At 63.3% G+C, this 230686-nt stretch carries 200 protein-coding genes and 1 pseudogene (1 of these 201 only partly in view); 117 read left to right on the plus strand and 84 right to left on the minus strand.

All coding sequences use genetic code 11. The annotated features are described in order from the left end of the window. Nucleotides 1-395 precede the first annotated feature (395 nt). The gene (locus E5221_RS11715; protein WP_247847475.1) at nt 396-11153 is read left to right on the plus strand and encodes a peroxidase family protein; all 10758 of its coding nucleotides are present in this window, start codon (nt 396-398) and stop codon (nt 11151-11153) included. Between the two features lie 152 nt (nt 11154-11305). On the opposite strand, the gene ttdB is transcribed toward E5221_RS11715, so the two are convergent. Genes ttdB through E5221_RS11730 form a run of 3 tightly spaced genes read right to left on the minus strand, consistent with a single transcriptional unit; the run spans nt 11306 to nt 14202 of the window. Beyond that, complete coding sequence (ttdB, locus tag E5221_RS11720) at nt 11306-11914, minus strand: L(+)-tartrate dehydratase subunit beta (RefSeq protein WP_003259286.1); 609 nt, start codon at nt 11912-11914, stop codon at nt 11306-11308. Then, nucleotides 11911-12810: a L(+)-tartrate dehydratase subunit alpha gene (gene ttdA, locus E5221_RS11725; RefSeq protein ID WP_013972067.1), complete on the minus strand. Its 900-nt coding sequence runs from the start codon at nt 12808-12810 to the stop codon at nt 11911-11913. Before ttdA ends, ttdB begins: the two co-directional genes overlap by 4 nt. 54 nt (nt 12811-12864) lie before the next feature. Next, nucleotides 12865-14202: a dicarboxylate/amino acid:cation symporter gene (locus tag E5221_RS11730; protein WP_023661378.1), complete on the minus strand. Its 1338-nt coding sequence runs from the start codon at nt 14200-14202 to the stop codon at nt 12865-12867. Between the two features lie 195 nt (nt 14203-14397). Between E5221_RS11730 and E5221_RS11735 the strand changes: the two genes are divergently transcribed. Together E5221_RS11735 and E5221_RS11740 are read left to right on the plus strand one after the other, a co-directional pair. After that, a complete protein-coding gene (locus E5221_RS11735) occupies nt 14398-15309 on the plus strand; it encodes a LysR substrate-binding domain-containing protein (RefSeq protein ID WP_247847477.1) in 912 nt (303 codons plus the stop codon). A 61-nt stretch (nt 15310-15370) separates the two neighbouring features. Then, on the plus strand, nt 15371-15856 hold the full coding sequence (locus tag E5221_RS11740; protein WP_247847478.1) for an isochorismatase family protein: 486 nt from the start codon (nt 15371-15373) through the stop codon (nt 15854-15856). A gap of 342 nt (nt 15857-16198) precedes the next feature. On the opposite strand, the gene E5221_RS11745 is transcribed toward E5221_RS11740, so the two are convergent. Then, complete coding sequence (locus tag E5221_RS11745) at nt 16199-16897, minus strand: pirin family protein (RefSeq protein ID WP_013972071.1); 699 nt, start codon at nt 16895-16897, stop codon at nt 16199-16201. Nucleotides 16898-17072: 175 nt separating this feature from the next. Between E5221_RS11745 and E5221_RS11750 the strand changes: the two genes are divergently transcribed. Further along, nucleotides 17073-19589: a UvrD-helicase domain-containing protein gene (locus tag E5221_RS11750; RefSeq protein WP_061302471.1), complete on the plus strand. Its 2517-nt coding sequence runs from the start codon at nt 17073-17075 to the stop codon at nt 19587-19589. 227 nt (nt 19590-19816) lie between these two features. Here E5221_RS11750 and E5221_RS11755 read toward each other — a convergent pair whose 3' ends face one another. Then, nucleotides 19817-24466 (minus strand): NEL-type E3 ubiquitin ligase domain-containing protein, encoded by a 4650-nt coding sequence (locus tag E5221_RS11755; RefSeq protein WP_348984758.1) that lies wholly within the window; start codon nt 24464-24466, stop codon nt 19817-19819. Nucleotides 24467-24720: 254 nt separating this feature from the next. Between E5221_RS11755 and E5221_RS11760 the strand changes: the two genes are divergently transcribed. From E5221_RS11760 to E5221_RS11770, 3 genes are all read left to right on the plus strand, one after another. Next, a complete protein-coding gene (locus E5221_RS11760; RefSeq protein ID WP_015269963.1) occupies nt 24721-25647 on the plus strand; it encodes an alpha/beta hydrolase in 927 nt (308 codons plus the stop codon). Nucleotides 25648-26003: 356 nt separating this feature from the next. Further along, a complete protein-coding gene (locus tag E5221_RS11765) occupies nt 26004-26429 on the plus strand; it encodes a VOC family protein (protein ID WP_247847480.1) in 426 nt (141 codons plus the stop codon). A 213-nt stretch (nt 26430-26642) separates the two neighbouring features. Continuing rightward, nucleotides 26643-28319, plus strand: coding sequence for an MFS transporter (locus tag E5221_RS11770; RefSeq protein WP_247847482.1), 1677 nt, complete (start codon nt 26643-26645; stop codon nt 28317-28319). A gap of 111 nt (nt 28320-28430) precedes the next feature. Here E5221_RS11770 and E5221_RS11775 read toward each other — a convergent pair whose 3' ends face one another. Next, a complete protein-coding gene (locus E5221_RS11775; protein WP_247847484.1) occupies nt 28431-29000 on the minus strand; it encodes a hypothetical protein in 570 nt (189 codons plus the stop codon). Nucleotides 29001-29111: 111 nt separating this feature from the next. Between E5221_RS11775 and E5221_RS11780 the strand changes: the two genes are divergently transcribed. From E5221_RS11780 to E5221_RS11810, 7 genes are read left to right on the plus strand one after another with little or no spacing between them, the layout of a single operon-like run. Beyond that, complete coding sequence (locus tag E5221_RS11780; RefSeq protein ID WP_247847486.1) at nt 29112-29789, plus strand: thermostable hemolysin; 678 nt, start codon at nt 29112-29114, stop codon at nt 29787-29789. Beyond that, on the plus strand, nt 29779-31239 hold the full coding sequence (locus E5221_RS11785; protein ID WP_247847487.1) for an AMP-binding protein: 1461 nt from the start codon (nt 29779-29781) through the stop codon (nt 31237-31239). Before E5221_RS11780 ends, E5221_RS11785 begins: the two co-directional genes overlap by 11 nt. 15 nt (nt 31240-31254) lie before the next feature. Further along, nucleotides 31255-31935, plus strand: a complete 681-nt coding sequence (locus E5221_RS11790; protein WP_023663323.1) for an iron-containing redox enzyme family protein — start codon at nt 31255-31257, stop codon at nt 31933-31935. Continuing rightward, nucleotides 31922-32728 (plus strand): SDR family oxidoreductase, encoded by an 807-nt coding sequence (locus tag E5221_RS11795; protein ID WP_013972081.1) that lies wholly within the window; start codon nt 31922-31924, stop codon nt 32726-32728. The genes E5221_RS11790 and E5221_RS11795 overlap by 14 nt, the downstream gene beginning before the upstream one ends. After that, nucleotides 32725-33366 carry a tetratricopeptide repeat protein gene (locus E5221_RS11800; RefSeq protein WP_247847489.1) on the plus strand — a complete coding sequence of 214 codons (642 nt, stop codon included), beginning with the start codon at nt 32725-32727 and terminating at the stop codon, nt 33364-33366. The genes E5221_RS11795 and E5221_RS11800 overlap by 4 nt, the downstream gene beginning before the upstream one ends. Before the next feature lie 2 nt (nt 33367-33368). After that, nucleotides 33369-34031: a response regulator gene (locus tag E5221_RS11805; RefSeq protein ID WP_003259308.1), complete on the plus strand. Its 663-nt coding sequence runs from the start codon at nt 33369-33371 to the stop codon at nt 34029-34031. Next, on the plus strand, nt 34028-35395 hold the full coding sequence (locus E5221_RS11810; protein WP_247847490.1) for an ATP-binding protein: 1368 nt from the start codon (nt 34028-34030) through the stop codon (nt 35393-35395). The genes E5221_RS11805 and E5221_RS11810 overlap by 4 nt, the downstream gene beginning before the upstream one ends. 7 nt (nt 35396-35402) lie before the next feature. Here the strand turns inward: E5221_RS11810 and E5221_RS11815 are convergent, their stop codons facing one another. After that, entirely contained in the window at nt 35403-35789 is a 387-nt protein-coding gene (locus tag E5221_RS11815) for a VOC family protein (RefSeq protein WP_003259309.1), read from the minus strand. Nucleotides 35790-36066: 277 nt separating this feature from the next. Between E5221_RS11815 and E5221_RS11820 the strand changes: the two genes are divergently transcribed. After that, nucleotides 36067-36972: a LysR family transcriptional regulator gene (locus E5221_RS11820; protein ID WP_013972086.1), complete on the plus strand. Its 906-nt coding sequence runs from the start codon at nt 36067-36069 to the stop codon at nt 36970-36972. Between the two features lie 48 nt (nt 36973-37020). Here E5221_RS11820 and E5221_RS11825 read toward each other — a convergent pair whose 3' ends face one another. After that, nucleotides 37021-37494: a YMGG-like glycine zipper-containing protein gene (locus E5221_RS11825; protein ID WP_247847492.1), complete on the minus strand. Its 474-nt coding sequence runs from the start codon at nt 37492-37494 to the stop codon at nt 37021-37023. 150 nt (nt 37495-37644) lie between these two features. Between E5221_RS11825 and E5221_RS11830 the strand changes: the two genes are divergently transcribed. From E5221_RS11830 to E5221_RS11845, 4 genes are read left to right on the plus strand one after another with little or no spacing between them, the layout of a single operon-like run. Further along, on the plus strand, nt 37645-38241 hold the full coding sequence (locus E5221_RS11830; protein WP_013972087.1) for a paraquat-inducible protein A: 597 nt from the start codon (nt 37645-37647) through the stop codon (nt 38239-38241). After that, nucleotides 38238-38882, plus strand: a complete 645-nt coding sequence (locus tag E5221_RS11835; RefSeq protein ID WP_061550957.1) for a paraquat-inducible protein A — start codon at nt 38238-38240, stop codon at nt 38880-38882. The genes E5221_RS11830 and E5221_RS11835 overlap by 4 nt, the downstream gene beginning before the upstream one ends. Further along, a complete protein-coding gene (locus E5221_RS11840) occupies nt 38866-40506 on the plus strand; it encodes an MlaD family protein (RefSeq protein ID WP_061550958.1) in 1641 nt (546 codons plus the stop codon). The genes E5221_RS11835 and E5221_RS11840 overlap by 17 nt, the downstream gene beginning before the upstream one ends. An 11-nt stretch (nt 40507-40517) precedes the next feature. Beyond that, nucleotides 40518-41051, plus strand: a complete 534-nt coding sequence (locus E5221_RS11845) for a PqiC family protein (protein ID WP_247847493.1) — start codon at nt 40518-40520, stop codon at nt 41049-41051. 138 nt (nt 41052-41189) lie between these two features. Here the strand turns inward: E5221_RS11845 and E5221_RS11850 are convergent, their stop codons facing one another. Continuing rightward, nucleotides 41190-42968, minus strand: a complete 1779-nt coding sequence (locus tag E5221_RS11850) for a phosphoethanolamine transferase CptA (protein WP_247847495.1) — start codon at nt 42966-42968, stop codon at nt 41190-41192. A gap of 153 nt (nt 42969-43121) precedes the next feature. On the opposite strand from E5221_RS11850, the gene E5221_RS11855 reads away from it, so the two are divergent. Beyond that, nucleotides 43122-43268: a DUF2986 domain-containing protein gene (locus E5221_RS11855; RefSeq protein ID WP_015269977.1), complete on the plus strand. Its 147-nt coding sequence runs from the start codon at nt 43122-43124 to the stop codon at nt 43266-43268. 161 nt (nt 43269-43429) lie between these two features. On the opposite strand, the gene E5221_RS11860 is transcribed toward E5221_RS11855, so the two are convergent. Continuing rightward, nucleotides 43430-43798 (minus strand): hypothetical protein, encoded by a 369-nt coding sequence (locus tag E5221_RS11860; protein WP_013972093.1) that lies wholly within the window; start codon nt 43796-43798, stop codon nt 43430-43432. A 286-nt stretch (nt 43799-44084) separates the two neighbouring features. On the opposite strand from E5221_RS11860, the gene E5221_RS11865 reads away from it, so the two are divergent. Next, on the plus strand, nt 44085-44576 hold the full coding sequence (locus E5221_RS11865; RefSeq protein ID WP_061550960.1) for a GNAT family N-acetyltransferase: 492 nt from the start codon (nt 44085-44087) through the stop codon (nt 44574-44576). A 60-nt stretch (nt 44577-44636) separates the two neighbouring features. Here E5221_RS11865 and E5221_RS11870 read toward each other — a convergent pair whose 3' ends face one another. Both E5221_RS11870 and E5221_RS11875 read right to left on the minus strand, forming a co-directional pair. Continuing rightward, nucleotides 44637-46010: an 8-oxoguanine deaminase gene (locus tag E5221_RS11870; protein WP_025338655.1), complete on the minus strand. Its 1374-nt coding sequence runs from the start codon at nt 46008-46010 to the stop codon at nt 44637-44639. Nucleotides 46011-46172: 162 nt separating this feature from the next. Next, nucleotides 46173-47552: an APC family permease gene (locus E5221_RS11875; protein WP_247847496.1), complete on the minus strand. Its 1380-nt coding sequence runs from the start codon at nt 47550-47552 to the stop codon at nt 46173-46175. 281 nt (nt 47553-47833) lie between these two features. Here E5221_RS11875 and E5221_RS11880 point away from each other — a divergent pair, with 281 nt between their 5' ends. The 4 genes from E5221_RS11880 to E5221_RS11895 all read left to right on the plus strand — a co-directional run bounded on the left by E5221_RS11880 (nt 47834) and on the right by E5221_RS11895 (nt 54928). Further along, complete coding sequence (locus E5221_RS11880) at nt 47834-48676, plus strand: helix-turn-helix transcriptional regulator (RefSeq protein WP_061550962.1); 843 nt, start codon at nt 47834-47836, stop codon at nt 48674-48676. Nucleotides 48677-48718: 42 nt separating this feature from the next. Beyond that, nucleotides 48719-50101 carry an aspartate aminotransferase family protein gene (locus E5221_RS11885; protein ID WP_038409318.1) on the plus strand — a complete coding sequence of 461 codons (1383 nt, stop codon included), beginning with the start codon at nt 48719-48721 and terminating at the stop codon, nt 50099-50101. 178 nt (nt 50102-50279) lie between these two features. Beyond that, a complete protein-coding gene (locus E5221_RS11890) occupies nt 50280-51773 on the plus strand; it encodes an aldehyde dehydrogenase (protein ID WP_054571866.1) in 1494 nt (497 codons plus the stop codon). 269 nt (nt 51774-52042) lie between these two features. Further along, nucleotides 52043-54928 carry an HD domain-containing phosphohydrolase gene (locus E5221_RS11895; protein ID WP_247847497.1) on the plus strand — a complete coding sequence of 962 codons (2886 nt, stop codon included), beginning with the start codon at nt 52043-52045 and terminating at the stop codon, nt 54926-54928. Nucleotides 54929-55169: 241 nt separating this feature from the next. Here E5221_RS11895 and E5221_RS11900 read toward each other — a convergent pair whose 3' ends face one another. Beyond that, nucleotides 55170-56882, minus strand: a complete 1713-nt coding sequence (locus E5221_RS11900; protein WP_247847498.1) for an FAD-dependent oxidoreductase — start codon at nt 56880-56882, stop codon at nt 55170-55172. Between the two features lie 194 nt (nt 56883-57076). On the opposite strand from E5221_RS11900, the gene E5221_RS11905 reads away from it, so the two are divergent. From E5221_RS11905 to E5221_RS11915, 3 genes are all read left to right on the plus strand, one after another. Next, entirely contained in the window at nt 57077-57853 is a 777-nt protein-coding gene (locus tag E5221_RS11905) for an IclR family transcriptional regulator (protein ID WP_023662480.1), read from the plus strand. A gap of 140 nt (nt 57854-57993) precedes the next feature. Next, nucleotides 57994-59046, plus strand: a complete 1053-nt coding sequence (locus E5221_RS11910; protein ID WP_123085848.1) for a Gfo/Idh/MocA family oxidoreductase — start codon at nt 57994-57996, stop codon at nt 59044-59046. Nucleotides 59047-59063: 17 nt separating this feature from the next. Next, nucleotides 59064-59879: a sugar phosphate isomerase/epimerase gene (locus E5221_RS11915; protein ID WP_247847499.1), complete on the plus strand. Its 816-nt coding sequence runs from the start codon at nt 59064-59066 to the stop codon at nt 59877-59879. A gap of 357 nt (nt 59880-60236) precedes the next feature. On the opposite strand, the gene E5221_RS11920 is transcribed toward E5221_RS11915, so the two are convergent. The 5 genes from E5221_RS11920 to E5221_RS11940 all read right to left on the minus strand — a co-directional run bounded on the left by E5221_RS11920 (nt 60237) and on the right by E5221_RS11940 (nt 66325). Further along, nucleotides 60237-61562 (minus strand): MFS transporter, encoded by a 1326-nt coding sequence (locus E5221_RS11920; RefSeq protein WP_247847501.1) that lies wholly within the window; start codon nt 61560-61562, stop codon nt 60237-60239. Between the two features lie 191 nt (nt 61563-61753). Next, a complete protein-coding gene (locus E5221_RS11925) occupies nt 61754-63433 on the minus strand; it encodes an FAD-dependent oxidoreductase (protein ID WP_247847503.1) in 1680 nt (559 codons plus the stop codon). Nucleotides 63434-63472: 39 nt separating this feature from the next. Next, complete coding sequence (locus E5221_RS11930; RefSeq protein WP_013972108.1) at nt 63473-63793, minus strand: NIPSNAP family protein; 321 nt, start codon at nt 63791-63793, stop codon at nt 63473-63475. Then, complete coding sequence (locus tag E5221_RS11935) at nt 63778-65511, minus strand: FAD-dependent oxidoreductase (protein WP_247847505.1); 1734 nt, start codon at nt 65509-65511, stop codon at nt 63778-63780. Before E5221_RS11935 ends, E5221_RS11930 begins: the two co-directional genes overlap by 16 nt. A 4-nt stretch (nt 65512-65515) precedes the next feature. Then, the gene (locus tag E5221_RS11940) at nt 65516-66325 is read right to left on the minus strand and encodes a shikimate dehydrogenase (RefSeq protein ID WP_024086799.1); all 810 of its coding nucleotides are present in this window, start codon (nt 66323-66325) and stop codon (nt 65516-65518) included. A gap of 155 nt (nt 66326-66480) precedes the next feature. Between E5221_RS11940 and E5221_RS11945 the strand changes: the two genes are divergently transcribed. Continuing rightward, entirely contained in the window at nt 66481-67251 is a 771-nt protein-coding gene (locus E5221_RS11945; RefSeq protein WP_024086800.1) for an IclR family transcriptional regulator, read from the plus strand. Nucleotides 67252-67490: 239 nt separating this feature from the next. Here E5221_RS11945 and E5221_RS11950 read toward each other — a convergent pair whose 3' ends face one another. From E5221_RS11950 to E5221_RS11980, 7 genes are read right to left on the minus strand one after another with little or no spacing between them, the layout of a single operon-like run. Continuing rightward, nucleotides 67491-68534: an ABC transporter substrate-binding protein gene (locus E5221_RS11950; protein WP_247847506.1), complete on the minus strand. Its 1044-nt coding sequence runs from the start codon at nt 68532-68534 to the stop codon at nt 67491-67493. Then, nucleotides 68531-69664, minus strand: coding sequence for an FAD-dependent oxidoreductase (locus tag E5221_RS11955; RefSeq protein ID WP_123084417.1), 1134 nt, complete (start codon nt 69662-69664; stop codon nt 68531-68533). The genes E5221_RS11950 and E5221_RS11955 overlap by 4 nt, the downstream gene beginning before the upstream one ends. Beyond that, complete coding sequence (locus E5221_RS11960; RefSeq protein WP_247847508.1) at nt 69661-71019, minus strand: FAD/NAD(P)-binding oxidoreductase; 1359 nt, start codon at nt 71017-71019, stop codon at nt 69661-69663. Before E5221_RS11960 ends, E5221_RS11955 begins: the two co-directional genes overlap by 4 nt. After that, nucleotides 71016-71306, minus strand: coding sequence for a (2Fe-2S)-binding protein (locus E5221_RS11965; RefSeq protein WP_003260558.1), 291 nt, complete (start codon nt 71304-71306; stop codon nt 71016-71018). Before E5221_RS11965 ends, E5221_RS11960 begins: the two co-directional genes overlap by 4 nt. 14 nt (nt 71307-71320) lie before the next feature. Continuing rightward, a complete protein-coding gene (locus tag E5221_RS11970; protein WP_247847510.1) occupies nt 71321-72115 on the minus strand; it encodes an ABC transporter permease in 795 nt (264 codons plus the stop codon). A 4-nt stretch (nt 72116-72119) separates the two neighbouring features. After that, nucleotides 72120-72989, minus strand: coding sequence for an ABC transporter permease (locus E5221_RS11975; RefSeq protein ID WP_247847512.1), 870 nt, complete (start codon nt 72987-72989; stop codon nt 72120-72122). Then, nucleotides 72986-74005, minus strand: a complete 1020-nt coding sequence (locus tag E5221_RS11980) for an ABC transporter ATP-binding protein (RefSeq protein WP_247847514.1) — start codon at nt 74003-74005, stop codon at nt 72986-72988. The genes E5221_RS11975 and E5221_RS11980 overlap by 4 nt, the downstream gene beginning before the upstream one ends. A gap of 249 nt (nt 74006-74254) precedes the next feature. Between E5221_RS11980 and E5221_RS11985 the strand changes: the two genes are divergently transcribed. Beyond that, a complete protein-coding gene (locus tag E5221_RS11985) occupies nt 74255-75082 on the plus strand; it encodes an IclR family transcriptional regulator (protein WP_039613319.1) in 828 nt (275 codons plus the stop codon). A 102-nt stretch (nt 75083-75184) separates the two neighbouring features. Here E5221_RS11985 and E5221_RS11990 read toward each other — a convergent pair whose 3' ends face one another. Continuing rightward, nucleotides 75185-77038, minus strand: coding sequence for an ABC transporter ATP-binding protein (locus tag E5221_RS11990; protein WP_039613318.1), 1854 nt, complete (start codon nt 77036-77038; stop codon nt 75185-75187). 345 nt (nt 77039-77383) lie between these two features. Here E5221_RS11990 and E5221_RS11995 point away from each other — a divergent pair, with 345 nt between their 5' ends. From E5221_RS11995 to bcsC, 9 genes are read left to right on the plus strand one after another with little or no spacing between them, the layout of a single operon-like run. Next, entirely contained in the window at nt 77384-78874 is a 1491-nt protein-coding gene (locus E5221_RS11995) for a BcsE family c-di-GMP-binding protein (RefSeq protein WP_247847515.1), read from the plus strand. Then, nucleotides 78871-79056 carry a cellulose biosynthesis protein BcsF gene (bcsF, locus tag E5221_RS12000; protein WP_039613316.1) on the plus strand — a complete coding sequence of 62 codons (186 nt, stop codon included), beginning with the start codon at nt 78871-78873 and terminating at the stop codon, nt 79054-79056. The genes E5221_RS11995 and bcsF overlap by 4 nt, the downstream gene beginning before the upstream one ends. Beyond that, entirely contained in the window at nt 79049-80668 is a 1620-nt protein-coding gene (bcsG, locus tag E5221_RS12005) for a cellulose biosynthesis protein BcsG (RefSeq protein WP_247847517.1), read from the plus strand. Before bcsF ends, bcsG begins: the two co-directional genes overlap by 8 nt. Then, nucleotides 80665-80883 carry a cellulose biosynthesis protein BcsR gene (bcsR, locus tag E5221_RS12010; RefSeq protein WP_025339608.1) on the plus strand — a complete coding sequence of 73 codons (219 nt, stop codon included), beginning with the start codon at nt 80665-80667 and terminating at the stop codon, nt 80881-80883. Before bcsG ends, bcsR begins: the two co-directional genes overlap by 4 nt. Further along, nucleotides 80880-81587, plus strand: a complete 708-nt coding sequence (gene bcsQ, locus E5221_RS12015) for a cellulose biosynthesis protein BcsQ (RefSeq protein WP_247847519.1) — start codon at nt 80880-80882, stop codon at nt 81585-81587. The genes bcsR and bcsQ overlap by 4 nt, the downstream gene beginning before the upstream one ends. Then, a complete protein-coding gene (bcsA, locus tag E5221_RS12020; RefSeq protein ID WP_247847521.1) occupies nt 81584-84193 on the plus strand; it encodes a UDP-forming cellulose synthase catalytic subunit in 2610 nt (869 codons plus the stop codon). Before bcsQ ends, bcsA begins: the two co-directional genes overlap by 4 nt. Beyond that, the gene (gene bcsB, locus E5221_RS12025) at nt 84190-86472 is read left to right on the plus strand and encodes a cellulose biosynthesis cyclic di-GMP-binding regulatory protein BcsB (protein WP_247847523.1); all 2283 of its coding nucleotides are present in this window, start codon (nt 84190-84192) and stop codon (nt 86470-86472) included. The genes bcsA and bcsB overlap by 4 nt, the downstream gene beginning before the upstream one ends. Then, nucleotides 86472-87587 carry a cellulose synthase complex periplasmic endoglucanase BcsZ gene (gene bcsZ, locus E5221_RS12030; RefSeq protein WP_247847525.1) on the plus strand — a complete coding sequence of 372 codons (1116 nt, stop codon included), beginning with the start codon at nt 86472-86474 and terminating at the stop codon, nt 87585-87587. Before bcsB ends, bcsZ begins: the two co-directional genes overlap by 1 nt. After that, nucleotides 87575-91093 carry a cellulose synthase complex outer membrane protein BcsC gene (gene bcsC, locus E5221_RS12035; protein WP_247847526.1) on the plus strand — a complete coding sequence of 1173 codons (3519 nt, stop codon included), beginning with the start codon at nt 87575-87577 and terminating at the stop codon, nt 91091-91093. Before bcsZ ends, bcsC begins: the two co-directional genes overlap by 13 nt. A gap of 60 nt (nt 91094-91153) precedes the next feature. Here the strand turns inward: bcsC and E5221_RS12040 are convergent, their stop codons facing one another. Next, nucleotides 91154-92071 carry a LysR family transcriptional regulator gene (locus E5221_RS12040; protein WP_023661550.1) on the minus strand — a complete coding sequence of 306 codons (918 nt, stop codon included), beginning with the start codon at nt 92069-92071 and terminating at the stop codon, nt 91154-91156. A gap of 119 nt (nt 92072-92190) precedes the next feature. On the opposite strand from E5221_RS12040, the gene E5221_RS12045 reads away from it, so the two are divergent. The 11 genes from E5221_RS12045 (at nt 92191) to dapA (ending at nt 104529) form a co-directional block, all read left to right on the plus strand. Beyond that, complete coding sequence (locus E5221_RS12045; RefSeq protein WP_247847527.1) at nt 92191-92949, plus strand: 5-oxoprolinase subunit PxpA; 759 nt, start codon at nt 92191-92193, stop codon at nt 92947-92949. Nucleotides 92950-93039: 90 nt separating this feature from the next. Next, complete coding sequence (locus E5221_RS12050; protein ID WP_013972123.1) at nt 93040-93927, plus strand: allophanate hydrolase subunit 1; 888 nt, start codon at nt 93040-93042, stop codon at nt 93925-93927. Then, nucleotides 93924-94895: a biotin-dependent carboxyltransferase family protein gene (locus E5221_RS12055; RefSeq protein WP_123084405.1), complete on the plus strand. Its 972-nt coding sequence runs from the start codon at nt 93924-93926 to the stop codon at nt 94893-94895. Before E5221_RS12050 ends, E5221_RS12055 begins: the two co-directional genes overlap by 4 nt. A 232-nt stretch (nt 94896-95127) precedes the next feature. Then, nucleotides 95128-96000 carry a type IVB secretion system protein IcmH/DotU gene (gene icmH, locus E5221_RS12060; protein ID WP_003260539.1) on the plus strand — a complete coding sequence of 291 codons (873 nt, stop codon included), beginning with the start codon at nt 95128-95130 and terminating at the stop codon, nt 95998-96000. A gap of 14 nt (nt 96001-96014) precedes the next feature. Next, entirely contained in the window at nt 96015-98093 is a 2079-nt protein-coding gene (gene tssI, locus E5221_RS12065) for a type VI secretion system tip protein TssI/VgrG (RefSeq protein WP_247847529.1), read from the plus strand. Further along, a complete protein-coding gene (locus E5221_RS12070) occupies nt 98093-99016 on the plus strand; it encodes a hypothetical protein (RefSeq protein ID WP_061550975.1) in 924 nt (307 codons plus the stop codon). The genes tssI and E5221_RS12070 overlap by 1 nt, the downstream gene beginning before the upstream one ends. Beyond that, nucleotides 99013-102231, plus strand: a complete 3219-nt coding sequence (locus E5221_RS12075; RefSeq protein WP_247847531.1) for a T6SS effector BTH_I2691 family protein — start codon at nt 99013-99015, stop codon at nt 102229-102231. The genes E5221_RS12070 and E5221_RS12075 overlap by 4 nt, the downstream gene beginning before the upstream one ends. Continuing rightward, nucleotides 102228-103031 carry a DUF6708 domain-containing protein gene (locus E5221_RS12080; RefSeq protein WP_247847533.1) on the plus strand — a complete coding sequence of 268 codons (804 nt, stop codon included), beginning with the start codon at nt 102228-102230 and terminating at the stop codon, nt 103029-103031. The genes E5221_RS12075 and E5221_RS12080 overlap by 4 nt, the downstream gene beginning before the upstream one ends. Beyond that, nucleotides 103028-103285 carry a PAAR domain-containing protein gene (locus tag E5221_RS12085; protein ID WP_247847534.1) on the plus strand — a complete coding sequence of 86 codons (258 nt, stop codon included), beginning with the start codon at nt 103028-103030 and terminating at the stop codon, nt 103283-103285. The genes E5221_RS12080 and E5221_RS12085 overlap by 4 nt, the downstream gene beginning before the upstream one ends. Nucleotides 103286-103388: 103 nt before the next feature. Then, nucleotides 103389-103541: a hypothetical protein gene (locus E5221_RS12090; protein ID WP_247847536.1), complete on the plus strand. Its 153-nt coding sequence runs from the start codon at nt 103389-103391 to the stop codon at nt 103539-103541. Nucleotides 103542-103662: 121 nt separating this feature from the next. After that, nucleotides 103663-104529, plus strand: a complete 867-nt coding sequence (gene dapA, locus E5221_RS12095) for a 4-hydroxy-tetrahydrodipicolinate synthase (RefSeq protein ID WP_039613301.1) — start codon at nt 103663-103665, stop codon at nt 104527-104529. 214 nt (nt 104530-104743) lie between these two features. Here the strand turns inward: dapA and E5221_RS12100 are convergent, their stop codons facing one another. Further along, nucleotides 104744-106483 (minus strand): NAD(P)H dependent flavin oxidoreductase family protein, encoded by a 1740-nt coding sequence (locus tag E5221_RS12100; RefSeq protein ID WP_348984760.1) that lies wholly within the window; start codon nt 106481-106483, stop codon nt 104744-104746. 15 nt (nt 106484-106498) lie between these two features. Here E5221_RS12100 and E5221_RS12105 point away from each other — a divergent pair, with 15 nt between their 5' ends. Further along, nucleotides 106499-107989, plus strand: a complete 1491-nt coding sequence (locus E5221_RS12105) for a PLP-dependent aminotransferase family protein (protein WP_247847539.1) — start codon at nt 106499-106501, stop codon at nt 107987-107989. Between the two features lie 95 nt (nt 107990-108084). On the opposite strand, the gene E5221_RS12110 is transcribed toward E5221_RS12105, so the two are convergent. Beyond that, nucleotides 108085-108483 carry a tetratricopeptide repeat protein gene (locus E5221_RS12110; protein ID WP_247847540.1) on the minus strand — a complete coding sequence of 133 codons (399 nt, stop codon included), beginning with the start codon at nt 108481-108483 and terminating at the stop codon, nt 108085-108087. A gap of 253 nt (nt 108484-108736) precedes the next feature. On the opposite strand from E5221_RS12110, the gene E5221_RS12115 reads away from it, so the two are divergent. After that, nucleotides 108737-110362, plus strand: a complete 1626-nt coding sequence (locus E5221_RS12115; RefSeq protein WP_247847542.1) for a methyl-accepting chemotaxis protein — start codon at nt 108737-108739, stop codon at nt 110360-110362. Between the two features lie 226 nt (nt 110363-110588). On the opposite strand, the gene E5221_RS12120 is transcribed toward E5221_RS12115, so the two are convergent. The 5 genes from E5221_RS12120 to E5221_RS12140 form a co-directional block, all read right to left on the minus strand. Beyond that, nucleotides 110589-110909 carry a hypothetical protein gene (locus tag E5221_RS12120; RefSeq protein WP_247847544.1) on the minus strand — a complete coding sequence of 107 codons (321 nt, stop codon included), beginning with the start codon at nt 110907-110909 and terminating at the stop codon, nt 110589-110591. A gap of 135 nt (nt 110910-111044) precedes the next feature. Continuing rightward, the gene (locus tag E5221_RS12125) at nt 111045-111494 is read right to left on the minus strand and encodes a hypothetical protein (protein WP_247847736.1); all 450 of its coding nucleotides are present in this window, start codon (nt 111492-111494) and stop codon (nt 111045-111047) included. Between the two features lie 105 nt (nt 111495-111599). Beyond that, complete coding sequence (locus E5221_RS12130) at nt 111600-113441, minus strand: potassium transporter Kup (protein WP_080604860.1); 1842 nt, start codon at nt 113439-113441, stop codon at nt 111600-111602. Between the two features lie 302 nt (nt 113442-113743). Further along, nucleotides 113744-114970 (minus strand): MFS transporter, encoded by a 1227-nt coding sequence (locus tag E5221_RS12135; RefSeq protein ID WP_013972141.1) that lies wholly within the window; start codon nt 114968-114970, stop codon nt 113744-113746. A 346-nt stretch (nt 114971-115316) separates the two neighbouring features. Beyond that, nucleotides 115317-116192, minus strand: coding sequence for a universal stress protein (locus tag E5221_RS12140; protein WP_247847545.1), 876 nt, complete (start codon nt 116190-116192; stop codon nt 115317-115319). 239 nt (nt 116193-116431) lie between these two features. On the opposite strand from E5221_RS12140, the gene E5221_RS12145 reads away from it, so the two are divergent. After that, complete coding sequence (locus E5221_RS12145) at nt 116432-116665, plus strand: hypothetical protein (RefSeq protein WP_003259758.1); 234 nt, start codon at nt 116432-116434, stop codon at nt 116663-116665. Nucleotides 116666-116766: 101 nt separating this feature from the next. Here E5221_RS12145 and E5221_RS12150 read toward each other — a convergent pair whose 3' ends face one another. After that, nucleotides 116767-117144, minus strand: coding sequence for a hypothetical protein (locus E5221_RS12150; RefSeq protein ID WP_024086821.1), 378 nt, complete (start codon nt 117142-117144; stop codon nt 116767-116769). A 289-nt stretch (nt 117145-117433) separates the two neighbouring features. Here E5221_RS12150 and pstS point away from each other — a divergent pair, with 289 nt between their 5' ends. The 11 genes from pstS (at nt 117434) to E5221_RS12205 (ending at nt 127845) form a co-directional block, all read left to right on the plus strand. Further along, a complete protein-coding gene (pstS, locus tag E5221_RS12155) occupies nt 117434-118465 on the plus strand; it encodes a phosphate ABC transporter substrate-binding protein PstS (RefSeq protein ID WP_232880824.1) in 1032 nt (343 codons plus the stop codon). 72 nt (nt 118466-118537) lie between these two features. Next, nucleotides 118538-119503 (plus strand): phosphate ABC transporter permease subunit PstC, encoded by a 966-nt coding sequence (gene pstC / locus E5221_RS12160; RefSeq protein ID WP_061550789.1) that lies wholly within the window; start codon nt 118538-118540, stop codon nt 119501-119503. Beyond that, nucleotides 119503-120396: a phosphate ABC transporter permease PstA gene (gene pstA / locus E5221_RS12165; RefSeq protein WP_023661149.1), complete on the plus strand. Its 894-nt coding sequence runs from the start codon at nt 119503-119505 to the stop codon at nt 120394-120396. The genes pstC and pstA overlap by 1 nt, the downstream gene beginning before the upstream one ends. Before the next feature lie 75 nt (nt 120397-120471). Next, the gene (pstB, locus tag E5221_RS12170; protein ID WP_031324478.1) at nt 120472-121233 is read left to right on the plus strand and encodes a phosphate ABC transporter ATP-binding protein PstB; all 762 of its coding nucleotides are present in this window, start codon (nt 120472-120474) and stop codon (nt 121231-121233) included. A gap of 93 nt (nt 121234-121326) precedes the next feature. Then, nucleotides 121327-122025: a hypothetical protein gene (locus E5221_RS12175; protein ID WP_024086824.1), complete on the plus strand. Its 699-nt coding sequence runs from the start codon at nt 121327-121329 to the stop codon at nt 122023-122025. After that, nucleotides 122025-122624, plus strand: a complete 600-nt coding sequence (locus tag E5221_RS12180) for a hypothetical protein (protein WP_085719663.1) — start codon at nt 122025-122027, stop codon at nt 122622-122624. Before E5221_RS12175 ends, E5221_RS12180 begins: the two co-directional genes overlap by 1 nt. A gap of 159 nt (nt 122625-122783) precedes the next feature. Then, complete coding sequence (locus tag E5221_RS12185; RefSeq protein ID WP_013972148.1) at nt 122784-123338, plus strand: XRE family transcriptional regulator; 555 nt, start codon at nt 122784-122786, stop codon at nt 123336-123338. 27 nt (nt 123339-123365) lie between these two features. Beyond that, nucleotides 123366-124712 (plus strand): glutamine synthetase family protein, encoded by a 1347-nt coding sequence (locus E5221_RS12190; protein WP_039613291.1) that lies wholly within the window; start codon nt 123366-123368, stop codon nt 124710-124712. 84 nt (nt 124713-124796) lie between these two features. Beyond that, nucleotides 124797-125570 (plus strand): gamma-glutamyl-gamma-aminobutyrate hydrolase family protein, encoded by a 774-nt coding sequence (locus E5221_RS12195; RefSeq protein WP_031324703.1) that lies wholly within the window; start codon nt 124797-124799, stop codon nt 125568-125570. Nucleotides 125571-125639: 69 nt separating this feature from the next. Continuing rightward, a complete protein-coding gene (locus tag E5221_RS12200; RefSeq protein WP_247847547.1) occupies nt 125640-126998 on the plus strand; it encodes an aspartate aminotransferase family protein in 1359 nt (452 codons plus the stop codon). A 292-nt stretch (nt 126999-127290) separates the two neighbouring features. Then, nucleotides 127291-127845, plus strand: a complete 555-nt coding sequence (locus E5221_RS12205) for an XRE family transcriptional regulator (RefSeq protein ID WP_013972152.1) — start codon at nt 127291-127293, stop codon at nt 127843-127845. 26 nt (nt 127846-127871) lie between these two features. Here the strand turns inward: E5221_RS12205 and E5221_RS12210 are convergent, their stop codons facing one another. Continuing rightward, nucleotides 127872-128642: an SDR family NAD(P)-dependent oxidoreductase gene (locus tag E5221_RS12210; RefSeq protein ID WP_247847548.1), complete on the minus strand. Its 771-nt coding sequence runs from the start codon at nt 128640-128642 to the stop codon at nt 127872-127874. A gap of 158 nt (nt 128643-128800) precedes the next feature. On the opposite strand from E5221_RS12210, the gene E5221_RS12215 reads away from it, so the two are divergent. Genes E5221_RS12215 through E5221_RS12225 form a run of 3 tightly spaced genes read left to right on the plus strand, consistent with a single transcriptional unit; the run spans nt 128801 to nt 131071 of the window. Further along, a complete protein-coding gene (locus E5221_RS12215) occupies nt 128801-129322 on the plus strand; it encodes a chalcone isomerase family protein (protein WP_023661871.1) in 522 nt (173 codons plus the stop codon). Between the two features lie 43 nt (nt 129323-129365). Then, complete coding sequence (locus tag E5221_RS12220; RefSeq protein ID WP_247847549.1) at nt 129366-130892, plus strand: cryptochrome/photolyase family protein; 1527 nt, start codon at nt 129366-129368, stop codon at nt 130890-130892. Next, complete coding sequence (locus tag E5221_RS12225) at nt 130889-131071, plus strand: DUF2256 domain-containing protein (protein WP_247847550.1); 183 nt, start codon at nt 130889-130891, stop codon at nt 131069-131071. The genes E5221_RS12220 and E5221_RS12225 overlap by 4 nt, the downstream gene beginning before the upstream one ends. Here E5221_RS12225 and E5221_RS12230 read toward each other — a convergent pair. From E5221_RS12230 to E5221_RS12260, 7 genes are all read right to left on the minus strand, one after another. Further along, nucleotides 131009-131497, minus strand: coding sequence for a DUF2878 domain-containing protein (locus E5221_RS12230; protein WP_189121784.1), 489 nt, complete (start codon nt 131495-131497; stop codon nt 131009-131011). The genes E5221_RS12225 and E5221_RS12230 overlap by 63 nt on opposite strands. Next, nucleotides 131497-132759, minus strand: coding sequence for a cyclopropane-fatty-acyl-phospholipid synthase family protein (locus E5221_RS12235; protein ID WP_024086828.1), 1263 nt, complete (start codon nt 132757-132759; stop codon nt 131497-131499). Before E5221_RS12235 ends, E5221_RS12230 begins: the two co-directional genes overlap by 1 nt. Beyond that, nucleotides 132734-133543, minus strand: a complete 810-nt coding sequence (locus E5221_RS12240) for a DUF1365 domain-containing protein (protein WP_247847551.1) — start codon at nt 133541-133543, stop codon at nt 132734-132736. Before E5221_RS12240 ends, E5221_RS12235 begins: the two co-directional genes overlap by 26 nt. Then, nucleotides 133540-134787 (minus strand): FAD-dependent oxidoreductase, encoded by a 1248-nt coding sequence (locus tag E5221_RS12245; protein WP_247847552.1) that lies wholly within the window; start codon nt 134785-134787, stop codon nt 133540-133542. Before E5221_RS12245 ends, E5221_RS12240 begins: the two co-directional genes overlap by 4 nt. A gap of 6 nt (nt 134788-134793) precedes the next feature. Further along, the gene (locus tag E5221_RS12250) at nt 134794-135546 is read right to left on the minus strand and encodes an SDR family NAD(P)-dependent oxidoreductase (RefSeq protein ID WP_013972160.1); all 753 of its coding nucleotides are present in this window, start codon (nt 135544-135546) and stop codon (nt 134794-134796) included. After that, on the minus strand, nt 135543-135965 hold the full coding sequence (locus E5221_RS12255; RefSeq protein WP_015270038.1) for a nuclear transport factor 2 family protein: 423 nt from the start codon (nt 135963-135965) through the stop codon (nt 135543-135545). Before E5221_RS12255 ends, E5221_RS12250 begins: the two co-directional genes overlap by 4 nt. A 102-nt stretch (nt 135966-136067) precedes the next feature. Further along, nucleotides 136068-136514 carry a PAS domain S-box protein gene (locus E5221_RS12260; protein ID WP_003257626.1) on the minus strand — a complete coding sequence of 149 codons (447 nt, stop codon included), beginning with the start codon at nt 136512-136514 and terminating at the stop codon, nt 136068-136070. A 154-nt stretch (nt 136515-136668) separates the two neighbouring features. Between E5221_RS12260 and E5221_RS12265 the strand changes: the two genes are divergently transcribed. The 4 genes from E5221_RS12265 to E5221_RS12280 all read left to right on the plus strand — a co-directional run bounded on the left by E5221_RS12265 (nt 136669) and on the right by E5221_RS12280 (nt 142255). Continuing rightward, the gene (locus E5221_RS12265) at nt 136669-137556 is read left to right on the plus strand and encodes a MerR family transcriptional regulator (protein WP_247847553.1); all 888 of its coding nucleotides are present in this window, start codon (nt 136669-136671) and stop codon (nt 137554-137556) included. Nucleotides 137557-137773: 217 nt separating this feature from the next. Next, nucleotides 137774-138958, plus strand: coding sequence for a porin (locus tag E5221_RS12270; RefSeq protein ID WP_247847554.1), 1185 nt, complete (start codon nt 137774-137776; stop codon nt 138956-138958). Between the two features lie 269 nt (nt 138959-139227). Next, nucleotides 139228-140391, plus strand: coding sequence for a nitric oxide-sensing protein NosP (gene nosP, locus E5221_RS12275; protein ID WP_013972164.1), 1164 nt, complete (start codon nt 139228-139230; stop codon nt 140389-140391). After that, the gene (locus E5221_RS12280; protein WP_247847555.1) at nt 140360-142255 is read left to right on the plus strand and encodes a NahK/ErcS family hybrid sensor histidine kinase/response regulator; all 1896 of its coding nucleotides are present in this window, start codon (nt 140360-140362) and stop codon (nt 142253-142255) included. Before nosP ends, E5221_RS12280 begins: the two co-directional genes overlap by 32 nt. A gap of 171 nt (nt 142256-142426) precedes the next feature. Here the strand turns inward: E5221_RS12280 and E5221_RS12285 are convergent, their stop codons facing one another. The 6 genes from E5221_RS12285 to E5221_RS12310 form a co-directional block, all read right to left on the minus strand. Continuing rightward, a complete protein-coding gene (locus E5221_RS12285; RefSeq protein WP_013972165.1) occupies nt 142427-143092 on the minus strand; it encodes a response regulator transcription factor in 666 nt (221 codons plus the stop codon). Between the two features lie 57 nt (nt 143093-143149). Further along, nucleotides 143150-143710, minus strand: coding sequence for a PQQ-dependent catabolism-associated CXXCW motif protein (locus tag E5221_RS12290; protein WP_247847556.1), 561 nt, complete (start codon nt 143708-143710; stop codon nt 143150-143152). A 292-nt stretch (nt 143711-144002) separates the two neighbouring features. Further along, nucleotides 144003-144794, minus strand: a complete 792-nt coding sequence (locus tag E5221_RS12295; protein WP_013972167.1) for an ABC transporter permease — start codon at nt 144792-144794, stop codon at nt 144003-144005. Continuing rightward, complete coding sequence (locus E5221_RS12300; RefSeq protein WP_013972168.1) at nt 144791-145531, minus strand: ABC transporter ATP-binding protein; 741 nt, start codon at nt 145529-145531, stop codon at nt 144791-144793. The genes E5221_RS12295 and E5221_RS12300 overlap by 4 nt, the downstream gene beginning before the upstream one ends. Further along, nucleotides 145528-146517 (minus strand): YVTN family beta-propeller repeat protein, encoded by a 990-nt coding sequence (locus E5221_RS12305; RefSeq protein WP_061550776.1) that lies wholly within the window; start codon nt 146515-146517, stop codon nt 145528-145530. Before E5221_RS12305 ends, E5221_RS12300 begins: the two co-directional genes overlap by 4 nt. 31 nt (nt 146518-146548) lie before the next feature. Next, nucleotides 146549-147742, minus strand: coding sequence for an ABC transporter substrate-binding protein (locus tag E5221_RS12310; protein ID WP_247847557.1), 1194 nt, complete (start codon nt 147740-147742; stop codon nt 146549-146551). Between the two features lie 151 nt (nt 147743-147893). Between E5221_RS12310 and E5221_RS12315 the strand changes: the two genes are divergently transcribed. Further along, the gene (locus E5221_RS12315) at nt 147894-149168 is read left to right on the plus strand and encodes a histidine kinase (RefSeq protein WP_015270048.1); all 1275 of its coding nucleotides are present in this window, start codon (nt 147894-147896) and stop codon (nt 149166-149168) included. Continuing rightward, the gene (locus E5221_RS12320) at nt 149168-149806 is read left to right on the plus strand and encodes a response regulator transcription factor (RefSeq protein ID WP_003257635.1); all 639 of its coding nucleotides are present in this window, start codon (nt 149168-149170) and stop codon (nt 149804-149806) included. Before E5221_RS12315 ends, E5221_RS12320 begins: the two co-directional genes overlap by 1 nt. Nucleotides 149807-149985: 179 nt before the next feature. On the opposite strand, the gene E5221_RS12325 is transcribed toward E5221_RS12320, so the two are convergent. Then, the gene (locus tag E5221_RS12325; protein ID WP_247847558.1) at nt 149986-150645 is read right to left on the minus strand and encodes a pentapeptide repeat-containing protein; all 660 of its coding nucleotides are present in this window, start codon (nt 150643-150645) and stop codon (nt 149986-149988) included. 188 nt (nt 150646-150833) lie between these two features. Then, the gene (exaA, locus tag E5221_RS12330) at nt 150834-152729 is read right to left on the minus strand and encodes a quinoprotein ethanol dehydrogenase (RefSeq protein WP_123084380.1); all 1896 of its coding nucleotides are present in this window, start codon (nt 152727-152729) and stop codon (nt 150834-150836) included. Nucleotides 152730-152983: 254 nt separating this feature from the next. Here exaA and pedF point away from each other — a divergent pair, with 254 nt between their 5' ends. The 10 genes from pedF (at nt 152984) to E5221_RS12380 (ending at nt 163513) form a co-directional block, all read left to right on the plus strand. Then, nucleotides 152984-153445, plus strand: a complete 462-nt coding sequence (pedF, locus tag E5221_RS12335; RefSeq protein ID WP_013972175.1) for a cytochrome c-550 PedF — start codon at nt 152984-152986, stop codon at nt 153443-153445. Nucleotides 153446-153450: 5 nt separating this feature from the next. After that, the gene (locus E5221_RS12340) at nt 153451-154326 is read left to right on the plus strand and encodes a transporter substrate-binding domain-containing protein (RefSeq protein ID WP_015270051.1); all 876 of its coding nucleotides are present in this window, start codon (nt 153451-153453) and stop codon (nt 154324-154326) included. Between the two features lie 178 nt (nt 154327-154504). Next, nucleotides 154505-155272, plus strand: a complete 768-nt coding sequence (locus tag E5221_RS12345) for a quinoprotein dehydrogenase-associated SoxYZ-like carrier (protein WP_085719687.1) — start codon at nt 154505-154507, stop codon at nt 155270-155272. A gap of 40 nt (nt 155273-155312) precedes the next feature. After that, entirely contained in the window at nt 155313-156251 is a 939-nt protein-coding gene (locus E5221_RS12350) for a quinoprotein relay system zinc metallohydrolase 1 (RefSeq protein WP_247847559.1), read from the plus strand. 162 nt (nt 156252-156413) lie between these two features. Beyond that, on the plus strand, nt 156414-158198 hold the full coding sequence (gene pedH, locus E5221_RS12355) for a PQQ-dependent alcohol dehydrogenase PedH (protein ID WP_182328725.1): 1785 nt from the start codon (nt 156414-156416) through the stop codon (nt 158196-158198). A 162-nt stretch (nt 158199-158360) separates the two neighbouring features. Then, nucleotides 158361-159881, plus strand: coding sequence for an aldehyde dehydrogenase family protein (locus E5221_RS12360; protein ID WP_247847560.1), 1521 nt, complete (start codon nt 158361-158363; stop codon nt 159879-159881). Between the two features lie 271 nt (nt 159882-160152). After that, nucleotides 160153-160224: a pyrroloquinoline quinone precursor peptide PqqA gene (gene pqqA / locus E5221_RS12365; RefSeq protein ID WP_003253598.1), complete on the plus strand. Its 72-nt coding sequence runs from the start codon at nt 160153-160155 to the stop codon at nt 160222-160224. 52 nt (nt 160225-160276) lie between these two features. Next, on the plus strand, nt 160277-160549 hold the full coding sequence (pqqD, locus tag E5221_RS12370; protein ID WP_003257646.1) for a pyrroloquinoline quinone biosynthesis peptide chaperone PqqD: 273 nt from the start codon (nt 160277-160279) through the stop codon (nt 160547-160549). A gap of 89 nt (nt 160550-160638) precedes the next feature. Next, nucleotides 160639-161802 (plus strand): alcohol dehydrogenase-like regulatory protein ErcA, encoded by a 1164-nt coding sequence (gene ercA, locus E5221_RS12375; protein WP_013972181.1) that lies wholly within the window; start codon nt 160639-160641, stop codon nt 161800-161802. Beyond that, nucleotides 161786-163513, plus strand: a complete 1728-nt coding sequence (locus E5221_RS12380) for a NahK/ErcS family hybrid sensor histidine kinase/response regulator (RefSeq protein ID WP_015270056.1) — start codon at nt 161786-161788, stop codon at nt 163511-163513. Before ercA ends, E5221_RS12380 begins: the two co-directional genes overlap by 17 nt. A gap of 236 nt (nt 163514-163749) precedes the next feature. On the opposite strand, the gene E5221_RS12385 is transcribed toward E5221_RS12380, so the two are convergent. Beyond that, nucleotides 163750-165402: a SulP family inorganic anion transporter gene (locus tag E5221_RS12385; RefSeq protein WP_039613269.1), complete on the minus strand. Its 1653-nt coding sequence runs from the start codon at nt 165400-165402 to the stop codon at nt 163750-163752. Nucleotides 165403-165636: 234 nt separating this feature from the next. On the opposite strand from E5221_RS12385, the gene E5221_RS12390 reads away from it, so the two are divergent. The 4 genes from E5221_RS12390 to E5221_RS12405 are packed head-to-tail and all read left to right on the plus strand — an operon-like array spanning nt 165637 to nt 171510. Further along, nucleotides 165637-165774, plus strand: a complete 138-nt coding sequence (locus E5221_RS12390; protein WP_023662445.1) for a hypothetical protein — start codon at nt 165637-165639, stop codon at nt 165772-165774. Nucleotides 165775-165791: 17 nt separating this feature from the next. Further along, nucleotides 165792-166961 (plus strand): efflux RND transporter periplasmic adaptor subunit, encoded by a 1170-nt coding sequence (locus E5221_RS12395; protein ID WP_247847561.1) that lies wholly within the window; start codon nt 165792-165794, stop codon nt 166959-166961. After that, nucleotides 166958-170131, plus strand: a complete 3174-nt coding sequence (locus E5221_RS12400; protein WP_247847562.1) for a multidrug efflux RND transporter permease subunit — start codon at nt 166958-166960, stop codon at nt 170129-170131. Before E5221_RS12395 ends, E5221_RS12400 begins: the two co-directional genes overlap by 4 nt. Then, nucleotides 170128-171510 carry an efflux transporter outer membrane subunit gene (locus E5221_RS12405; RefSeq protein WP_247847563.1) on the plus strand — a complete coding sequence of 461 codons (1383 nt, stop codon included), beginning with the start codon at nt 170128-170130 and terminating at the stop codon, nt 171508-171510. The genes E5221_RS12400 and E5221_RS12405 overlap by 4 nt, the downstream gene beginning before the upstream one ends. Before the next feature lie 39 nt (nt 171511-171549). On the opposite strand, the gene E5221_RS12410 is transcribed toward E5221_RS12405, so the two are convergent. The 6 genes from E5221_RS12410 to E5221_RS12435 form a co-directional block, all read right to left on the minus strand. Then, on the minus strand, nt 171550-172860 hold the full coding sequence (locus tag E5221_RS12410) for an MFS transporter (protein ID WP_013972187.1): 1311 nt from the start codon (nt 172858-172860) through the stop codon (nt 171550-171552). 64 nt (nt 172861-172924) lie between these two features. Next, nucleotides 172925-173905 carry a transketolase C-terminal domain-containing protein gene (locus E5221_RS12415; protein WP_003257656.1) on the minus strand — a complete coding sequence of 327 codons (981 nt, stop codon included), beginning with the start codon at nt 173903-173905 and terminating at the stop codon, nt 172925-172927. Between the two features lie 3 nt (nt 173906-173908). Beyond that, nucleotides 173909-174796: a transketolase gene (locus tag E5221_RS12420; RefSeq protein ID WP_247847564.1), complete on the minus strand. Its 888-nt coding sequence runs from the start codon at nt 174794-174796 to the stop codon at nt 173909-173911. 48 nt (nt 174797-174844) lie between these two features. Further along, entirely contained in the window at nt 174845-175936 is a 1092-nt protein-coding gene (locus E5221_RS12425) for a glycerol dehydrogenase (protein WP_023663394.1), read from the minus strand. A gap of 142 nt (nt 175937-176078) precedes the next feature. Beyond that, nucleotides 176079-176771 carry an SDR family oxidoreductase gene (locus tag E5221_RS12430; protein ID WP_013972190.1) on the minus strand — a complete coding sequence of 231 codons (693 nt, stop codon included), beginning with the start codon at nt 176769-176771 and terminating at the stop codon, nt 176079-176081. Between the two features lie 84 nt (nt 176772-176855). Next, a complete protein-coding gene (locus tag E5221_RS12435; protein WP_247847565.1) occupies nt 176856-177659 on the minus strand; it encodes a shikimate dehydrogenase in 804 nt (267 codons plus the stop codon). Nucleotides 177660-177965: 306 nt separating this feature from the next. Here E5221_RS12435 and E5221_RS12440 point away from each other — a divergent pair, with 306 nt between their 5' ends. The 8 genes from E5221_RS12440 to E5221_RS12475 all read left to right on the plus strand — a co-directional run bounded on the left by E5221_RS12440 (nt 177966) and on the right by E5221_RS12475 (nt 187980). After that, entirely contained in the window at nt 177966-179162 is a 1197-nt protein-coding gene (locus tag E5221_RS12440) for a glycerol dehydrogenase (protein ID WP_247847566.1), read from the plus strand. A gap of 4 nt (nt 179163-179166) precedes the next feature. Next, nucleotides 179167-180339 carry an iron-containing alcohol dehydrogenase gene (locus E5221_RS12445; protein ID WP_013972192.1) on the plus strand — a complete coding sequence of 391 codons (1173 nt, stop codon included), beginning with the start codon at nt 179167-179169 and terminating at the stop codon, nt 180337-180339. Between the two features lie 121 nt (nt 180340-180460). After that, nucleotides 180461-181735, plus strand: a complete 1275-nt coding sequence (locus tag E5221_RS12450) for a carbohydrate porin (protein ID WP_247847567.1) — start codon at nt 180461-180463, stop codon at nt 181733-181735. 68 nt (nt 181736-181803) lie between these two features. Continuing rightward, complete coding sequence (locus E5221_RS12455) at nt 181804-183312, plus strand: aldehyde dehydrogenase (protein ID WP_247847568.1); 1509 nt, start codon at nt 181804-181806, stop codon at nt 183310-183312. 32 nt (nt 183313-183344) lie between these two features. Then, entirely contained in the window at nt 183345-184586 is a 1242-nt protein-coding gene (locus tag E5221_RS12460) for a sugar ABC transporter substrate-binding protein (RefSeq protein ID WP_247847569.1), read from the plus strand. A 53-nt stretch (nt 184587-184639) separates the two neighbouring features. Beyond that, nucleotides 184640-186151, plus strand: coding sequence for a sugar ABC transporter ATP-binding protein (locus E5221_RS12465; RefSeq protein WP_247847570.1), 1512 nt, complete (start codon nt 184640-184642; stop codon nt 186149-186151). Continuing rightward, the gene (locus tag E5221_RS12470; RefSeq protein WP_247847571.1) at nt 186144-187184 is read left to right on the plus strand and encodes an ABC transporter permease; all 1041 of its coding nucleotides are present in this window, start codon (nt 186144-186146) and stop codon (nt 187182-187184) included. Before E5221_RS12465 ends, E5221_RS12470 begins: the two co-directional genes overlap by 8 nt. A 118-nt stretch (nt 187185-187302) precedes the next feature. Then, a complete protein-coding gene (locus E5221_RS12475) occupies nt 187303-187980 on the plus strand; it encodes a GntR family transcriptional regulator (protein ID WP_013972198.1) in 678 nt (225 codons plus the stop codon). 171 nt (nt 187981-188151) lie between these two features. Here the strand turns inward: E5221_RS12475 and E5221_RS12480 are convergent, their stop codons facing one another. Further along, on the minus strand, nt 188152-188940 hold the full coding sequence (locus tag E5221_RS12480; RefSeq protein WP_039613268.1) for a formate/nitrite transporter family protein: 789 nt from the start codon (nt 188938-188940) through the stop codon (nt 188152-188154). Between the two features lie 552 nt (nt 188941-189492). On the opposite strand from E5221_RS12480, the gene E5221_RS12485 reads away from it, so the two are divergent. Both E5221_RS12485 and E5221_RS12490 read left to right on the plus strand, forming a co-directional pair. After that, nucleotides 189493-189633 (plus strand): hypothetical protein, encoded by a 141-nt coding sequence (locus E5221_RS12485; protein ID WP_247847572.1) that lies wholly within the window; start codon nt 189493-189495, stop codon nt 189631-189633. Between the two features lie 220 nt (nt 189634-189853). After that, nucleotides 189854-190468 carry a hypothetical protein gene (locus tag E5221_RS12490; protein ID WP_061550756.1) on the plus strand — a complete coding sequence of 205 codons (615 nt, stop codon included), beginning with the start codon at nt 189854-189856 and terminating at the stop codon, nt 190466-190468. Nucleotides 190469-190940: 472 nt separating this feature from the next. Here E5221_RS12490 and E5221_RS12495 read toward each other — a convergent pair whose 3' ends face one another. Beyond that, nucleotides 190941-191171 carry a hypothetical protein gene (locus E5221_RS12495; protein WP_003257675.1) on the minus strand — a complete coding sequence of 77 codons (231 nt, stop codon included), beginning with the start codon at nt 191169-191171 and terminating at the stop codon, nt 190941-190943. Nucleotides 191172-191463: 292 nt separating this feature from the next. On the opposite strand from E5221_RS12495, the gene E5221_RS12500 reads away from it, so the two are divergent. Together E5221_RS12500 and xth are read left to right on the plus strand one after the other, a co-directional pair. Continuing rightward, complete coding sequence (locus tag E5221_RS12500; RefSeq protein ID WP_003257678.1) at nt 191464-191706, plus strand: hypothetical protein; 243 nt, start codon at nt 191464-191466, stop codon at nt 191704-191706. Then, a complete protein-coding gene (xth, locus tag E5221_RS12505) occupies nt 191703-192497 on the plus strand; it encodes an exodeoxyribonuclease III (protein WP_247847573.1) in 795 nt (264 codons plus the stop codon). Before E5221_RS12500 ends, xth begins: the two co-directional genes overlap by 4 nt. Before the next feature lie 18 nt (nt 192498-192515). Here the strand turns inward: xth and E5221_RS12510 are convergent, their stop codons facing one another. The 8 genes from E5221_RS12510 to E5221_RS12545 all read right to left on the minus strand — a co-directional run bounded on the left by E5221_RS12510 (nt 192516) and on the right by E5221_RS12545 (nt 196705). Continuing rightward, nucleotides 192516-192944, minus strand: coding sequence for a hypothetical protein (locus E5221_RS12510; RefSeq protein WP_247847574.1), 429 nt, complete (start codon nt 192942-192944; stop codon nt 192516-192518). Nucleotides 192945-192970: 26 nt separating this feature from the next. Further along, a complete protein-coding gene (locus tag E5221_RS12515; RefSeq protein ID WP_247847575.1) occupies nt 192971-194080 on the minus strand; it encodes a mechanosensitive ion channel family protein in 1110 nt (369 codons plus the stop codon). Nucleotides 194081-194166: 86 nt separating this feature from the next. Then, entirely contained in the window at nt 194167-194316 is a 150-nt protein-coding gene (locus tag E5221_RS12520) for a hypothetical protein (RefSeq protein ID WP_161795735.1), read from the minus strand. A gap of 45 nt (nt 194317-194361) precedes the next feature. After that, a complete protein-coding gene (locus E5221_RS12525; protein WP_015270062.1) occupies nt 194362-194607 on the minus strand; it encodes a hypothetical protein in 246 nt (81 codons plus the stop codon). Then, nucleotides 194607-195071 carry a hemerythrin domain-containing protein gene (locus E5221_RS12530; protein ID WP_004376291.1) on the minus strand — a complete coding sequence of 155 codons (465 nt, stop codon included), beginning with the start codon at nt 195069-195071 and terminating at the stop codon, nt 194607-194609. Before E5221_RS12530 ends, E5221_RS12525 begins: the two co-directional genes overlap by 1 nt. Nucleotides 195072-195219: 148 nt before the next feature. After that, nucleotides 195220-195663, minus strand: coding sequence for a YetF domain-containing protein (locus E5221_RS12535; RefSeq protein WP_004376294.1), 444 nt, complete (start codon nt 195661-195663; stop codon nt 195220-195222). Between the two features lie 9 nt (nt 195664-195672). Next, nucleotides 195673-196179 (minus strand): hypothetical protein, encoded by a 507-nt coding sequence (locus E5221_RS12540; RefSeq protein ID WP_247847576.1) that lies wholly within the window; start codon nt 196177-196179, stop codon nt 195673-195675. A gap of 22 nt (nt 196180-196201) precedes the next feature. After that, complete coding sequence (locus E5221_RS12545; RefSeq protein ID WP_013972207.1) at nt 196202-196705, minus strand: CinA family protein; 504 nt, start codon at nt 196703-196705, stop codon at nt 196202-196204. A 186-nt stretch (nt 196706-196891) separates the two neighbouring features. Here E5221_RS12545 and E5221_RS12550 point away from each other — a divergent pair, with 186 nt between their 5' ends. Next, a complete protein-coding gene (locus E5221_RS12550) occupies nt 196892-197125 on the plus strand; it encodes a PLDc N-terminal domain-containing protein (protein ID WP_004376302.1) in 234 nt (77 codons plus the stop codon). A gap of 260 nt (nt 197126-197385) precedes the next feature. Here E5221_RS12550 and E5221_RS12555 read toward each other — a convergent pair whose 3' ends face one another. Next, the gene (locus E5221_RS12555; RefSeq protein ID WP_013972208.1) at nt 197386-198585 is read right to left on the minus strand and encodes a zinc-dependent alcohol dehydrogenase; all 1200 of its coding nucleotides are present in this window, start codon (nt 198583-198585) and stop codon (nt 197386-197388) included. 218 nt (nt 198586-198803) lie between these two features. Here E5221_RS12555 and E5221_RS12560 point away from each other — a divergent pair, with 218 nt between their 5' ends. Continuing rightward, nucleotides 198804-199499, plus strand: coding sequence for a DUF2238 domain-containing protein (locus E5221_RS12560; protein ID WP_232880842.1), 696 nt, complete (start codon nt 198804-198806; stop codon nt 199497-199499). A 199-nt stretch (nt 199500-199698) separates the two neighbouring features. Next, the gene (locus E5221_RS12565; protein ID WP_013972210.1) at nt 199699-200184 is read left to right on the plus strand and encodes a YMGG-like glycine zipper-containing protein; all 486 of its coding nucleotides are present in this window, start codon (nt 199699-199701) and stop codon (nt 200182-200184) included. Between the two features lie 48 nt (nt 200185-200232). Here the strand turns inward: E5221_RS12565 and E5221_RS12570 are convergent, their stop codons facing one another. After that, on the minus strand, nt 200233-201063 hold the full coding sequence (locus E5221_RS12570; RefSeq protein WP_085719756.1) for an AraC family transcriptional regulator: 831 nt from the start codon (nt 201061-201063) through the stop codon (nt 200233-200235). A 130-nt stretch (nt 201064-201193) separates the two neighbouring features. On the opposite strand from E5221_RS12570, the gene E5221_RS12575 reads away from it, so the two are divergent. Next, nucleotides 201194-201712 carry a peroxidase-related enzyme gene (locus E5221_RS12575; protein ID WP_003256746.1) on the plus strand — a complete coding sequence of 173 codons (519 nt, stop codon included), beginning with the start codon at nt 201194-201196 and terminating at the stop codon, nt 201710-201712. 13 nt (nt 201713-201725) lie between these two features. After that, nucleotides 201726-201980, plus strand: a complete 255-nt coding sequence (gene grxC, locus E5221_RS12580) for a glutaredoxin 3 (RefSeq protein WP_085719759.1) — start codon at nt 201726-201728, stop codon at nt 201978-201980. Between the two features lie 120 nt (nt 201981-202100). Here grxC and E5221_RS12585 read toward each other — a convergent pair whose 3' ends face one another. The 3 genes from E5221_RS12585 to E5221_RS12595 all read right to left on the minus strand — a co-directional run bounded on the left by E5221_RS12585 (nt 202101) and on the right by E5221_RS12595 (nt 205583). Then, nucleotides 202101-203117: a GlxA family transcriptional regulator gene (locus E5221_RS12585; protein WP_023660545.1), complete on the minus strand. Its 1017-nt coding sequence runs from the start codon at nt 203115-203117 to the stop codon at nt 202101-202103. A 223-nt stretch (nt 203118-203340) separates the two neighbouring features. Next, a complete protein-coding gene (gabP, locus tag E5221_RS12590; RefSeq protein ID WP_039612831.1) occupies nt 203341-204726 on the minus strand; it encodes a GABA permease in 1386 nt (461 codons plus the stop codon). 83 nt (nt 204727-204809) lie between these two features. Beyond that, a complete protein-coding gene (locus tag E5221_RS12595) occupies nt 204810-205583 on the minus strand; it encodes a creatininase (RefSeq protein WP_013972216.1) in 774 nt (257 codons plus the stop codon). A 331-nt stretch (nt 205584-205914) separates the two neighbouring features. Here E5221_RS12595 and E5221_RS12600 point away from each other — a divergent pair, with 331 nt between their 5' ends. Together E5221_RS12600 and E5221_RS12605 are read left to right on the plus strand one after the other, a co-directional pair. Further along, a complete protein-coding gene (locus E5221_RS12600) occupies nt 205915-206478 on the plus strand; it encodes a hypothetical protein (protein WP_232880845.1) in 564 nt (187 codons plus the stop codon). Nucleotides 206479-206677: 199 nt separating this feature from the next. Continuing rightward, entirely contained in the window at nt 206678-207889 is a 1212-nt protein-coding gene (locus E5221_RS12605; RefSeq protein ID WP_013972218.1) for a M24 family metallopeptidase, read from the plus strand. A 92-nt stretch (nt 207890-207981) separates the two neighbouring features. Here the strand turns inward: E5221_RS12605 and E5221_RS12610 are convergent, their stop codons facing one another. Further along, on the minus strand, nt 207982-208362 hold the full coding sequence (locus E5221_RS12610) for a cupin domain-containing protein (protein WP_232880846.1): 381 nt from the start codon (nt 208360-208362) through the stop codon (nt 207982-207984). Nucleotides 208363-208472: 110 nt separating this feature from the next. Between E5221_RS12610 and E5221_RS12615 the strand changes: the two genes are divergently transcribed. Then, a complete protein-coding gene (locus E5221_RS12615) occupies nt 208473-209324 on the plus strand; it encodes a LysR family transcriptional regulator (RefSeq protein WP_232880847.1) in 852 nt (283 codons plus the stop codon). Nucleotides 209325-209423: 99 nt separating this feature from the next. On the opposite strand, the gene E5221_RS12620 is transcribed toward E5221_RS12615, so the two are convergent. Then, complete coding sequence (locus E5221_RS12620) at nt 209424-210323, minus strand: LysR family transcriptional regulator (RefSeq protein ID WP_189121788.1); 900 nt, start codon at nt 210321-210323, stop codon at nt 209424-209426. A gap of 106 nt (nt 210324-210429) precedes the next feature. On the opposite strand from E5221_RS12620, the gene E5221_RS12625 reads away from it, so the two are divergent. Beyond that, nucleotides 210430-211431: a zinc-dependent alcohol dehydrogenase family protein gene (locus E5221_RS12625; RefSeq protein ID WP_247847577.1), complete on the plus strand. Its 1002-nt coding sequence runs from the start codon at nt 210430-210432 to the stop codon at nt 211429-211431. A gap of 123 nt (nt 211432-211554) precedes the next feature. On the opposite strand, the gene arsJ is transcribed toward E5221_RS12625, so the two are convergent. From arsJ to E5221_RS12650, 5 genes are all read right to left on the minus strand, one after another. After that, the gene (arsJ, locus tag E5221_RS12630) at nt 211555-212778 is read right to left on the minus strand and encodes an organoarsenical effux MFS transporter ArsJ (RefSeq protein WP_247847578.1); all 1224 of its coding nucleotides are present in this window, start codon (nt 212776-212778) and stop codon (nt 211555-211557) included. Nucleotides 212779-212787: 9 nt separating this feature from the next. Then, nucleotides 212788-213792: an ArsJ-associated glyceraldehyde-3-phosphate dehydrogenase gene (locus E5221_RS12635; RefSeq protein ID WP_182328735.1), complete on the minus strand. Its 1005-nt coding sequence runs from the start codon at nt 213790-213792 to the stop codon at nt 212788-212790. 23 nt (nt 213793-213815) lie between these two features. Further along, on the minus strand, nt 213816-214532 hold the full coding sequence (gene arsH / locus E5221_RS12640; RefSeq protein ID WP_247847579.1) for an arsenical resistance protein ArsH: 717 nt from the start codon (nt 214530-214532) through the stop codon (nt 213816-213818). A 4-nt stretch (nt 214533-214536) separates the two neighbouring features. Beyond that, entirely contained in the window at nt 214537-215598 is a 1062-nt protein-coding gene (gene arsB / locus E5221_RS12645; protein WP_061550736.1) for an ACR3 family arsenite efflux transporter, read from the minus strand. A 115-nt stretch (nt 215599-215713) separates the two neighbouring features. After that, nucleotides 215714-216070, minus strand: a complete 357-nt coding sequence (locus tag E5221_RS12650) for a metalloregulator ArsR/SmtB family transcription factor (protein ID WP_039612841.1) — start codon at nt 216068-216070, stop codon at nt 215714-215716. 441 nt (nt 216071-216511) lie between these two features. Between E5221_RS12650 and E5221_RS12655 the strand changes: the two genes are divergently transcribed. The 3 genes from E5221_RS12655 (at nt 216512) to tcuB (ending at nt 220197) form a co-directional block, all read left to right on the plus strand. Beyond that, nucleotides 216512-217432, plus strand: a complete 921-nt coding sequence (locus tag E5221_RS12655) for a LysR family transcriptional regulator (protein ID WP_013972228.1) — start codon at nt 216512-216514, stop codon at nt 217430-217432. 148 nt (nt 217433-217580) lie between these two features. Beyond that, nucleotides 217581-219035 carry an FAD-dependent tricarballylate dehydrogenase TcuA gene (tcuA, locus tag E5221_RS12660; protein WP_247847580.1) on the plus strand — a complete coding sequence of 485 codons (1455 nt, stop codon included), beginning with the start codon at nt 217581-217583 and terminating at the stop codon, nt 219033-219035. After that, on the plus strand, nt 219016-220197 hold the full coding sequence (gene tcuB / locus E5221_RS12665) for a tricarballylate utilization 4Fe-4S protein TcuB (RefSeq protein WP_054573822.1): 1182 nt from the start codon (nt 219016-219018) through the stop codon (nt 220195-220197). The genes tcuA and tcuB overlap by 20 nt, the downstream gene beginning before the upstream one ends. A gap of 60 nt (nt 220198-220257) precedes the next feature. On the opposite strand, the gene E5221_RS12670 is transcribed toward tcuB, so the two are convergent. Continuing rightward, nucleotides 220258-221151, minus strand: a complete 894-nt coding sequence (locus E5221_RS12670) for a LysR family transcriptional regulator (RefSeq protein WP_013972231.1) — start codon at nt 221149-221151, stop codon at nt 220258-220260. A gap of 147 nt (nt 221152-221298) precedes the next feature. On the opposite strand from E5221_RS12670, the gene E5221_RS12675 reads away from it, so the two are divergent. The 4 genes from E5221_RS12675 to E5221_RS12690 all read left to right on the plus strand — a co-directional run bounded on the left by E5221_RS12675 (nt 221299) and on the right by E5221_RS12690 (nt 226505). After that, nucleotides 221299-222378 (plus strand): 4-oxalomesaconate tautomerase, encoded by a 1080-nt coding sequence (locus E5221_RS12675; protein WP_015270082.1) that lies wholly within the window; start codon nt 221299-221301, stop codon nt 222376-222378. Between the two features lie 73 nt (nt 222379-222451). Beyond that, a complete protein-coding gene (gene dctA, locus E5221_RS12680; protein ID WP_247847581.1) occupies nt 222452-223765 on the plus strand; it encodes a C4-dicarboxylate transporter DctA in 1314 nt (437 codons plus the stop codon). Nucleotides 223766-223888: 123 nt separating this feature from the next. Next, complete coding sequence (locus E5221_RS12685) at nt 223889-225193, plus strand: citrate:proton symporter (protein ID WP_013972233.1); 1305 nt, start codon at nt 223889-223891, stop codon at nt 225191-225193. Nucleotides 225194-225251: 58 nt separating this feature from the next. Further along, nucleotides 225252-226505 carry an OprD family porin gene (locus E5221_RS12690; protein WP_061550734.1) on the plus strand — a complete coding sequence of 418 codons (1254 nt, stop codon included), beginning with the start codon at nt 225252-225254 and terminating at the stop codon, nt 226503-226505. Nucleotides 226506-226553: 48 nt separating this feature from the next. Here the strand turns inward: E5221_RS12690 and E5221_RS12695 are convergent, their stop codons facing one another. The 3 genes and pseudogenes from E5221_RS12695 to E5221_RS12705 all read right to left on the minus strand — a co-directional run. Then, nucleotides 226554-227453: an EamA family transporter gene (locus E5221_RS12695; RefSeq protein ID WP_061550733.1), complete on the minus strand. Its 900-nt coding sequence runs from the start codon at nt 227451-227453 to the stop codon at nt 226554-226556. A gap of 24 nt (nt 227454-227477) precedes the next feature. Then, entirely contained in the window at nt 227478-228989 is a 1512-nt protein-coding gene (locus tag E5221_RS12700; protein ID WP_247847582.1) for a sensor domain-containing diguanylate cyclase, read from the minus strand. Between the two features lie 107 nt (nt 228990-229096). Continuing rightward, nucleotides 229097-229708: pseudogene (locus E5221_RS12705) on the minus strand (SDR family oxidoreductase); the annotation flags it as partial. 73 nt (nt 229709-229781) lie between these two features. Here E5221_RS12705 and E5221_RS12710 point away from each other — a divergent pair. Next, on the plus strand, nt 229782-230168 hold the full coding sequence (locus E5221_RS12710; protein ID WP_061550731.1) for a MerR family transcriptional regulator: 387 nt from the start codon (nt 229782-229784) through the stop codon (nt 230166-230168). A gap of 93 nt (nt 230169-230261) precedes the next feature. Continuing rightward, nucleotides 230262-230686, plus strand: partial view of an RNA polymerase sigma factor gene (locus tag E5221_RS12715; protein WP_182328737.1) — the 5' portion only. 100 nt of this gene lie beyond the right edge of the window; only the first 425 of its 525 coding nucleotides appear in the window; its start codon is at nt 230262-230264; the stop codon falls past the right edge of the window.

Consider the following 230686-nt stretch of genomic DNA (forward strand, 5'->3'; position numbering starts at 1 on the left):
GAAACACTCGGTAATATCGTTTTGCTCTATAAAAACTTTGAACTTTTCATAAGTGCCATGAAAAACAGCAAGTTGTATAGCATTGTCAGCGTTGCATGAATTTTTGACGGGATATTGACAAGCTTTTCTTCTACGACTTTAGTCTGAAGTATTCGGACCCTGTGCGAGCTGGGGTCGATGTGTGTGCGGTACCAACCTGTATCGCACCATTTACAAGGTTCCCGCCGTTCCTGTGGGAGCCGGCTTGCCGGCGATGAGGCCAGTGGCGATAACGCAGCACCGTAGTGCCCAACTGCCCCAGAACCCAGAATCAGAACTGCGCACGTCACATTGACTGGGCGCGGGAAGGACCCTGTTGCCCTGAGTCATCTCCCGACAGATCGAGGGCAATTGAAATGGCAGATTTCAGCAAGTCGGACCTGGAGTTCATCCTTCAGCAGATCTTCATCGCCGAAGCGCATGCCGATGGCGCCAGCCTGATCGACCTGCTGCCCAACAGCCAGGTGCCGTTCGGCCTGCGTACCGTGGACGGCAGCTACAACAACCTGGTGACCGGGCAGAGCGAGTTCGGCGCCGCCGACACTTCGTTTCTGCGCCTGCTCAGCCCATCCTTCACCGGCGACTATGCCGGCACCGGCACGGTCATCGACTCGCAACCCCGCACCATCAGCAACCTGATCGTCGACCAGACGGCGAACAACCCGGCAGCGGTCGAAGCCAATGGCGGCGCCGCCCCGGTGATCAGCCCCGGCATCGACGGGGTATTCGGCACCGCTGACGACACGGAGGTGTTCTTCATCCCCAACGTGTCGCCCGACGTCGGCCTGACCGCCGGCTTCAACGCCTGGATGACCTTCTTCGGCCAGTTCTTCGACCACGGCCTGGACCTGGTCACCAAGAGCAGCACCGACGTCGTGTTCATCCCGCTGCAGCCGGACGACCCGCTGTACGTCGAAGGTAGCCCGACCAACTTCATGGTGCTGCCGCGCGCCGTGCGTACTGCAGGCGCCGATGGTGTGGTGGGTACCGCCGACGATGGCCAGACCAACGCTACCTCGCCGTTCGTCGACCAGAGCCAGACCTACAGCTCGCACCCCTCGCACCAGGTGTTCCTGCGTGAATACACGCTCAATGCCGCAGGCGACCCGGTAGCCACCGGGCGGTTGATCACCAACCGTGACCTGGGCGCCGATGGCCGCTTCGGCACCGCCGACGATGGCAATGGTGAAAGCGGTGGCATGGCCACCTGGGCAGTGGTCAAGGCCCAGGCCCGCGACCTGCTCGGCATAAACCTGACCGACGCCGATGTGCACAGCGTGCCACTGCTGGCCACCGACCCCTACGGCAACTTCCTGCGTGGGCCCAACGGCATGCCACAGGTGGTGATGCGCGTGAACAATGGCGCTGACGGCATCGCCGGCACCGCCGACGACGTCACCACGCTGGTCGAAGGCAACCGCGACGCGCCTATCAGCCTGGCCAATGCCGTGAGCACCGGGCATGGCTTCCTTGACGACATCGCCCACAACGCCGCGCCGGTGATCGTGAACGGTGTGCTGCAGGCCGACGCCGATATTGCCGTCGGCAACGCGCAGCCAACCGGGCCTGGCGGCAACAACCTGACCTATGACAACGAACTGCTCGACGCCCACTACATCGCCGGCGACGGCCGGGTGAACGAGAACATCGGCCTGACCGCCGTGCACCATGTGTTCCACTCCGAGCACAACCGCCTGGTGCAGCAGACCAAGGACACCCTGCTGGCCGCCGGTGACCTGGCGTTTCTCAACCAGTGGCTGATCGATGATGTCGCTGCCATCCCCACCACGCCCGCCGAAATCGCCGCGCTGGTATGGGACGGCGAGCGGCTGTTCCAGGCTGCCAAGTTCGGCACCGAAATGCAGTACCAGCACCTGGTGTTCGAGGAGTTCGCCCGCACCATTCAGCCGCAGATCGACGAGTTTCTCGCCCCCAACGGCTATGACACCTCGATCGACCCGGCCATCCTCGCCGAATTCGCCCACGTGGTTTACCGCTTCGGCCACTCGATGCTGACCGAAACCGTCGACCGCTACGACCCGACGTTCGCCACGGTGAATGACGACCCGCAGCTGGGCCTGATCGCTGCCTTCCTCAACCCGCTGGCATTCGCCGGCAGTGGCGCCACTGCCGATGAAGCGGCCGGTGCGATCATCCGCGGTGTCACCCGCCAGTTGGGCAATGAAATCGACGAGTTCGTCACCGAAGCGCTGCGCAACAACCTGCTCGGCCTGCCGCTGGACCTGCCTGCGCTGAACATCGCGCGTGGCCGTGACACCGGCATCCCCACCCTGAACGAGGCGCGCCGCGAGTTCTACGCCATGACTGGCGACAGCCAGCTCAAGCCCTACATCAGCTGGGCCGACTTTGCCGACCACCTCAAGCACCCGGCGTCGCTGATCAACTTCATCGCCGCCTACGGTACCCACGCCACCATCACCGGGGCGGACACCGAAGCGGCCAAGCGCGCCGCCGCCGTGGCGCTGGTGCTTGGCGGTGACGGCGCGCCAGAGGACCGTCTGGCCTTCCTCAACGGCACCGGCGCCTATGCCAACGTGACACTGGCCGGCGCCGACGGCATCGCCGGCACCGCCGATGACATCACCGGGGTGACCGTGACCGGTGTCGATGCCATCGACTTCTGGGTCGGCGGCCTGGCCGAGCAGAAAATGCCATTCGGCGGCATGCTCGGCTCCAGCTTCAACTTCGTCTTCGAAACCCAGCTGGAAGCCCTGCAGAACGGCGATCGGTTCTACTACCTGTCGCGTACGGCGGGCATGAACTTCGGCACCGAACTGGAGAACAACTCCTTCGCCAAGCTGATCATGCTCAACTCCGATGTCACCCACCTGTCGAACACCGTTTTCCTCACGCCCACCTTCACCCTGGAGGTGGACCAGACCAAGCAGTTCACCGGCCTGGGCGCCGACGGCCGGGCCGACCCGACGGGCGGCATCATGATCAACGGTGTCGAAGTGGTGCCGCTGGTGATTCGCGACAACCCCGATACCGTGGGTACCGACACCAACTTCCTGCATTACACCGGCGAAGACCACGTGGTGCTGGGCGGCACCTCCGGCAACGACATCATCATCTCCAGTGAGGGCGACGATACCCTATACGGTGACGCCGGCAACGACACCCTGGAAGGCGGTGCGGGCAACGATGCGGTACTGGGCGGCGCCGGTGACGACATCATCACCGACTCGTTCGGCGACAACCGCCTGGAAGGCAACGACGGCAACGATGTGATCGTCGCCGGCAGCATGCTGGTGGGCGGCAACCTGATCCTGGGCGGCAACGGCCAGGACTTCATCATCACCACCGAAGACATCAGCACCACCTTCGGCGGCCAGGGCGACGACTTCATTCTCGGCGCCAAGACCAACCTGCCACCGACCGGCAACGAGGGTGACGACTGGATCGAGAAGGGCACCCAGGACGGTGCGCCCGGCGACAACTTTGCGCCGCTGCTGGGTGACGAAGTGGTCGGCAACGACATCTTCGTCGGTGGTGGCGGCTTCGACGAAATGATCGGCGAGGGCGGCGATGACATCTTTGTCGGCAGCGATGCCCAGGACAAGATGGATGGCATGTCCGGTTTCGACTGGGTTACCAACAAGAATGACCAGGTCGGCGTCACCGTCGACCTGACCCTGGCCGCCCTGGCTCAGCCTCATGGCAACGCACCGAACCAGAACACCGGTATTTTCAACCCGGTCGGCGCCTCGCCGGCCTCAATCCTCGACCGCTTCGCCGAGGTCGAGGGCGTGTCCGGTTCGAACTTCGCCGATGTGCTCAAGGGCGATAATGTCGATGCCGTGACCATCCTCAACCATGGTGGTGCTACCGGTAGTGCGCTGACCAACGTGGCGCTGATCCGTGGCCTGCAGCAGTTCCTGGCCGATGCCGGATTGCCGACCACCGGCTTTGCCACCGGTAACATCATGCTCGGCGGCAACGGCAGCGACCTGATCGAAGGCCGTGGCGGTGATGACCTGATCGACGGCGACAAGTGGCTCAACGTGCGCATCGCCGTGTACGCGCCGGGAGACGTCAACCACACCGGCCCTGAAATCGCCAGCTTCGACAGCATGGTCGACATGATTCCGTTCATGCTCGACCGCACCTACAACCCTGGCCAGCTCAAGGCCGTGCGGGAAATCCTGCCCGGCACCTCGACGGGTGGGGCGGCGTTCGACACGGCGGTGTTTTCGGGGGTGCAGAGCGAGTACACGGTGACGCAGAACACCAAAGGTACGCTGGACACTTCCGATGACGTCTGGACGGTGACCGACAACGTGGCCGGCCGCGATGGCGTCGATACCCTGCTGCACATCGAGCGCCTGCAGTTCGCCGACAGCCAGCGGGTGCTGGTGGAAGGGCAGAATGCGCAGCCTGTCGGCAGCCCGGCCGTTACTGATAACAACGGCGGCGCGATTACCGTGGGCGACCTCCTTACGGTAAACGTGGCCGGCGTGCGGGATGCCGACAACATCAGCGCCGGCAACCCGCTTGGCACACTCGCTGACCGTTCGGTGTCGTACTACTGGCAGTTCGAGGCCACCCCGGGCAGTGGTGTGTTCGAAGACATCATCCTGCTGCCGGCAGGCGACCTGGCGTTCCAGAGCGCCGACGGCACCACGTTCAAGGTGTCGCCGGACCTGGCCGGGTTGTCGTTGCGGGTCAAGGCGATCTACCAGGACGCCCATGGCACCACCGAAGTGCTGTTCTCCCAGCCCACCACCGTGGTGCAACCGGGCGCGCCTGTGGTACCGACGCCAGTCACGCCGGTGGTGGATGCCACCGCAGGCGGTGCCGGGCTGCACATGGTGCGCTCCGACCTCAACTTCATCCTCGAGCAGATCAAGATCGCCGAGGCCGACGCCAACGGGGCAGACATCCTCTCGCTGCTGCCCAACATTCGTGCGCCACTCGGCCTGCGGGCGGTGGATGGTTCGAACAACAACCTGATGAACCTCAACGGCATCAACAACACCGAGTTCGGTGCGGCCGACAACGTCTTCCCGCGCGTGACCGACCCGGTGTTCAACCCGGCCGAAGGTGCACCGGCCGGCTTCTTCGGCCCTGGCTCGCCGGCCATTCCGGGCTCGTCGTACGAGCAGACCAGTGGCCCGGTATTCGACTCGCAGCCGCGCACCATCAGTAACCTGATCGTCGACCAGACCTCCAACAACCCGGCGGCCTATGCCACCGCGTATGATCCGGGTGCGGACGGCGTGCTCAACTTCGGCGTCGAGGGCAATGACGACGTGCTCAAGGACGGCGTGCGCATTGTCGCCAGCCCGGGCCTGGACGGCCAGTTCGGCACCGACGACGATCACGACGTTTACCTGTTCGAGAACACCGCCGCCGATGCCGGCCTGTCCGCGCCGTTCAACGCCTGGATGACCTTCTTCGGGCAGTTCTTCGACCATGGCCTGGACCTGGTCACCAAGGGGGGCTCGGGCACCATCTACATCCCGCTGCAACCGGATGACCCGCTGTACGTGGAGGGCGGTTTCACCAACTTCATGGTGGTGACACGTGCGACCAACCAGCCTGGACCGGACGGCGTGCTTGGCACGGCCGACGACATCCACGAGCACACCAATACCACCTCGCCGTTCGTGGACCAGAACCAGACCTACAGCTCGCACCCCTCGCACCAGGTGTTCCTGCGCGGCTATGTGCTGACTGACGACGGGCCTATTGCCACCGGCCGGTTGATCACCAACCGGGACCTGGGCGCCGACGGCCGCTACGGTACCGCCGACGACACCGAAATTGGTGGCATGGCGACCTGGAAGGTGGTCAAGGCCCAAGCTCGTGACGTACTGGGCATAAACCTGACCGATGCAGACGTAGACAACGTGCCGCTGCTGGCGACCGATGCCTACGGCAACTTCATCAAGGGGCCCAACGGCTTCCCGATGGTGATCATGAAAGGCGCCGACGGCATTGCCGGCACGGCCGACGACCAGCAGGTCGAGGGCAACCCGCTGGCGCCGATCGACCTGACCAACGCCGTGCGCACCGGTCACCAGTTCCTTGCCGACATCGCCCACAATGCCGTGCCGGTGTTCAGCAATGGCGTGCTGGTGCCTGATGCTGATACCGATGTCGGCAACGCCGTGCCGGTGAACCCGCAGACTGGCGCCAACCTGGCCTACGACAACGAGCTGCTCGATGCGCACTACATCGCCGGCGACGGCAGGGTCAACGAGAACATCGGCCTGACCGCCGTGCATGCGATCTTCCACTCCGAGCACAACCGGCTGGTGGCGCAGACCATGGACACCGTGCTCGACTCGGGTGACCTGGCCTTCATCAACGAGTGGCTGCTCAACCCGTTGAGCGCGCTGCCGGCCAACCAGGCCGAGATCGATGCACTGGTGTGGAATGGCGAGCGGCTGTTCCAGGCCGCCAAGTTCGGTACCGAGATGCAGTACCAGCACCTGGTGTTCGAGGAGTTCGCCCGTACCGTGCAGCCGCGGGTCGACTTGTTCTTCGCCCCGACCCAGGTGTATGACGTCGACCTCGATGCGTCGATCGTGGCCGAATTCGCCCACACCGTGTACCGCTTCGGCCACTCGATGCTGACCGAAACCGTCGACCGCTTCGACGTCGACTTCACCGTCATCAGTGACCCGGCCAGCGCCAACCCCGACCAGCAACTGGGCCTGATCGCGGCGTTCCTCAACCCGCTGGCGTATGCCGCCAGTGGCGTCACCCCCGAGGATGCCACCAGCGCCATCGTGCGCGGGGTAACCCGCCAGGCCGGTAACGAAATCGATGAGTTCGTCACCGAGGCGCTGCGCAACAACCTGCTCGGCCTGCCGCTGGACCTGCCGGCGATCAACATCGCTCGGGGCCGCGACGTCGGTATCCCTTCGCTGAACGCAGTGCGTCGGGACATCTACGCGCAAACTGGCGATACCCAGCTCAAGCCGTACACCAGCTGGGTCGACCTGGTACAGCACCTGAAGCATCCGGAGTCGTTGATCAACTTCATCGCCGCCTACGGCACCCACAGCACCATCACCGGGGCCACCACGTTGCTGGAGAAACGCGCGGCGGCCATGGCCCTGGTGTTCGGCGGCGACGGCGCGCCAGCCGATCGCCTGGACTTCCTCAACAGCACCGGCGCCTACGCCAACGTCACCCTGCCTGGCAAGGATGGCGTGCTCGGCACCGTCGATGACCTGCGGGCAGTGACCGTGACCGGTGTCGATGCCATCGACCTGTGGATCGGTGGCCTGGCGGAGGCGAAAACCCCGTTCGGCGGCATGCTGGGCAGCACGTTCAACTTCGTGTTCGAAAACCAGATGGAGAAACTGCAGGACGGCGACCGCTTCTACTACCTGGAGCGCACCGCCGGCCTGTCGATGAACGCCGAGCTGGAAAGCAACTCGTTCGCCAAGCTGATCATGGCCAACACCTCGGCCACCCACTTGCCGGGCCTGGTGTTCTCCGACGTTGGCTTCTACCTGGAAGTGGACCAGAGCAAGCAGTTCAACGAAGGGCTGGGCAATGCCGACCCACTGGGCGAAAACGGCGAGCAGGTGGTGTTCCGCGACAGCCCGCTGACAGTAGGCCCGGACACCAACTACATCCGCTATGCCGGTGACCAGCATATCGTGCTGGGTGGCACCAACGGTGACGACATCCTGGTTTCCAGCGAGGGTGACGACACTGTCTGGGGCGATGGCGGCAACGACCGCATAGAGGGTGGCGACGGCAACGACCAGCTGCGTGGTGGTGCCGGCGACGACATCATCAGCGACATGGGTGGTGACGACAACATCCAGGGCGGCGACGGCAACGATGTGCTGCACGGTGGTAATGGCATCAACCTGATCATCGGCGGTTTCGGCAACGACTTCATCGTTACCGGTGAGGACGCCTCCGAAGCCATTGGCGGCCAGGGCAACGACTTCATCCTGGGCAGCAAGGCCAACGAGCAGGACATGGGCAACGAAGGTGACGACTGGATCGAGAAGGGCACTTCGGACGGTGCGCCTGGCGACAACTTCGACCCGCTCGGCAACGACCCGGTCATCGGCAACGACGTGTTCATCGGTGGCAACGAGAACGACAAGTTCAACGGTGAAGGCGGTGACGACATCATGGTCGGCAGCCTGGGCTTCGGTGACCGCTACATCGGTGGTTCCGGCTACGACTGGGCAACCTTCAAGGGCCTGGCTCAGGGCGTGACTGTCGACTTCAGCGACCGCTTCTTCAATGTGCCGCCGGTGCCGGGTTCGGGCGCGTCTGCGCTGGTGCGCTTCGACATCATGGAAGGCCTGTCGGGGTCGGCTCATGGCGACTTCCTGCGTGGTGACAGCGAAACCTCTGCCACCTTGCCGACCAATGGCGCCAACGGCAGCGTACTGACCAACATCAGCCTGATCAACGGCCTGTCCAGCCTGCTGGCCGCCGGTGCAACGTTCTACGATGGTGGCAACATCATCCTCGGTGGCAGTGGTAGCGACCTGATCGAAGGCCGCGGCGGCGACGACATCCTCGACGGTGACAAGTGGCTGAACGTGCGCATCAGCGTGCGCGCCAACAGCGACGGCACCGGCCCGGAAATCGCCAGCTTCGACAGCATGGAGCCGATGGTGCCGCTGATGCTCAAAGGAACCTACAACCCGGGCCAGCTGGTGATCGTTCGCGAAATCCTCAACGGCACCGACAGCTACGACACGGCGGTGTACTCCGGGGTGGCCAGCGACTACAGCGTGGTAGTCGATGGCAACTCGGTGATCGTCACCGACTCGGTGGCCGGACGTGATGGTGTCGACCGCCTGACCGGCATCGAGCGCCTGCAGTTCTCGGATGGCTCGCAAGCTTCCGGTGTGGGTACCGCCGTCAACGCCGGCCCCACCGGCAGCCTGGTGATCCTTGACGCGGCCACCGGCGTGCGTGACGACACACCGGTAAGCGGCCAGCTGCTGCGGGTTACCCCGCTGGCGGTACATGATGCGGACAATGTCAGCGCAACCAACCTGACCGGTGCGATCACCGGCCCCGTGGCGTACTACTGGCAAGTAGAGACCCTGCCAGGTTCGGGGGTCTATGAAGACATCACCTTCGTTGCTGCCGGCGAGGTTTCGCGAGCTGTCGGTACCACCTACCGGGTCACCGACGATGTGGCGGGGCTGAACATCCGCGTACGCGCGGTGTACCAGGACACCAAGGGCACGCTGGAAATCGTCGATTCGGCGCCGAACAATGCGCCGACCGCCGGGCCTACCGTGACCGGGCTGCTGGTGCAGAACCAGACGCTTACCGCCAACCCGGCAACCATTGTCGATGCCGACGGCCTGAGCAACCCGCGGTTCACCTTCCAGTGGCAGTCCAACCGGGGTACCGGCTGGGTCGACATTGCTGGCGCCATCAACAGCACCTTCCTCCTTACCCAGAACCAGGTGGGGCAGAACATGCGGGTGGTGGTCAGCTACGTGGATGACTTCGGTGTGCAGGAGAACATCGCCTCCGACATCCTCGACCCGGTGGCCAACGTCAACGATGCGCCCACCGGTGCGGTGCTGATCAGCGACACCACGCCAGACCAGGGCCAGACGCTGACCGCGCTCACCGGCAGTATCGCCGACCTGGATGGGCTGGGTGCGTTCAGCTTCCAGTGGCAGCAGAACATTGGCGGCACCTTCAGCAACATCGCGGGTGCCACTGCTGCAACCTTCACTCCGGGCTTCGAACAGGGTAACCGGCAGTTGCGGGTGGTCGTGAGCTACACCGACGCCTTCGGCACCCTGGAAACGCTGACCTCGGCAGCGACTGCGGCGGTGGTGCCGCCGCCAGGCGTGGTGCTGGTCGGTACTGCCGGGGCCAACACCCTGACCGGTGGTGCGGGCAACGACACGCTGTCGGGGCTGGGCGGCAACGATGTGCTCAACGGCCTTGGCGGCGCCGACCAACTGTTCGGCGGTGATGGTAACGACATCCTCAATGGGGGTAACGACCCCGACAGCCTCGACGGCGGTGCCGGCAACGACACCCTCAACGGCGGGCTTGGTGCGGATGCCATGGTTGGCGGTGCAGGCGACGATACCTTCGTGGTCGACAACCTCGGCGATACCGTGAGCGAGGCGCTGAACGGCGGTGTCGACCTGGTGCAGACCACCCTTGCCAGCTACACCCTGGGTGCCAACGTCGAAAACCTGACCTTTACCGGGGCAGGCAACTTCACGGGTACCGGCAACACGCTGGCCAACACCATCACCGGTGGTGCTGGCAATGACCTGCTCGATGGCGGTGCCGGTATCGACCGCCTGGTCGGTAGCCTGGGCAACGACACCTATGTGGTGGACAACGCCGGGGATGTGGTAGTCGAGGCTACGGCTGCCGGTACGGATACCGTGCGTGCCACGGCGGTCAGCTACACGCTGGGGGCCAACGTCGAGAACCTGACCTATATAGGGGCGGGCAACTTCACCGGTACCGGCAATGGCCTGGCCAACATCATTACCGGCGCGGCAGGTAACGACACCCTCAACGGCGATGGCGGCAACGACCAGTTGCTCGGTGGCCTGGGCACCGACACCCTGAACGGTGGCGCTGGCGACGACACCCTCGACGGCGGTGCCGGCAACGACTCGCTGTTCGGCGATACCGGCAACGATAACCTGCAGGGTGGTGCCGGCGATGACAACCTTGACGGCGGCAACGGCGTCGATGTGCTGCAGGGTGGCGATGGCAACGACACGCTGTTTGGTGACGTTGGCAATGACACCTTGCAGGGCGGTGCCGGCAATGACTTCCTCAACGGTGGGGCGGGTAACGATACCGTCGTGGGCGGTGCCGGCAACGACACGATGATGGCCACCGATGGCAATGATGTCTTCCAGTTCGCTGCCGGCTTCGGCAATGACCTGATCATCAACTTCGATGCAGTCCCGCAGGGTGGCCAGGACCGGCTGGATATCGCTGCCCTCAACATTACCGCGGCCACCTTTGCCGCCAACGTCACCATCGCCGATGTCGGCAATGACACGCTGGTCAGCATCGGTGCTACCGACTCCATCCGCCTGGTGGGGGTGGCGGATGCAACCACGGTGACCGTAGCGGACTTCAACCTGGCAGGTTGAGGGCCTGGGAGGACGCAGCAAGGGCCGCTCTGCGGCCCATTCGCGGGCAAGCCCGCTCCCACAGGGATATCACTGCCCTCAGGCTTGGTGATACCCCTGTGGGAGCGGGCTAGCCTGCGATTGGGCCGCATAGCGGCCGATGTCGCACGCGCTTACTTAATGAACCGCACCTGGCTGTTGATTTTCTCGATCACCGCCCCCTTGCGTTCGTTGAACCGGGCCTTGTTCTGCTCGAACAGGTTGTTGCCCTTGGTGTCGATGGAGATGATCAACGGGCCGAACTCGCGCACGCGGTTCACCCACAGGGTCTCCGGCATGCCCAGGTCCTGCCATTCCGCACGCTCGATCTCTTCCACCTGGGTCGCCGCCAGCACCGCGCAACCGCCCGGGAACACTGCATGCACTGCCTTGTTCTCCAGGCAACCGGTCGTGGTCTCCGGGCCCATGCCGCCCTTGCCGACGATCAGCTTGACGCCGGTCTGCTCGATGAACTGCTTCTCGAACTTTTCCATGCGCATGCTGGTGGTCGGGCCAATGGAGACCATCTCGAAGCTGCCATCATCCTTCTTCCTGACGATGGGGCCTGCGTGGAAAATCGCGCCGCCACGCAAGTCGACCGGCAGCTCGCGGCCCAGCTCGATGAGCCGGCGGTGGGCAACGTCACGGCAGGTCACCAGTTGGCCGGTGAGGTAGACCACATCGCCCACGTTGAGGTTGGCCAGGTCTTCGTCGCTGATTGGTGTGCTCAGGATCTTCTTCACAGTACTACCCCTTCGTGCGAGAGGATGTCGTAGGACAGGTCGGCGTTGATGCGGATCTTGCCGCGGCGGTGCGCCCAGCAGCCGGTGGATACCGCCACACCGATGGTGGACGGGTGGCGGGCCGAAGACTCGATGTTCACGCCCATCACGCTGCTGTTGCCGGTCAGCCCCTGCGGGCCGATACCGATTTCGTTGAGGCCTTCCTCCAGCAACTTTTCCATCATCGCCGCGCTTTCGTTGGGGTGGCTGGAGTCCACTTCGCGCAGGATGGCCTTCTTCGACAGGCGTGCCGCCGTCTCCACCGAGGTCGACACCCCTACACCCACCAGCAGTGGCGGGCAGGCGTTGACACCGCGTGAGGTAATGACATCGAAGACGAACTCGGTCACCCCTTCATAGCCTTGCCCTGGCATCAGTACCTTGGCCGAACCCGGCAGGGTGCAGCCACCGCCGGCCATGTACACGTCGACGATGGCGTAGTCGGCATCGGGAATGATTTCCCAGTCCAGCCACGGGATTTTCGAGCCGGTATTGGTGCCGGTGTTCTTCTCGATGAAGGTTTCCACCGCATTGTGGCGCAGCGGCCCCTGGATGGTGGCTTCCCTGGTGGCGTTCTCGAGGATGCCTTCCATCTCGCCCAGCAGCGGGAAGCGCGCGCCTGCCGAGACGAAGTACTGGATGACGCCGGTGTCCTGGCAGCTTGGCCGGTTGAGCTTGTCGGCGTATTCCTGGTTATCGGCCATCGAGTCGTACACGGCGATGGCCAGCGGGTTGGTTTCGGCGGCGCGCAACTTGGCGGTTTTTTCCTTGACGTCGCGGGGCAGGCGCTTGCCGATATAGGCGGTGAACTTGGCCATCACGTCGGTAAGCGATGACACGGCTGTTTCTTTGTCCATGATTATTTCCTCACTGCATCACAAGGCGGGTTCTTTTTGCTGGTTTTCGAAAGGTCAGGGTGCGGGGGTGCCGGCCTCCATGCGTGCAAGGGCAGGGTGCGGAGCCGCGGCCTCGGGTTCGGGTTCGGTCGGCAACTGGCCGTCCAGGGCCTTGGCCATACGCTGCTTGTCCAGCGCACCCACCCAGTTGGCGATGGCCACGGTGCCGACCGCGTTGCCGATGGTGTTGGTGATGGCCCGGGCCTCGGACATGAAGCGGTCCACGCCCAGCAGCAGGACCATGCCGGCCACCGGGATGTTGTCCATGGTCGCCAGGGTCGCGGCCAGGGTGATGAAGCCCGAGCCGGTTACGCCGGCAGAGCCTTTGGAGGTGAGCAGCAGCACACCCAGCACGATCAGTTGGTCCATCAGGGTCAACGGTGTGTTGGTGGCCTGGGCGATGAAGATGGCGGCCATGGTGTAGTAGATGCACTGGCCGTCCGGGTTGAAGGTAAGGCCCGAGGGGATCACCAGGCCGACCACAGGCTTGGACACGCCAACCTTTTCCAGCTTGTTCATCAGTTGTGGCACTACCGACTCGGATGAGCTGGTACCCAGCACCGTGAACAGTTCTTCCTTGAGGTACTTGAGGAACTTCCACAGGTTGAAGCCGCACAGCCGGGCAATGGCGCCCAGCACCACCACCACGAACAGGAAGCAGGTCAGGTACATGGTCGCCATCAGTTTGCCCAGCGAAACGATCGAGCCCAGCCCGTACTTGCCCACGGTGAAGGCCATGGCCCCGCAGGCGGCCAGTGGTGCCACGCGCATGATCATGCCGACGATGAAGAACATGCCGTGGGAGAACGCTTCCAGCACATCCACCATCGGCTTGCCGCGCGGGCCCAGGTGGGAGAGGGCGATGCCGAACAGCGTGCTGAACAGCAGGATCGGCAGGATCTCGTTCTTGGCGAAGGCATCGGTCACGCTGCCGGGTATCACATGCAGCAGGAAGTCGATGAAGCCGCCGCTGTTGCCGGCTGCCGCGGCGGTGTAGGTGGAGATACTTTTGGCATCGAGGGTGGCGGGGTCGACGTTCATGCCCTGGCCGGGCTGCACGATATTGACCACCACCAGCCCAAGCACCAGGGCAAAGGTGGACAGCACTTCGAAGTAGATCAGCGCGCGTACGCCGACGCGACCGAGTTCCTTCATGTTTTCCATCTTGGCGATGCCCAGCACCACCGTGGCGAAGATGATCGGGGCGAAGACCATCTTGATCAGTTTGATGAAGGCATCACCGACGGGCTTCAGATCAGCGCCAACCTGCGGCCAGAACACCCCGATCAGCACCCCGAGGGTTACGCCGATCAATACCTGTACGTAGAGCTTGCCGAACAATCGCTTGGCCATTGCCGTCTCCGAATTATTGTTGTGAGTCGGATTTATCTGGCGGCCGGGCTGCTCGTGAAGGTGCAGGTCACACCAGGCCTTGGCGGCCGAAGAGCCCAGCTTTCTTGTGGTTAATCACGCAGGGCAAAAGGTAATGGTTTTTCAAAAATGCTGTAATACAATGAAATTCAACTCATTGTTTCCCTCAGGTTAATTATGAATCCGGTATCGGAGCTGGCGTTCTTCACCCAGCTGATCAGGGTGGGTAGCCTGGCGGGCACCGCTCGCGAGCTGAACTTGACCCCGCCAGCGGTCTCCAAGCGCCTGGCGCAGCTGGAACAGCGCCTGGGCGTGCGCCTGCTAAACCGCACCACACGCAGCATCAGCCTTACCGCCGAGGGCGAGACTTACCTGGTGAATGCCAAGCGCATATTGGGCGAGATCGAGGAAATGGAGCGGCAGGTGTCCAGCAGCCGTGCCGAGCCCAAGGGCTTGCTGCGGGTCAATGCGCCGCTGGGCTTTGGCCGTACCCATGTGGGGCCGGCGGTGTCGTCGTTTGCCAAGCGCTATCCCGAAGTGGAGGTGCAACTGCACCTGACCGACCGTCCCATTGCCCTGCCGAACGACGCCATCGACGTGGCCATCCGCTTTGGCGAGCTGCCCGACTCGCGGCTGATCGCCCGCAAGATCGCAGCCAACCGCCGCCGATTGTGTGCGTCGCCCGGTTATCTGGAAGCCCACGGTACCCCCGAAGCGCCGAAGGACCTGGCCAGCCACAACTGCATCGTGTTACGCCAGAATGACGCCGCGTTCGGTATCTGGCGGCTGAGCCGCGGCAAGCAGAGCGAATCGGTGAAGGTGCATGGCAGCCTCAGCACCAATGATGGCGAGGTCGCCCTGAACTGGGCGCTGGACGGGCAGGGCATTCTGTTGCGGGCCGAGTGGAACCTGGCCGATCACCTGCGCAGCGGGCGCCTGGTGGAGGTGCTTGGCGATTACCATACGCCGCCTGCGGATATCTATGCGGTGTACCTGGAACGCCTGAACCTGTCGGCCAAGGTGTCGTGTTTCGTCGAGCACCTGAGGGCATTCTTCCGCCAGGGGGACAGCCTGGCAGCGTGGCATTGAGGCCTTTGCCACAGGCGATCGCGTTATACTCCGCGCCTTTGCCCATGCCCGGAATCCGCCCATGCGCCAGGTTTTGCTCATTGTCGATGTCCAGTCCACCTTCAGCCCGCCCGAGTGGCTGGTCGATGGCCTGCGCCGGTTGTCGGCCAACATCCCAACCATTGCCTCGGTCGAGTTGCACGATGAACAGATCACGCCGTTCGAGCGCCAGCTCGGCTGGCACCCGGCGGCGGAGGACGAAAGCCTGGTCGAGGCCGACCAGGTGTTCGTCAAGCATGGCTACGGGCAGAGCGCCGAGGCCATCGACTACATCAGGCAATTGGGCGTGGAGCGCGTGCTGGTATGTGGGTTGCAAACCGAAACTTGCGTGCTGGCCGCCGGTTTTGCCCTGTTCGATGCGGGGCTGATGCCCACCCTGGTCACGGACATGACTGTAGGGTCTTCGCTGGACAGGTCGGGCAAGCTGGGCATCGACCTTTGGAAGCATCACTTCCGCCAGGTCACTACCGCGGCCGAGGTGCTGGCCGAAGTGGCCTCACGAGGCTAGTGCATGCAGTCATCATGCGGGCATGCATTTGCGCTGCGCTGTCACGTAGAGAACTGAATTCGCAAGCGGTCCGCGTACCCTGTGGGAGCGGCTTTAGCCGCGAAGAATCCAACGCGGTGCATGGCACCGGCTGCGCCGGTGTTCGCGGCTAAAGCCGCTCCCACAGAGTCCCTGCTAATTCAATGAGTCATGTGCAGTTCTGTGGGAGCGGCCTTGTGTCGCGAAAGGGCTGCAAAGCAGCCCCGGCAATATGTGCAGCGCAGCTGAAATCGAGGGGCTGCTGCGCAGCCCGATCGCGACACAAGGCCGCTCCTACACAGAACGCGTCGCAAGGCGAAAACCTCAGGCCACATCCACCAGCACGATCTCGCTGTCCTCGATGGCGGTCACCCGCAGCACCTCCTCCTGCTCGATCGCCACGCCATCGCGCGCCTTGGCACGCAGCCCGTTGACCTCCACCAGCCCCTTGGCCGGCACCAGGTAACCCCGGCGAGCGGTATCGAAGCGGTACTCGGCAGTTTCACCGGCCCGCAGGGTGGCAGCCACCAACCGCGCATCGGTGCGGATCTGCAGGCTGTCCTCATCGCCCGCACGGCCGCTGGCCAGGGTTACGAAGCCTTCGCCACGCTCACCTTTGGGGAACGGCCGGGTACCCCATTGCGGTGCTTCGCCGGTGCGCTCCGGCACGATCCAGATCTGGAAAATACGCGTGTCGACGTCTTCCAGGTTGTACTCGCTATGCACGATGCCAGTGCCGGCGCTCATCACCTGCACGTCACCGGCTTCGGTACGGCCTTTGTTACCCAGGCTGTCCTGGTGACTGATCGCGCCTTCACGCACATAGGTGATGATTTCCATGTCGCGGTGCGGGTGCGGCGGGAAGCCGCTGCCGGCAGCGATCAGGTCGTCGTTCCATACCCGCAGGTTGCCCCAGTGCATGCGCGCCGGGTCGTAGTACTCGGCAAACGAGAAATGGTGGTGGGCGTCGAGCCAGCCGTGGTTGGCGTGGCCGAGGCTTTCGAACGGTCGCAGTTGCAGCATGGTCGTGCTCCTTGAATCAGTGGAATGAGGCCATGATGCGTCAAAAAAGCATCGAAAATAAGCGTAAATATCGGCTTAAAACAATCAGTAAAATTGATTTAATACGATCGAGTGTTTTATTCGCTTCATCGCCTAATCTACTGATCTGCAAGCATTCGCTGGCGATTTTTTGTCGATGCGGCGAACATGCCCGCTGATTTTGTTTTTCAACGGAGTGACCGTGGCCCACGAGCAACCCCAGGCCCCCGCCGACCTTACCCCTCCTGCACAGCTGCCTTGGTTTCGCCGCCTGGCGGCCCGCCTGCTGGGGCGTGGCCTGACCCGCCTGCAGGCCCAGCACCGCGACTCCTGGTTCCTCGGCCACGCCAGCGGCCAGCGCAGTGGCCATGCCGATGGCGTGCGTGAAGGGTTCGAACGCGGGCGGGTGGAAGGTTACGAGGCCGGGCGCCAGGTGCTGGTGATCCGCGACACCCGGCCCGACACCGCCGCCGTACCGGGCCGGGATGACAACCTGTTCGATGACTGGCGCCTGCCGCTGACTGCCGAGCTGAAAAAGCGCTTCAAGGCCGATGTCGCCCAGCGCCTGCCCGCCGAGGCGCAACCCAGTGCCGCGCAATGGAAGCTGATTTTCAGTGACACACCGTCCACCTGCGTGGTGGCAGGGGCCGGGGCGGGCAAGTCCACCTCGCTGGTGCTGCGCATCCTGCTGTTGCGCCACTATCTGGGCTACGAGCTGGATGCGATGACCGTGGTCACCTTTACCCGCGAGTCGCGCAAGGACTTCATCAAGCGCCTGCTGCAGGTTTTCGCCCTGTGGCAGATCAACCTGCAACCGCCACAGGCCCGCGAGCTGGTGCGCACGTTCCATTCGCGCATCCTGCCGCTGGTGCGCAGCCTGCCGGGCTTTGGCCAGGTGCGCGCATTCGAAACACTGGGCAACGAAATGCCGGCCGGGCGTGAAGCCGAGGCCGAGAGCAACCCGTTCGACCTGCGCCTGAACGATGCCCAGCGCCAGCAGCTGAACCAGTGCTACAGCACCCTGCTGGGCGAGAGCCCGCGCTTTGCCGAGCTGGTCGGCCTGTTGCGCAGCGAAGCACTGCAACTGAAGCCGCTGGACCCGAACAACCCCGATGTGCAGAAGCGCGCCCAGGTAACCCAGCTGGCTGCTCAGCGTGACGAAGAACTGTGCGATGTGATCGAAGACCTGTGGTTCGCCGCCGGCGCCTGGCCGATCAAGGGCATCGAACCCTGCCGCGAGACCATCGAGATCCGTGGCAGCCGCTTCCATGTGCATGGTCGTCTGGCCGGCCAGGGGCCTTTGCTCGTGCTGGGCTTCGACCCTGCGGAAAGCGCGCAGTACCAGCGCCCCGGCGCCAAGCTGGCGGTGCGTGCCGAGTGGGCGGTCAAGCGCACCCTGTTGCAGGCATTTTGCGACCAGCCGCTGATCTGGCTCGACAACTACGCCATGGCCCGGCGCCTGGCAGCCTCGCTGGCCGGTGATGCCGTGGCCGGCCCCGGCTTCGAATACAAGGTCAAGGGCGAACTGGCCCCGGCGCCACTGCTCGATGCCTTTGTCGGCGCGGCGAATTTCATCGAGAACCTCGGCCTGGAAGTGAACACTGCCGTGGCGGCGATGAGCTTCCCCTCCGGCGACAGCGATGCGCTGTTTTTCGAGGCCCTGGCCCTGTACTGGAAGGCCCTGGAGGCCCACCTGCTGGACCAGTCGCCGCCGGTGATGAGCTACAACCGCATGTTCGCCTTGTTCGGCGAGAACAACCCGGAAAACCTGCAACTGCTGCCCGACCCGTTGCTGCGGCCGCTGGCGCACCTGATGATCGACGAGTTCCAGGATGTGTCGCCGCAGATCGTCAGCTGGTTGCGGGCCAGCCTCGCCGAGATCCGTCGTCGCGGCCCGGCGATGCACATCGGGCGCCATGCCCAGCATTCGTCGCTGCTGTGTGTGGGCGACGACTGGCAGTCGATCTACGGCTGGCGTGGCAGTTCGCCCAAGTACTTCATGGAGTTCACCAAGGCCTTCCCGTCGCCGGCCAACACCCGGGTGATGCTGGTCGACAACTACCGTTGCCAGCAGCAGGTGATCGACGCGGCCGAGCACCTGGTCAAGGGCACCCCGGCGATAGCCGGCAAGAAAGCCCGGGCCAGTGGCCCGGCGGCCGAGTTGCCAGGCTCGCCGGTAAAAGTGTTCGACCGTGACGAGGCCGCCCTGGGTGAAACGCTGATCGAGCACTACCAGCGTGGCGAGACGGTGATGATGCTTTACCGCAAGGGCAGCGACAGGGCGCTGATGAACGAGCACCTGCAAGGCGTGCTGCACGCCGAAGCGGCGTTGCCGGCCGAGCAGCGCCGTTTGCGCCAGTTGACCTACCACAGTGCCAAGGGCTTGCAGGCCGATGCAGTGTTCATGCTGGGCGACTGCCAGTACCTGACCAGCTCGCCCTACAAGAACCAGGTGTATCGCCAGGCCGGGCTGGGCAAGGCCGGTGATGCCCAGCCGTTCGATACCGCGCAGAAGGAAGAGGTGCAGCGCCTGGCCTACGTGGCGGTAACCCGCGCGGTCAGGCACTGCTATTGGCATGTGGAGGCGGCCAACGCAGAGGCGGCGGCAGCGCCGCGTGCGTCGAGCCAGGTGGATGGACGGCAGGCCTTCTTCGAAGACCTGCGAGGTCATTGATCAGCCTTCAGGCATCGAGGACGTCCGCTTGCCGGGTAAGGCTCAGCAGTAGCCCGGCTTCCACCTCCTGCTGTGCCTCGGTCAAGGCTTTCGTAGCCCTGACATAGGCTTGCTCATTGAGAGGAACCCGACGTAGCGTGCCGTTTTCGTCCAGTGCAGAGGCAGGCATTTCCTGGGCCAATGCACGTAATATCGCGTCGTCCAGGTGCGTGACCGGCTCCTGAGTTTCATCCAGGCAATAGAACAGGTAATCGAGGCCCGGGCGCCAGAAATCGGTGATGGCTTCGAACTGGCTGGCACTGGCGCTTGAGGTAGTCAGCCCAGACCGGCTGTTCGCTCATCCACTGCTGTCGGGCGGTGGAATCGGCATCGAGTTCGAGCACAGCAGCGCGGACGTTGTCGATGATTTGCTGGTTTATGTTGGCGAAATGGCGATAAATCATGCCGCTGCTAGGTTCGGGGAAATCGAGCTCAACGGCCAAGGACTGGCGCAGTGCCAAGCGGACTTCGATATCGTCGACAATTTCTCTGGCCAGATTCGCATCAGGGATTGCCGCAGGGACATCCAGCACGTCAAGGGCCGGTAACTGACCGGCATCTCCACCTAGCGCCTCCTTGCGCACGATGCGATGCGTGCTGATGCGGTCCGCCAGTTCGTTGACTTTTTCGCGACGATACAGCTTGCGGTAGAGGTCTAGCAGCGGCTTGGCCGTGCCCCTTGCTCGCCCTGAGGCCTGGCTGGCCAGCAACTCCACTTCCAGGGCACTGAATGCGTCAGCGCCGGCATCACCGCAAGTGGGTGGGAAGGTATGCGCCACCTCGTTCAACCGCTCGCGCAGCGCTGTATCCTCGTGGGCTTGCTTCAACAGTGCCCACACTCGGGCACGCAGGCCTTGCGGATCCCTTTGCGCTTCCAATGAGTTGGTCAGGCGCTCCAACACCGTTTGCAGGTCGCCATTGTCGTTCTGATCGAACAGGTCGGACCACAACTGCTGTTGCTGGTCGGTCGCGGCGTCGCGCCAGAGCCTTTGCCACTCCTGTCTTTCGGGCGCGTGCTCGAAGATATTGACGCCGCTGGCTCTCAGGCGCCTGGCCGACTCACTCTCCAGATCGTTGTAGTTGAAGAGCCAGCGGCGCTCGGGCAAGCGGGCGGCGACGCCCCGCGCATAGGGACTGGGCAGGATACCTTCCAGGTCTGGAACATGGTGAATGCGGTTGAATGAGAGGTCCAGGTAGCGCAACTGGTACTGAGGCTGGCTCATCAGGGTGGTCAAGCCAGTGGGAAATGCCCGCAACTCAGCATTGGACAGGTTCAGGCGCTGCAGCCGCGCCATGTAGCGCACATCAGGTGCATGCTGCAGCGGGTTGGAGTCCAGGTCCAGTTGCTGCGGATGGATCATGTCCTGGAAGCGCGTGGCGAGGTTCTCATCGAGCGTGATGCGATTTTGCCCCAGTCTCAGGACATCCAGTGGCCGGCTGCAGAGGAAAGTCAGTGTCGCTTCATCCAGTGTCAGCCGGTTGCTGCGCAAATTCAGTTGGCGCAGGTCTGGCATTGCCGCCAGCACTCGTTGTGCGGTGGGTGAGAGGGTAGCAAGGGCGTTGTTGGTCAGGTCCAGCGTGCGCAGCCTGGGCACCGATTCAAGTGCCTCGAACAATGCTTGCGCGTCGATCGCCGGGTTGTTGGTCACTTCCAGCACTTGCAGGTTGGGGAAACATGACAGGAACGTCCCGTCCAGTCGTTGCAGTTGCAGCTCGTTCAGCTTGAGTTCACGGATGTGGGGCAGGCTGGCTTTGATCGCTGGCAACTCGGGTAACTGCATTCGCTTCAGCACGAGCGTGTCCAGGTTGCCGGGACCCTCTCGCCGCCAGGCAGCCTTGAGGTGGTCGGCGCATTGTTGTCGCTCGAAGCGCTGGCTGATGTCGCGTGGGGTCAGGTACCAGGTTTCCAGATAGCGTTTCAGATCTTGCCACTCTGCCTGCAGTTGCCGCACTGCCGCGCCCAGGTCACCGGTCTGGCTCAGTTCGGCACTCAGGGCGCTGATCTCATCGCTGGTCAGTGAGGGGAAAAGTGACTCCAGCCGGCGTGTCGCGGCGCTTTCGCCGAGAGGGCCTGCTCCTCGGCCACTGAGCGGGTAACCGATTCGCCCATGTGCCAGGCGCATGGGCGAGCGAAAGCCTGGCTTGATTGGCTGCTGGCCAAGCAGCACGGCGCAACCCGAGCGGTCGCCGAGGGCGCTGGCGAACAGCTCGGCATCACTCGCCTGCGGCTGTTCGGCTACCAATGCCTCACGCAGCAGTTGGCTGTCGGCATTGGCCAAGTCTGCTCGGTACAGGCCGGTCAAGGCACGATCGAGGCGGGCGCGGGCCTGCAGGTAGCGGGCTTCTTCAGCCACACGCAAGGGCACGCGCCCGCTCTTCAGGCGTTCGCGTTCGGTGCTGTCGGCATGCGCGACGAGTTCTTCCAGGGCATTGTCAGGCAAACCGGGGAACTGGCGGCCCAAGGTCTGTGCTTCGTCGCCAAGCGGTGCTCGATGGCTTTCCAGCATGCTCGCGAAGACTTCGCGACGACGTGCTGACAGGCGGTTGGCCAATAGCTCGTTAAGGGCGCCCGGGCGCTGCTCTACTGGCGTATCGGGTAGTAGCTGCTCTATGACATCTTCATCCATCCCCGCCAGGACAATCTTGCTCAGTTCGCCATCGTCAAGCTCTTCGCGGCCGATCTCGATCTGTAGTGTGTCTGCTTTAGGCTCCGCACCGAAATAGGCTGCCTCCCCCCATTTTTCGGCACCGGTGAAGACCTTCAGCCTGTAGTTCGCGGGCCAGCCAGGCAGCTGCACCAGTTCCGGCAGCGCGAAGTTCATATGTGCAGCCAAAGGCTGGCCATGACGTACCCGGGTGATGATGCCCTCCACGTCTTCAGCCAGTCGCAGGCGCAGCAAGGTATCGGCCAGCAGAGCCGGCGGCTGCGAGCCGGTGACCTGGCTGCGACGCAAGGTGTCTGCGTCGACTTCGGTAATGCGCAAGGCGGCAAGTTGCTCCGATGCATCCAGCCTCTGGCCGAACCGGCCCAGCCCCTCGAGCAACTGCGCATCGTCCCATTCGAGCGGGTTGTCGTGGGCCAACTGCCAGCGCTGGTCGCCGAGGTAGCGCAAGGCCGGAGTGTAGGCATCGGGGGCGTCCGGGTGGCGCACATGCCACTGTCCGTCGGTTTCGAATACCTCATACAGTTTGCCTTGAAGCCAAACGTGGGTTTTGCCATCGATGATGTAGAGCCCTTGGGTATTTTTCTGCACACCCACCGGCAACGAGCTCGAAGTGCTGTAAGGGCCCATGTCTGGGTGCCAAAGCCGTTCGCGGCCACCTTTCCAGACGCTTTCCAGCGCATCGACGAACCCTGATGCCTTGACCGCGCTGCTGCCGACGGCAAAACCGGCGATCACGGCGGCATTGATGGCCAGTGACTCGAGCTGTTGCAGCGCTTCCTGGGTATCGCCTTCTTCCCAGGCTTCGAACCCGGTGAACACCGAATCCATGAGGTCGTAGGCAAATACCCCAAGCATCGCGGCATCCAGCCCAGGCACGAAGAAGGCGGCCACGTTCAGTAAGTTCATGCCTGCGTCCAGCCAGTGCTGCAGCCGCTCCTTGCGTGCCTTGGCGTCGGCATCTGCAGTCGGTACCGCGATCGTTCTGGCATTCGCCTTGATGCGGCGCTTGTGGTCGTTGTAAAGCACTTGCCAGATGGGAAAGGCCAGGCGGGTTCGCTTGAAGTGCAGCTCAGGCTTGTTCTTGGGTTTGCGCGTGGAGGTGCCATGCTCGAACAGGGCATTTTCGAGCTTGCGGCTGAGTTCGACCTGGTTGTCCTGGTCAGCGAAGCTGATCAAGTGCTGGCGAAACGTGGTTTGCAGCAGGCGTTGACGCATGAGTGAGCCGGCCTTTTGCAAAGAAGCAAACTCCCTCACCGGGTGTTCGGAATCGCGGGGGATGTAGAGCATGCAGGGGTTGGTCTGGTCGGCTTCATCGGGGCCTATCAGCAGTACGCCATGTAGCGGGATGCCGAACAGGCTGAAGCGCCAGCAGCGAAGCTTGTGTTCGCCGTAGCGCGGCGTGCTTTCGTTGTCGCATAGCTGTACCAGAGCATCGTGGCCTTTGAGCGTCAACAGGCCCTTGAGGTAGGCGATCATTGCATCGGTTTTCAGTGCCTGCTGGCTTGCATCGATCCACTGCTGTTCGATCGCGGCCTTTCTGGGGCCTTCATAAATGCCCTGCAGGTGGTCTTGATACTGCTGGCCCAGGTCCAGGCTTCGGCAAAGGTTCACGAACGCTTCGGGCTCGAGCCCGGGAAGTGAGGCGTCGTCGTCCGGGCCAAGGGTCAGGGTGTCGAACGGGCCCACTTCGTCGGTTCCTTCGAAATTGTGCAGGGCGGCCTCCAGCAGCGTGCGCTTCTGTGGTGGCCCTTCGGGGCGATTGATGTACGTATCGTCACCGCCGAGTGAGAAATCGAGGCCGGGGACATTCACCAGCGTGGTGTACACCTTGAACGGCTGGTGCAGGTACTGGGCTTTGTCCACTTTGACATCAGGGCCCAACCGGCTCTCGAGCAAAGGCTTGCAGAATTCGCTGATCTGCCTGAAGTCATCGAGCAAGGCCCGCAGAGCTTTGAACTCGGCATCGCGGGCGCTGATCAGCTGCCGTAAACGCGCCTGGTCTTCATCGCTGGCTGCGGCGTACCAGGCGTAAGGCGAACCGTTTTCGTCGAGGTAGTCCTTGCGGATGCTCTGTACGACGCGGCGGGTATGGTCAGGGTGCATCGTTCGGCACCAGTCAGGCAGGTTACGGACAATCTGGGCCTGATGGAAAGGCATGGGTGTGCTGGACATGCTGAAGTCTCCGTTGTCGATGGAGGGGCCAGTCGACAGGTTTCGCCTCGGCATGCGGTGGTATTTAGTTGAATGCACAGGTCGGTCCTGTGCACGAGAGCGTCGGTAGGGGAGCAGCGCGGGCAGGGTTGTTGGGAGATGGTGACGCAAGGCATGGGGTAGGCATGTCGTGTGGATGACGCCGGCACGTGGGGTATGGGCCGGCGTCATGTGATGCCTGGCCATAGGCCGGCGTTCTATCAGGGAGAACTACGATGCATTCGCTGTGCAGTCCCAAGGATCACCTGCTGGACCTCGACGGTATTGAAATAGCGGTACGCACCTGGGGGGCGGAGGACGGCATCCCGGTGCTGGCTCTGCACGGCTGGCTGGACAACGCCGCCTCGTTCGAACGCCTGGCACCGATGCTCGACGGCTGCTTCGTGGTCGCCCCCGACCTGGTCGGCCACGGCCGCTCGGACCACCGCCGCCACGACAGTGGCTACTACCTGTGGGAACATGCCGAGGACATGCTGGCAGTGACCGACAGCCTGGGCCTGTCGCAATTCCATGTGCTGGCCCATGGCATGGGTACCGGGGTGGCATCGCTGCTGGCGGCCATGACCAGCGGTATTGCCAGCATGACCTTCCTCGACGGCATGGGCGCACCGTTCACGGTGGCCGAGGATGACCGCGTGCAGCACCTGGCCCGGGCCTACCGGCTCAAGCGCATGGTGCAGCGCAGCCAGTTGCAGGGTTTTTCCGAGCCGGACGTCGACCGTTTCGAGGACCTGGACACGGCGTTGGAACAACGCCGCGAGCGGCTGGACACCGAGCTGTCGGAAGAGGCGGCACGGCTGCTGGCGCTGCGTGACCTGCTGCAACTGGGCGAGGGCTATTGCTGGCGCCACGACCCACGTCTGGTGCTGCCCGAACCCATGCCGCTGACCGAGCGCGAAGCCTGTGACCTGCTCAGCCAGATCCGTTGCCCGTTGTACCTGCTGTTCGGGCGCCAGGGGGCATTCACTGGCGAAGCCTTTACCCGGCGCCAGGCGGCCTTGCCCAGCCAGGCGAAGATCTCCTGGCATCCGGGCGGGCACCACTTCCACCTGGATGCGCCGGACCGGGCGCTGGTCGACCAACTGCTGCGCATCCTCACCCGCCATGAAGGGGGCGTTCTGCAACGGTTGGTAAACGAATAACTGCATATGGTCATGCCATGCGCACGTGGGCTATGGTGGTGAATCTCATCGGGCTTGCGTGATCCCTAGTGGGAGGTTGTCCAGCTCTTTGGGCTGCGCTGTCGCGCAGATAACTGAATTCGCAAGCGATCCTCGTACCCTGTGGGAGCGGCTTTAGCCGCGAAGAATCCAACGCGGTGCATGGCACCGGCTGCGCCGGTGTTCGCGGCTAAAGCCGCTCCCACAGGGGCCCTGCTAATTCAATGAGTTATGTGCAGTTCCATGAGAGCGGGCGAAGCCCGTGCCATTCACCGCAACGCCTGATTCGCGGGCACGCCCGCTCCCACAGGAATCCAGCGGCCACAAGGAGCCTTGGCATGCGACCATTCGTCATCAAGCACATCGACCACCTCGTTCTGCGGGTCAGCGACCTGGAGCGCAGCGTCGCCTTCTACACCGAGCTGCTCGGCTGCACGGTCAGCCGCGTGCGCGACGACCTGGGCATGGTCCACCTGGCCACGGGCACGGCGATGATCGACCTGGTGACCCTGGACGGTCCCCTGGGCCGGCCAGGTGGTGCGGCACCCGGGGCCGAGGGGCGCAACCTGCACCATTTCTGCCTGCGCATCGAGCCGTTCGACGAGGCGGCACTTACGGCCTACCTGCAAGCTGCAGGGGTTGAAGTCGGACCTGCCGAAAAACGCTATGGCGCCGAAGGCGAGGGGCTGTCGCTGTACTGCTACGACCCCGATGGCAACCAGGTCGAGCTGAAAGGGCCGGTACCGGCAACGGACGTTCCATGAGCAACCTGCACACCTTCGAGCGGTAGAGATCGCGCAAGGTTCAGGTGGATATCCCGGCAAAGCCTATTATGCTTCATTTACCTTGCTGCGATCCGAGGCGGCCTGCCTCGTCGTGCTTCGCATATCCAAAGCAAGCCCCCCAGGGCCTGGGTGCGACGGTGAAAAAAATATGAGGTGCTCCCGGCCTGCATGACGACAAGACGGAGGCACCCCATGGCGGTTCTCGACAGCACATCCACGGGCAGCGCGCCCCAACGCGGTATCACCCGGGAGGAGCGCAAGGTCATCTTCGCCTCGTCCCTGGGCACGGTATTCGAATGGTACGACTTCTACCTTTACGGCTCTCTGGCGGCGATCATCGCCAAGCACTTCTTTGCCGGGGTCAATGAAACCACCTCGTTCATCTTCGCCTTGCTGGCCTTTGCCGCCGGCTTTGCCGTGCGGCCATTCGGCGCCATCGTGTTCGGTCGCCTGGGCGACATGATCGGGCGCAAGTACACCTTCCTCATCACCATCGTCATCATGGGCTTGTCCACCGCTGTGGTGGGCCTGTTGCCCAGCTATGCCACGATCGGCGTGGCAGCGCCAATCATCCTCATCAGCCTGCGCCTGCTGCAGGGCCTGGCACTGGGTGGCGAGTACGGCGGTGCGGCCACCTACGTGGCCGAACATGCACCCAAGGGCCGGCGCGGCTTTTTCACCGCCTGGATCCAGACCACGGCCACCCTGGGGCTGTTCCTCTCGCTGCTGGTGATCATGGTCTGCCGCACGGCCATGGGTAACGAGGTGTTCGAGGCCTGGGGCTGGCGGGTGCCATTCCTGCTGTCGATACTGCTGCTGGCGATTTCGGTGTACATCCGCATGCAACTCAACGAGTCGCCGGTGTTCATGAAGATGAAGGCCGAGGGCAAGGCGTCCAAGGCGCCACTGACTGAGTCGTTCGCCCGCTGGGACAACCTCAAGGTGGTGGTCATGGCGCTGCTCGGTGGCACCGCCGGCCAGGCCGTGGTGTGGTACACCGGGCAGTTCTATGCGCTGTTCTTCCTGTTGCAGATGCTCAAGATCGAGCCGCAGACCGCCAACCTGCTGATTGCCGGTTCGCTATTGATCGGCACACCGTTCTTCATCTTCTTCGGCAGCCTGTCCGACCGCATCGGCCGCAAGAAAATCATCATGGCCGGTTGCATCATCGCCGCGCTGACCTACTTCCCGATCTTCAAGGCATTGACCCAGTACGGCAACCCGGACGTGTTCGTCGCCCAGGAGCAGAACCCGGTGGTGGTAATGGCAGACCCTGCCCAGTGCGCGTTCCAGTTCGACCCGGTGGGCAAGGCCAAATTCACCAGTTCGTGCGATATCGCCAAGAGCCTGCTGGCCAAGCGGGCCATCCCCTATACCAACGAAGCGGCAGAGCCTGGCAGCGTGGCGCAGATCCGCATTGGTGAACGGGTGCTGCCAAGCTTTGATGGACGCAGCCTGGCGGCAGCGGACTTCAAGGCACAGAGCGATGCCTTTACCGCGACCTTGACCGGGGCGTTGAAGGAAGCCGGCTACCCGGAAAAGGCCGACCCGGCGAAGATCCACTACCCGATGGTGCTGTTGCTGCTGACCATTCTGGTGGTCTACGTGACCATGGTCTACGGGCCGATCGCGGCCTGGCTGGTGGAGCTGTTCCCGGCACGCATCCGCTACACCTCGATGTCGCTGCCTTATCACATCGGCAACGGCTGGTTCGGCGGCTTCCTGCCGACCGTGGCGTTTGCCATGGTGGCGGCGACCGGGGATATCTATTACGGCTTGTGGTACCCGATCGTGATTGCAGTGATGACGGCGGTGCTAGGGATCTTCTTCCTGCCGGAGACCAAGGACCGCGATATCAACCACACTTGAAGTTGAGGCTGCCTGTACCGGCCTTTTCGCGGGCTTGCCCGCTCCCACAGGGATACCACTGTGCCCTGTGGGAGCGGGCAAGCCCGCGAAGAGGCCGGCACAGTCAACCCATCAGTCGAAATACCCACGCAACCCAAAGGCATACCCGGTATCCACCCCGGCAGCCTCGCCGCGGCTCCGGCGCTTCTTCAACACGAACTCGAACGCTGGCTCGTACAGCCCGTCCCGCACCAGTGCACCCGCCAGCACCTCCACGTCATACCAGCCATTGTCCAGCTCGATGATCGGCCGCCCCGGCACCTGGTAACGCGCCATCAGGTCACCCAGTGTCTTGGGCGTGAAGTGCTGCAGGATGCGCCAGGTGTACAGCATCAGCGCACCGTGCTCGACCTGCAGCACATAGCCATTGCGGCGGTGCTTCAGGCGGCTGCCGGGTTCGCGCAGGGCCGGGGTATGGTTGTCCAGGGTGAACAGGATGCGGTAGGGCAGGTTATCGACCCCGGCCAGTGGCAGCACGACCCCTTCGCGCACGGCCTGGTCGCCGCTGTCGCCGTGGGTGAAGGCATGGGCAAGGTCGTCGGGTAATTCATGTTGTTGCTTGAAGCGCTCGAGCAACTGGATATCGCCGAGCAGAAAGTAGTCGACCAGGTCGTTGAGCACTTCGCTGAATTCGTGGCGCATCTGTTTTCCTTGTTGGTGCGCGTGAGGGCAATGGCAAATGTAGCACTTCAGATTGGCTTCAGATTGCCACCTGATACTGCCCCCAACACCTGACTTGAAAGGGGGACCGCCATGACTCAGGCAGACAGCGCCAGCCTGTTTCCACTGGCTATCGGCAGCCACGGCGAGCGGCTTGCCCGCATGACGCTGAAACGCCCGGAGGAGCCCGGGCGCGACGAGCTGGAACAGTTCATTCACGCCCGCTTTGCCTGCGCGCACCACGCTGACGTGCAGCACTACCTGCCCGAACTGCTCGGCCTGCATGACAGCCACGGGCGCCTGATGGCCGCCGCCGGCATACGCCTGGCCAGCAGTGGGCCGACCTTCCTCGAGCGTTACCTGGATGAGCCGCTGGAAGCGGCCGTGACCCGGCTGTCGGGCAGCTCGGTGAGCCGTGCACAGTTGGTCGAAGTGGGCAACCTGGCCGCGCTCAGCGCCGGCAGCGCGCGGATCATGATCATTGCCGTGACCTGGTTGCTGGCTGCCCGCGGTTTGCAGTGGGTGGCCTTCACCGGTGCCGCGACCCTGGTCAACAGCTTTCATCGCCTGGGCCTGGTGCCGACGGCGCTGGCCGTGGCCGACCCTGGCCGGCTGAACGGCGATGCCGACAGTTGGGGCAGTTACTACGCTCAGCACCCGCAAGTGTTCGTTGGCAACATCGGCTACGGCCATGCAGCCCTGGCCCGCGGCGGCGTTTTCGAGCGGCTGGGCTTGCCCGCGAGCGTGCAGGAGGCCGGTCATGCCGCGTGAATGCCAGCTGTTCAGGGAAGTGCTGCAACTGCATGCCCGCCACCGAGGGGCGCAACCGGCGTTGCTGGGCCTTGGCGGGCCGTTCACCTATCAACAATTGCTGGACGAGGTCGAGCAACGCCAGGCCTGGCTGAGCGCGCAGCCACCGGGCACTTTCGTCCTGGCCCTGGAGAACGGTCCCGAGGCGCTGTTCTGGGACCTGGCTGCGCTGTTCGCGGCGCGCCCCATCGTTATTCTGCCGGCGTTCTTCAGCAGCGCCCAGCGCCGCCACTGCCTGGCACAGAGCGGGGCGGTGCTGGCGCTGGCCGAAGAGGCTTTCGCTGACGACTTGCACGCCAGCGGCTTCACTGCCGGTGAGCGCTTCTGGAGCCGGCAGCCGCCAGCTGCCGCACCCTTGCCGCCGGGCACCGCGAAAGTCACCTACACCTCCGGCAGTACCGGTGCACCCAAGGGCGTATGCCTGAGCGCCGAGGCCATGCTGCGGGTAGCGCGTGAGCTGGAGGCTGCCAGCCGGCCCACGGCGCCCGGCAAGTACCTGGCGGTATTGCCTCTGGCGGTGCTGCTGGAAAACCTGGGCCTGTACGCGGCCCTGCTGGCCGGGGCGAGCATTGCCCTGTATCCGCAGGCGCAACTGGGTTTTCGCGGTGCCAGCCAGGTCGACTTCAAGCAATTGCTGGGCGCCATCGCCTTGAGTGGTGCCGAAAGCCTGATCCTGGTGCCGCAACTGCTGCTTGGGCTGGTCACCGCCATCGAGCGCGGCCTGATGCGGGTCGGCCCGTTGCGCTTCGTGGCGGTGGGCGGCGCGCGGGTGGCGCCGAGCCTGCTGGCCCGGGCCCAGGCCATCGGGCTACCGGTGTTCGAGGGCTATGGCTTGTCCGAATGCGCTTCGGTGGTATGCCTCAACCGCCCCGGGGCGCATCGTGCGGGCAGTGTCGGGCGGCCGCTGCCGCATGTACAGGTGCGCATTGCCGAAGATGGCGAAGTGCAGGTGGCCGGTTCGGCGTTGCTCGGCTACCTGGGCGAACCACCCTTCAGCGAGCCGTGGTTGTCGACCGGTGACCTGGGCCACTTCGACAGCGACGGCTTCCTGTACCTGGCCGGGCGCAAGAAGCACCAGTACAGCACCAGCTTCGGGCGCAACGTCAACCCCGAATGGGTCGAGGCCGAACTGACCCAGGGCGGAGTGATCGCCCAGGCGTTCGTCCACGGCGAAGGCCTGGCACACAACCTGGCGTTGATCTGGCCGCTGGACCCGCAGGCTGACGACCATACCCTGGAACAGGCCATTCGCCAGGCCAATGCCGGCCTGCCGGATTATGCCCGGGTGCATGCCTGGCGGCGTCTGCCCGAACCTTTGAGCGCCGCCGGGCAAACCCTGACCGCCAACGGCCGGCCACGCCGCGAACAGATCCTGCGGTGTTACCAGTCCCTGTTATCCGACCTTCAATGATCTACGAGGTTTGCCATGCTTTTCTTCGACATGCTGCAGCAGGAAACCGCCGACGAGCGTACGGCATTGTTCAGTGTCCCGGTCATCCGCGACGCGCTGGCCGGCAAGGCCAGCCTCGAGGCCTATGTGGCCTTTCTCACCCAGGCTTACCACCACGTGCGGCACACCGTGCCATTGATGATGGCCTGCGGGGCCCGTTTGCCGGCGCGGCTTGAGTGGCTGCGCGGCGCAGTGTGCGAGTACATCGACGAGGAGTACGGCCATGAGCGCTGGATTCTCGATGACATCGCCGCCTGCGGTGGCGACCCACACCAGGTGGCCGGCGGCCGGCCGGCATTGCCCATCGAGCTGATGGTGGCATTTCTCTACGACCAGATTGCCCGTGGCAACCCGGTCGGGCTGTTCGGTATGGTCAACGTGCTCGAAGGCACCAGCATTGCCCTCGCCACCCAGGCAGCCGGTACCCTGCAGAGCAGCCTCGGCCTGCCGGACAAGGCGTTCAGCTACCTGAGTTCCCACGGCGCCCTGGACCAGGACCACATGGCCACCTACCGTGGCTTGATGAACCGTCTGGACCAGCCCGAAGACCAGCAGGCGGTAATCCACGCTGCCAAAGTGGTGTATCGCCTGTATACCGCCATGTTCGAAGGGCTGCCGCGTACCGCGCAGCAGGAGGTAAAGCATGCGCTTGCCTGATTGCGTGGCGGTGCTCACCGGTGCCAGCGGTGGCATCGGCCTGGAGTTGGCGGCCCAGCTATGCAGTGCCGGTGCTCGCGTACTGGCGGTCAGCCGGCAGCAGGGCAAGCTGACCGAACTGATGGCGCGCTACCCCGGGCAATTGCGCTGGCAGCAGGCCGACCTGCGCTGCGCCGAAGGCCGCCGTGACGTGCTGGAGGCAGCGCGGGCGATGGGTAGTTGCAACCTGTTGATCAACGCCGCCGGGGTCAACCGCTTCGCCTTGCTCGAACAGATGGACGAGGCCGCCCTCGACGAGTTGTTCGACCTCAACATCAAGGCCGCCGTGCAGCTCACCCGCTTGTGCCTGCCGCTGCTGCGCGCCCAGCCCAGTGCGCTGGTGGTGAACGTGGGGTCGATCTACGGCTCCATCGGCTACCCAGGCTACGCCACCTACTGCGCCAGCAAGTTTGCCTTGCGCGGGTTCTCCGAGGCATTGCGCCGCGAGCTTGCCGACACCTCGGTGAACGTGCTGTATGCCGCACCGCGCACTACCCGCACGACGATGAACAGTAGCGCCGCGCAGGCCCTTAATCAGGCGTTGAAGGTAGGCGTCGATGACCCGCAGGATGTCGCCCGGGCGGTGCTCGACGCGGTACAGGCCGAGCGCAGCGAACTGTACCTGGGTTGGCCGGAGAAACTCTTCGTGCGCCTTAACGGCATGCTGCCAGGCGTGGTCGACCGCGCCCTGCGCAAGCAATTGCCGCTGATCCGTCGCTACAGCAACTGGCACAGCAAGGAGTCGAGCAAATGAAACGTCTGATACTGGCCAGCCTGCTGGCCATCGCCCCGTTCACCTGGGCCCTCGACCAGAACGGTACCCAGCAACTCAACGCCATCCAGCAGCGCTGGGCGGTGGTTCGCTATAACCTGCCCGAAGCCCAGCGTGCCGGGGCATTCGAGGCCCTGGCGGTACAGTCGGCGGCGTTGGTGCACCAGCATCCGGGCTCGGCCGAGCCGCTGATCTGGGACGGCATCGTCAACAGCAGCTGGGCCGGCGCCACCGGTGGGCTGGGCGCGTTGGGCAAGGTCAAGGCCGCCCGCGCCAGCCTGGAAAAGGCCCTGGCCATGGACCCCAAGGCGCTGCAAGGCTCGGCCTACACCAGCCTGGGCGCGCTGTACGACCAAGTGCCCGGCTGGCCATTGAGCTTCGGCGACCAGGCCAAGGCCGAGGCCATGCTTCGCCAGGCGCTGGCGATCAACCCGGACGGTATCGACAGCAACTATTTCTGGGCCGACCACCTGTACCGGCAAAACCGCTACGACGAAGCCCGCGCCGCCCTGCAAAAGGCGTTGCAGGCACCGCCCCGGCCCGGGAGAGAGTTGGCCGACCAGGGCCGGCGTGGTGAAATAGATGCTTTACTCAAAGCGATCAAGGACAAACAGGATTAAGCATGCGCTTGCTGTTGGTAGAAGACGACGCCGCGTTGGGGGAGGGGATTTGTGACGGCCTGCGCCGCGAGGGCTATACCCTCGACTGGTTGCAGGATGGCGCCAGTGCCTTGCATGCCCTGTGCCACGAAGAGTTCGACCTGGCCATCCTCGACCTGGGCTTGCCGCGCCTGGATGGCATCGAGTTGCTGCGGCGCCTGCGTGCGGCCGGGAAGACCCTGCCGGTGCTGGTGCTGACCGCCCGCGACGCCACCGATGACCGCATTGCCGGGCTGGATGCCGGCGCCGACGACTATCTGGTCAAACCCTTCGACCTCAACGAACTCAAGGCCCGCTTGCGGGCCTTGCTGCGGCGCAGTAGTGGCCGCGCCCGCGTGCTGATAGAGCATGCCGGGGTATGCCTGGATCCGGTCAGCCAGCAGGTGCACTACCTGGGCCAGCCGGTGGTACTCACGCCCAAGGAATACCTGCTGCTGCACGAACTGCTGGCTCAGCCGGGCAAGGTGTTCACCCGCGAACGCTTGACCCAGTTGCTGTATGGCTGGGATGAAGAGCCGGAGAGCAACACCCTGGAAGTGAACATCTACCACCTGCGCAAGAAGCTGTTCAACGGCCTGATCCGCACCGTGCGCGGGATTGGCTATCTGGTGGAACGCAAGTCATGAGCTCGTTGCGCCAACGCACCTTGTGGCGGGTGATGCTGCTGTTGCTGGTCGGCAGCGGATTGCTGGCGCTGTACAACTATCACGACAGCCGCCACGAAATCAACGAAGTGTACGACGCCCACCTGGCGCAGAACGCCCGGCTGCTGCAGGGTATCATGAGCCTGCCGGTGCAAGAGCAGAGCCGTGACGAGTTGTACCGCGCCTTCGACGAGGCCTTGAGCAAGGCCGGGCACCACAAGGTGGGGCACCGCTACGAGAGCAAGCTGGCCTTCCAGGTATGGGCCGACGACGGCGGGCTGCTGGTACACACGCCCAGCGCCCCGCAGCTGGGGCAGGCGCCGCGGGTGCCGGGTTTTGCCGACGTGGTGGTGGATGGGCGCCGTTGGCGCAGTTTTGTCTTGCCTGTGCCGGAAAAACACTGGGTGATCTGGGTGGGCGAGCGCAACGACGTGCGTGACGACCTGATCGAACGCATCGTGCAGCACACGCTGTTGCCATTCCTGTTCGGCAGCCTGGCCCTGGCCTTGCTGGTGTGGGCGGCCATAGGCTGGGGGCTGCGGCCGCTGCAGAACATGGCCAGGGTGATCCGCGCCCGTCACGCCGAGTCGCTCGAGCCGTTGCAGCTGGTGCCGTTGCCTAAGGAGCTGGAGCCGATGCAGGCGGCGATCAACCGCCTGCTCGGGCAGATCGACGACCTGCTGCGCCGCGAGCACCGTTTCATCGCCGACGCTGCCCACGAGATGCGCACGCCCTTGGCCATCCTGCGCCTGCATGCGCAGAACGCCCTCAATGCAGACAGCGCTGCCGAGCGGGACAAGGCCCTGCAGTTCCTGATGGGCGGCGTCGACCGCCTTGCCCGGGTGGTCAACCAGTTGTTGACCCTGGCCCGCCTGGAGCCGCGACCAGGCCGGCGTGACTGGCCGCGGGTGGACCTGGAGGGCGTGGTGGCCGAGACTCTGGCAGAGCTTACCCCCTGGATACTGGAGCGCGGGCTGGAGCCTTCGCTGGACATCGCCGCCGGCGACTACCATTTGCACACCGACGCTGGCGCGCTGGGTATTGCCTTGCAGAACCTGGTGGCCAATGCCGTGGACCATTCGCCTGCAGGCGGTCGCGTCACCGTGACACTGCAGTGCGAAGGCCAGGCCCTGCTGGTCAGCGTCGACGACGAAGGGCCGGGCATAGCGGTGGTTGACCAGCAGCGGGTGTTCGAGCGTTTCTACAGCAAGGGCTCGACCAATGGCGCCGGGCTGGGGTTGTCGATCGTCAGCACCATCATGACCCGCCTGGGTGGTAGCGTGCAGTTGCGCAACCAGACGCCACACGGATTGCGCGCGACCTTGCGCCTGCCCGTGGAGCCCTGAACGCTTGCTAGTGTTTCTGGGCGATCTGGATCAGGTTGCCGCAAGTGTCATCGAACACCGCTACGGTGACCGGCCCCATGGCAGTAGGCGGTTGGGTGAACTGCACGCCCGCTGCGCACAGCCGGGTATATTCGGCCTGGATGTCCCGCACGCCGAACGAGGTGGCGGGGATGCCGTCCTGCTTGAGCGCGGCCTTGTAGACCTTGGCGGCCGGGTGCGCGTCAGGCTCGAGCAGCAGCTCGACGCCGTTGGGGTCGTTGGGGGAGGTGAGGGTCAACCAGCGGTGTCGGCCCATGGGGATGTCGTGCTTGGGCTCGAAACCGAGTACGTAGTGGTAGAACGCCAGGGCCTTGGCCTGGTCGTCGACGAGGATGCTGGTGACCACGATCTTCATAAGCGCACACCCTATGTCCGGAGCCGATGAGTACTAGTAAAGACAATCAGGGGTATTTGACCAGTGGGCTGTCAGGCTCCTGTGGGCTTTAGCCGCGAACACCGGCGAAGCCCGTGCCATGCGCCGCGTTGGATTCTTCGCGGCTAAAGTCCCCCTACAAAAAACCTGCTCAAGCCATAGGTAAATCCTTCATCACCCGGCCCCCACCCAGCCGCTGCCGAGGGTAAAGTGACAGGCATGATCCCAGCGCGCCCAGACCGGCGTCAGAGAGGTGCCCGTGGCGGCCTACACATTGCGACAACTCAAGTACTTCGTCACCACCGTCGAGGCCGGCAGCGTGGCCGAGGCTTCACGCCAGCTGTACATTGCCCAGCCGTCCATCTCCACGGCCATCAAGAGCCTGGAAGAAAGCTTCGGCGTGCAGCTGTTCATCCGCCACCACGCCCAGGGTGTGTCTCTGACGCCCAGCGGCAAGCGCTTCTATGCCAAGACCAAGTCGCTGCTGCAGATGGCCCACGAATTCGAGCAGAACGCCCTGGCCGACAACGACACCGTGGCCGGGCAAATCGACATCGGCTGCTTCGAAACCGTGGCACCGCTGTACCTGCCGCGCCTGATCGCCGGCTTTCGCCAGCGTTACCCGGGGGTGGATATCCGCCTGCGCGACGGCGAGCAGCAGGACCTGATCCAGGGCCTGACTGCCGGTACCTTCGACCTGGCGTTCCTCTACGACCATGACCTGGACGGCACCATCGAGGCCGAGCCGCTGATGCCGCCGCAGAAGCCCTATGTGCTGCTCCCCGAGAACCACCGCTTCGCCGGGCAGGCCCAGGTGTCGCTGCGCGATCTGTGCCCGGAGCCGATGATCCTGCTGGACGTTGCCCCCAGCCGTACCTACTTCGTCAGCCTGTTCAACGAAATGGGCCTGACGCCCAATATCGTCTTCAGTTCGCCGTCGATCGAGATGGTACGCGGCATGGTCGGGCAGGGCTTTGGCTTTTCGCTGCTGGTGACGCGGCCGCATTCGGAGTACACCTACGACGGGCAACGCCTGGCCATGCTGGATATCGCCGAGCCAGTGGCGCTGTCAGGGCTGGCGGCGGCGTGGTTGAAACGGGTGCAACTGACCAAGCCGGCGCAGTTGTTCGTCGAGTTTTGCCGGGAAGAACTGGCCAAGTTCTGAAACGGGCACGCCATGCATCCTCCTGCCGAGGCATGGCGTGCCTGCTGATCAGGGGTTGACCTGATAGCCGCGACCTTGCAGGCAGCCGGCGTAGGCACTGGCATGAGCCTGGGCTTTCGCTTCGTCCTGGCCGCGCCGGTCCTGACGGCGGTCCTGACGCTGGCGCATGCCACCAACCGCAGCACCGGCGGCGGCCACTTCGCCGGCGCGGTTCTGTCGGTATTGCTCCTTGGCATCGTCACCGACCCGGTCATACAGCTCGTCGTGCTGGTTGCCGCGCACCTGCGCGCCTGCCGCACCGGCAACCGCGCCGGCGGCGGCACTGCGTACCCGGCCACCGACATGGGGGTCGCTGGAGGTCGCGGCACTGTTCGCGGCATTGGTCGCGACAGTATTGCAATCATTGATATCCAGTTGCATCTGCTGGCTGCTCTGGCCCTTGAGCGGCACCACCGACTGCGCCTGGGCTGCCGATGCCGCGCACAGCAGCACCAGCAGGCAACTCCACGTGAACGTACGCATGGCAAACCTCCAGCGGGTGGGGATCCCGTTTCACAGGATAGTTCTCTTTGCTGCCGATGATGGCAGTTTTGCCGGGATGGTCTAAACCGGATATCAAACGTGGTTCGCCTGCGTATCACGGCGTGAATCCGGGCTACCTGTGGAAACCCCATGAGCCAGAGCCAGCAACTGATCATCTGTGAGTACTGTGACACGGTGTACCACCGTGCGCCGCTGCTCAAGCACCAGCGCGCCGTTTGCCAGCGCTGTGGCGGCGTACTGTACCGGCATACCTCGCTGACGGTGCAGCAACGCCTGGCCCTGAGTGTGACGGGTGGCATCCTGCTGGTGTTCGCCAACGCCTACCCGGTGATGACCATCGGCATGCAAGGGCTCACCCATTCCGCGACATTATGGGACTCGGTACAGATCCTCAGCCACGGCAGCATCACCTTCATCGCCCTGGTCATGGCCCTGTCGATCATCTTTGCGCCGGTGCTGCAGATTACGCTCTTGTGCTGGGTGTTGGGTTTCGCCCTGGCCGGCCAGCGCGCACCCGGTTTTGCCCTGTGCATGCGCAGCCTGGAGGGCCTGCGGCCTTGGAGCATGCTGGAGGTATGCCTGCTGGGGGCGATGGTGGCGGTGATCAAGCTGGCGGGGTTTCTCGATGTGATACCTGGCATCGGCCTGCTGGCGCTGGCCGCGCTGAGCATGCTGATTATCCATATCGCCGGCAAGGACATCCGCGGCCTTTGGGAGCAGGTATGAATATCCCGGCCAACGCCGACGACCTGGGCCTGTGCCTGTGCCATGGCTGCGGTCAGGCCTGCGAACTGGGCAGCGACAAGCACACCTGCGAGCGCTGTGGTGCCGCCATCCACCGGCGCAAGGCCAATGCAATCAGCCGTGGCTGGGCGTTTCTGCTGGCGGCGCTGGTTTTCTACATTCCCGCCAACCTGCTGCCGGTGATGCACACCGAAATGCTCGGCAGTGGCAGCGAAAGCACCATCGGCGGCGGCGTGCTGGAGTTCTGGGAGGCAGGGGCCTGGGACATCGCGCTGATCATCTTCATTGCCAGCGTGGGTGTGCCGGCCATCAAGTTCTTCTCGCTCGGCCTGTTGCTGTTCACCGCCCAGCGCGGTTCTACCTGGGCCTGCCGGCAGCGCTCGCAGCTGTACCGTTTCGTCGAGCTTATCGGCTACTGGTCGATGCTCGATGTGATGGTGGTGGCGCTGGTGGCGGCGCTGGTGCAACTGCGCGGGCTGGGCACCATCGAGCCGCGGGTGGGCATCCTGTTTTTCGGCATGGTGGTGGTACTGACCATGTTTTCTGCGATGAGCTTCGATCCACGCCTGATCTGGGATAGCCGTACCAACGAGGGAGGCCGCATTGATGGTGCAACAGACTGACAAGCGCGAGGGCGCGGGGCAGGTTGAAGTGCGCACCCGGCGCTGGAGCGTGTCGCTGGTATGGATCGTGCCGATACTGGCGATCCTGATCGGCGCTTCGCTGGTGGTGCGCAACTGGATGCAGCAGGGCCCGGTCATCGCCATTTCCTTCCACACCGGGGAAGGGCTGGTGGCGCACAAGACCCAGGTCAAGTACCGCAGCGTGGTGATCGGCGAAGTCACCACGGTGGACCTGGCCGACGACAAGAAGAGCGTGGTCGCCAAGGTCCAGCTGTCCAACGACGCCCGTGCGTTCGCCACCCAGGGGGCGCGCTTCTGGGTGGTGCGGCCACGCATTGGCGTGGGCGGCGTGTCCGGCGTGGACACGCTGCTGTCGGGCAGTTTCATCGGGGCGGATTCCGGCGAATCGAAAGTGCCGGAAAAGTCCTTTGTCGGCCTGGAGCTGCCACCGCCGATCACCTACGACGAAAAGGGCAAGCGCTTTGTCCTGACCGCAAGTGACCTGGGCTCGCTGGATATTGGCTCGTCGATCTACTACCGCAAGATCCCGGTGGGCGAAGTGGTGTCCTTTGCCCTGCAGGGCGATGGCAAGGGCGTGGAGATCGGCGTGTTCGTGCAGGCCCCTTACGACAGCTTCGTCACCGCCGATACCCGCTTCTGGAACGCCAGTGGCGTCGACATGCAGATCGGTGCCAACGGCCTGAAGATCGATACCGAATCACTGTCATCGATCCTGGTGGGCGGGTTGGCCTTTGGCTCGCCCGACTTCGCCCCGCAAGCCGAGCCTGCTGCCGACCAGGCGCACTTCCAGCTGTTTGCCGACCGCGATACCGCCCTGGCACCGCCCAGTGGCCAGGCCCAGTACCTGCAGTTGCGCTTCGACCAGGCCATGCGCGGCTTGTCGGTAGGCGCCCCAGTGGAGTTCAAGGGGGTCGAGTTTGGCCGAGTCACATCGGTGCAGCTCGACTATGATGCCACCCGCCAGACCTTCCCGGTGGTGGTCGAAGCGGTGATCTACCCGCAGCGGCTGGGGCCGGTACACCGCAAGATGCTGTCTGTGTTCAAGCATTCCGAAGGTGACATGGACGGCGCGCGACGGTTGATCGGCACCTTCGTCGAGCACGGCCTGCGGGCCCAGGCGCGCAGCGGCAACCTGATCACCGGGCAGATGTTCATCTCCCTGGACTTCTACCCGGATGCCCCCAAGGTGGCCTTCGACAAGACCGCAGACCCAATCACCATCCCCACATTGCCCGGCAGCCTGGAGCAGCTCCAGGAACAGCTGCAGCGGGTGGTGGAGCGCATCAGCAAACTGCCGCTGGAGAGCATCGCCAGCAACCTGGACGGCAGCCTGCGAGAGCTGCGTGCCAGCCTCAAGCAGTTCAATGGCCAGACGCTGCCGGAGGTGAAGGTGGCACTGGACGAAGTGCACAAGACCCTGAGCACGGCCAATTCGGCCATTTCCGAGGACTCGCCGCAGCGCGAGCGGATGGGGGAAACCCTGGACGAACTGGAGCGCATGTCGCGTTCGCTGCGTGACCTTGCCGATTACCTGGGGCGGCACCCCGAATCACTGATACGCGGCCGGCCGAAAGCGGCCACTGCCGCCGAGCTGGAACCCTGAGGAGACAGCCGATGCTTCGACTGCGCAATGTATGTGGCGCCGGCCTGCTGGCAGTGCTGTTGGGCTGCAGCAGTACCCCGAACAACTATCACACGCTGGTACCGAGCGAGCCTGTACGCGACGGTGGCCAGCGCATCCAGGTGGCGAGGGTGGTCGTGCCGCCGCAAGTGGACCGCCCGCAGTTGGTGGTGCGGCAAGGGCAGAGCGGCCTGGCCATCCTCGAGACGGAGTGGTGGGGCGCCAACCTGGTGGATGAGTTTCGCAGCGCCTTGCAGGACCAGTTGGGCGGGCCGGTGGGTGGCGGCAAGGGGTTGCTGCGCGTGGACGTGCAGCGCTTCGATACCGTGCCGGGGCGCTACGCCTCGCTGGAGGCGGTATGGCGCCTGACGCGCTCGGGGGAGGCCGAACTGACCTGCCGTACCTCGCTACAGACGCCCGCAGACAACAGCATCGCCAGCCTGGTCAATGCCCACCAGGCCAATCTGCGCAAACTGGCCGAGGCGGTGCGGGTGAGTGCCCGTCAGGGCAGCTGTTCTGCATCCTGAGCGTCTCGCGGACCGTTGTAGGAGCGGCCTTGTGTCGCGATAGGGCCGCATGGCGGCCCCAGCAATCGTTGTTGTAATGCTTAAAGCCGGGGACCGCTTCGCGGCCCTATCGCGACACAAGGCCGCTCCTACAAGCAATCAGTCCAGGCGTCCAGCATTCTGTTTCTTGCCACTGCTGACCGTTTCCTGTGCCCGCTCGGTTTTGTCCATTGGCAACTGGTCGAAGTCGCGCAGGCCATCCTTGCGGTACGGGTCGCCGATCCAGCGCGGCGCCACCAGAAACTGCGGGCTCACCAGGCTCTTGGCCGGCTCGTAACGGTCGTAGCTCAGCCCGGCCAGGTCGGACAGGGTATGGATCAGGTGCGAGCTGCTGTAGGGGCGATCGGCCATCGCCTGCAAGTCGCGCGGGTGCTCGGCCTGCCAGCTTGGCGAAGTCCACAGCAAGAACGGGATGGTGTACATCGGCCGGGTCGGCGCGCCTTCGTTGCGCCCCAGGCGGTCGTGGTTGCCAGAGCTGTACACATCTTCGCCATGGTCGGACAGGTACAGCAGGAAACCATTGGGGGAACTGGCCGAGTAACGCTTGATCAGGCTAGACACCACGTAGTCGTTGTAGCGCACCGCGTTGTCGTAGAAGTTGTAGGTTTGCACCTGGTCGTCGGTCAGCTTGCCGGGCACCCCCTGGCGGTCGTTGAAGTGCGCGTAATCGTCCGGGTAGCGGTAGCGATAGTCCATGTGCGTACCCAGCAGGTGCACGATGATGAACTTGTTTGGCGCTGGGTCCTGCAGTGCCTTCTCGAACGGCGACAGCACCACGTCGTCGTATTGGCTGGCATTCTGGTTGCGCTGGTTGTTCAGGTAGACCGGCACGTCCGTCTGCTGCGAGAAGGTGGTCAGCATGGTGTTGCGCTTGGTCATGGTCTGCTGGTTGGTGATCCAGAAGGTCTTGTAGCCGGCCTGCTTCATCAGGTTGATCAGTGACGGGTCGGTGAGGAAACGGTCCGGGTTCTGCTCGTCGCCGAAGGTGAGGATCTGCTGCATCACTTCGATGGTATACGGGCGTGGCGACACCACGTTGCGGAACACCGTCAGGCCCTTGTCGCTGGCGGCCAGCGCATCGAGGTTGGGCGTGGTGTCGCGGTTGTAGCCATACAGGTGCATGTGTTCGCGAGTGGTGGATTCGCCCAGTACCAGCACCAGCGTGCGTGGCGCTGCACCACTGCTGTCACGCAGGTTCTGCAGGGGCGGCAGCGCGGCGTTCTTGGCCAGCAGCTCCTGCATGTTGTCCAGTTGCTGGCGGTACTGGCGGTAGCCGACCAGCAGTTGCCAAGGCACGGCGGGCTCCATGCGTTGCTGCACTTTCTCCGCCGCGTCGGCGAAGCTGCGCTCCTGGGTGACCATCTGCTTGTAGAACGGGTACACCAGGTTGGCCAACAGCAACAAGGCGACCACCGGCAGGCGGCTGCGCAGTGGCAGGCTGACCGGGCGCACGCGCTTCCATAGCAGCACCGCCCCCAGCGTGTACAACAGCAATGCCAGGCCCAGCCAGGCGCTGAAGTACTGGCTGAAGTACTCACCGGCCTCGGCGGTGTTGGACTCGAACATCACGAAAATGACGCTTTGCGAGAACTCCTGGCGATAGATGCCGAAGTAGCTCAGGCCCACAAGTGAAGCAGCCCACAACACCAGGCCGATGACCGCTGCCGTGGCGCGAGTGAAACGCGGCAGCAGCAGTGCCGGGGCCAGCCACAGGCTGCTGAGGAAGAATGCATCGCGAAAACCGGCGAACCCGGTGGTACCGCTGAACAGCAGCAACGCCTGGGTCACCCCCGAGAAGTACCAGAAGAACAGCAAAAGCCAGCCCAGGCCGGCCCAATCCACGCGCTTGGGCGAGGAGGGGGATGGAGTGTGTGACACGTATGCCTCGTCGTACTTGGCGGCCAGCGGATGTGCTCGTGGCCGGAAAGGGCGTGACGCTAATCTGCCGAGCGTGAAAATAACGTCAACGAGACGCTGGCCCAGGCAAGGTATGATGTATTCAGCCAAACCGGACTGACAGGTCGAGTGAGAATGAACCGTCGCAAGAAGATCAAGCAGCTACTGCAGGCGCACGCCAAGAAGGCCAGTGCCAAGCTGGCGCCGCGCAAGCCCAAGTACATTTGCAAGGCCGACCGTTTGAAGATGGAGGCCGAGGCGGCAGCGGATACCCCCACCTGACTGGCTGGCGCGGACCTTGTAGGAGCGGCCTTGTGTCGCGATCGGGCCGCAGAGCGGCCCCCTGGTTCCAGCATTACGGCAACCAATGCTGGGGCTGCTGCGCAGCCCTTTCGCGACACAAGGCCGCTCCCACATCGAGCGTGCCAACTGCGGATCAACGATCAACGGCGATAGTAGCGGTAGTCATCGTTGTAGCGGTGGTGCATGGCCCGCTCATGGCGGTGCTCCCAGTCGCGGCGCCGTTCCCAGTCGCGTCGGCGTTCCCAGTCTCGCCGGCGCTCCCAATCACGGCGGGCCTGCTCGCGCCGCCACTGTTCGCGGCGCCAGTCGCTGCGGTGGTCATGCCAGCGGTCGTCATCGTGGGCCAGCAACGTGGCTGGCTGTTCATCGGCCACACTGGCCACCCTGGACCAGGGGTTGCCGGCAGGCTGCAACGGTGATTGAACCGCCGGGGCAGCCACTGCGGGCGCCTTCATCTGTGTTGCCGATGCCGTGCCCATCGCCGCGAACGAGAACAGGCCGAGCAGCATCAACCTTGCGACATGTATTTTCATGAGCGAAGCCAACCTCTGATAACAATTGAGCCATCAGGCCAGCAGGTGTCGGGCGAACCTAGTCTCGCGTTCCGTTTCCTTTCTGTGCCTCCCACATAGACCGGTAAACGGGAAAAAGTTCGCAGCGGCAACAACTTGTAGAACTTCAGCGCTTCAAAAAAGGGCACCTTGCGCCTATGACAACACAAAACAAGCTGTACCTGTGGTAGCGGCGCTCATTTACCATGGCGGTTGTTTTTGCCCATTACCAAGGAAACCCGCCATGAGCGCCCCCCAGTTTCGCACCCCCACAGCCGCCGACGCCGAACGCTGTTACGCCATCGAAATCGGTGCCTATGAAGGCGACGAGGCGGCCACGCTGGAGAAGATCCGCACTCGCATCGCGCAGTATCCGCAGGGCTTCCTGGTGCTGGAAAACGCGGGCGAGATCGTCGGTTTCATCAATAGCGGCTGTGCCCACGAAGTGGTGATGTCCGACGAGGCATTCAAGGAGTTGGTCGGGCACGACCCGGCGGCGCCAAACGTGGTGATCATGTCGGTGGTGGTTGACCCGGCGTACCAGGGCAAAGGCTACGCCAAGCAGTTGATGGATGAATTCATCGCACGCATGAAGGCGGCGGGCAAGCTGACCATTCACCTGATGTGCAAGGAGCAGCATGTGGCCCTGTACCAGAAGCTGGGGTATCAGTACGTGAAACCGTCGCCGTCGGACCACGGCGGCATGGCCTGGCATGAGATGCTCATGGTCCTCTGATTTCGCAAGACACGGCAGCGTTGCCGGCGATGGGCCGCCAAGGCGGCCCCGAATGGTTGCTTACTCGCCGCTGACCAGCTGGCGTGCCAACTGGTTGTGGCGCTCCAGCACCCGTGGCAGGTCGACCGTGGCCAGCTGGCCGTCCTTCACCACCACACGGCCATTGATGACACTGGTGTGCACCTGGGTCGGGGTGCAGAACACCAGCGCCGCCAACGGGTCGTGGTGGCCACCGGCATAGGCCACGTGGCCGAGGTCGAAGGCGACGAAATCGGCCACCATGCCTGGCGCCAGTGCGCCGATGTCATTGCGGTTGAGCACCTTGGCGCCGCCGAGCGTTGCAATTTCCAGCGCCTCGCGCGCAGTCATCGCGTCTGGGCCGAAGCCAACCCGTTGCAGCAGCAAGGCCTGGCGCACTTCACCGATCATGCTGGCGCCGTCGTTGGATGCCGAACCGTCGACCCCAAGGCCCACCGGCACACCGTGGTCGCGCATCTTGCGCACCGGGGCGATGCCCGAGGCCAGGCGCATGTTCGAGCACGGGCAGTGGGCGACGCCGGTACCGGTACGGGCGAACAGTTCGATGCCGTGCTGGTCGAGTTGCACACAGTGGGCGTGCCACACATCGTGGCCAACCCAGCCGAGGTCTTCGGCATATTCGGCGGGGGTCATGCCGAACTTCTCGCGGCTGTAGGCGATGTCGTTGACGTTCTCGGCCAGGTGGGTGTGCAACGACACCCCGTACTGGCGCGCCAGCACGGCTGCTTCGCGCATCAGGTCGCGGCTGACCGAGAACGGCGAGCAGGGCGCCACCACGATGCGGCGCATCGAGCCGTGGCTGGCGTCGTGATAGTCCTCGATCAGGCGCTGGGATTCCTTGAGGATGTCGGCTTCCTTTTCCACCACCGAATCAGGCGGCAGTCCGCCCTGGCTGCGGCCCACGCTCATGCTGCCGCGCGCGGCGTGGAAGCGCATGCCGATCTCGTCGGCGGCATGGATGCTGTCGTCGAGCTTGCAGCCGTTGGGGTAGATGTACAGGTGGTCGCTGGAGGTGGTGCAGCCGGACAGGATCAGTTCGGCCATGGCGGTCTGGGTCGACACCGCGATCATCTCGGGGGTCAGGCGTGCCCAGATCGGGTACAGGTTGGTCAACCAGTTGAAGAGCTCGCCGTCCTGGGCCGCCGGCACCACGCGGGTGAGGCTCTGGTACATGTGGTGGTGGGTGTTGACCAGGCCCGGGATGACCACCTTGCCGGCCATGTCCAGCACCACATCGGCGTGCTGTGGCAGGGTATCGCTGGGGCCGACCTGACGGATCAGGTTGCCTTCGATGAACATTCCGCCGTTCCTGATCTCGCGGCGTTCGCCGTCCATGGTGACCAGCAGTTCGGCGTTTTTGACCAGTAGCGTTCTTGGAGCATTTGTAGATGACATGGCTTAAGCCTGTCGCAATACGCATCGGCGATTACCGATGTCATAGGCGCATGGCATTGTAAGCAAGGTTTTTGTGGATTGTATACAGGGCTGATGGTCCTGTGCTGGCCTCTGTATGCGCGGCCCCCTGTGGGACCGCGCAAATGCTCGACAGCGCGTAAGTCACTCGGCCATCTGCAACTCCGGCAGCTTCACCCTGAACGCGCGGGTAAGCCCCAGTAGCACCACAAGGCCCATGCCCATCCAGCACAAACCGATGGTGAACGACAGGCTGGTAAGGCTGCTCCACAGCCACAACGTGCTGAGGAAGCCCAGGCCGGGAATGGCGCCATACAGCAAGTAGTTGCGACCACCACGCAGCTTGTGGTCGATCAGGTAGTGCTTGACCACGGCCAGGTTCACCGCCGAGAAGGCGAACAGCGCGCCAAAGCTGATCATGTTGGCCACCGTGTCGAGGCTGATCACCAAGGCAATCAGCGACAGCAGGCTGACCAGGAGGATGGCCGTGGCCGGTACGCGCTTTTTCGTCACCAGCTGGCCGAACGCGCGGGGCAACGCACCGTCGCGGCCCATGGCGAACAGCACTCGCGACACGCTGGCCTGGGACACCATGGCCGAGGCGAAGCAGCCGGCCACGTAGGTGGCGGTGAAGGCCGTCACCAGCAGCTCGCCGCCGACCCGGCGCATCACATCCACCGACGCCGAGTCCGGGTCGGCGAAGCTGCCCCAGTCAGGGAATACCATTTGTGCGCAGTACGACACCACCAGGAACAACATGCCGCCGATCAGCGACACGGCGAGGATCGCCACGGGGATGCGGTAGGTGGGGTTGCTGGTTTCCTCGGCCATGGTCGAGACCGCATCGAAGCCCAGGAACGACAGGCACAGCACGGCGGCGCCGGTCATGATCAACGGCACGCTGAAGCCTTCGTGGTGGAACGGCGCCAGCAGCGACACCGGCTGCGCCTGCCCGCTGAGGTTGTGGATGGACAGGGCGACGAACACGACGATGAACACCAGTTGCACCAACACCAGTATCCAGTTCACCCGGGTGATCGACTCGATGCCGATCAGGTTGAGGAATGTGACCAGGGCAATGGAGCCCGCCACCCACACCCAGGCGTGGATGGCCGGGAAGTACTCCGACATGTAGATGCCGATCAGCAGGTAGCTGAGCAGCGGCAGGAAGATGTAGTCGAGCAGCAGGGTCCAGCCGGTGATGAAACCGATGTGGCTGCCGAAGGCCTTGCGGGTGTAGGTGTAGACCGAGCCGGAGTAGGGGTGGGCCTGGACCATGCGGCCATAGCTGTAGGCGGTCAGCAGCATGGCGGCGAGGGTCAGCAGGTAGGCGATGGGCAGGTGCCCCTTGGTCATCTGGGTGACCAGCCCGTAGGTGGTGAATACTGCAAGGGGGACCATGTAGGCCAGGCCGAACAGCACCAGGGCGGGCAGCCCCATGGACTTGCGGAAACGGCCGTTGCTGGCGGTGGGTTGCGACGGGCTATGTGCAGGGCTATGGGCTGTACTTGTTGTTGTATGCATTGCTAACTCCTGGAAAGGGATGCAGGACGCCGCGGTATGCGAGCGGGCTCGATACCGGTGGGCGTTGTGCAAGGAGGTCGAGCGGGTGGCTCGCAGCGCTGGGGCGGGTTGATGCTCCCACACCCCGCCGGTACCCGGAATCACCCTTTGGGGTGAGCCGGCAGGGGGCTTTGCCTGCTCACCCCAAAGGGTGATTTCGGTGTTTGCAGTGCCATGGGAGTATCTTGCCAACGACGCACCGCACTGGCAGCGGTGCCTTTACTTGAGACGGCAGGCCCAAAGTGACTGATCAATTGCTTTCGCAACAGTGGTTCGAGCACCTGGCCAAGGTCACCGAGGCGATCGGCCGACCGGGCTTTGCCGCCACCCTGTTTGCTGCGCTTGGCGTGATCCGGCCGATCCAGGCGACCACGGTGTACCTGTACCCGCACGACGGCATGCCCTGCGCGCTGTTCGAGCAGGACGACAAGGCGCCCTGGCAGCCCGAGGGCAATGTCAGCCGCTACCTGTCCGGCTTCTATCTGCTCGACCCGTTCTACGGCGCCTGTGTGGAGCAGGTCGAGTCCGGTTGCTACGGCCTGTTCGAAGTGGCGCCCGACCATTTCGAGGTCAGCGAGTACTACCAGTCGTTCTACCGGCACTCACACCTGGAGGATGAGCTCAACTACATCCTGCAGGTCGCGCCCGGGCAGAGCCTGGCAGTATCGCTGGCGTTCACCGACAAGCTCGATGGGCAAACCCGTGCGTTGTTCGCGCGTATCACGCCCTGGGTGCTGGCGGTGCTCAGCAAGCATTTCGCCGGGCTGGACAGCCGCGCCGGGCGCTTCGAGAACATCCTCGAGCAGCGCATCCACGCGGCGCTGAACAACTTCGGCAGCTCGCTGCTGACCGAGCGTGAATGCCGTATCGCCCAGCTGATCCTGCGCGGCCACTCGACCAAGTCGCTGGCCGAGCGCCTGGGGGTGTCGGAGGACACCATCAAGTCACACCGCAAGAACGTCTACGCCAAGCTCGACATCGGCACCCAGTCCGAGCTGTTCTCCCTGTTCATCGACGCGCTGGCCAATGCCCAGGGCGTGCTGGGCAAGGACCCGCTGGAAAGCTACATGGGCAAGCTGCGCTGAGCGCAAGCCACCCTGCAACCCCACCGCAAAGGAAAACCAACAATGAATGCGCCTTTCGCCCCGCAACGCCAGACCCGTGACTACCAGGCAGCCGATGCCGCGCACCACATCCATGCCTTCCTCGACCAGAAGGCGCTGAACGCCGAAGGGCCGCGGGTGATCGTCGGTGGCGAACGCCTGCACCTGTGGGACAGCGAGGGCAAGCGCTACCTGGACGGCATGTCCGGCCTGTGGTGCACCCAGCTCGGCTACGGCCGCCGCGACCTGACAGCCGCAGCTGCCACGCAGATGGACCAGTTGGCCTACTACAACATGTTCTTCCACACCACCCACCCGGCGGTGATCGAACTGTCCGAGCTGCTGTTCAGCCTGTTGCCGGGGCACTACAGCCACGCGATCTACACCAACTCCGGCTCCGAGGCCAACGAGGTGCTGATCCGTACCGTGCGCCGCTACTGGCAGGTGGTTGGCCAGCCGAACAAGAAGATCATGATCGGCCGCTGGAATGGTTACCACGGCTCGACCCTGGCCGCCACGGCGCTGGGTGGCATGAAGTTCATGCACGAAATGGGCGGGTTGATCCCGGATGTGGCGCACATCGATGAACCGTACTGGTACGCCGAGGGCGGCGAGCTGACCCCGGCCGAGTTCGGCCGCCGCTGCGCGCTGCAGTTGGAGGAGAAGATCCTCGAACTGGGGGCCGAGAACGTCGCCGGCTTTATCGCCGAGCCGTTCCAGGGCGCGGGCGGCATGATCTTCCCGCCGGAAAGCTACTGGCCCGAGATCCAGCGCATCTGCCGCCAGTACGACGTGCTGCTGTGCGCCGATGAAGTGATCGGCGGCTTTGGCCGCACTGGTGAATGGTTCGCCCACGAGTACTTCGGCTTCGAGCCCGACACCCTGTCCATCGCCAAGGGCCTGACCAGCGGCTATGTGCCCATGGGTGGCCTGGTGCTGAGCAAGCGCATTGCCGAGGCGCTGGTGGAGCGGGGCGGGGTGTTCGCCCACGGCCTGACCTATTCCGGCCACCCGGTGGCGGCGGCGGTGGCCATCGCCAACCTGAAGGCGCTGCGTGACGAAGGCATCGTGCGCCAGGTGAAGGAAGACACCGGGCCGTACCTGCAACGCATCCTGCGCGAGGTGTTCGCCGACCACCCGTTGATCGGCCAGGTGCAGGGTGCCGGGTTGGTGGCGGCGCTGCAGTTCGCCGAGCACAAGCCGACGCGCAAGCGCTTTGCCAATGAGAACGACCTGGCCTGGCAGTGCCGCACCTTCGGTTTCGAGGAAGGGGTGATCATTCGCTCCACCCTGGGCCGGATGATCATGGCGCCGGCACTGATCGCCAACCACAGCGAGCTGGATGAGTTGGTAGAGAAGACCCGCATTGCCGTGGACCGCACGGCGCGCCTGGTCGGCAAACTCTAGACCGCTGATCCCTGTGGGAGCGGGCAAGCCCGCGAACACCGGCGAAGCCGGTGCCATCCACCGTGTCGCCTGGTTCGCGGGCATGCCCGCTCCCACAGAGGGAGTGCGGCGTGCTTGCGGACTGTGTGGTACCTGTTACTTGCGCAAGAAGACCGCACGACGGTCGCCTGGAGTACAAATGTACACCCTCGAATTCTGGCAACAACGTGCCTCGGACCTCTACCTCCCGGCCAATGCACTGATCGACGGCAAGCCCGTCAACGCACAGGACGGCGCCACCTTCGCCGCCATCAACCCCGCCACCAACAAGGTATTGGCCCAGGTCACCGCCTGCGGTCAGGCCGAGGTCGACCTGGCCGTCGCCAGCGCCCGCAGGGCTTTCGAACAAGGCCCATGGCCGCGCATGGCCCCGGGTGAGCGCAAGAAAGTGCTGCTGCGCCTGGCCGAGCTGATCTTGGCCCATCGCGAAGAACTGGCGTTGCTGGACTCGCTGAACATGGGCAAGCCGGTCATGGACGCCTACAACATCGACGTGCCGGGCTCGGCGCAGGTGTTCGCCTGGTATGGCGAGGCGCTGGACAAGCTGTACGACCAGGTGGCACCCACCGCGCCCAACGCGTTGGCCACCATCACCCGCGAAGCCCTCGGCGTGGTCGCCGCCGTGGTGCCGTGGAACTTCCCGCTCGACATGGCCGCCTGGAAGCTCGCCCCGGCGCTGGCTGCCGGCAACAGCGTGGTGCTCAAGCCCGCCGAGCAATCACCGTTCTCGGCCCTGCGCCTGGCCCAGCTGGCGCTGCAGGCCGGTGTGCCGGAAGGTGTGCTGAACGTGGTGCCGGGCCTGGGCGAGCAGGCCGGGCAGGCACTGGGCCTGCACCCGGACGTGGACTGCCTGGTGTTCACCGGCTCCACCCAGGTGGGCAAGTACTTCATGCAGTATTCGGCCCAGTCCAACCTCAAACAGGTATGGCTGGAGTGCGGCGGCAAGAGCCCCAACCTGGTGTTCGAAAACTGCCAGGACCTGGACCTGGCTGCGGAAAAGGCGGCATTTGGCATCTTCTTCAACCAGGGCGAAGTGTGCTCGGCCAACTCGCGGCTGTACGTGCAGCGCTCCATCCATGACGAGTTCATCGAGCGCCTGCAGGCCAAGGCCCGCCAGTGGCTGCCAGGCAACCCGCTGGACCCGGCGAGCCGTGCCGGTGCAATTGTCGACGCCGGTCAGGCTGGCCGGATCGAAGCCGCCATCGCCCGCGCCGGGCAGGATGGCGCGCGGTTGGTGTGTGGTGGCCGGCGCCTGACCATCGACGGCTCGGACAATTACATCGAGCCAACCATTTTTGCCGGTGTCGATGGCCGTATGAGCCTGGCGCGGGAAGAGGTATTCGGGCCGGTGCTGGCGGTCAGTGCCTTCGACAGTGAAGAGCAGGCCGTGCGCCTGGCCAACGACAGCATCTATGGGCTGGCGGCGTCGGTGTGGAGCGATGACTTCAACCAGGTGCACCGCGTGGCACGGGCGTTGAAGGCCGGCACCGTGTCGGTGAACACGGTCGATGCGCTGGATGTGACGGTGCCGTTCGGCGGCGGCAGGCAGTCCGGGTTTGGCCGCGACCTGTCGCTGCACTCGTTCGACAAGTATTCGCAGCTCAAGACCACCTGGTACCAGTTGCGCGCCTGATACCCCGAAAGCATACCCAGGACCTGTAGGAGCGGCCTTGTGTCGCGATAGGGCTGCAAAGCAGCCCCAGGGTTTCAGCACAGATGCACAAATTGCCGGGGCTGCTTTGCAGCCCTATCGCGACACAAGGCCGCTCCTACAAGGGCCGGTACTGGCTAGAAGAGCCATGCAAGACTAAATTTCTTCTCTAGCCCGGCAAAAAGCCCGTCCGCCCTCTACACTGCTGCGGGTATCAGCCAAGGCAATGTGCCATACATGGAGTACCTGGGATGGGCTGCGTGTCGAATGGTCGTGCTGCTGGCAACGCCGGACGTGGCATTTCACTGCAGTGGCTGGTGGCACTCGCCATCGTGCTGGGCATGTTGCTGCTCGGCGCCGCTCTGGCCTGGCAGGGCTATCACGGCATTCGTCAGACCTTGGTGGCCGCAGCGGGTGATTCTGCCCAGCAAATAGGCAAGACCATCGACGAGCGCGCCCGGCGCCTGATCGACCCCGTGCACAGCAGTATCCGCCTGCTGGCCCACAACCCGGCCGCGCAAACCCCGGCTCAGCGCCTGGAACGCTTGCCGCAACTGGTCGAGACGCTGGACGCCAACCGCATGCTAAGTGCTGCCTACATGGGTTACCCCAGTGGTGAGTTCCTGCTGGTGCGCCGCTTGCGTGACCCGCAGTTGCTGCAGCGTTTCGCTGCGCCGCCGGGCACGGTATTTCTGGTGCAGAGCGTCAGCCGTGAGGGCGGGGAGGTGCAGGGTGAATGGCGCTTCTACGACCGCTCGCTGAGCCTGCTGCAGGCCCAGGCCAAGCCTGAATACCGCTACGATCCGCGCACGCGCCCATGGTTTGTCGAAGCCAGTGCCCAGCCCACCACCGTGCTGACCCACCCCTATGTGTTCTTCACCACCCGCGAGATCGGCCTGACCATGGCCCAGCGCAGCCTCGACGGCGGGGCGGTGATCGGCATGGACGTTTCGGTCGACGACCTGGCCAGTGAGACTCAGGGCCTGCGCATGACCCCCGGCACCGAGATCGTCGTGATCGACGACCAGGGCAGCGTGGTGGCCTACCCGGACCTGCAGCGGGTAATCGTGCACGAAGGGCAGGCCGTGCGCTTGTCGCGCATCGCCGAACTGGGCATCCCCAGCCTGGAGCACCTTTACGCCGACCTGCCGCAAGGCCCCCGGCCGCAGCCTTATCAGGTGGACGGGCAGACCTGGTATGGCATGCGTGTGCAACTGACCAACCTGGCCGGGCAGGACCTGCAGGTGCTGATTGCCGTGCCAGGCCATGAGTTGCTGGCCGGTGCACGCAAGGTACTGCTCGAACAGTTGCTCTGGACCGCTGCCCTGATAAGCGTGCTGCTGGTGCTCGGTGGTGTGCTTGGCCGGCGTATCGGCCGCCCGTTGCGGTTGCTGGCTGAACAGGTACAAGGCCTGGCTGGCTTTGATTTCAGCCGCGAAGTCGGGGTGCGCTCGCGGGTATCCGAAGTGCGCGAGCTGAGCCGCGTGCTTAGCCGCATGTCCGGCACCATCCGCAGCTTTCAGGCGATTACCCTCACACTCAGCAGCGAGCGCGACCTGGAACGCATGCTCGACGGTGTGTTGACCCATCTGGTGGAAGCCGCCGGGGGCAGTGCCGGCGTGGTTTACCTGTTCGATGCCGAAAACGCCTTGCTGCGCCTGGCCGCTGCCTGCCATGGCGAGCAGTACCCTGGCGAGCTGCCCGTGGACGAGACTGCCCAGCAGCACCTGGCCACGGCAGTGAGCCAGGCCCTCGGCCTGCATGAGGGCACCCTGGCCTTGGTGCTGAATGACCGTAGCCAGGCGCTGCTGGGCATACTGATCCTGCAACTGGGCGATGGACATGTACACGAGCAGGCAGGCCAGCCGTTGCGCAGCTTTGTCGCGGAACTGTCCGGGGTGGCGGCGGTGGCCATCGAGACGCGCCAGCTGGCCGAAGCCCAGCAACGCCTGCTGGATGCCATGATCAAGTTGCTGGCCGATGCCATCGATGCCAAGAGCCCCTATACCGGTGGCCATTGCGAGCGGGTGCCACAACTGGCGCAGATGCTGCTGGACCAGGCGGTGGCGGCCGAAACCGGCCCGTATGCCAGTTTCAACATGACCGCGGCTGAACGCTACGAATTCCACGTCGCGGCCTGGCTGCACGACTGTGGCAAGGTCACCAGCCCCGAGTATGTGGTGGACAAGGCGACCAAGCTGGAAACCTTGTACAACCGTATCCACGAGGTGCGCATGCGTTTCGAGGTGCTCTGGCGGGATGCCGAGATGGCCTATTGGCAAGGCCTGGCCAGCGGTGGCGACCGGCAGGCGCTGCAAGCCACCCTGGTGCGCAGCCAGGCGCAGCTGCAGGACGACTTCGCCTTCGTCGCCCAGGCCAACATCGGCGGCGAGTTCATGCAGGACGCCGACATCGAGCGCCTGCAGCAGATTGGCCAGCGCCTTTGGCAGCGCCATTTCGACAACCGCCTGGGCATCTCCCGTGATGAGCTGGAGCGCTTTGCCGACGTGCCTCCACCTGCGCTACCGGTTGACGAGCCACTGCTGGCCGACCGCCCCGAGCATTGCGTACCCTGGGGCCCCCGCAAGCCGCCGGTGGCCAAGGACGACCCGCGCAACCGATGGGGCTTCGACATGCGCCTGCCGGCCTATGCCAGCAATTACGGCGAGCTGTACAACCTAGCGATCCGCCGCGGCACGCTGAATGACGAGGAACGCTTCAAGATCAACGAACACATCGTACAGACCATCATCATGCTCAGTTCCTTGCCGTTCCCTCGCCAGCTCAAGCGGGTTCCGGACATCGCTGGCAACCACCACGAGAAAATGGATGGCAGCGGCTACCCGCGCAGGCTGGGCGAGCAGGACCTGGGCATTGCCGAGCGGGTGATGGCGATTGCCGACATCTTCGAGGCGCTTACCGCGGCCGACCGGCCCTACAAGGCGCCGAAGACCTTGTCCGAGTCGGTGAAGATCCTGGTGGGCATGGCCCGCGGCGGGCACATCGACGGCCAGTTGCTGGAGCTGTTCCTCAGCAGCGGGGTGTACCGCCAGTATGCCGAGCGGTTCCTGCGTGCCGAGCAGATCGACGAGGTGGATGTGGCGTACTGGCTGGGGCAGATGCGTTGCCCGGCTTGAGCGAAAAATCAGATTCAGCCCCTTCCTTGTAGCCAATGGGCCCAGCACTTTGCAGTAAGGCTTTATTGAAGTGTCGCCAGGGCTGGCCTCTTCGCGGGTGAACCCGCTCCTACAGGATCACCACAGTCTTCAAGACTTGCACAGTACCTGTAGGAGCGGGTTTACCCGCGAAAGGGCCGGCTCAGGCACTCGAGATGTTTCGGCACTCCCACAGGGCACAGCCATCAGTGACCCGCTCACCTCATTCATACCCCTGCGCCCCGGCAATATGCCGCCCGGCCACATAGCCAAAGGTCAGCGCCGGGCCCAGGTTGATACCACCCGACGGATACCAGCCGCCAAACACGCTGGCCATGTCGGTACCCGCCGCATACAGGCCAGCAATCGGCTGCCCAGCTTCATCCAGCACTCGGGCATTCCCGTCGGTGCGCAGCCCGGCAAAGGTGCCAAAGCAGCCGGGCTGCACCTTCACCGCATAGAACGGCCCCTGCTCGATTGGTGCCACGCAAGGGTTTGGCCCCTTGTGCCGCGGGTCACCCTGCTTGCGGTTGAACGGTGTGGAACCACGGCCGAACGCCGGATCCTGGCCGTTGCGGGCATGGTTGTTGAAATCGCTGACCGTGGCGCGCAGCCCTACCGGGTCGATGCCGCAGGCCTCGGCCAGCTGCTCGAGGGTGGCACCCTGCTTGAGATAGCCGCTGCGCACGTGCGGCCACACCGGCAGCGGCGCCGGGCGGGCGTGGCCCAGGCCGTAGCGGCGCAGGAAACGGTGGTCGCAGACCAGCCACGAACACACCTCTTCGCCCTGCGGCACCGCCGCGATCATCGCTGACACGTAGTCGTAGTAGCCATGCGCTTCGTTGACGAAACGCTTGCCGTTGGCCAGCACGCCGATGATGCCCGGTTTGCCACGTTCGATGATGTGCGGGAAATGGCCGACGCTGCCGTCGCGGTGCGGCACTCGCGAAACCGGCGCCCAGGCCACCGGCGACTTCAGGTCGGTAGCGACCACACCGCCGGCCGACTCGCCCAGGCGCAGGCCGTCACCCGAACAACCCTTGGGGGGCAGGGCCAGGTTGTCATGGCCACTGGCATCGCGCGGGAACAGTTGCTGGCGGCGGGCGTTGTCGTTGGGGAAGCCACCCGCCGCAAGCACCACGGCCTTGGCACGGATCAGTTGCTCGCCCTGCGGTGTAGCCACCAGCGCGCCCCGCACCTGGCCATCCTCGACCAGCAGGCGTTTGGCCGGCGCCGATTCCTGCAGGCGCACGCCCAGGTCTTGTGCCGACCTGGCCAGGCGGGCCACCAGCGCCACGCCGTTGACCAGGTGCATCGCCCGGCCATACCGGGCCAGGTGGTACAGGTGGCGGCCAAAGCGTTTGCACACGTGCAGCAAGGCCTTGGGCGAGCGGGTCATGTTGAGGAACGCGGCAAGGTCGGCACCCGCCATTATCGGCATGCCCATGAACGAGGTTTCGCGCATGGTCTTGCGCAGGCGTGGCAGCAGCGCACCCACCTCGCGGGCGTCATAGGGCGCGGCAATCACCTGGTGCCCGCCCTGGGCCGCGCCCGGTGTGTCGCCATGCATGTCGGGGATGCCGTTGCCGTCGGCAAACTGCAGCGCCGTGTGCTTTTCGAAAAACGCCACCATGTGCGGGCAGGCTTCGAGGAAGGCGTCGACGCGTTCGGCGTTGTAATACGCCCCCAGTTCATTGCGCAGGTAGGTACGCGGCTGCTCGATGTCTTCCTCGATGCCGGCCCGGCGTGCCAGCGGGTTGCGCGGCACCCAGGCCCAACCACCGGACCAGGCGGTGGCGCCGCCGAACACTGGCTCCTTCTCCACCACGATCACCTTCTGCCCATGCCAGGCCGCCGTCACGGCCGCAGCCAGCCCGGCGGCACCAGAACCTATGACCAGCACATCGCAATCGGTTTCGTAGGGAGCGGAAGGCATTGCGGGATTCCTGTATTGTTATTGGAACAAGGTTCCACATTCTTATTGGCAGCGAATCGGCCCGCAAGGGTATGGCGGCCCTTCCGGGCAAGTAATGGGCGATAACCGGACAGTTCGTGCCGCCCTTGCTGCGGCGGCTATCGGCGGTGTGGAATCATCTTCTAGAATTCGCAGAAATTTCAGGGACCTGTGTCATGGCTGGTAGTCAGATCGAACGCGCCTTCAGTCTTGTAGAAAGCCTTACCGGTGAGCCGCAAGGGCTGCCGTTGCAAACCCTGGCCGAGCGCCTGGATATCCCCAAGAGCGCCACCCATCGCATGCTCACCGAACTGGTGCGGCTGGGCTATGTGCGGCAGAACCGGGATAACAGCCGCTACCAGCTGTCGGCCAAGCTGGTGGCGCTGGGCTTCCGCTACCTGGCCAGCAGCGGTGCCGACATCATTCAGCCGATTCTCGACCGCCTGGCCCAGGACAGCGGCGAACTGGTGCGTCTGGGCGTGATCGACGGCGCCCGCCAGACCTGGATCGCCAAGTCCCAGGGTGCCCGCTCCGGGCTGCGCTATGACCCGGACATGGGCCGCGACGCGCCGCTGTTCTACACCGCGTCCGGGCATGCCTGGCTGGCCAGCCTGGACGATGAGCAGGCGCTGCAGATGGTGTTGCGCCAGGGTATTGCCGACCCGGCGCAGTTCGGCCCGAATGCGCCGCGCTCCACCGACGAGTTGCTCAGCTACCTGCGCCGCGCTCGCGAGCGCGGTTATGCCTGGGTCGAGGAAACCTCGGCCATTGGCACCTCGGCCCTGGCTGCGGTGGTGCGCCGCCCGCAAAGTGACGAGGTGATCGGTGTGCTGAGCATTGCCGGGCCCAGTGCGCGCCTGGCGCAAAGCCGCCTGGCAGAACTGGCGCCGCTGTTGCTGGCGGCGGCAGAGGAACTGTCGGCGGCCAGCCGGGCCAGTGAGTTGTTCGCCTGAAGGTGCATTTCCGGTCGATTACCGCACACTCTGTCCTGCGGCTTCTTCTTAAAAGCTGAACCTGGTTCTAAATTGTCGAATGTGGATTGTGGAATCGGATTCCGGAATCTGTATCACAACAATGACAAGAGGACAGGCTGTTGAACGCACCCCTTCGTATTGCCTTGATCGGCGCCGGCAGCATGGGCCGCCAGCATTACCAGCATTTGCTGAATGTGCCGCAGGCCCAGCTGTGCGCTGTGGCCGACCCGGGCCCGCAGGCCGAGGCCTTTGCCGCCGAATGCGGCGTGCCCTGTTTTGCCGACCACCGCCAGATGCTGGAGCACGCGCGCCCCGAGGCAGTGATCGTCGCCAACCCGAACAACCTGCATGTCGCCACCGCCCTGGACTGCGTCGAGGCCGGTGTGCCGGTGCTGGTCGAAAAGCCGGTGGGCGTGCACCTGGATGAAGTCCGTGCGCTGGTGGAAGCCTCGCGCCGCCACGATGTGCCGGTGCTGGTCGGCCATCATCGCCGGCACAACCCGCTGATCGCCAAGGCTCACCAGGTGATTGCCGACGGCAAGCTGGGCCGACTGATCAACGTCACCGCGCTGTGGCAGTTGCAAAAGCCCGACAGCTATTTCGATACCCCCTGGCGCCGCGAGCCGGGCGCTGGCTTCCTGCTGACCAACCTGATCCATGACCTCGACCTGTTGCGCCACCTGTGCGGCGAGGTGGTACAGGTGCAGGCATTCACCCGCAACGATGTGCGCGGTTTTGCCAACGAGGACAGCGCCGCGGTGCTACTGCAGTTCGCCAATGGAGCATTGGGCAGCCTGACTGGCTCCGACGCGGTGGCCGCGCCGTGGAGCTGGGAGCTGGACTCCGGCGAAAGCCCGGTCTACCCGCGCCAGGATGGCCAGCCGTGCTACCTGCTGGCCGGCACCCAGGGGGCGCTGAGCATTCCGCAACTCAAGCGCTGGCACTACGCCGAGGCCGGGTCGGGCTGGCACACGCCGTTGTTGCAGAGCGAGGAAAGCATCCCCGCCGGCGAGGCATTGACCTTGCAGTTGCAACACTTCGTACGGGTTGCCCGGGGTGAACAGGCGCCGCTGATCGATGCCGCCGATGGTGGCCGGACCCTGGCGCTGATCGAGGCGATCCGCCAGGCCGCGGAAACTGGCCGGGCCTGTGCGCCCGAGCACATTGCTTGACTTGTCTGGTGACCATAATGACTGAACGAATTTTCTCTCTGGCAGCGCTGACGGTACTCGAGCTGTCCCCGCCGGACATGGTCGAGGCAGCAGCCCGCGCCGGTTACAGCCACGTTGGCCTGCGCCTGGTGCCCGCCACCGAGCAGGAGCAGCATTTCCCGCTGGTGGCCGATGCCGGCCTGCGCCGGCAGACCCAGGCGCGCCTGCGCGATACGGGCATCAAGGTGCTCGACCTGGAGATCCTGAGGCTGAAGCCGGAAACCTGTGTCGCCGATTTCGAGCCGATCCTGGCGGTGGGCGCCGAGCTGGGCGGCACGGAGCTGCTGGTGGCTGGCAACGACCCGGATGAAGCGCGGCTGACCGAGCGCTTTGCTGCGTTGTGTGACCTGGCGGTGGGGTATGGCATCCATCCGCATCTGGAGTTCATGCCCTGGACTGATGTGCGTGATCTGCGCCAGGCCATGCGGGTGGTGGCCAACGCCGACCGTGCCAATGGCTGTGTGCTGGTGGATGCCTTCCACTTCAACCGCTCCGGTTCTTCGCTGGACGATCTGGCGCAACTGGCACCGCAGCGCATGCGCTATGCCCAGCTGTGCGACGTTGCCGGCCCGGTGCCGGCCGAGATGGAAGAGATCCTGCGTCAGGCACGCAACGAGCGGCGCTTCCCGGGCGAGGGCGATGCCGATCTGGTCGGCCTGCTGCGCGGCTTGCCGCCAAATGTGCCGTTGAGCCTGGAGATCCCCACACGGCAGTTGCTGGAACAGGGCATGAGCGGCGAACAGCGTGCGCGCATGGCGCTGGAGAAGGCCATGGCAGTGTTGGCCAGAGTCTGATTGATAGAGCGCGGCGCATGGCACGGGCTATCGCCCGTGTTCGCGGGCACGCCCGCTCCCACAGGTAACTGTGGGAGATTGCCCAGCCCTTTGGGCTGCGCTGTCGCGCAGAGAACCAATATCGCTCGTCTGACGCGTCCTTTGTAGGAGCAGCCTTGTGCTGCGAAGAGGCCGGTACAGCCAATAGACAGGCGTTGTCAGCCCCGGCCTCTTCGCAGCACAAGGCTGCTCCTACAGAACCTCGCCGAACCAATGCTGGCTTGCCGGCCATGAGGCCGGGCAGGCAAGAACTGCTGTTTGCTGACTGGCCAAAAAAAGGGCCCGCAAGGGCCCCGTAGAGGAAAATGGTCAGCGCGTTCAGGCGCTCTCGACCTTGCGCGGCGCCATGAAGTACATCCACACCAGCGCCAGGAAGTACATCGCCGGGATCATGGTGAACAACACGGCATAGTTGTTATTGGTAGCGGTCAGCACGCTACCGACGATCTGCGTCATGAACATCCCGCCAATCGCCGCGCACATGCTGCCGAAACCGAACACCGTGCTCACCAGGTGCTTGGGCGTGTAGTCCATCACCAGGCTCCAGATATTCGCCGTCCATGCCTGATGCGCGCCCACCGCCAGCGAGATGGCCGCCACCGCGACCCACAGGCCACTGGCGTTGGCGGCAAAGGTGACGCTGACCATGGTGCAGGCGAAGATCAGCATCGACACCAGCCGCGCGGTGGTCGCGCGCACGCCACGGCCGATCAGCCAGGAAGACAGGATGCCGCCGCCGATGCTGCCGAAGTCCGCCGTCAGCCAGATGATGATCAGCGGGATGCCCATCTGGGTCACGTTGATGCCCAGGCTGTATTGCTGATTGAGGAACGGTGGCAGCCAGTACAGGTAGAACCAGAACACCGGTGCGGTAATCGCGTAGGCCACCGCGAAGGCCCAGGTGCCACGAAGGCGCAGGATACGACTGAACGGCACGCGGGTTGGCTCGGGCTCGTCATCCTGCTGGATGTACTCCACCTCGCTCTGGCGCACGCGCGGGTGATCTTCAGGGTTGTAGTACTTCAACACCCACAGCACCACCCACACCAGGCCCAGGCTGCCCATGGCGATGAACGCGGCCTGCCAGCCCCACACGGCCAGAATCATCGGCAGCAGGGCCGGTGTGACCATGGCGCCGACGTTGGTGCCGGCATTGAACAGGCCGGTGGCGATGGCCCGCTCGCCAGCCGGGAACCACAGGCGCACGGTCTTCACGCAGGCCGGGTAGTTGGCGGCCTCGGTCAGGCCGAGGATGAAGCGGCAGACCATGAAGCCAGCGGCCGAGGTGGCCAGGCCGTGAGCGCCGGTGGCCAGGCTCCACAGCAGCACGGCGAAGAAGAAAGCGCGCTTCACCCCGACCTTGTCGATCAGCCGGCCCTGCAGCAGAAAGCCGACCGCGTAGCCGACCTGAAACCAGAAGTTGATGTTGGCGTAGTCCATCGCCGTCCAGCTCATTTCCTTGGCCAGGACGGGCTGCATGATGCCGAGCGCGGCACGGTCGATGTAGTTCAGGGTGGTGGCGAAGAACACCAGGGCGAGCATGCCCCAACGGGTCTTGCCGACGCCAAAGGCGCCGCGAAGCTTGTCGCCGATCGAACCCTGGGGCATCCGGGGGGCGGCGGGGGTGATCTTGGAGTGGTTCATAAACTGCTCGATTCTTGAAATTGTATTCAGCTGCGGTGCTACGAGTACGTGACCGGTTCCCAGGCAGGGGGCACGCAAGGCCGGTGCATGGTGAGCAGTGAAGGCGGCAGCGTCAATTAAAGGGAGGGGCTAGTGTTCGGTTACCGAACGGTTGCGTTGGGCCTGCGGGCGAGGCAAGGGGCAACGTGAATTCAGGTGGTCAAGGTACTCAACGCTCTACCAGCCAGATAACCGAATGTCATCCCCGGCCCCAGTGTGATACCGCCACTCGGGTAATGCCCGCCCATCACGCTGTGCATGTCGTTGCCCACCGCATACAGCCCGGGGATCGGCCGCGCATTGCGGTCCAGTACCCGGGCCGAGGCATCCGTGCCCAGGCCGGCGAAGGTACCCAGGCTGCCCGGCAACAGTTTCACTGCGTGGAACGGCCCGTGCAGCAGTGGCCGCAGCGACGGATTGGGGGCTTGCGACGGCTCGCCCTGCGCCCGGTTGTAGGCCGATACACCGCGCTGGAAAAGCGGGTCTTCACCCCGGGTTGCATGGCGGTTGAAGCCGTCCACCGTGCGCTGCAACTGTTCGACGTCGATCCCGCAGCGCTGCGCCAGTTCCTCCAGCGTGCGACCGCTGTGCAGGTAACCGCAGCGTTGATAGTGACGGGTGGGGAAAGGGAAGGGCTTGGCCCAGCCGATACCATAGCGACGTTGCGCGGCATGGTCGCAGATCAGCCAGGCTTCCGGCGCTTCACCCTTTGGCGTGGCGGCGAACAGTGCGTTCATGAAGTCGTGGTAGCAATCGGCCTCGTTGACGAAGCGCCGGCCATTGCGGCGCACGGCGATGAAACCGGGCTTGGCGCGATCGATCAAGTGTGGGAAATGGCCGAAATTGCCATCGCTGCGCGGCACCCGCGACACAGGTGCCCAGGCACCTGCATGGGTCGCAGTCGCCTGGACCATGCCACCGGCCTGTTCGCCCAGGCGCAGGCCGTCACCGCTGTTTTCCCATGGCGCGGCGGAGTAGTGCTGGTCACCGTCCGGCGCATGCGGCATCAGTTGCGCGATGCGCTGGCGATCATGCGCAAAGCCACCGCAGGCCAAAACCACACCGCGGCGGGCATGGATCAGCTGGCCGTCGGCAAACTGTGCGCCGCTGACCCGGCCTTCGCCCAGCAGGCGGCTGGCCGGCTTGTCGGTCAGTAGCCTCACGCCAAGGTCCAGGGCGCTGCGCAGCAGCCGTGCCACCAGGGCGTTGCCATTGACCAGTTGCAGGCCGCGGCGGTGCAGCAGCAGGTCGCGGCAATGGCGCAGCAGGCGTTTGCCCACATGCAGCGCGGCCGTGGGCGAGCGTGTGGCGTTGAAGAAGGCGGCCATGTCGGCGCCGCCGGCAATGCCCATGCCGGCCAGGCTGACGATGTCCAGCGGTGGGCGCAGCTTGTGCAGCCAGGGCCCGAGCAGGCGCCCGTCGTATGGCAGGGCGCACAGCGAACGACCACCGCGCGTGCTGCCATCGCCCTCGCGCATGTCGGGCATGCGGCTACCGCACTGGAACTGCACGGCGGTGTGTTGCTGGAAGAACGCCACCATCTGCGGGCCATAATGCAGGAAGGCGCGCTGGCGCGGGTCCAGTTCGCTGACGTGGGTTTGCCCGCGCAGGTAGCGCTCCGGGGCATCGTCGGTCTCGACGATGCCTTCGGCAATGGCCAGCGGGTTGCGCGGTATCCACAGCCAGCCCCCCGACCAGGCACTGGTGCCGCCCAGTTGGCTGGCTTTTTCCGCGACGATCACCTGCTGGCCATGATGGGCGGCAGTAACGGCGGCAGCCAGGCCAGAGGCACCGGAGCCGATGACAAGTACGTCACATTCGAGGGGTTGCATCGTGGGGTTCCGCTCAGGCATTGGAGGAAGGTTTTAGTTTTACTGCAGCGGTGAAAAGCCGGTGGGCCGCAGCATTCGCGACTGCAAGCGCAGCACCGCGCCCAGCTCGCGATTGCGCCTTGAGAACTCTGCCCAACGCGGGTCCGCTGCCATGGCTGCGCGGCGTGCCATGCGTTCGTCGAGGCTGGCATAGCCCCAGATATGCACCACCTGGTTGACCTCGCCGAACTCGCTGGTGAAAAAGCCGACCAGGTTACCGAGATGCTCGCTTTGCACCTCCAGCGCGTGGCTTTGGTACAGGCTCAGCCAGTCGGCCATTTTCAGTGGGTCGAGGGTGTAGGTTCTCAGTTCGTAGTACATGCTGGGGTCTCCATTTGGGTGGTTGGCGCCTGCAGGCGCGCGGCGATGTGGTTGGCAGCGAGCCAGCCGAAGGTGAGGGCGGGGCCCAAGGTGATGCCGGGGCCGGGGTAGGTGCCTTTCATCAGTGAGTTCATGTCGTTGCCCACTGCATAAAGCCCGGCAATCGGCTGGCCATCGCGGTTCAGCACGTTGGCCTGGGCGTTGGTCACCAGGCCGCGGGCTGAGCCAAGGTCGCCGGTGTGGATGCGGATGGCGTAGAACGGGCCGCTGGTCAGCGGCGCCAGGCATGGGTTGGGCGTGTGTTGCGGGTCGCCCATGTAGCGGTTGTAGCTGTTGCCGCCTTTGCCGAACGCGCGGTCGATGCCGTTGCGGGCGTCGGCGTTGAACTGCTCCAGGGTCTGCATGAACACCTGTGGGTCGACGCCAATGGCCTCGGCCAGGGCCTGCGCTGTTGCGGCGCGGTACAGGTAGCCGGCGTCGATCAATGTCTGGTTGTCCACCGGCTTTGGCCGCGCCAGGCCCAGGCCGTAGCGGTTCATCGCTTCGGCATCGCAGACCAGCCAGCAGCTGGCGATGCCTTTGGCGAACATGGTCTGCACGAAATGGTGGTAGGAATCGGACTCGTTGACGAAGCGTCGCCCGTCCGGGCCCACCGCGATCACCCCCGGCTTGGCGCGGTCGGTGACCAGGTGCGGGAAGCGCTCACGCTCGCCACTGGCATGGCGCAGTTCCGAAACCGGTGCCCAGAAGAAGTTGGCCACCAGGCCCTCACCCTGGGCAGCGGCCACGGCTTGGCCAAGGCGCAGGGCAGCGCCGTCATTGCTGGGCGGTGACATGGTCAGGTGCGGCGCCTGCCGGGCCGGCCGGTAGCTGTCGGCCAGCGCGCCTGCAGCGAACCCGCCCATGGCGCACACCACACCGCCCCGGGCCAGCACCCGTTCACGGCGCCCTTCGCGTTGCACCACCACGCCGGTGACCACGCCGCGTTCGACGATCAGCTCCAGGGCTTCGCTGCGCAACCACAGCTGCGTGCCATGGGCGAAGGCGCTGCTGGCCAGGCGGGCGATCAAGGCGTTGCCGGTGGTAAGGCGGGTGCCACGCGGATGATGCAGGCGGTCCCGCGCGTAACGCGCCATCAGCTTGAGGCAATGCCACAGCGACCGGGGCGAGCGGCGAATACTGAGAAAATGCTGGATATCCACGCGATTGACCATCATGCCGCCGAACAGCAACATGCCGGGCGGCGGCATCTGCAGGTCCTTGAAGTGCGGGCCGAGCTGCCTGCCGTCGTACTCGACCATCTCCAGCGCCCGGCCAAACTGGGTGGCACCGGGGGCGTCCGGGTAGTAGTCCGGCGAATGCGGGCGCAGGGCGTAGCGCAGTTCGGTGTTCTGCTCCAGCCAGCGCAGCGCCTGGTGGCCATGCTCGATGAAGGCCTCGACCAGCGCGGGGTCATAGCCGTCGCCGATGACCTGCCTGAGGTAGGTGCGAATGGTCTCGGGGGAATCCACCGCACCAGCGGCGCGGGCTTGATCAGTACCATAAAGCCACACCGCCCCACCGGAAATTGCCGAGGTACCGCCAAAGTGCTCGGCCTTTTCCACCACCAGTACTTTCAGCCCCCGGCGGGCGGCGGTGGCGGCAGCGGTAAGGCCACCGGCGCCGCTGCCCAGCACGACCAGGTCAAAGTTGTGTTGCGCATGTTCATGTGTCGGCATGGCTTCAGATCTCCAGCGGCGTGACGCCCATGAAGGCGCCTAGGTGGCCGAGTTGGGCGAAGGCCATTTCCGGGCCGGTCTGGACCGCGCAGCCAACCTGGCGTGCCCGGTTCAGCAGCGGGGTGATCTCGGGCGAGGTGACCACATCGGCGACCAGGGTTTCGGGTTGCAAGGTGGCGAGCAGGGCGGCAGGCAGTGGCAGCTCCGCGCTACCGCCCATGCCGACAGGGGAGGCGTTGACCAGCAGGTCGAAGCCTTCCAGCCCGTCGACCCGGGTGGCGATTTCGACCGTGGGGAAGGCATTGCCGAGCAGCTCGCACACAGCGCCCATGCGCGCTGTGCTGGGGTCGCTGAGGGTGACGCTGGCGATGCCGGCCTCGCCCAGTGCATAGGCAATGGCACTGCCGACCCCGCCGCAACCGATTACCAACGCACGCTTGCCGGCCGGCTCGAAGCCATGTTTGCGCGCAGCACCGAGGAAGCCGGCGCCGTCCACGTTGTCGCCCAGCAGTCGCCCGTCACGCTCTCGGCGAATCACATTGACCGAGCCCAGCGCGGCTGCGCGCTCGCTCAGGCTATCAAGGCGGCTGGCCAGGGCCTGCTTGTACGGCACGGTGACCACGCAACCGCGCAGGTTCTGCCAGCCACGCAGAGTGCCGGCAAAGGTATTCAGCGCGGTCTCCTGCAGGTCGATGGGCAGCATGGCGAGGTTGCAGTTGTTGTTGGCGAACCAGGTGTTGAAGTTTTCGGGGGACTTCACCTGTGCAATGGGCGAACCGACGATGGCGACCAGTTCAGTCGAACCACGAATCATGCTGACCTCCTTATTGGCGTTGTTATGCAGGCCAAGGGTGAGGCAATGGTGCGTGGGGGAACAATGCGCTCATCGGGCGTTTAATGCGATAATCGCATCATTGATCCGGTTATCGCGGTAATCGGCTGTTTTTGCCCTGCTTGCGAGTCGAATAGATGAACACCCCCGCTATCCATCCCCGTGACCTGATCGCCGGCTTGCAGAAGGGCCTGGCGCTGATGCAGCTGTTCAGCGCCGAGCAGCCTCGCCTTAGCGTGCCGCAGGCGGCCAGGTTGTCCGGCCTTACCCCCAGTGCCGCGCGGCGGTTTCTGTTGACCTTGGTGCACGAAGGGTTTGCCGAAACCGACAGCCGTGAGTACTGGCTTACGCCCAAGGCGCTGCGCCTTGGCCAGGCGTATGTGGACTCGGCGCAACTGCCGCGCATGCTGCGGCCGATCGTCGAGCAGGTGGCGCGGCAGACCCAGGAGCATGTGTCGGTAGGTACCCGTGATGGTGACGAGATCATCCACCTGGTACGCAGCCGCTACAGCCATGTGTCTTCGTTGTCGATCCGGCCGGGTTCGCGGGTGCCGATGTATTGCACTGCCGGTGGGCGTGTCTGGCTGGCCTGGCTGGATGAGGGGGAGCGGGATGCCTACTTTGCGCGTAACCCGCTGCGAGGGTTGACGCCTTATACGCAGACGGACCGGTTGCAGCTGGAGGCGGAGTTGCTGCGGGTGAAGGAGCAGGGGTTCTGTATCGTGGACCAGGAGTATGAAATTGGCATGCGTGTGCTGGGTGTGCCACTGCTGGACCGGGCTGGCCGGCTGAAAGCGACGTTGACCATCACCACCCATGCTTCGCGGTTGAGTGTGGATGAAATACGCTTGCGGTATCTGCCGACCCTGTACGAGGCCCAGGCGTTGTTGCGGCCGGTACTGGATTGAGGCGGTATGGTTCGGGAATCGTGCTGCCGTCTTCGCGGGTAAACCCGCTCTCATAGAACAACACATGACTCATTGGTTTAGTGAGGTGCTGTAGGAGCAGCCTTGTGCTGCGAAGAGGCCGGTACTGACAAAGCCTGTCTATTGCTTGTACCGGCCTCTTCGCAGCACAAGGCTGCTCCTACAAAGGAGGCTTCAAACGAGCGATATTTGTTCTATACGTGACGGCCCAGGCCCTCGGCTTATCGCTCGATCTGGCGGTTCCAGCGCGCGTTCCATTCGGGGCGCTGGGTGTTGACCTGGTCCCAGTCGATGGTCACGGCAGTCTGCAGGTAGGTCTGCATGGCTTCGACCTGGCCACGGGTCTTGTCGCTGGTGGGGGTGTTGGGGTTGGACGGGATCTGGTCACCCAGCTCCAGTGCCGGCGACTGCGCCTCGGGGCTGAGCAGGAACTCGGCGAGCTTCTGCGCAAGTTCCGGCTGGTCGTTGTTGGCCGTGACACATTCGGCCTGGTTGAGCACCACGGCACCTTCCTTGGGCGCGGAGTACTCCACCGGGATGCCTTTGAGCTTCAGCGCCGTCACCTGGGTGGGGGTGAGCGGGAACAGCGCGGCTTCGTCGGTTTGCACCATTTCCGAGAGCTTGGCCGAGTTGGGGATGTATTCCAGCACGTTCGGGCCCACGTTCTTCTGCCAGGCCGTGAAGCCCGGGTTGACATCGGTATCGCTACCGCCGTGCAGGCGGTTGTACATCAGGAAACCATGCAGGCCGAAGGTGGACGATGCCATCGACTGGAACACCACCTTGTCCTTGAAGCGCGGGTCGGCCAGGTCGTTCCACGAGGTGGGCGCCGCCCAGCCATTGGCTTTGAACAGGCGGCTGTTGTAGGCAAGCCCGGTCACGCCCAGGCTGACTGCGGCGGCCTTGTCCTTGATCAGGGCCTTTTCCGGCAACTGGGCCAAGGTCGGGTTGGGTTTGAGCGTGCTGCACAGGCCCATGCCGATGGCGCGGTACATGATGCCGTCATCCAGCACCATCACATGGATCGACGGCTTGTTCGGCGTGGCCTGGACCTTGGCCAGGATGTCGGCCGAGGTGCCGGGGACAATCACCACCTTCACGCCGTTGGCCTGCTCGAACTTTGGCAGAATATTGTCGCTGAACAGCCGTTCCATGGTGCCGCCGTTCATGCCCAGGTACAGCGTGGGTTGGGCCATGGCGGGCAGGCAGGCGAACAGGCCGGGCACGGTGCAGAACAGGGCGAGCAAACGTTGCTTGTGCGTCATGACAGGTTTTCCTTGTGGTGGTTGGGCTGAAAGCGATTGATGGAAAAAGCCGCCAGGCTGAGTGCCGGCGCGCCGTGCAGGATGCATTGCGCCAACGCTTCACCGGCAGCCGGCCCTATCTGGAAGCCGGCACCGGCAAAGCCGAAACCATGCAGCAGGCCGGGCTGGTGCAGGCTGGGGCCGAGCACCGGTTCGTCATCGGGCAGGTAGCCTTCGGTGCCGCTCCAGGTGCGAATGGCCTGGGCGCCGGCCAGTGCCGGGTACAGCTCGGTGGCGTTGTGCAGGATGTCGAGCACTGCGGCCTGGCCCGGGCGTGCGGTGGTCGGGGTCAGGGCAAAACCGCGCCCGCCGCCCAGCACGCAGTTGCCACGCGCCACCTGGCGGGCATAGATGCCGCCGCCTTCGACCCCGGTGCTGGCGGTCATGAACAGCGGCAGCGGCTCGGTGACCAGCATGGCTGGGTGGGCCGCGGTCAGCGGCACCGGCTCGCCGAACCGCTCGGCCAATTGCGCCGACCAAGCGCCGGCGCAATTCAACAGCCAGGGCGCCTTGAAGCCTTGGCCGCTGCTGGTGTGTACGCTGAAGTGGTGGCCGTCGTGTCCCACCTCCAGCACCTTGCACTGTTCATGCACCTGGGCGCCGCTGCGCCTGGCCGCCTGGGCGAAGGCCGGTGACACCAGCCGTGGGTTGGCATGGCCGTCCTCGGGGCAGTAAGAGGCGCCGACGGCGATATCGCCTACCCAGGGGAAGCGCTGGCGCAGTTCGCGTCGTTCAAGCAGTTGCAGGCGAAGGTCAAAAGCCTGGGTACGCCGGGCATAGGCCTTCAAGGCATCGAAGTCGGTTTCGCTGCGGGCCAGCTTCAGGTGGCCGCTGCGGGCGTATTCGCCATCGATGCCGATCCATTCGCGCAGATTCCCCCAGATGGCATGTGCGCGCATCGACAACGGCAGCTGGGCCAACGAGCGGCCCTGGCGGCGCACACCGCCGTAGTTCACTCCGCTGGAATGCGAGCCGCAGAAGTCGCGTTCCAGCAATGCCACTTGCCGACCAGCGCGGGCCAGGGTCAAGGCCGCGCTGCTGCCGATGATGCCGCCGCCAACGATGATGGCGTCCACTTCGATCAGCTTCATGGTTTTATCTCCAGGCCAAAGGGCAGGGGCTTGACCGGTGCCTGGCCACGCAGGCGCCCTACCTGGTCAATGGCCCGACCGCTTTCGCAGGCGATCAACTCGGCGGCAGCTGCACCGCACACGCGGCCCTGGCAGCGGCCCATGCCGACTCGGCACATGGCCTTGACCCGGTTGATTTCCCAGTGCCCGGCACGCACGGTGGCGCGGATTTCCCCGGCGCTGATCTGCTCGCAGCGGCACACGGTGAGCTCGTCCGGGGCTTGCCGGGCCCACTGCTCGGGGAATGGAAAGGCCTGCTCCAGCCCCTGGCGGAAGCGCTGCAAGGTGGCCAGGCGCCTTTCCAGTTGCTGCTGGCGCTGCGGGTTGCCGGGCTTGCCAAGGTCGGCCAGCAGTGTCAGGGCGGCCAGTTCACCGCTCATCTCGGCACCGTCGGCACCGAGGATGCCGGCACCATCGCCCGCCAGGTACACGCCAGGGCTGGTGGCCCGGCCCTGGGCGTCACGTACCGGTAGCCAGGCGCGGTTGAGCGCGCTCCAGGCGAACTGGCAACCCAGCAGATCGGCCAGTTGGGTTTCACTACGCAGGGCGTGGGCGAATGCCACGGCGTCGCACGGCAGGTCGTGTTGTTGGCCATTGTGCGACCAGCGCACACCGCTGGCACGTTGCTCGCCGTCGATACCCAGCAGGGTCACGCCTTGGTGCACCGGCACACCCTTGCGGGCCAGCCAGGCTCGGTAGTACAGGCCCTTGGCAAAGGTGCCCGGTTGTAGAAGTAGGCGTGGCAGGGCACGCACCTGGGCGCTGAACGGTGAGGTGTCGAGTACCGCGCTGACCGTGGCACCGGCCTTGGCGTACTGGTAGGCCACCAGGTACAGCAGCGGCCCGCTGCCGGCCAGCACCACCCGTTCACCGATCGCGCAGCCCTGGAACTTCAGGGCGATTTGCGCAGCGCCCAAGGTATAGACCCCAGGCAGGGTCCAGCCGGGTATCGGCAACACCCGGTCGGTGGCACCGGTGGCGACGATCACCCGGTCGAACGCCAGGCGGTCGGCCAGTTGGCCCTGTTGCAAGGTGTCCAGCACTTGCTGCTCGGCGTTCCATACCAGGGTGTCCGGGCGGTAGTCGACCTGCCCGCGCAGTTGCTCAAGGGTGGTGTGCACGGCTTGCGCTTTTCCTGCCTCGAAGCCGTACAAGGCTTTGGCCGAGCGGCGAAAGTTGGTCGGCTGTTGGCGGTAGATCTGCCCGCCGCCGCGGCTGGCTTCGTCCAGCAACACCGGGCGCAGGCCGTGGGTTACCAGGGTTTGCGCGGCGCGGATGCCGGCCGGGCCGGCGCCGATGATCACGATCGCACTCATGGCTGGCGCCCCGGGTCGCGGGTCACGCACTGGCCCGGTTCCAAAAAGGTCGAGCAGGCGCGTACCCGACGGCCATCCTGCAGGCGTACCCAGCAGTCCTGGCAGGCGCCCATCAGGCAGAAGCCGGCGCGTGGTTCGGCGCTGAAGTCGCTGCCGCGCAGGTGCCCGGCATTGGTCAGGATGGCAGTCAGCAGGGTATCGCCACTCATGCCTTTGGCCGGTTGGCCGTCGAGCAGGAAGGGCACAGGCTCGCGGTCGTGTTCGGCCACGCGCTTGAACAGAGGCATGGGAGCATTCCTTGTCATTGCTTGCCCACCAGCACGCGGTCCAGGCCATATACGCGGTCCAGGGCGACCATGGTCAGGGCGGTGACGGCGATAACCAGCGCCGAGACGGCGGCCATCATCGGGTCGATGGATTCGTTGGCGTATACGTACATGCGCACTGGCAGGGTCTGGGTGGCAGGCGAGGTGACGAAGATCGACAGGGTCACTTCGTCGAAGCTGTTGATGAACGCCAGCAGCCAGCCGCCGGCCACACCGGGCAGGATCATCGGCAGGGTGACCTTGCAGAACAGCGTGACCCGGCCAGCACCCAGGCTTTGCGCGGCCTGCTCGGCGCTGCGGTCGATACCGATGGCTGCAGCCAGTACCAGGCGCAGCACGTAAGGGGTGATCACCACGACATGGGCGAACACCAGCCAGGCGAAGCTGCCATTGACCCCCAGCAAGGCGAACAGCCGCAGCAAGGCCACACCCAGAACCAGGTGCGGGATGATGATCGGCGACAGCAGCAGGCCGTTGAGAAAGCCTTGGCCGGGGAAGCTGTAGCGGGTGATCGCCAGGCCCGCCGGCACGGCGATCAAAGTGGCCAGCGAGGCAGCCAGGGCCGCGAGTTTCAGGCTGTTGTAAAACGCATCGAGGAAATCGGCACGCTCGAACACGGCGCTGAACCAGCGCAGCGAGAAGCCGGCGGTGGGCAGGCTGAGGGTGTTTTCCGGGGTGAATGCCACCAGGCACACCACCACCAGCGGGGCGAGCATGAACAGCATCACCAGGGCGTGAAAGGACAGGGCCAGCGGGCCGTTACGGGTCATCGGTTCAGACTCCAAGTGCGCGTTTGTAGCGGCGTTCGACCAGCCGGTTCCAGCTGAGCATCACCAGCAGGTTGATCAGCAGCAGGGCCACGGCGATGGTGGCACCCATCGGCCAGTTCAGTTCGGCCAGGTACTGGTCGTAGATCATGGTGGCGACCATCTTCAGCCGGCGCCCGCCCAGCAGGCCGGGGATGGCGAACGAACTGGCGGCCAGGCCGAACACGATCAGCGTGCCTGACAGCACGCCGGGCATGATCTGTGGCAGCACGATGCGGCGGAACACCGTCCACTGGCTGGCACCCAGTGACAGCGCGGCTTGCTCGGCAGCCGGGTCGAGCTTCTGCAGCGAGGTCCACACCGGGATGATCATGAACGGCAGCATCACGTGGACCAGGCCGATGATCACTGCAAAGGGCGTATACAGCAGCTTCACCGGCTGGCCGCCGAGGGCAGTGATGCCCTGGTTGACCAGGCCGTCGGCGCCCAGCAGCAGGCTCCAGCCGAAGGCCCGCACTACCACCGAAATCAGCAGCGGGGTCAGCACCAGGATCAGGAAGATCGAGCGCCACGGCGCGCCCATGCGGCTGAGCACCAAGGCCTCGGGGATGCCGATCAGCACGCAAAGCAGGGTGACCAGGGCGCTGATCCAGAAGGTGCGGAAGAAGATCTCGTAGTAGTAGGTGTCGGTCACCAGGCTCAGGTAATGGCCGAGGGTGTACTGGCCGGCCTGGATGCCGCTGCTGTAGTCGAACGCGTTGAACGACAGCAGCACGGTCAGCCCCAGTGGCACCACCAGCAAGGCCAGGAACAACAGCAGCGCCGGGCTGCTGAGGCCGTAGCCCCAGGCGCTGCTGCGCAGCTTTGCCACGCTCATGCCGCCACCTCGCCAGCGTTCAGTACCCGCAGCAGGGCATCGTTCCAGTCCAGGCCGACCTGTGTGCCTTCATCCAGCGGTGTGTTGCCGTCGTTGGCACGCACCACGGCCAGGTTGCCCAGAGCAGTGTCGACCCGATACAGCCACTGGCTGCCGAGGAAGTAGCGGCAGCTGATGCGGCCTGCGAGCCTGCCGCTACCGGCCGGGCCGAGGCTGATTTTTTCCGGGCGCAGGCTGAGGGTCAGCGGGCCCTGGGCATTCGCCTGCGGTTGCCCGCCGGGGCCGGTTACGCCGCGCAGGCGGTTGGCCTTGCCGACAAAATCGGAAATGAAGGGCGTACCCGGGTGTTCATAGAGGCGGTAGGGGTCATCTACCTGGGTAATGCGCCCGGCCTCCATCACCACCACCCGGTCGCTGATCGACAAGGCCTCGGCCTGGTCGTGGGTGACCATCAAGGTGGTAATGCCGACCTCGTTCTGGATGCGACAGATCTCGAACTGCATTTCTTCACGCAGGTGGGCGTCCAGGTTGGACAGCGGTTCGTCCAGCAGCAGCACCGGCGGTTCGATCACCAGTGCACGGGCCAGGGCCACCCGCTGACGCTGGCCGCCGGAGAGTTCGCGCGGGTAGCGCTCGGCATGCTTGTCCAGGCGCACCAGCGCCAGGGACTGGTCGACCCGGCGGGCGATGTCGGCGTTGGCCACCTTGCGCATGCGCAGGCCGAAGGCGACGTTGTCGCGCACGGTCATGTGCGGGAACAGCGCGTAGCTCTGGAACACCACGCCCAGGCCTCGGCTGGCCGGCTTGGCGTGGGTAATGTCGCGGCCGTCGAGGATAATGCGGCCGCTGGTGACCTCGACGAAGCCGGCAATCATTTGCAGGGTAGTGGTCTTGCCGCAGCCCGAAGGGCCAAGCAGGGAGACGAACTCGCCTTTCTCGATGGCCAGTGACGAGCTGGCCACTGCCTCCGTGGCGCCATAGCGCTTGCAAAGCTTGTCGATCAACAGAAAGGTCATGGCTGTGCTCCATCGCAAACGGAACCGGGGTCAACCGGCAGTTTCAGGGTGGGCAGAGCGCCAGCGGCGAAAAGCAATGCTTTTACGGACGTTGGCGCTCGCTTCTGTGGCGGCGGCCGATGTTGTGATATCGCCCTATGGACCGGAGAGTAGGGCAATGATTAGGATGGCGACAAAGGGTAATTTCACTGGGTGACAGCTATTTTGAAATTATTCCACTGACTGGAATTTTCTAAGGTTTGACGAAAAATGGATTCCGATAAACGAAATGAGCAGGCCAAGGAAGTAGGTGTCAGTGCAGTGTCGCGTTTGTTCGCCGTGTTGCGTGCGCTGGGAGATTGCGGTGGCGAGGGCGAGAAGGTCAGCCAACTGGCGCAGCGGGTTGGCCTGGCGCAACCCACGACCCACCGCCTGCTGCGCAGCCTGATTGAAGAAGGCATGGTCGACCAGTGCGCGACCAGCAAGCGCTACCGGCTGAGCCTGGATTTTTTTGCCCTGGCGGCCAAGGCAGGGCAAGCCGGCAACCTGCGCGATGTGGTGCGCCCCAGCCTGCTGCGGCTGTCGGCCTCGCTGGGCGATTCGCTGTTCCTGCTGGCGCGCTCGGGGTTCGATGCGGTGTGCCTGGACCGCAGCGAAGGGCCATACCCGATCCGTACCTTCACCGGCGATATTGGCGGCCGTGTGGCCTTGGGGGTGGGGCAGGGCAGCCTGGCAATCCTGGCCTTCCTGCCGGAGGAGGAGCGCGACGAGGTGATCCGCTACAACCTGCCGCGGCTGAAGGATTTCCACCATTACGACGAAGTCATGCTGCGCGCCGAAATCGACAATGTGCGCAGCCTCGGCTATGCCGGGCGCAATACCGGAGTGCTCGATGGCATGGCCGGCCTGGCGGTGCCGATCCTCGATCGTAACGGCCATGCGGTGGCGGCCCTGAGCGTGGCGACCATCAGCGACCGCCTGGGGCCCAACCGCATGCCAACCGTGGTGGCGCTGCTCAAGCGCGAGGCGGCGGCGATTGGCGAACGAGTCAACCCGTTTGACCCGGTGCTGCGCCGGCCTTCGCATGTGTTTGGTTGAGGGCCAGGATTGAGCTCAGTCCATCGTCGCGATGGAAACTGATGGAGGTCGACGCATGGCACCGGCTTTGCCGGTGTTCGCCGGGCCCGCTCCCATACAGGCCTACTCCATCGCCTCGGCCACACCCTGGTCCTCACCCAGGAACCCGCCGCTCTGGTGCTGCCACAACCGCGCATAAGTACCGTTCTTCGCCAGCAGTTCCGCATGGGTGCCTTGCTCGATGATGCGCCCTTCATCCATCACGATCAGCCGGTCCATGGCGGCAATCGTCGACAACCGGTGGGCGATGGCGATGACGGTCTTGCCTTGCATCATTTCATCCAGGCTCTCCTGAATGGCCACTTCCACTTCCGAGTCCAGCGCACTCGTGGCTTCGTCCAGCAGCAGGATCGGCGCGTTCTTCAACATCACTCGGGCAATGGCGATGCGTTGGCGCTGGCCACCAGACAGCTTGATGCCGCGCTCTCCCACCAAGGTGTCGTAACCCGTGTTGCCCTGGCGGTCGCTGAGCTGGCTGATGAAACCATCGGCCTGGGCATTGGCCGCAGCGGCGCGGATCTGCGCTTCGGTGGCATCGGGGCGGCCATAGGCAATGTTGTCGCGAATCGAGCGGTGCAGCAGCGAGGTGTCCTGGGTGACCATGCCGATCGCCGCGCGCAGGCTATCCTGAGTGACCTTGGCCACGTTCTGCCCGTCGATGCGGATCTCCCCTCTGTCCACGTCGTAGAAGCGCAGTAGCAGGTTGATCAAGGTGGACTTGCCGGCGCCGGAGCGGCCGACCAGGCCGACTTTTTCGCCCGGGCGAATGTGCAGGCTCAGGTCGTTGAGCACCTGACGCTCGCCGTTGTAGTTGAAGCTGACCTTGTCAAAACTCACCGCGCCCCCTGTGGTTACCAGCTCCACAGCATCCGGCGCATCCTTCACCTTGGGGCCGCGGGTGAGGGTGGCCATACCGTCCTGCACGGTGCCGATGTTTTCGAACAGCGAGGTTATCTCCCACATGATCCAGTGCGACATGCCGTTGATACGCAAGGCCATGGCGGTGATCGCCGCCACCGCCCCGGTACCGACCTGGCCCTGGTGCCACAGCCACAGCGCATAGCCACCGGCAGCGATGATCAAGCCCACCACCAGCGCCTGGTTGACGATTTCGAACTGGCTGACCAGACGCATCTGGCGAAAGCCGGTCTGCTTGAAGTCCTCCATGGCCGCGCGCGCGAAGTGCGCTTCGCGGTTGGCGTGCGAGAACAGCTTCACCGTGGTGATGTTGGTGTAGGCGTCGGACACCCGCCCGGTCATCGACGATCGCGCATTGGCCTGCTCCTGGCCGACCTTGCCCAGGCGTGGCACGAAATACAGCATGGCCAGGCCGAACAGTACGACCCAGGCAATGAATGGCAGCATGAGTTTCAGGGCAAAGCCACCGGCCAAGGCAATGATCGCGATGAAGTACACCCCGATCCCGGGCAGGATCTCGATGATGGTGAACAACACATCGCGCACCGCCAGTGCCGTCTGCATCACCTTGGTGGTGACCCGACCGGAAAACTCGTCAGAAAAGAACGACAGGCTCTGGCGTAGCATCAGCCGGTGAAAGTCCCAGCGCAGCCGCAGCGGCAAGTTGATCGCCAGCACCTGGTGCTGAACCATGGTGCGCAGCGCCACCAGCCCGATGCTGACCAGCAGGACGATGCCGATACCCCACAGCACCCGGGTTTCTTCGGGGCCGACGGCACCGCCGGCCTGCCAGGCCGAGAGCAGGTCCACGACCTGACCGAGAAAGGCGAACAGCCAGGCTTCGTAGATCGATACCCCGGCACTGAGCAGCGCAAGCGCCAGGATGTAGCCGCGTGCGCCCCGGGTGCAGGCCCACATGAAGCGCAACAGGCCAACCGGTGGCGGTGGTACCTCATCAGGTGGGAAGGGATCGAGCCAGCGCTCAAAGATGCGAAGCATGCTTGTCTCCGGAAAATCAATTCTTGCCTGGCCGGTGACCATGACACGCAGCGATATGTCCGCTGTCGCCATGGCAGGCTTGGGCTGCAATGCAGCCCCAGTCAAGCCGGCAACCTTAACTGACAGACACTGACCCAACGGTCGTTGTTAACAAAACTTTGCAATTTATTACATTCTGCTTGATTTCATTTTGCCTTGGTGCTGTAGAATTGACGGGTTTTGATGTCGCCTGTCTGATTTGTCGTTTTATTGACGCACGTCATCAAAAACTAGTGATGGATCAGTCACAGTTACCTTTCACCCGCTTCAATTTACTTTTTCAGAGCCAGTGTTTTGACGAATGGAATGCCGTGGTTGGCTATTTCAGGCTTAGGCGCCGAAAGCAGCCAGCTTCATGTACAGGGACTGTATTGGTTGGCCTGTGACAGCGCAGAAGACGCCACCTTGCTATGCCGCCAGGTGGTTGGGGGGCTGCCCGAGCACGTTCGGGCAGCCCTTGTCGCCGATGCGCAAGCCATCGGTGATGTGCTGGGTGCGCTCGATGCCGAGCAGGGCCCCGGCGCGCTGGCGCTGTACGAAGCCAACCCGCAAGCCGTCTGGCATCTGGGCGATGACCTGCCGCGTATCGATGCCGCCGGGCGGGTGCTGGTGCTGCTTGCGCCTGCAGACGTCTGGGGTGCCGGCAACATCGAAAACTGGTGCAACGCGCTGCGCCCGGTCTTGTCGGCCGAGGCCGCGCTACTGCTGGTCATCAGCAGCGGCCAGAGTGCCGGGCTGATAGAGCGCCTGCGGGCGTTCAACCAGGGCGTAGATGGCCTGGCCCAGGTGTACCGCGGCAAAGGCGGGGTGCGCTACCTGCAGCATTTCTGGAGTAACTCGCTCGGCAAAACCGGTACGCGCGATGTGGAACTGATGCGGCTCGAAGCGGGCTTCGCCGCCGTCGGGGTGCCGCAGGCACCCAGCGACACCGGTGGCGACGAACTGTTGTGCCTGGCCCAGCGCCAGGTGCTGGAAGGTGCGCCAGCCTTCTCTGAGCACTGGCAGGTCTGCGAGAGCCTTGAGGAGCTGGGTGCCAAAGCAGGCAGGGCGGTTTCCGCCACGGTCATCTTTGCCATGGACGGCGGGCAGCGCCTGGATAGCCTGGCGCGCCAGTTGCACCGCTTGCGCCAGTTGCGTGGCAGTGCCCTGAAGCTGGTGGTGCGCGAGATGGCACCGACCCTGCGCTACCAGGATGAACAACTGCTGCTGGCCTGCGGGGCCAGCCAGATCGTGCCGTTCGGTGCCAGCCTGTCGCGCTTCCTGACCATGGTCGAGAGCATCCAGGGTTACCTCTGGCGGCGGCGCCTGCCAAGCGATTTCGATGCCTTGCTCGCACGCCTGCGGCCGCTGGCCATCTGCGGGCTGGTGGCGCCGCGCGCGTTCGCCGAAGCGGTGCAGACCATGTGGCACGGGGTGCGCAACGGAGAAATCGCCCACCAGTTGCTGGTGTTGCGCCCGGCCCCTGGGCTGACCCCGCTGCAAGCTTGCTCGCGCACGGTGTTCCGCCGCGACGGCGATATCGCCTGCGTGGTGGGCGATGTGCTGTTCCTGTTCCTGTTCGCCTGCCGCTCCGAAGGCGTCGAGCAAGCCCTTGACCACATCTTTCAGTTGTCGTGGAAAGAGTTGTTCATCAGCCAGGAGGTGCTTGCCGGTGTCGACAGCCTGGCCACCCCGGCCTTCCTCGATGACAGCGTGCCACAGCCACCCCGGCTCGACGCGGCGGCGCAGCTGCCCGCCCAGGCCAGGCCGGCCCTGGCACCGCGCCGGGTGGCCCTGGGCAAGCGGGGTACGGCATGAACTTCGTGCAACTGCTGCAAGTGGTCGGCATCACGGCGCTGGTCACCTTGGCGCTGGCCCTGCTGCTGTTGCGCCTGCGCGCCACGCTGCGCGGCTGGTTGCGCCGCCGCCTTCCACCCCGTTACCTGAAACCGCTGGGCGTACGCCACCGCGCTGCACGCCAGGAACCCCGTAATGATTAATACATCCGCCACCCTCCCGGTACCGGCCCGCTGGCCTGGACTGGGAGGGTGGAACCTCTATTTCCTGGCCAAGTTCCTGTTGGTCGCCCTTGGCATGCTCGACTTCCAGGCGCTGCCGAACCTGTTGTTCGCCGCGTTTCTGCTGCTGCCGTTGCCGGGCAAGTGGCTGCGAATCGCGCGGCAACTGGTGGCCGTACCGGTCGGCATCGCGTTGTTCTACCAGGACACCTGGCTGCCGCCCTTCAGCCGCCTGCTGGCGCAGCCGGGAGTGTTCGATTTCTCGTGGGACTACCTGCTCGAACTGCTCGGCCGCTTCATCAACTGGAACCTGCTGGGCGCGCTGGCGCTGTTGCTGGTGGGTTACCTGTACCTGCGCCATTGGCTGCGGCTGAGTACCTTGAGCCTGCTGGGGCTGGCATGGCTGGCGGTCGGCGGCCTGCCAGCGCTGGGGTTCAATGCGGGCCAGGCGACTGGCGTCGCGGCTGCCAGCCCCACCGAGCAGGCGCAGGCCAACGCGGTTGCCGACAATGCCACGCTCGACAGCTGGCTCGAGCGGTTCTTCGCCAGTGAGCGTGAACGGGTGACAGCATTCCCGGCCATGAAGGCCGATGAGCAGCCGTTCGACCTGCTGGTAATCAACATCTGCTCGCTGGCCTGGGATGACCTGTCCGCCGTCGGGCTGCGTGACAACCCGCTGTTCTCGCGCCTGGACGTGATCTTCGACCAGTTCAACTCGGCCACGTCCTACAGCGGGCCGGCCGCCATCCGCGTGCTGCGTGCCAGCTGCGGGCAGTCGTCCCACACCGGCTTGTACCAGCCTGCCCCGGAGCAGTGCCTGTTGTTCCAGAACCTGGCCAGGCTCGGCTTCCAGAGCAACACCTTGCTCAACCACAGCGGCCGCTTCGACAACTTCATCGGCGATATCACCCAGCAGCACATGCCGCAACCCGGCCTGCGCAACACCGACTTCCCGCGGGCACTGGTCGGCTTCGACGGCTCGCCGATTGCCAGCGACCTGGAGGTGCTGCGCCGCTGGTGGGGGCAGCGCAAAGGTGCGCCGGCCGAGCATGTGTCGCTGTTCTACAACAGCATCAGCCTGCATGACGGCAACCGTATCGTCACCGCCGACGGCGGTACCCGCGTGGCCGATTACGCCACCCGCGCCACCCGGCTGTTCGGCGAGCTTGGCAGCTTCCTCGATGAACTGGAGCGCAGCGGCCGCCGCGTGGTCGTGGCCATTGTCCCGGAACATGGCGCCGCGCTGCATGGCGATCGCATGCAGCTGTCGGGCATGCGTGAAATCCCCACCCCATCGATTACCCATGTGCCGGTCGGCTTGAAGTTCATCGGCATGGGCCAGCCTGCCCGCAGCGAGCCGCTGCACGTCTCGGCGCCCACCAGCTACCTGGCGTTGTCCGAGCTGATCTCGCGCGTGTATGCGGGCCTGGGCCAGCAGCAGGTGCTGGATGTGCCTAGCCTGCTGAGCGACCTGCCGACCACCGAACAGGTCGCGGAAACCGCAGGTGCGCAAGTACTGAACTACCAGGGGCGCGCCTACATGCGCCTGCAAGGCCAGCCCGACTGGCAGCCTGTTCCGAAGGAGCGCCCATGATCACTGGCAAGGCAGACCCTGCCGACCGCAGCGACGATATCGCCCAGTTGCGCCAGCACCTGGATATGCCAGACCTGAACTACCAGGACATCTCATTGCTGGTGGGTGTCCAGCAGGCCTTGCAGCGCTGGCCACTGCTGGGTGAAAGCTGCCGGAGCAGCGCCCAGGGAACGTTGTACACGGCGGCGCCGCGGCGCCAGGTGCTGTCGCCATGACCAGCCTGGCGTTGCACGGCGTTCGTGGTGGCCTGGGGCGCAGTGCCTTGCTGGCCGCGCTGGGGCATGCGTTGCAGGGCGTAGGTGAGCGGGTGCTGCTGGTCGACCTGTGCCCAAGCAACCTGCTCGGCCTGCACTTCAATCTGCCCCTCGACACGCGCGAGGGCTGGGCGCTTGCCGAGCGGGAAGGGCGGCCATACAGCGATGCCATGTACGAGGTGCTCGATGGCCTGTGCCTGATGCCGTTCGGCAATCTGCCTGCCTGCACGCGGCCGCCGTTGCCCGATGCAGAAGCCTGGCGCGCGCGCCAGGCCGAACTGGCCGAACACTTCGACTGGTTGCTGTTCGACCTGCCGCAGCTGCCGGCCGGTGCCGCTGACCAAAGTGTCGAGACTGATGTGCGGGTGTTGGTGGCCGAGGCCGAAATGGCCAGTCATCTGCTGCTCGGGCGCCGGCAGGTCGAGCACTACGACCTGTTGCTGGTCAACCGCTACGACCCCGCCAGCCGCTTGCAGAGCGACCTGCTGATGGTGTGGCGCGACCTGTTCCGAGATCGCCTGCCGATCCAGGTGGTGCACCGCGACGAGGCCTTCCTCGAGGCCCTGGCGTGCAAGGCACCGCTTGGCCACTACGCGCCGCAGAGCCTAGCTGGCCGGGACGTGCAGAGCCTGGCGGTGCGCTGCCTGACGAGGCGCCAGTCGTGACCCTGACCCCTCTGTCGGCCTACGCCTGGTTCCGCACACGTGGGGCGCGGCAGCCGGTTGCGTGGCTGTTCACCCTTGGCGTGTGGCTGGCCTTCCTGTTCCTGCGCCTGGAGTCGCCTGCCTGGCAAGCCCTGTTGGCCGAGCGGCAGCGGCTGTACCCGCAACTGGCGGGCAAGCGCCCAAGCCTGGGCGACCCGCTGCGCCTGCTGATCCAGAGCCTGTGGTTGCTGGTCCGGCGCCAACCGCTGCCACGCGAACCGGGGTTTGCCCGCCGTGCCTGGAGTGCAGTGCGTGCGCAGCTGCGCGGTATGCGCCAGGTGCTGCGCCGTTACCATGGCCTGCTGATCGACCGCCTGCAGCAGCTGCCTGCGCGCTACCGCGCCAGCGCTTTCAAGCAGCAAGCCTCGGCACGCCTGCGCGGCTTGAGCGTGTTCGCCCGGTGGGTTTTCTACAGCGTGCTGACCCTGGGCGCCATCGGCCTGGCCGTGCTTTGCGTGACCGAACCGTTCGGCTACCTGGCGCAGCTGGTGTTCATCTGCCTGCTGCTGGGCATTGCCCTGCTGGTGCGGCACATGCCGGGCCGCTTCCCGACCCTGATGCTGATCGTGCTGTCGACGCTCATCTCCTGCCGCTACCTGTGGTGGCGCTACACCTCGACCCTGAACTGGAACGACACCACCGGGCTGGTGTGCGGGTTGATCCTGCTGGCGGCAGAAACCTATTCGTGGTTCGTGCTGATCCTGGGCTACATCCAGACCAGCTGGCCGTTGCAGCGCAAGCCGGCGAACCTGCCGGCAAATCCGGCGTACTGGCCGACCGTCGACCTGATGATCCCCACCTACAACGAAGACTTGTCGGTGGTGCGCACCACGGTGCTGGCCGCCCTGGGCCTGGACTGGCCGCGCGAGCGCCTGCGCATCTATATCCTCGACGACGGCCGGCGCGAGGCGTTCCGTGCGTTCGCCGACGAAGTGGGGGTGGGCTACATCGTGCGGCCGGACAACAAGCACGCCAAGGCCGGCAACCTCAACCATGCGCTGGGCGTGACCGACAGCGAGCTGATCGCCATTTTCGACTGCGACCACGTGCCGGTGCGCTCCTTCCTGCAAATGACAGTCGGCTGGTTCCTCAAGGACTCGAAGCTGGCATTGGTGCAGACGCCGCACCATTTCTTCTCGCCCGACCCGTTCGAGCGCAACCTGGGCTCGTTCCGCCGTCGCCCCAATGAAGGCGAGCTGTTCTACGGCCTGATCCAGGATGGCAATGACATGTGGAACGCGGCGTTCTTCTGCGGCTCGTGTGCCGTGCTGCGCCGTACCGCGCTGGAGAGCATCGGCGGTTTCGCCGTCGAAACCGTGACCGAAGATGCCCATACCGCCTTGCGCATGCACCGCCAGGGTTGGTCATCGGCCTACCTGAGCATTCCGCAGGCGGCCGGCCTGGCCACCGAGAGCCTGTCGGCGCACATCGGCCAGCGCATTCGCTGGGCCCGGGGCATGGTGCAGATCTTCCGTACCGACAACCCGCTGTTCGGCCGTGGGCTGAGCCTGTTCCAGCGAGTGTGCTATGCCAACGCCATGCTCCACTTCCTGGCCGGCCTGCCACGGCTGGTGTTCCTGACCGCGCCGCTGGCGTTCCTGTTGCTGCATGCCTACATCATCTACGCCCCGGCGTTGATGATCCTGCTGTACGTGCTGCCGCACATGATCCACGCCAGCCTGACCAACTCGCGCATGCAGGGCAAGTACCGGCAGACCTTCTGGGGCGAGGTCTACGAGACCGTGCTGGCCTGGTACATCGCCCGCCCGACCACGGTCGCGCTGTTCGCGCCGAAGAAGGGCAAGTTCAACGTCACCGCCAAGGGCGGCCTGATGGAGCAGGAGCAGTTCGACTGGCGCATCGCCCAACCCTACCTGTGGCTGGCGGCGCTCAACGTGGCCGGCCTGGGCTTCGCCGTGTGGCGCCTGTTCACCGGCCCGGCGGCGGAAATCGGCACGGTGATCGTCAGCTCGCTGTGGGTGATCTACAACCTGCTGATCATCGGCGCCGCTGTCGCCGTGGCTGCCGAAGTGCGCCAGGTGCGCCGCGCCCACCGGGTGCAGATGCGCTTGCCGGCGGGGCTGGTGCTGGCAAGCGGTCACGCCTACCCCTGTACCCTGGTCGACTACTCCGACGGCGGTGTCGGGCTGCAATTGCACCGGGGCCTCGAGTTGCAAGCGGGGGAGCGGATACGCCTGCTGCTCAACCGCGGCCAACGCGAGTTCGCCTTCCAGGCCTGTGTCACCCGTACCGTCGGGCAACACGTTGGCCTGGTGTTCCACGACCTCGGCCAGCAACAGCGTATCGACCTGGTCCATTGCACCTTCGCCCGTGCCGATGCCTGGCTTGGCTGGAACGAGCAGCATCAGGTCGATCGCCCGCTGCGCAGCCTGGTCGACGTGCTGAAGCTGGGCGGTGTCGGTTACCTGCGGCTGGTCGAACACTTGCCGCCATGGGTGGGGGCGTGGCTGCGCCCACTGCACGCGCTGGCGAACTGGCTGGCCAGCTACAGGCCGCGCACACCGCGGCCTGTCCCTTCCTTGAACCCTGTTGATCGAGACGCATGATGACTGGTTATCCCGCGCGTACCTGGGGCCTGGCGATGGCGCTGCTTGCTGCCTTGTCGCAAAGCGCCGCTGCCGCCTCTGTCGCCCCGCTTGCCGAGCCAGCCGTACCCACGGTACCGAACTGGCCGGTTGCGAAAACCTTCGAGCAGCTCGGGCATGCCTCCGACAGCCTGCTGCTGGGGGTGCGCAACAGCGAGCATATCGAATTCGGCCTGCGGCGCGACCGCCTGGCCACCGACGCCAGCCTGCAGCTGGACTACACGCCATCGCCCGCGCTGTTGCCGAACCTGTCGCACCTGCGCGTGTACCTGAATGACGAACTGATGGGCGTGGTGCCGGTGGAAAAGGACCAGCTTGGCCAGCGCGTGCGCCGTCAGCTGCCGCTGGACCCGAAGCTGCTCAGCGATTTCAACCGGGTACGCCTGGAGTTCGTCGGGCATTACACCGACATCTGCGAAGACCCTGCGCACAGCGGCCTGTGGCTGAACCTGAACCGCAAGAGCCAGGTGCAGCTGCACGAACAGGCCCTGGCCCTGGACAACGACCTTGCGTACTTCCCGCTGCCGTTCTTTGATGTGCGCGACACCGGCAAGGTAACGCTGCCGGTGGTGTTCAGCGGCGTGCCGAGCCTGGGCGAGCAGCGTGCGGCGGCGATCCTGGCGTCCTACTTCGGCAGCCAGGCCGGTTGGCGCAAGGCGACTTTCCCGGTGCTGTACGACAGCCTGCCGGCCCGTGGCGACAAACCCACGCCGAGCATCGTGTTTGCCAGCAACGACCGTCGCCCGGCCTTCCTTGCCGACCTGCAGCAATTCCCGCCGGTCGACGGCCCGGTACTGCAGATGATCGACCACCCGGACGACCGCTTCAGCAAGGTGCTGCTGGTGCTGGGCCGTAACGACGATGACCTGGTCAAGGCCGCCTCGGCGCTGGCGGTTGGCAACAACCTGTTCCGCGGTGCCCGGGTGAAGGTCGAGCAGATGACGGCACTGCAGCCGCGCCAGCCCTACGATGCGCCGAACTGGACACGCACCGACCGCCCGGTACGCTTCGCCGAGCTGCTCGATTATCCCGAGCAGCTGCAGGTCAGTGGCCTGCAACCGCGGCCGGTGACGCTGGAGCTGAACCTGCCGCCGGACTTGTTCGTCTGGCGCAACCAGGGCATTCCGCTGCGTACGCTGTACCGCTACACGGCCCCGGCAGTGAGCGACGAATCGCGCCTGAGCATCAGCGTCAACGACCAGTACATCACCAGCATGCCGCTGGTGGGCAATGACCGGCGCGGCGGTACGCTCGAGGAAATGCGCCTGGCAGTGTTGTCCGGTGACAACAGCGCATTGACCGAGAAGTCGCTGGTACCGGCGTTGAAGATCGGCGACCGCAACCGCCTGCGCTTCGATTTCAGCTTTGCCAGCACCCTGGGCAGCGCCCAGCGCGACCGCTGCCAGACCTCGTTGCCGGTGGATGTGCGCGCGGCGATCGACGACAACTCGACCATCGACCTGTCCGGTTACCACCACTACATCGCCATGCCCGACCTGCGCGCATTCGCCCGCAGCGGCTTCCCGTTCAGCCGCATGGCCGACCTTTCCGAAACCCTGGTCGTCATGCCGGCCAAGCCCACGGCGATGCAGGTGGGCACCTTGCTCGATGCGGTTGGCGGGCTGGCCGGGCAGATCGGCTACCCGGCGCTTGGCCTGCGGCTGGTCGATGACTGGAAGCAGGCCGCAGCGGCCGATGCCGACTTGCTGCTGCTCGGCAGCCTGCCTGAGGCCCTGGGGGATGCGCCAAACCTTGGCCTGCTGCTTAGTGCCCAGCGGGACTGGCTGCTGCAGGGCCGTAGCACAGGGCTGCCGGGCAGCCAGCGCTTCGATACCGCGCCGGTGGCCGCGAGCAGCCGTGTGGCAGTCAGCGCGCAGGCGCCGATTGCGGCCATCACCGGGCTGAAGTCGCCATTCCACGAGCAGCGCAGTGTCGTCGCCCTGCTGGCCAACAGCGATAGCGACCAAGCGTTGCTGCGCGATGTGCTCGGCGATGTGGGCAAGCTCGATGCGGTGGCCGGCTCGGTGACGCTGGTGCGCAGCAGCGGCGTCACCAGCCAGTTCGTCGGCGAGCACTACTTTGTAGGCGCGCTGCCGTGGTGGCTGCTGCTGTGGTTCCACCTGTCCGAGCACCCGGTACTGCTGGCGGCGATCGCGGCCATTTGCGTGGTGCTGTTTGCCTTCCTGTTGTGGCGGGCACTGCGCTGGGCAGGCAAGCGCCGTCTGGGTGAGGCGGGGTGATGATGCGTCAGTTGCTGGTGGGGCTGGTCGCCTTGGGCCTGCCCGTCGTCACAAGTGCCGCACCGGCTTGCAAATGGCCGGCCTGGGACCGCTTCAAGGCCGAACTGGTGAGTGTCGACGGTCGGGTCATCGACCCGAGCGACGAGCGCCTGATCACCACTTCGGAAGGGCAGAGCTACGCGCTGTTCTTCGCCCTGGTGGGCAATGACCGGCAAGCCTTCGCGCAGTTGTTGCGCTGGACCGGAAACAACCTGGCGGAGGGCGACCTGGCCCGGCATCTGCCCGCGTGGCTGTGGGGCCGTAACGGCCAGCAGCAGTGGCAGGTGCTGGATGCCAACAACGCTAGCGATGCCGACCTGTGGATTGCCTACAGCCTGCTCGAAGCCGGTCGGCTGTGGGACGAGCCGGCCTACACGCAACTGGGCCAGCGCCTGCTGTGGCGTATCGCCGCGCAGACCGTGCGCAAGCTGCCGGGCCTGGGGGTAATGCTGCTGCCGGGGGACTATGGCTTCGAGGATGCCCGCGGCGCCCGCTTGAATCCCAGCTATTTGCCGCTGCAGTTGTTCGATCGCTTCAGCCTGGTCGACCCGTTGTGGGGCGAGCTGGCGGCCAACACGCGGCGTTTGTGGCTGGCTTCGTCGCCAAAGGGCTTTGCCCCGGACTGGCTGCTGTGGACGCCAGCCGGTGAACTGGCAGCGGACCCGCAACATGGCAGCGAAGGTGACTACGACGCCATCCGCGTCTACCTGTGGGTCGGCATGCTGGCCAAGGACGCGGCAGGGCGTGCCGAGCTGGTGGCCCACTACGCCCCGATGGCGGCATTGACCATGCGCCAAGGGTTGCCGCCAGAGCATGTGGATGCGCACAGCGGTGTTGCCAGCGGCCATGGCCCGGCGGGTTTCTCTGCGGCGTTGCTGCCGTTGCTGGCAGCATCGCCGGAGCACGTCGCGGGCCTGGCGGCCCAGCGTCAGCGCCTGCGCGAACAGCCAGTCGAAGCCAAGGCCTATTACAGCCAGGTGCTGGCGCTGTTTGGCCAGGGCTGGGACCAAGGCCGTTACCGTTTTGACTCGCACGGCCGCCTGTTGCCGGCCTGGAGCGCGCCATGCAGCGAATGATCGGCGTGCTGATGCTGGCGGCAGTGACCTGCCAGGCCACGGCACAACCCAAGGATGCCGGCGAACAGCGCCAATGGCTGCTGGACCAGGTGCGTCGCGGCGAGGCGCTGCATCGTGACGACCTAGTGCGCGATGCACTGGGGCGGCTGCAATTGCTCGAGCCGCGCAACCCGGATGTGTTGCTGGCGGCCCTGAGCCTGGCATTGCGCGAAAAGAACAGCACCGAGGCCGAGCATTTGAGTGCGCGGATCAGTGCCATCGCGCCTGGCAGCTTGCAGGCACGCCAGGCCAGGCGCCTGCTCGAGCTGCAGCAGCCGGAGCGCATGCGGCAATTGCAGCAGGCCCGCCTGCTGGCGGTCACAGGGCGCAATGAAGAGGCGCTGGCGGCCTATGAACAGTTGTTCGCTGGTGAACCGCCAAGCCTGGAATTGGCCCTGGACTACTGGCGCGTGCGCGGCAATCTCCCAGGCCAGCGCCCTGAAGCGATCAGGCAGCTGCAGCAGCTGGACCAGCAGTACCCGGGCAGTGCCGGGCTGCGCCAGACCTTGGCCGGTTGGCTGTTCGCCGAAAATCGCGACCGCGAAGCCTTGGCCTTGCTCGACCAGCTGTCGCGCGACCCTGGCGCACGGGATGCCGCTGCCCAGCGTGAGTTCGACTACCTGTCCGGGCAAGCGGTGAGCGCCGCCAGCGCGGCGGCCTGGCAAGCGTTTCTCCTGCGTTACCCCGCCTCACCTTTGCAGGCGCAGGCCAGCGAGACCCTGCAACACCAGCGCAAACTGCTGGCCGACCCGTCCTGGCAGGCTGGCCAGCGGGGCTTGGCATTGCTCGACAAGGGCCGTAACGCTGAAGCCGAAGCACAACTGCGCCGGGCGCTGCGCCAGTATCCGGATGATGCCAGCCTGCAGGGGGCACTGGGCTATGCGCTGATGCGCCAGAGCCGCTACGAAGACGCCAATGCGGCGTTCCGGGCGGCGAGCGCCAAGGAGCAGGACACCTACTGGATCAGCCAGTGGAAGGACCTGGAGTCGTCCAGCCAGTATTGGGCCCTGCTCAACAAAGGTGAGCGGGCACTGCAGGCGAAAGACCTGCGCGCTGCCCGTGCCTTCTACCAGCAGGCACGCCAGCAGCGCCCGAAGGAGGAATACGCCTTGCTGGGCCTGGCGGATGTCTCGCTGGCCGAGGGCGATACAGCGGCCGCCGAGCGGCAATTCCTGCAGGTTCGGCGCATGGCACCGGATAACGAAAGTGCCGTGCGCGGCCTGGTGCGTGTGTACCAGGCGCAATCGCCCGACAAGGCGCGGGCGTACCTCGACAGCCTGTCGCCTCGGCAGCAAGCGCAGTTCGCCAGCCTGCGCCGCAGCCTGGAACTCGCACGCCTGCGCCAGCAAGGTGACCAGGCCATGCAGCGTGAGGACTGGGCGGCGGCCAGCCAGGCGCTGGGCCGGGCCACGGCCTTGGCCCCCGATGAGCCCTGGCTGGTCTACCAGCTGGCCAGCAGCTTGCGCCACCTGGGGCGCACCGCCGAAGCCGACGCGGCATTCGCCAGCATCGTGCAGCGCCAGCCGGGCGACCCATCTACCCGTTATGCCCATGGCCTGTTTCTGGAGTCCAGCGACCGCGATGCGCTGGCCCTGGACAGCCTGGGCGCGGTGCCGCAGGGGGCCTGGAGCGCTGACATGCATGCACTGGAGCAGCGTATCCGCCGCCGCATGACCCTCGCCTCGGCGCAGCAGCTGCAGGCGCAAGGCCGTACGGCTGAAGCGACCCGCCTGCTCGAGGCCAGCCTGGCGCGTGGAGAAGGCAGCACCGACGACCTGATGCTACTGGCTGACTGGGCGGCGGCCAATGGTGAGCCTGGCAAGGCGCGCGGTTATTACCAGCGTGTGCTTGCCGTGCAGCCTGGGCAACCCCAGGCACGCCTTGGCGTGATCGAAAGCGCGGTGGCCGAAGGCAACCTGGCACAGGCCCGGCACATGCTGGCTGTGCAGGTACCGCAACTTGCTGCCGATGACAGCAACGCCCAGCGGCGCCTGGCGGCTGTCTGGGTCGCCTTGGGCGAATACGACCAGGCGGCCAGAATGCTCGACCAGATCGCAGCGCAGCAGCCTCGCCCCGATCCCTTGTTGCGGCGCGACGCTGCCCGCCTGGTAGCGCAGGATGAGCCGCAACGGGCGCTGGACCTTTACGCCGCAGCGATGGCCGATGCGCAGTTGCTCGAACGTGCTGCCGTGTCGCCACGGGACGACCGTGCACTGACGCTGGCCAGCCGTGAGCAGGATGACGACGACTGGCTGGCACGCAGCCTGCGCAGCGACGTCGATGCGCTGTATCGCCAGCGCAATACCCATGTGACGTTGATGCACGACTACGGCTGGCGCGAGGACGACGGTACGCCGGGCACGTCCGAACTGAGTACCCAGTCGACCTTGCTGCATGTCGATACCCCCTGGCAGGACGGCACCGCCTTTGCGCGGGTGGAGCGCATCGGCATGGATGCGGGGTCGTTCGAGCAGAACGACCAGGGGCGCTATACCCCGGATTTCGGCACCTGTCAGTTTGTTGGCAGCACCGCTGACGGGAGGTCGCTCCCCGCGTGCAAGGGCGGTTCGCAAACGGCGGACGGTAGCGTGCTGGCGCTGGGCTGGCAGGGCAGCCGCTGGGCCTTCGACCTGGGCACTACCCAGGGCTACGCGATCAACAACTGGTTGGGTGGCGCCACGGTCAACGGGGACCTCGGCCAGCTTGGCTGGTCGCTGACCGCTTCGCGGCGGCCGATGAGCAACTCGCTGTTATCGTTTGCCGGGGCACGTGACCCGCGCACGGGCGTGCGCTGGGGTGGGGTCACGGCCAATGGCGCCACGCTTGGCCTGAGCTGGGACCAGGGCGGTGACAATGGCGTCTGGGCCAGCCTCGGGCACCACTGGCTGTATGGCGAAAACGTCGCCGACAACCAGCGCACCCGGGCCATGGCCGGCTGGTACCACCGCGTGGTGGAAAAAGCCGATGAGCGTGTGCGCGTGGGCCTTACGCTGATGCACTGGCGTCACGACAAGGACCTGGGCGGCTACAGCCTGGGGCAGGGCGGCTACTACAGCCCGCAGCGCTACACATCGGTGGGTGTGCCGGTCAGTTATGCCTGGCGCAACTACGACTGGTCGGTGCTGCTGGAAGGCTCCGTCAGCTGGTCACAGGCCCACAGCGGCCGCAGCCGGCTGTATCCGGACACGCACGTCAACCGCAAGGTGCTGACACAGTATGACGTTGGCTCCAACATCGACGCCATGAACGACGCCAGCGACAGCAGCGGGCTGGGCTACCGCCTGCGCGGGCTGTTCGAGCGGCGCCTGAGCGACCGTTGGGTGTTGGGCGGCGGCTTCGACTGGCAGCACAGCGACGACTATGCGCCTAGCCATGGCATGCTCTACCTGCGCTACCTGTTCGAGCCGTGGCGGGGCAACCTGGCGCTGCCGGTGACGCCGCTGGAGCCCTATAGCGAGTGGCGTTGATTCCGAATGCAGACGCTGTGTGCGGATTTACCCGTGAAGAGTCGGGCCTGCAGGGAACGGTCAGCGCCGTGCCGACAACTGCTGCGGTGCCAAAAAAGCATCATGGAAGTAATTGCGTACAGCCTGCATCGCCGGGCTGAACGCCCGTTCCCGGTGCCAGGCCAGCCCAACGCTCATCGGTGTCACCGGGTCGCTGATGGTCACCGTCTCGATACGCTTGCCCTCCAGCGACCAGGGCCGGTGCACCAGGTCCGACAGGATCGCTACACCGCTGCCATTGGCAACCATGCTGCGCACGGCCTCCACCGAACTGGTCCGCACCCGCACTTTCGGCCGCTGCCCGGCCTGTTCCCAATAGCGCATGGCGCTTTGCTCGGCCTCATCCACGGTCAGCAGGATGAACGGCTCGCAGGCCACATCGGCCAGGCTTACGGCCGAGCGCTCGCACAGCGGATGGTTGCCAGGCAGCCACAGGCGGCGTTCGGAGTTGAACAGGGTTTCCGAGACGATGTCCGGGTGGGTGAGGTTGGCGGTGAGTACCACTGCCATGTCGAAACGACCCTCCAGCAACCCTTGCTCGATGGCGCTGCGTTCCTGCTCGTACAGCTCCAGGGTCACATCCGGATGCCAGTGCTCCAGCCGCTGCAGGTGATGGGGCAGGAAGTAGCCGATCACCGTGTAGCTTGCCGCCAGGCGCAGCAGGCCACTGGCGCGCACGTCCGGCAGCGGGCTGTTCAACGCATCGTCCACGCTACGCAGGATCACGTAGGCGCGGTTGAGGAAGTGCCGGCCAGCCTCGGTCAGGCTCATGCCCTGCGCCGAGCGCTGGAACAGCAGCACGCCGAGCATCGCCTCCAGCTCCTTGATCGCCGTGGTCACTGCAGACTGGGAAATGTTCAGGTGGATTGCCGCCTGGGAAATCTGGCCGATCTCGGCGGTGGCGACGAAATAGCGGACCTGGCGCAGGGTCAGTGACACGGTAGCTCCCGGGGTATCTGATTTTCAGAAGACACCCTATCTGTTTATAGATCTTCCCAAGGGGGTGCGGAGAATCTAACGTGGCTTGCATGCAGTCACAAGCGCCAGGAGAGACAGTCATGCAGGTGGTGGATTTCAACTCGGACATGGGTGAGGGCTTTGGCCCGTGGACGATTGGCGATGGCGTCGACAACGAGCTGATGGGCTACATCAGCACGGCCAACATCGCCACCGGCTTCCATGCTGGTGACCCCGGCACCATGCGCCGTACCGTCGAGCGGGCCAAGGCCCTGGGCGTCGCAGTGGGGGCGCACCCTGGGTTCCGCGACCTGGTCGGCTTCGGTCGCCGGCACATCAATGCCCCGGCCCAGGAACTGGTCGACGACATGCTCTACCAGCACGGCGCCCTGCGTGAAATTGCCCGCGCCCAGGGCGTGCGCCTGCAGCACATCAAGCCGCACGGTGCCCTGTACATGCATCTGGCACGTGACGAAGAAGCTGCACGGCTGCTGGTGGAGAACCTGCGAGTGATCGAGCCGGAGCTGCTGCTGTACTGCATGCCGGGTTCGGTAATCTGCCGCATCGCCCAGGAACTTGGCCAGCCGGTCATTCGCGAGTTCTATGCCGACCGCGAGTACGACCTGAGCGGTTCGATCGTGTTCACCCGCAATGTGCGGGGCTACGAACCTGGAGCGGTCGCTGAACGGGTGTTGCGGGCTTGCCAGCAAGGCGTGGTGCGCACGGTCGAGGGCCAGGACCTGGCCATCGAATTCGATTCCATCTGCCTGCACAGCGACACCCCGGGGGCGCTCGACCTGGTCGAGGCCACGCGCAAGGCGCTGGACGCTGCCGGTATCGTGGTGCGTGCGCCACGCTGAAACCGTGGGGCATCCGGCAGGTATACGCCGGAGCCCGTGCAATTTGCTTTCGCCTGCCTTTCTGTAAAGACTCCAAGAAAAGGAACAGTCATGGCCGAACCGCTCGCTACAACCCCTATCCGCTACAGCTTCGGCGCCGACGAGCATCTGTTTGCCGAAGTCAGCGAGAGCATGTCGCTGGAGGCCTTTTTCAAGGGCATGGCCGTCACCCGCGCGGTGGAGCGGCTGGCCCTGGATGGCGTGCTGGATGTGTGCCTGGCCAATGCCTCGTTCCAGATTCGCTTCGACCCGGACCGTATCGCGCCGCAGGCACTGCTGGAGGCGGTGCGCGGTGCCGAAGCGCAGGCGGTGGCCGAGCGCTCGTTGCAGACACGGATCATCGAGATTCCAGTGCTGTACAACGACCCCTGGACCCATGAAACACTGATGCGTTTTCGTGACCGCCATCAGGACCCAGGCAGCACCGACCTGGAGTACGCCGCGCGGATCAACGGCCTGGCCGATGTCGAGGGGTTCATTGCCGCGCACAGCGGTGCGCCGTGGTTCGTGTCGATGGTCGGGTTCGTTGCCGGCCTGCCGTTCATGTTCCAGATGGTCGAGCGAGAGCGGCAACTGCAGGTGCCCAAGTACCTGCGCCCGCGCACTGACACCCCCAAGCTCACCCTTGGCCATGGCGGCTGTTTCGGCTGCATCTATTCAGTGCGCGGAGCAGGTGGCTACCAGATGTTCGGCGTCACTCCGGCGCCTATCTACGACCCGCAGCAGACGCTGAACTACCTGAAGGAGCACATGGTGTTCTTCCGCCCGGGAGACATCGTGCAGTTCAAACCCATTGACCGCCGCACCTACGACCAGGCGGTGGCGGATGTCGAAGAAGGCCGTTTCGACCTGCGCATTCGCCCGGTGGAGTTCTCCCTGGACGCGTTCCTTGCCGACCCGGTCGGTTATCCACGGACCCTGCAGGAGGTGCTGGCATGATCAAGGTACTCAAACCCGGCTTGGCTACCTCGGTGCAGGACCTGGGCCGCGAAGGCTACTACCACTTGGGCATCCCGCCGTCCGGCGCCCTCGACCAGTACGCCCTGAGGGCGGCCAACCACCTGGTGGGCAACCCGGCCGGCGCCGCCGGCCTTGAGTGTGCGCTGGTGGGGCCGGAGCTGGAGTTCCAGCAGGATGCCCTGGTGGCGGTTTGCGGTGCGCAGATGCCGGCCTTGCTCGATGGCCGCGAGCAACGCCCGGATACCGCGTTTGCCGTACGTGCCGGGCAGGTGTTGCGTTTCGGCTTCCCTACCGCAGGCGCCCGGGCGTACCTGGCGGTGGCCGGTGGTATCGATGTACCCGAGGTGCTCGGCAGTCGCTCCACCTATGCGTTGGGTGCATTGGGTGGCTTGCATGGGCGCAAGCTGATGGCGGGTGACCTGTTGCCGGTCGGCATGCCCAGCGGCAAGACCCGCGCCGGCGCGAGCCTGCCGATGGCCTTGCGCCAGGCCTTGGGCGGCGAGGTGGTGCTGCGGGTGGTGCCGGGGCTGTATTTTCACCGCCTGACCAAGGCTGCGGTGCGAAGCTTTTTCACCGAAGCCTGGACGGTCGGCTCCGAGGCCGACCGTATCGGCTATCGCTACAAGGGCGGTAGCGCCTTGAGCTTCCAGCCACGGGAGCAGCCGTTCGGGGCCGGCTCGGATCCGTCGAACATCGTTGACAGCTGCTACCCGATCGGCTCGATCCAGGTGCCCGCGGGGCTGGAGCCGATCATCCTGCACCGTGATGCGGTGTCGGGTGGGGGCTACGCCATGATCGGCACGGTGATCAGCGCCGACCTGGATCTGATCGGGCAGATGCAGCCCAACCAGCAGGCGCGGTTCCTCGAGGTCAGCCTGGAGGAAGCCCTGGAAGCTCGGCGCTCGTACAAGAAGAAGCTGGGTTTCCTGGCCAGGTTGTTTGGCTGATTGATGTTTGCGGCGGTGCGCCACCCACACAAGGGCTGGCGCAGTCGTTGCAGGAGCGGCCTTGTGTCGCGAAGGGGCCGCCGAGCGGCCCCGGAATTCCGGCATCACAGCGTCCAGACAAGCCAAAAGGAGAAAATTCCTACAGCGCTTTGGGACGCACCACGCTCCTCGAAGAATTGATTCCCCGATAGTGTTCATGTCTTCAGCCTAACTGGAAGACAAGGACCTCTTCATGCCCGGCCCATCTGCTGTTCGTATTGGAAAACCCCAGGCCGCCAACACTGCCCATGACGTAACCGAAAGCAGCCTGCATGCCATGCTCGATGTCCCGGAGGGCAGCGATTCACCTTATCCACCCGGCCACGGCGGGCGCGCGGATCATGAGGGTTATCCGGCCGACCCGGACTTCCGGCTACGCGGCGGCTTCGCCAACCTGATGCTCGACGCGGCCAACCCGCTGTTCGGCCTGGTCATACGCCTGCGTACGCTGGATGACCTGCCCAATATCGAACATGTGCACAAGACCCTGCAGATTCAGGTCAGCACAATCCGCGAGGAAATACAGCAGCACGGTTATTCCTCTGTGCACCTCGAAGCTTATTCCTATGCCTTGTGCCTTTACCTGGACGAGGCCGTGATGAGTCGGCCCTGGGGGAACAATTCGTGCTGGAGCCACGAACCGCTGCTCAGCATCTTCCATGGCGAAACCCAGGGTGGCGAGAAGATCTTCGTGTTGCTGGAGCGGTTGATGCAGTCTCCGGAGGAGTTCCAGGATGTGCTGGAGTTCCTGTACTTCTGCTTTTGCCTGGGCCTGAAGGGCAAGTACGCCCTGGACCCGAAGTGCGATGAAATCATCAATGCCCTGATTTCGCGGATGCACAAGGTCATTCGTGCACTGCGCGGCCCCACGCCGGAATTCCCGGGCGATCCCTATACCAACGTGGTCCATCGCCCCCACCGCATGCGGCGTCGGGAATGGCCCTGGTGGAGCCCGTTGGTGATCTCCGCCATCGCCATGGTCTGCGCCTACTGCTACTACAGCTACCGCCTGAGCTTGATCACCGCCGAGGTGCTGGAGTCGCTCAACGGCATTTTGCAGCAGTAGCAAAGGGGATCCGCATGCCTAGCCAATCCGACTTGCGCTTCACCTTCCAGCCGCTGGCTGGCCAGATTGACTTCGAGGTGGTTTCGTTCGAACTCGACGAAATGATCAGCTCACCGTTCCAGCTGAAACTGGAACTGATCAGTTTTGAAGACGAGGTCGACTTCGGCCAGTTGCTCGACCAGCCAGTGCTGTTCACGATCTGGCGCGGTGAGCGCCCCCTGCGCTATGTGCACGGCCTGGTCAGCAGTTTCAGCCAGGGTGAAACGGGGTTCTATCGCACCCGTTACCGCGCATTGGTCGAGCCCGTGCTGGCCCGTGCCGGCTTACGTTCGAACTGGCGCATCTTCCAGCAGAAGACCGTGCCGCAGATTCTCGAATTGATGCTCAGGCGCCAGGGCATCGCCCGTTTCAAAATCAACAGCATGGGCGAGCATCAGGTGCGCGAGTTCTGCGTACAGGCCGGTGAAACGGACCTCGACTTCATCGCCCGCCTGGCGGGGGAAGAGGGTTTCGTCTATCGCTTCGAGCACACGCCGAAACACCACCAGCTGGTCATCACCGACCGACTGCTGGCGCTGGGACAGATCAGCAGGAGCGCGATCAAGGCCGACGACGAGGATGAAGACTTCTTCGACGAAGACGACATCGGCCCCGACCAGGTGCTGTACCGCGCCAACAGCGGTGGCGACCAGGCCAGGCCTTGTCTGCGCCGCCTGCGTTACAGCGAACAGGTGCGCACTGCACGTCAGGTGCAGCGGGACTACACCTTCACCAACCCGCAGTACCGGCAGGAACACCGTGCAGGTGACAGTGGCATCACCCATCAGTCCCGGGACTATGAACGCTTCGACTACCCCGGCCGTTACAAGCGCGATGCGGTCGGAGTGCCCTTCACCGCCACGCGCTTGACGGCCCTGCGCCATGACGCCCGTATTGCCGAAGTCGAAGGTGACGATGTACGCCTGCAACCGGGGCTGAGCTTTACCCTCATCGAACACCCGCGCAAAGACCTCAACGCCCATTGGCGTGTGATGCGTGTACATCACGAGGGCAGCCAGTTCACCAGCCTGCAAGAAGAAGCTGCCGGGGCCGAACAAGGAACGCGCTACTCGCAGGAAGCCGTGCTGGTACCCGGCCGCATCGAGTGGCGTCCGGCGCCGTTGCCCAAGCCACGCATCGACGGCCCGCACATGGCCACGGTTGTCGGGCCGCCCGGGGAAGAGATCTACTGCGACGAGTGGGGCCGGGTCAAGGTGAGCTTCCCCTGGGACCGGGAGAGCGAGAACAACGAGTTCAGCTCCTGCTGGGTGCGCGTGTCACAAGGCTGGGCAGGCGGCAGCTGGGGCTCGATGGCCATCCCGCGCATCGGCCAGGACGTGATCATCCAGTACGTCAACGCCGACCCCGACCAGCCGATGATCACCGGGCGTACCTATTGCGGCGACCAGCTGCCGCCGTACGACCTGCCCGAACACAAGACGCGCATGACCATCAAGAGCCAGACCCACAAAGGCGATGGTTTCAACGAGCTGCGCTTCGAGGACGAACTCGGCAAGGAAGAAGTGTTCATCCATGCCCAGCGGGACCAGAACAATGTAGTCGGCAATGATGAGACCACGCGTGTGGGGCGTAATCGTGTCGAGCAGGTCGGCAATGATGAGCACTTGAGTATCGGCAATGACTTCCGCCAGGAAACCGGGGGTGACCATACCCAGCTCATTGGGCAAACGTGCCACGTAGACATCAAGCAGGACCTGATCGAGAAGATAGGCAACGACCGTAGCGAATCAACTGGGGCCAATCACCGGGCCCTTGTCGGGAAAGACGCCGAGCTGGTCGTCAAAGGTACGCAAAAGGTCACCGTCGGGCAGGGCATCGAGCAACATACGACGATCTTTCAGCTGCGCGCCAGTGAGCGCATCGAGTTCAGAACCGCGGGCGGCAGCATTGTGCTGGACGGGCAGGGCATCACCATCAACGGGCTGAAGCTCGAGCTGTTGGGGCAAACCAGCGCGGCTGCGTCAGGGGCTGGAAACAGCCAGCCACTTACGCTTGCGCCTGACGCCAGCAACAAGTGCGAGGCCAAGGCCTGATGCGCACTGACAACCTGGCGAGGCTCATCGAAAGCCATCATGGGGCGCACTTGTACTGCCATGTGCTGATAGATCCGCTTGCGACTGCTCACGATGGCGACCACGCCGTGCTTGCCCCGCTGCGCAATGCCCTGGGTGAGCAGGCATTGACCCGTGTGCACCGGGCCGACCTGGCCCATGCCCCCCAACTGCATCCCGTACTGGTCTGCCTGGCTTCGCCCGGCATGGTCCCCAGTCGCCGTCTGCTGGAACTGACCGCCCGAGCGGCGCAGAGGGCGTTGTTTCAGCAACGGCGTTACCTGTGTGGCTGGCTGTTCAGTGAGGCGCCTTCGGCCACTGTCGCGTCCCATCTCACGGCCTTGTGTCGGCTACCCGATTCCAATCGGGAATTTGGCTGCTACCCGGTCTACGAACCCGTCCGGCTGGAGTTGCTTGCGGCGACGTTCGAGCGGCTTGAACAAGGCCCATGGTGGCCGATCAGTGACTGGTTGTTCCTGAGTAGCGGTGGGAGGTTGGCAAGCCTGAAAGGGCAGAGCGGGCAGCGACACCCTTTGCCGACCCCTGCGCGGCGAATTCAGGATGACGTGGGGCTGATCGAACGTGTGCTGGCTACCTGGAGAGTGTTGCGGGCGGGTTCGCAGCACATCAATCAGTGTCAGATTCCACCGTTTGCTGCGGTGCGTGCTTCGAACCATATCGATGATGCACGCAGGTTGGGCCTGAGCGCGATGGAGGACATCGTGGCCTTCGCTCTCCATCACCTGAGCATTCATCCGAGGCTGCATACCGTACCTGTGGTGGGCGAAATGATCGATGCAGCGGCCAGAGGCCAGGCGCCTCTTGCCGCGTTGCTCGCCCGCTACTCCGAGGCGCAATGGCGCCAACTGATCGAATGCCTGCCGAAATCCGAGAATCGCTCATGACCATCAGCCAACGTATTGCCCTCGCGATCGCCGAAGCCGGGCTGCCGCACGACCAGTGCATGTTCTGCGAGCGCCAGGGCCTGCCGATCCTGCCGCTTCGCCGCGCCCTGGTGCCCGATACCCGCCCCGAGTGTGTCTCCACCGTGGCGGGTAACCGGCATATCTCAACAAAGATCGGCTTGCGCACCTTGCGCAGGGGCTTCCTGTATGTGCTGCTCGATCAGCAGGTCTGGCATGCCTATGCCGTCAGCGAGCAGGGTCACCTGCGCCGCTTCAACCCCTACGAGCCGCCAGACGGCCCGCCGTCGCCGCTGCCCGAAAAATGCGTGAACGCAGATCACGACATTCCTTCGGCCTTTCTCAACCTCGATACCGGCAGGTACACCAGCGCCTGGCTGGCCTTCTCCAGTGACGCCTGGCCGGTGAGCGTGCTGAACGCCTACAAGAGCGGCGCGTCGCCTGCGCATCGCTTCGAGGGCCTGGACCTGATTCAGGCGCGCAACAATCCCGAACTGCTGGGCATCGCCATGACGCCCGATAAGCTTGGGGTCGACCAGCAGGTGTTCGAGTACGCCCAGCATGGCTGTGCCCCCTTCGACAGTGCGCATGGCTTCCACAGCCGCTGGTTGCGCCGGTTCGCCCTGCGAGGGTATCTGGTCAATGCGATCAACCGGCACAAGCTGGAAAACGGCGTGCTGGCAGTGGTGCTCGACGACACCGTCGGGCTGATTCAGGAGTACAACCATCAGCGCCTGAACTGGGTACTGAAGCGTCAGGCCTGGCGTGAAGAACCGATGCGGGCCTATCAGCTGCAGACCTCGCAGATCCTGCAGATCATTCGCGCCACGCACAGGGAATGGGCGGCGCAGGAGGTGCCGTCGCTGGAACCGATGACGGGTGATGGGCCGCCGGTGTTCACCGACCCGGCAGTCGAGCGGCAGCTGTTGGTCGAGCGTGCACAGCAGGAGAGTGACAAGCGGCTTGAAGAGCGCTACCACGAACCGCAGCGGGCCGCGTTCCAGGCTGACTATGAGCAGCAGGAACGTGAGTTTCAGCGTTACATCGACAAGGACGCCCAGGCGTACGTTGCCTTGTTCGATACGCCCATGTTCAAGGTGGCCGAGGCGTACGACTACGACGGTAACGATCGTGAGTCCGGGGTGGCCTACGCCAAGACCATGGCCCTGTGCCTGGGTGGTGGCGTTACGGAAGCTGTCGTCCCCCGCCTTGAACCGCATGTTCCCGCTTCCGGCACCAGCGAACTGCTCTGGCTGAAATGGCTGCAGGACCCTGACAGCCCGCCCTACCGCGCGTTGTTGATGCGCGACCAGGCACTGCTGGCCGGGCTGCTGCCCAGTTTCTCCGCCACAGAAGCGATCAACTGGAACGACAGCGACAAGCTTTACGGCATGCTGAGCAAGATCATCGCCAGCGATGACGCCGGCTTGCGCACGCGCAATACCCTCAAACAGGCCATTGCTGAAACGCAGGGTGCGCTCAATGCGGCCAGTCAGCGGCTGGCGCCATGTCTGTCGCCAGGTATTCAGAAGGCTGTGCGGCATTTGAACAGTGCCACGCAGTTTCTCTACAACGGCGTCCACCTGATCGAGCTGGAAGTGAAGATGAAGCTGGGCGAGTACTACGCCTTGCAGAGCGCCCACCTCCGGGAGTTGCAGCACAAGGCCAACGCGTCGATCGCCGAGGCGCGGGACCGGATGCACCGCAATATCGATGACTTCGAGTTTGGCTCGATGAAGGCCATGCGCAAGGTGCGGCCGATCATCCAGCATGGCTTGATGAGCCTGGCCGTGCTCGACCCGCGGTTCACCAATACGATGATCAGCGTGACGGTGTGGGTCGAGGGCAAGGCCGAGGAAGTGCATGGGCGGCTGTTCAAGGAGGCCCGCATGGGGGTAACCCAGGCGAGCAGCGCGGCGGAGCTTGCCTTGGTGGATATCTCGGTCGCAGCGGGGACGTTGGAAACAAATGCGCGCAAGTTGTTTCAAGGGATGCAGATCACATCGCAGCAGGCTGCCAGGTTAGTACGGACCGGGTTCTCCGGTTTACGTGGTGTGGCAGGTAGTTGGGAGTTATTGCTGGCGATAGGCGGGTTGTATTTACAGCAGGACAGCCTGGGCAGGAATCAGGAAAAGGCGGAAACGGAGATTGGGCCCAAGGCGTTTGAGGCCAGGTTGGCGTTGCAAGGATCCCAGTTGGGCCTATTGGGAGGGCAAGTCGAACTGGTTGGGCTCATTTTGAGATCAAGTGCTAGTCCACTGAATTTGCCACGAGCAAAGGGTGTAGCAGCCACAGGGGAGGCCTTGATAAGGCTTGGTGCTTTGGTGAGTGCGGTTGCAGGGGTCTTTGATGCGGCCCAGGCAATTAATGCGACCAGACGAACCGCCTCTGCGGGTGATGAAACAGCGAGGAACCAACATCTTTTGTCATCCCTCTTGTATGGCTCTGGCGCTGTAGCGTTTAGTCTTGCGGTACTCCAACCCTTGGTTGTCGGTCCGCTGGGGCTGGCGATTGCCTTCACGCTTGCTGCTTATCAACTAAGCAAACTGGCTCAGGAAAATGAATCAACTGATTTGGAACGCTGGGTAAGGCGGTGCTGCTTTGGAAAAGCAGACGAAATACCGATCATCCATTGGAATGTACCAGAACATGCGGATATCGCGTTTGCCGAACTCAATGCCGCCACACTAGGCACTAAGGCAAAGTTGAATTTTGAATCGCTCTTGGCAACTGATCCAGGTCTTCCGAAAATCGGCGGCTTGATTAGCGCCGAAATAATTAGAAAGCTAAGATTCTTGATCACACTGCCTATGTACGATGAGCGATCCTCGGGATATCGCTGGAAATTGATTGTACATCGTCACGGTGACGGCAATCACCCTGATTACGTTGGCGGGGAAACTATTGCTTCGGGCAATTTTTTTGCGAACACTGAAGAGCCTCTATCACCGTCCTCTTCATTTTCGAGCTTTACATCACCGCGAATACCCGACCACGACCGCAATTATTCAATCAGCGAGAAGCGAAAACCTTACCCTACCGGACTCTGTCAGTTAGAGATTTCTGGCTCGATATCGCTCATGGCGACTATAGGAAAGCACACGATCCTGGCAGCTACGCTGTTGGTGATGTACTGGCCGGATCGGAGCTTGCCAAGTGGGTACATTGAGATTTGTGTCAGAGAGGTTAACGAGTGAAGCGTGATGGTAAAGTTTTGTGGGAGCGTGCTTTGGGCTGGAGTTATGACCTGCCGAAGGTGGGCGAAGTGCCAAAATGGCGAATTGGGTGGGCGAGCGTAAAACCGGCCCCTAACTATTTCGATGATGTGTTTCTAGAGTTGCCACGGAGCAGTAGCATCCTTCGAGGCTTGACATTCCTAATCGGTGCTGCAGGTTTGCTCCTTCTTCTTGGAATAACTCTTTACATGTACTGGAGTTTTTTGCGTGACGATTGGCTGATGAGCTTGTCAGTGGCAATTATCACCCCAGCACTATCATGGTCTTTGATTCCTTACATTAAACTTGATCTGGTTGCTCCTAGAGACGAACCTATCCGCTTCAATCGACTTCGCCAAAAGATATATATTTATGAGTTTCGATATGACCGCATATTCATCTTCAGTCGCAAACGCTGGGGCGTCAAACCGGTCGCCTACAACTGGGACGACGTAACCGCCGAAGTCTACCGAGTCTACGCCCCCGGCCACGGCGGCCTGATCGAGAACGTCATGCTGTCGGTACGCAACCCAGAAACCAACGAAGTCATCGACCGCGTGTTCTTCACTCACGACCTCTACCACGGCGAAGCCTACTGGGCCATCGCCCGGCTATTCATGCAGCAAGGCCCCGAAGCCCTGCCGAAGTTCGTGCACCCACCCCGTGACTGGAACGACGACGATGGCCTGAGCCACATGCATTGCCTGGCACCCAAGGTTCATTGGCCGGAGGAAATGGACCGTGAATCTCGTACCGGGCCATCAGAAGGAGAAGCCCAATGAACCCTGTCGTACTGGTAGGCCATCGACATGTCTGCCCGCTGCATGGCATCAACCAGGTAGAAAGCGGCAGTGCCACGTACACCTTCAATGGCAGGGCGGTTGCCAGGGTGGGGGATCGGACCACGTGCGGTGCCGTGATTGAGAGTGGAGCCGAGCATTTCCTGATTGAGGGCGCGGCTGTGGCGCGTAAAGGAGACCGGACGGATCACGGTGGTGTGCTGGAGGAGGGCGATGATGGGTGGATGCTGGACTGATCAAATGTCTCTTGTACAAGATAGGGCCCACAGATCTCTGTGCGGCTTTGGCCGCGAACACCGGCGCAGCCGGATGGGTTTGCTATCTCGGTGTTGACACCGAGTGCGCCGCGCCACCATTATCCAGCCATATTCACGCAACGGGCTTGCCGGCATGTCCATTTTCAACCACGCCATTTTCGCTTTGGGCTTCATCGCCCAGGCAGGCGCGTGCGTTGCCGTTGCCAAGAAATCCAAGAAACAGCCGCTCATCTGACCGAGGCGCGCTGTCTCGTCAGGTGGGCTGACGAGACAGAAGGCGCCAGGTATCCCTGCCAGACCACTTCGACTCTCCGCCCTGCTGACGCTGACTTTCGGTCAACATCAGGAGTTTTTGCATGTCGAATTTCCGTGGTATCTGGATTGCCCTCGTCACGCCATTGCGCGCCAATGAAGTCGACTTCGCCGCCCTGGAAAAACTGGTGAAGAAGCTGCTCGAAGAGGGTGTGGCCGGTTTTGTGGTATGCGGTACCACGGGCGAGGCGGCGGCGCTGTCCAAGGCCGAACAACTGGCCGTGCTGGATGCCGTGCTGGCCTGGGTGGAGCCGGGCAGGGTAGTGATGGGCCTGTCGGGCTACAACTTGCGCGAGCTGTTGGCCTTCCAGGCTGAAATCCAGCGGCGTGAGATTGGCGGGCTGCTGGTCCCTGCGCCGTGCTACATCCGGCCTTCGCAGGCCGGCATCGAAGCGTTCTTCAGCACCGTGGCGGATGCCGCCAGCGTACCGGTGATCGTCTACGACATACCCTACCGCACCGGGGTACGTATCGAGCGTGAAACCCTGCGCCGCATCGTGCGCCACCCGCGCATCGCGGCGGTGAAGGACTGCGGCGGTGACAGCGAGACCACCATGGCCCTGATCCAGGACGGCCACGCCCAGGTGCTGGCCGGTGAGGACGTGCAGATCTTCAACAACCTGTGCCTGGGTGGCGCAGGGGCCATTTCGGCTTCGGCGCATGTGCGGGCCGACCTGTACGTGCGCATGCTGCAGCAGGTCGACCATGGCGACTGGGTAGCCGCGCGCGGCACGTTCTACCAATTGCTGCCTTGGATAAAGATGGCCTTTGCCGAGCCCAACCCGGCTGTGGTCAAGGCGGCCTTGCAGCTGCAGGGGCTGATGACCGACGAACTGCGAGAGCCCATGCAGGCGTGCACGGAGATGACCCGGGGCAAGCTGCGAAGCGTTGTGGATTTGCTCGGCGCTTGAGGGTGTACCTACCGGGCTGTTGTTCTGTTGACGAATGCCCGGCCTTTTGAGCTGCGCTGGCGCGTTGAAAACAAATATCGCTCACTTGGCGCGTCCTTTGTAGGAGCAGCCTTGTGCTGCGAAGAGGCCCGTACTGACAATTCGTATCTGTTGCCTGTACCGGCCTCTTCGCAGCACAAGGCTGCTCCTACCGGGCCCCTGCTAAATTTTCACCTCAGGAGACCGACCTGGCCTCACCAATCAGGATGTCTTCGAAAAACGCCCCGACCGGCTCGCTAGGGTGGCACAACTGGATCTCCAGCACCCACACCACTTCGCTCGGGACGATTTCCACCTCGGCCAGTTTGTCCTGCCCATACAGCACATGCGGGAAGTCGGCGATGCGATGCCCGGCCAGGTTGCGCTCCAGCTGCCAGCCTTTTACCTGGGCACTGCGCTCGGCGAAGTCGTACAGTTCGCGCCCGGTCAAGCCACGGCCCCAGGCCTGGCGGGTTTCGTCGAACACCTCATGCAGTGCCTTGACGCAGGCGTGGTGCAGCTCGTGCTGGCCGAACACGAAGGTGTCGCCATAGTCGCCCTCATAGCCATCCCATACCGGGCCGACGTCGACCACGACGATATCCGTAGTACGTAATACATGTTGCAGATCAATGCCTTGGCGCGGCGTGCGCACGGTGTCGTCGCCAAAGCGGATGTAGGTCGGGTGCCAGGTGTGCGATGCACCCATCGCCTGCAAGGTTTGCGCGGCCATCTCCAGCGCCTGGGCAGTGGTCATGCCGACTTTCAGCTGGTTCGCTATCGCAGCAACGGCCCGCACCGACTGCTCGCGGGCAGCGAGCATGCCGTCCAGCGAGTAGCGTGGGCCGACTTTTTCCAGCTCCGGGTGCAACGGGCTGGCTGTTGAAGCCTCTGGCGCCAGTGTGCCGCTGGCAACGAAAGCCTCCGCGACAAAACGATGGGGCTGCAGGCCTGCTGCGAGGCACTGCTCGCGAACCTGGCTGATCATCGTGGCATTGCCGCAGGCATAGACCTGGGTGTCGGCCCAGCGATGGGCCTGGGCCAGCGCCACCTGCTGCACGCGCGCCTGGTCCGACAGCACCGGGTGCCAGCGAAAGTGAGCGTGTGCACGGCTGGCCTGGTCGAGAAACTCACGGTCATAGAAGTCGGCGTCCGATCTGCCGCCCCAGTACAACGTGACCTCGGCATCACCTGCCAGGGCGGTCAGCAGCAATGGCTTGATGCCGGCGTAACCTGTACCGGTGGCGAACAGTACCAGGGGGCGCTGGGCCTCGTGCTGCCAGGTGCAGGCACCCACCGGCCCTTCAAGTTTCAAGCTGTCACCTGCTTGCAGGGTTGGCAGCAGGCGTTCGGTAAACAGGCCGCCGCTTACCTTGCGGATGTGAAACACCAGTTGCCCTTGGTCCCGGGCGGGCAGGTTGGCGATGGAAAAACAGCGGCTGTCGCCGTTGTCGAGCCGAAAGCGTACGTACTGGCCAGCCCTTACCGCCAATGGCTGTGCAGGCTGCAGCACCAGTTCGATGATATCGGCGCTCAGTTCGCGTTTGCCATGAACCTGCGCGTGGATTTCCAGCGCCTGGGTTTCCAGGGACCAGCCGGGAATTTCCAGGCACATGTCACTGCAGGCGTGGCTCTGGCACAGCAACATTTCGTCGTCGGCCAGGGGGTAGCAGGGCGCGGGCATGTCTGCCGCCCGCTGCTTGTCCCGATACTGCCCCGACACCACCTTGACCTTGCACGACCCGCAGGCGCCGCGGCGGCATGAGAAGGGCACCGGCAGGCCGCTGGCGAGCATGGCATCGAGCAGCAGCTCCTGGCTGGCGTCGAAGGTTTTGCCCGAGGGCGACAATTCAATGACGTGGCGGTTCTGCATGGGCACCTCGGGGCAAGTGGAGGTTCGATTGTTGCTATAGTCCAGGACCAGTAGAACCTCCAGTTTCGGTTAATTCACATGGTCCAGCTTCGCAAATGGCAGCCGCTGCTCAAGCTCGACGGGGCGCAGCCGCAGGCTTCGTACAGGCAGATCGTCGAGGGCCTGGTAGCCGCTATCACCGAGGGCCGCCTGCGCCCCGGTACGCCGTTGCCCGGCACGCGGGAAATGGCGCAACTGCTGAACGTCAATCGCAAGACGGTGATCCTCGCCTACGAGGAAGCCGAGACCAAGGGCTGGCTGGAAAGCGTGCAGCGCCGTGGCACCTTCGTCAGTCGGCAGCTGGCGGCTGGCACCCTGGCCGAGCCCGATGCAGCGCAGCCCTTTGCCCTGGTGCTACAGCAGGAGCCTGCCGTTGCCTACTTCGCGGCCAACGAACAGGCTGCCGCGCAGCAGGATCGGCCGGGTGCGCTGTTCTTCGACAACGGCGCCTGTGACCACCGCCTGCTGCCGCAGACCGTTCTGCACCGCTATTACCGTAATGCCTTGCGCAACAGCTTTGCCGCGAACACCGTGCGCCATGGCAGCGCGTGCAGCAGCCACTCCCTGCGCAGCGCCTTGGCCGACATGCTGCGGCACAATCGCAGCCTGAACGTTGGCGCCGAGCATATCTGCCTGACCCAGGGCGTGCAGATGTCGCTGTACCTGGTGGCCAGCGTGCTGCTCAAGCCCGGTGACGTTGTGCTGGTAGAGCGCCTGAGCTATCCGCCTGCGTGGGAGATCTTCCGCCAGCTGGGCGCCCGGCTGGTCACCGTGGACCTGGATGAGGAGGGCTGTCGGGTCGAGCAGATCGATGCATTGTGCCGGCTGCACCAGGTACGCATGCTGTACATCACACCCCATCACCAGTTCCCGACCACGGTCAGCCTGCCTGCCGGGCGCCGGCAGCAGTTGCTGGAACTGGCGCGGCAGCACGACTTCTGCGTGGTCGAGGAAGACTACGACCATGAATACCACTTTGCCGGGAGACCTTACCTGCCGCTGGCCAGCGACCGTCAGCAGCGGCATGTGATCTACATTGGCTCATTGTCCAAGTCCTTGGGCAGTACGTTCCGTTGCAGTTTCATCGTGGCGCCGGCGGAGGTGGCCGCAGCGCTCGAACGCAGGGCGACGCTGACCCTGGGGCAGGGCGATGCGGTGATGCAGCAGATGCTGGCGGACTTGATCAATGATGGCGAACTGAAGAAGCACTTGCGTCGGGTCGCCCGGGAGTATCGCCGGCGTCGAGAGACACTGTTGGTTTGCTTGCGCGATGCCTTTGGCGAGCAGGTAACCGTGCGCGAGCCGGAAGGTGGGCTGGCGCTGTGGGTGAGGTTTGCTGGCGAGATCAATGTGGATCAGTTGGTTGGCAAGGCGTTGGAGTTGGACCTGGTGGTACGCAGTGGCCGGCAGTTTTCGCCGTTTGGTCATGCGGAAAATGCCTTGCGCCTCGGGTTCGCCTCGCTGGACATGAATGAAATCCGGCTGGCTACACAACGTTTGGCGCAGGCGGCGAAGGCGATTACCGGGTAGTAGAAAGGACAGCCTGCCTGGCAGTCCTGACCAGCGACGAGGCTGCCTATATCACCGGGCAGAACAATAGCGTCGCGCGCAGCGTCTTGCCGCCGTCAATGCGCAGCCGTCGGCAGCATGCCCGAGCCCTGGGCCTTGTGCGCGGCTTCTATCAGCTGCAGGTTGCGGCTGCGCAGGGCGTGATTGTTGCCAACACGCAGGTTGGAGCGAAGCGCCAGGGTTTCGGCCTGTTCATACTGCCCTTGCTGAAGGCGCAAAACGCCAAGGTAGTGCAGCGTTGCCGGGTTGTTCGGTTGAATGTGCAGCGCACGCTCCAGGGTGGCCGCCGCCTGGTCCAGCTGGCCGTCGGCATACTGTTGCGAGGCGGTTTCGATCAGTACCGTCGAAGCATTGTTGCTGCGTGCGGGCGCGTAGCGTTCGCCGGCCAGTGCGCTCTGAGCCGTGATTGCGCTGAACAACAGGAGCAGGGCTGACAGAACAGGTGTGCTGGGCATCGGCGGAAGACTCGGCAGGGCTTGGGCAGGCCAGGTTGCAGGGCGAGGGGATGCTATCGACCGAATTGGAACGTTGAAGTTCCCGCCTGGTCGGCTTGTTGCCCGTTGCCCGGTCTGTGCCTCGACAACATCTGTTCGGTTACCGCCCATAACCGCACTCCGGCGCCTCAAGCCTGGGGCAGTACCTCCGATAGCAGCACACCCACCGTCGAATCATCGACCAGAAGTGGTGCCAACAAGGAGTACTGCCCCCATGCTTGCCAACCTGAAGATCCGCACCGGAATGTTCTGGGTGCTGTCGCTGTTCAGCGTGACCCTGCTGTTTTCCACCGTCAGTGCCTGGCGGGCGGCGGTGGGCAGCGACCAGCAGATCACCGAACTGGACCAGACCGCGCACCAGTCGGACCGGTTGAACAATGCATTGCTGATGGCGATTCGCGCCAGTGCCAATGTGTCCTCAGGCTTCATCGAGCAGCTGGGTGGTCATGAGGAAAGCGCCAACAAGCGCATGGCGCTGTCGGTCGAGCTGAACGACAAGAGCCAGAAGCTGGTGGACGAGTTTGTCGAAAACGCCCGCGAGCCTGCGCTGCACGCACTGGCAACGGCACTGCAAACCACCTACGGCGAGTATTCCAAGGCGGTCGCCGGGCAGCGTGAGGCAACCCGTCAACGTTCGCTCGAGCAGTATTTCAAGGTCAACACCGACGCCGGCAACGCCATGGGCCGGCTGCAGGCGCTGCGCCAGCAACTGGTCGGCGCATTGAGTGAGCGCGGTCAGCAGATCATGCTGGAATCCGACCGGCGCCTGGCGCGCGCCCAACTGCTGAGTCTGGGGCTGCTGGGCGTGACGTTGGTGTTGGCGGTGCTGTGCTGGGCCTTTATTGCCCAGCGCGTGCTGCACCCGCTGCGCGAAGCTGGCCGGCACTTCCAGCGCATTGCCGGCGGCGACCTGAGCGTGCCGGTGCAGGGGCAGGGCAGTAACGAGATCGGCCAGCTGTTCCATGAACTTGAGCGCATGCAGCAGAGCCAGCGCGACACCCTGGGGCAGATCAGCAACTGTGCCAGGCAGCTGGACGCAGCCGCCACGGCGCTGAATACGGTCACCGAGGAAAGCGCCAACAACCTGCGCCAGCAGGGCCAGGAGCTGGAGCAGGCCGCTACCGCCGTTACCGAAATGACCACGGCCGTTGAGGAGGTTGCGCGCAATGCCATCACCACCTCGCAGACCACCAGCGAATCCAACCAGCTGGCGGCGCAAAGCCGCCGGCAAGTCAACGACAACATCGACGGCACCGAGGCCATGACTCGGGAGATCCAGGTCAGCAGCGCGCATCTGGAGCAATTGGTCGGGCAGGTGCGGGACATCGGCAAGGTGCTGGAAGTGATTCGCTCGGTGTCCGAGCAAACCAACCTGCTGGCACTCAATGCCGCCATCGAGGCCGCCCGTGCGGGCGAGGCCGGGCGCGGCTTTGCGGTGGTGGCTGATGAAGTGCGTACGCTGGCTTACCGCACGCAGCAATCGACCCAGGAAATCGAGCAGATGATCGGGCGCGTGCAGGCGGGTACCGAAGCGGCCATGACCTCGATGCAGGCCAGTACCAGCCGCGCCCAGTCGACGCTGGACGTGACCCTGGCCTCGGGGCAGGTGCTTGAGGGTATCTACAGTGCGATCGGCGAGATCAACGAGCGTAACCTGGTGATTGCCAGTGCAGCCGAAGAGCAGGCGCAGGTGGCGCGAGAGGTAGACCGCAACCTGCTGAACATTCGCGAGCTGTCGACATCCTCGGCTGCGGGTGCGCAGCAGACCAGTGAGGCGAGCAAGGCGTTGTCGGGGTTGGTGGGGGAGATGGCGGCGTTGGTGGCGCGGTTCAGGGTTTGAGGTCTGGCGGGCACCAGACTGTGGCAGTGGGCGCGCCCGCGAACACCGGCGTAGCCGGTGCCTTCCACCGCGTCGCCTGCTTCGCGGGTAAACCCGCTTCCACAGGGGCCCCACCAGCTGAAGGAATGCGCCATACCTGTGGGAGCGGGCGCGCCCGCGAACACCGGCGCAGCCGGTGCCATCAACCGCATCGCCCGGTTCGAGGGCACGCCATGTGCGCTTTCAGTTATCGATCGTGCTTCGAAGAGGAGCGCCCGGCCTTGTTGTGTTCCTTGGAATGGGCAATGCCGGACCGGGTAGTGCCACGGCCGTTGTCATCATTGCGCAGGCTTCCATAGTGATTGCCGCTCTCGCCATGGTTGCGGGTGGCCTTGCCTGCATGATCACTCTCGTAGCCGGCGCCATTACCATTGAACCCACCTTTGCCACCGCCATTGCCATTACCTTTGGCATATGCAGAACCAATCGGCGAGACATCGGCAGGCAACAATGCAGTTGCGCCAAGCGCCAGCGCACAGGTAAAGACGGCTACCAGGTTTTTTTTCATGTTTGTTCGCTTCCAAAAGGCGCAGGGGGGAAATTTGAGTGCGGATACGACATAAGGTTGCCTTTCAAGTTCCGCAGTGCGCAGCCTTTCGACGAAGCGGCTGCCAGGCCCTTTCAGTACCTGGCAGCCTTAAGCTCATCGATCATTCTTGGAGGAGTTTTGTACCGCGCCGCTCAGCCCCTTGGCATTGTGATCACCGGGCGTAGTCCCCGAGATAGCGGTAGATTTCGTCAAGCCGCGAGTATCCTTGGACTGGGCAATGCCTGAGGTGGTGGTCCCATGGCCGTTGTCCTGGTTACGTGAGCTTCCATAATGATTGCCGCTCACACCATGATCGCGCGTAGCCTTGTCGGCATGATCACCCGCGAGACCCGCACCATTGCCAGTACCATTGTGCCCACCCATGCCGGCGCCACGTCCACCGCCATTGCCGCCGCCGTGGCCACCACCACCACCGTGGCCGCCACCGCCACCGCCACCGCCTTTGGCATACGCGGAACCCATCGGCGAGATATCGGCAGGTAACATTGCCGTCGCGCCGAATGCCAGAGCACACGCAAAGACGGCCACCAGGGTTTTTCTCATGTTGTTTCGCCTCCAACGGCGCAGGTAGAGCTCAGGTGCTGGTAAGACATGCAGCGGCCTTGCGAGTTCTGTCGTCCTGACAAAAGGATCGTGGTCCATGACTGCTCAGATCTCGACCTGGGTGCCAAGCTCGATCACCCGGTTCAGCGGCAGCTTGAAGTACTTCAGGTTGCTGTTGGCATTCTTCAGCAGGAAGGCAAACAGGTGCTCACGCCAGCGGGCCATGCCCATCTGCCTGCCTGCAATGACCGTCTCCCGGCTGAGGAAATAAGTGGTGCGCATGGGGCCGAACTCAAGGTCCGCACGCTGACAGCGGCTTAACGCCAACGGCACGTCGGGCTCCTCCATGAAGCCGAAATGCAGGCTCACGCGGAAGAAGCCGTCACCAAACTCCTCGACCTCAAAGCGCTTGCCAGCGTTGACCCGTGGCTCGTCCTCGAACACGACGGTCAACAGCACCACCTGTTCATGCAGTACCTGGTTATGCAGCAGGTTGTGCAGCAAGGCGTGAGGCACCGCCTCGGGCCTGGCGGACAGGAATACGGCAGTACCGCCCACGCGGTGAGGCGGCTGGGCCTTGAGGCTGGTAATGAACAGGTCCAGCGGCAGCGAACTTTCGTCCAGCCGCTCGACGATCATCCGTCGCCCGCGCTTCCAGGTAGTCATCAGGGTGAACAGTGCAAGGCCGGCAATCACCGGAAATGCACCGCCCTGGAGGATCTTCGGCGCATTGGCGGCGAAATACAGGCTGTCGACCAGCAGGAATGCCAGCAGCATCGGCACCGCCAGCCAGCGTGGTGCCTTCCACAGCAACAGCACCACTGCCGAAGCCAGCAGCGTGGTGATCAGCATGGTCCCGGTCACGGCTACGCCATAGGCTGCTGCAAGCGCCCCGGACGACTCGAAGCCGACCACCAGCAGCACCACGCCAACCATCAGTGCCCAGTTCACCATACCGATATAGATCTGCCCCTGTTCCTCGCTGGAGGTGTGCTGGATGAACATGCGCGGTACGTAGCCCAGCTGGATGGCCTGGCGCGTCAGCGAGAACGCACCGGAAATCACGGCCTGGGACGCGATGATGGTGGCCAGCGTGGCCAGCCCGACCATGGGCAGCAGGGCCCATTCGGGCGCCAGCAGGTAAAACGGGTTGCGCACTGCCTGCGGGTCGCCGAGGATAAGCGCGCCCTGGCCGAAGTAGTTCAGTACCAGGCCGGGCAGCACCAGCAGGAACCAGGCCCGGGCGATGGGTTTGCGGCCGAAGTGCCCCATATCGGCGTAGAGCGCTTCGGCGCCGGTCAGCGCCAGCACCACCGCGCCCAGGATCGCCACGCCCATGCCCGGGTGCAGCACGAAGAACTTCACCGCCCAGAGCGGGTTGAGTGCCTGCAGCACCTCCGGGCGCTGGACGATGCCGTGCAGGCCCAGTGCACCCAGCACGACGAACCACAGCACCATGATCGGCCCGAAGAGGATGCCGATGCGCGCGGTGCCATGCTTCTGGATCAGGAACAGGGCCACCAGCACCACCACCGACAGTGGCACGACCCAATGCTCGATACCGTCGAAGGCCAGTTGCAGGCCCTCGACGGCCGATAGCACGGAAATCGCCGGCGTGATCATGCTGTCGCCGTAGAACAGCGCGGCGCCGAACAAGCCGAGCAGCACCAGTATCCTGCCCAGGCGCTGGTAGGGCGCCGCCGCCCGATGCGCCAGGGCGGTCAGGGCCATGATGCCACCTTCGCCCTGGTTGTCGGCACGCAGGATGAACAGTACGTACTTGAGCGATACCACCCAGAGCAACGACCAGAACACCAGCGACAGCACTCCGAGTACGCCAGCGGTGTTGGCCTGTACGCCATAGTGCCCGGCGAACACCTCCTTGAGGGTGTACAGCGGGCTGGTGCCGATGTCGCCATACACCACGCCGACAGCGGCGACGAGCATGCCGACAGGGTTGGACTTGGCGGGAAGGGATTGATTTGCGATGACGGTGGACTGGCTCACGAAAGGTTTCTCTGGACTGGCGGGTATAAATGCATGCCATCCCTGAGCATCGCGCGCCCAGTATTCCTTCTGTCTGCCGGCTCAGTCGTAAAAAGAGCGTAAAAAATCAGCCAGCGCCCCAATATTTTGTCAGTTAAGCAATTCGGGGCCGCTTTGCGGCCCGGCCAGCTCCCACAGGTACAGCGCAGACTTCAAGAGTTTACGTGGTCCCTGTGGGAGCTGGCCTGCCGGCGATGGTTTGGTCAGCCAGGTTGCGCCGCCAGGCTGTTGCTGACGTTACGCCCCAGCACCAGCACCGTAGCGAAACCGCAACCCACCAGGGCCGTGGCCAGGCTCAGCAACACCGAGCTGCCCAGCTGGTCGACGATCCGACCGCCGAAGAACGAGCCCAGTGCAATGATCACCTGAAACATGGCAACGAACAGCGGCATGCCACGTTCGACATCCTTGGGCGCGACGACGAACATCCAGATACTGGCGCAGGCCGGGAACGCGCCGAAGGCGAAGCCCCACAACCCGATCAGCATTGCGGCACCGGTCATGCCGGTGGCGAAGTGAGGGAACAGGGCAGTGCTGGTGCCGATCATCAGCGCTACCAGCAGCAGGGTGTGACGTACGCTGCGGTTGGCGGCGAAACCGGCGAAGATATTGCCGAATACCCCGGCCACGCCATAAAGCAGCAGCAACGAGCCAATGGTAGGCCCATCGAAGCCGGAGCTTTGTTTGAAGAAGGGCGCGACATAGGTGTACGCGGCAAAGTGCGCCAGGCCGATCAGCAACACGGCAATCAGGCCAACCCGCGCCTGTGGGTTGATGAACAGGGCCGGCAGGTCGCTGATGCGAATGGCTTTGTCCGGGTTGAGCCGCGGGAGCAAAAGGATCTGCGCCAGCAGCACCGGTATGCCCAGTAGCGCGGTTATCAGGAAGGTCATGCGCCAGCCCATCAGGCCACTCAACCAGGTGCCTACCGGCACGCCCAGCACGGTGGCCAGGGTTACACCGACCATGATGATCGAGGTGGCCTGGGCTACGCCCACGCCCTTTGGCGCCAGGCGGCCGCTGAGGGCAATGGCCGTTGCCCAGAAGCCGCCGATACTCACGCCCAGCAGCACGCGGCCGAACAGCAGCAGGTTGAAGTCACTGGCGTAGGCTACTACCGCATTGGCGATGATCATGATCAGCGTCAGGCCGATCAGCAGGTAGCGACGGTCCAGGGCGCCAATGCCCACCGACAGTAGCGGGGCGGCGAGGGCGGCCATGATGCCGGGCAGGGTGACCATCAGGCCGGCGTGGCCTGCACTGATGCCAAGGTCGCTGGCAACATCGTTGAGTACGCCCACCGGCAGGAACTCGCTGGTCACCAGGGCGAAAGCGCCGACGGCGACCGAAAGGATTGCCAGCCACTGCTGGCTGACGCTTTGTTGATCATGCTCGGGGAGGCCGCGAGGGGCCTGGCTGGCACTTGGCATGGTATTGGATTCCAAGAGAGGGATGTCGCCTGAAGCAGGCGCAAGGAGCGGGGGAAATTTGCCGGGGATTATAGGGGGCGGTTTCGCCTGGCCAACATGCGGGTCGCTCGATAGTAATCATCAGCGCAATCGATGAAACGCCTTGCGCAGAGCGCCCGCTGTTGGATGGGAGCGCAGAGAACAAATATCGCTCGTTTGAAGCGTCCATTGCAGGAGCAGCCTTGTGCTGCGAAGAGGCCGGTAGTGAAAAAGCCTTTGTATTGCTTGTCACGGCCTCTTCGCAGCACAAGGCTGCTCCTACAAAACCTCACTTAACCAATGAGTCGCTTGTCCGCGAAGGACAGGCCTATGGCGATACCAGCACATCGCACTGGGATTCGTTCAGTACATGCTTGGTGACGCTGCCTATCAGCAGCTCTTCAAGCGCGCTTTCCCCTTGCTTGCCAACCACGATCAGGTCGCATTCCAGCTCTTGTTCCTGCTCGGCAATCCGCCAGGCAGGGTCGCCATGCACCACGATTTGCCGAGCATCTGCCACTCCGGCGGTTTCGCTCAAGGCCGCGAGCTGCTGGACCGCATCCTTGCGGATGACATTGCGGTAGTGTGCAAGGGTGTCATGGTCGATGTGGGCGAAACGCATGCTGCCTTCGAACGGCGCTTCGTAAACATGCAACAGAATGATCTCGGCCTGTGGGGCAATGGCTTTTGCCAGTTCGATGGAGCGCAGTGACGAAGGCGAAAAATCAACTGCAACCAGCAAGGTCCGGTAGGCATCGCGTGGCGCCTGCTTGACCACCAGCAAAGGGCAGGGCATGCGGTTCAGCATCTTCTGCACCGTAGAGCCCAGCAGCAGGCGCCGCGCGACGCTCTGGCCCTTCGCCCCGCACACCAGCAGGTCGCTGCGTTTATCCTGCACCACACGGGTGATCTCCGTGGTCACCGAGCCGTGCGCGACCTGCACGCCAGCGGCGATGTCATGGCGCTGGAACAGCATTGCAGCCAGTGCGCGGATTTTTTCGCCAGCGGTATCCAGCACGCGCTTCAGCAGATCATCACCAGGTGCGACCAGCAGCTTCAAGCGCTCGAAGGGGGCCGGGTTGGCAACGTACAGCAGGTCCAGCGATGCCTGCTGCGCCTTGCTCAGGTGCGCAGCGCGCTCTGCCGCGTTGCGGGCGGAGGTGGACAGGTCGGTTGCTACCAGTACGTGGTTCAGGTGGCTCATGTGGGACTCCTTATCCAAGGCCGCGCACAGTGCTGGATGGCCTTGAGCACAATGCGCATGGCGGTTTTCGATTCGTTCCTTGCTGACAGCCATCGTCGCGCGAACCCGGCTCAGCGGCTTGACGTGCGTCAAGGGAGCACTTCGGCTGATAGGCTCGCAGGGCTATTGCGATTGTTTGCATGAGTCAACTTGATGCTTTCCCGTAGCAGTACTAATACTAAGAGACTGCCGGGAGGGGGATGATCATGCAGATGCGCTTTGTTGTGGTTCCCGCTGTGCCGCTCAAGAAAGAGATTTACCCGCGTAGTCTTGGCTTTCCCGCAACGTTAGGGGAGGGCTATGACCTTTATGACACACAGGAAAAGCTGCGCCTGACCCTCAACTACCCCACACGTGCCGAGGCGGAATTCGTATGCGCTTCCCGCAACAGTTGCCGGGATGCCGACACGGCGGATATCGCCGGGAATGGTTGATGCTGTGGCGGACACCGGCGTAGCCGGTGCCATGCATCACATTGCGTTCTTCGCGGGCACGCCCGCTCCCACAGGGATTGCGCCCGGTTCAGGGCTTGCGGTCATGCGTGCTTGAGCGCTTCCACCAATTGTGCCTTGGTCATGGTGGAGCGCCCTTTGATGTTTTTGCTGCGCGCTTCCTTCATCAGGCTTTGCTTGCTCTGGGTTTCCAGGGAGCTGCCCGATGTGCGGGAATGACCTTGGCGCGACTTCGCCGCCCGTTTGGCCGAGTCCGAGCGGGCAGTTTTCTTCTCGCTGGAGGATGTAGCCTTACCCGAGCCACCTTTCTTCTCGCCTCCACCGGACTGTTTGTTCACGGTGGCCCAGGCCCGCGCTTCGGCCTGGTCTTTCGGCACGCCTTTGTGCTCGTAGCTTTCCTCGATATGTTCGGCCTTGCGCTTCTGCTTGTCGGTGTATTTGTCCTTGTCGCCGCGTGGCATGGCATTCACTCCCGTCTGGTTTACATGAGCGGTTGAATGCCGCGGCAACGCCAGAGTGCCCGGTAATCGACCAGCGGTGCCAGCAAACCGGTTGCCCACTCTAAACAGTCATTCAACCGACACATCGAAGCCGTAGGGTTCAGACAGGAACCGCTCCAGGGCTCTGGCCCCTGATGTTGCCGTGATGGCGCCGCCAGACGGCTCTACCGTGCGGCCTGCCATTCATCGGTCACAAAGCTGTAACATTGCTGCTGCAAAGTGTGCCGGCCATCACACGGAGCGCTTTTCGATGATACGCCTGATGAAATCTGCTGCACTCGCCGTTGCCGTTTCTCTTTGCGCCACTTCGGCATCCTTTGCCGCAGAGAACATCCGCCTGACCGGTTCCGGCGCAAGTTTCCCGGCACCGATCTACCTGACCTGGTTCAAGGCCTTCAGCAAGGAAACCGACGGTGTCACCGTTGACTACCAGTCCAAGGGGAGCGGGGCGGGTGTTCAGGACTTTCTGAACAAGACCGTCGACTTCGCCGCCAGCGACTCGGCAATGAAAGCCGAAGAAATCGCCAAGGTCGGCGAGGGCGTGCAGTTGCTGCCAATGACCGCCGGTGAAATCGTCCTGGCTTACAACCTGCCAGGCAACCCCAAAGGGCTGAAGCTGCCACGCGATGTGTACTCCAACATCTTCCTCGGCAAGATCACCCAGTGGAACGACCCGCAGATCGTCGCGGCCAACCCTGAGCTGAAACTGCCAGCTACCCCGATCACCGTGGTCGTGCGTGCCGACTCCAGCGGCACCACTGCGGTATTCACCAAGCACCTGTCGGCCATCAACGCTGACTTCAAGCAAGCGCTGGGTGAAGGCAACACCGTCAACTGGCCGGCCAGCGACAAGTTCATCAAGTCGCCGAAGAACGATGGCGTAACCGCCACCGTCCGCCAGACCCCAGGTGCCATCGGCTACATCGAATACGGCTTCGCCAAGCTGGCCAAGGTCGACTTCGCCCAACTGCAGAACAAGGCCGGCCAATACGTAGTGCCGAACGCCGAGAGCGGTGCCGAGGCGCTGGCTGCGGTGAAGATGCCGGAGGACCTGGTGGCCTGGCTGCCTGACCCGGACGGTGCCAAGTCCTACCCGATCACCTCCTACACCTGGATGATCTTCCGCAAGGACAACGGTAACCCGGCCAAGGCCAAGGCCATGCGCGAAATGGTCGAATACAGCCTGACCGAAGGCCAGAAGATCGCCGACTCGATGGGCTACATCCCGCTGCCAGCGTCGGTTGTCGACCAGGTACGCAAAGCGTCCGCCAACATCCAGTAACACGCCCAGGCGCTCCCGGTGTGGTCTGGTGGCCATGCCGGGTGTGTTTGCCCTCTGTCCCGGAACTTGCCCATGAACACTCCTTTTGCCATCCCGGCTAACCCCGACTCCGCGTGCCAGCCACCGTCTGCGAAAGACTTCCTGGTTGATCGCACCTTCCGTGCGCTTGCACGCATCGGTGTGGTGCTGGTGCTGGCGCTGGTCTTCGCGCTGGTCTACGAAGTGGGCCGCAAGGCACTGCCAGGCATCGAGAAGCACGGTTTTGACGTGCTGTTCGGCAGTGTCTGGGACGTCAACCAAGGCAAGTACGGTATTCTGCCAGCGATCTGGGGCACGCTCTACAGCGCCCTGATCGCCCTGTTGATCGCCGGTTTCTTCGGCGTCAGCATGGCCATTTTCCTGACCCAGGACTTCCTCCCGGCCCGGCTGGCGGCGGTGTTTCGCACCATCGTCGAGCTGCTCGCTGCCATCCCCAGCGTCGTCTACGGCCTGTGGGGGATCTATGTGGTCATCCCGGCCATTCGCCCGCTGACCACCTGGCTGAACAGCGAGCTGGGCTGGATTCCCTTTTTCGGTACTTCCCTGAGCGGCCCAGGGCTGCTGCCTGCCGCGCTGGTGCTGGCGATCATGATTCTGCCGACCATCGCCGCCGTTTCGCAGGACGCCCTGACCAGCGTGCCGATGAAGACCAAGCAGGCCGCCTACGGCCTGGGCGCCACCCACTGGGAGGCCATTCTCAAGGTAATGGTGCCATCGGCAGCCACCGGTATCTTTGGTTCGCTGGTGCTCGGCCTGGGCCGTGCGCTGGGTGAAACCATGGCGCTGGCCATGCTGGTGGGCAATGCCAACAACATTTCCCTGTCCTTGTTCGCCCCGGCCAACACGCTGGCGGCCTTGCTGGCCCTGAACTTCCCGGAGGCCGGCCCGAACGAGGTCGAGGTACTGATGTACGCCGCACTGGTGCTGATGTTCATCACCCTGGCGGTGAACGTACTCGGCTCGATGATCATGCTCTACGCCCAGCGGGGTAACAAATGATGACCAACCTCACCACCCCTGCAAACGCGTTGCCCAGCCTGCAGCGCAAGCTGGAAGGCCGTTCCCTGCGCAGCCTGTTATTGACCACGCTGGCATGGTTCGCGGCACTGGTGGCCAGCGTGCCGCTGATCTCCGTGCTGTACATGCTGATCACTCGCGGTGGCGCACGCCTCAACCTGGAGGTGTTCACCGAGCTGCCACCCACCGGCTTCGAGATGGGCGGGGGCTTTGGCAACGCCATGGCCGGTACTTTCGTCATGGTCGGCATTGCTGCTGCCATCGCCGTCCCGGTCGGTATCCTGGCCGCGGTGTTCCTGGCCGAACTCGGCCCTGACAGCAAGCTGGCCAACGCCGCGCGCTTCGCCGCCAAGATGCTCACCGGCCTGCCGTCGATCCTGGCTGGCGTATTCGCCTATGCCCTGGTGGTGATGACCACCGGCACCTACTCCGCGCCGGCAGGTGGTGTGGCCCTGGCGGTACTGATGCTGCCCATCGTCGTGCTGACCGCTGAAGAGTCGATGAAGATGGTGCCCAAGATCATGAAGGATGCCGCCTACGGCATGGGCTGCACCCGTGCCCAGGTGATCTGGAAAATCGTCCTGCCCACCGGCCTGCCGGCCATCCTGACCGGCGTCATGCTGGCCGTGGCCCGTGCCGCCGGCGAGACCGCGCCGCTGCTGTTCACCGCGCTGTTCAGCAACTACTGGATCCTGCATGACGGCGACCTGGCGGTCATGAACCCGACGGCCTCGCTGGCCGTACTGATCTACAACTTCTCCGGCATGCCATTCGACAACCAGCTCGAGCTCGCCTGGGCGGCCTCGCTGGTACTGGTGATGATCGTGCTGGTAATCAACATTCTGAGCCGAGTATTCGGCAAGCCCAAGTATTGAGAAAGGGAGCATCCGACCTTGAACGTATCCACTGCGCCAAAAGCCGCTCCCGTGGTCAGCGAAGCCCCCATCGTCATGGACTGCAAGCTGGACAAGATCTTCTACGGCAATTTCATGGCCGTTCGCGACAGCCATGTGCCGATCCGCAAGAACGAGATCACCGGTTTCATCGGGCCGTCTGGCTGCGGCAAGAGTACCGTCCTGCGTAGCCTCAACCGCATGAACGACCTGGTGAAGGGCTTCCGTTTCGAAGGCCATGTGCACTTCCTGGGCCAGGATGTCTACGGCAAGGGCGTCGACCCTGTGGTGGTGCGCCGCTACATCGGCATGGTGTTCCAGCAGCCCAACCCGTTCTCCATGAGCATCTTCGACAACGTCGCCTTCGGCCTGCGCCTGAACCGCTACAAGGGCGACATCGGTGACCGCGTCAAGCACGCGCTGCAGGGCGCCGCGCTGTGGGACGAGGTGAAGGACAAGCTCAAGGTCAGCGGCCTGGCCCTGTCCGGTGGCCAGCAACAGCGTCTGTGCATCGCCCGCGCCATCGCCACCGAGCCGGAAGTGCTGCTGCTGGACGAACCCTGCTCGGCACTCGACCCGATTGCCACCCGCCGGGTGGAGGAGCTGATGGTCGAGTTGAAGAAGGACTACACCATCGCCCTGGTGACCCACAACATGCAGCAGGCGATTCGTGTGGCCGACACCACCGCGTTCTTCTCGGTCGACATCTCCAAGGGCACCCGTACCGGTTACCTGGTCGAAATGGGCCCGACCACGCAGATTTTCCAGAACCCGCGTGAGCAGCTGACCGCCGACTACATCAGCGGCAAGTTCAGCTGAGGCCGCACGTGCCAAGGTGGCCGGGTGTTGCAGTCAGGAAGGCTGCAACACCCGGCCGCATTACCTTCCGTCAAGTGTTACCAGGGATTTCCAATGCCAGCGACGCGTCGTCTTGATCTGCCAGCGGTAGAGCGCGCACTGCGTGAGGTGCAGGCCCGCTTTGCCGAACTCAGCCAGCATTTCACCGAACCGCGCGATCCGTTTACCGACGAGGTGCTGCTGAATGTGGTTGAAGGCTATGCCCTGATTGACGACTATGTCGCCCGGGGTGTCGACCTTTTCGACCTGCAGCAACTGAACCTGATGCTGGAGATCAATGCCACCGTGCTGTGCGGCAGCGACCCGGCACGCAGGCTGGAGTTTGCCCCGCACCTGGCGGCGACCGAGGCGCACTTTTTCAACAACGTGGAGGGCGGCATCAAGGACCTCTACAACTGGTATTGCTCGTACGGCAGCGATTCGATCTGGAAGCGCGCGGCGGGTGTCTACGTTCGAATTCTCAGCAAGCCGCAGCTGTTCATCGAAGGCAACAACCGCACAGGGTCGCTCATTGTCAGCTACCTGCTGATGCGCGCGGGGTTACCGCCATTCGTGTTGTCGCTGGACAATGCCGAGGGTTACTTCAACCCATCCTCGGTCATACGCAACTCTGCCAAGCATGGTGTCAAGGCTTTGTACGAACTACCCAAGATCAAGAAAAAGTATGCAGCTTTCCTTGAAGCGCACGCGCCTGAGCCCGGCAAGTTCTTCCTGGACGTCACATCCATGCCTGCGCGCGAGAGGTGCCGCTGATGCAAAGCTCTTCTCTGTTCCAACGCGGGCGGCAAGCCATCGAGCGCACGTTCAACCGCCCGCAGATACGCATTTCGTTCGATATCGACGACACGCTCGCCTGCCAGGCCGACCATGCCGCCGCCGAGGACAGCAAGCTGCCGGCGTTCATCCACCGCTGGTTGGGTGAACCCCTGCGCAGTGGCACGCGCTCACTGATCCGCGACCTGCGCCGCCAGGGCTGCAGCATCTGGATCTACACCTCGTCGGGGCGCACACCGTCCTACATACGCCGTTGGCTGATGCTCTACGGTATCCGTGTCGATGGCGTGGTCAACAGTGACCGGCACCAGCATATCCTGGCCGTGAACGGGCTTGAGAATGCGCCTTCCAAGTTGCCGTCGGCCTTCGATATCGACCTGCATGTCGATGATTCCGAGGGCGTGCGGCTGGAAGGCGTCGACCACGGTTTTCGCGTGGTGGTGGTGTGCCCCAAGGATGAGAACTGGGCGCAGAAAGTGATGGATGCGGCGGTCGATGTCCAGGCACAGCTGGCCTGGCAGCAACCGCACCGCTATGAAATGCCGGTACGGCAGCGTTCGCAGGCCCTCGCTTCCTGAGGGCCTCAAGGTACTTTTCTCGTTACGCCTCTTCGCTACTTGTTGCCCCCCACATCTCCCTTTGCGGCTTCCCATTTTCAGCTTCGGCTTGACTCGTGAAATTTTTCATGTAATTTTTCATGAAAAATAACTCTAAAAATTTCACGGCAGTCTCAAACGATGAAGATGCACGAAGAGGTTGAAGCCCTCGCGATCCTTATTCACGACCTGCGCAAATTCAAGAACCTGACCCTGGGCGAACTGGCCGAGCGCATCAACCGCTCGGTGGGCTTCTTGTCCCAGGTCGAGCGCGGTGTTTCGCGCCCTACCGTGGCCGACCTCACCGCCATCAGTGAAGCGCTCGGCGTATCCACCGCGTACTTCTACAACCTGAGCAAGCCCCGCAGCGTCAGCTGGGTCACGCGCCCCCACGAGCGGCGCACGCTGTACCTCGAGTCGGGCATCACCGATGTGCTGGCTTCGCCCACCATCGGCGGCGCGTTCTCCATGCTCGACAGCCATCTCGAGCCAGGCGCCAGCAGTGGCGAGCTGTACCTGACCGACCGTTCCGAGCAGGGCTGTTTCGTGCTCGAAGGCGAACTCACGGTCTGGCTGGACCACGGCGACGCCGTGACCCTGCAGGCCAACGACTGCTTCCAGCTGCACCCCCACGCGCAGTTCCGTTACGCCAACCTGACGGAAAAAACCACCCGCGTGCTCTGGGTCTTCAACTGAATTCGTTCACCTCACAAGGACAAGAAGATGAGTGTCGTCTTTCCGGATCTGCTGACTGAAGTGCGCTCGTTCCGAGCGAAACACCCAGAAATACGTTATGTCGACCTGATTGCGCTGGATATCCCCGGGCACTTCTACGGCAAGCGCTACCCCATGGACATGCTGGAAAAAGTCGCAGCCGGCGCGCCGCTGAAGTTGCCTCAGAACTGCGTGTTGCTGGGCACCCAGGGTGGGCTCTACCCGATCGGTGACTACTGCTTCGCCGACGGCGACCCGGATGCCGCCCGCCGCCTGGTGCCGGGTACCCTCAGGCCGGTGCGCTGGGAAAAGGAACCGATCGCGCAGATGCTCATCACCTCCGACGGCACCGCCAACCCCATCGAGTTCGAGCCCCGTGAAGTGCTGGCCCGGGTGATCCAGCGCCTGGCCAGGCGCGGCATTCGCCCGGTGGTGGCCTTCGAGCTGGAGTTCTACCTGTTCGACCGCAAGCTCGATAACGGCCTGCCACAGTACCCACGCGACAAGGCGACCGACGACCACGACGACCAGCCGAACATGCACATCGAGCGGCTGTCGCGCTTTGCACCGGTGCTGCACGAGATGGTCGATGGCGCCAACGAGCAGGGCGTGCCGGCGAACGTGATCACCGCGGAGCTGGGCCCCGGCCAGTTCGAGATCAACTTCTCGCACAGCGACGATGCCATGAGCGCGGCGGACTGGTCGGCGCTGTTCTGCCGCAGTACCCGCGGTATCGCGATGAAGCACGGCTACCGAGCCAGCTTCATGAGCAAGCCGTACCTCGATGCGCCGGGCAGCGGCATGCATGTGCACGTCAGCCTGTACGACAACGCCGGCAACAACATCCTCGCCGGCGATGACCAGCGCAAGCTGCGCCATGCGGTGGCAGGGTGCCTGGAGTTGCTGCCCCACTGCATGCCGATCTTCGCCCCGAACCACAATGCCTACCGCCGTTACGGCGCCATGGTCAACGCGGCGAGCAAGGCCAGCTGGGGTTTCGAAGATCGCGATGCGTGTATTCGCATCCCCGAGTCCGACCCGCGCAACCTGCGCATCGAACACCGCCTCGCCGGTGCCGATGCCAACCCGTACCTGGTGCTGGCGGCCATCCTGACCGGGATGGAGCATGGCCTGGAGCGTGGCGTCGAGCCCATTGCCCCGCTGAACGACAACCGCCAGAGCGGCATCGAGTTCCCCAAGGATGCCTTCAGTGCCCTGGCCGCCATGCGTCACCACCCGGAGGTCAACGCGGGCCTGGGCAGTGAATTCGTGATGGTCTACTGCGAAAACAAATACCAGGAGCAACTGGATTTCATGCGCCACATCGATGCCCGCGAATACCGCTGGTTCCTGTAGGTGCCGGGGTCGGGGCAGCGCCGCTGCACCCTGCCTTTCTACCGTTTCAATACAACGCGCAATATGGATTTGCCGGAGGAAGATATGCCACGTGTGCCCGTTATCGGCATTACCGCATGCACCAGCATGATCGAGCTGCATGCAACCCAGACCATCAGCGAGAAGTACGCGCGCGCGGCGGCCAAGGCAGCGTGTGGGCTGCCCATCGTGATACCCAGCCTCGCAGACCTGATGGACAGCGCCGATGTTCTCGACGTGGTGGATGGGCTGATCTTCACCGGTTCGCCGTCCAACATCGAACCGTTCCACTACAACGGACCGGCCAGTGCAGCGGGCACCCATCACGATCCGCTGCGTGATGCCACCACACTGCCACTGATGCGTGCGGCCATCGCCGCCGGAGTGCCGGTGCTGGGCATCTGCCGTGGTTTCCAGGAAATGAACGTGGCGCTGGGTGGCACCTTGCACCAGAAAGTGCATGAGACCGGCATGTTCATGGACCACCGCGAAAGCAAGGGTGAGCCCATCGAAAAGCAATACGGCCCGCGTCACGCCCTGCATATAGAGCCCGGCGGCATGCTCGACCGCATGGGTTTGCCGGCGGTCATCGATGTCAATTCCATCCACGGCCAGGGTATCGATGTACTGGCCCCCGGGCTGAGGGTGGAGGCGCTGGCGCCCGATGGCCTGGTGGAAGCTGTTTCGGTCGAGAACAGCAAAGGCTTTGCCCTGGCCGTGCAATGGCACCCCGAGTACCAGGTCATGGACAACCCGCATTACCTGACCATCTTCCAGTCCTTTGGCAAGGCCTGCCGGCATCGCTCGGTACTGCGCCAGATGCTGTTGAAGACCGCCTGACAGCGATCTTTCCCAATTACAAAAAAGTACCTGTGCAGCACGGCTGCGCAACTTGATGGAGTGAAGTCAATGAGTGAGCAGAATTCGCAGACCCTTGCCTGGCAAGCCATGAGCCGCGACCACCACCTGGCCCCGTTCAGCGATGTTCGGCAGCTGGCCGAGAAAGGCCCGCGCATCATCACCTCGGCCAAAGGTGTGTACCTCTGGGACAGCGAGGGCCACAAGATTCTCGATGGCATGGCGGGCCTGTGGTGCGTGGCGGTGGGCTATGGGCGCGATGAGCTGGCCGACGTCGCCAGCCAGCAGATGAAGCAGCTGCCGTACTACAACCTGTTCTTCCAGACCGCGCACCCGCCCGCGCTGGAACTGGCCAAGGCGATCGCCGATGTGGCCCCGCAAGGCATGACTCACGTGTTCTTCACCGGCTCTGGCTCCGAAGGCAACGACACCGTGCTGCGCATGGTCCGCCGTTACTGGGCGCTCAAGGGCCAGAAGAACAAGAAGGTCATCATAGGCCGCATCAACGGCTACCACGGCTCCACCGTGGCCGGCGCGGGCCTGGGCGGCATGAGCGGCATGCACCAGCAGGGCGGGCAAATCCCGGATATCGTGCATATCCCGCAGCCATACTGGTATGGCGAAGGCGGCGACATGACCGAGGCCGACTTCGGCGTGTGGGCGGCCGAACAGCTGGAGAAGAAGATCCTCGAAGTTGGCGTGGACAACGTTGCCGCCTTCATCGCCGAACCGATCCAGGGCGCTGGCGGGGTGATCATTCCACCGCAGACCTACTGGCCGAAGGTGAAGGAGATCCTGGCCAGGTACGACATCCTCTTCATCGCTGACGAAGTGATCTGCGGCTTCGGCCGTACAGGCGAGTGGTTCGGTAGCGACTACTACGACCTCAAGCCCGACCTGATGACCATCGCCAAGGGCCTTACCTCCGGCTATATCCCCATGGGCGGCGTGATCGTGCGAGATGAAGTGGCCAAAGTCATCAGCGAAGGCGGCGACTTCAACCACGGCTTCACCTATTCCGGCCACCCGGTGGCGGCTGCGGTCGGCCTTGAGAACCTGCGGATCCTGCGTGACGAAAAGATCATCGAGCAGGTGCACGACAAGACCGCGCCTTACCTGCAACAACGCCTGCGCGAGCTGGCTGACCACCCGCTGGTAGGCGAGGTACGCGGCCTGGGCATGCTCGGTGCGATCGAGCTGGTGAAGGACAAGGCCACCCGCGCGCGCTATGAAGGCAAAGGTGTCGGCATGATCTGTCGCCAGCACTGCTTCGACAACGGCCTGATCATGCGTGCCGTGGGCGACACCATGATCATTGCGCCGCCGCTGGTTATCAGCATCGAGGAGATCGACGAACTGGTGGAAAAAGCCCGCAAGTGTCTGGACCTGACGTACGAGGCTGTTCGCTGAGCGTCTGGTCAAGGCAGTTACCCCCACCTGATCGGTTGCGCGGTCAGGTGTAGGAGCGGCCTTGTGTCGCGATGGGCTGCAAAGCAGCCCCAGGGTTTCAGCGCAGATGCACAAATTGCCGGGGCTGCTTTGCAGCCCATCGCGACACAAGGCCGCTCCTACAAGGGCCCGCGTCAACCGACCAGGCATATCTTCGCCGGCTCGTGCAATGCCGCGAAGCATCTTGCTTTGTGAAATGAATCATGTACTTTTCAGGGCATCAATTTTCCCATCCGAAAGTCGCGATTCAACCATGAAAGTGCACGAAGAGATCGAAGGCCTGGCCGTACTGATTCGCGACCTGCGCAAGTTCAAGGGCCTGACACTGGGCGAACTGGCGCAGCGCATCGGCCGTTCGGTGGGCTTTCTGTCCCAGGTCGAACGGGGCGTATCCCGCCCAACCGTGGCCGACCTCACGGCTATCAGCGAAGAGCTCGGCGTCTCCACGGCCTATTTCTACAAGCTGGACCAGCCCCGCGAGCTCGACTGGGTCACCCGTCCTCACGAGCGTCGTACCCTTCACCTGGCCGGTGGCATCACCGATGTGCTGGCATCCCCCACGATAACGGGCGCGTTCTCCATGCTCGACAGCCACCTGGAGCCGGGGGCCAGCAGTGGCGAGGAGTACCTGGATGACAGCTCGGAGCAGGGCTGCTTCGTGCTCGAAGGCGAACTGACCGTCTGGCTGGATGGCGGCGAGCCGGTAACGCTGCGCGCCAATGACAGTTTTCAGCTGCAACCCCACGCGAGCTTTCGTTACGCCAACCTGACAGACAAGCTCACCCGCGTGCTCTGGGTATTCAGCTGAGAGGGGAATCCAGGCTGGCTCTGGAGTCACCAGGCAATCGGTGTCCCGTCCCACGCCCAGAATGTACCGCTCTGTTCCGGGCCGTGTCGGCTCACCAGCGCTAGAATGCATGTCGCTGCAAACGCCGGCGAGAACAGTTTTCCTGGCGCCACATTGCCCTGAAAGGGTTGGGAAAGGCGGGTGTCGGTGGTCCCGGGATGCAGCAACAGTACCGTGGAAGCGGGGTTCAGTCGCTTGAGCTCGATGCTCGCGGTACGCATAAGCTGGTTGAGCGCGGCCTTGCTGGCGCGATAGCTGTACCACCCGCCAAGATGATTGTCGCTGATCGACCCGACCCGCGCCGACAGCGCCACATAGGTCATCGGTTGCTGTCGCAACAAGGGCAGCAAGTGCCTGAGCAGCAGGACAGGGGCGAAACAGTTGGTCGTGAAGCTGGCCAGCAGCCCCGCCATATCTACCTGTGTCAGCGCTTTTTCGGCCCGTGCGGGTGGCGCTTGCAGCACGCCAAGCGTGCAAAATACCAGGTTCAAGTGGTTGCAGCAGGCGCCCACCCGCGCCGCCAGTGTTTGCAGTGCCACTTCGGAACACGCGTCGCAGTCGATGCGAACCAACTGTCGTGGGTGCTCGGCGAACAAAGCATCCAGCGCAGGGCTGCTGGTGGCATGTCGCGAGACGGCAAACACCCATCCGATGTCGTCGCGCGCCAGCAGCTGGGTGCACAGTGCAAGGCCGATCCCCTGGCTGGCTCCGCAGACCAGCACGTTGGCGGGGGAATGAAGGTCATTGATAAGGCTCACTGAACTGCCTCCTTTGCCGGCGCCGACGCTGGTATGCCACTGTCACTGGCTCTGCCGAAACAAGGCCCTGAGACCCGCAAGTAAAAGTTGTACAACCTCATAAAAAACTGTACATAGTTTCTAATATTGTACAGGTATTTCACGTGCTCGAGGTCAGTATGGGGCACACAACTCGTTGGGCCTGGCTTTGCCTGCTATTGACTGCCCTGTCGGAGGCGGCGGACTGGCGAGCGGAGCTGCCGGCAGCGCAACGGCTGGGCGTCGGTGAGTTCAGCTGGTTTGGCTTGCGCCTTTACACCGCACAGCTATGGGCGGCCGGTCCGGTCCAGGACTGGAGCCGGCCTTTTGCCCTTGAGCTGGCCTATCACCGAAGCCTGTCCAGGGACACGCTGGTACAGGCCAGCCTCGAGGAAATGTACCGCCTGGCACCTGAAAACGTGACGCCGCAGCGGCGCGCGGCGTGGTCCCAAGCCATGCAGCAGGCGTTTGTGGATGTACAGCCAGGCATGCGCATCACCGGCTTGTACATGCCGGGGCAGGGCTGCCGCTTCTACGTCGATGGCAAACTCAGCCGGGCGGTCGCCGACCCCGTTTTTGCACGGGCGTTCTTCGCCATCTGGCTCGATCCGCGGGCCAGGGATCAACAACTGCGTCAGCGTCTGCTGGGGGGGATGCCATGAATCTGCATAGCGGTAACGCTGACAAGCCAGGGGTAGCCTGAAGATGCGCCTGGGTCTGGTACTGGGTGACCAGCTGTCCTTCGACCTGGCAAGCCTCAACGCCCTCGATCCTGCCCGCGATGCTGTGCTGATGGCGGAAGTGGAAGGGGAGGCCAGGTACGTGCCGCATCATCCGCTGAAGATCGTCCTGATCTTCAGCGCCATGCGGCACTTCGCACTGGCACTGCGCGAGCGCGGTTGGCAGGTGCATTATGTGCAACTCGATGATGACGGCAACAGCGGAACCATCGTTGGCGAGTTGCGGCGCTGGCAGCAGGCCCTGGGAGCCACGCATATTCACCTGACCGAGTGCGGAGAGTGGCGCCTGGAGCAGGCGTTGCGCGATGCCGCACTGCCGCTTGTGTGGCATCGCGACACGCGGTTTCTATGCTCTCGCGAAGCTTTCGCGCGCTGGGCCCGGGAGCGCGGCCAACTGCGCATGGAGCACTTCTACCGTGGCATGCGCAAGCGTACCGGCCTGCTGCTGGAGCCTGACGGCAGCCCGGCAGGTGGAACCTGGAATCTCGATGGCGACAACCGCAAGGCCTTGCCTCGCCAGCTACGTGGCCCCTTTGCCGCACATTTCGCACAGGACGACATCACAGCTGCAGTAATAGCCCTGGTACGGCAACGCTTCAGCGACCACTACGGAGCCATCGACGGTTTCGACTACCCGGTGACCCATGCCGAGGCACGGCAGCTCTGGCAACACTTTCTGGATTTCGGCCTGGCGGCTTTCGGTGACTACCAGGATGCGATGGCCGAGGGCGAGCCGTACCTGTTCCATGCGCGCATCAGTGCAGCACTCAACATCGGGCTTCTCGATGTGCGTTTTCTATGCGAAGGGGTCGACAAGGCCTGGCGCGAGGGGCGAGTACCGCTCAATGCAGCAGAGGGCTTCATCCGCCAGCTGATCGGCTGGCGTGAGTATGTACGCGGCATCTATTGGCTGCGCATGCCGGAGTATGCCGCGCTCAATTACCTGGGTAACGAGCGAGCGTTGCCGGAATTCTACTGGACCGGTCGCACCCGCATGCGCTGCATGGAGCAGGCCATCGGGCAGACCCTTCGCTTGGGTTACGCTCACCATATCCAGCGCCTGATGGTCACCGGCAACTTCGCCTTGTTGGCCGGTATCGCGCCTACCGCAATCTGTGAGTGGTACCTGGCTGTCTACATGGACGCCTTCGACTGGGTCGAACTGCCCAACACGCTTGGTATGGTGATGTACGCCGACAGCGGCTACCTGGGCTCCAAGCCTTACTGCGCCAGCGGTCGCTACATCCAGCGCATGTCCGATCATTGCAAGGCCTGCAGTTACAGGGTTGACCAGGTGGCCGAGGAGGACGCCTGCCCGTTCAATGCCCTGTACTGGCATTTTCTCATCCGTCATCGCCACCTGCTTTCGGCCAACCCGCGTCTGGCGCTGGTCTATCGAAACCTTGATGGCATGTCAGCTGACCGTCGCGATGCCATCTGGCAGCGTGGCCAGTCACTTTTGGCGCGGCTCGATGCGGCGCAGCCGATATGAAAAAGGGTCTTTTGCCCAGCAAGGTCTGCGTGGTGTGTGGGCGGCCGTTCAACTGGCGCAAGCGCTGGTCACGTTGCTGGGAGCAGGTGCGCTACTGCTCCGAACGATGCCGCAAGTCAGCACCGCATAGCAAGGCGCACGAGCAGGGGGAGGGTAACGGCCCATATCGGCATCAGTAACAGGCCGGTTACCACTGGGCCCATGGGCAAGTCGACATTTGCCAGTCCCGCTCCGCCTACATAGGCCAGCGGGCCGCCAACTGCACCCAGCAGTGCACCGAGCTGCCAGTGCCTGTCGGCCCATGCCAGGCTATGGCGCATGCCGCTGGCCAGTACCAGCCACAACAGCGCAAGCCACAGCGGCAATGGCCAGGTGTCGAAGCTGAACACGCCCAGCGCGCCCAGCACGCTATCCAGCACACACCCGACCGGCGTTACCAGCAACAGCGCCTTGACCTCTGCGTGGACGGCCGGGCACAGGCTCAGATGCACGGCCAGGCCAGCGATCACCAGCATCGACAGGAAGGGTTTTTCGGCCCCCAGTACGCATAGCCACCAGCCGGCCTGTAGCCACAAGGCATTGGCGAGCAGCCAGCCACGGCTCATCAGGCACTGCCAGGCAAGGGCGCGCGCCGTGCCTGGGGCGCTGCCCAGAGCAGATGCGCGACACCGATGGTGCGCTCCTCGAAACCGCCTTGGCAGTAACACAGGTAGAACTCCCACAGGCGCTGGAACATGTCGTCGTAGCCCAGGTCCGTCAGCGCTGCGCGTGCCTGGCGCAGGTTTTCTCGCCAATGCCGCAATGTGTGGGCATAGTCCTGGCCGAAATCTTCCATGTGCAAGAGGTTGAGTGCGGTGTGCCGGCTGGCAGTTTCCAGCATCACGCTCAACGAAGGCAGGGCGCCACCGGGGAAGATGTAGCGCTGGATGAAATCGACCGACCGCCGCGCCTGCTCATAGCGCTGGTCGCGTATGGTGATCGCTTGCAACAGCATCAGGCCGTCGGCCTTGAGTAGCGAGGCGCACTGGCGGAAATACACCGGCAGGTACCGGTGGCCGACAGCCTCGATCATCTCGATCGAGACCAGTTTGTCGAAGGTGCCTTGAAGATCGCGGTAGTCTTCGCGAAGCACTTTCACCCGCTGCTCCAGCCCCAGGGCCTGAACGCGTTGCAGGGTATGGCTGTACTGCGCCTCGGAAAGCGTGGTGGTGGTGACCTTGCAGCCATAGCGGGTGGCGGCGTGGATCGCCAGGCTGCCCCACCCGCAGCCGATCTCCAGCAGGTGGTCGGCAGGGCTCAGCTCCAGCTTCTGGCAGATGCGCTCCAGCTTGTGCAGCTGTGCTTGCTCCAGTGTCTGCCCCGGGTGTTCGAACTGAGCTGCCGAATACATCATGGTGGGGTCGAGCAGCCGCTCGAACAGGGCATTGCCCAGATCGTAGTGCGCCAGAATATTGCGGCGGGCACCGCGCCTGTTGTTGCGGTTGAGTTTGTGCTGCAACCGCAGGGCAGGGCGGCCGAAGCGGGCCAGGCCCCCCTCGAGCGCGTCAAGTACCTCAAGGTTTGCGACGAACAGACGAGTCACCAGCGCCAGGTCGGGACTGCGCCAATAGCCGTGAATGTAGGCTTCGCCAGCACCGATCGAGCCATTGCCGGCTATCAGGCCCCAGGTGATGTCATCAAGGATCTCCACCTCGGCCTGCAACGGGCTGTGGGCGTCACCGAAACTCCACTGCTGCCCGTGGCTGAGCAGGCGCAGGTGGCCATGGCGCAGCCTGCCCAGCCGGGCGAGCACGGCATTTCGTGCCAGCCCGCCGAACAATGGCCCGAGGCCTGCGAACTTGCTAACGCTCAGGGTGGGGTTCGACATCATCAGGGTCCTCGCAGGAATGGCCGAGCGCCAGGTCACGCTGGCTGGCCGTGTGGTCATGGACGGGTGTGCGTTTGAACAGCAGGCGCAATGCCTGCCAGTAAATGGCCGAGACGGTGCGCAGGCTCATCCATGGGAAGGCCAGTACGTATCGGTGCACAGCGGCTCTATCCAGCGCCTGGCGTTGCAAGGCCAGGTCGGCCTCGAACACCTTGCTATCGCCTTGCCAGTTCTCCATGTGGATGCGCACATGTTCAGCGTCCAGGGCGAAGCGCAAGCGATAGTCCATGTGCAGTGGCATGAACGGCGACACATGGAAGGCCTTGGCGACGCTGAAGGGCCCGGCAAGGTTTCCGCGCACCGGCAGCACGTAATGGAAGCGTTCGCGCCATGGTGTGTTTCGCACCTCCAGCAGGACTGCCGTCAGCCGTCCGTCGCGGTCATGGCAGAAATAGAAACTGACCGGGTTGAACGACAGCCCCCAGCAACGCAATTGCGTGAGCAGGTGCACCGGCCCCTCAGGCATTTCTCCCGTCGCGCTGCGCACCAGCAAGCGTGCAGCCTGGGCCAGGGTCTCGCCCCGGCGGGTCTGGGCTGGCAGGTAATCTGCCTGGTTCCAGCTGAGCGGCGCCAGGCGCCAGCGCCACAGCCAGCGTGACAGGCCTGTCAGCAAGGCTTGCTCGTCCAGGTCCAGGTAGAACATGCCGATCCTGTAGCGGAAGGCGTGGGGGCGCGGCGCCAGGCGCCGGTGGCTGACCCAGCCCACGCAAAGGCTGCTGTTCACAGGTGCTCTCCGAAATGCGCGGCCACCTTCAACGCACTGATTACGCCATCCTCGTGAAAGCCGTTGCCCCAGTAGGCGCCGCAGAAGTAACTGTGGCGCTGGCCCTGCAGCTGCGCCTGGCGCGCCTGCGCGGCGCACGCCGCAAGGCTGTATTGCGGATGGTCGTACTGGAAGCGGGCAATGATCTGCGCCGGATCCACCAGCGCGGTCTGGTTGAGGCTCACGCAGAAGGTCGTCGGTGCCTGGATACCTTGCAGAATGTTCATGTTGTAGGTCAGCGCGGCAGGCGCCTGCTGCGGCCCGCCGAGACGGTAGTTCCAGCTGGCCCAGGCGCGCTTGCGGCGGGGTAGCAGACGGGTATCGGTGTGCAGCACCACATCGTTGCTGGCATAACCGATGGCGCCGAGCACTTCCCGTTCCTGCACGCTCGGCGCTTCGAGCAAAGCCAGGGCCTGGTCGCTGTGGCAGGCGAACACCACATTGTCGAAACGCTCGGTACCGGCAGCGCTCGTCAGGGTGACGCCACCTTCGTCGCGGCTGACCCGGAAAACCTTGCAGTCGAGGCGGATGCGCCCGGCAAACGGCCGGCACAGCGGACTGACATAGCTGCGCGAACCCCCTTCGATCACGCGCCACTGTGGACGTTGGTTGACCGACAACAAGCCGTGGTTGCGACAGAACCGCACAAAGAACGCAAGTGGGAAGCCGAGCATGTCCGCGCGGGACATCGACCAGATCGCCGACCCCATCGGTACGATGTAATGGTCGATGAAGCGCTGTCCATAGCGCTGAGCCCGGAGGTAGGCGCCCAGGGTCGCGTTGGCATCGATACGCTGGTTATCCAGGTCGGCGAGCGCCTGACGATTGAAACGCAGAATATCCCGTAGCATCCCCCAGAACCCCGGGGACACCAGGTTGCGGCGTTGGGCGAACAGGGTATTCAGGTCGTGCCCGTTGTATTCCAGGCCAGTGACCGGATCATGCACGGAGAAGCTCATTTCGGTCGGCCGTGAGGCGACCTTCAGGTGGTCGAGCAAGCGGATGAAGTGCGGGTAGGTCCAGTCATTGAAGACGATGAAGCCGGTATCTATTGCATGGCGTTCACCCTGCCAGATCACATCGAGGGTATGCGTGTGGCCCCCGATCCATTTCTCGGCTTCGAAAACCGTCACCTCATGCTTGCGTGACAGCAGATGAGCGCAGGATAGCCCTGCAATGCCGCTGCCGATGATTGCTATACGCATGGATCATCATTCCTGTTCATGACGGGCAAGGCGTTGCCCAAGCCCCAGGCGCAGGCGCGCGGGCAGTGCGCCAAGCAGGCGCAATACCAGGATGAAAAGCCGGGGGAAGTTGATTTCCAGCGGGCGCTCGGGAAGGCGTTTGGCAATATGGCTGGCTGCGCGCTGCGCCGACCACAGCTGCGGCATGGGGAAATCGTTGCGACGGGTCAATGGCGTGTCGACAAAGCCCGGGTTGACGAGGGTGACGGCGATGCCTTCGCGGGCCAGGTCGATGCGCTGCGATTCCACCAGATAACGCACGGCTGCCTTGGACGCGCCATAGGCGCCGGCACGGGGCAAGGCCAGCCAGGTCACCGAACTGCCCATGACCACCAGATGAGGGCGTTGACCGGCGCGAAGCAAGGGCAGGGCCGCTGCCAGGCAGTAGCTGACAGCAAGGAAATTGGTACGGACCACACGCTCGACCAAGGCAGGGTCGAAATGGTCCGGCTCCAGGTACTCGCAGGTGCCTGCATTGAGGATTACCCTGTCCAGCGCTCCCCAGGCCTGCTCGATACGGGTTGCGATCCCGGCGACCTGTACGGGGTCGTCCAGGTCGCCAATGGCCAGCAGCACCTGCCCGGGAAAACGTTCAGCCAACGGGGCGAGACGATCTGCATGTCGTGCGCCCAATGCGACCTGGTGGCCTTGCTCCAGCAGGCATTGTGCAAGTGCGGCACCGATACCGCTGCTTGCGCCTGTCAGCCAGCAGCGGCTCATGCCATCCGCCCTTTGAGCCATCGAATCGCACCGCCCATGACCGGAACATGTTCGTAGAGCAGGGCTGCTGCGTCGAAATAGTCCTGGTGAAAATGGACCCGGTCATGCCATTGCAGGTAACTGCATCCTTGCAAGCTGATCTGCTGACCGCGGGCCAGGCGTGGGTGGCGAAACTGCAGGGTCCAGCGCAGGTAACCTTGCCCGGGCATCACTTCGTCGATGCTGGAAAAGGCATAGCGAATGTCGTGAGCGTTGGCGTACAACTGCGCGAAATAGGTTCGCAGAGCCCGCAGCCCCTGGATCTGATGCAACGGATCGCGAAAAGTGACATCGTCGCTGTACAGCTTTTCAAGGGTGCCGAGGTTGCCCCCGTCGAGTCTGCTGAAGTGCTCGGCGAATTGCTGCAGATACGCTGACATGCTGGACTCCAGGAAATCCTGTACAGAAATGGCTTGTTGTACAGGTATATCTGAAGTCTAAGCGTAAATCTATACAAGTCAACGATCTTGTATAGGTTTTGTTCAGCGCTCAGCCTGGCCCAGTTGTCGGCGCAATTCAGCCACCTCCGCCTCCAGCTCGCGTAGCTTCTCCTCAGCGAAAATCTGCGCTGTGACATCGCGCTGGATGCCGATGTAGTACGTCAACTGGTCTGCCTCGTTGTACACCGGCGTGACGGACAACTCGTTCCAGAACAAGCTCCCGTCCTTGCGGTAATTGCGCAGCACCTGGCAGCACGGCAGGCCTCCACGGATCGCCTCGCGGATGTTGGCAAGGCCGGCCTGGTCATGATCGTCGCCCTGCAGAAAACGGCAGTCCTGATACAGGATGTCCTCGGCGCGATAGCCGGTCAGGCGCTCGAAGGCGGGGTTGACGTAGATAAGGATGCTGTCGTCGCCCTCCTGCTCTGCGACGACGATGCCATCGTTGGAATGCTCGACCATCAGTTGCATGAGTTTCGCGTTGATCATGGGGCCCACCTACAGGCATTTAGGATGCGAAGTGCGCAGCCTGGCCTGCGTGCAGAAGGCCTCGGCGCCGTTTGTTGCATGATGACCCAAGGAGGCTCGCCGCAGAAGGTGCATATGGGTTTAGAATGTGCCACCCCCCAGATAAACCCTCATCATGACTGACGCCACCCCAGCCGATTTGCTACCCATGCGCGATGTGGTCAGCCTGACCGGCATCAATCCGGTGACCTTGCGGGCATGGGAGCGGCGCCATGGGTTGATAAGCCCGCAGCGCACCGAGGGCGGCCATCGCCTTTATAGCGCTCGCGATGTCCAACGCATACGCGACATCTTGCGCTGGACCGGCAATGGGGTGCCCATCAGCAAGGTAGGCGGCATGCTCGCAGGCCAGCCGGATGCGCCGGTGCAGCAGCACTCGGCGTTCGACGACTGGCGCGCTGCCGTGGAGCGTGCAACCAAGGCATTCGATACACAAGCGCTGGAAAGCATCCATGGGCAGTTGTTCACCGTCCTGCCCAAGGCCACCGTGCTGCGTGAGGTGCTGATGCCGGTCTGGCATGGCCTGGCCTCAGGCATTGCGCCGGGCCAGCGTAGCCAATGGCTGTTTCTGGACATGTTCCTGCGCGCCCGCCTGCTGATGCGCCTGCAGATGAACCAGGCCGATGCACCGCGCGTGCTGCTGGCAGGCACCGAGGGGCAAGCCGAACTGCAGGTGTTGTGCACCGGGCTGCTGTTGAGCAGCGAGCAGCAACGCATCGAAGTGCTCGGTTGCGGGCAGCCGCTGGAAGAAATACCCATGCTGTGTGCAGCAATGCAGCCCGCAGCAGTGGTGATCAAGGTCCAGGTGCCGGTGGACCCTGCCTTGGCCAGGCGGCTGCGTTCGCTGCAAATGGCAATCGTTTGTCCGCTGGCCTTGATTGGCGAGGGATTGGCCGATTTACAACCAGCCTGGCAAGGCCTCCCGCTGTGTCTGCTGGACGAGCAGCGCGCTGACCTCGCACCCATGCTGAACGCCTTGCTCAGTGGTGCCCTGGACCTTTGACAGGGGCCCGCCGTAGTCTGCCGTACTGATCCTCGCCTGCTCCTGTGGGTTACGCCAGAAGTCTTGCCTCTGGGCGTAACCCGGTCCTGGGCCGGAATCATCACGCCGCGCGCGCAGGCCCAAAGCACCTGGCAGCCCCCTCCAAGGCAGCGTTTCTGGCTGTTTGCCAGCTTCTGATAATCGCCTCCGACATCCCGTCCCCGTTTCGGAGCGCGCCATGTACAACAATAAGAATCTGTCCCCACGTTTGCTGGCGGCTGTTACCGTCAGCCTGTCGACCCTTTGCCTGAGCAGCCTGGCCCAGGCCGAGATCATGCTGTACGACAAGGACCAGACGACGTTTTCCACCGACGGCTATATCAACGCCTTCTACGTCAACAGCGATGTCGATCGGCAGGGCGAGCAGTTCGATCGCCGCCAGTCACGGGTGAAGATGGGCTTTCTGCCCAACTACCTGGGCTTCAACATGGGCAAGCAGGTGGATGACCTGAAGCTCGGCGCGCGAGCCTCGTTCTGGGTGACCATCAACGACAGCGAAACCAACGGCACCGACACCGCCATCGACGTGCGCCAGTTCTACGGCACCGTGGCCAACCCCGAGTGGGGTGAGGTGCTGATCGGCAAGGACTTCGGGCTGTTCGCCCGTTCCAATATCCTGCTCGACGAACTGCTGGCCGGTTATGGCCAGGTCAGTGACACCCTGGGGCTGGTTGACGGCGGCGGGGTCTCGTTCGGCAACATCGGTAGCGGCTACCCGTACCCGTTCCCTACCTCGCAGATCACCTATCGCACCCCAGTGATGGACGGCCTGCGGGTGGCGGTGGGCATCATGGACCCGGTGGACACCAACGACAGCAGCCCGACCGGCAAGGCCTACCAGGAAAACCCGCGTACCGAAAGCGAGATCACCTACCAGTTCGACCTGGGTGGGGCGCAGATCTACAGCTGGCTCAACGGCAGCTACCAGACCTCCGACAACACCGACCCGGCGGTGCAGTCGGTCACCTCCAAAGGTGTCGGCTACGGTGTGCAGGCGAAGATGGGAGGGCTGTCGCTGACCGGCTCGGGGTTCCAGGCCAAGGGCATCAACCCGTTCTTCACCAACAACGCTGGCGAACCGACCTTGCGCAATGTCGACAGCGACGGCTACCTGCTGCAGGGCTCCTACAAGGTCGGCAAGAACCGGGTGGCGCTGTCGTATGGCAAGACCAAGGACGATGGCAACGGCGCGGTGGGCAGTGGTGCGGATTATGAAACCCGTGGCGTGGCGCTGTTCCATGACGTCAACGACAACCTCAAGCTGGTTGCCGAGTACAACCAGTTTTCCATCGACGGCCATGAAACCAGTGACCCGAACGAAGACACCGATACCTTTGCGGTGGGGGCGGTGTTGACCTGGTAAGCCTTGCCAGGCCGGGCAACACGGTCAATTGTAGGAGCGGCCTTGTGTCGCGAAAGGGCCGCAAAGCGGCCCCAGGATTTCAGCAGCGATGCACAAATTGCTGGGGCTGCTTTGCAGCCCTTTCGCGACACAAGGCCGCTCCTACATGGTCCCGCGCATGCCGGTGAAATTACGTCCATGGAACCGCCCACCCGCTACCCAAGTAGCATTCGTCCTCGATGATCGCCTTCGTACACTCATCACTCAGCCACCCCGCGCCGGAGACCACGATGCAGCAGGCTCACAACGACGGTGTGGTCAGCGCCATGTCCCAGGCAACCGACGCCCGGCAGGCAGCCCAGGAGCTGGCGGCGCAGTTGCTGCACCCGCACCTGGGCTTCGTGCTGTTCTTCTGCTCCGCCGAATACGACCTGCAGGCCCTGGGCGAAGCCCTGGAGCAGGGCTTTGGCGGCATCCGCCTGGTCGGTTGCACCAGCGCCGGGGAAATCACCCCGCAGGGCTATGGCCGCAACTGCATAACGGCAGTGGGGTTCGATCATCGGCACTTTTCCATCGCCACCGAGCTGATCGACGAAATGGAGCGCTTCAGCCTGATCGACGCCCAGCAGATGGTCGAGCGCCTGGTCGGCACCTGCCGCAGCAATAACCTGGCGCCGATCAAGGGCCACAGCTTTGCCCTGACCCTGCTCGACGGCTTGTCCAGCCGTGAGGAAATGGTGCTTGCCGCCCTCAGTGCGGCCCTGGGCGACATCCCGCATTTCGGCGGCTCGGCCGGCGACGACAACTACCTGACCCGCACCCATGTGTATTTCGGCGGCGCGTTCCACCACGGCGCGGCGGTGGTGGTGCTGGTCAATACCTGGCTCGACTTCGAAGTGTTCACCACCCACCACATCCTGCCGCGCCAGGAAAAGCTGGTGGTCACCGGCGCCGACAGTGCCCAGCGCCGGGTCTTCGAACTGAATGCCGAGCCAGCTGCCGAGGAATACGCCCGGCACATCGGCGTGCCGGTGGCCGAGCTCGATCATCGTGTGTTCGCTGCCCATCCGCTGGCCGTGCGCATCCACGACCAGTATTACGTGCGGGCGATACAGCAGGTGCACCCGGACCTGAGCCTGAGTTTCTACTGCGCTGTTGAAAACGGCATCGTGCTTACCGCCATGACCCCGGGCCCGCTGTTGCCGAACCTGCACCAGTTGTTCGACGGCTTGCAGCAGCGCCTCGGCCCGCTGCTGCTGACCATCGGTTGCGATTGCTTCCTGCGGCGGCTGGAGCTGGAAGCCCGGGACGGGCTGGAAGCGGTCGGTGCGTTCCTGCGCGAGCAGCGGGTGATCGGCTTCAACACCTACGGAGAACAGTTCGATGGCATGCACATCAACCAGACCTTCACCGGAGTCGCCATTGCACGCAACCGGCCTCCTGTCGGTCGCTGAACTGCAGGCCGAGGTCGCCCGGCTGCAGCACCAGAACCACAAGCTGCAGCGTATCAACGGCGCCCTGATCGAGCGTATCGAGTCCGGCGTCACGCGTGGCAACGACCCTTATGCCGCGTTTCAGCATTCGGTGGTGCTGGCCGAGCAGGTGCGCGAACGCACCGAAGCGCTGAACCAGGCCATGGCCGAGCTCAAGGCCGTCAACCACCTGCTCAGCGAGGCCCGGCAGCGGGCCGAGACGGCACACCAGCACCAGATTCGCCTGATCACCGACCATGTGCCGGCGCTGATCGCTTACCTGAATGCCGACCTGGTCTACGAATTCACCAACAAGGTCTATGAAGAATGGTATTGCTGGCCTCGCGGCGTGATGCTGGGCCAGAGCCTGCGCGAAGCCCACAGCGAGCAGCATTACCAGCGCCTGGAGGCCTACGTGGCGCGGGCGCTGGCGGGGGAGAGCGTAACCTTCGAATTTGCCGAAACCAACATCAACGGCCAGGAACGCTACATGCTGCGCTCCTACGTGCCGAACCGCCTGGCCAATGGCGAAGTGGTGGGCATCTTCGTGTTGATCCGCGACATCACCGAGCGACGCAATACCGCACAGGCGCTGCACCAGGCGTATCAGCACCTGGAGCAACGGGTACGCGAGCGCACGGCCGAGCTGACCAGCCTCAACGAGCAGCTGCTGCGCGAAATCGAGGAGCGCAGCCGGGTGGAATCGCGCCTGCGCGAGGCCAAGCGCGAGGCCGAGCAGGCCAACCTGTCGAAAACCAAGTTCCTTGCCGCCGTCAGCCATGACTTGCTGCAGCCACTGAACGCGGCGCGGCTGTTCACCAGCGCCTTGCTCGAACACCGCGAGCCGCACAACAGTGCCCATTTGGTGCGTAATGTCAGCAACTCGCTGGAGGATGTGGAGAACCTGCTAGGTACCCTGGTGGATATTTCCAAGCTCGATGCTGGCGTGATCAAGGCCGATGTCGCCCCGTTCGCCCTGCGCGAACTGATGGACAACCTCGCTGCCGAATACGCCCAGGTGGCGCGCAGCGAAGGGCTTGAACTGCATTTCGTGGGCTGTTCCGCCGTGGTGCGCAGTGACATCCAGCTGCTGGCGCGGATCCTGCGCAACCTGCTCAGCAATGCCATTCGCTATACCCGCAGTGGGCGCGTGGTGCTGGGCTGCCGGCGCCAGCGTGGCGGCTTGCGGATCGAAGTATGGGACAGCGGGATCGGTATCGCCGAAGAGCACCTGGAAGAAATGTTCCAGGAGTTCAGGCGCGGTGATGTGCAGCGTCCGGACCAGGACCGTGGCTTGGGCCTGGGCCTGGCGATCGTGGAAAAGATCGCCGGCATTCTTGGCCACCGGATTCGGGTGCGGTCATGGCTTGGCAAAGGCTCGGTATTCGCGGTCGAAGTGCCGCTGAGCACCACCGCGCCCAAGGCCCAGCCGAGCCAGGCAATCAGCGAGCCGATGCTCGAACGCGTGCGCGGGGCGCGGGTGTGGGTACTGGATAACGATGCGGCGATTTGCGCCGGCATGCGTACCCTGCTGGAGGGGTGGGGCTGCCGGGTGGTCACCGCGCTGTCGGAGGAAGACCTTGCGCGCCAGGTGGACAACTACCATGCCGAGGCCGACCTGCTGATCGCCGACTACCACCTGGACAACGACTGCAATGGCGTCGACGCCGTGGCGCGGATCAATGCCCGCCGTACCCAGCCCTTGCCGGCGATGATGATCACCGCCAACTACAGCAACGAGCTCAAGCAACAGATCCGCGAGCAGGGCCACACCCTGATGCACAAGCCGGTGCGGCCGATGAAGCTTAAGGCGGCGATGAGCCATTTGCTGGGCAGCCAGGGCTAGCCGTGATGCCAGACAATCGGACCCAAAGGCTGCTCAGTACCTGTAGGAGCAGCCTTGCGCTGCGAAGAGTCCATTACTGCTAGAGAAGATTTTTGCCTTGCCGGCCTCTTCGCAGCACAAGGCTGCTCCTACAGGGCAATGAGGTAGCCTTGGAAAATGAGCAGGGACAGATCAACGCCGCAGGTAATCACCGAAATCGATATCACCGGCACTGAGGATGGCCTGCACCCGGTTGTGCACGTTGAGCTTGCGCAGGATCGCCGAAACGTGGGCCTTGACCGTGGTCTCGGCGATATCCAGGGTGTAGGCGATCTGTTTGTTCGACTCGCCCTTGGTCATACGCTCGAGCACCAGCAGCTGCTTGCGGGTCAGGGCCTGGAGCATCTCCGGCGGGAAGCTCGGGGCATCGTTCAGGCGCCGGCTGGTGCTGCTTTTCTGGGCTCGGATGATGTCGGGCGGCAGGTAAACATTGCCGTTGAGGATCTGCTCGATCGCTTCGATCATTTGTGAACGTGGCGAGGACTTGGTGATGAAGCCCACCGCGCCATAAGTGATGGCCTGCAGCACGATCTGCTTTTCCTGCTCGGCCGAGACGATCACCACCGGCGTCGTCGGTGCCTCGTTGCGCAGGGTGATCAGGCCATTGAGGCCATGCATGCCGGGCATGTTCAGGTCGAGCAGGATCAGGTCGAGGTCGTCATGTTCGTGGGTCAGCGCCAGGGCGCTGTCCAGGTCGGCAGTTTCCATGACTTCGCTGCCCTGGAAGCCATCGCTGATAACGTTGTGGATGGCTTCGCGAAACAGGGGGTGATCGTCGGCAATCAGAATTTTGTACATGGCCTTTTCACCTCGTTTTTATTGGATGGAGCGGGCACGCGTTTGCAGGCGATGAATTCAGGGGAAGGGTTCCGGCTGCGCTGGCTGCAGCGGCAGGTTGGCCTGTTGCCAGGCGTCCAGGCCATCGCGGTACCAATACAGATACTTATAGCCCAGGGCTTTCGCGCGTTTTACCGCGTTCCAGCTTAACCAGCAATCGGAGCGACAGTAAAAGACCAGCGGTTGCTCCGTGCGCCCGGCGGTGGCTAGTTGCAGGTTACGCACGAAGTAATCGTGCCACGCCGGGCTCAGCTCGCCGTCGCCGGTGTTGGCCAGCCAGCGGCTGCCGGGGATGTTGGCGTGGGGTTCATCTTCGATGAAGCGGCCTTGCAGCCATTGGCGGCGATACACGTCGATCAGCACCGGCTTGGGGGTGTGCCCCAGCAGGCCTTGCAGCATGGCGGTGTCGATGACCTGGCCGCCCTCGACCTGCTGTGGGGTCGGGCTGCGGTAGAGGGTGGTGCGGTAGCCGTCGACAGAGAATAGCGGCGTGGTATCGGCCTGGGCAGCGCCTAGCGTCAGGCTCAGGGAAAGCGCCGCCAGCAATGGGCGTGGCAGCCGGGGCAGGGCACGTGGCATGGGGGTTGTCCTTTTTGTTATAGGCCCATTACATGCCAGTGGCGGTGCATTGTGAATGCGACGATCAGACAGCAAAGGCAGTACCAAAGTAGTAGAAAGCCGGGCGCCTCTGGCCTGATCCTGCCCAATATCTGAATGCATGCGCGATCCCTGTGGGAGCGGGTTTACCCGCGAACACCGGCGAAGCCGGTGCCATGCACCGCGTCGCCTTCTTCGCGGGTGAACCCGCTCCCACACGGACCGTGTTCCTTCAACGGGTTCGGCGAAGGGGCCGGAGGGAGACAGCTGCCAATCAGCGCGGCTTGCGCAGCGCCGCATGCTGGGGGTTGAAGGTGAGGATCGCCAGTAGGGTGAACAGCACGGTCAGCCCCAGGCATACCGCCAGCGCCAGCGGGTTGAAGCGCTCATACAAGGCAAAACGCACCAGCTCCACGGCATGGGTGAACGGGTTCACTGCACACAGCCAGTACAGCCACTGGCTGGCCTCGCGCATCTTCCACAACGGGTAAAGCGCCGAGGACAGGAAGAACAGCGGGAATATCACGAAGTTCATCACCCCGGCAAAGTTCTCCAGCTGACGAATCGCATTCGATAGCAACAGGCCCAGGGCGCTGAGCATCAGCGCCACCAGCAACAACGCCGGCAGCGCCAGCAACAGGCCCGCAGCCGGTGGCTGCACGCCATACAACCAGGCGATGGCAAGGAAGGCGTACACCTGCAGCAGGGAGATCAACGAGGTCGCCAGCAGCTTGCTGCCGAGCAGGAAGGGCCGCGGCAACGGGCTGGTCAGCAACACTCGCATGCTGCCCATCTCCCGGTCATAGACCATCGACAGCGAGCCCTGCATGCCGTTGAACAGCAGGATCATGCAGGCAAGGCCCGGAATGATGTACACCTCGTAGGGGATGTAGGTGTCGTAGGGCTCGATGATCGCAATGCCCAGGGCCGCGCGAAAGCCGGCGGCGAACACCAGCAGCCACAGCAGCGGGCGCACCAGGGCGCTGAGAAAACGGGTGCGTTGCAGGACGAAACGCAGGCATTCGCGCAGGAGAATGCCGTTGAAGCACTGCCAGTAAGCGTTCATCGGGCATTGGCTCCTGTGGGGGCGCTGGTCAGGCGGGCAAAGGCATGGTCGAGGTCACCGCCGTGCTCCAGGCTCAGGGCATCGGCCGTGCCGCTGGCCACCAGGCGCCCTTGATGCAGGATCAGCAGGTCATCGCTGGGCTGCACTTCGTCCAGCAGATGGGTGGTCCACAGCACACTGAGGCGCTGCTCGCGGCACAGCAGCCGCAGGTGCTGGTTGAGCGCCAGGCGGCTGGCCGGGTCGAGGCCGACGCTGGCCTCGTCGAGCAACAGCAAACGCGGCTCATGCAGCAGCGCGCGGGCAATCTCCACCCGGCGCCGATGGCCGATGTTCAGCGCCCGGACCGGTTCGCGCCGCCGCTCATCGAGGCCCTGGCGGGCCAACTCGGCATCGACCCGAACATTGCCCTGGCGCCGCGACAGGCCGTGCAGCGAGGCGTGGTAGCGCAGGTTCTGCTCCACGCTCAGGTCCAGGTCGAGGGTGCTTTGCTGGAACACCACGCCCAGCTGGCGCAAGGCCGGGCGTGTGGCGTTGCGCAGCGAGCAGCCGCACACGCGGATGTCGCCATGCTGCAGGTCGTACAAGCGGGTGAGCAGGGCGATCAAGGTCGACTTGCCGGCGCCATTGGGGCCCAGCAAGGCGGCAAAGCGCCCGGGCGCCAGGCTGAAGCCGACTTGCCTGAGCGCCTCGCGCTGGCCGTAGGCAAAGCTCACGTCACTGACTTCGAGGGTATTCATGGCGTCACCACCACGCCCCAGGGGTAGCGGCCGACCTTCACCGACTTGAGCACCTTGAGGTTTTTTGCATCGATCACCGAAACGTCGCCACTGACCCCGTTGGTGGCCAGCAACTGGCTCTGGTCCGGAGTGAACGCCAATTGCCAGACCCGCCGGCCCACCAGCAGGTAGTCGAGTACTTCGTAGGTCTTGGCATCGACCACCGCCACATGGTTGGCCGGGCCCAGGGCGACGAACGCGTACTTGCCATCGGCGCTGAGCTTGATGCCTACCGGCTGGACCTTGTCCGGGTGCACGCCCTTGATCTGGAAGTTCAGGGTTTTCAGCACCTGGCGGCTGGCCACGTCGAGGATGGTCACCGTGCCGCCGATTTCTGCCGAGGCCCACAGCCGCGAGCCGTCCTGGCTGAACTCGACGAAGCGCGGCCGCTGGTCCACCGGGGTGCTTTCCGCCAGCGTCTGGGTGCTGGTGTCGATCCAGTGCAGCATGTTGGTGGTTTCGCTGGTGTTGACTGCCCATTTGCCATCCGGGCTCACCGCCATGCCTTCGGGCTCGATGCCGACGTCGATCTGCCCGAGCACCTTGTCGGTCTGGGTATCGATTACCGTCACCAGCGCGTCGTCCTCGTTGGACACATACAACCAGCGGTCGTTGGGGTGCAGGGCGAACTGCTCGGGGTCCTTGCCGGAGGGCAGTTCCTTGATGATCTTGCGGGTGGCCACATCCATCACTTGCACCCGGTCCGAATCGCTGGCGCAGATGTACAGCAGCGTGTTGTCGTGGGACAGCAGCAGGCCGCGCGGGCGCTGGCCCACTGGCAGGGTCTCGGTGACTTGCAGGGTCTGCATGTCGATCAGGCTGATGCTGTTGTCCTTCTCGTTCGATACCCAGGCGGTGGCGGCCACGACGTGCCCGCTGGCAAGGGCCAGGGCGCCCGACAGCAGGCTGGGGTAAAGCAGTGCCCGGTGAAAAGGGAAGCGACGCATGGCGAAATCCTTTTTTGTTGTGGTTATCGGGTCAGGGGTAGCCGCAGGTCACTTCGGGCCTGTCGTAGCCCAGGCTGTCCATTTCGTTGAACGGGTGCAGGAAGCCCTCCTGCGGCGAGGTACTGACCAGGGCCCGCGGCTGCACCAGCGGGATCGGCTGGCGCAGCTCGCCGTTCCACGGGCGGTAGCTGAGCTTGCGGCCCTTGAAGCCGTCCAGCGGCAACTGCTCGCTGAGCAGCAGTTGCTGCAGGGCGCGGGGCTCGGCCTGGCGCAGTTTGCTCACTGCGCTGGCGACGCTGCGCACGGCCATCCAGGCGGCGAAGTCGCGGTCGTTCATCCAGCGCCGGGCCTGGGCTTCGAAGCGCTTTTGCAACTGCGCCGCGCCGAAGGTTTCAACGGTCTTGTGCCAGCCGGTGGGGGTCAGGCCCTGGGTGCCGGCTACCGGCCGCGGATACCAGGTCTGGTAAGGCAGGTACTCGCCGAAGTCGCCGCGTTCGTCAGCCACCAGCACCACGTCGTACTCGGCGGTTTGGGTGAACAGCGGCATGTCGGCCTGGGCGCTGCGGCGCTGGTCGTTGGCGAATGTCCAGGCTTTCTCCGCGACCAGCTGCATGCCGAAGCGCTTCATGGCGCGGCGCAGGGCCGCCGCATAGGCCCGGTCATCGTCGGTCTGGCCGACGACCAACAGCGCCCGTTGCCATTTGCGCATTACCAGGAACTGCGCCAGGGCATCGGCCAGCATGGCGCGGCTGGGCAGGCTGTGCAGCACATTGCCCAGGCACTGGCTGCTGCGCAGGCTGTCGTCCGGGCTGCCGGCGTTGAACAGCAGGCTGTCGGGCAGGGCGGCAGATAGCGCGCGCAGGCTGGCGGCGGGGGCATTTACCACGAACAGCCGCAGGCCCTGGTCATGCTGGGCCTTGGCAGCCTGCAGCAGGGCTTCGGGGCTTTCGACCGTGGCATTGGCCAGATGGAATTCCTGTTTGAGAAAACGCCCGCTGCTGTTGCTGTCGACAATCGCCAGTTCGGCGCCCTGCAGCCCGGCATCGGTGGGTTCGGGAATGATGTTGGACAGCAGCGGGCCGGGATCGGGGCGATAGCCGAGATAGCCGATGCGCACTTGCAACGGTTCCCCGCCCGGGGCCTGCGCGGCGGGTGCCGGGCTTGCAGAAAGCGTCGCGGCCAGGGCCAGCAGGCAGGTCATGGCAAGGTGGGCAGGCAGGCGCATAAGGCAACTCCACGGCAGATGGCGCCAGCATAGGAAGCGCGCCGGGAGGGGGGAATATGCAGAAAGTAGCGCTCGCCCGGTACCAAGGTAGTAATTCACCACATGGGCGCGGGTTTTACGATGGCCGCAGCAACCCCGAGGAGAACTGCCCATGCGCCTTGTCAACCTTTCGGCCCTGTGGCGGATCAACCTCTGGGTCACTTGTTGCTTCGCGATGTTGACGCTGGCCTGTGCCGTGGTGCTGTTGCGCCAGGCGGTGGCTGACGTGGAGCGGGAGTTGCAGTCGGCGCAAGCCGTGGTGGCATACCTCGGCGATACTGCCGAGCGCGACCCGCAGAGCCTGCAACCACGGCTGACGCAAAGCCTGCGCCATGTGCGGGTGCACTGGCTGGCGGCGGATGAACCTGCGCGGCTGCCGCAAGCAACCGGCCTGGATGCCTGGTTGGGCCGCCAACTGCTTGGGCAGCGCCACGACAGCAGCCGGCTGCTGGAGCTGGGGGATGGTCGCCGGGTAATGATCGCCGTGGATGCACGGGATGAAATCGACGAGGTGCGTGACTCGCTGCAGCAGTTGTTGGTCCTGTGCGGCCTGGCGTTGCTGCTGAGCTTGTTGACCATCCGTTGGGCGGTGCGGCGGGGCATGGGCTTGCTGGACGATCTGCTGCAGGCCTTGCGCCAGGTCTCGGGTGGGCAATTGACCGCACGCCTGCGCGAGGCCGGCCTGCCGGAGGCGCGCCAATTGGCGGAGCACTTCAACCGCATGACCGCGTCTCTGGAGCAGGCCCGCTGCGACAATACCCAACTTACCCAGGCCCTGCTGGCGGTGCAGGAGCAGGAACGCACCCAGTTGGCGCAGACCCTGCACGACGACCTCGGGCAATACCTGGCGGGTATTCGGGCCCAGCTCTGCCTGCTGCGCATGGTCGCCGACCAGCCAACCGCGGTGGCGCAGACGACACGCACCCTGGAGCTCGATTGTGAACGCCTGCAGCAAGGTTTCCGCGCCCTGGTACATGACCTGTACCCGCTGGCGTTGCAGCACATGCCGCTGGCCGAAGCCTTCGGCCTGCTGGTGAGCCAATGGCAGGCCAGCCAGGGTATCGATTGCCGCCTGCGGGTAGGCGAGCATTTGCCGGCACTACCCGGGCCGAGTCGCACGCATTTGTATCGTTTGCTGCAGGAGGCGTTGACCAACGTCGCCCGTCACGCCGGCGCAAGCCAGGTGCGGGTGCGCCTGCAACGCAGCGCCAAGGGCTTGCGCCTGCTGGTTCGCGACAACGGTTGCGGTGCCAGCCAGCCCCAGCGCCCCGGGGTAGGCCTGCACTCGATGGCCGAGCGCGCCCGCAGCCTGGGCGGTGAACTGCGCATCCTCAGCCGACCGGGTGCCGGCTGGGCGCTGGCCCTGAACATTCCCATGGAGGTGTGATGAATATCGTGTTGGTCGATGACCACGCCGTGGTCCGCCAGGGCTATGCCAGCCTGCTGCGAGCGGTGCTGCCGAAGGTACAGGTGCGTGAGGCTGCCAGTGGCGAAGAGGCGCTGGCGCGGGTTCAGGAACAGGTGCCCAACCTGGTGATCATGGACTTTGGCCTGCCAGGCATCAGCGGCCTGGAAACCACCCGGCGCCTGCGTCAGCGCCTGCCGCAATTGCGGGTGCTGTTCTTCAGCATGCATGACGAACTGCCGCTGGTGCGCCAGGCGCTGGATGCTGGTGCCTCGGGATATTTGACCAAGAACTCGGCACCCGAAGTGCTGATCGAGGCGGTGCAGCGGGTGTTGGCCGGGCATGCCTATATCGAACAGCCCTTGGCCACCCAGCTGGCCTGCACGTCACAGCAGAATGCCAGCGACCCGCGCCTGCAGCGCATGACCCAGCGTGAGCTGGAAATTTTCGTGATGCTGGCCAAGGGCACCCCGGTGCGAGGGATTGCCGAGCAGTTGTGCATCAGTGCCAAGACCGTGTCCAACCACCTGACCTTGCTCAAGAGCAAGTTGCAGGTCAGCTCCCATGCGGAGCTGGTGCATCTGGGGATTGATCTGGGGGTGGTGCGGGTGGCGGGGTGAGGTGTTCTGCTATCTGGACGCTGCGCAGAGCCCTGTAGGAGCGGCCTTGTGTCGCGATGGGCCGCAAAGCGGCCCCCAGGGGCTTCAGCGTCAACGCAGCAATCGTCGGGGCTGCTTTGCAGCCCATCGCGACACAAGGCCGCTCCTACAGGGGGCCTGCGCAAGGCAGGATATCGGGCTCAATTGTCCCAGGTCTCGGGGCACCCCTTGCACCCCTCCATGTTGGCCTCTTGAAAATTCCCGTAATGCTGCCGCGCCCCGCGCAAGTCGGCGCGGGCCAGGTTGCTCTGGCCAAACTTGGCCTCCTGCAGGTTGGCATCGCCAAGGTCGGCCCCTTGCAGATCAGCCTTGCTCAGCCAGGCCATTTCCAGGTCCGCCGCGTGCAGGTTGGCCTGCTGCATCTTCGCCCCTGACAACCTTGCGAACTGCAGGTAGGCCGCGCTGAGGTCGGCCTTGGCAAATTGCGCACCCTGGGCAAACAGGCCCCAGCCCTGAATGGCCACGAGCCGGCCATGGCTCAGGTCGGCCAGGCGCAGGTTGCTCTGCTGCAGGCTGGCGCGGGTCAGGTTGGCGCCTTGCAGGTTGGCCTTTTCCAGGTTGGCCAGGTCCAGCCGGGCATGGCGCAGGTCCGCATCGCGCAGGTCGGCGCCGGCCAGGTTCATCTTGCGCAGGTCCTGGTTGGCCAGGTTGGCGCCCCGCAGGTCGGCCCCCGGGCACTGGCTGGCTTCGGCAATCACGCAGCCGTTGATGGTCAGGGGGGTATCGTTGCCAGCGTCGTCGGCATTCTCGGCCATGGCAGGGGCCAGCACGATCAGCAAGGCAAGTGGCAGGTAGTTCATGGCGATAGGCTCTCAATGTGAAGTCGAGCATTCATCCCGGGCCGCATTGCGGCCCATCACCTGTAGGAGCAGCCTTGTGCTGCGAAGAGGCCAGCAAGGCAACAGATCTGCTTTGGCTGTAATGGCCTCTTCGCAGCACAAGGCTGCTCCTACAAGCAATAGGCTGCACCGCAGGTCACCTCATGCAGTCAACGCTGTGCAGTTTTGTTGTCCCAGCTTGGGATCTTGAACACCCAGAACGAACCGCCCTGGGCCACCGGTTTGGTCAGTTCGGCCATGTCACCGCCCCACAGCGGTACCGCGCCGCCGTAGCCCACGGTCACGCCGATGTACTGCTCGCCGTCCTGTTCCCAGGTGATCGGCGGCGAGACGATGCCGCTGCCGGTCTGGAACTTCCACAGCTCCTTGCCCGTCTTGGCGTCGAAGGCCTTGAAGAAGCCGTCGCCGGTGCCGGTGAACACCAGGTTGCCCTTGGTCGCCAGCACGCCGGCCCACAGCGGCAGGTGCTCCTTGTGCTCCCAAACCAGCTTGCCGGTGGTCGGGTCCATGGCGCGCAGGGTGCCGACGTGGTCGTCGTACATGCGCTTGATGCGGAAGCCCATGCCCAGGTAGGCCGAGCCCTTCTTGTAGTTCACTTCCTCGGTCCAGTACTCCTCCTTCCACTGGTTGCCGGGGATGTAGAACAGGCCGGTGTCCTGGCTATAGGCCATGGGGTTCCAGTTCTTGCCGCCAAGGAAGGGTGGCGAGACCTCCACCGGCTTGCCCTTGGTTTCTCCCGGCAGCGGTTTGGCCGGGCGCTGCCCAGGGTTTTCCACCGGGCGCCCGGTCTTGAGGTCGATGTGGCTGGCCCAGGTGATGTTGTCGACGAAGGGGAAAGCGTTCTGCAGTTTGCCGTTGCTGCGGTCCACCACGTAGAAGAAGCCGTTGCGGTCGGCGTGGCCGGTGGCCTTGACCAGCTTGCCGTCCTTGCCCTTGTAGTCGAACAGCACCAGCTCGTTGTTGCCGGAGAAATCCCAGGCATCGTTGGGCGTGTGTTGGTAGAACCACTTCACTTCACCGGTGCTCGGGTCGACGCCGACCTGCCCTGAGGTATACAGGCTGTCGAAGTCATGCGGGTTGCCGTCCTTCGAGGTGCGCGCCCAGGTGTTCCAGGGGCCAGGGTTGCCGGCGCCGACAATGATGGTGTTGGTCTCGGGGTCGAAGCTGGCGCTTTGCCAAGGCGCGCCGCCGCCGTGGCTCCAGGCTTCGACCTTGCCGGTTTCGGTAGTGGGGTCGTCCGGCCAGGACGGCGCCTTGACGTCACCGGTCGGCGTGCTGTCCTTGCCGTTCAGGCGGCCCATGTGGCCCTCGACGAAGGGCCGCATCCACACCTCTTCACCGGTGTCCGGGTCGCGGGCGAACAGTTGGCCGACCACGCCGAATTCATCGCCGGAGCTGCCGTGGATCAGCAGTACCTTGCCGCTGGTCTTGTCCTTGATCAGCACCGGGGCACCGGTCATGGTGTAGCCGGCGGCGTGGTCGCCGAACTTCTTGTTCCACACCACTTTGCCGGTGCGCTTGTCGAGGGCGATGACCCGCGCGTCGAGGGTGCCGAAGTAGATCTTGTCGCCGTAGATCGCCGCGCCACGGTTGACCACGTCGCAGCAGGGGCGAATGTTGTCCGGCAGGCGGTGGTTGTAGGTCCACAGGCGCTTGCCGGTTTTCGCATCGAGGGCGAACACCCGCGAATAGGAGCCGGTAACGTAGACCACGCCGTCGCTGACGATGGCCTGGGATTCCTGGCCGCGCTGCTTCTCGTCGCCGAAGGAATAGGACCAGGCCGGAGTCAGCTTGAACACGTTCTGGTCATTGACCTGGGCCAGCGGGCTCCAGCGCTGGGCGTTGGTACCCATGCCGTACTGCAGCACATCCTGGGTGGTCAGGTGGTCGTTGGCGATGTCTTCCCACGTCACGTTCTTGCTGGCAGGTGCCGCAGGGGTGGTGGCTGCCGTGGCCACGCTGCCCAGGGCCAGGCTACCGGCCAGCAGCAAGGCCCGCACGCTCAGGGCCAGAGGGGAAAGGGCGGGTAGCGTTCTTGTTGTCATGGTTGCAGTTCCCAGTGGAGGTTTTGGCCTGCACAGGGTGGGACGGGGCGGGCCTTGCGGGATACGGAAAAAATCCCGCCCTTGCCGGGAATAGTTCCCACGGGGCACCTCATTTGGCCCTTCGCCACAAGCCCTACTACCAAGGGAGTAAGGCGCGGCCACCAAAGCAGCATTCGGCCGCCTGCGGGCTGTTTCTAAGATGGCGACACGGCCTCTGTGGTTGAGGCCTTGCGTGCAATCGTGAGGGCATAAAAATGACAACAAAACGCAACGTCTTGCTGGCTGCCGGGCTGCTTGCCAGTGCAGTGCTGACCGGCACTGCCTGGGCACATGGCAATGTGGTGCCCCAGGCCGTGGAAACCAAGGGCCTGACCCCGATCAAGGACGCTGGCGTAACCCTGGACGGCGATGGCTGGGCAGCGGTCAACCCGTACCGCAGCTCTCCCGAGCACGACAAGGCCGTGGAGATCGGTGCCTCGGCCTACAACCAGAACTGCGCCGCCTGCCATGGCCTGGAGGCCAAGTCGGGGGGCATCGCCCCGGATCTGCGCATGCTCGATGCCGGCGAGGCCGGGGATGAGTGGTTCGTCGAGCGGGTACGCCACGGTGCGGTCCGCGACGGCCGGGTGTACATGCCGAAAATGGCCGACTACCTGAGCCAGGAGGCCCTGTGGGCGGTGCGCACCTACCTGGACAGCGTGCACGTCGAGGAATGACGGCCATGCGTCTGTTGGCGGTGCTGTTCAGTGGCTTGCTGCTGTGCTGCGCGGCGGCGCAGGCGCAGGTGCGCAACTACGACGCGATCATCGCCGCCGGCGAATTGAAGGTGGCTGTGTACAAGGACTTTGCGCCCTACAGTTTCGAGGACCACGGCCAGCCGCGAGGTGTCGACGTGGAGCTGGCGCAGGCCCTGGCCACGGCGTTGGGGGTGCGCTTGCAGCTGATCTGGGCGCCACCCGGGGAAAAGCTCGACGACGATCTGCGCGACTACATCTGGCGCGGCAGCCCGTTGCGCCACCAGCAACTGGCCGACCTGATGATGCGGGTGCCATACGACCATGCCTATGCGCAGCGACGCAACGAGGTAGGCGAGCTGGAAAACGCCCAGGTGGTCATGTTCGGCCCTTATCAGGAGGAGCGCTGGCAGGTCGCCTATGATCGCCGCCGCCTGCCCTCGGTGGCCAGTGTCGCGGTGTTCCAGCAGCACCCGATCGGGGTCGAGGTGGACAGCGTACCGTCGTTCTACCTGACTTCTGTGTTCAACGGCATGCTCAGTGCCAGGACCCATCACTACCCCAATGTGCAGCAAGCTTTCGGCGCCATGCAGGCCGGCCAGGTGGACGCGGTGATGGCGATGCGCGGCGAAGTTGACTGGCAACTGCATCAAGCCGCCGACCCGCAGCTGGCCCTGGCGGAAAACGCCTACCCGAACCTTGGCAAGCAGGCCTGGGAGATCGGCATGGCGGTGCATGAAAGCAACCGGCAGCTGGCCTATGCGGTGGAGGAAGCGCTTGAGACGCTGATTCGTGATGGGCGGATGAAGGCGATTTATGCCAGTTATGGCCTGCGTTACCAGGTGCCGGAGATGTATCAGTAACAGGCTTCGCAGGCTTGTGAGTTTGTAAAAGCAACACATCCCCCTGTGGGAGCGGGTTCATCCGCGAAGAATGCGACGCGGTATATGGCACCGGCTTCGCCGGTGTTCGCGGGTGAACCCGCTCCCACAAGGACCGTGCACTGTCAGCCAGGTTTGCGTTGATCAAAAGGAGTGGGCGATGAACTGGCGAGCGACTTTCCTGCTGGCCTGCTGGATGCCCTGGGCCGCACAGGCCCAGGCCAGCGAGCCGAGTAACCACAAGGACCCGGTGCCGTCGGTGATGTGGGACTTCTACCACAAGCAGCTGCTGGGCCAGGCCGCATTCGTGTTCGATGATCGGGTCAAGCTGCTGGCGCCGCCGTTTGCCGAGGACGCCCGCCAGGTGCCGTTGGAGATCGACGCCCGGGCGTTCAGCGGCGAAGTGGTGCGGATCATCGCCTGGGCCGAACTCAACCCGCTGCCGCGTATCGTCGACTTCCAGCCTGGCGAGCGCGTGCTGCCCTGGTTGTCGATCCGCATCCGCGTCGAACAGGCCACACCGCTGCGTGCCGCGGTGCTGACCCGCGACGGCCTGTGGCATGTCGGCTCGACCCTGATCGATGCTGCCGGCGGCGGTTGTACCGCGCCCAGCGTGGTACGCACTCAGCCCGGCTGGGAGGAACACCTCGGTGAAGTCCTGGGCGGGCGCTACCCGCGCGGCGACAGCAGCCGCTTGCGCCTGCAGGTGGCCCACCCGATGGACAACGGCCTGGTCAGCGGCATTCCCGAATTCTTCCTCAACCATGCCGAGTTGCAAGGCGCGGACGGCCAGCGCCTGGCCAGCCTGGAACTGTATCCGGCGGTCAGCGAAAACCCCAACCTGGGCTTCGACATCCAAGGCCCCGGGCCGACCCGGCTGGTGTTGCAGGACAACAGCGGCAACCAGTTCGAGGCGGCAGTACCCTGAACGCGTTGCCCGACTCCATCCCTGACCAGAGGCGCCCGTCATGCGTTGCATTCTGCTGTTGCTGCTGTGCCTGGGCCTGCCGGCCTGGGCAGACCTGGACTATCGGCTCAAGCCCCGGCAGATCGCCGAGGGCACCTGGCTGCTGGAGGGCAGCACCGACAATTTCGCCAAGGATAACGGCGGCAATATCGTCAACACCGCGTTCATCGTCACCGACAGCGGGGTGGTGGTGGTCGACAGCGGGCCGTCGAAACGCTACGGCGAAGCCTTGCGCCAGGCCATTGCCGCCACCACCGACAAGCCGGTAGTCGAAGTGCTGCTGACCCATCATCACCCCGACCATGTGCTGGGCAACCAGGCCTTTGCCGATGTGCCCATCGGCGCCCTGGCCGGTACCGGCGAGCTGTTGCGCCAGCAGGGGGAGGCCATGGCCGAGAACATGTACCGCCTGGTTGGCGACTGGATGCGCGGTACCGAGGTGGTGCTGCCGACCCGCGTGCTGGAGCAAGGTATTCACGAGGTGGGTGGGCACCGCCTGCGGCTGCTGGCGCTGGGCGGGCACACCGGTGCCGACCTGGCGATTCTGGATGAAAGCACCGGTGTGCTGTTCGCCGGCGACCTGGTGTTCTACGAGCGCGCATTGACCACGCCCAACAGCCCGGGGCTGGAGGTGTGGCTGAAGGACCTGGACACCTTGCAAGCGCTGCCCTGGAAGCAGCTGGTGCCTGGTCATGGCCCGCTGGCCACCGATGCCCGGCCGTTTGCCCAGATGCGTGATTACCTGGGCTGGCTGGACGGGTTGATGCGTGACGGCGCGGCGCGTGGTGATGACATGGCCGAGATGATCCGCCGCCCCATACCCGAGCGGTTTGCCGGTATCAGCCTGACCCGTTACGAGCTGATTCGCAGTGTCAGCCACCTGTACCCCCGCTACGAGCGTCAGCAACTGCGGCGTGTCGACGCCAAGCCCCCAAGATGAGGGTGTAACACAGCCCCCTGTGGGGCCGCGCAAGTTCACTGCTACCAAGGAACTAGAAAACTCAGCACTGCGGGCAATTGTTGGCAAGCAGGTCGGGACCAAGAATTCCCGACACACCGGGAAGTTTTCCCGGATACAACAAAAAAACCAAAGGTAGCCGTCATGACCCGATCCACACGTCGTCCCGTGTTCGCCTTGAGCCTGGTGCTCAGCGCCATGCTGCTTGCCGGTGCAGCCCACGCCGCTGTCAGCAATGAAGAAATTCTCCAGGACCCGAAGAACCCGCAGCAGATCGTGACCAATGGCCTGGGCGTGCAGGGCCAGCGTTACAGCCCGCTGAACCTGCTCAATACCGACAACATCAAGGACCTGCGGCCGGTCTGGGCGTTTTCCTTCGGTGGTGAGAAGCAGCGCGGCCAGCAGGCCCAGCCGCTGGTCAAGGACGGGGTGATGTACCTCACCGGCTCCTACTCACGGGTGTTCGCCGTGGACGCCCGTACCGGCAAGAAACTGTGGCAATACGATGCGCGCCTGCCCGATGACATCCGCCCGTGCTGCGACGTGATCAACCGCGGCGTGGCGCTGTACGGCAACCTGGTGTTCTTCGGCACCCTCGATGCCAAGCTGGTGGCGCTGAACAAGGACACCGGCAAGGTGGTATGGAGCAAAAAAGTGGCCGACCACAAGGAAGGCTACTCCATCAGCGCCGCGCCGATGATCGTCAACGGCAAGCTGATCACCGGCGTCGCCGGCGGCGAGTTTGGCGTGGTGGGCAAGATCCAGGCCTACAACCCGGAAAACGGCGAGCTGCTGTGGATGCGCCCGACCGTGGAAGGGCACATGGGCTACGTGTACAAGGACGGCAAGGCGATCGAAAACGGCATTTCCGGCGGCGAGGCGGGCAAGACCTGGCCCGGCGACCTGTGGAAGACCGGTGGTGCGGCGCCTTGGCTGGGCGGCTACTACGACCCGGAAACCAACCTGATCCTGTTCGGCACCGGCAACCCGGCGCCGTGGAACTCGCACCTGCGCCCGGGCGACAACCTGTATTCCTCGTCGCGCCTGGCCCTGAACCCCGACGATGGCACCATCAAGTGGCACTTCCAGAGCACGCCGCATGACGGCTGGGACTTCGACGGCGTCAACGAGCTGATCTCGTTCAACTACAAGGATGGCGGCAAGGAGGTCAAGGCCGCCGCTACCGCTGACCGCAACGGCTTCTTCTACGTGCTGGACCGCACCAACGGCAAGTTCATCCGCGGCTTCCCCTTCGTCGACAAGATCACCTGGGCCACCGGCCTGGACAAGGACGGCCGGCCAATCTACAACGAGGCCAGCCGGCCGGGGGCGCCGGGTAGCGAGGCCAAGGGCAGCTCGGTGTTCGTCGCCCCGGCGTTCCTCGGGGCCAAGAACTGGATGCCGATGGCCTATAACAAGGACACCGGGCTGTTCTATGTGCCGTCCAACGAGTGGGGCATGGACATCTGGAACGAAGGCATCGCCTACAAGAAGGGCGCGGCGTTCCTCGGTGCCGGCTTCACCATCAAGCCGCTCAACGAAGACTACATTGGCGTGTTGCGCGCCATCGACCCGGTCAGCGGCAAGGAAGTGTGGCGCCACAAGAACTATGCGCCGCTGTGGGGCGGGGTGCTGACCACCAAGGGCAACCTGGTGTTCACCGGCACGCCGGAAGGCTTCCTGCAGGCCTTCAACGCCAAGACCGGCGACAAGGTCTGGGAGTTCCAGACCGGTTCCGGCGTGCTCGGTTCGCCAGTGACCTGGGAAATGGACGGCGAGCAGTACGTTTCGGTGGTTTCCGGTTGGGGCGGCGCGGTGCCGCTGTGGGGCGGTGAAGTGGCCAAGCGGGTCAAGGACTTCAACCAGGGCGGCATGCTCTGGACCTTCAAGCTGCCCAAGCAACTGCAAACGGCAAGCGCCAGTCGCTAAGCCTGCAACCTGCCGCTTGCTGCCAGGGACCCTGTGGCAAGCGGCCCTACTACCAAATGACGAGAGCCCCGCTGCCAACGATGCATTCGCCCGGCAGGCGGGGCTTTTTACCATCGGCTCATCGCCTGTCGCCGGACAGGCATCGACCCACAGAGGCTCAGCATGATCTACGCACAACCCGGAACCCCAGGCGCCGTCGTGTCCTTCAAACCACGCTACGGCAACTTCATCAACGGTGAATTCGTGCCGCCGCTGGGCGGCCAGTACTTCACCAATAGCTCGCCGGTCAATGGCCAGCCGATTGCCGAGTTCCCGCGCTCCGGCGCCCAGGACATCGAGCAGGCCCTGGACGCTGCGCATGCCGCTGCCGAGGCCTGGGGCAAGACCTCGGTGCAGGACCGCGCCCTGATACTGCTGAAGATCGCCGACCGCATCGAACAGAATCTCGAAGTACTGGCCGTTACCGAGAGCTGGGACAACGGCAAGGCCGTGCGCGAAACCCTCAACGCCGACGTGCCGCTGGCGGCGGACCACTTCCGCTACTTCGCCGGCTGCATCCGTGCCCAGGAAGGCGGCGCCGCCGAAATCAACGAGGGCACCGTGGCCTACCACATCCACGAGCCATTGGGCGTGGTCGGGCAGATCATTCCATGGAACTTCCCGCTGCTGATGGCCGCCTGGAAACTCGCCCCGGCGCTGGCCGCCGGCAACTGCGTGGTGCTCAAACCGGCGGAGCAGACGCCGCTGTCGATCACCATTTTCGCCGAGCTGATCGCCGACCTGCTGCCGGCAGGCGTGCTGAACATCGTCCAGGGCTTTGGTCGCGAAGCCGGTGAGGCACTGGCCACCAGCAAGCGCATCGCCAAGATCGCCTTCACCGGTTCCACCCCGGTGGGCTCGCACATCATGAAGTGCGCGGCCGAGAACATCATCCCGTCCACCGTCGAACTGGGCGGCAAGTCGCCGAACATCTTCTTCGAAGACATCATGCAGGCCGAGCCCGCGTTCATCGAAAAGGCAGCCGAAGGCCTGGTGCTGGCGTTCTTCAACCAGGGTGAAGTGTGCACCTGCCCGTCGCGGGCGCTGATCCAGGAATCGATCTACGAGCCGTTCATGGCCGAGGTGATGAAGAAGATCGCCAAGATCACCCGTGGCAACCCGCTGGACACCGCGACCATGGTCGGCGCCCAGGCCTCGGAGCAGCAATACGACAAGATTCTTTCCTACTTGCAGATTGCCCGGGAGGAGGGCGCGCAGCTGCTCACCGGTGGCGCTGCCGAGCGGCTCGACGGCGACCTGGCCAGCGGTTACTACATCCAGCCGACCCTGCTCAAGGGCAACAACAAGATGCGCGTGTTCCAGGAGGAGATCTTCGGCCCGGTGGTGGGCGTGACCACCTTCAAGGACGAAGCCGAAGCGCTGGCGATCGCCAACGACAGCGAGTTTGGCCTGGGCGCGGGGCTGTGGACCCGTGACATCAACCGTGCCTACCGCATGGGCCGCGGGATCAAGGCCGGGCGCGTGTGGACCAACTGCTACCACCTGTACCCGGCGCATGCCGCGTTCGGTGGTTACAAGAAGTCCGGGGTGGGCCGCGAAACGCACAAGATGATGCTCGATCACTACCAGCAGACCAAGAACCTGCTGGTGAGCTACGACATCAACCCGCTGGGCTTCTTCTAATGCCTGAGCTGGCCTCGGGGGCTGCCTTGCAGCCCATCGCTGGCAAGCCAGCTCCCACAGGTACTGCACAAGGTTCAAGGCCCATGCAGTACCTGTGGGAGCTGGCTTGCCGGCGATGAGGCCAGCACAGCAACACATTACTCCTCGGCTTGTCGCTGCCTTCCTACCAACGCACCCCGCAAACCTGTCCCAAAGTAGCATTCGGCCCCGTCGCCCCTCGTGCATTAATGCCTCTACCGGAATCGCCCGGCACCAAGAAGAGGAATGCCCCATGTGGACTAAACCCGCCTTTACCGACCTGCGCATCGGCTTCGAAGTGACGATGTACTTCGCCAATCGTTGATGCCTGTCCGGCCATCAGCGTGATGGCCGGTTCTTCATTGAGCATGCCCGTTGTGAACCTGATCGATCGCGAACAAGCCCTGGCCTTGCGCAAGGGCTTCCGCCTGCGCTGGGAGCCCTGCCGGGCCTGCCATGTGCTGCTGTACCCGGAGGGCACCATCGAACTCAACGCCAGTGCCGGCTGGGTGCTCGAGTTGCTGGACGGCCGGCGCAGCGTGGCGGCGGTCATCGACCGCCTTGCACAGCGCTTCCCCGGGGTGCCGGGGCTGGACGAGGACATCCTGGCGTTCCTGGAGGTGGCCCGTGCCAAGTACTGGATCGAATGAGCCGTGGCCAGGCTTTGGTCTGGTTGCTTTCGCTGCGGGATGCTTTACGCTGGCGGTTACCTTCCAGAACAATAAGAACAGGCTTCCCGATGAGCCAGAGTTTCAGCCCGCTTCGCAAGTTCGTTTCGCCCGAGATCATCTTTGGTGCCGGCTGCCGGCATAATGTCGCCAATTACGCCAAGACCTTCGGTGCGCGCAAGGTGCTGGTGGTCAGCGACCCCGGTGTGATTGCCGCCGGTTGGGTGGCGGACGTGGAGGCCAGCCTGCAGGCCCAGGGCATCGACTACTGCCTGTACAGCGCCGTATCGCCCAACCCGCGTGTGGAAGAGGTGATGCTTGGCGCCGAGATCTACCGGCAAAACCACTGTGATGTGATCGTCGCGGTCGGCGGCGGCAGCCCGATGGATTGCGGCAAGGCCATCGGCATCGTGGTCGCCCACGGGCGCAGCATCCTCGAATTCGAAGGCGTGGACATGATCCGCGTGCCCAGCCCGCCGCTGATCCTGATCCCGACCACGGCCGGCACCTCGGCGGACGTGTCGCAGTTCGTGATCATTTCCAACCAGCAGGAGCGCATGAAGTTCTCCATCGTCAGCAAGGCGGTGGTGCCGGACGTGTCGCTGATCGACCCGCAAACCACCCTGAGCATGGACCCGTTCCTGTCGGCCTGCACCGGTATCGATGCGCTGGTGCATGCCATCGAAGCCTTCGTTTCCACCGGCCACGGTCCGCTGACCGACCCCCATGCGCTGGAGGCCATGCGCCTGATCAACGGCAACCTGGTGGAGATGATCGCCAACCCCACCGATATCGCCCTGCGCGAGAAGATCATGCTGGGCAGCATGCAGGCGGGGCTGGCGTTTTCCAATGCGATCCTGGGTGCGGTCCACGCCATGTCGCACAGCCTGGGCGGGTTTCTCGACCTGCCGCATGGCCTGTGCAATGCGGTGCTGGTGGAGCACGTGGTGGCGTTCAACTACAGCTCGGCACCGGAGCGTTTCAAGGTGATTGCCGAAGTGCTGGGTATCGACTGCCGCGGCCTCAACCACCGGCAGATCTGCGCACGCCTGGTGGAGCACCTGATCGCGCTCAAGCGTGCCATCGGCTTCCATGAAACCCTGGGCCTGCACGGCGTGCGCACGGCCGATATCCCGTTCCTGTCGCAACATGCGATGGATGACCCGTGCATCCTCACCAACCCGCGTGCGTCGAGCCAACGTGATGTCGAGGTGGTCTATGGCGAGGCCCTCTGACGAGCAGCAACGGGCGCTGGCCGGGCTGCTGGGGCTGGGCGACCACTCGGCGCGCAAGAGCCATTACCCGGAGCTGGCGGCGCGCCTGGACGAACTGGAGGCCGAACGCAACCGCTACAAATGGTTGTTCGAAAACGCCGTGCACGGGATTTTCCAGGCCAGCCTGCAAGACGGCATGCGTGCCGCCAACCCGGCGTTGGCACGCATGCTCGGTTACGACAACCCGCAAGCGTTGCTGTTTCCGCTGACGGACCTTGCCGCCAACCTGTTTGTCGGCGGGGCTGAAGAACTGCACGCCATCACCGCGACCCTCGCCCGTGAACGCAGCCTGCACGGTTATGAAACCCGCTTGCGGCGCAAGGACGGCAGCCACCTCGATGTGTTGATGAACCTGTTGCTCAAGCCAGGTCAGGAAGGGCTGGTGGAAGGGTTTGTCGCCGACATCACCGAACGCAAGCTGGCCCAGCAGCGCCTGCAGCAACTGAATGACGAGCTCGAGCAACGGGTGGCTGCCCGTACCGATGAGCTGCTGGAGGCCAACCGCAACCTGCAACAGCAGATCGCCGAGCGCAAACAGATCGCCCGCGCCCTGCGCGATGCCCGCGACGCCGCGGAAACCGCCAACCGCAGCAAGGACAAGTACCTCGCTGCCGCCAGCCATGACCTGCTGCAACCGCTGAATGCCGCGCGGCTGCTGATCTCGACGTTGCGCGAAAGACCGCTGCCAGAAGCGGAAAAAGTGCTGGTGGAGCGTACCCATCAGGCGCTGGAGGGCGCTGAAGACCTGCTGACCGACCTGCTGGACATTTCCCGGCTCGACCAGGCGGCGGTCAAGCCGGACGTAGCGCTGTACCGCCTCGACGAGCTGTTCGGGCCACTGGTCTCGGAGTTCCGCACGGTGGCCGATGCGGCAGGCCTGAAGTTGCGTGCGCGCATTGCCGACTACGCCATCAGCACCGACCTGCGGCTGATGACGCGTATCCTGCGCAACTTTCTCAGCAACGCTTGCCGTTATACCGATGAGGGCAGGATTCTGCTGGGCGCCAGGCGCCGCGGCGATCACTTGCGCCTGGAGGTGTGGGATACCGGGCGGGGCATCGCGGCCGATCGGCTGCAGGCCATTTTCCTCGAGTTCAACCAACTTGACGTAGGCCGTGCCGCCGATCGCAAGGGTGTGGGCCTGGGGCTGGCCATCGTCGAGCGGATCGCCAAGATTCTCGGCTATCGCGTCGAGGTGCGTTCATGGCCGGGGCGTGGCTCGATGTTCAGCATCGACGTGCCGATCGGCGAAGCCATGCCGTTGCCTATCCACCAGGCCGCGCCGCAGCCGGGCGCCGGCAACCCGTTGCCAGGCCGCCGCCTGCTGGTACTGGACAACGAAGTGAGCATCCTCGAGAGCATGGGCGCGCTGCTCGGGCAGTGGGGCTGCGAAGTGGTTACCGCGACCGACCAGGCCGGGGCCTTGCTGGCCTTGCAGGGGCGGGCACCGGAATTGATCCTGGCGGACTTTCACCTGGACCACGGTGTTGTCGGCTGCGAGGTGGTCAGGCATTTGCGTGAACATTTCGGCGCCGCCATTCCTGCGGTGATCATCACTGCCGACCGCAGCGATCAGTGCCGACGCTCCTTGAACAAGCTCGGTGCGCCGTTGCTGAACAAGCCCGTCAAGCCGGGGAAGTTGCGTGCGGTGTTGAGCCAGTTGCTGGGCTGAAGTCTCAACCCCATGGCCTTGCGCGTACCTCTGTAGGAGCAGCCTTGTGCTGCGAAGAGGCCCGTACTGATTATGCATATCTGTTGCTTGTACCGGCCTCTTCGCAGCACAAGGCTGCTCCTACAGGGGGGGCCGCGCAGTGCCAGGTGGCTGTTCCTGAAATGGGACTCTGTATGGCCTTTCAATACAAGCGACTGGACAAGAATAACGCCGCTTTACTGCTGGTGGATCACAAGTCAGTTGTGTGCCGCCGGTGCCTTTGCCTCCAGCAGGGCGGTACCGAGCGTTTGGTGATAGTGCCCGGGGCCAAGCAGGCGCAAGATTCCGGCCTTTTCGAGCTTGCCAAGCACCTTGCCGTTGGCTTCGCACAGTTTCACAACGATCTGGCGTTCATGCAGTTGCTGGATCACTTCCTCCAGGGTCTGCAGCCCGGTGATATCCATGAAGGGCACCCGCTTCAGGCAAATTACCAGCAGTTCAGGGTCGGTATGCGTTTGTGACAGGGCGCGCTCGAAGGTTTCAGCGGCGCCAAAGAACAGCGGGCCTTCGATGGTGTACACCAGCACGCCGGGGGGCAGCGATTTCTGGCCGTTGCTGTGCAGTTGATTGGCCAGTTCCTCTTCGACCACCTGCTGGACTTCAACGGACGATGCCATGCGGCGCATGAACTGAAGCATGGCGAGGATGACGCCGATATTCACGGCGATTACCAGGTCGCTGAACACCGTCAAGGTGAAGGTGACGAGCAGGATGGCGATGTCGGCTCTCGGTGCGCGCTGCAGCATGCGCTTGAAATGCTTCAGCTCGCTCATGTTGTAGGCGACGACGAACAGGATCGCTGCCAGTGCGCAGAGTGGAATGTTCGACGCCAGTGGCGCCAGGAACAGGATGATCAGTACCAGTGTCAGCGCATGGATGATGCCGGCCAACGGCCCGGTAGCACCATTGCGGATGTTGGTTGCTGTCCGGGCAATGGCACCTGTGGCGGCAAAGCCACCGAACAGCGGCACTACCAGGTTGGCGATCCCTTGGCCGATCAGTTCCTGGTTCGAGTCGTGCCTGGTCCCTGCCATGCCGTCGGCGACGACAGCCGAGAGCAATGATTCGATGGCCCCCAGCATGGCGATCGCAAACGCTGGCCCGATCAGTTCGATCACCCGCGCCAGGGAGACTTCGGGCCAGGTCAGTGACGGCAAACCTTGTGGGATCGCGCCGAAGGCGGTGCCGATGGTAGCCACACCGTCAAAATGAAACAGGGATTGGACCAGCGTCGCGAACACCATGGCTACCAGTGGCCCGGGCAGGCGTTTCAGCACGGGCAGCCTTGGGGCCAGGATCAGCAAAGCAAGGCTGCATGTCGCGAGCAGCGTCGTGGCAATGTGGAGGTCCGGCAGGGCTAGCAACAGATGCCACAGTTTTTCGTGGAAGTGCCCACCTTCGATTTCGGGCAGGCCGAAGAAGTCACGCCATTGCCCAACCCAGATGATGATGCCGATGCCGGCGGTGAAACCTACGATCACCGGGTCGGGAATGAACTTGATGACTGCACCCAGGCGGGTAATGCCAAGCACCAGCAGTATGGCGCCAGCCATCATCGTGGCCAGTTGAAGGCCTTCCACTCCGTACTTCGCCGTCACCCCTGCGAGGATCACGATGAAGGCCCCGGTCGGTCCGGCGATCTGCAATCGACTGCCGCCCAGCAAGGAAACCAGCAGCCCGCCTATGATTGCCGTGTAGATGCCTTGCTCCGGCTTGACCCCGGAAGCGATGGCGAAGGCCATGGCGAGGGGCAGCGCAACAACCCCGACGATGAGGCCGGAGACAAGGTTGCGCATCCAGTGTTCACGCTTGAACAGGCCGGCGTTCCAGGCTTCGCGAACCGCGATCATTGCAGGCTCCTTGATAAGGTGCATGCACATAGTATTTAGCATGCCATGGGCCTGTTGTGCCCCTGAGCGAACTGATCGAGCTGAACGAGGCGGAGCAGGGCAGGCGCGGCATCTGCACCCTCAAGCGTTCATATTCGTGAACAGTGCACAATATTGATTTGTTCGCGGCGCTATTTTTCTTGCACCCGCAATTCCCAAGAATTCGCCTCACTTTCAAATACCGAGGCTTTCCCCATGACCGCCATCAAGCACGCCCTGCTCGCGTTCGCCACCCTGGTCACCCTGTCGTCCACCCTGGCTGTTCACGCCGAGGAGTCGTCGGCATTCGTCGAGCGCAACCATTCCCTCAACGCCCACGCCTTCAGGAAATGACGCCGGTTATGGAGATCATGAACGTGAAACTGCCCGTAACGGGCAAAAGGGCGCTGTTCGCCTTGTCGCTGGCGGCATTGCTGGTCGGCTGTGGCCCGCAGACGCAGGAGAGTGCTCCGGCGGCGCCGAGTGTGGTGGTGAGCCAACCGTTGAAGTCGACCATCAGTGACTGGGACAGCTTTACCGGCCGGTTCGAGGCAACCGATTCGGTAGAGGTACGCTCGCGCGTCAGCGGCTACCTGGAGAAGGTAGCCTTCCGGGACGGTGCAATCGTGAAGAAGGGCGATCTGCTGTTCGTCATTGATTCGCGCAGCTTCCAGGCGGCGGTGACCCAGGCCCAGGGCAAACTGGCCCAGGCCCGTTCGCAACAGGCTCTGGCCGAACAGGAGTATGCCCGCGCCAAGGTGCTGATCGATTCCAGGACCATTGCGCAGAGCTTGTACGACCAGCGCCTGCAAGCGCGCGAGGCGGCCCGCGCCGAAGTGCTCAGCGCCGAAGGCGCGCTGGCCAGCGCTCGTCTGGACCTCGAGTTCACCCGTATCACCGCGCCCATGAGCGGGCGTATCAGCCGCAAATTGATCAGCGAAGGCAACCTGGTCAACGGTGGCAGCAACGATGCCACCCTGCTGACCACCATCGTCTCGCTCGATCCCATCGACATCTACTTCGACATCGACGAGCAGAGCTACCTGAAGTACCGCCGTCAGTCGGCCGGCAACATTGCCGGGAGCCAGGTGCGCATCGCCCTGCCAGGCGAGCTCCAGGCATCGCTGAGCGGGCGCATGGATTTCATCGACAACCGCCTGGACCCATCCACCGGCACCCTGCGCCAGCGCGCGCGGGTCAGCAACCCGGACCTGGCGTTGAGCCCGGGCCAGTTCGGCCGCGTGCAGTTTTCCGCGCGCCCGGCCTATGAGGCCTTGCTGGTGCCGGATACGGCCGTAGGCATCGATGCCACGCGCAAGGTGCTGTATGTGCTCGATGCACAGAACCGCGTCGAACTGCGCCCGGTACAGCTGGGCAAGCTGCATGACGGCCTGCGCGAAGTGGTCAGCGGCCTGCAGGCCGACGACCGGGTCATTGTCGATGGCCTGCAACGGGTACGCGCCGGGGATACTGCGATCGGTGAACAGCGCAGCCTGACCCGGGTTGCCGCCGCCAACCCGGCCCAGGAGGCGACGCTATGAACCTGGGACGCACCTCGATCGACCAGCCGGTGCTGGCGATAGTCCTCTCGGTGGTGCTGATGATCGTCGGCGGCCTGGCCTACCTGGTGCTGCCGACTGCCGAGTATCCCGACATCGCGCCCCCCACGGTGGTGGTCCAGGCCACCTATCCGGGGGCCTCGGCGCAGACCGTCGCCGAGACTCTGGCGATCCCGCTGGAGCAGGAGGTCAACGGTGTCGAGGACATGCTCTACATGTACAGCCAGGCCACCTCCGATGGCAGCCTGAACCTGACCGTGACCTTCAAGGGCGGCACCGACGTCGACAAGGCCCAGGTGCTGGTGCAGAACCGCGTGGCCCTGGCCACACCACGCCTGCCCGAACCGGTGCAGCGCAGCGGTGTGTCGGTGCGCAAGTCCTCGCCGACCCAGCTGTCGACCATTTTCATTTCCTCGCCCAAGGGCACCTATGACCAGCTGTACGTGTCGAACTTCGCCATTCGCACCGTGGCCGATACCCTCAAGCGCATCGACGGCGTTGGCGACATAAACCCGCTGGGCGCGCGTGAGTATTCGATGCGCATCTGGCTGGACCCGGAGCGCGTCGCCGCCTTCGACCTGACCCCGGGCGACATCATCGCCGCCGTTCGTGCGCAGAACACCCAGGTGGCCGGCGGTGTCATCGCCCAACCACCGGTGGCCTCCCAGGCGTTTCAACCGAACCTGATCTTCGAAGGGCGGCTCAAGGAGCCGGCTGACTTCGACAACATCGTGCTCAAGTCCGGCGAGGCGGGCCGCCTGGTGCGCCTGAAGGACGTGGCGCGTACCGAGATCGCCGGGCTGGCCTACGTCAACAACACCTACTACCTGCGCAACCCGGCCATCGGCCTGCAGGTGCTGCAGCGTCCGGGCGCCAATGCCCTGGCGACCATGCAGGTAGTGGAGCAGACCATGCAGCAACTTAGCAAGGACTTCCCGGAGGGCATCGAATACAGCATCGGCTACAACCCCACGGCGTTCATCGCAGACAGTATCGGTGAGCTGGGCAAGACCATCTACGAGGCGGTAATCCTCGTGGTGCTGGTGGTGCTGTTGTTCCTCCAGGGCTGGCGGCCGTCGATCATTCCGATCCTGGCCATCCCGGTGTCACTGGTGGGTACCTTCGCAGTGATGGCGCTGCTGGGTTACTCGATCAACAACCTGACCCTGTTCGGCCTGGTGCTGGCGGTAGGGATCGTGGTCGACAACGCCATTGTCGTGGTGGAGAACGTCGAGCGCCACCTGGGCGAGGGCAAGAGCCCGCTCCAGGCGACCATCGTCACCATGCAGGAGATTGGCGGTGCGCTGGTGGCGATCACCCTGGTGCTCTGTGCGGTGTTCATTCCCACGGCGTTCATCCCGGGGATTTCCGGCGAGTTCTTCCGCCAGTTCGGCGTGACCATCGCGGTGGCCACGGCCATTTCGCTGTTCAACTCGCTGACCCTGTCGCCGGCGCTGGCGGCGATGATCCTGCGCCGTCACGGTGGCCATGCGCCGCTGCGTGCCGGTCTGCCGGGCCTGCCGCGGCGCGCTGCCGAAGCGTTCAACCAGGGCTTTGCCCGGCTGTCCAATGGTTATGCCGGCAGCGTCCGCGGCCTGGTTGCCAGGACGCCGCTGATGCTGGCCGTGTATGCCGTACTGATCGCCGCTACCGCCTACCTGATGGTGTCCACGCCCAAGGGCTTCATCCCGGCCCAGGACCGTGGCTACCTGGTGGTGATCGTGCAATTGCCCGACGGCGCATCGCTGGAGCGTACCAACGCGATTTCCCAGCAGATCGAAGCCATCGCCCTGCAGGTGCCGGGTGTGGACAGGGTGCCGACCTTCTCGGGCTTCTCGATGGTCACCGGGACCAACTCGTCCAATTCGGCGGGCCTGGCCCCGGTGTTCGAACCCTGGTCCAAGCGCAAGCTGAAGGGCCGCACATCGGACGTGATCGCGGCCGACCTGCGCGAACGCCTGAAAGCGGTCAGCGGTGCGTCGGTGATTGTCGCTACGCCGCCGCCGGTGCAGGGGCTGGGCAGTACCGGTGGTTTCTCCCAGCGTCTGCAGGACCGTGCCGGGCTAGGCAGTGACGCGCTGGCCAAGGCCACGGCGCAGCTGATTGCCGCCGCCAACGCCACACCGGGCATGACGGGTGTGTATTCGCCGTTTTCGGCCAGCACTCCGCAGGTGTTCGTCGAGCTCGACCGTGAGCGCGCCGAGATGCTGGGCGTGCCAAGCAGCCAGATCAACCAGGCCATCGAGACCTACTTCGGCTCGACCTACATCAACGACTTCAACCTGGTCGGCCGCACCTACCGTGTCACTGCCCAGGCCGACCTGCCTTACCGGGTCACGCCAGAGGACCTGGCGCGGGTCAAGGTGCGCAATCAGGCCGGGCAGATGGTTCCGCTGGCCAGCGTGACGCAGCTGCACGAGGCCCTGGGGGTAGAGCGCTTCCCACGTTACAACCTGTTCCCGACCGCCGAGATCAACGGTGACACCTTGCCAGGCCTGGGTTCGACCTATGCCATCGAGACCATGGAACGCCTGGCCAAGGTGAATCTGCCGGCGGGCATCAGCTACCAGTGGACCGACCTGAGCTACCAGCAGACCACCGCCGGCAACATGGGCCTGCTGGTCTTCCCGCTCTGTGTGGTGTTCGTCTACCTGGTGCTGGCGGCGCAATACGGCAGCTGGAGCCTGCCGCTGGCGATCCTGCTGATCGTGCCGATGTGCCTGCTGGCCGCGGCCGGTGGCGTGCGCCTGATGGGCCAGGACATCAACATCCTCACCCAGATCGGTTTCATCGTCCTGGTGGGCCTGGCGGCAAAGAACGCCATCCTCATCGTCGAAGTGGCCCGGCAGCTGGAAAAGGAAGGGCAGGGTACGGTCGAGGCGGTGGTGGAAGCCTGTCGCCTGCGCCTGCGGCCGATCCTGATGACCTCGCTGGCGTTCATCCTTGGCGTCTTGCCACTGGTGCTGTCCGAGGGGGCCGGTTCCGAGATGCGCCTGGCGGTGGGGGCTGCGGTGTTCTTCGGGATGATCGGGGTAACCCTGTTCGGCCTGGTGTTCACACCGATTTTCTATGTGCTGGTTCGTCGCCTTGCCGGCGGCGAACGGCAGGTATCGTCACAGCCTTCGGCTGTCGAACAGGACTTCCAGCGATGAACATGCGTCTTCGTTTCCCCGTACTGGGTTTTACTGCGGCGCTGCTGGCTGCATGCGCTGCCCCGAGCTTGCCGCCGCCCAGCGCTGCACCTGTGCAGCATTACCTCAATGCCCGCTCCGAAGCGCCGCTGGCTGTGACCGAACAGTGGTGGCGCGGCTATCACGATCCGCTGCTCGACCGCCTGGTGCAGCGGGCATTGGATGATAACCTCGATCTGCAGGTTGCGCTGGCGCGCATCGATGCAGCCCGGGCTCTGAGGGCAGTCAGCGCTGCGGCCGGCAGCCCGGCCCTGGACTTCGGCGCCAGTGCCGCACGCCAGCGTACCTCGGCTTACCAGACCGGCTACAGCGAGGCACTGATCGATGCGCCGATCTCGTTGGGCCTGGGCGCCAGCTGGGAGCTTGACCTGTTTGGCCGCATCCGTGAAGGCATCCGCGCTGCTGACGCCGAGGTGACGGCAAGTGAAGAGCAAGCCCATGCAGTAAAGGTTGCGCTAGTGGGTGAAGTGGTCCAGGCCTATGCCCAGGCCCGAGGCTTGGAGCAGCGCCTGGAGATCGTCCGCCAGAGTGCCCAGAGCCAGGCCGAGACCTTGCAGTTGAGCGAGCAGTTGTACGCGGCGGGCAGCAGCCCGGAGGCCGACCTGCTGCGGGCCCGCGCCCAGGCCGACCGCACTGCGGCCCGGGTGCCGGCGCTGCGCCTGGAGTGGCAGCGCACCGTGCACCGGCTTTCGGTGCTGCTGGCCATGCCCAGTGCCGAGTTGTACGGGCAGATGCATGCCAACCCGGCGAGTGTGCGTGAGGTGGCCTTGCAGGATGCTGGCACGCCTGCGGACCTGCTGCGTCGGCGTCCTGACGTGAAGGCTGCCGAGGCACGGGTGGTTACCGCCTATGCGCGGGTTGGCGTGGCCAAGGCAGAGCTGATGCCACGTCTGAGCCTGTCGGCGGCGTTGGGTTCGTTGATCAATGGCATGAGCGCGGCCACGCTGGCCAACTCGACCTTCTGGCTGGCCGGCGTCAATGCCAGCGCGCCATTGTTCGATGGTGGCCGGCGCAAGGCGCAGGTGCAGGTCCGGGATGCCGAGGCGCGGGAGGCGTTGCTGAGTTACCGGCGCACGGTGCTGGTGGCGGTGTCGGAGGTGGAATCGGCACTCGCGGCGGCCCAGCGCAATGCGGAGCGCCAGGTACTGCTGGCACGTGCCAGCGAGCAGTCGACCTCGGCCTTCGAGCAGATCCGCCGTTCGTGGCAGGCTGGCGAGGCGCCGTTCCTTGATGTGCTGGAGGCCCAGCGCAACCAGCTCAGTGCCCTGGATGCCCTGGCCACGGTACGCACTGCCCAGTGGCAGAACCAGGCGGCACTGGTCAGTGCGTTAGGCGGGTAAGCGTAAAGGGGGCTGCCTGGCAGCCCCAGCGTCTAAGACTCAAACCTGATCGATCGGAATGCCGTGGTTGTTCTTCCACATCAGTACCACGCCACTGGCAATCAGCGCCACGACGATCAGGTAGACGTTGAACACCCAGCCAATCTGCTCCGAGTAAAGCCAGGTTGTCACATACGACGCAGTTCCCCCGAATACCGCCACACCCAACGAAATGCACACACCGAACATCCGCGTGCGATAACGGGTAGGGACTTGCTCGGAAATCGATGCGGGCTTGCAGCCGGTGATGAAGGCCACCAGCATCAGGCCGGCAGTCTGCGCCACCATCAGGGTCCACGGCTCGCTGGAGATCATGCCCCACAGAGGGAACAGGGTTGCCGCGATACCCAGCAGCGAAATCAGTGCACAGACCTTGCGCCCCACCTGGTCCGAAACCCAACCGCAGACCGGCAGGAAGGCGAGGTAGATGACCTGGGCGACGCAGCTCATCATGAAGGCGTTGTGCGGGTCCATGCCCTTCACGCTCATGGCATAGATCGATGCCGACGTGACCCAGGTGTAGTAGGTCAGGGTGGCGCCTGCTTCATACAGGAACAACCGCACACCATGTTGCAGTACCTGCCCGCGGCTCCAGCAAGTAGTGTGCTGCGTTGCGCTGGCGGTGCTAGGGCTGTGGTCGCTTTCCATCATGTTGCGGCGCAGCCACAGGGCAACCACCGCCAGCAGGCCACCGGTGGCGAAGGGGATGCGCCAGCCCCAGTCCTGCATCTGCTCGGTGCTCAGCATCGAGGTCAGCAGGGCCATGTAGAAGGTTGCCAGCAGCGAGCCGCTGCCCACCGCGAAGAACACCGTGCTCGACCACAACCCCCGGCGCTTTGGCGGGGCGATCTCGGCGATGTAGGCGTAGGACGTGGTGGTCTCTCCACCGTGGGCGAAGCCCTGGACCAAGCGCGCACAGAGCAGCAATCCGGAAGCCCAGCTGCCGATCGATTCATAGGAAGGGATGAACGCGATCAGCAGGCTGGCGCCGGCCATCAGCAGCATGGTGCTGAGCAGCACGGTGCGTCGGCCGAGGCGGTCGGCGAGGATACCGAAGACGATGCCGCCCAATGGCCGCAACAGGAAACCTGCGGCGAACACCGCCAGGGTGGCGAGCAGCGCTGAGGTGGGGTTGCTCTTGTCGAACAAGGCACTGGCAATGTAGACGGAGGCAACGGTGTAAAGGGTCCAGTCGAACCACTCCAGCAGGTTGCCGACGCCGGTAGCAAGCAAGGACTTGCGACGCAGGCGCGTGGCGTCAGGTGCAGCGTAGGCAACGCTGCCTGGCAGGGTCTCGGTCATGTTGTTCATTGTAGTCTCCGAGCGAATGGGGCGGGCAGCACCCAAGACGGCGCTGCCCGTATTGCGGGGCGGGTCAGCTCGCCATGTGGGCCAGGGCCACTTCCTCGATACCGGCGGCATCGAGCTTGTAGTGCTGGTACAGGTGGGTCGGCGGCGCGATCAGGCTGTATTCGTCGTAGATGCCATGACGCTTGAGCTTGACCCCGACGCCTTCGTCGGCCAGCACCTCGGCCACCGCGGCGCCCAGGCCACCGAGCACGTTATGCTCCTCGACGGTCATCATCCGCTTGCTGCGCGCAGCGGCCTGGAGGATCGTCTCGCGGTCGATCGGCTTGATCGAGGCCATGTCGATCACGCCCACCGAACGGCCTTCGGCATTGAGCTTGCGGGCCGCGGCAAGCGCCGGGTGTACGGTGATGCCACAGGCGATGATGGTCAGCTCTTCACCCTGCAAGTGCTCGGTGGCCTTGCCGAACTCGAAGGTTGTGCCGTGCTCGTAGATGATCGGGTCGCGGCCGCGACCGATACGGAAGTACACCGGTTTGTCATAGCTGGCCGAGGCCTTGATCGCTGCCGCCAATTGCGGGCCGTCGGAGGGCGAGACCACCGCCAGGTCGGCGATCGAGCGCATGGTGGCTATATCCTCGGTGGCATGGTGCGAGGTGCCGTAGAAGCCCAGCGAGATCCCGGTATGGTGGCCGATCAGGCGCACCGGCTGGGCCGAATAGGCCACGTCCATGCGGATCTGTTCGCAGCACAGCAGGCCCAGGAACGAGGCGAAGGTCGCCACGAACGGCATCACCCCGCAGGTGGCCAGGCCGGCGGCAGCGGTGACCATGTTCTGCTCGGAGATGCCGAACTGGATGTAGCGGTCGGGGAACGCCGTGGCGAACTTGTTCAGGCCATTGGAATACTGCAGGTCTGCCGAGCCTGCCATAACCGGATGGCCTTCACGGGCCAGCTCGATCAGGGCATCGGAGAGGTAGGACAGCCCTGGGTTCATGGCATTCAGGCCACGGTATTGCCAGGAGTTGGGGGACAGGGGGGCGTTCATGTTTCAGATCTCCTTGGCTTCGATTTCAGCGATCGCGCGTTTGGCGTCTTCAGGGTCCAGGTAGCCCAGGTGCCAGCCCGGCTCGGTTTCCATATAGGAAACACCTTTGCCCTTGACGGTCTTGGCGATGATGCACACCGGCTTGTCGCGGTTTTCGTCGGCCTTGACCTTGCGCAGGGTGGTGGCAACCGCGCGGATGTCGTGGCCATCGATGACGTGCACTTCCCAGCCGAAGGCGCGCCATTTTTCGTCCAGCGGCTCGACGCCGATCACGTCGTCGACGCTACCGTCGAGCTGGAAGCCGTTGCGGTCGACGATCGCGATCAACCGGTTGGCCTTGTGGTGGGCGGCACCCATGGCAGCTTCCCAGACCTGGCCTTCCTGCATTTCGCCGTCACCGAGCATGACGAACACGTCGTAGCTTTCGCCAGTGAAACGCTGGGCCAGGCACATGCCCAGGCCGCCGGAAAGGGCGTGGCCAATGGAGCCGGAAGAGAAGTCGATGCCGGGTACCTTGCGCATATCAGGGTGATCACCCAGAGGGCTACCCAGTCGCGTGTAGTCATCCAGCCACACCTTGGGGAACATGCCGAGGTCGGCAAGTATCGGGAACTGGCCAACGGCCGCGTGGCCCTTGCCCATCAGGAAGCGGTCGCGCCCGGCCCAGCCCGGCTCCTCGGGGCGCAGGTTCATCACGTCGTAGTACAGCGCCGAGAACAGTTCGGCAGCGGAGAACACCGAGGTGTAGTGGCCGGTCTTGGCGATCTCGATCAGGCGAATGGTTTCCAGGCGGACGAATTTCGCCCGTTCGCGCAGGTGGGCGACGGTCTCGGCGCTGGGCACGAAATCGCTGGCTTTCCAGGCCTCAAGGGTTTTACGGGGTGTAGCCATCTCTACCTCCAAATGCAGGCATAGCAGGGTGGGTGTTGCCGGGGGAAATCAGCGGGTCAGGGATTCGAGTGCGCGCATGGCTTCGATCAGTTCACCGCTGTGTAGGGGTTGGCCGTTGCCACGCACGAAGTTGCGTGCGTGGGGGGCTTGCAGGGTGGGTTCGGCGACCTTGAGCAAGGTGGCGTCGTCGACGCCCGTCACACCCAGTTCGGCCAGGTTGCAGGGCAGCCCGATGCGTCGGTAGAAGGCCAGCAATTCGGCCATGAACGCCGCTTCGCGGTCTTCAAGTACCAGTTGCACCAACAGACCATAGGCAACCTGCCAGCCATGCACCTGGTCGCGGGCACCGGGGATCTTCGACAGGCCACGGGTCATCGCGTGGGCGATGGACAGGCCGCCACTCTCGAAGCCCAGGCCGCTCATCAGCAGCACGGCTTCGATCAGGCGTTCGAACGCTTCGTTGACCTGGCCGCTGCCGGCCAGCGCCAGGCCCTCTTCGGCATGGGCGCGCAGCACGGTATAGCATTCGCGGGCCAGGGTGACCCCGGCAATCGACGGGCGAGCGCCAAACATGTTCACGCCGCCGGCTTTGAGGCATTGCTCGGCTTCGAACTTCTTGGTCAGTGCGTCGGCGATGCCGGCCAGAAGGAAGGGGCGCGGGGCCTGGGCTATCAGGCGGGTGTCGACCAGGACATAGCGTGGGCTGCTGAGCAGGTGGCCTACTTCGCTGAGTTGGTGATGCTCGTCGTATACCACGAAGTTTTTCGAAGTAGGCGCATCGTTGGAGGCAACCGTGGGCATGCTCACCAGCGCCGCACCGCAGGTGTGGGCCAACGCCTTGCCGGCATCGATCGATTTGCCGCCACCGACCGCCAGGACCACGTCGAAGTCGAAGCGCGCGGCCGATTGGCGCAGGCCGGCGATGCCCTTGGCGGTGATTTCGCCATCGAAGGTGATGTAGTGCAGTTGCACATCGGCGCGAGCGCAGGTGGCGTCGAGGCGCTCCTTGACCAGGCCGATCACGAAGCTGTCGATGACCACCACGGCTCGGCGGCCGCAATGGGCCAGGTACTGGCCTGCCTCGTCAAGAACATCGGGGCCTTGCACATAGCGCCCGGGTGAGCCGAATACCAGATTCATACGGCACCTATTTATGATTGTTTGTTGTTGTTATGCGAGACCTCAGGGGATCTGCGTCATTTGTGATGCATCATATATCATGCGTGATGGCCGTCAAGCTTCCTCGGGGGCAGTGGTAGCCATCTGTCTGTCGAATGGGATATCAGGCGATGGAGTAGCCGCCATCGACGGCCAGCGTGGTGCCGGTGATATAGCGGGCGCTGTCAGACGCCAGGAAGGCGATGGCATTGGCCACGTCCTCGGGTTGGCCCCAGGCGTTCATCGGGATGCGTGACAGAATGCCGGCCGAGCGGGTCGGGTCTTCATAGGCTCGGCGCGACAGCTGGGTGAGGATCCAGCCCGGGGCCACGGCATTGGCGCGCACACCGTCGGCGGCCCAGGCCACCGCCTGGCAACGGGTCAGCTCGCTGATCGCGGCCTTGCTCGAGGCGTAGGCGGGGGTCTTGGCCGAGCCGAAGATGCCCCACATCGAAGCGAAGTTGATCACCGCGCCGCGCGCCACTTTCAGGCCCGGCAAGGCGGCATTGCTGATGCGCAGGACGGCGGTCAGGTTGACGTCGAGCACGCGGTTGAAACCGTCGATTTGCCATTCCCGGTTGTGGTCGATCACGCCGGCGGCATTGACCAGGGCATCGACGCGCTCGAAGCGGCTGAAGAAGCCATTGACCTCGGCATCGCTGGTCACGTCCAGCACCTGATAGTGGATGCCTTCGACCCGTGCTTCAGGTTCGCCCAGGCCCAGGGTGTGCACCTGATAGCCATCGGCAAGCAGGCGCTGCGCGGTTGCCAGGCCGATGCCCGAGCCGCCGCCGGTGATGATTGCAATCTTGCTCATGGGTGTAGCTCCTTTCGGGATGTGTACATGGGTGGGGCCTGACCCAGGCGCCCCGCGAACAGGCCGACAAAGGCACAGGGCGCGTCAGCGACCGGGCGCTGCGCCAAACAGGTAATCGGCCAACAGCTCGAGCTGCCCGGTGAGCATGTGCACGCCCTTGTGGATGGGGCAGCCACGGGCCTGGGCCGCTTCGAGCAACGGGGTGACATCAGGATTCATCACCACCTCGCCCACCAGCGTGGCTGGCTGCAGGGTATCGGCCGCCAGCGGCAGCGGATCGTCCGCCTTCAGGCCCAGTGCGGTGGCGTTGATCACCACATCGAAGCCGCGTGCATCGGCCGCACCCGCAGTGATATCTCGACCAGGCATCAGCGTGCGCAACTGCGCGGCGAGTGCTTCAGCCTTGGCCAGCGAACGGTTGGCGACCACCAGCCGGGTGATCGGCTCACTGAGCAGGGCATGGGCGATACCGGTGGCGGCACCACCGGCGCCGAGCAGCAGCACACGCCGGCCGCCCAGGTCATGGCCCTGGTTCTTCAGGCCACGTACGAAGCCTTCGCCATCGAACATGCGCCCGACGAAGCGGCCATCGGGCAGACGACGCGCGACGTTGCACACCTTGAGCACTTCGGCGATGCCCAGCAGCTCGTCGCACAGGTGGGCCACCTCGATCTTGTGCGGCACGGTCACGATCACCCCGGCGAGGTTTTCGATACCACGCAGGCCAGCCCAGGCCGAGGCCAGGTTGTCGGGCGAAACCTCCCAGGGGACCAGCACCCCGTCATGCCCCAGGCGTTCAAGAAGCGGGTTGAACAAGGACGGTGTTCGCAGGTGCTTGGCTGGGTAGGTGAGATGTACCACCACCCGGGTAGTGCCGGTGACAGGCATGGCTGTTTCCTTGAAAGCTGGCGTGGAAAGGCAGAGCGCGGGCCAGCGCCGCGTTCGTTATTAGATTCATAAATGCATCATATATCATTAGTCAATCCCCATCCTGGCCGCAAAAGTCTTTTGCATGAAAGTCAAAAGACTTGATCTTGCGATTTAAAAATCAAACATGATATATCATGCCTCCAGTCGGCTGCGGCCGCTGAACGTCCTGATATCAAAAACAACAAGGCCTTCTACGAAAGGCGAGGATGACCTCATGCACGGAATGCTTCATGCATTGCCGGCCCTGCGTGACGGGAGGTGCGAATGACCCAGATATTCGCCGCGCCCGGTCGCTACATTCAGGGCTACAAGGAACTTGAACGCCTTTACCGGCATATCGCCTGGTTTGGCCAGCGCTTCCTGATCATCACCAGCCAGGGCCGTCTGGATAGCCTGCAGCAGACCCTGGCCATCAGCTTCGACAAACCTGAACATGCCCTGCGTTACGCCGTATTCGAAGGCGAAGTCACCCGAGCCGAGGTGCAGCGGCTGTGTGCGTTGCGCGAGCGACTGGGCTGTGACGGGGTGGTCGGGGTGGGTGGTGGCAAGGTGCTCGACGCTGCCAAGGCGGTTGCCCAGCAGGGCCGGCTGCCGCTGTGTATCGTGCCCACGGTGGTCTCCAACGATGCCCCCACCAGCGCCTTGTCGGTGCTCTACCACCCGGACGGTGCCTTCGACGATGTACTGTTCCACGAGCGCAGCCCGGACGTGGTGGTGGTGGACACCTGGATCATCGCCCAAGCGCCGGTGCGCCTGTTGGTGGCTGGCATCGGCGATGCTCTGGCGACCTACTACGAGGCACGCACCTGCGTGCAGGGCGAGCACGACAACTTCCTTGGCCTGGCCGGCGGTGGCCTGCAATCGAGCGCGGGCGGCGGCAAGCCGACCCTCACATCGATGGCCATCGCCCAACTGTGCCACCAGGTTTTGCAAGCCGATGCGGTGCAAGCCGTGCGGGCCTGTGCGCAGCAGCAGGTGACCAAGGCGCTGAACCGGGTGATCGAGGCCAACGCACTGATGAGCGGCATCGGTTTCGAGAGCAACGGGGTGGCCACCGCTCATGCCGTGTATTGCGGCTTCAGTGAGCTGGGTCCACGGGCCACGGCCTACCACGGCGAATACGTGGCCTTTGGCACCCTGGTGATGCTGGTGCTCGAGGGTGCGCCGGCCAGCGAGCTGGATGGCCTGCTGCGACTGTGCCTGGCGGTTGGCCTGCCGGTGTGTTTCGCCGACCTGGGCCTGGCGGACTTCAGCGAGCAGGAGCTGCAACGGGTGGTGCAGGTGGCGGCCTCGCCGCAGCAGACCAGCCGCGTCGAGCCCTTCGACGTCACTGAGTGGGAGATGCGCGCGGCGCTGCTTGCCGCCAGCGACCTGGGGGAGTTCTACAAGAAAGGCGGATCGGTTCTGGCAAGTTCGGCCAGCCCGCGTTTGCCATCAGTCATTCGCCACGAACAGAGGTAAGTAGATGAAAGCATTTCAGGCAAGCCTGCCGGTCAAACTGGACTTCGAGGCCGGTGCAATCCGCCGCATGGGTGAAAAGGTCGCGCCGTTCGGCAACAAGGTGCTGTTGATGGTCGACCCGTTCCTTGAAGGCAGCGAGCTGGTCGCCCAGGTGCTCGGCAGTTTCGCCGAGCGTGGCATCACCGTCCTCGAGTTCTACGACATCGTGCCCAACCCGCGCCATACCACCATTGACCGCGCAGTGGCGCTGGTGCGTGACAGCGGCTGCCAGGCTGTGGTGGCGATCGGCGGCGGCAGCGCCATCGACTCGGCCAAAGCCGTGGCGTTCGTCGCTGTACATGGCGGCCGCTGTTGGGACTACACCGAGCGCCTCGGTGAGCCGGTGACGAGGCCGCAGTCCCGTGGTCTGCCGCTGCTGGTGGTGCCGACCACCTCTGGGACCGGGACCGAGGCGACACCATTCGCGGTGATCAACAATCCTGAGCTGGGCCTCAAGTGTGCCATTGTCAACCCGCACATCTACCCGGATGTGGCGTTGATCGACCCGCAAATCCTGGTTTCCAAGCCGCCACGGCTGACGGCGCTGACTGCCGTGGATACTTTCTGCCATGCACTGGAAGCATTCATCAGCATCCATGCCACACCCTGGGTGGAAATGGTCGCGCTGGAGTCGATCCGCCTGTTTGCCGCCAATGCCCTGCGCTGCGTGGAGCATGGGGACGACCTGGAGGCGAGGGCGCGCATGGCCTTTGCGTCGACCCTCGGTGGCATGGCCATTGCCGGCGCCGGGGTCACCGTATCCCATGCGCTGGGCCAGCCATTGGGCGCCATGACCGATGCGCCCCATGGCGGCACCGTGGCAGCCAGTACGCCGCAGGTGATCCGCTGGACCCTACCGGTGGCCGAGGACAAGTTTGCCCGGGTGGCCGAGATCCTCGACCCGGGCACTCATACCTTGCCGCTAAGCGAGCGCGCCGCGCGCCTGCCTGACATCGTCAGCGCCCACTTCACCCGCCTGGGCGTACGGGACACGTTCGGCAGCTATGGCCTCAAGCCCGAGCAGGTCGATGAGTTCGCTCAGGTGGTGTGGACCAGCTTCAACCAGGACCTGGCCTGCCACCCCAAACCCATTCGTGACCAGCAGGAGGTGGCCGAAATCGTCCGCCAATGCCTATAGTTGGCGTCACCCAGCCCTGGCCGCCTTGCGCGCGGCCAGGTCAGTGACGCCAGGCGCCCTCGTTGCACGCTCGCAAAGCTGAACAAAAACCACAAGAAAACAGTTTCGGGAACAGATCGCAATGACAAGATCCACCTTGATCGGGGTCGGGTTGCTGGGCGTATGCGCCTTGCAGCAGGCCCAGGCCGACAACTACTCACCCGGCAACTTCCTGTTCGGTGACTGGCAGGGGCAGCGCACCCGTCTGCATGAGCAGGGGGTAGACCTGCAGTTCACCTATGTCAATGAACTGGCCTACAACACCCAGGGAGGGGCGCAGCACAAGGGCACCTACAGCGACCAGCTGATGGCCGATGCCCGCTTCGACCTGCAGCGCCTGTTGGGTTGGCAGGGGGCCGCGTTTCGCATCACTTTCACCAACCGCAACGGTGAAAGCCTGACCCGCGAAGCCGACACCGGCACCCTGCTGGCCGCCCAGGAAATCTACGGCTATGGCAGTGTTACCCGGCTGGTGCAGTTCTATTACCAGCAGGCACTGCTCGATGAGCGTTTGCTGTTCAAGATTGGCCGGCTGCCCATGAGTGGCGATGTATTTCCGTTTTCCTGCACGTTCCAGAACCTGACCTTCTGTGGAACGGTGCCTGGCTACATCACCCCCAACTGGTTCACCTGGCCGGTCAGCCAATGGGGCGCGAGCCTGGCGGCGCAGTTGGCCGATGACTGGTGGCTGAACACCTCCGTGTACCAGGTCAACCCGCACTTTACCGAGAACAGCCAAGGGTTGAACTTCGGCAGCCCCTCGGGCACCACCGGTTACCTGGCGGTTGGCGAACTGGCCTGGAAGCCGGTGCTTGGTGGCCTGCCTGGCAGCTACCGGGTTGGCGTGTGGCGCAATACTGGCGACTTTGATGACCTGTACCAGGACATCGATGGGCAACCCATCGGCTTGACCGGCGCGGCACCCGCGCAACACGACCAGGCCAGCGGCTACTACGCCATGGCCGAACAGCAGGTCTACCGCAACCCGGACAATGCTGCGCGTGGCGTGACGCTTTTCACCAACTTCATCCAGTCCGACCGGGACGTTTCCAGTGTCGAGCGGCTCTGGCACCTGGGCGCGTTCATCCGTGGGCCCCTGGCCCAGCGCCCGCAGGACGAGATCGGGCTGGCGTTGGGCCGCCTGGAGGTCAACCCGCGTTCGGCGCGGCGTGTGCAGCAGGCCAGCGGCGTGCCCCGGCGGGCCGATGTCGAGTACCCGGTCGAACTCTATTACGGGTTGCAGCTGACACCGGCACTGACCCTGCGCCCCAACCTGCAGTACGTACGCAACCCCGGCGGCTTCGAGCATGACCGCAGTGTGGTGGTCTGGGGCCTGAAGACCGAAATCAGCTTCTAGTGCAGTGCCGGCGTCAGGCCGACGTCTCGCTGTTTTTATGATGCATCATGTATCCAATGGAGAATCCCATGAGCCTTGCCAGTTTCATTGACCTTACCACCGTGCAGCAGCGTGCCAGCAAACTCCAGCTGCTCGGCCAGGCCTTCATCGACGGCCGCTTTGTCGATGCCTTGAGTGGCGAGACCTTCGCCAACATTTCGCCGCGCGACGGGCGCGTGCTCAACCAGGTTGCCTCGTGCCAGGCCGAGGATGTGGAGATGGCCGTGAAGGCCGCGCGGCGTGCCTTCGACAGTGGTGTGTGGTCGCAGCGCACACCGAAGGAGCGCAAGCGCGTCATGCTGCGCTTCGCTGCCTTGTTCGAGCAGCACATGGAAGAGTTGGCGTTACTGGAAACCCTCGACATGGGTAAGCCCATCAGCGAGAGCGCCGGGTTCGATGTGCACGCGGTGCTCGATTGCCTGCAGTGGTACGCCGAAAGCTGCGACAAGCTGTATGACGAAGTCGCGCCGTCGGGGCCCTCGGCCGTGGGCTTGGTGACCCGCGAAGCGATCGGCGTGGTGGCGGCGGTCACCCCCTGGAACTTCCCGATGCTGATGGCCATGTGGAAGGTCGCACCCGCCCTGGCCATGGGCAACTCGGTGGTCCTCAAGCCCGCCGAGCAATCACCGCTGACTGCCCTGCGCATTGCCCAGTTGGCCGCCGAAGCCGGTATCCCGGCCGGTGTGTTCAACGTGTTGCCGGGCTTTGGCCCCACCGCGGGCAAGGCGTTGGGCCTGCACATGGACGTTGATACCCTGGTGTTCACCGGCTCCGGCGAGGTCGGCAAGCTGTTTCTGCAGTACGCGGGGCAGTCGAACATGAAGCGGGTGTGGCTGGAGTGCGGCGGGAAGACCCCGAACATCATTCTCGATGACTGCCGTGACCTGGAGAAGGCCGCGACCACTGCGGCCCGCTCGATGTTCTTCAACCAGGGCGAAGTCTGCGTGGCGCCCTCGCGGCTGATTGTCGAAGCTGGCATCCGCGCCGAGTTCGTTGCCGAGGTGCTCAAGGTGGCACGCACCATCGCCGTCGGAGATCCACTGGACCCAACCACCCAGCTTGGCGCCATCGTCGATGCCAGCCAGTTGCAACGGGTATTGGGTTATATCGACAAAGGCGTGCAGGAGGGCGCACAGCTGATCCTCGGTGGTGAACGGGTCAAGCACGGCCTGGGCGCCGAGGGCTTTTACATCCCGCCGACCATTTTCGACAACGTCAGCAACGACATGACCATCGCCCGAGAGGAGATCTTCGGCCCGGTACTTTCGGTCATCACCGCCCGTGACCACCTCGATGCTCTGCGCATCGCCAACGATACCCCGTATGGCCTGGCCGCCAGCCTGTGGACCCGCGACCTCTCGCGGGCCCACCAAATGGCCCGGGGCCTGCGTGCCGGCAGCGTGTGGGTCAACTGCTTCGATGGGGGCGACATCAGCATGCCGTTCGGTGGCTTCAAGCAGTCCGGCAACGGTCGCGACCGCTCGTTGCATGCCCTGGACAAGTATTCGGAGCTCAAGTCCACCTGGATCGAGTTGTGACCTTTTGCCTGGCAACCCTGGAGAACAACAATATGAAAAGCACAGTTGCCCGTACCCTGGCCACCTTCGGCCTTGCCACGCTGCTCGCCGGGCCGACCGCCGCCGAGGCGCGCCACCCACTGTACCAACTGATACCCAACACGGCGTTGTCCGGCCTGGTGGACCCGCAAATGGCCGATCGTACCGACATCGACAAGGGCTTGCCCTTGAAGCAGAAGGGGGAACGGTTACGCATTGGCTGGACCGACATCACCCTGGGTAACCCCTGGTTCGTCTCGATGATCGACGACGCGCGCAGCCTGGCCGAGCGTTACGGCTATGACATGCAGGTGCAGGTGGCCGACGGCGATGTGGCCCGCCAGAGCGCCCAGGTCGACAACTTCATCACCCTGGGGGTGGATGTGATCGTCATCGACCCCACCGACATCCTCGGTTCCGTTGCCGATGTCGAGCGAGCTGTGGCGGCCGGGATCCCGGTAATCACCGTCGGCACTGCACCCGACGCGCGAGCGCCGGTGATCACCACCAGCACCGGAAACCCCTACGGCAGCGGTGTCGAGGCCGGGCGCTATGTGGTCGAGCACACTGACCCGGGCAGCGAAATCAACGCTGCCATGGTCATCGGTGTAATGGGCAACTCGACCTCCGAGAGCCGCCTCAACGGCATGATCTCGGGGATCGTCCAGGCCCGTGCCGAGCAGCGCCAGCTCGGCCTGTCGAAGGAGGATGCGTTGCTTAAGGGGTTCGAGCTGTTCCAGCAGGTCAAAGCCAAGGGCAGTTTCAGCTGGCCTGAAGGGGGCTTCAACGTGCTGGCCTGGGGCCGTGGCGAATGGACCGAGGAGGGTGGCCTGGCCGCCACCGAGGACATCCTCAGTGCCCATGGCGAGCGCCTGAACCTGATCCTGGCGGAGAACGACTTCATCGCCATGGGCGCCATCAACGCTGTGGACAATGCCGGCAAGGCCGGGCAGGTACGGGTCGCTGCGGCAGCTGGCAGCTTCAAGGTTGCGCTGGATCTGATCAAGCAGGGCAAGCTGCTGGTTAGCGCCAGTAACAGTGGTTCGCAGACCGGGGTGGCGGCCATCGAGCTGATCCACCAGATACTTGACGGCCGGCTGCAGGCCAACAACCTGCCGTTGGCGTCGTACTTCCCGGTGGAGCTGATAACCCCTGGCAACGTCGACCACTTCATCCAGCTCGAACAGGGCCCGGCCACGGTCGAGCGGCTACCCGCATTCCGCTCAATCGACCAGCTCAAGGCAGCCATGCGCTGATCCGAAGGTTGCGGCGCCTGCCTGGCAACGCGCCGCTTGCAGAGGTAAGACCGATGAATGCAATACACAAGACCGCCGTCGAGTTGCGCGACATTCACAAGGCGTTCGGCGGCATCAGTGCGCTCAGTGGTGCGAGCTTCAGCGCCAACGTGGGTGAAGTGCATGCGCTGATGGGTGAGAATGGCGCGGGCAAATCGACCTTGATGAAGATCCTCGCCGGCGCCTACGTGCGCGATGCTGGCGAGGTGCTGTTGCACGAGCAGCCGGCGAGTATCGGCAAGCCGGCCGATGCGCTTCGCCTTGGCGTATCGGTGATCTACCAGGAGTTTGCCCTGGCGCCGCACCTGTCGGTGGCGGAAAACATCTGCATCGACGACCTGGGCGCGAACAGGTGGCGGGTGCAGTGGCCGATGCTGCGTGACAAGGCGCGGTGCATACTCGATGAGCTGGGGTTTGCCAACATCGACGAACGCCGTGCAGTGGGCGAGTTGCCGGTGGCCCATCAACAGGCGGTGGAAATCGCCAAGGCCCTATCGCGCAACGCCTCGGTGCTGGTGTTCGACGAACCGACCGCGGTGCTCACCACCCACGAGACCGAGCAGTTGTTTCGCATCCTGGCGGAATTGCGGCGCAAGGGCGTGTGCATCATCTATGTCTCGCATCGCATGGACGAGATCTTCCGCATCTGTGACCGCGCCACGGTGCTCAAGGATGGCCGTACCGTCGGCACCCTGCCGCTGTCAGCCATCGACGAGCGCGGGCTGGTGCAGATGATGATCGGCCGTGAGCTGAGCGACCTGTTCCCGCCACGCCAGGCAAGCATCGGCGAGGCCCGCCTGCGGGTCGAGGGGCTGAGCGCCGGGCCACTGGTACGCAATGTGAGTTTTCAGGCACACGCCGGTGAGGTGCTGGGCTTCAGCGGCCTGGTCGGCTCGGGGCGCACCGAAACCATGCGCGCGCTGTTCGGCGCCGAGCGCAGCAGCGCCGGCACTGTTCACCTGGACGGCCGCCAACTGCGCAACCGCAGCCCGCGGGAGGCGATCGGCAATGGCATCGGGCTGCTGCCCGAAGACCGCAAGCAGCAGGGCGTGCTGCTGGAGATGTCGATCCGCCTCAACGCCGCTTTACGGCCCGGCTCGCCCTATACCAGTCGTTTTGGCTGGATCGATGGTGCCCGCGAGCGCGCCGGGGTCGAGGCGCTACGTCAGCAGTTGCGTCTGAAGACCGGCTCGATCGAGCAGGCGGTGGGCGATCTGTCCGGGGGTAATCAGCAGAAGGTGGCGCTGATGAAGTGGGTCGACGCCGGCTGCCGGGTGCTGATCCTCGACGAGCCGACCCGTGGTGTAGATATCGGTGCCAAGACCGAGATCTACCGGGTCATCAACGAACTGGCCGAGGCCGGGGTGGCGATCATCCTGGTGTCCTCGGAAATGACCGAGCTGATCGGCATGTGCGACCGGGTGCTGGTGATGCGCGATGGAGCCATCGCCGGCGAGCTTGGCGGTGATGCAATCGAAGAACACGCAATGATTTGTCTGGCGATGGGAGTCGAACACCATGGATAACAACTTGAGCAAACTGGCCGCCCCCTCGCTGTCGGGCGAGTCCAGGCAGCCGCTGGGGCGCGTTGTGCGCCGGCTTTTTCTGCAACACAACGCACTGGTAATGCTGCTGGTGCTGGTGGCCGTGGCCAGCAGCCTGTCGGCGGACTTTTTCACCTGGCAGAACCTGGGTAACCTGCTGCGGCAACTGACGCCGCTGATACTGGTCAGCATTGGCATGCTGATCGTCATCCTCACCGCCGGTATCGACTTGTCGGTTGCCTCGGTGGCAGCGGTGGGCGGGGTGGTCGTGGCGATGAGCCTGAATCTGCTGCCGCTGGAGGACAGCTTCGGGTTGTTGCTGGCGGTGGCCATCGCGGTGGGGGCAGGGGTGTTGATGGGCCTGGTCACCGGCAGCTTCGTGGCCTACTTTCGCATGGCCCCGTTCATTTCCACCCTGGCGATGATGACCATTGCCCGAGGGCTGGCGTTCATCCTCTCCAACGGCCAGCCACAGCGGCTGGCCGACAGCCAATCGGCTGCCAGCCTGTTGCGAGACTTCGGTCGTCAGGCCGATGGAGTGTTCGGGGTGCCTTGGCCGGTGTGGCTGGCGGTGCTGGTGATTGGCATGTTCGCCCTGATCCTGCGCTACAACGCTTTTGGCCGGTTGATCATCGCCAGCGGCAGCAACGAGACTGCCGTGCGCCTGGCGGGGATTGCAGTGGAGCGCTACAAGCTGGCGGCCTATGCGATTTGCGGCGGGCTCAGCGCCCTTGCCGGGGTGGTCATCGCCTCGCGTTCCGGGGTCGCCACGCCCAGTGCCGGCATGGCCCTGGAACTGGATGCCATTGCCGCCTGCGTGATAGGTGGTGCGCTGTTGTCCGGCGGCAAGGGTAGTTTGTTCTACACCGTGGTCGGGGTGCTGGTGCTTGGTTTGATCGGCAACATCATGAACCTGCTCAGCGTCCCGGCGTACCCGCAACAGATCATCAAGGGTGCGATCATCGTGGTGGCGGTGCTGCTGCAAGGGGTGGGTCGACGCGACACGCGGATCTGAACCGTTCGCACGAGATGGCACGGCATGGGCGATGATGTATCATGCGTCTTCGCCATGTCGCCCAGTGTTTCCTCCGGCGGTTGGCCCTGTGCTATTCATCAGACAAGAGAGAACAAGCGTGACAGTTCACAAGCCACTGGATAAAGGCAACCTGAGCGAGCGGGTCTACAGCATCATCCGCACGGCATTGATGGACGGCCAGTATCAACCGGGTGACCGCCTGCGCATCAGTGCCTTGGCCGAGGAGTTTGGTGTGTCGATCACGCCGGTGCGTGAGGCGATCTTCCGCCTTGTCAGTGATCATGCACTGGACATGAAGGCCGCTACCTCCATCTATGTGCCGGAGCTGACCGTCAGCCAACTGCGGGAAATCCAGCTGATCCGCCATCTGCTGGAGGGCGAGGCGGCGGGCATGGCGGCCGAGCGAATTTCCGCCGCCGAGCTGAAGCATCTGGAAGAGGTGCAAACGGCCTTCCAGGCGGCTGTCAGCACCGACTACAAACAGGCTTCGCTGCTCAACCGCGAGTTCCACTTCGGTCTGATTGCCGCCGCACGCATGCCGGTGATCTTCAAGACCCTGGAGAACATGTGGGTGATGATGGGGCCGCTGCTCAGCACCTTCCATGCCGAAGTGCCCAAGGCGGAACTGGCCAGCGCCAAGCACAAGCACTTCGAAGTACTCGAAGCCTTGCGCAAGCGCGATTCGGCAAAGGCCAAGGCGGCCCTGCAAGCGGATATTGCATGGGGGGAGTTGATGGTGGAGTGGTTGGAGCGCAAGTCGCTGGCCCAAGGTTGATGGCGGATGCCTTGATCGCCGTCCGGGTTCCATTGAGTCGGCGATGACATGACCGCCGTCAGCATCCGGCCGAACATCGTGTCGCCCAGCGTGGCGCAAGGATAGTGACGAACGGTCAAGCAGGCTTGTGCAGGGCACATCACCTGCACAAGCCTGCCTGACCGCAATGCCTCACTGCACCTCGCACGCTTCCTGCGAAGGCACACCGTAGGACACGTAGTACGCCAACCCCACGAAGATCGCCCCACCCACCGCATTCCCCAGGAACACGGCCACCAGGTTCTCCACCAACTGCCCCCAGCTCAGGTAGCCGGCAAAGATCGCTGCCGGAATCAGGAACATGTTGGCTACCACGTGCTGGAAACCGATGGCGACGAACGCCATGATCGGGAACCAGATGCCGAGAATCTTGCCGCTCATTTCACGGCTGGCATACGACAGCCACACTGCCAGGCACACCAGCCAGTTGCAGCCGATTCCGGACACGAAGGCGTGGAGGAAGTCGGCGTTGGTCTTGCTGGTCGCAGCCGCCAACACCTTGTTCAGGTAGGCCCCCTCGGTCAGGCCCAGCAGGTGACCGAAGCACCCGGCAACGAACAGTGCACCGAACAGATTGGCGACGGTCACCAGCAGCCAGTTGCGCGCCACGGCGCCTGGGCCGATACGCCGGGCGAACATCGCCAACGGCAAGCTCATCATGTTGCCGGTAAGCAGTTCGCCACCGGCCAGGATCACCAGGATCAGGCCGATGGGGAACACCGCAGCGCCCAGCAGTGTGCCGAACGAGGCCCACTGCACCGGGATCATGGTGCTGACGTGGATAGCCAGGAGAAACCCTAGCGAAATGAATGCACCTGCGAGGAACCCCAGGACCAGTGTCGCATGGGTGGATAGGTGGGCTTTCTTGACGCCGCTCTCGATGACGAGCTCGGTGATACGGGTGGGGCTATTGACGGACATTTCGGAAACTCGAACACGGTGACGGCGACGCGACTGGCGCGCACGCCGTGGTGGGGCTTGATCAGTACGGGGGTAGGCTACGCAACTGGTGCAAAGGTGTAACGCGCACCTTTGAGCCAGCGGCGAAGAGGGCGGCAAGCTACATGAGGCAATTTGACGCGGTCAAATCGATGGAATGGATGATCTGATAGACCGCGTCGATGAGGCTTGCAGGTCAGCGCGCATGGATCTGCTTCCCGGCAAACCAGGCCTGGAACATCACTTGGGGGTTCACCCAGGGCAAATTGAGCCCGCTGGCAGGCTGAAGAGGACAGACGGGTTTCCGACCGCCCGTGATGATCGGAATGTAGCTTGCCGGGCCTGACTGATGGCACTTCAGGCACGGTCACCTGCAAAACGATAACTGCGAAACAGCGGGATAGAGCTTCCAAAGACACTTGCTAAGTTTGGATCCAGTTGTTGGTAAAACTTTCCATTCGGTCAAATTACAACAACTTAGCAAACTAACTAACTTGATTTATTGTGCCGCCTGTCGGTCGTTTTGCTCGAGAAATGAACGATTTGGATGACGCTGACTCCTATTTGCCAGCAGGTGCCTTCAATGTGATTGCAGTTCGCGCCTTTCCCCAGAACTTATGGACGTTCAACCTCATCGGCATCGCAGGGATGCTCATGGGGCTTTTTTATTCCTGAATAGTGGAGTATTGCCATGCCCAACCGAGGCTCTTCGGGTGAGCCACCGCGTGTATTGAGTGACAATCTGCTTTTTCATTTAACGATTCGAATTTGGCTCTGTCGTTGCGATTAAATCGTTCGCACACCTATTTCAAAGCCATCTAGCGCTAACGCATTGCGTGGAGAAAATGTCGTGGAGATTAATACAATTATTAGCCTGTTCGGGCAGAAAGAATCCATGGAGCTGGTGCGGTTGTCTGTTATTTACGTTCATTTATTGGCCTGCTGCATTGCCATCGGCATGGTATTCGCCAGTGATGCCGAGATGGTCAGGAACTTGTTGAAAGGTCATAAAGAAGCCGGGCATGACAGTAAGCATATGACGAGCTTGCAGAAGTCCGTGGCCAATGCCCTGATATTCCTGTGGCTCACGGGTGCCGCAGTGATTGGAATTGACTACCTTGATAAAGGTATGAATTATTTTGCCAATCCTAAACTTCAAGCGAAGGTCATTATTGTCATGTTACTGACCTTTAACGGCATGTTGTTGCATCGCTATGTATTGCCTGCCCTGCTCAAAGCAGGCAACTTGCTGGACCTGAATTTTGGCGTGCGAATGTTTGCGTTGTTCTCCGGCGCACTGTCAGGTGTGTCCTGGTTGTATGCGGCGATGCTGGGCGTTGGCCGGCCACTGGCCTGGAAATACTCGCTGACCGAGTTGCTGCTGGCTTATCCGGTACTGATCTTGCTGGGCTTTGCCATGATGGCTGCCCTGACCCAGTGGGCACGCAAACGCAGCCAGGCCGAACCGGTTCCGGCGCCTGTCTGGCGACTGGCTGGTATTCCTACCTGATTGTCTGAGTAACGCTTCAATTACGCCGCGAACCGGGAAACCTGGTTCGCGGCGAGCTCGTTTCATGCGCAGCCTCTGGGCGGTTCGGCTGGCGGTTGGTAAAGGTCTGAAGTGATGTGTCGCCTGATCTGGCCTCTTCGCGGGCGCGCCCGCTCCCACAAGGTCCCGCGCAGTTCTGTGGGAGATCGCCCAGTCCTTTGGGCTGCGCTGTCGCGTAGAGAACTGAATCCGCAAACAGTGCGCGTACCCTGTGGGAGCGGCTTTAGCCGCGAAGAATCCAACGCGGTACATGGCACCGGCTGCGCCGGTGTTCGCGGCTAAAGCCGCTCCCACAGAGTCCCGGTTAATTCAATGAGTTATGTGCAGTTCTGTGGGAGCGGGCGTGCCCGCGAAAGGGCCGGAACAGGCAGTCGAGAAATTTCAGGACTTTCACTTCTACCAAGATTGCGAACCAGCCCCATCCGCTGACGGGTCAGGCGCGAACCAATAGAAATATCGCCGGTAGCAGCTGCCCATCGTCAGGCGGCAGGCCGCCTGCATTGGTTTTTTGCGCTCGTTGCAGCGTGGTGGCGATGGTGATTTCCGTTCGCGACTCGATACTCCGCGCCACACCTCCCACCGAGCCTTCACCGAAGCCCAGCAGCGAGCAGCCGTTGTTGATGAGCACGAAGAAAACGATCACCCAGAATGGGCCGCAGTTCATGGTGCAAGCCCCAGGGCGTCGATGGCTGCGCACGAAACGATGGAAACGCTATCGCCAAGGTCCGCTACATCAGCGCCTTGTCTCATTGAGTTGAAAATGGGGGAGGCCATGTACCCGCTCCAGATGTTGCTTGTGGAGCTAATGGTGACGGTGCGGTGATTCAATGAAAAACGATGCTCAGTGATCCAGGATATCGATCCGCTTGATCATTGAACGTAGCGATCAGCGTTGGATTTGAACGTCGCTGCATGGTTGAGGTTCTTAATGCAAAGGACACCGTGAGGGCTCCCTTATGAGCATTGAACGCAGCATCCCTGAGCTCGAAGCCTGGTACGCCCAATACGACGACATCAGTTACCGCCGTGAGTCGCCGGATGCCTACCACCATGAACTGCTGCGCACCGCCGAGGCGCTGCGTGACGATGGCGCCATCGATTGGGACGACTGGCTGGCACTCAAGGCATTGGCCGATGACGCCCATGTGCGCGCCCTGGAAGATGCCGTGCAGGCCCATGTCAGCGACCCCGACGCATGAAAGCGCTGAAGATTGCCACGTTCAACATCAACGGCATTCGTAGTCGGCTGCCGGCACTGCTGGCTTGGCTGGAGCGGGAAAAGCCCGACATCGCCTGCCTGCAGGAGCTCAAGGCGGCGGATCAGCAGTTTCCTCGCCAGGCGCTAGAAACGGCGGGTTATGGTTGCCTCTACCAAGGGCAGCCTTCGTGGAATGGCGTGGCCATTCTGGCACGGGGCAGCGAACCGCTGGAAGTACGTCGTGGCCTGCCTGGCATGGAGGACGACAACCAGAGCCGCTACCTCGAGGCAGCGGTACAGGGAGTGCTGGTGGCTTGCCTGTATCTGCCGAACGGCAACCCGCAACCGGGGCCGAAATTCGATTACAAGCTCCGCTGGTTCGAAAGCCTGATCACCCATGTGAAAGGGCTGCATGACAGTGGCCATCCCGCGGTGCTGGCGGGTGATTTCAATGTGGTGCCTACCGACATGGATATCTACAACACGCGCTCCTGGATGAAGGACGCGCTGCTGCAGCCCGAATCACGCGCGTGCTACCAGAAACTGCTCCAGCAAGGCTGGCTCGACGCCATTCGCCATCTGTATCCGGACGAGCGCATTTACACCTTCTGGGATTATTTCCGCAACCACTGGGCACGCAACGCCGGGTTGCGTATCGACCACCTGCTGCTCAACCCCGAGCTCGCGCCTTACCTGAAGCGGGCTGGTGTCGATGCCTGGGTGCGTAACGAACCCAAGGCCAGCGACCATGCGCCCGTCTGGATCGAGCTGGGCACGCGTCGCCGGCCATAGGGCAGTTCGAGCGAACCTTCAACTACCGGAACCACCGCTGGAGCCCGAACCACCAGCGCCTCCGGTCCCGCTACCCGTCCCGGTGCCGCGTTCCGATCCACTGCGGTCACTACCGGATCGGTCGGTGGTGCCATCGCCACCGGTATTGTCAGTGTCATTGCCATCGGTTCCGCCGGAACCTGTCCCCATGGCATCCGCAGGCGTGCCGGAGCCGGTCGCTCCGCCTTGGTTGTTCATGTGCCCGCTGTCATGCGGCTGCGTGCCAGGAGCACGCTGATCGTTCAGGTCGGTGGCTGCCAGCACCACAGGTGCGCTGAGCCCCAGGCACAGCGCGAGCAGTAACGAATGAGGCTTCATGATCTTCATGGCGATACTCCGTTGCGGGTTGGTCACCTTCTGTTCGGCCTGCATCACCCACGGGCGTGCCGTGAAATCGACGGAATGCATGGAGCGCTGACATGCACGGGGGCGGGTTACCCCACGTGAATACTTTGAGGTCCGCGCTTCGATTCCTCTGGCAAGGCCGTGACCTTGATCGCGCGTACCGGTACGGCGAATTTGGCACCGACCTTCGAAAAGCGCTCGAGCAGGTGGAAATTGATGGCTTGCTGGATGTCCATGTACAGGTTGTAGCCCGGGTCCTTGACGATATACACGCACTCGAATTCCAGCGCCTCCTTGCCGAAGCCGCGCAGGTGGGCACGGTCGAAGCGCACCTGCTGTTGTGCCTTGATCGCTTCCTCGACGATGGCGGGTGCCTTTTTCACGGCCTCGGTTGGCGTGTCGTACGACAGGCCGAACTCGAACACGATCCGTCGTTCCTGCAGGCGCTTGTAGTTCTGGATGGTGCTGCTGATCATGCTGGCATTGGCCATGACGATCTGCTCGCCGCCCAGGCTGCGGATGCGTGTGGTCTTCAGCCCCACGTGCTCCACCGTGCCGGCCAGCGGGCCGATGACGATGAAGTCGCCCACCTCGAACGGCTTGTCGACGGCGATGGACAACGAGGCGAACAGGTCGCCGAGGATGTTCTGCACGGCCAGTGCAACAGCGATACCGCCTACCCCCAGGCTGGCGACGAAGGCGGTGATGTTCACGCCCAGGTTGGACAGCATCGCCAGCAGCACCACTGACCACAACAGTACCCGCGCACCCCATGCCGACAGCGTGGCCAGCGCGCTGCCCTGGTTCAAGCTGTCGGTGCGATGCCGGGCGAAGTAGCGACTCAGGCCCAGGCCGATGGCGCGGTTGGCCCACAGCCCGATCTGCAATGCCGCGACCACGAACCACAGGCTACCGACCCGGGTCAGCCAGCGCTCGGGCAGGTCGAGCATGCTCAGGCCCACCAGCAGCGAGGCAAGGAACAGCAGAAAATTGCTGGTCCCGGCGAGCACCTTGGCCAGCACCTGGCTGAGCGCGCCGTCATGCTCGGACCAGCGCCTGACCCGATGGAGCATGAAACTGATGGCCGCCCGCGCCACGACGAATGTCAGCAGCGCTACCGTCAGTGCCAGCAACAAATTGAGAACGGAAACTCCGAACAGTGTGGTATCGGTGAACAAGGCGATGATGCGATCACTCATGAGACACTTGCCTCCTTCTATCGGATTGGGTGACTGGTGGAGCGGCATTGCCGGCGAAGCAGGCAATGCCGCTCGCCAGGTGAGCCTCAGCCGTCGGACTGCTCCTCTGGCGGCACCTGGCCTTCGGGCCAGTCGGGTGCTTCCTTCTCCTGTTCCTGTTCCTGTTCAGGCACAGGTTCGCCCGGGTTGTGGGGTACTTCGTCCACGTACGGGTCGGGTTGGTTGGGGTCGATCATGGTCTGGCTCCTCGCTGTTGGGCTTTCAGGCATGTGTCCGGGCGTTCAGCCCGACTCCACGGCAGTGTTTTTCTTCCAGCCCCGCAGGTTCATGGCGCACAGGCAACCCTGCAGGATGATCAGCGCCCAGGCTTGCGCCTGCCACCCCCAGGCGGCCCACAGCACGTTGCTGGCAATGAAGCAGCAGAAACCCAGCTTGCGCCGGCCTGGGCGCCGTGAGCCGATGCACCAGGCGGCAAGTACCGTCAGGGCCATGGCAGGCCATTCAAGAAAGTCGATCCAGGCTTCCATCACGCAGCACGCTGTTCGCCCTTGAGCAGTTTTTTCTGCGCTTCCATGGCCTGGCCGAGCTCATCCAGTTGCTGCTTGCCCAGCAGCTTGCGGGCGGTCGGAAACAGCTCGCTTTCTTCTTCCTCGATATGGTGTTCCAGCAGTTCCTTCATCACTTTGACCCGCCCGGCGAACTCGACGGTGCCGGTCTCGGTTTGCAGCAGGTCCGGCAGCACCAGGGAGTCGACGGTGCGGTGCTCTTCCTTGGCTTCGTAATACATCTTCGCTTCTTCCTTGCCGCCGGCCTGCTTGATGGCCGGGTACAGGATTTCTTCTTCCAGGGCGGTATGGATGCTTACCTCCTGCTTGATGCGTTCGAGCAACTCGGCGCGCTTTTTCACCGCGCGCTCAGTGGTGGAGGAGAGTTCCTCCAGCAGCTTCTTCACCAGCTCATGGTCCTGGATCAACAAATCGATAGCGTTCATGCGACACCTCTTCGGGGCTGAAAAAATCACGATTGCCTTCGATGGAGTAGGGACCGCGCGCCAAGGTTCAAAGCGGATGATCAGCGTACTGCTGTCGCGAAAGGCGGCTCTCACCGGAATCCGCGCAGGTTGCGCCGGCCAGGCAGGGTCACTCCTGCGGGATGATCGAGATCTTGCCGTTGCGCTCGACGATGGCGAACTTGATCTGCCCGACGCTTTCGATTCCCTGGCTGTCCCGGGCGGACTCGAGAATGTCGTCTTCGGTCAGCCGTGCCCGCCGCATTCGGTGGTGGAGAAAGCGCCCGTGATCCACGACCAGTGTCGCGTGGCCGTCGACCAGCCGGGCCAGGCGCTTGGAGTTGAGCTTGGCCAGCGACAGGCCGACATCCAGGACGATCAGCGTGGCGATCACCAGCATGGCGTTGGTAAACGAGAAGTCCTCGCCGAGCAATGCCTGCTGGGTTGCTTCGCCGATGATCAGCAGCAGGACGAAGTCGAAGGTGGTGAGGTCTGCCAGCGAGCGCCTGCCAGCCACGCGAAACAGCAGCATCAGCGCGATGTACATGCCTGTCGCACGAAGAATGGAGTCCATGTCGCGCTCCTACGGGTAGAGAAAGGTGGAGAAATGCACTGCGCTGCCTGGGCCGGCGCTGACAACACCTTCGAGAGTGCCGACATGTTCGCTGCGCAGGGTCAGGTAGAGGGTGGCGATACCCTCTTTGCTGGTGCCAAGCTGGAGCAGGAGCGACCTGCCATGGGAAAGCGATACTTGCGGCTCTGGCTGCAGTGTTTCGATGCTGGCTTCGCGTAGCAAGGTCCCCCCGAGCAGCAACATCACAGGCTCCCCGGCATTGCCGCGAACCGTGATGCGCAGGTTATCGGTGGTGCCGCTGCGGCTGAGGCGCTGATAATCCACATGCACCCGGCCGTCGTCGCTCATGACCTGGGCGTCACTGAGCGGACCGTTGCCGAACAGCCCGGCCAGGCCCAGCAGCACGACCAGCACCAGCGCGTACCATCCGACCCGTTCGAATCGCCAGACCCGCTGCTGCATGCGCATGTCTTCCTCGACGGGGTGGTGCCTTGAAGCCAGCTCGTCTTCGTCCATGCACCTAGCCCTCACGTAGCCCTCAGGCGCGCTCACCGCGCAGCCAGCGTTGGTGGTAATGGGCCAGGTGCGACAAGCCGTAGAGCGCGCCTTGGCGGATTACATCCGCGCGCTCGCCAAAAAAGCGCTGGCTGCGTGTGAATACCGCCAAAGGCTCGCCGGCAAAGGCCCAGGCAAAGCACACAGTGCCCGGGGCGATGCCATCCTGTGGCTGTGGCCCGGCGACACCCGTGCTGGCGATGGCGACGGTGGCGTCGCTGTCTTTCAATGCGCCGAGGGCCATCTCCCAGGCTACCGCCTCGCTGGTCAGGCCGTAGCGTTCGATAGTCTGTGGGCTGACGCCGAGCAGGCGTTTCTTGGCGCTTGGCGAGTACACCACGTAGCCGCTTTCCAGAACCTCGCCGGTCCCCGGCACTGCTGCCAACAGCGCAACCATGGCACCGGCCGTGCAGGATTCTGCGGTGGTCAGTACCAGCTTGTGGGCCTTGAGGTAATCAAGGGCCTCGAGTACGGGGTCGGTCGTCATGGCCGGTCACTCGTGCGTTGTTTTTTGGTGGACGTGTTTCCTGCGGGATTGGTTCATTGCTTGTGTGCCACCCATCAAGGGTGGGGAAAGCTTCCTGAACTTTGTTCCGTTTGCCGGCTTCCTCTAGGTAGGAGGGCGGCGGTGCGGGCCTCGCGCTGCGGCCGGACTAACAGAGGAGAAGCGATCATGACCGAGCCTGTGACATATTTCTGGATCGCTGTTGCAGCGATCATCGTGTTGCTCGATCTGTGGGCCATCGTCAGTGTTTTCCGCAGTGACAAGAGCGACGTGACGAAGGCGATGTGGGCACTGTTGCTGTTGGCGTTGCCCATTGTCGGCCTGGCCATCTGGGGCGTGCTTGGGCCGCGTGGGATCAAACGCGGTACCGGGCCGTCGTCGCCTGAACATAGCAAGGGGTAGGAGGGGAGATGAAGAAAGGATCGGAGGCACCTCGCAGCGGAACCCGAGGTGAAGAGGAACGGGACAATGATGCGCAGCGTCCTGATGGGTCAACTGGCACGTCCCATGATTCCACTGCGCAGAAAACAGCTCGTGATGAAACGCAACGCAAGCGGTCCGCGTAACCTGTGGGAGCGGCTTTAGCCGCGAAGAGTCCAACGCGGTGCATGGCACCGGCTGCGCCGGTGTTCGCGGCTAAAGCCGCTCCCACAGGGTCCCTGCTAATGGTCAGGTCCCAATGTACCGGCAGCAGCGCCCGGCACGAGGATGACCTTGCGGCAGTCGTCCTGTTTCTGGTCGAACAACTTGTAACCCAAAGCCGCTTCTTCCAGGGCCAGACGGTGGGTGACGATGAGTTCCGGCTCCAGACGCCCGGCCTCGATATGTTCGAGCAGTTCAGGAAGGAACTTCTGCACGTGGGTCTGGCCCATCTTGAACGTCAGGCCCTTGTCGAAGGCATCACCAAACATGAAGGCGTGGATAAAGCCCGCATAGACCCCAGGCACGCTGACCACGCCGCCCCGGCGCACCGCGGCGATACTCTGGCGCAGCGCCTTGCCGCTGCTGCTCTCGATCTTCAGAGTGGTCAGTACCGTTTCGGTGGTACTGCCCTTGGCCTCGAAACCGACCGCATCGATGACGGCGTCCACGCCGCGCATGCCGGGGGTCAGGCGGATGATGGTGTCGGCCGGGTCGTCATCCTGCTCGAAGTTGATCGGCACCACGCCGTAGGCATCACGGGCAAACGCCAGGCGGTAGTCATTGTCGTCGACCATGAAGATCGTCTGGGCGCCCAGCATGCGCGCGCAGGCTGCGCTCAGCAGGCCGACCGGCCCGGCGCCATAAATCGCAACTGTCGAGCCTGAGCCGACCTGCGCATTGGTGACGGCCTGCCAGGCTGTGGGCAGGATATCCGAGAGGAACAGCACCTTGTCGTCCGGCAGGGCGGTAGGCACCTTGAACGGGCCGACGTTGGCCTTGGGCACTCGCACGAAATCCGCCTGGCCACCGGGCACGCCGCCATACAGATGGCTATAGCCGAATAGCGCGGCCCCTGGCGGGATGCCCTTCTTGTTGATGATTGCACCCCGGCCGGTGTTGGTCGTTTCGCAAGCGGCGAACTGGTCGAGTTGGCAGAAGAAACAGCTGCCGCAGGCGATCACGAAGGGAATCACCACGCGGTCACCGACCTGCAGGTTGGTTACCCCGCGGCCGGTATCCTCGACGATACCCATGAACTCGTGGCCGAAGATATCTCCCGGCTCGGTCTGTGGAATCTTGCCATGGTAGAGGTGCAGGTCGGAGCCGCAGATGGCGGTAGCGGTGACCCGGAGGATTATATCGTCCTCGTCCTGGATAAGTGGGTCGGGGACATTGTCGACCCTGACGTCCTGGGTTCCGTGGTATGTCAGTGCTCTCATTGGTTCATCTCCTGGGTCCGGGTGGTCTATGCAGGGGAAGCCAAGGAGGGAGGTAAAGTTCAGGTGGAATCATCCATCGGTAATTTTCAGTGCTACTGGCCCCACCAACATCATGAAGAACTGTCGTTGAGGTGGCATGGCATCAGGTGAAGCCGGCGCCCGGAGGAAACTTTAGCTGCCCTGCGAGGCTCAACCGTGCTCAAGCCGAGCGTAAAACCATGAACAGGAATCCAGCATTGCAAACAAGCTTTGCCCCTTCGGCCACGCCACGCCAAGCCGCGGGCTTGCTGACATCGGCCATGTTGCTGATGCTTGCCTCGGGGGTTGCGCCGCTTGATCCTGCGGATTGGTGGCTCGAAAACGTTTTGCCGCTGGCGCTTCTGCTCACCTTGGCTGCGACCAGCCGTTATTGGCGCTTTTCTCGGCATGCTTACCTGGCAATCGTGGTGATGCTGGCGATTCACGAGCTAGGAGCGCATTTTACCTATGCCAAAGTCCCCTATGACGCTTGGCTGCGTGCGCTTACCGACCACTCTCTGAATGCCTGGATGGGCTGGCAGCGCAACCAGTTCGATCGTCTGGTGCATCTGAGTTACGGCCTTTTGTTCGTCCTGCCGATCAGGGAGCTGCTCCAGCGCCAGGCCCGGTTGCGAGGCGGCTGGTTGGCGTTGTGTACTGTTTCCTTCGTCCTCGCCACATCGGCGCTTTACGAGCTGCTGGAGTGGATAGGTGGCCAATACCTGGGTGATGACCAGGCACAAGCCTTTGTCGCGACCCAGCAAGACCCTTGGGATGCACAAAAGGACATGGCCCTGGCTTTGCTTGGTGCACTTGTCACCTTGTTGATCCAGCGGGTTGGGGCAAGCAAGGTCTGGGGCAGAAGGGTAGTGAGTTTGGAGGGGGAGCACGGGTAACGGGTAGAAATAAAAGGCTTCTCCACCACTGGAAAGGCTTTTTGCAATCAGCCTGTGACCGTTGAAAATTCCTTAAGTTTCCATCGGTAAAACAATAACTTGGAGAATTTTTCCAAGTCGTGTCACTCGTCGGATTTCCATTGTAAGCCCCTGTCCAGAGCCTCAGGATCGCCTCCGTATCCCTCTGAGGCTTTCACAAATGAAGTACTCCTCGATTCTGTTGTTGTCACTTGGCCTGCTGAGCGGCGTTGCGTCGGCAGGCGGCAATACCGGAGCAGGTATAGGTGGCGCATTGGGTGGAGTATTGGGCTCGGTAGTCGGCCAGTCGATCGGCGGCAGCACCGGCTCGGCAATCGGCGCCGGCCTGGGTGGCGCGGCCGGTGGTGCGGTGGGTGCCGACAAGCACAGCCGTGGCGAGGCGGCCATTGGCGGCGCACTGGGTGCAGCTGGCGGCAACGTGGTGGGTCGCAAGATGGGCGGCACCACTGGCAGCATGATCGGCGCAGCAGCCGGTGGCGGTGTGGGTGGTGCCTTGGGCAACCACATGGGCCGGGAATACGATGACGAGAGCGGGCATCGCTACCGTGATTATGATGACGATGACGACGACCGGGGCTGGCGCCGTCACCGCCACGACCGTGGCCATCATTATGGCTGGCGCAACAATCACCGCTACGACGACTGATCCCTGCGTTACTGGCCCATCGCCGGGCTGGCCGCAGCTGTCTCTCGGCTAGGCATCATGCGTGCTCTGCTGTAGCCACTCCCTCGGGCTTGCACCCACCTTGCGGCGAAAGGTGCGGGCCAACGCAGACGGGCTTTCGTAGCCGACCTCATCGGCAATCAGGGCGATGGGGCGGCCTTCGCGCAGCCGTTTCTGGGCAAGGCTGATTCGCCAGTTCGCCAGGTAATCGGCAGGAGTGATACCCACGGTCTCGCGAAAGTGCGCAGCAAAGCTCGCGCGCGACATGCCTGAGCGGTCAGCCAACTCTGCCACGGTCCAATTGTGCTGTGGCTCGTTATGGATACCCACGAGCGCACGGGACAGCTGTGCATTGGCCAGCCCGGCCATCATCCCCGAAGCAATGCTGCGGCTGGCGATCAGATGGCGAAGTAGCTGAATCACCATCAACTCGAACAGCCGATTGAGAATGACATCCCGTCCACACTCGTCGCCGAAGGCTTCTTCGAACAGCCATTCGAGGGTGCCATCGAGGCCCTGCAATTCGCCCAACGGCTTGATGATGAAGTCCGGCAAGGCCTGGGTCAGCGGATTGTTGGCGCCACCATCGAACTGCAAGGTGGCGCACACCAACTCCGCTTCGTCTGCTTCGATCGCCAGCAACTGATGCTCCTGCGGACGTACCGCAAGTATCAGGCTTGGCTCCGCCAGCTCCATGAGCTGACCACGTTTGTCACTGAAGGTCAGGCGACCCGAACGAAGCAGGTGCGCGTGGCCGGAACTTTGCTGCCCATGAAAGCGGGTCGTTCCACAAAAACCACCGTGGTGGAAGGTGGACGCATGCAGGTTGAAGTGCTTGAGCAGTGTCGATAGTCGGTCCATTGGGCGCTCAGGTTTGGACGATCGGTTGCATAGATTCGACGATCTGAAGCCGAAAGGATAGTCGTCTTCCCTAGTATTGACTCCAGGCTTGATCGACAAGCTGGTTAATCACCCTACTGGAGAAACTACCATGACTCGTATCGCTGCTCTCTCGCTGGACCAGGCCCCTGCTGGCTCGCGCACTGCCCTTGAAGGCATTCAGAAAGGCCTTGGTTTCATACCCAACGCCTTCAAGACCCTGGCTCACTCCCCAGCCGCTCTCAATGGATACCTGGGCCTCGCCCAGGCTCTGGGCAAGAGCTCACTGAGCGCCGCGGAGCGTGAAGTGGTTGCGCTTGCCACCTCGGAAATCAATGGTTGCGACTATTGCCTGGCCGCACACAGCTTTTTTGGTGCCAAAGCCGGCTTGAGCGATGAGGCCATTAGCCAGGCGCGTAGTGGCACGCTCAGCGCGGTCGCCGCGCTGGCGCATCAGATCACCGAAAGCCGCGGCCAATTGAATGACGATCAGGTCGCCGCAGCACGCGAGGCTGGTCTCAGCGATGGCAAGATCGTGGAGGTGGTGGCACAGGTCACGCTGTTGACCCTGACCAACTACCTGAACAACATCGCCACCACCGATATCGACTTCCCGCCGTCGGCACACTAGGAGGGCAACCGACATGAGCCAAGTGACAATCTATACCACCCAACACTGCCCTTACTGCGTGAGCGCCAAGCGACTGCTGGCGCACAAGGGGGTCAGTGCCGTGGAAATCGATATCGAGGCTTCGCCGAACCATCTGGCCGAGATGCTGCTGCGATCCAGGCGCAGGACCGTGCCGCAGGTCTTTGTGGGGAGTGTCCATGTGGGCGGTTTTGATGATCTGAAACGCCTCGATCAAAAGGGCGAGCTCGAAGCACTGCTCAGTGCCTGAAGGGCTGATTCAGCGATATTTGCCTTTGGCCGTTAGCCGCCCTTGGCAAGGGCAGCTAACGGTTCAAAGCGGTCACTTGCGATCCCTGTTTCACCGACGCTTCGTTGCACTCGTCGATGATCAGCACTGAGCCGCGGCAACCTGCTTGCGTTCACCCATGGGAGAGACGCCGAAGAAACGGCTGTAGCATTTGGAGAAATGCGCCGGCGAAACGAAACCACAGGCAAGGGCGATATCCCGTACTTGCGATTCGCTGTGCAGTAACAGTTGTCGGGCGCGCGACAGGCGTAATTCAAGGTAGTACTGGCTAGGGGTACTTTGCAGGTGCTTGTGGAACAGGCGCTCCAACTGCCGAACTGAGATGTCGTTCAATTGCGCCAGTTCCTCCAGGGTCACAGGGTCTTCGAGATTGGCCTCCATGATGCTGACTACCTGGCTGAGCTTGGGTTGGGACGTCCCTAGCCGCTGTCGCAGGGGCACGCGCTGGCGCTCTTGCGAACTGCGAACGCGGTCGCACAACAGCAATTCGGCCGCATGTTCGGCAATCTCTCGCCCGCCGGGTTCGCGTGCGATCAGTTGCAGGCACATGTCCATTGATGCCACCCCACCCGAGCTGGTGTACCGGTCACGGTCAAGTTCAAACAACTGGCTGGAAATGATGATCCCGGGAAAGCGCTCTTTCAGCGCTTCGATATCTTCCCAGTGGATGGTGCAACGGTAACCCGTGAGCAGATTGGCACGCGCCAACAAATGGCTACCCGTGCAAATGCCACCCAATGCCACTTGGTCATGGGCGAGCTTGCGCAGCCAGTTCACGATGGCGCGGGTATTGTGGTCGGAGACGATGGGGTTTGGCCCTACCACAAACAGCATGTCCAGCTTGGGCGCATCCTTGATGGTGTATTCAGGCAGGATGCGCATGCCGTTGCTGGCGCTCACCGGCTCCATGTCGGCGGCGATGATCAGTGTCTGGAACATGGCCCTGCGCGCAGCCAGGTTAGCCATGCGCAAGGTCTCCACCGCAGAGGCGAACCCGATGGTGGTGAAATTGGGGATCACCAGAAACCCGACGATCTTGGGTGTGGGGGCATCGACAGGGTAACCCGTGGCCAGCGGGGAGGATCTCGGCGTAGCCATCAATACGACTCCTACAATGCAAGATGACGTGTTCAGCGCCTGTCTCCCGATACAGGCATTTTTTTGTGTAAAAGGGCTCCAAGCCTGCGGCGGCATACTACACGCAGCAATCAGGCTACAGGGTGCGCACTGGCCGATATTCGCCCCCTGTTTTCGGTTTGACGCAAAAAGGCGACACCCTGCGAACGCATAGCCTTCGCAGGGCGAAGCGGCTGAGCCAGCCTCAGGCCGATTTGGTTGCGACACGGGGCAGTGGGCGCTTCCTGGGCGAGAAGATCGAACTCATGCACACGATGGCAATTGCCAGCGCGCCGGTTGTCATTACTTCCATGCGGTGGCCGGGCATGATCAGCATCATTGCCAGAATCCCGATGATGGAGGCGACGACCAAGTAGCTCAGCCAGGGGAACAACCACATCTTGAAGGCCATGACCTCACCTCGACGAGCCATCTGCTTGCGCAGGATCAGTTGCGATACCGCGATGGCCAGGTAGACCAGCAGTGCCACGGCACCGGAACTCGCCAGCAGGAAGGAGAACACCTCGTCCGGCGCAAAGTAGTTCAACGCGGTGGTAAGGAAGCCTACAGCGGTGCTGGCCATGACCGCGACGAATGGCACACCGGCCGATGAGGTGCGCTGGAGAACGGCAGGGCCGTCGCCACGTCTGCTCAGCGAGTAGACCATGCGCGATGCGGTGTAGATTGCCGAGTTGAGGCAGCTGGCCACGGCAATCAACACAACGACATCCACGATCATCTTGGCGTGAGGGATGTTCATCAGCTCAAGGGCCCTCTGATAGGAGCCGACCTGCACCAGCATGGGGTCGTTCCAGGGCACGATCGAGACGATCAGGAACACCGAGACGATGTAGAAGATGCCCATGCGCCACACGACCGAGTTGGTAGCGCGGGTGATCTGTCTGGAGGGGTTCTTGGATTCTGCGGCGGCGATGGTGACGATTTCGGTGCCCATGAAACTGAACACCGTGGTCAGCATGGCGCCAATCACCGCTGCCATGCCGTTGGGCATGAAACCGCCGAAGTCGTTGCTCAGCTTGGCCACGCCACTGACGCTGAGGTTTGGCACCACGCCGGTCAGGGCCAGCGCACCCAGGGCGATGAAGGCCAGTACGGCGATGACCTTGAGCATGGCGAACCAGAACTCGAACTCCCCGTAGCGCGCAACGCTGAACAAGTTGGTCAAGGTCAGCAGGGCAGTAACGGCCAGTGCGAATTCCCAGGTTTCGATCGCGGGGAACCAGGCATGCAGGATTGCCGCTGCGGCAATTGCCTCGATGGGAATGACCAGCACCCAGAACCACCAGTACAACCATCCAATGGTAAAACCGGCCGAACGACCCATTGCGCGTTCGGCATAGGTGGAAAACGAACCGGTATCAGGGGAAGCAACTGCCATTTCACCGAGCATGCGCATGACCAGCACGACCAGTGTGCCGGACATGATGTAGGCCAGGATGGCCGCTGGGCCGGCCGCTGCAATTGCATGCCCCGATCCGATGAAAAGGCCGGCACCGATAGCGCCGGCTATCGAGAGCATGGTGACGTGGCGCTGCTTGAGGCCGGGGGCCAGAGTTGAATGGCTGGACATTATCATTACCCTTGTTGTTATAGATGGCGGGTTAACAGCTAATGCGAATCGTGCTCTGGTAGATCAATGCGGTGTTGTGGCGCTTAACTGAATGCCTCGCGGACAGCGTTGCTGATGCCTTCGGTGCAGACACGCAGAATCAGTTCGCCTTTCTCGCGGCTGGCGCCTTTTGGCGATGACAAGGTTCCACACGCCGGCGTGCGCTCGGCAATGATCGGGAACACATCGTAGGGGGGGAAGGTGGCTGGCGGATGATCGACGGCTCGGGTCAGGTCGACTTTCTCGGGGTGCAGGGCCAGCATCAACGAAGTCTCGAAGACGCCACCGTGTTCAATGTCCCAGCCGAGGAATCCGTCAGGGTAGAGTTCCTGGATGACCTCAGGCGCATTGACGAAGTCCCAGTAGGACAGGACCACGACCTTGAAATCGGTGATGCCGGCATAACGAAGTTCGCGCAGCGCCAGGTCGATGCCTTCCACGATGAACATGGAGTTCTCGTAGTGCCCGTTCATCATCACCAACTGACGCGCGCCGTGCCGGGCCAGCTCCCTGATGATGTCCTGGATGGTATGTGTCAGTGTTGCGCCATCCAGGCTGGTGGTGCCGGGAAAGTGGTTTCCGCCGCCCGATTTTTGCTGCGACTTGTAGCCGTAGGCCAATGCGGGGAGCACCAGGCCGTCGACATTGCGCGCTACGGCCTTGCACAGCGCGGTCGGTAGCAGTACATCTACTTCCATGCACATGTGGTGGCCGTGTTGCTCCAGGGCGCCTACAGGCAAGAATATCGGGCTGCCGGATGCAACACGTCGGGCATACTCGGGCCAGGTGAGTTCGCCAATTACAACGCTATCGTTCATCGGGTGGTCTCTCTATGTTCTTGTAATTGCAAAAGCTCGTCCGGTTTGCAGCAGTAGCAGATGTCCCAATTTGATCAGATCGCCATCGGCTGGAATTGTCAGTTTCCGACCTGGAATTGACAAAAGCTGCCGTGGCTCTATCCCTTAGGTCACGGCAGGCGTTGATGCACGAGTTCAGGGGCGGCGAAAACGTTCATGTCGGACGAACTGATTTGCTTGCCCATTCTGCCTGGCAATTAGGGGTCGAAATCTGACATATCTGGCCAAGCAACTACCGGGACAATATTACTGTTCGCAGTAGACGCTGCGTGGGTAAAGTTGGAGGTAGTACATGCAGCAATTGACCGAAGTGGGCCAGCCATTGGCAAGCACAGTGCGCATTGGTTTCCTGTTGAGTGAAGGGTTTGATTTCTATGCGTTGGCCGCCGCATTGGAGCCGTTGCGCATCGCCAATGAAGTTGCCCAGTGCGAAGTGTGCCAGTGGCAGATCATCAGCCTTGGCGGCCGGCCGTTGAAGGCCAGCAACGGCATTTCCACGGCCACCGTGGAACTGAGCCAGGCAAAACCGCTGGATATACTCATTGTCTGCCCGGGTGATGAAATGCGTTCACGCACAGGCACCCCGCACCTGCGCCACCGTGTATCGGGGCCGAAGGTGCGCTGTGCGGCAAAACAGATGACGTGGTGGTTGCCCACCGTTGACGATCACGCAGACCTGCCTGTCGGCCAGGTCAAATGTGTGCATGCACCGGCCAGTGTTTCGGAACAGGTCAAGAAGACCCTGGCTTTGTTCCCGCCGTCTACATCCCACCTGCTTGGAGTCAGCGAACTGGCAACGCTGATCGGCGTCTCGCGGCAGCTTCTCGAGCGCTTGTTCGCGCACCGACCCCACTGAATCCTCACTATCGGTTGATTGCGCTGGCGCCTCGGATTCTGCGTCGCCTTTGCGGTGTTTGGCCTCGTTTACATGGCGACGGATCTGGTCATTTACGGGTCGGGTTCGCGCAAAAAAACATTCGGCTTATCTGGTCGAATGGTCACCAGTGGCACCGATAAACAAGTTTCTCCGCTGTTAACTACAAGGAATAAAAAACATGCAAATGCCAAAAACCATTCAGATCAAGAACGGCGAAAAAGTCAAACCGACGTTCTCGCAACAGGAATATGCCAACCGTCAGTCCAAGTTGCGCACTTACCTGGCACAAAACAATATCGATGCTGCGGTCTTTACCTCCTACCACAATATCAACTACTACAGCGACTTCCTGTACTGCTCGTTTGGCCGCCCCTATGCACTGGTTGTCACTCAGGAAGCCGTCGTGTCGATCAGTGCCAACATCGATGGTGGCCAGCCATGGCGCCGTACGGTCGGTACCGACAACATCATCTACACCGACTGGCAGCGTGATAACTATTTTGTCGCGATTCAGCAGGCACTGCCCAAGGCCGGGCGCATCGGCATCGAGTTCGACCACCTGAACCTGATGAACCGGGACAAACTGGCCAGCCGTTACCCGCAGGCCGAGCTGGTGGACATCGCCGCGCCGTGCATGCGCATGCGCATGATCAAGTCGGCTGAAGAACACGCGATCATCCGCCAGGGCGCCCGGGTAGCCGACATCGGTGGCGCTGCAGTGGTGGAGGCCCTGCGTGACCAGGTACCTGAGTACGAAGTGGCATTGCACGCTACCCAGGCGATGGTGCGGGAGATCGCCCGCACCTACCCGGACTCCGAGCTGATGGATACCTGGACCTGGTTCCAGTCGGGCATCAATACCGACGGCGCCCACAACCCGGTGACCTCGCGCAAGGTCAACAAGGGCGACATCCTCAGCCTCAACTGCTTCCCGATGATCGCGGGTTATTACACCGCACTGGAGCGTACGCTTTTCCTGGACCACTGTTCCGATGAGCACCTGCGCCTGTGGGAGGTCAACGTCAAGGTGCATGAGGCTGGCCTTGAACTGGTCAAGCCCGGCATGCGTTGCAGCGACATCGCGCTGCAGCTGAACGAGATCTTCCTGGAGCACGATCTGCTGCAATACCGTACGTTCGGTTACGGCCACTCGTTCGGTACGCTGAGCCATTACTATGGTCGCGAGGCAGGCCTGGAGTTGCGTGAGGACATCGACACCGTACTCGAGCCGGGTATGGTGGTGTCGATCGAGCCGATGATCATGCTGCCCGAAGGCCTGCCGGGAGCTGGCGGTTACCGTGAACACGACATCCTGATCGTCAATGAGCACGGCAGTGAAAACATCACCAAGTTCCCGTACGGCCCGGAACACAACATCATCAAAAAGTAACTGAACCCGCCGCACAGTCACCCTGTGCGGCTTTCTCCCTGCACCGGCGATTTGCGCGGTGCGCCTGAAGGCGTGAACCGCGGTTGACTGAATTACGCCGGATATAACTGCTCCTCTATCGAAACCGTGAGTGATGAAGTCTCTGCGCCGGTGTGGAGGGTGGTATCCGTTTCGATCAGCATGACCGCACATTCTTCCTCGGCAATCGGCCGGTGTCGCATTTGCTTTGGAATCACGCAGAATTCTCCTGCGTTCAGGACAATGGTGCGGCTTTCGAGCTCGATGTGAAGCGTGCCAGAGACCACCGTAAACATTTCGTCTTCATGTTCATGGGCATGCCAGACGAACGCGCCTTTCAATTTCGCAATCTTGATGAATTGGTTGTTGACGCGGCCGATGACCTTGGGCTTCCAGTATCCGGTCAGCGTATCCAGTTCATGTTGCAGGTTGATGCTGTCCACCGTGTTGATCATGCGCGTACTTCCTTCTGCAACTCAGTCTGAGGCTTGCAATCTAGAGCGGCGCGTGGCTTTTGCGTAGCGACGAATTACAATACCGGTATTAACACTGCTAATGGCCTGGCATGAACAAGAACCACACCCTTGATCTGGCGCTGCTCAGGGCCTTTGTCGAAGTGGCGGATACCGGAAGCATGAGTGTTGCATCGGTAGGGCTGCACCTGACACAAGGGGCTGTCAGCCAACGAATCAAGCGACTGGAGGCATTTCTCGGCTGCCCATTGCTGATGCGTGACACTCAAGGCAGTAGCCTGACCTGGCAGGGGAGGTCGTTGTTGCCCGACGCTCGTCGCCTGCTGCGGATGCATGATGCATTTTGCGCCAGTGTCGGGGCCAGGGAACCAGACGCCCCGGTGCGACTCGGGCTCCCGTTCGATATGGCCGGCGCGCCGCTTGCTCCCGTGCTGAAGGCGTTCGGTGATGCCTTCCCCAAGGCCGAGGTAAAGATCTTCAGTGCTTCGTCCGTGGACCTCGACCAGGTGTTCGCCACGGGCGAACTCGATCTGGTGCTCAGCCAAGGCCCGGTTGATGTCGAGTTGGGCGAACGCCTGGCTGTTGATCAGCTGGTGTGGCTGGGCAGCGAGACCGCATCGGCACGGCGCCCATTGGCTCTGTGCTTCCTGACGGCGAATTGCGCCTTTCGCGACACCGTTTTCCGGTGTCTTGGCAAAGCAGGTATCGTGGCAAAGGCGGTATTTGAAAATGCGTCGGTCGATACCACGTTGACCATGGTTCGCAACGGGCTGGCGGTTACGCCATGGCTGCAAAGTCTCGTTCCTGAAGATATCAGCCTGGCTGCACCTGAATGTGGGTTACCGACACTGCCCGCGTTCGCCGTGCGGTTGCAGACGGTCGAGGATGCCAGTCGTTCCGTTTCTGGCCTCGCGGACATTATCCGGGAACATTTCAAGCGCTGAGACGGCTGCGTTCCTCATCACTGCGAAGCCGGTCCAAATGAGCAGTGCCAGATTGTTTGTTGACGTTGCTCCACGCCTGTGTACCCGACTGACGCAGGCCTACGGCTCTTGCGCAAGACCGTGCAGGTGCTCGCGCAGAAAGTCGATGAAGGCCATCGCCCGTGCCGAATGTCGCCGCTCGCGGCTGAACACCGCGCTGACGGGCAGTGCCGTGGCTTTGTAATCGTCAAGCACGCTTAGCACGCTGCCGCGTTCAACGTCTGCTTTGAAAAGCCATTGTGGGGAGAGGGAGATGCCCAAACCGCACAGCACCATTTCCCGAATGGCCTCGCTGCTGTTGCTGGTGACGTTGCCTGTGATGGCGATATCGAACGCGTCCGACCCCCGTGTGAAGCGCCAGCGATCGTATTGCTCCAGCAACGTGAAGCCGATGCAGTTGTGGTTTGCCAGTTCGCCAGGCTCCAGTGGCAGGCCGTGGCGTTCCAGATAGGCAGGCGAGGCGTATACCTGCCGCAGGGTGTTGCCGAGCGGTACCGCCACCAGGCCCTCGTTTTTCACTACGCCTATCCGGATCGCCACATCTATGTCCTCCATGAGCAGGTCTTCGTTGTGATCGTTCAGCCGAAGGTCAATCCGCACATCGGGATAGCGCTGCAGAAAAGTCCCGATCAGAGGCGCTATGCACAAGCGTCCGTAGCTGACCGGTGCGGCGACGCGCAGGGGGCCCGCTATCTGCTCCTGGCCACTGGCAAAGCTGCGTGTGGCACTTTCCAGTTGACCGAGAATTTCCTGGCAGTGGCGGTAGAAACGTTGCCCTTGGTCGGTCAGCGCCAGGTGGCGGGTGCTGCGGGCGAATACTGGCCCGCCCAGGTATTGCTCCAGCGCACGGACCTGCTTGCTGATTGCCGGCTGCCCCATGTTCAGCTCCCGGGCTACTGCCGAGAAAGACCCACGCTCCACGACGCGTACGAAGATGCGCATGCTGTCGAACAGATCCATTGCCACCTGGCCTCTACTGGGAATGAGTAATATGCAAATTCAGCTTCTTATCGGAATGGGTGAGGGGGCGCAACCTGTATGCATCCACTGAACAGAGGTATCCGTCATGAGTCAGACCATGCTTGCCGCCATCGCCGAGTCCGCCCAAGCCCCACTGGTCGTTCGCCGCATTCCTCGCCCGGTTCCCGCTAGAGGCCAGGTCCTTGTCAGCGTTCACGCCGCTGGAGTAAACCCGCTCGATACCAAGATTGCCTCTGGTGCAGGGGCGCATGCCCGTCAGGCGCTGCCAGCGGTGCTTGGTCTGGATCTGGCCGGTACGGTCGTCGAACTGGGCGAGGCGGTAGAGGGCTTCACGCTCGGCCAGGAGGTTTTCGGCATGGCCGGCGGAATCGGCGGGGCCCAGGGCACCATGGCCGAATACATCGCCGTGGATGCCCGGCTGATCGCAGCAAAACCGCACACTCTGGGCATGCACGAGGCAGCAGCCTTGCCTTTGGTGTTCATCACCGCCTGGGAAGGTCTGGTTGATCGAGCCAATGTCCGGGCTGGCCACACCGTGCTTGTTCACGGTGGTGCAGGTGGGGTAGGCCAGATGGCCATCCAGCTGGCGAAAGCTCGCGGGGCCAAAGTCTGTGCCACCGGTTCGGCCGGCAGCCTCGATTTCATACGTTCACTGGGCGCTACGGCGATCGACTACCAGGCGCAGAGCGTAGAGTCCTACGTCGAGCAACATACCGCAGGGGCAGGTTTCGACATTGTTTATGACACTGTGGGCGGTAGCACGCTGGATGCGTCATTCAAGGCGGTGAAGCCCTATACCGGTCACGTGGTGAGCTGCCTTGGTTGGGGCGAGCACAGTCTTGCGCCGCTCTCGTTCAGAAGCGCCACTTATTCGGGGGTGTTCACCCTGGCCCCGTTGCTCACGGGCCAGGGCCGCGAACACCATGGCGCAATCCTGCGCGAGGCGGCCAAGCTGGCAGATGCGGGGCAACTGACGATCCGGGTGGATCGGCAACGGTTCGCACTGGACGAGGTAAACGACGCCTTCCGCCAGGTCGCAGAAGGCCGCGCCAAGGGCAAGACAATCATCCAGTTGTTGAGCGAATAGAACCGAGAACGTTGAACGCCAAGGTATCCGCCGATGGGGCCGCTTTATCGAGCGGCCCCCTGACTTTGTCGTGCTGGAGAGCAGGTTTCGGGGGACGCGATTCTATGGCACACGCTGAGTGGGTCAATTGCAATCGCTGGCATGCCTTGGCAATGCACTCGATATCAGTGCTGCCAGCAGAACAAATACTGTGGAGATCCACAGACAGGCCTCCAACCCGTAAGCCTGGAATACCCAGCCGGAAAGCAGCGTACCGACCAGCCGCCCTAGCGCGTTGGACATGTAGTAGAAGCCCACATCCAGCGATACCCCGTCTTCCTTGGCATAGCTGACGATCAGGTAGCTATGCAGTGACGAATTCACGGCGAACAGCACGCCGAACAGCATCAGCCCGCCAAGCACCATCACCTGGGCTGACCAGCCTGCCGACAGGCCCACGGCGATGAGCGCCGGCAGCCAGGCAAGGGCGATCGCCCAGATGAAAGCCGCGCGACCGTCGGGCACCTGGCCGCGTTTCTTGCCAGTGATGTGGGGGGCAAGCGACTGGACGATGCCGTAGCCGATTATCCATGCAGCCAGGAAGCCGCCGACCAGCCAGAAGTCCCAGCCAAAAGCCGTGGTCAGGTACACCGGCAATGCCACGACGAACCAGACGTCACGGGCGCCAAAGAGAAACAGCCGTGCGGCCGAAAGAATGTTGATGGCCCGGCTCTTGGACAGCATGTCGCGGAACTTCGGCTTGGCCTTGGCCTTGCCCAGGTCCTTCTTCAGCAGGATCAGGCTGCCGACCCAGATCAATGCCAGTACCGTCGCCATGGCCAGCACCGCCAGGGTGAAGCCGAGCAGGGCGAGCAGGGCGCCACCAAGGAAGAAACCCACGCCCTTGAGCGCGTTTTTCGAGCCCGTCAGGATGGCCACCCACTTGTACAGGGTGCCTTGCTGGCTGCCTGGCACCAGCAGCTTGATGGAGCTCTTGGCACTCATCTTGTTCAGGTCCTTGGCGATGCCGGACAACGCCTGGGCCGTCATCACCCACGGCACTGTCAGCCAGGCTGCTGGCACCGTGAGCATCAGCAAGGCCAGCACCTGCATGCCCAGGCCGATGTTCATGGTGCGGTTGAGCCCCAGGCGGGCGCCGAGGTAGCCGCCCACCAGGTTGGTGATCACGCCGAACACTTCATAGAACAGGAACAGCGCCGCGATCTGCAGCGGCGTGTAGCCCAGCGTATGGAAATGCAGTACCACCAACATGCGCAACGCACCGTCGGTGAGGGTGAAGGCCCAGTAGTTGCCGGTAACCAGCAGGTACTGACGCACGTGTGCAGGCAGGGCTGACAACGCCTTCATGATTGCCGGTTACTCCGCCGTGCCGACCATTCGGGCCAGTTCCGCTGCGCGGTTGGCGTAGCCCCACTCGTTGTCATACCAGGCGTAGATCTTCACCTGGGTACCATTGACCACCAGGGTCGATAGCGCATCGATGATGGAGGACCGCGGGTCGGTGCGGTAGTCGATGGACACCAGCGGTCGCTGTTCGTAGCCCAGGATACCCTTCAACGGGCCTTCGGCAGCCGCCTTCAACAACGCATTTACCTCTTCGGCCGTGGTCTCGCGTGCCACTTCGAACACGCAGTCGGTCAGCGAGGCGTTGGCCAGCGGTACACGTACGGCGTGCCCATTCAGCTTGCCGCGCAGTTCAGGAAAGATCTCGGCGATTGCGGTAGCCGAGCCCGTGGTGGTCGGGATCAGGCTCATGCCCGAGGCGCGGGCGCGACGCAGGTCCTTGTGCGGTGTATCGAGGATGCTCTGGGTATTGGTCAGGTCGTGGATGGTGGTGATCGAGCCGTGGCGGATGCCCAGGTTTTCGTGAATCACCTTGACCACCGGGGCCAGGCAGTTGGTGGTGCAGGAAGCGGCGGTGACGATACGGTGCTGCGCCGGGTCGAACAGGTGCTGGTTGACGCCCATCACCACGTTCAGCGCGCCTTTCTCCTTCACTGGCGCGCAGACCACCACGCGTTTGACGCCCTGGTCCAGGTAGGCCTGGAGCACGGCCACCGACTTCATCTTGCCGCTGGCTTCGATGACCAGGTCACAGCCTGACCAGTCGGTGTCGGCGATCGCCTTGTTCGCAGTGACCTTGATGCGCTTGCCCTCGATCACCACCGAGTCGCCATCTGCCCCGGCTTCACGATCCCAGCGCCCGTGGACCGAATCGAAATTGATCAGGTGGGCGTGGGTCTCGGCGTCGCCGGCCGGGTCATTGATCTGGACGAATTCGAATTCCGGCCAGCCCCAGGACGCGCGCAGCGCCAGGCGACCGATACGGCCAAACCCATTGATGCCTACTTTGATTGCCATGGTCTTGTTCTCGAGTTGTGACTTCAGATGGATCGTTGATTTACACGCCTGGACAATTCCTCGGCCGACTCCTTGCGCTCGGAGTAGCGGTCGACGAGGTAGTCGGCGCGGTCGCGTAACAGCAGGGTGAACTTCACCAGTTCTTCCATGACGTCGACGACACGGTCGTAGTACGGGGACGGTTTCATGCGGCCCGCTTCGTCGAATTCCAGGTAGGCCTTGGGCACGGACGACTGGTTAGGGATGGTGAACATGCGCATCCAGCGGCCAAGCACGCGCAACTGGTTGACCACGTTGAACGACTGCGAACCACCGCATACCTGCATGACTGCAAGGGTCTTTCCCTGGGTCGGCCGTATGGCGCCCATGCTCAGGGGGATCCAGTCGATCTGCGACTTGAACACGCCGGTCATTGCACCGTGGCGTTCCGGCGAGCACCAGACCATGCCTTCGGACCACAACACCAGATCGCGCAGTTCCTTGACCATGGGGTGGTCATCGGGCACGTCATCCGCCAGTGGCAGCCCGGTCGGATTGAAGATGCGCGTCTCGGCACCGAAGTGCTCCAGCAGGCGCGCCGCTTCTTCCGTCAGCAGGCGGCTGAACGAGCGTTCGCGGGTCGATCCGTACAGCAGCAGGATGCGAGGCTTGTGGGTGGACTGCTGCGCGATCGCCAGTTTCTCGGCTGTCGGCAGATCGACCAAGTCGTTGTCGATGTTGGGAATGTGGTGTTCGGTCATGGTTTCACTCCTGAGACAAGGCGCCAGATGGCTGATCGAACCAGCGACGCTTGAGCCACCAGGCCACGCCAACCAGCGAGATCAGTACCGGCACTTCCACCAAGGGCCCGATGACGGTGGCAAACGCGACCGGCGAGGCGAGGCCGAAGGTGGCGATGGCCACAGCAATGGCCAGTTCGAAATTGTTGCTTGCCGCGGTGAAGGCCAGCGCAGTGGTGCGGGGGTAGTCGGCCTCCAGTAGCTTGCCCATCCAGAAGCTGAAGAAGAACATCACCACGAAATAGATGGTCAGCGGGATGGCGATGCGCAGCACGTCCAGCGGCAGTTGCAGCACCATGTCGCCTTTCAGGCTGAACATGGCAACGATGGTCAGCAGCAACGCCACGAGGGTCAGCGGGCTGATTTTCGGAATGAAGTGCTCCTGGTACCAGGTGGCGCCTTTACGGCTGATCAGGGTCTTGCGGGTCAGGAAACCGGCCAGGAACGGGATACCCAGGTAGATCAACACCGATTGGGCTATATCGAGGAAGCTGGTCTCGATGACGCTACCTTCCAGGCCGAACAGTGGCGGCAGCAGGCCCAGGAAGATCCAGGCGTACACGCTGAAGAACAGAATCTGGAAAATGCTGTTGAAGGCGACCAGGCCGGCCACGTACTGGTTATTGCCGCCGGCGATCTGGTTCCATACCAACACCATGGCGATGCAACGCGCCAGGCCGATGAGTATCAGGCCGGTCATGTACTCGGGCTTGTCGGAAAGGAACACTACTGCCAGCCCGAACATAAGCACCGGGCCGATCACCCAGTTCTGGATCAGCGACAGTGCAAGGATGTGCTTGTCCTTGAAGACCTGTGGCAACTCCTCGTATTTCACCTTCGCCAATGGCGGGTACATCATGACGATCAGGCCGATTGCGATGGGGATGTTCGTCGAGCCCACCGACAGCCTGTTCAGCCACGCTGGCAACCCCTGGAACAGGCTTCCGAGAGCGATCCCCAGGCCCATGGCCAGGAAGATCCAGACCGTCAGGTAGCGGTCGAGGAAGGAAAGCCGGCTTTTGCTCATGGTGTATCTCCCTGAACGTCAGCGCGTTCCGATGATCGCCAGCTCGGCCTTGAGCCGGGCGGCATCCAGTTGTTCGAAAGGCAATGCGAGAAATGCCTTTTTTTCTCGGCAGTGGTCAGCAGCAGGCAGCGACGCGCTGAGGGCGGTCACCCATGGTGTCCAGTCGTTTGGCGCTGGTGCTCAACCATTCGCGATTGGCATCCAGCGTGGTTACCAGGACATCGCGTACCCAGGCGGGAAGCTCTGGATGCAGGCGGTAGTAAACCCATTGGCCCTGCCTGCGGTCTTCGAGCAGGCCGCAGGTGCGCAGTTGTGCGAGGTGGCGAGAAACCTTGGGTTGGCTTTCTTCCAGGGCGCAGATCAGTTCACAGACGCACAGCTCTTCCTCGCGAGCGATCAGCAGCATCATCCGAATGCGGTTCTCGTCGGCGAGGCATTTGAAGACCTGGGTCGGGGTCAGCGAGTCAGTCATGGCAGTTCTCGGTGTTTGCTTTTCATGCTTGATATATATGGTTTTTCAAATATACGATTTTTCGCATGTATTGCAAGGCCTGCCAGATTGGTTCCTGCAGACGAAAAGAAGGCCTTGCAGGAGATCGCCCAGCCCTTTGGGCTGCGCTGTCGCGCAGAGAACTCAATTCGCAAGCGCGACGCGGCCTCTGTGGGAGCGGGCGTGCCCGCGAAGAATTCAACGCGGTGGTTGGCACCGGCTGCGCCGGTGTTCGCGGCGGTTCGACGCCTCGACACGCCCGCTCCCACAGAGGCCCTGCTCAATCATCCAGCTATATGCAGTTCCATGAGGGCGGGCCAGTCCGTTCCACCATAGCGTCCTGTCGATCAAGGCTTGACCGCCCACGCTGTGCAAATACGTTTAACATGCTCCAGGCCTGCCCCCATCGTTGAAGAGATCTGTATGGAGTTACGTCAGCTTCGCTATTTCCTGAGTGTTCTGGAGTACGGCAGTCTTGGCCGGGCGGCGGTCGAGCTCGGGGTCGGCGCCTCCGCACTGAGCCAGCAACTGTCGAAGCTGGAGAGCGAGGTGAGTACCCGGCTTTTGACGCGTTCGAGCACCGGCGTAGCGCCGACCGCGGCCGGACTGGCCTTCGAATACCATGCGCGTCTTGCGCTTCGTCAGGCGGAACATGCTGTGCTGGCAGCTCAAAGTGGCCGCATGAGCGGCTATGCCAGCGTGGGGCTGGCTCCGACCACGGCTTCGATTCTTGGCCTTGCCTTGATCGACAGGATGCGAGAGCGCTATCCCGATATCCGTCTGCACCTGGTGGAGATGCTGTCTGGTTACCTGATGAACCAGCTCAATGCCAGGCACCTTGACCTGGCGGTGCTGTTCCAGGCAGAGACGGGGCCGCGCCTGGAGGTGCGGGGGCTGCTGACGGAGCGGCTGTTCGTGCTGGTTCCCGCACCGCTGGTCAAGGACGGCTGGGGCGAGTCGCTCACGTTGCAACAGATCGCGACGTTGCCGTTGGTGATGCCCAGCAACCAGCATGGATTGCGCACGACGTTGCGCTCGATTTTCGAGCGGGCAGGGCTGGAGGCCAGCATCGTCATGGAAGTCGATGGCCTGTCGCTGTTGATGGATTGCGTGTGTGCGGGCCATGCCGCCACCATCCAACCTGGCGCGACAGTGGCCCGGGCGCATCAGGCGGGCCTGCGCGTGTTTGCTGTCGACGAAGCCCTGGCGCAGCGTCGCAATGTGATTGTCAGCCTGACTGATGACGAGCTCTCACCGGCGGCGCTGGCTACGCGGATCGTACTGCAGGACGTTGCCCGGGAGCTGGTGGAGCAGGGCCGATGGCCAGGCGCACGGCTGCTTTGACCCAGGCGCCGGGGGCGCTTGTTCCGACCCTTTAGAAAAACTGAATGCCTCCCCCCGACCATCGCGTTTCGCGGTCTGCGGGCGCTCATTAAAGTCCCCGGTCACGAGGAGCAGCCGAACATTCGGCTCTTCGTGATCTGGAGGCGAAATGATCGATGTGCTAGTCATCGGAGGGGGCAATGCCGCCCTCTGTGCCGCGCTGATGGCGCGAGAGGCCGGAGCCAGCGTGCTGCTGCTCGAGGCCGCACCCCGCGCCTGGCGTGGTGGCAACTCACAACACACGCGCAACTTGAGGTGCATGCATGATGGACCGCAGGATGTGCTGGTCGAGGCGTACCCGGAAGAAGAATTCTGGCAGGACCTGCTGAAGGTTACCGGCGGCCAGACCGACGAAAAGCTTGCGCGGCTGGTGATTCGCGCGTCTTCCAGTTGTCGCGGGTGGATGCGCCGCCATGGCGTGCATTTTCAGCCCTCGTTGTCGGGTGCGCTGCACACAGCAAGGACCAACGCCTTCTTCATGGGCGGCGGCAAGGCACTGGTCAACGCCTACTTTCGCAGCGCCGAAAACCTTGGCGTACAGATACGTTACGACACGCCAGTAGCCGACATCGAACTGCAGGGCGGACGCTTCGTCGCGGCCCATGTGCCGGCGCGTGAGGTTCAGGGGCGACACCTGCCTGCCGAGCGCATCGAGGCGCGTACCTGTGTGCTTGCCGCCGGCGGCTTCGAGTCCAACCGTGAGTGGTTGCGCGAGGCGTGGGGGCAGAACGAGCGAGGGGAGTGGCCTTCGGACAATTTCCTGATCCGTGGCACGCGCTTCAATGACGGGGTGCTGTTGCGCCGCATGATCGAACAGGGCGCCGACACGATTGGCGACCCGACCCAGGCACACATGGTGGCGATCGATGCTCGTGCGCCGTTGTACGACGGCGGCATTTGCACGCGCATCGATTGTGTGTCGCTGGGCGTGGTGGTCAACCGCGATGGCCAGCGCTTCTACGATGAAGGCGAGGATTTCTGGCCCAAGCGCTATGCCATCTGGGGGCGCCTGGTGGCGCATCAGCCTGGGCAGGTGGGGTTCTCTATCATCGACCAGAAAGCCCTCGGGCGCTTCATGCCACCGGTTTTTCCGGGCGCTACTGCCGATAGCCTGGAGGCGTTGGCCGGCCTGCTCGGTTTGCCTGTGCAGGCCTTCCTCGAAACCGTGCATGCCTACAACCGAGCCTGCCAGATGGGCACTTTCGACCACACCCGGCTGGACGACTGCCACACCGCAGGCCTGGAGCCGGCGAAAAGCCACTGGGCGCGCCCGATCGATACGCCGCCTTATTACGGCTACCCGCTGCGCCCTGGCGTGACTTTCACCTACCTGGGGCTGCGCACCGATGAAACCGCCGCCGTCCATTTCGACGGGCGTCCCAGCCCGAACCTGTTCGTTGCCGGTGAAATGATGGCGGGCAATGTACTGGGCAAGGGCTACACCGCAGGCGTCGGCATGTCCATCGGCACCGCCTTCGGCCGTATCGCCGGGACCAGCGCTGCTGCGGCGGCGGGTTACGAACATCCAGAAAAAGAGAAGAGCCATGACTGCGCAACTGCCTGAGCCACGCCAGCCTGACACCGCCGGGCCGGCCCTCGAACTGATCCCGGTGTTGAACGTCGAGGAGCAGGAAGTGGACCGGCAAATGCGGATCTGCAATGCCTGCCGTTACTGCGAGGGCTTTTGCGCGGTTTTCCCGGCGATGACCCGCAGGCTGGAGTTCGGCAAGGCCGATATCCATTACCTGGCCAACCTGTGCCACAACTGCGGCGCCTGCCTGCATGCCTGCCAGTACGCGCAGCCCCACGAATTCGCGGTGAACGTGCCCCAGGCGATGGCCAAGGTGCGCGGGCAGACATACGCCGAGTACGCCTGGCCGGCCCTCTTCGGGCGGCTGTACAGGCACAACGGCACCTATGTCGCCAGTGCATTGGCCGTAGCCTTGTCGCTGTTCCTGCTGCTGACCTTGTTCGTCAACGGCACGCTGCTGCCCGGGCGGTTGGCTGGGAATTTCTATGCGGTCTTCCCGCACAACACCCTGGCACTGATGTTCGGTAGCGTCTTTGCCGCTGCAGCGCTGGCCCTGGCGGTGGCGGTACGTCGCTTCTGGCGCTCGGTCTCGCCTGCCGAGGCGCTGGCGCAACCGGCCAAAGGGGCGGTGTTCGAGGCATCAAGCGCGGTGTTGACCCTGAAATACCTCGACGGTGGGCACGGCCAAGGTTGCAACAATGCCGATGATCGCTACACGCTCTGGCGCCGTCGCTTCCATCACTTCACCTTCTACGGCTTCATGCTGTGCTTTGCCGCCACGGTGGTCGCCACCGGTTATCACTACCTGCTGGGCCAGCAGGCGCCGTACCCGCTGCTGAGTGCACCGGTGTTGCTCGGAACCCTGGGCGGAATTGGCTTGATTGTCGGGCCGGCCGGGTTGCTGGCGCTGAACCTGCGCAGGGCGCCGGAGCAGGGCGATGTGGCCCAGCGCCCCATGGACCGGGCCTTCATTCTGCTTCTGCTGTTGGTCAGCGCCACAGGCCTCGCCTTGCTGGGCCTGCGTGATACCGCAGCGATGGCGATCGTGCTGGCGCTTCACCTGGGGACGGTGATGGCGCTGTTCATCACGCTGCCCTATGGCAAGTTTGCCCATGGCCTGTTCCGCAGCGCGGCACTGCTCAAGTTTGCAATCGAGAAGCGCCGGCCCAACAAGCTGGGCCTGGGCGGGGAGTGAACCATGAACTCAGCCCGTATTTCCCCTGCGCCGTGCCGAGCCGGAAGCAAGGCATTTCGTTCAACGGTTGGGCCACTTGTCCAGCAGGATCGACACGAACTTCTCCGCTGCCGGCGACAGCGACGCCCCTCTGCGGTAGACCAACCCCAGGGTGCGGGTTACCTGGGGCTCGATCAGCGGCACGCTGACCAGGGTCGGGTGGTCGGCGCTGGGCATGGCCAGGCTGGGCATGGCCGACACGCCCAGCCCGGCCTCGACCATGCCCAGCGAGGTCGACAGGTGCTGAACCTCATAGAACCACTTGGGCCGCAGGTTGAGCCCGGACAGGGCATGGTCCAGCAGCATCCGGTTACCGCTAAGCCGGCCTACGCCGATCAGGCGGTAGTCGGCCAGTTCTGTCCAGGTGACGGCCTCACGGTTCGCCAGCTTGTGGTCCCTGCGGCAGGCCAGCACGAAGTGCTCCTGTACCAGGGAGACGAACTCGATGTCCGGGTGCTGGCCACTCATCATGTTGATGCCGAAATCGGCTTCACCCCGCAGCACGGCTTCGAGCCCGTCGTTGGCACTGAGGTCCAGCAGACGAATGCGGATCTTGGGGTATTGCTCGTTGTAGTCGCGGATCACCGATGGCAGGAAATAGAACGCTGCGGTCGGAATACAGGCGAGGGTTACCTGGCCGGTCTGTCGTTCTGCGAGTTCGCGAATGCTCAGGATCGAGTCTTCGAAGTCATCCAGCAGGCGCCTGGCCTTGGGCAGGAAGTCACGCCCGACGCTGGTCAGGCTGACCCGACGAGTAGTGCGTTCCAGCAACGAAGTGCCCAAGCCTTCCTCGAGCTTCTTGATCCGTCGGCTCAAGGCGGGCTGGGACAGGTGCAGCGCTTCTGCGGCTTCGTGGAAGCTGCCGAGTTCGGCGATTTTCACGAAAGATCGTATGTCTTGCAGCTCATATTCCATCTCGGATCGCTCTTGGCATTGGGTTCGGTATTGATGCTCAAATCGGAACAATAACTACGATATTTGCATTGGATTGATTTATCCATCCCTGTCAATCTTTTGTCCACAGCATCAATGATGTCCATTGATCAACAAGAGTGCGAAATCATGCAACGAATTCCTTGCGTACTCATGCGCGGTGGCACCTCCAAGGGCCCCTTTTTCCATGCATGGGACCTTCCTGCCAATGTGGTCGAACGCGACGAATTGCTGATCAACCTGATGGGTTCCGGGCATGAACTGGAAATCGACGGCATCGGTGGCGGTAGCCCGCAGACCAGCAAGGTAGCGATTGTCAGCCCCTCGCTGCATGCCGACGCCGACGTCGATTACCTGTTCGTGCAGGTCATGGTCGCCCAGCGCCGGGTCGATACCGCGCCCAACTGCGGCAACATGCTGTGCGCCGTTGGCCCGTTCGCCATCGAGCAAGGTCTTGTCAAAGGCCAGGACGGCAAGACGCTGGTGCGTATTCGCAACCTGAACACCGGCACTTTCGTCAATTCGCTGGTGGAAACCCCCGGCGGCATCGTGCGCTATGAAGGCCGCACGGCGATCGATGGCGTACCGGGCACTGCCGCCCCGGTACACCTGACCTTCCTCGATGCGGTCGGCAGCAAGACCGGCAAACTGTTCCCGACTGGCAAGGCCAAGGATGTGATCGACGGCGTTGCGGTCACCTGCATCGACATGGCCATGCCGATGATGGTGGTGGAGGCCAGCCAGCTGGGCGTCACCGGCTCGGAATCCCCGGCCGAACTCGACGCCAACGGCGAACTGCTCGAGCGCCTCGAGGCGTTGCGCCTGAAGGCCGGCAAGGCCATGGGCCTGGGTGATGTCAGCGGCATGGTCATTCCCAAACCGGTGCTGGTATCCAAGCCCCGTTATGACGGCACGTTGCAGGTTCGCTACTTCATGCCGCACAACTGCCACCGCGCCTTGGCCATCACCGGAGCGATAGGGCTGGCGACTGCCTGCGTCAGCCCAGGTACGGTGATCGGCGATCTGCTGGGCGAGGGCGCCGTGCAGTTGACCGAAGTGCGTCTGGAACATCCAAGCGGCGGTATCGATGTCGCGCTGTCGCGCAGTGGCGCAGATGGCAAGACGATTCAGGCCTCTGTGGTGCGAACTGCCCGGCGGTTGTTCTCAGGCTTCGTTTACGCGCCTACATTCCGCAGGTTGGCGGGGTAGGCCCAGGCGGTAGTCCGGACCTGTACATTCGCAACAAGCGCATCCGCACAATTTCAACAATGGGTGATGCCTCATGAGACTCGCCAAATCGCTGTACTTCCAGATCCTCTGCGCCGTCCTGCTGGGCGTGGTGGTCGGTCACTTCTGGGCGCAACAGGCCGTTGCGCTCAAGCCTCTGGGTGATGCGTTCATCAAGCTGATCAAGATGATGATCGCGCCGGTGGTTTTCTGCACCATCGTCACCGGTATCGCCGGGATGACCGACAAGCGCTCCCTCGGGCGTTTGATGAGCAAGACCTTGCTGCTGTTCCTGGTATTGACTGTCATCAGCCTGATGATCGGCCTGGCAGCGGTATACCTGTTCCGCCCTGGTGTCGGCATGAACATCGACCCTGCCACTCTCAGCACTGCGGGGCTCGGCCAGTACGCCGCATCTGCGGCGAAGCTCAGCGTGGTCGACTTCTTCATGCATATCATTCCCGACACGTTCATCGGGGCGTTCAACAAGGGTGAAGTGTTGCCAGTGCTGTTCATCGCGGTGCTCAGCGGCTTCGCCTTGTCTTCGATGGGCAAGAAGGGCAAGCCGGTACTCGATGTGCTGGAGTCTGCTTCGACCATGGTGTTTCGCATCTTTGGCTACCTGATGCGTTTCGCACCGGTCGGCGCCTTCGGTGCCCTGGCCTTCACCGTCGGGCAGTATGGCGTGACGTCCCTGGGTGCACTGGCCAAGCTGGTAGGTACGCTCTACATCGCCTGTGCGTTTTTCGTGCTGGTGGTGCTTGGCGGCATCTGCCGTGCCCATGGCTTCAGCTTGTGGAAGCTGCTGCGCTATTTCCGCGAGGAGTTTCTGGTGGTGCTCGGCACCTCGTCCACCGAGCCTGTACTGCCGCGCATGCTGGAAAAGCTGGAGAAACTGGGCTGCAAGAAAGGTGTGGTCGGGCTGGTACTGCCAACCGGTTACTCCTTCAACCTCGACGGTACTGCCATCTACCTGTCGTTGGCGGCGGTCTTCATCGCTCAAGCCTGCAACATCGACCTGAGCCTCGGCCAGACGGTAACGATGCTGGCGATCATGCTGTTGTCGTCAAAAGGCGCAGCGGGTGTGACCGGCAGTGGTTTCGTTGCGCTGGCTTCGACCTTGACCGTCATTCACGACATCCCGTTGGCAGGGCTTGCCTTGCTGATCGGCATCGATCGCTTCATGTCCGAGGCGCGTGCCCTGACCAGCCTGGCCAGCAATGCCGTGGCCACGGTGGTCATCTCGCTGTCGGAGAATGCCTGTGAGCGGGAAACCTTGCTGCGCCGCCTGAACGGCATTCCGGCTGCACCGGACGAGGCGGATATTGCGCAGGCCGACTGGTCTGCCGAGCCTCGGCATCGCGGCTGAAAAGCCTCCTCACCTTCCATAGTTGACTTAGAATCCCACTCAGCATCCCAGCGATGCCGAGTGGGGTAGGGGGCCGTCTGCCTTGCCGATGGCCGCAATAGAATAAAAACAAGAGAAAAGACCATGCTCGCACTCCTGGGCCTGATCATGGTGGTGACCTTCACCTACCTGATCATGAGCAAACGCCTGTCGCCAATCGTTGCGCTCACCGTGGTACCCATTGTCTTTGCAGTGATCGGCGGCTTCGCCCCCGAGCTGGGCAAGATGATGCTCGATGGCTTGAAAATGGTGGCGCCCTCGGCGGCCCTGTTGTTGTTCGCTATCCTGTTCTTCGGCCTGATGATCGATGCCGGCCTGTTCGACCCGCTGATCCGCAAGATCCTCAAGCGCGTCAATGGCGACCCGGTCAAGATCGCCATCGGTACCGCGCTGCTCTCGCTGCTGGTGGCGCTCGACGGTGATGGCACCACCACCTACATGATTACCTGTGCGGCCATGCTGCCGCTGTACAAGCGCATCGGCATGAACCCGATGATCCTGGCCACGGTATCCATGCTGTCGCTGAGCATCATGAGTGGCATGAGCCCTTGGGGTGGTCCGGCTACCCGGGCCATTGCCGCGCTCGGGCTGGATGCGACCGAGTATTTCATCCCGATGCTGCCGACCGTGATCGGCGGTGCGGCCTGGGTGGTGTTCACCGCGTTCCTGCTGGGCCGCGCCGAGCGCCGACGCATCGGCAACATCGCCCTGGAGTCGGGTGGCGGCAACTGCTACATCAAGGAAATCCTCGGCGAGAGCCCACATAAGCGCCCACGCCTGGCGTATGTGAACCTGGTGCTGGTGATTGCCGTCATGGCAGCGCTGGTGATGGGTGTGATGCATTCCGCACTGTTGTTCATGATCGGTTTCGTCGCGGCGCTGATGATCAACTACCCGCAGCTGGATCTGCAGAAAGAGCGCATCCTCGCCCATTCTGGCAATGCCATGACAGTGGTACTGCTGGTATTCGCCGCAGGCATCTTCGCGGGGATCTTCTCGGGCACCAAGATGGTCGATGCGCTGGCGCAGACCCTGGTCGACTGGATTCCCGAGGCGTGGAGCCACTGGTTCCCGCTGGTGGTGGCGCTGACCAGCATGCCGCTGACCTTCGTACTGTCCAACGACGCTTACTACTTTGGCGTGGTGCCGATCCTTGCCAACGCTGCGGCCGCCTACGGCATCGACCCGGTTGAAATCGCCCGCGCCTCGGTGCTGGGGCAGCCAGTGCACCTGATGAGCCCGCTGGTGGCCTCGACCTTGCTGCTGGTGGGCATGGTCGATCGCGACATCGGCGACTTCCAGAAGGCCACCGTGAAATGGGCGGTGCTGACATCACTGGTCATCACCGCACTGGCCTTGGTCACGGGTGCCTTGTCCTTCTTCGTCTGATCGGCTTCGGGCGCCGCTGGCGCCCACCTCATCCAAGAACAACAACAGAGTATCGAAAATGTCCCGAACTGTTTTCCGCCGGGCCACCTGTGGCCTGCTCTGCGGCTGGCTGCCTGTGGCCGGCGCTGCCGGATTCATCGACGACGGCAAGCTCAAGCTGCAGCTGCGCAACGTTTACTTCAACGAGAACTTCCGCGACGAACAAGGCATGAGCGCCCGCGCTGCTGCAACTGCAAAGAGCGAGCGTGTGGAATGGGCACAGGGTTTTCTGCTCGACTACCAATCAGGGTTCACCCAAGGCCCGCTGGGCCTGGGGCTCGATGCCCTGGGGCTTGTAGGCGTACGGCTCGATTCGGGCCGCGGCCGCAGCGGTACCGGCTTGCTGCCGGTGCATGACGATGGCCGTGCCGCGGACGAGTTCGCCAGTGCCGGGGTAACCGCCAAGGCGCGACTGGGGCAGACCATCGTCAAGCATGGCACCTTGCTGCCCAAGACTCCGGTGCTGGTGTACAACGATGCACGATTGTTGCCTCAGACTTACCAGGGTACGCAGCTGACCAGTACTGATGTCGATGGCCTGACCCTGACCGCCGGCCACCTGGACCGTTTCAAGCAGCGGGACTCCTCCGACAGCACCGGCCTGTTCCTGGATGGTTACAGTGGCAGCGAGTCTGGCGATTTCAGCTTTGCCGGGGCCGACTATGCCGCCAGCAAGCAGCTGCGCTTGAGCTATTTCCACGGCCAGCTCGAACACTTCTATCGCCAGGACTACCTAGGTCTGGTCCACGACCTGCCGTTGGCCGGCGGTGTATTGACCACCGACTTGCGCTATTTCAAGAGCCGCGACAGCGGGGCCGCTCATGGTGGTCAGATAGACAATGACATGTTCAGTGGGCAGCTGTCCTATACCCACTCGGGGCACACTGTCGGTGCCGGTTACCAGGTGCTCGACGGCGAGGCAGGGCTGCCGTACATCAGCGGCGCGACGGTTTACTCGTTCAGTAACGTTGGCATAGGCAAGTTCATCGAGGAGGAAGAGAAAACCTGGATGGCGAGCTACGCCTACAACTTTGCAGCGGCCGGTGTGCCCGGGCTGACCTTCATGGCGCGTTACCTGAGCGGGGACAACGGTCGTTCCGGTGATGCCGGGCTCAGCGAGTGGGAGCGTGATGTGGAGCTTGCCTACGTGGTGCAGTCCGGGCCAGTCAAAGGGCTGGGCGTGAAACTTCGCAACTATGTATACCGCTCTGACTTTGCCCGAGGTCGTGACAGCAACCGGATTTATCTCACCTACGATATTGCGATCTGGTAATGCGGCCGTGCGAGCATGCATGCCTCGAGGTGCTTGCTCGCACGCATTTCATGCTTTGGACGGCTGTGGCGCTTTCCTGCCCAGTCGGATCAGCTCATTGGAGAAGCACAGGCCGAAGAGAATCAGCCCGGCCCCCAGGTACAACGTGTCCCGCGGTACTTCATTGAGCACCACGAACGCCAGCAGTGCGGCAAACAGCGGCTCGGTCAGCTCCAGCGCCTGGACTTGCGAGGGTTTCAGGTACTCGATGGCCTTGGTGGTACAGAAGAAGCCGAGGATGGTCGGCAACGCGGCCAGCGCCAGCAGTGCCATGACCGCCACCAGCGACAGCTCGCCAATGTTGAACCCATCGGTTGCAGCCGGCATCAGCAGGTAGAGGCTGCCGAAAAACAATAGTTGCCGGGTGAAATGCAGCCCCCCGGAAACGCCCATGCGCTTCATGGCAACCGAAAATGCGCCATAACCGCAGCCTCCGATCGAAGCGAGCACTGCACCTTGCAGCGTGAAGCCTTGTTCCAGGTCGGCTCCAAAAATCACGGCAATACCAGCTATGGTCAAACCGGCGCCTACTGTCGCATTGGCGGTGATTGGATCCTTGAGGACTATCCGTCCCAGTAATATCGAAGAAATGGAGGCGCTTGCCATCAGGATCACCACGACGCCTGCCGCGGCGTAATGGCTATAGGCCGAAGTCTCAAAGTGGAACAGCACAAAAATGCCAAGAAAGGCGCAAACGGCGGCATGGAACCATTTGGCCGTATGCAGTGGCCGCTTGAGGAACAGTAGCAGTGCTGACAGCAACAGGCAGCCGAGGACTGTTTTTATCAGGGCGATGCTGCTGGAGCTGAATCCACTGTTCATCAATACCTTGCTGAGTACACCGATCGTTGCATTCAGTGCAGCGGCGCAGAGTGCAAAGAGCAAGCCTTTGCTGAAATGAGATTGCATTTATACATTCCTTGTTATTTGGCTTTATGTCTTCGCCCGGTCGACATGGAGGCGATTGCGGCCGGCCTGCTTGGCGATATAGAGCGCCCGGTCGGCGCGCTCAATCAGTGATGGCGCGCTGTCCAGGGCCGTACCATCGGAGCAGGCGATGCCGATACTGGCGGTTATGTGTCCGAATGGGCTGCCTTTGTGAGGGATGGCTTGCAAGGCCAGGCGCTCGAGCATCAGCCTGCCGACGACGGCCGCTCCATCGTTGTCGGTATCGGGCAGGATTACCGCCATTTCCTCACCCCCGTAGCGTGCCAGCAGGTCGCGAGGGCGGCGAATGCAGGAGGAGAGCAGGGAGGCTATCTGCTGCAGGCAGGCATCGCCCGCCGGATGCCCGTAGGTGTCGTTGTAGGGTTTGAAATGATCGATGTCGATCATCAGCAAAGCCAGCGTGGTGCCATTGCGATGGGCCGTGCGGATTTCCTGAGTCAGCGCTTCGTCAAAGCAGCGCCGGTTGGCAAGCCCCGTGAGCGCATCGTGCATCGCCAGGCTCTCGAGCTGCTGGTTGCTGTCGAGTAGCCGTTGCTGGGTCAGTCGAAGCTCGCTTTCGACCGCATTTCGCCGGCTCATGGCGCGAATCAACAGCCAGCCAATGGCCCCGGTCAATGCCAGCAGCACAGCGACCACCAGCGTTGACAGCAGCGCCTCGAGCCGACAGGCCGAGAGTGCCTCCTGCTTGCCCAGCGCGACCGTTGTCACCAAGGGTAGCTTGTCGCTCTTGCGAAACGCATAGAGGCGCTCCACGCCGTCCAGGCTGGAGGTGAACGATGCAGTGCCTGCTGACTGGTCGACGAGATACTTGGTAAAGATGGGCGACTTCGAAAAGTTGCGACCCATGTCCTGTTCCCGAAACGGGTAGCGCACCAGCATGGAACCGTCGGTATAGGCCAGCCCGATGGCACCCTCATGGCCGACATCGAGTTTGCCGAATAGCTGCAGGAAGTTCTCCACGCCAAGCGTCATGGCGACAACGCCGGCGAATTCGCCATGGTCATCGTTGAACCGTCGGCTGATGGTGATCACCCATTCCTGGTTGACGCGGCTACGGATTGGCAGGCCGATGAAAGGGTCGCGGGACGGGTCGTCACGATGGTGTATGAAAAAGGCGCGGTCGCTGCTGTTGGCACCGACGGGGGTCGGCTGGTTGGACGACATCAGCCAGCGTCCGTCCCTGGCGTAGATCATGATGCCGCTCATTGGCGGCATCAATGGTTGCTGGCGCTTGACCAGTTGATCCAGCCGCTCGATCTGCGCAGGTCCGGAGCCTTCGGTTTCCAGGCGCTCGACCAGCCCGAGCAGCAGCATTGAGCTCTGACGGACAATACCTTCCGAATAGGTGGACAATGCCTGGGTCAGGTTAAGACCATGGACATTGACGTCTTCCAGGGCACGCTCGCGAGAAGCCATGACCTTCCACAGCGTTAGCGAGGCGAGAGAGCAACCGATGACCGATAGCAGTAGCACAACGAGGTGGATGTCACGCTTCACGTCAATTCACACGCCTTTTTCCCTAAAGACCAAGTTGAGCGTCGACACGCTTTAACTAACCAGACGGTCAGGAAGTAACCATCCGGTTCATGTGCAACAATATAACACCGACCTTCAGGGATATGCCCACTCTCGCTGTGACCACATACCGTAGCAGGATGAACGATCGAGTAATCTGCGCCTACCTCCTGCATGTAACGGATGACTGCGAAATGGGACTCCAGCTTGCTGCCTTCGTAGCCCCCGACACGGCCGTATACTGCAGGCCAATTGGTGTTTTCAGGGTGCGCGGTATCAACCCCGATACTTGCAAGATGAGTAAGGTTCTGCAGCATATAACCGCCAGCCATCAGCAAGCGGATACGCTGGCTCGCCGCAAGCCTGGCGACCCTCAGCGCCCCTTGTACGTTGACTGCGCGGGCCTGTTCGATTGTAAGGCCCCAGGTAAACTGCGCCGCGAGGTGAAAGACCACGGCGGCCGAAGTTACGCATTGCCTGTCTGCTTCGCTGAGTCCAAGCCCATCCCTGCTGATGTCTCCTTCAACTGCGTTTAAATACGCGGGATTACCTCCCAGTTGGCCTACCTGCTCTTTGAGGCGTTCGATGTTTGCAGGGTTGCGCATGAGCACCCAGGTCTTGTGCCCTGTCGCGGTAAGATGGGCCAGCAGATGTTGACCCACAAACCCACTGCCGCCAGTGACGAAGCATTCCACGCTCATATCTGAATCCTTGTCTGGATGATCGGCGCAGGCTAAGGTGTAGAGCCTACTCTACAGTCAAGGAATTTTTATCGTGAATGTCGGAGAGTTGGAGCGCCGGAGTGGGGTGGGCCGCCATACATTGCGTTATTACGAGCAACTCGGGCTTATCGTGGCCCATCGCCAAGCCAACAATTACCGCAGCTACAGCGACCAGACCGTTGTTGACCTAGCCTTTATTCAAAGTGCCCAGAGCGGCGGTTTTTCGCTCGCCGAGATTGGCGACATCCTTGCGGCCAAGCGCGGTAACACGATCGATTGCGCCCAAGGCGCGATGTTGGTAGCCGGCAAGATGGCCGAAATTCAAGCGAAGATCACCACGCTGCAAGCCGCCTATGTCTTTCTGGATGCGGAGCGTGCAAAGCTGGAAGCCAGTGCCATTGCCAACGGTCTGACCATTCCTCGCCCTCTCTCGATTTAGCATGGCTCGATGCTGTAGCTTGTTTATTCGCAATTATTTCTCATTTACACTTGTGTCTTGTTTTCGAGGCCTACCTCTTATCCAGGATGCATCGTGTCGTTCGATCCCGCCAAACCGTCGCTGCTGTCTACATTGGTCCGTCACTATGACGAGCTGGTGGACCACATTCGCCGACGCTTCGGCGACAGAAGCATGGCGCGCGATGTAGTGCATGACGTGTGCGTGCAGTTGCTTGAGCGCGGTGAGAAAGACGACGTCCGAACCCCACTGGCCTTGCTACGAAAAATCTCCCACGACACCGCCGTGAGTCGCTATCGTAGCGATCGCCGCCGAGGCGCCTGGGTAGAGGCTATCTCCGAGCTGCCTGAGGTGGCCTGCCCGGCAGCCACCCCGATGACCAGGTATGACAGCGAGCGCGAGTTTCAACTGCTCGTCGACGCTATCACAGACCTCCCACCTCGCTGTCAGGCTGTTTTCGTCATGCACAAGATTCACGAAATCCCCCAGGCAGAAGTAGC

The sequence above is a fragment of the Pseudomonas sp. A2 genome (genome assembly GCF_023100865.1).
Lineage (GTDB): Bacteria > Pseudomonadota > Gammaproteobacteria > Pseudomonadales > Pseudomonadaceae > Aquipseudomonas > Aquipseudomonas asiatica.

Excerpts from the sequence above, each read along its gene's own strand:
- E5221_RS12320 (WP_003257635.1), top strand. The coding sequence starts at position 149,168 with ATGAATATCGTGTTGGTCGATGACCACGCCGTGGTCCGCCAGGGCTAT.
- E5221_RS12655 (WP_013972228.1), top strand. The coding sequence starts at position 216,512 with ATGGAGTTACGTCAGCTTCGCTATTTCCTGAGTGTTCTGGAGTACGGC.
- E5221_RS12605 (WP_013972218.1), top strand. The coding sequence starts at position 206,678 with ATGCAAATGCCAAAAACCATTCAGATCAAGAACGGCGAAAAAGTCAAA.
- E5221_RS12485 (WP_247847572.1), top strand. The coding sequence starts at position 189,493 with ATGAACGATTTGGATGACGCTGACTCCTATTTGCCAGCAGGTGCCTTC.
- E5221_RS12175 (WP_024086824.1), top strand. The coding sequence starts at position 121,327 with ATGCCAGCGACGCGTCGTCTTGATCTGCCAGCGGTAGAGCGCGCACTG.
- arsB (WP_061550736.1), bottom strand. The coding sequence starts at position 215,598 with ATGAGCAAAAGCCGGCTTTCCTTCCTCGACCGCTACCTGACGGTCTGG.
- E5221_RS12265 (WP_247847553.1), top strand. The coding sequence starts at position 136,669 with ATGACTGACGCCACCCCAGCCGATTTGCTACCCATGCGCGATGTGGTC.
- E5221_RS12690 (WP_061550734.1), top strand. The coding sequence starts at position 225,252 with ATGTCCCGAACTGTTTTCCGCCGGGCCACCTGTGGCCTGCTCTGCGGC.
- tcuB (WP_054573822.1), top strand. The coding sequence starts at position 219,016 with ATGACTGCGCAACTGCCTGAGCCACGCCAGCCTGACACCGCCGGGCCG.
- E5221_RS11800 (WP_247847489.1), top strand. The coding sequence starts at position 32,725 with ATGAAACGTCTGATACTGGCCAGCCTGCTGGCCATCGCCCCGTTCACC.
- E5221_RS11955 (WP_123084417.1), bottom strand. The coding sequence starts at position 69,664 with ATGAAGCTGATCGAAGTGGACGCCATCATCGTTGGCGGCGGCATCATC.
- E5221_RS12250 (WP_013972160.1), bottom strand. The coding sequence starts at position 135,546 with ATGAGCCGCTGCTGGCTGACAGGCGCAAGCAGCGGTATCGGTGCCGCA.
- pstC (WP_061550789.1), top strand. The coding sequence starts at position 118,538 with ATGAACACTCCTTTTGCCATCCCGGCTAACCCCGACTCCGCGTGCCAG.
- E5221_RS12635 (WP_182328735.1), bottom strand. The coding sequence starts at position 213,792 with ATGGCAATCAAAGTAGGCATCAATGGGTTTGGCCGTATCGGTCGCCTG.
- E5221_RS11860 (WP_013972093.1), bottom strand. The coding sequence starts at position 43,798 with ATGCTGCTCGGCCTGTTCTCGTTCGCGGCGATGGGCACGGCATCGGCA.
- E5221_RS12105 (WP_247847539.1), top strand. The coding sequence starts at position 106,499 with ATGGTCCAGCTTCGCAAATGGCAGCCGCTGCTCAAGCTCGACGGGGCG.
- E5221_RS11970 (WP_247847510.1), bottom strand. The coding sequence starts at position 72,115 with ATGACCCGTAACGGCCCGCTGGCCCTGTCCTTTCACGCCCTGGTGATG.
- E5221_RS11750 (WP_061302471.1), top strand. The coding sequence starts at position 17,073 with ATGCGGCGAACATGCCCGCTGATTTTGTTTTTCAACGGAGTGACCGTG.
- pedF (WP_013972175.1), top strand. The coding sequence starts at position 152,984 with ATGACAACAAAACGCAACGTCTTGCTGGCTGCCGGGCTGCTTGCCAGT.
- E5221_RS12540 (WP_247847576.1), bottom strand. The coding sequence starts at position 196,179 with ATGGACGAAGACGAGCTGGCTTCAAGGCACCACCCCGTCGAGGAAGAC.
- E5221_RS12415 (WP_003257656.1), bottom strand. The coding sequence starts at position 173,905 with ATGAACGCCCCCCTGTCCCCCAACTCCTGGCAATACCGTGGCCTGAAT.
- E5221_RS11715 (WP_247847475.1), top strand. The coding sequence starts at position 396 with ATGGCAGATTTCAGCAAGTCGGACCTGGAGTTCATCCTTCAGCAGATC.
- E5221_RS11890 (WP_054571866.1), top strand. The coding sequence starts at position 50,280 with ATGTACACCCTCGAATTCTGGCAACAACGTGCCTCGGACCTCTACCTC.
- E5221_RS11835 (WP_061550957.1), top strand. The coding sequence starts at position 38,238 with ATGAATATCCCGGCCAACGCCGACGACCTGGGCCTGTGCCTGTGCCAT.
- E5221_RS11885 (WP_038409318.1), top strand. The coding sequence starts at position 48,719 with ATGAATGCGCCTTTCGCCCCGCAACGCCAGACCCGTGACTACCAGGCA.
- pstS (WP_232880824.1), top strand. The coding sequence starts at position 117,434 with ATGATACGCCTGATGAAATCTGCTGCACTCGCCGTTGCCGTTTCTCTT.
- E5221_RS11965 (WP_003260558.1), bottom strand. The coding sequence starts at position 71,306 with ATGCCTCTGTTCAAGCGCGTGGCCGAACACGACCGCGAGCCTGTGCCC.
- pstA (WP_023661149.1), top strand. The coding sequence starts at position 119,503 with ATGACCAACCTCACCACCCCTGCAAACGCGTTGCCCAGCCTGCAGCGC.
- E5221_RS11935 (WP_247847505.1), bottom strand. The coding sequence starts at position 65,511 with ATGCCGACACATGAACATGCGCAACACAACTTTGACCTGGTCGTGCTG.
- E5221_RS12440 (WP_247847566.1), top strand. The coding sequence starts at position 177,966 with ATGACCCAGATATTCGCCGCGCCCGGTCGCTACATTCAGGGCTACAAG.
- E5221_RS12225 (WP_247847550.1), top strand. The coding sequence starts at position 130,889 with ATGAAAAAGGGTCTTTTGCCCAGCAAGGTCTGCGTGGTGTGTGGGCGG.
- E5221_RS12600 (WP_232880845.1), top strand. The coding sequence starts at position 205,915 with ATGCAGCAATTGACCGAAGTGGGCCAGCCATTGGCAAGCACAGTGCGC.
- E5221_RS12570 (WP_085719756.1), bottom strand. The coding sequence starts at position 201,063 with ATGGACCGACTATCGACACTGCTCAAGCACTTCAACCTGCATGCGTCC.
- E5221_RS12490 (WP_061550756.1), top strand. The coding sequence starts at position 189,854 with ATGGAGCTGGTGCGGTTGTCTGTTATTTACGTTCATTTATTGGCCTGC.
- E5221_RS11765 (WP_247847480.1), top strand. The coding sequence starts at position 26,004 with ATGCGACCATTCGTCATCAAGCACATCGACCACCTCGTTCTGCGGGTC.
- E5221_RS12180 (WP_085719663.1), top strand. The coding sequence starts at position 122,025 with ATGCAAAGCTCTTCTCTGTTCCAACGCGGGCGGCAAGCCATCGAGCGC.
- xth (WP_247847573.1), top strand. The coding sequence starts at position 191,703 with ATGAAAGCGCTGAAGATTGCCACGTTCAACATCAACGGCATTCGTAGT.
- E5221_RS11735 (WP_247847477.1), top strand. The coding sequence starts at position 14,398 with ATGAATCCGGTATCGGAGCTGGCGTTCTTCACCCAGCTGATCAGGGTG.
- E5221_RS12045 (WP_247847527.1), top strand. The coding sequence starts at position 92,191 with ATGCAGGTGGTGGATTTCAACTCGGACATGGGTGAGGGCTTTGGCCCG.
- E5221_RS12290 (WP_247847556.1), bottom strand. The coding sequence starts at position 143,710 with ATGCCACGTGCCCTGCCCCGGCTGCCACGCCCATTGCTGGCGGCGCTT.
- pedH (WP_182328725.1), top strand. The coding sequence starts at position 156,414 with ATGACCCGATCCACACGTCGTCCCGTGTTCGCCTTGAGCCTGGTGCTC.
- E5221_RS12480 (WP_039613268.1), bottom strand. The coding sequence starts at position 188,940 with ATGTCCGTCAATAGCCCCACCCGTATCACCGAGCTCGTCATCGAGAGC.
- E5221_RS12460 (WP_247847569.1), top strand. The coding sequence starts at position 183,345 with ATGAAAAGCACAGTTGCCCGTACCCTGGCCACCTTCGGCCTTGCCACG.
- E5221_RS11915 (WP_247847499.1), top strand. The coding sequence starts at position 59,064 with ATGACTGAACGAATTTTCTCTCTGGCAGCGCTGACGGTACTCGAGCTG.
- E5221_RS11745 (WP_013972071.1), bottom strand. The coding sequence starts at position 16,897 with ATGCTGCAACTGCGACCGTTCGAAAGCCTCGGCCACGCCAACCACGGC.
- E5221_RS11975 (WP_247847512.1), bottom strand. The coding sequence starts at position 72,989 with ATGAGCGTGGCAAAGCTGCGCAGCAGCGCCTGGGGCTACGGCCTCAGC.
- E5221_RS11960 (WP_247847508.1), bottom strand. The coding sequence starts at position 71,019 with ATGAGTGCGATCGTGATCATCGGCGCCGGCCCGGCCGGCATCCGCGCC.
- bcsC (WP_247847526.1), top strand. The coding sequence starts at position 87,575 with ATGCAGCGAATGATCGGCGTGCTGATGCTGGCGGCAGTGACCTGCCAG.
- E5221_RS12420 (WP_247847564.1), bottom strand. The coding sequence starts at position 174,796 with ATGGCTACACCCCGTAAAACCCTTGAGGCCTGGAAAGCCAGCGATTTC.
- E5221_RS12410 (WP_013972187.1), bottom strand. The coding sequence starts at position 172,860 with ATGAACAACATGACCGAGACCCTGCCAGGCAGCGTTGCCTACGCTGCA.
- E5221_RS11995 (WP_247847515.1), top strand. The coding sequence starts at position 77,384 with ATGCCGTGGTTGGCTATTTCAGGCTTAGGCGCCGAAAGCAGCCAGCTT.
- icmH (WP_003260539.1), top strand. The coding sequence starts at position 95,128 with ATGCCCGGCCCATCTGCTGTTCGTATTGGAAAACCCCAGGCCGCCAAC.
- E5221_RS12115 (WP_247847542.1), top strand. The coding sequence starts at position 108,737 with ATGCTTGCCAACCTGAAGATCCGCACCGGAATGTTCTGGGTGCTGTCG.
- E5221_RS12395 (WP_247847561.1), top strand. The coding sequence starts at position 165,792 with ATGAACGTGAAACTGCCCGTAACGGGCAAAAGGGCGCTGTTCGCCTTG.
- tcuA (WP_247847580.1), top strand. The coding sequence starts at position 217,581 with ATGATCGATGTGCTAGTCATCGGAGGGGGCAATGCCGCCCTCTGTGCC.
- E5221_RS11780 (WP_247847486.1), top strand. The coding sequence starts at position 29,112 with ATGACTCAGGCAGACAGCGCCAGCCTGTTTCCACTGGCTATCGGCAGC.
- E5221_RS12585 (WP_023660545.1), bottom strand. The coding sequence starts at position 203,117 with ATGGCTACGCCGAGATCCTCCCCGCTGGCCACGGGTTACCCTGTCGAT.
- E5221_RS11840 (WP_061550958.1), top strand. The coding sequence starts at position 38,866 with ATGGTGCAACAGACTGACAAGCGCGAGGGCGCGGGGCAGGTTGAAGTG.
- E5221_RS11940 (WP_024086799.1), bottom strand. The coding sequence starts at position 66,325 with ATGATTCGTGGTTCGACTGAACTGGTCGCCATCGTCGGTTCGCCCATT.
- E5221_RS11845 (WP_247847493.1), top strand. The coding sequence starts at position 40,518 with ATGCTTCGACTGCGCAATGTATGTGGCGCCGGCCTGCTGGCAGTGCTG.
- E5221_RS12185 (WP_013972148.1), top strand. The coding sequence starts at position 122,784 with ATGAAGATGCACGAAGAGGTTGAAGCCCTCGCGATCCTTATTCACGAC.
- E5221_RS12685 (WP_013972233.1), top strand. The coding sequence starts at position 223,889 with ATGCTCGCACTCCTGGGCCTGATCATGGTGGTGACCTTCACCTACCTG.
- E5221_RS12300 (WP_013972168.1), bottom strand. The coding sequence starts at position 145,531 with ATGAATACCCTCGAAGTCAGTGACGTGAGCTTTGCCTACGGCCAGCGC.
- E5221_RS12220 (WP_247847549.1), top strand. The coding sequence starts at position 129,366 with ATGCGCCTGGGTCTGGTACTGGGTGACCAGCTGTCCTTCGACCTGGCA.
- E5221_RS11865 (WP_061550960.1), top strand. The coding sequence starts at position 44,085 with ATGAGCGCCCCCCAGTTTCGCACCCCCACAGCCGCCGACGCCGAACGC.
- E5221_RS12135 (WP_013972141.1), bottom strand. The coding sequence starts at position 114,970 with ATGCCAAGTGCCAGCCAGGCCCCTCGCGGCCTCCCCGAGCATGATCAA.
- E5221_RS12360 (WP_247847560.1), top strand. The coding sequence starts at position 158,361 with ATGATCTACGCACAACCCGGAACCCCAGGCGCCGTCGTGTCCTTCAAA.
- E5221_RS11740 (WP_247847478.1), top strand. The coding sequence starts at position 15,371 with ATGCGCCAGGTTTTGCTCATTGTCGATGTCCAGTCCACCTTCAGCCCG.
- E5221_RS11920 (WP_247847501.1), bottom strand. The coding sequence starts at position 61,562 with ATGAACCACTCCAAGATCACCCCCGCCGCCCCCCGGATGCCCCAGGGT.
- E5221_RS12150 (WP_024086821.1), bottom strand. The coding sequence starts at position 117,144 with ATGCCACGCGGCGACAAGGACAAATACACCGACAAGCAGAAGCGCAAG.
- E5221_RS12315 (WP_015270048.1), top strand. The coding sequence starts at position 147,894 with ATGCGCCTTGTCAACCTTTCGGCCCTGTGGCGGATCAACCTCTGGGTC.
- E5221_RS12285 (WP_013972165.1), bottom strand. The coding sequence starts at position 143,092 with ATGTACAAAATTCTGATTGCCGACGATCACCCCCTGTTTCGCGAAGCC.
- E5221_RS11925 (WP_247847503.1), bottom strand. The coding sequence starts at position 63,433 with ATGCAACCCCTCGAATGTGACGTACTTGTCATCGGCTCCGGTGCCTCT.
- bcsF (WP_039613316.1), top strand. The coding sequence starts at position 78,871 with ATGAACTTCGTGCAACTGCTGCAAGTGGTCGGCATCACGGCGCTGGTC.
- E5221_RS11895 (WP_247847497.1), top strand. The coding sequence starts at position 52,043 with ATGGGCTGCGTGTCGAATGGTCGTGCTGCTGGCAACGCCGGACGTGGC.
- E5221_RS12430 (WP_013972190.1), bottom strand. The coding sequence starts at position 176,771 with ATGAGCAAGATTGCAATCATCACCGGCGGCGGCTCGGGCATCGGCCTG.
- E5221_RS12620 (WP_189121788.1), bottom strand. The coding sequence starts at position 210,323 with ATGGATCTGTTCGACAGCATGCGCATCTTCGTACGCGTCGTGGAGCGT.
- E5221_RS12295 (WP_013972167.1), bottom strand. The coding sequence starts at position 144,794 with ATGAACGCTTACTGGCAGTGCTTCAACGGCATTCTCCTGCGCGAATGC.
- E5221_RS12535 (WP_004376294.1), bottom strand. The coding sequence starts at position 195,663 with ATGGACTCCATTCTTCGTGCGACAGGCATGTACATCGCGCTGATGCTG.
- E5221_RS12110 (WP_247847540.1), bottom strand. The coding sequence starts at position 108,483 with ATGCCCAGCACACCTGTTCTGTCAGCCCTGCTCCTGTTGTTCAGCGCA.
- E5221_RS12050 (WP_013972123.1), top strand. The coding sequence starts at position 93,040 with ATGGCCGAACCGCTCGCTACAACCCCTATCCGCTACAGCTTCGGCGCC.
- E5221_RS11760 (WP_015269963.1), top strand. The coding sequence starts at position 24,721 with ATGCATTCGCTGTGCAGTCCCAAGGATCACCTGCTGGACCTCGACGGT.
- E5221_RS11870 (WP_025338655.1), bottom strand. The coding sequence starts at position 46,010 with ATGTCATCTACAAATGCTCCAAGAACGCTACTGGTCAAAAACGCCGAA.
- pstB (WP_031324478.1), top strand. The coding sequence starts at position 120,472 with ATGGACTGCAAGCTGGACAAGATCTTCTACGGCAATTTCATGGCCGTT.
- E5221_RS12670 (WP_013972231.1), bottom strand. The coding sequence starts at position 221,151 with ATGGAATATGAGCTGCAAGACATACGATCTTTCGTGAAAATCGCCGAA.
- E5221_RS12510 (WP_247847574.1), bottom strand. The coding sequence starts at position 192,944 with ATGCATTCCGTCGATTTCACGGCACGCCCGTGGGTGATGCAGGCCGAA.
- E5221_RS12555 (WP_013972208.1), bottom strand. The coding sequence starts at position 198,585 with ATGAGAGCACTGACATACCACGGAACCCAGGACGTCAGGGTCGACAAT.
- E5221_RS11785 (WP_247847487.1), top strand. The coding sequence starts at position 29,779 with ATGCCGCGTGAATGCCAGCTGTTCAGGGAAGTGCTGCAACTGCATGCC.
- E5221_RS12385 (WP_039613269.1), bottom strand. The coding sequence starts at position 165,402 with ATGATCGCGGTTCGCGAAGCCTGGAACGCCGGCCTGTTCAAGCGTGAA.
- E5221_RS11855 (WP_015269977.1), top strand. The coding sequence starts at position 43,122 with ATGAACCGTCGCAAGAAGATCAAGCAGCTACTGCAGGCGCACGCCAAG.
- E5221_RS12120 (WP_247847544.1), bottom strand. The coding sequence starts at position 110,909 with ATGAAAAAAAACCTGGTAGCCGTCTTTACCTGTGCGCTGGCGCTTGGC.
- E5221_RS12650 (WP_039612841.1), bottom strand. The coding sequence starts at position 216,070 with ATGACTGACTCGCTGACCCCGACCCAGGTCTTCAAATGCCTCGCCGAC.
- bcsR (WP_025339608.1), top strand. The coding sequence starts at position 80,665 with ATGATCACTGGCAAGGCAGACCCTGCCGACCGCAGCGACGATATCGCC.
- E5221_RS12530 (WP_004376291.1), bottom strand. The coding sequence starts at position 195,071 with ATGAACGCTATCGATTTGTTGATCCAGGACCATGAGCTGGTGAAGAAG.
- E5221_RS12215 (WP_023661871.1), top strand. The coding sequence starts at position 128,801 with ATGGGGCACACAACTCGTTGGGCCTGGCTTTGCCTGCTATTGACTGCC.
- E5221_RS11810 (WP_247847490.1), top strand. The coding sequence starts at position 34,028 with ATGAGCTCGTTGCGCCAACGCACCTTGTGGCGGGTGATGCTGCTGTTG.
- E5221_RS12425 (WP_023663394.1), bottom strand. The coding sequence starts at position 175,936 with ATGAATCTGGTATTCGGCTCACCCGGGCGCTATGTGCAAGGCCCCGAT.
- E5221_RS12255 (WP_015270038.1), bottom strand. The coding sequence starts at position 135,965 with ATGTCAGCGTATCTGCAGCAATTCGCCGAGCACTTCAGCAGACTCGAC.
- tssI (WP_247847529.1), top strand. The coding sequence starts at position 96,015 with ATGCCTAGCCAATCCGACTTGCGCTTCACCTTCCAGCCGCTGGCTGGC.
- E5221_RS12455 (WP_247847568.1), top strand. The coding sequence starts at position 181,804 with ATGAGCCTTGCCAGTTTCATTGACCTTACCACCGTGCAGCAGCGTGCC.
- E5221_RS11985 (WP_039613319.1), top strand. The coding sequence starts at position 74,255 with ATGGATTCCGATAAACGAAATGAGCAGGCCAAGGAAGTAGGTGTCAGT.
- E5221_RS11815 (WP_003259309.1), bottom strand. The coding sequence starts at position 35,789 with ATGAAGATCGTGGTCACCAGCATCCTCGTCGACGACCAGGCCAAGGCC.
- E5221_RS11945 (WP_024086800.1), top strand. The coding sequence starts at position 66,481 with ATGAACACCCCCGCTATCCATCCCCGTGACCTGATCGCCGGCTTGCAG.
- grxC (WP_085719759.1), top strand. The coding sequence starts at position 201,726 with ATGAGCCAAGTGACAATCTATACCACCCAACACTGCCCTTACTGCGTG.
- E5221_RS12615 (WP_232880847.1), top strand. The coding sequence starts at position 208,473 with ATGAACAAGAACCACACCCTTGATCTGGCGCTGCTCAGGGCCTTTGTC.
- E5221_RS12545 (WP_013972207.1), bottom strand. The coding sequence starts at position 196,705 with ATGACGACCGACCCCGTACTCGAGGCCCTTGATTACCTCAAGGCCCAC.
- E5221_RS12515 (WP_247847575.1), bottom strand. The coding sequence starts at position 194,080 with ATGAGTGATCGCATCATCGCCTTGTTCACCGATACCACACTGTTCGGA.
- E5221_RS12465 (WP_247847570.1), top strand. The coding sequence starts at position 184,640 with ATGAATGCAATACACAAGACCGCCGTCGAGTTGCGCGACATTCACAAG.
- E5221_RS12125 (WP_247847736.1), bottom strand. The coding sequence starts at position 111,494 with ATGAGAAAAACCCTGGTGGCCGTCTTTGCGTGTGCTCTGGCATTCGGC.
- E5221_RS12390 (WP_023662445.1), top strand. The coding sequence starts at position 165,637 with ATGACCGCCATCAAGCACGCCCTGCTCGCGTTCGCCACCCTGGTCACC.
- E5221_RS12205 (WP_013972152.1), top strand. The coding sequence starts at position 127,291 with ATGAAAGTGCACGAAGAGATCGAAGGCCTGGCCGTACTGATTCGCGAC.
- E5221_RS11990 (WP_039613318.1), bottom strand. The coding sequence starts at position 77,038 with ATGCTTCGCATCTTTGAGCGCTGGCTCGATCCCTTCCCACCTGATGAG.
- E5221_RS12675 (WP_015270082.1), top strand. The coding sequence starts at position 221,299 with ATGCAACGAATTCCTTGCGTACTCATGCGCGGTGGCACCTCCAAGGGC.
- E5221_RS12075 (WP_247847531.1), top strand. The coding sequence starts at position 99,013 with ATGACCATCAGCCAACGTATTGCCCTCGCGATCGCCGAAGCCGGGCTG.
- E5221_RS11770 (WP_247847482.1), top strand. The coding sequence starts at position 26,643 with ATGGCGGTTCTCGACAGCACATCCACGGGCAGCGCGCCCCAACGCGGT.
- E5221_RS12055 (WP_123084405.1), top strand. The coding sequence starts at position 93,924 with ATGATCAAGGTACTCAAACCCGGCTTGGCTACCTCGGTGCAGGACCTG.
- dapA (WP_039613301.1), top strand. The coding sequence starts at position 103,663 with ATGTCGAATTTCCGTGGTATCTGGATTGCCCTCGTCACGCCATTGCGC.
- E5221_RS12200 (WP_247847547.1), top strand. The coding sequence starts at position 125,640 with ATGAGTGAGCAGAATTCGCAGACCCTTGCCTGGCAAGCCATGAGCCGC.
- E5221_RS12070 (WP_061550975.1), top strand. The coding sequence starts at position 98,093 with ATGCGCACTGACAACCTGGCGAGGCTCATCGAAAGCCATCATGGGGCG.
- E5221_RS12260 (WP_003257626.1), bottom strand. The coding sequence starts at position 136,514 with ATGATCAACGCGAAACTCATGCAACTGATGGTCGAGCATTCCAACGAT.
- E5221_RS12560 (WP_232880842.1), top strand. The coding sequence starts at position 198,804 with ATGAACAGGAATCCAGCATTGCAAACAAGCTTTGCCCCTTCGGCCACG.
- E5221_RS12235 (WP_024086828.1), bottom strand. The coding sequence starts at position 132,759 with ATGTCGAACCCCACCCTGAGCGTTAGCAAGTTCGCAGGCCTCGGGCCA.
- E5221_RS12405 (WP_247847563.1), top strand. The coding sequence starts at position 170,128 with ATGAACATGCGTCTTCGTTTCCCCGTACTGGGTTTTACTGCGGCGCTG.
- E5221_RS12345 (WP_085719687.1), top strand. The coding sequence starts at position 154,505 with ATGAACTGGCGAGCGACTTTCCTGCTGGCCTGCTGGATGCCCTGGGCC.
- arsJ (WP_247847578.1), bottom strand. The coding sequence starts at position 212,778 with ATGAAGGCGTTGTCAGCCCTGCCTGCACACGTGCGTCAGTACCTGCTG.
- E5221_RS11805 (WP_003259308.1), top strand. The coding sequence starts at position 33,369 with ATGCGCTTGCTGTTGGTAGAAGACGACGCCGCGTTGGGGGAGGGGATT.
- gabP (WP_039612831.1), bottom strand. The coding sequence starts at position 204,726 with ATGTCCAGCCATTCAACTCTGGCCCCCGGCCTCAAGCAGCGCCACGTC.
- E5221_RS12450 (WP_247847567.1), top strand. The coding sequence starts at position 180,461 with ATGACAAGATCCACCTTGATCGGGGTCGGGTTGCTGGGCGTATGCGCC.
- E5221_RS12350 (WP_247847559.1), top strand. The coding sequence starts at position 155,313 with ATGCGTTGCATTCTGCTGTTGCTGCTGTGCCTGGGCCTGCCGGCCTGG.
- E5221_RS11775 (WP_247847484.1), bottom strand. The coding sequence starts at position 29,000 with ATGCGCCACGAATTCAGCGAAGTGCTCAACGACCTGGTCGACTACTTT.
- E5221_RS11795 (WP_013972081.1), top strand. The coding sequence starts at position 31,922 with ATGCGCTTGCCTGATTGCGTGGCGGTGCTCACCGGTGCCAGCGGTGGC.
- E5221_RS11730 (WP_023661378.1), bottom strand. The coding sequence starts at position 14,202 with ATGGCCAAGCGATTGTTCGGCAAGCTCTACGTACAGGTATTGATCGGC.
- E5221_RS11980 (WP_247847514.1), bottom strand. The coding sequence starts at position 74,005 with ATGACCTTTCTGTTGATCGACAAGCTTTGCAAGCGCTATGGCGCCACG.
- arsH (WP_247847579.1), bottom strand. The coding sequence starts at position 214,532 with ATGACCGAACACCACATTCCCAACATCGACAACGACTTGGTCGATCTG.
- E5221_RS12270 (WP_247847554.1), top strand. The coding sequence starts at position 137,774 with ATGTACAACAATAAGAATCTGTCCCCACGTTTGCTGGCGGCTGTTACC.
- E5221_RS11790 (WP_023663323.1), top strand. The coding sequence starts at position 31,255 with ATGCTTTTCTTCGACATGCTGCAGCAGGAAACCGCCGACGAGCGTACG.
- E5221_RS12625 (WP_247847577.1), top strand. The coding sequence starts at position 210,430 with ATGAGTCAGACCATGCTTGCCGCCATCGCCGAGTCCGCCCAAGCCCCA.
- E5221_RS12565 (WP_013972210.1), top strand. The coding sequence starts at position 199,699 with ATGAAGTACTCCTCGATTCTGTTGTTGTCACTTGGCCTGCTGAGCGGC.
- ercA (WP_013972181.1), top strand. The coding sequence starts at position 160,639 with ATGAGCCAGAGTTTCAGCCCGCTTCGCAAGTTCGTTTCGCCCGAGATC.
- dctA (WP_247847581.1), top strand. The coding sequence starts at position 222,452 with ATGAGACTCGCCAAATCGCTGTACTTCCAGATCCTCTGCGCCGTCCTG.
- E5221_RS11830 (WP_013972087.1), top strand. The coding sequence starts at position 37,645 with ATGAGCCAGAGCCAGCAACTGATCATCTGTGAGTACTGTGACACGGTG.
- E5221_RS12380 (WP_015270056.1), top strand. The coding sequence starts at position 161,786 with ATGGCGAGGCCCTCTGACGAGCAGCAACGGGCGCTGGCCGGGCTGCTG.
- E5221_RS12575 (WP_003256746.1), top strand. The coding sequence starts at position 201,194 with ATGACTCGTATCGCTGCTCTCTCGCTGGACCAGGCCCCTGCTGGCTCG.
- E5221_RS12435 (WP_247847565.1), bottom strand. The coding sequence starts at position 177,659 with ATGCCTGTCACCGGCACTACCCGGGTGGTGGTACATCTCACCTACCCA.
- E5221_RS11825 (WP_247847492.1), bottom strand. The coding sequence starts at position 37,494 with ATGCGTACGTTCACGTGGAGTTGCCTGCTGGTGCTGCTGTGCGCGGCA.
- E5221_RS12145 (WP_003259758.1), top strand. The coding sequence starts at position 116,432 with ATGATCATGCAGATGCGCTTTGTTGTGGTTCCCGCTGTGCCGCTCAAG.
- E5221_RS11905 (WP_023662480.1), top strand. The coding sequence starts at position 57,077 with ATGGCTGGTAGTCAGATCGAACGCGCCTTCAGTCTTGTAGAAAGCCTT.
- E5221_RS12325 (WP_247847558.1), bottom strand. The coding sequence starts at position 150,645 with ATGAACTACCTGCCACTTGCCTTGCTGATCGTGCTGGCCCCTGCCATG.
- E5221_RS12085 (WP_247847534.1), top strand. The coding sequence starts at position 103,028 with ATGAACCCTGTCGTACTGGTAGGCCATCGACATGTCTGCCCGCTGCAT.
- exaA (WP_123084380.1), bottom strand. The coding sequence starts at position 152,729 with ATGACAACAAGAACGCTACCCGCCCTTTCCCCTCTGGCCCTGAGCGTG.
- bcsB (WP_247847523.1), top strand. The coding sequence starts at position 84,190 with ATGATGACTGGTTATCCCGCGCGTACCTGGGGCCTGGCGATGGCGCTG.
- E5221_RS12195 (WP_031324703.1), top strand. The coding sequence starts at position 124,797 with ATGCCACGTGTGCCCGTTATCGGCATTACCGCATGCACCAGCATGATC.
- E5221_RS12340 (WP_015270051.1), top strand. The coding sequence starts at position 153,451 with ATGCGTCTGTTGGCGGTGCTGTTCAGTGGCTTGCTGCTGTGCTGCGCG.
- bcsG (WP_247847517.1), top strand. The coding sequence starts at position 79,049 with ATGATTAATACATCCGCCACCCTCCCGGTACCGGCCCGCTGGCCTGGA.
- E5221_RS12400 (WP_247847562.1), top strand. The coding sequence starts at position 166,958 with ATGAACCTGGGACGCACCTCGATCGACCAGCCGGTGCTGGCGATAGTC.
- E5221_RS12500 (WP_003257678.1), top strand. The coding sequence starts at position 191,464 with ATGAGCATTGAACGCAGCATCCCTGAGCTCGAAGCCTGGTACGCCCAA.
- E5221_RS12595 (WP_013972216.1), bottom strand. The coding sequence starts at position 205,583 with ATGAACGATAGCGTTGTAATTGGCGAACTCACCTGGCCCGAGTATGCC.
- E5221_RS12445 (WP_013972192.1), top strand. The coding sequence starts at position 179,167 with ATGAAAGCATTTCAGGCAAGCCTGCCGGTCAAACTGGACTTCGAGGCC.
- E5221_RS12520 (WP_161795735.1), bottom strand. The coding sequence starts at position 194,316 with ATGATCGACCCCAACCAACCCGACCCGTACGTGGACGAAGTACCCCAC.
- ttdA (WP_013972067.1), bottom strand. The coding sequence starts at position 12,810 with ATGGACAAAGAAACAGCCGTGTCATCGCTTACCGACGTGATGGCCAAG.
- bcsQ (WP_247847519.1), top strand. The coding sequence starts at position 80,880 with ATGACCAGCCTGGCGTTGCACGGCGTTCGTGGTGGCCTGGGGCGCAGT.
- E5221_RS11930 (WP_013972108.1), bottom strand. The coding sequence starts at position 63,793 with ATGTACTACGAACTGAGAACCTACACCCTCGACCCACTGAAAATGGCC.
- E5221_RS11900 (WP_247847498.1), bottom strand. The coding sequence starts at position 56,882 with ATGCCTTCCGCTCCCTACGAAACCGATTGCGATGTGCTGGTCATAGGT.
- E5221_RS12695 (WP_061550733.1), bottom strand. The coding sequence starts at position 227,453 with ATGCAATCTCATTTCAGCAAAGGCTTGCTCTTTGCACTCTGCGCCGCT.
- E5221_RS11755 (WP_348984758.1), bottom strand. The coding sequence starts at position 24,466 with ATGTCCAGCACACCCATGCCTTTCCATCAGGCCCAGATTGTCCGTAAC.
- E5221_RS11875 (WP_247847496.1), bottom strand. The coding sequence starts at position 47,552 with ATGCATACAACAACAAGTACAGCCCATAGCCCTGCACATAGCCCGTCG.
- E5221_RS12550 (WP_004376302.1), top strand. The coding sequence starts at position 196,892 with ATGACCGAGCCTGTGACATATTTCTGGATCGCTGTTGCAGCGATCATC.
- E5221_RS12130 (WP_080604860.1), bottom strand. The coding sequence starts at position 113,441 with ATGCTCGTCGCCGCTGTCGGCGTGGTGTATGGCGACATCGGCACCAGC.
- E5221_RS12495 (WP_003257675.1), bottom strand. The coding sequence starts at position 191,171 with ATGAACTGCGGCCCATTCTGGGTGATCGTTTTCTTCGTGCTCATCAAC.
- E5221_RS12310 (WP_247847557.1), bottom strand. The coding sequence starts at position 147,742 with ATGCGCCTGCCTGCCCACCTTGCCATGACCTGCCTGCTGGCCCTGGCC.
- E5221_RS12190 (WP_039613291.1), top strand. The coding sequence starts at position 123,366 with ATGAGTGTCGTCTTTCCGGATCTGCTGACTGAAGTGCGCTCGTTCCGA.
- nosP (WP_013972164.1), top strand. The coding sequence starts at position 139,228 with ATGCAGCAGGCTCACAACGACGGTGTGGTCAGCGCCATGTCCCAGGCA.
- E5221_RS12470 (WP_247847571.1), top strand. The coding sequence starts at position 186,144 with ATGGATAACAACTTGAGCAAACTGGCCGCCCCCTCGCTGTCGGGCGAG.
- E5221_RS12305 (WP_061550776.1), bottom strand. The coding sequence starts at position 146,517 with ATGCGTCGCTTCCCTTTTCACCGGGCACTGCTTTACCCCAGCCTGCTG.
- bcsZ (WP_247847525.1), top strand. The coding sequence starts at position 86,472 with ATGATGCGTCAGTTGCTGGTGGGGCTGGTCGCCTTGGGCCTGCCCGTC.
- E5221_RS12230 (WP_189121784.1), bottom strand. The coding sequence starts at position 131,497 with ATGAGCCGTGGCTGGCTGCTCGCCAATGCCTTGTGGCTACAGGCCGGC.
- E5221_RS12140 (WP_247847545.1), bottom strand. The coding sequence starts at position 116,192 with ATGAGCCACCTGAACCACGTACTGGTAGCAACCGACCTGTCCACCTCC.
- E5221_RS12610 (WP_232880846.1), bottom strand. The coding sequence starts at position 208,362 with ATGATCAACACGGTGGACAGCATCAACCTGCAACATGAACTGGATACG.
- E5221_RS11950 (WP_247847506.1), bottom strand. The coding sequence starts at position 68,534 with ATGACGCACAAGCAACGTTTGCTCGCCCTGTTCTGCACCGTGCCCGGC.
- E5221_RS12525 (WP_015270062.1), bottom strand. The coding sequence starts at position 194,607 with ATGGAAGCCTGGATCGACTTTCTTGAATGGCCTGCCATGGCCCTGACG.
- E5221_RS12245 (WP_247847552.1), bottom strand. The coding sequence starts at position 134,787 with ATGCGTATAGCAATCATCGGCAGCGGCATTGCAGGGCTATCCTGCGCT.